This window comes from Pseudomonas sp. GW821-FHT01E10 (genome assembly GCF_059422365.1).
Window position 1 is genome coordinate 290,650 of record NZ_JBWKWT010000002.1, and the last position, 227,377, is coordinate 518,026.

Here is a 227,377-nt window from a genome sequence, read left to right on the forward strand (position 1 = left end):
TTTGCGGTGGTTGCCGACGAAGTGCGGGCGCTGGCCCACCGCACCCAGCAGTCGACCAGCGAAATCGAACGCATGATCGGCAGCATCCAGAGCGGTACCGAACACGCCGTGGACTCGATGCGCAACAGCACCGAGCGCGCCGAGTCGACCTTGAACATCGCGCGCGGTGCCGGCCTGTCGCTGGACACCATCAACAGCGCCATCGTCGAAATCAACGAGCGCAACCTGGTGATCGCCAGCGCGGCCGAAGAGCAGGCGCAAGTGGCCCGTGAAGTGGACCGCAATCTGGTGAACATTCGTGACCTGTCGGTGCAATCGGCCACCGGTGCCAACCAGACGAGTGCGGCCAGCAACGAACTGTCGCGCCTGGCGCTGGACCTGAACAACATGGTTGGGCGGTTTAGCCTGTAACGGCTCCCCTCTGTGGCGAGGGGGCTTGCCCCCGTTCGGCTGCGAAGCAGTCGCAATTGACCCACGCGTTGAACTTGGCGCACCGCAGCGCCGGCTTTGGGGTCGCTGCGCGACCCAACGGGGGCAAGCCCCCTCGCCACAGGGGATGATCGCCGTCAAAAGCTTTTTGACAGCATCACATTTCAACAGGTTAGAATCGCTGGCACGCGGACTGCATGGTCAGTTTGCGCCCGCCTTTACGCTTCCGGAGTACTGCCCTTGAATGCGACGACCATCAACAGCCTGTTCTTGATCGGCGCGTTGCTGGTAGGTGCGAGCATTCTGGTGAGCTCACTTTCATCGCGCCTCGGGATCCCGATTCTGGTGATCATCCTCGCGGTGGGCATGTCGGCCGGTGTCGATGGCGCCGGCATTATTTTCGATAACTACCCCACGGCTTATCTGGTCGGTAACCTCGCCCTGGCAGTGATCCTGCTCGACGGCGGCTTGCGCACCCGGGTGGCGAGTTTTCGCGTGGCGTTATGGCCGGCGCTGTCGCTGGCCACAGTCGGGGTGTTGATCACCACCGGGCTGACCGGGATGGCGGCGGCGTGGTTGTTCGACCTGAACCTGATTCAGGGCCTGCTGATCGGCGCCATCGTCGGTTCCACCGATGCCGCGGCCGTGTTCTCGCTGCTCGGCGGCAAAGGCCTGAACGAACGGGTGACCGCGAGCCTGGAGATCGAATCCGGCAGCAACGACCCGATGGCAGTATTTCTCACCGTCACCCTGATCGACATGCTCGCCAGCGGCCAGACCGGCCTGCACTGGAGCCTGCTCGGGCACTTGCTGCGTGAGTTCGGTATTGGCGGCGTCATCGGCCTCGGCGGTGGCTGGCTGATGTTGCAACTGGTCAACCGCATCCACCTGGCCACCGGCCTTTATCCAATTCTGGTGATTGCCGGCGGCCTGGTGGTGTTCGCCCTGACCAACGCCCTGCACGGCAGCGGCTTTTTGGCGGTGTACCTGTGCGGCCTGGTGATCGGCAACCGCCCGGTACGCAGCCGTCACGGCATTTTGCATATGCTCGACGGCATGGCCTGGCTGGCCCAGATCGGCATGTTCCTGGTGCTGGGGCTGCTGGTCACGCCCCATGACCTGCTGCCGATCGCTTTGCCGGCGCTGGGCCTGGCGCTGTGGATGATTCTGTTTGCCCGCCCGCTGTCGGTGCTGGCTGGCCTGCTGCCTTTCAAGGCGTTCCATGGACGCGAGAAGGCATTCATTTCCTGGGTTGGCCTGCGCGGCGCCGTACCGATCATTCTGGCGGTGTTCCCGCTGATGGCGGGGCTGCCCAATGCTCAACTGTATTTCAATCTGGCGTTCTTTATCGTGCTGGTGTCGCTGTTGGTGCAGGGCACAAGCCTGCCGTGGGTCGCCAAGCTTTTGAAAGTGACCGTCCCCCCAGAGCCCCTGCCGATCTCCCGATCGGCGCTGGAAGTGCATGTCACCAGCGAGTGGGAACTGTTCGTGTATCGCCTCGGTGCCGAGAAATGGTGCATCGGTTCACCCCTTCGCGAACTGAAAATGCCCGAAGGCACACGTATCGCAGCCCTGTTTCGTGGCCAGCAACTGCTCCATCCGTCGGGTAGTACGGTGCTCGAAGTCGATGATTTGCTCTGCGTGATCGGCCATGAACACAACCTTCCGGCCCTCGGAAAACTCTTCAGCCAGGCACCGCAACGGGGGCTGGATTTGCGCTTCTTCGGCGACTTCGTACTCGAAGGAGACGCCCAGCTGGGCGCGGTTGCTGCCCTGTACGGATTGAAAGTCGAGGGCATCGATCCGAACATGTCCCTGGGCCACTTCATTGCCCAGAAAGTGGGCGGCGCTCCAGTCGTCGGTGACCAGGTGGAGTGGAACAACACCCTCTGGACCGTCGCGGTCATGGAAGGGAACAAGATTGGGAAAGTGGGCGTCAGATTCCCCGAAGGAAGTCGCCCCGGCCCCGGCCTGTTCCTCTAAACTCCACACTTCGTCTCGTTTTCGATCGGTCTCTATGTCAACTCTGCGTACCTTTTTCATCATGGCCCTGCTGGGCTTGAGTCTTTCCATCAACACGCTGCAAGCCGCCGAGCCGCCGTCCAGCGAAGCCGTGCAAGCGAGCCTGGACAAGATCGCCGACCGCAAACTGCCGGAGGCCGATCAAAAAGCCCTGCAAGCGGTCCTGCAGAGCACGCTCACCCAGCTCAACAACCGGCGTGATTACGACCAGAAGCTGATCGATCTCAAACAGCAGTTGACCAACGCTCCCAGGCAGAACATCGAGAACCAGCGCGAGCTGACCCGCCTCAAGGCCACCAAAGTGGTGCCGGTGGGGCAACGCTATACCAAAGAGACGATTCAGCAGCTCGAACAACTGTTGACCGAACGCTCTACTCAACAAAGCGACCTGCAGAAAGCCCTGGCCGAAGCGAACAGCCTGATCATTACCGCCCAGACCCGCCCCGAGCGCGCCCAGGCCGAGATCTCTGCCAGCCAGACGCGCATCCAGCAGATCAACAACATCCTCAAACTTGGCAAGGACAGCGGCAAGACCCTGACCGCCGAGCAACGCGATCAGCTCAACGCCGAGCTCGCGGCACTGAACGCCTTGATTCCGTTGCGTCGCCAGGAACTGGCCGGCAACAGCCTGTTGCAGGACCTGGGCAACAGCCAGCACGACTTGCTGTCAGAAAAGTCCGATCGCCTGGATCAGGAGATCCAGGACCTGCAAACCCTGATCAACCAGAAACGCCTGGCCCAGTCACAAGAGACCGTGACCCAGCAGTCCATCGAGGCGCAGAAGGCCGGCGGCAGTAGCCTGCTGGCCACCGAAAGCGCGGCCAACCTGAAGCTCTCCGACTACCTGCTCAAAAGCACCGACCGCCTCAACGAAGTCACTCAACAGAACCTGCAGACCAAGCAGCAACTGGACAGCGTGACCCAGAGCGACTCGGCGCTGGACGAACAGATCAACGTGCTCAAGGGCAGCCTGCTGCTCTCCAAGATTCTCTACAAACAGAAACAGGCCCTGCCGCGCCTAAGGCTCGACCGCGACCTGGCCGACCAGATTGCCGACATTCGCCTGTATCAGTTCGAAGTCAGCCAGCAACGGGAACTGCTCAGCAACCCGATCACCTACGTCGATAACCTGCTGGCGACTCAGCCACCCGAGCAAGTCACCCCGCAACTGCGCAAGAGCCTGCTGGACCTGGCCAACACCCGCGCGGACCTGTTGGAGCGCTTGAATCGCGAACTGAGCGCGGTGCTCAACGAATCCATCACGCTGCAACTCAATCAGAAACAACTGCTCAGCACCGCACAAAGTCTGCGGGCTACGCTGGACGAGCAGATGTTCTGGATTCCCAGCAACAAACCGCTGGATCTTGAGTGGATGCACAGCGTGCCGGAACGCCTGCAACGCCAGGTCACTACCCTGCCGTGGGCTTCGAGCCTGAGCGAATTGACCGATGGTCTGACGCAACGGCCGCTGCTGTTCCTGCCACTGGCCCTGCTGATCGGCGCGCTGCTGTGGCGCCGCAAAAATCTCTATTCCCGCCTGAACAAAGTTCACCAGGACATCGGCCATTTCAAACGCGACAGCCAGTGGCACACCCCGCAAGCGATTCTGATCAACATCCTGCTGGCGATGCCGGTTTCCCTGGGCCTGGCCTTGTGCGGCCTGGCCTTGCAGATCGACGCCCGCGGCCAGAACGCCAACATGGGCGCAGCGCTGTTGCAGATGGCCCAGGCCTGGCTGGTGTTCTACACCGCCTACCGCATCCTCGCGCCGGGTGGCGTGGCCGAACTGCATTTCCGTTGGGAAAAGCCCCAGGTCGAATTCCTTCAAGGCTGGATTCGCCGGCTCGGGCTGGTGGTGATGGCCCTGGTGACTGTAGTGGCAGTCGCCGAGCTGCAACCGGCGGCGCTGGCCGATGACGTGCTTGGCATGCCGGTGGTGCTGACCTGCTACGCCTTGATGACCTGGCTGCTCAGCCGCTTGCTGGTCAGCAGCCCAAACCATGAAAACGCCTCGCTGTTCCGCAAGGCCGTGGGAATCATGTTCACCGTCCTGCCGATCGCGTTGTTCGTCGCCGTGTGCTTCGGCTACTACTACACCGCGCTGAAACTCAGCGACCGGTTGATCAACACCCTGTACCTGCTGATGTTCTGGCTGGTGATCGAAGCCACCTTCGTGCGCGGCCTCAGCGTTGCGGCACGGCGCCTGGCCTATCAGCGCGCCCTGGCCAAACGCCAGGCTGCGAAAGAGGCTGGCGACGGCGAAGCCGTGATCGAAGAGCCGACCCTGGACATCGAGAAGGTCAACGAGCAGTCGCTGCGACTGATCCGCCTGGCCCTGCTCGGCGGTTTCATCGCGGCGCTGTACTGGGTCTGGTCGGACCTGATCTCGGTGTTCTCGTACCTGGACAACATCACCCTCTACGAATACACCAGCGGCACCGGCGCCAACATGAGCATGGTGCCGATCAGCATCGGCGACATGCTTGGCGCGCTGATCATCATCGGCATCACCTTCGCGCTGGCGCGCAACTTGCCGGGTCTGCTGGAAGTGTTTGTGCTGTCCAAGCTCAACCTGGCCCAGGGCAGTTCCTACGCCACGACCACGTTGCTGTCCTATGTGATCGCCGGTGTCGGTTTCGTCTCGACCCTGTCCACGCTCGGCGTGAGCTGGGACAAGTTGCAATGGCTGGTGGCAGCGCTGTCGGTGGGTCTCGGTTTCGGGATGCAGGAAATCTTCGCCAACTTCATCTCCGGCATCATGATCCTGTTCGAACGCCCGGTGCGGATCGGCGACACCATCACCATCGGCAACCTGTCGGGCACAGTGAGCAAGATCCGCATCCGTGCCACGACCATCACCGACTTCGATCGCAAGGACATCATCGTCCCGAACAAGACGTTCATCACCGGGCAACTGATCAACTGGTCGCTGACCGACACCATCACCCGGGTGACCCTCAAGCTCGGCGTCGACTACGGCTCGGATCTGGACCTGGTGAAAGAACTGTTGCTCAAGGCCGCACGCGATAACCCGCGTGTGCTGAAGGACCCGGAACCCCACGTGTACTTCCTGAACTTCGGCGAAAGCACCCTCGACCACGAGCTGCGCATGCATGTGCGCGACCTCGGTGACCGTAACCCGGTGCTCGATGAGGTCAACCGCTTCATCAACCGCGAGTTCAAGAAGCAGCACATCAACATCTCGTTCCGGCAGATGGAGGTCTATCTCAAGAACCTTCAGGGCCAGGAATACAAAATGGTCCCGGTTGAGCCGGAAACCAAAACCGTTGTTCCGGAACCCACCAGCAAACCGCGGCAAGAGCCACCGCCTGTCGAACTCGACTAAGCGCGCTATCCCTAGCAGAATGCTCGGACATTCTGCTGGAGATGGCCGTTGAAAGCCCTCGACGAACTGACCTTCGACAATCGCTTCGCCCGCCTGGGCGATGCGTTCTCAACCCACGTACTGCCTGAGCCCATTGCGGCTCCGCGACTGGTGGTCGCCAGCCCCGCCGCCATGGCGCTGCTGGACCTGGACCCGGCCGAGGCCGAAACGCCAGTGTTCGCCGAGCTGTTCGGCGGCCACAAGCTGTGGGCCGAAGCCGAGCCGCGGGCGATGGTCTATTCCGGGCATCAATTCGGCTCCTATAACCCGCAGTTGGGTGACGGTCGCGGCCTGTTGCTGGGCGAGGTCTATAACGAAGCCGGCGAGCATTGGGACCTGCACCTCAAGGGTGCCGGTCAGACGCCTTACTCACGCATGGGCGATGGACGGGCAGTGCTGCGCTCCTCGATCCGCGAGTTCCTTGCCTCCGAAGCCCTGCATGCCCTGAACATTCCCACCACGCGCGCACTGTGCGTGATCGGCTCCGACACGCCGGTCTGGCGCGAGAAACAGGAGCGCGCGGCCATGGTCCTGCGCCTGTCGCCGAGCCATGTGCGTTTCGGGCACTTCGAATTTTTCTACTACACCAAGCGCCCCGAGCAGCAGAAAGAACTCGGCGAGCACGTGCTGGCCATGCACTTCCCGCACTGCCTGGAGCAGCCGGAGCCGTACCTGGCGATGTTCCGCGAAATTGTCGAGCGTAATGCCGAACTGATCGCCAAATGGCAGGCCTATGGGTTCTGCCACGGCGTGATGAACACCGACAACATGTCGATCCTCGGCATCACCTTCGACTTCGGCCCGTTCGCCTTCCTCGACGACTTCGACGCCCACTTCATCTGCAACCACTCCGATGACCAGGGCCGCTACTCCTTCAGCAACCAGGTACCGATTGGCCAGTGGAACCTCAGCGCCCTCGCCCAGGCCCTGACACCGTTCATCAGCGTCGAAGCCCTGCGCGAGACTCTCGGCCTGTACCTGCCACTGTTCCAGGCCCACTACCTGGACCTGATGCGCCGCCGCCTCGGCCTTACTACCGCCGAAGACGACGACCAGAAACTGCTGGAGCAGCTGCTGCAACTGATGCAGAACAGCGGCGTCGATTACAGCCTGTTCTTCCGCCGCCTGGGCGATGAGGCACCGGAGCTGGCTGTCGCCCGGTTGCGCGATGACTTTGTCGACATCAAGGGTTTCGATGCGTGGGGCGAGCTCTACGCCGCCCGGGTTGCCCGTGAAGGCGTGATTGATCAGGAGCAGCGCCGCAAACGAATGCATGCGGTCAATCCGCTGTACATCCTGCGCAATTATCTGGCGCAAAAAGCCATCGATGCGGCGGAAAGCGGCGACTATTCAGAAGTTCGTCGCTTGCACGCGGTATTGAGCAATCCGTTCGAGGAGCAGCCTGGAATGGAGAGCTACGCCGAGCGGCCACCGGAATGGGGCAAACATCTGGAGATCAGTTGTTCGTCGTGAGGCTTGTCAGATAAAGGTCTCTACGGACACACCAAAGCGCTCGGCCAACCAGCGAACCTGCCGCAGGTTGAGCTGGCGCTTGCCGCTTAAGATCTCCGAGACTACCGATTGCGTGCCCACACCGGGCAGCTCGCTCTGGCTCAGGCCGTGTTCGCGCATCATATAGCCAAGAACCTCTGCACCAGAGGCTTCGCGCATGGGGTGATGGTTGCGATCCCACTCCGCAATCCAGTCACCGATGATGTCCACCAAGCTCATCAACGGATGCGACTCATCATCGCCGGTCATCTCAAGCAATTCATCGAGTGCCCGCGCCAACATGTCATAGTCGTCTTCGTTTTTCGGTTTTCGAAGCAATGGCGAGACGAACTCCCAATGCTCAGCAGCTTTTTTGATTAGAACACTCATACCCTTCCCTCCTTCCATTTACCGCGGTCATATTCGCTATGATCCAGCACATGCTTGATATAAAGCTTTTGAGACCGATACCTGACAAAAGCGATAAGCCGCAATTTGTTGCCACCGATGTCGAACACATGAAACTCGCCGACTTTGTCGGTTGCGGGAAAAATAGACTTCATCGCCGCGAAGTCTCCCGGGCTACTCCCTTTGGCGAGTCGATACCACTGCTCCAATGCATTGGCTGCCCGCGGCCACTTTTCCTTGGCCTCACGAATTGGTTTTTCAGTAAACACATGCATGCAACATCCTTATCGCATTCTGCTATGGGGAGTTAAACACAGATCAAAAATATCGCAAGTTGCGATATCTCTCGGCAGACCAACGGTCTCGCTCAGTACGATTCAGCCTAGTTTCATCGCCAGACGCTGCACGATTGAAAATATGAGCAAACGTCTCCACATAGGAGTGATCGGCTTCTTAACAGGACCTCCTTCATGACCGACCCACTCCTCATCCCCTGCCCCCACTGCAACGGCCTGAACCGCATCCCCGCCGAACGCGTCAACGATCATCCAAAGTGCGGCCGCTGCAAGGCTGATGTCCTGCTGAGCAAGCCGTTCGAACTGAAGCAAGGCGATTACGCCAGTCAGATCAAGGGTGACCTGCCGTTGCTGGTGGATGTGTGGGCTGATTGGTGCGGGCCGTGCAAATCGTTTGCGCCGGTGTTCGAGCAAGCGGCGGGGCAATTGGCAGGCAAGTGTCGGTTGGCCAAGCTGGACAGCGAGGCGAATCAACAGTTGTCGGCGCAGCTGGGGATTCGCTCGATCCCGAGCCTGATTCTGTTCAAGAACGGCCGGGAAGTGGCTCGCCAAAGCGGGGCCTTCCCGTTACCGCAGTTGATGAGCTGGTTGCACAGTCAGGGGATCTGATTGCCTTTCAGGCATTTTCCAGCAGGTTGTGCAGTTCGACGAATTGCTGGGTCAGCTTGTGCCGCGGGTCGAGGTGGATCAGCGGCGTGTTGGCCTGATGGGATTCGCGCATGCGCACCGAACTTGCCAGGTACACCGGCAGTACCGGCAGCCCTTCGGCGATCAGTTCGTCGAGAATTTGCTGCGGCAGACTGGCGCGGGCCTGGAACTGGTTGACGACAATGCCTTCGACTTCCAGCCCTTCATTGTGGTCGTCCTTCAACTCTTCGATTTCCGCCAACAGACCATACAACGCCTGGCGCGAGAAGCTGTCGCAGTCAAAGGGAATCAGCACGCGATCAGCGGCGATCAAGGCGGAGACGGCATAGAAATTCAGCGCTGGCGGGGTGTCGAGGTAGATCCGGTCGTAATCACCGTCCAGCTCCTCGAGCAATTTACGCAGCTTGTTGATCTTGTGTTTGGCCTCAAGCTTGGGCTGCAAGTCTGCCAGCTCGGCGGTGGCAGTGATGACGTGAAGGTTGTCGAACGGAGTTTCGTAGATGTCGACCTGACCTTTCTTCGAGAACGGCCCGGAGGACAGGGTCTGCTTGAAGAAGTCGGCGATACCCATCGGGATATCCTCACCGGTGAGCCCCGTCAGGTATTGAGTGGAGTTGGCCTGGGCATCGAGATCCACCAATAACGTGCGATAGCCTTCGCTGGCGCTGACCGCCGCCAGATTGCAGGCAATGCTTGATTTGCCCACGCCACCTTTCTGATTGAACACCACGCGCCGCATGTCTAAACCTCCGTGTATCAAAGAATGACCGAGTGTAGTAGTCCACATCGCTGCTTAGCTACCTCGCCAGCATCTAGACTACACAGTCATAGGCAAATCTCTGGCCGGAACAGCTGCCAACTCGTCCATTGATAGCCGACAGTGCCGACAGACATGTCCGCCGCATTGTGGATAATGGCCAAACGACAGCTTTTCGCGAACCAGACGGTACATTTCGTTGCGCAAAATGTAACCAGCATTTGCTACACGCCCGCAGCACCGGGATAATGCGCGCCACTCGGCGTTAAGCGCCACGTCAGGTCAGCCGCGGTTCTTGCGACTCACCGCGTTAAAGGAAGCCCGCAGGGGCGGGATGAATGTCTGTGATCAACTTCAACATCGCCCAATGGCGCGCTTGGGCCCCTGGGCTTGAAAGCGTGGATGATTGGCAGGCCTGGAGCCGACAACCGGTCGTGCTCGAGCCCAGCGATGCCGCCCCGGATGTGTCGTTTCTGCCGGCCATGCAGCGTCGGCGACTCAGCCGTCTGGCGCGGATGGCGTTCAGTGTCGGCTGGCCCTTGGCCGAAGGTCATCCGGATTTACCGTTGGTCTTTATTTCTCGCCACGGCGAAACCCCGCGCACCTTCGAAATTCTCAGCGATCTGGCGACCGACCAACCGTTGTCGCCCACTCAGTTCAGCCTGTCGGTGCACAACGCGGTCATCGGCCTGTGGTCGATCATGCGTGGCGAAACCAGCGAAATGACCGCCCTCGCCGCCGCCGGCGATGGCCTTGAACACGGCATGCTAGAGGCCGCGGCGCTGCTTGAGGAAGGCGCGCCCGCGGTACTGCTGATCGTCACCGAAGAGCAACCTCCCGCCGCCTACTCGACCTGGATAGATGATGTGCCTTTCCCTTATGCGGTCGGCCTGTTGATCACCCCCGGTAATCAGTGGCAACTGTCGCTGAACAGCGACCCGCACACGTTGTCCAAAGCCCGCTGGCCCCATGCTCTGAATCTGTTGCGTACGCTGCTCGGCCAGCAAACAACCTGCCAACATGCCTGGAAAAATCGTGTATGGACCTGGCAACGCAACCCGTAACCGATAAAAACCGCGACGCCTACTACTGGCGCCTGCTGGCCACCGCTGCAAGCTTTACCCTGTTCGGGTTGAGCAGCCTGTGCCTGCGACTGGTGGTGTTCCCGCTGTTGAACTGCCTGCCAGGAGACGCTCAGGTCCATCGTCAGCGCGCGCGACATACGGTCAGTCGGTGTTTCTGGTTTTTCATTCGGTTCATGGCGCGCAGTGGCGTGCTGACCTATGACATTCAGGGGGCGGAAAAGCTCGGGCGCCCAGGCCAAATGATCGTCGCCAACCACCCCTCGCTGATCGATGTGGTGTTTTTGATCGGCCTGGTGCGCCACGCCAACTGCGTGGTCAAGAAAAGCCTCTGGGAAAACCCGTTCACTCGCGGTCCGCTACGCTGTACCGAATACATCAGCAACGATGGCAGCATGGACATGCTCGACGCCGCTGCCGACGCGCTGAAAAGCGGTCAGACCCTGATCATCTTTCCCGAGGGCACCCGGACCCGACCCGGCCAACCGCCGGCCTTTCATCGGGGGGGCGCGGCAATCGCGCTGCGCGGTGCGAGAATCCTCACCCCGGTGATTATCAAGGTCAACCCGACCACATTGACCAAGGCCGAACCCTGGTATCGGATCCCCAAACGCCGCGTGCACTTCAGTTTTCGCGTCGGGGCCGATATAGACCCACAGGCCTTCGCTACGCAAGGCCCTGCACCCCAGGCCTCGCGCAAGCTCAACGACTATTTGCACTCTTACTTTATCAAGGAGCTCGCCGAAGATGAGCGATCAGAACACCGTTAGCCTGATGCAGGAAATCAAAGAGCTGATCATCGAAGCCCTGGGCCTCGAAGACATCAGCGTCGACGACATCGGCGATAACCAGACGCTGTTCGGCGAAGGCCTGGGCCTGGACTCGGTAGACGCGCTGGAACTCGGCCTGGCGATCCAGAAAAAGTACGGCATCAAAATCGATGCCGACGCCAAGGACACCCGTAATCACTTCAGCAACGTGGCGAGCCTTGCGGCGTTCGTCACTGCAAAACAGGCAGCTTGAGACCGGACCATGCAAACTCGTGACGATATTTTCAACACCCTGCGCGATGCTCTGGTCGAACTCTTCGAGCTGGACCCCGAGCGCATCAGCCTGGAATCCAACCTGTACCAGGATCTGGAAATCGACAGCATCGATGCGGTCGACCTGATCGATCACATCAAACGCCAGACCGGCAAGAAAATCGCCGCCGAAGAATTCAAATCGGTGCGTACCGTCAGCGACGTGGTCGAGGCGGTCTACCGTCTGGTTCAGCCCGCCGCATGAGCCGACTGATTGGCCTTGGCCTGCTGCTCGCAGGCCTGCTGTACCCCTTTGCGGTGTATTTCGGCATGGAGCATTTTGCCCCGTGGCAGTTCGGTCTGCTGCTGGGCAGCCTGTGGCTGGCGCGAGCGCTGACCGGCGAACGGCGCCCCGGCAGCCTGTGGATGTCCACGGTCGCCATCGCCTTCTGCCTGCTGCTGGCAGCGTTCGACAGCCCGGTGCTGCTGCGCTGGTACCCGGTGCTGATCAGCGCGTTCATGCTGGTGCTGTTCGGTCTTAGCCTGAAATACGGCCCGCCGATGGTCGAACGCCTGGCCCGCCTGCGAGAACCGGATTTACCGCCCAGGGCCATTCGCTACACCCGCCAGGTGACCATTGCCTGGAGCGTGTTTTTTCTCTGCAACGGTTTGTGCGCCGCCGCCCTGACCCTTTGGGCGCCGCTGAGCTGGTGGATGTTGTACACCGGCCTGATCTCCTATGGATTGATCGGCCTGATGTTTGCCATTGAATGGCTGATACGACAACGGGTACGAGGCCACCCATGAATTGGATAAAACTTGAGCAACTGCTGCTCAAGGCTCAGCCGGAGCGTGCCGTGACGGCCGAGCCCGCGTTGAATCACGCGCAATTGTGCGACCGGGCCCTGAGCCTGGCTGCCGGCCTGCAAGCCCAGGGTGTGCAGCGCATCGCCGTGCACCTTGAAGACGCCGCCGACCTGGCCATTGCCCTGCTCGGCGCCTGGCGTGCCGGGATCAGCGTACTGCTGCCCGCCGACCTGCAAGCGCAGACGCGCCAGCGCTGGTCGACCGAGGTCGATCTGTGGCTGACCGATCAGACCGACGATGCGCACCTGAGCGATTATCGGCATCCGCCGCTACCAGCCCACCCGCTGGACCTGGATCGTTGTCAGCTGAGCCTGTGCACCTCCGGCTCCAGTGGCGAACCCAAGCGCATCGACAAAACCCTGCGCCAACTGGCCAATGAAGTCGAAGCGCTGGAGCACTTGTGGGGCGCAGATCTGGGCGAAGCCTGCATCATCGGCAGCGTCGCCACCCAGCACATCTACGGCTTGCTGTTTCGGGTGCTGTGGCCGCTGTGCGCCGGGCGTTCGTTCGTGCGCAAGCAACTGGCTTTCCCGGAAGACTTGCAACGCGCCAGCCGCGAACACCCGGCCTTCGCCTGGGTCGCCAGCCCGGCATTGCTCAAGCGCATGGGCGACAACCTCGACTGGCCAGCGCTGAGCGCAGTGCGCCGAGTGTTCTCCTCCGGTGGCGCGTTACCCGCCGAAGCCTCGCAAAGCCTGTACGAACGCCTGCAACAATGGCCGACCGAGATCCTCGGCAGCTCGGAAACCGGCGGCATCGCCTGGCGTCAAGGCCAGGATCTCTGGCAGCCCTTCGCCGGCGTGGAGCTGAGCCAGGACAGCGATGGCGCCCTGCTTATCGCATCGCCATACCTGCCGGCAGGTCATATCGAACACACCGCCGATGCCGCGCGCATCGCAGCCGACGGCCGTTTCGAGCTGTTGGGGCGGCTGGACCGGATCGTCAAACTGGAAGAAAAACGTATCTCGCTACCCATGCTCGAACACGCGCTGATGGCGCACGCCTGGGTCGCCGAAGCGCGCCTGGGAGTGGTTCAGGAAAACCGCGCCTCATTGGGGGCGTTGCTGGTGCTCAGCGAGCGAGGTATGCACGCGTTGCGCAATCAGGGACGACGCAGCCTCACGCAAGCGTTGCGTCAGCATCTGAGCCAGCACTGTGAAACGCTGGCCCTGCCACGACGCTGGCGCCTGTTGCGGCAGTTGCCGCTGAACGCGCAGGGCAAACTGCCCCAGGCTGAGGTTGAAGCCTTGCTGCTGGCGCCCCGCCCAAAGGCGCCGCAAGTGCTGGAGCAGGTCGAAGCCGATGGTGAGTGGAGCCTGCAACTGGCCGTCCCGCCGGACCTGGCGTATTTCAGCGGACACTTTCCCCGGGCGCCGGTATTGCCCGGCGTGGTGCAAGTGGAGTGGGCATTGAGCCTGGGCCAGCAATTGATGGACCTGCCGGCAAAATTCGCCGGCATGGAAGTGCTGAAATTCCAGCAACTGGTGCGCCCTGGCGATGAAATCCAGTTGCACCTGCGCTTCGACCCGGCGCGCGGCAAATTGTATTTCGCCTATCGCAACGAAACCGCCACCTGCTCCAGCGGGCGGATTTTGCTGGAGGCTGCCAGCGATGCATAACCCCTGCGCCATAATCCCGGTCTACAACCACGAAACCGCCATCACTGCCGTGGTCGATGCGCTGCTAGCCTGTGACCTGCCATGCATTCTGGTGGACGATGCCAGTAGCCCCGCCTGCGCCAAGGTACTCGACCAACTGGCGCAGCGCGACAGGGTTTATCTGATCCGGCTCACCATCAATCAGGGCAAGGGCGGCGCAGTGATGACCGGTCTGCGGGAGGCTTCGCGCCTGGGCTTCAGCCATGCCTTGCAGGTGGACGCCGACGGCCAGCACGACCTGCAAGACGTCAAAGTCTTCATCGAATACTCACGCAACCATCCCGAGGCGGTGATCTGCGGCTATCCGCAATACGACGCCAGCGTGCCGAAAGGTCGTTTGTACGCGCGCTACCTGACTCACGTCATGGTCTGGATCAACACCCTGTCACTGCAGATTCGCGACTCGATGTGCGGCTTCCGTGTCTATCCGTTACCGCCAACCCTGGCACTGATCGACTCGGCCAGGATCGGCAAGCGCATGGACTTCGACTCCGACATCCTGGTGCGCCTGGCCTGGCGCAATCTGCCGATGCAGTGGCTGAAAACCAGGGTCCATTACCCTCTGGATGGCGTTTCACATTTCCGTCTGTTCTACGACAACGTACTGATTACGAGCATGCACACCCGGCTGTTCTTCGGCATGTTGCTGCGAGCACCGGTGATCCTCTGGCGACGGTGGCGGGCATGAACGGCAACGCAGACAAACAGCACTGGGCCGACCGCCAGGAGCGTGGCAGTTTCTGGCTGATGAAGTTCACCGCATTCTGCGCAAAGGTCCTGGGCCGACGCCTGCTGAGCCCGCTGCTCTACGGCATCGTGCTGTACTTTTTCCTGTTCGGACGCAGCGCCCGCCAAAGCGCCTGGCAATACCAGCAGCGGCTCGCCGACTGGAGCGGGCGCAGCGAATTGCGTCCGACTCATTGGCGGGTGTTCGGCCAGTTCATGGCCTTCGCCGATTCCATGCTCGACAAACTCGACGTGTGGAACGGCAAGCTGAGCATCGAGCAGATCGAAATCATCGACCCGGCGCTGCTGCGCAATAAACTGCGCGGCACACGCGGGCAGATGCTGGTGGGCGCGCACCTGGGCAATCTCGAGGTTTGCCGGGCACTGGCCGAGATCGGCGAGAAAGTCACCATGAACGTGCTGGTGCACACCAAGCACGCCGAGCAGTTCAACCGCCTGCTGGGCGAAGCCGGGGCAACCAATCTGCGGCTGATCCAGGTCAGCGAGCTCGACCCGGTGATCATGCTGCAACTGCATGAGCGCCTGGAGCGCGGCGAGTGGCTGGCAATTGCCGGCGACCGTGTGCCGCTGCATGGCGGGCGCAGCGTGACGGTGGATTTTCTCGGTCACCAGGCAGCATTCCCGCAAGGCCCGTGGCTGCTGGCCGGTTTGCTGAAATGCCCGGTCAATCTGCTGCTGTGCCTGAAGAAGCCCACGGGCGACTATCGACTGACCCTCGAACCGTTCACCGAGGCGGTGGTGTGGAAACGCAGCGAACGCGAACAGGTCATTCATCAGTGGGCCTCCCGCTACGCCGAACGCCTGGGTCACTATTGCCTCGAAGCGCCCCAACAATGGTTCAACTTTTACCCTTTCTGGAAGACCGATGACGACGCCAACGCTTGAGCCGGTAACCTTCGGCGAACTCCCTTTGTGCATCGAAGACGTGCTGGCCCTGGCCAACCGTCAGGTGCCGACGCAGTTGCAGGGCGACCCCGAGTTTCGCCAGCGCATTGCCAAGGGTCCGCAGTTCCTTGACTCCCTGCTGGACAAGGAAGGCGTGATCTATGGCGTGACCACCGGTTATGGCGATTCCTGTGTGGTGGCGGTGCCGCTGCACCACGTCGAAGCCCTGCCTCGTCATCTGTACACATTCCACGGCTGCGGCCTGGGCAAACTGCTCGATGCCCAGGCCACCCGTGCGGTGCTGGCGGCACGTTTACAGTCGCTGTGCCAGGGCGTGTCCGGGGTGCGCGTGGAGTTGCTGGAGCGCCTGCAAGCGTTCCTCGAACACGACATCCTGCCACTGATTCCGGAAGAAGGTTCCGTGGGCGCCAGCGGTGATCTGACGCCGCTGTCCTACGTCGCCGCGACCTTGTCCGGCGAGCGCGAAGTGATGTTCCGCGGCGAACGCCGGCAAGCGGCTGATGTGCACAAGGAACTGGGTTGGCAACCGCTGGTATTGCGCCCCAAGGAAGCCCTGGCGCTGATGAACGGCACCGCCGTGATGACCGGCCTTGCGTGCCTGGCTTACGCCCGTGCCGATTACCTGCTGCAACTGGCCACGCGCATCACCGCGCTGAACGTGGTCGCTTTGCAGGGCAACCCGGAGCACTTCGACGAGCGCCTGTTCGCCGCCAAACCCCATCCCGGGCAGATGCAAGTTGCCGCGTGGCTGCGCAAGGATCTGGCGATCGACGCGCCGACCGCGCCGCTGCATCGCCTGCAAGACCGTTACTCCCTGCGTTGCGCACCACACGTGCTCGGTGTGCTGGCCGACAGTCTGAACTGGCTGCGCTCGTTCATCGAGATCGAACTCAACAGCGCCAACGACAACCCGATCATCGACGCCGAAGCCGAACGCGTGCTGCACGGCGGGCACTTCTACGGCGGCCACATTGCGTTCGCCATGGACAGCCTGAAAAACCTGGTGGCCAACGTCGCCGACTTGCTCGACCGTCAACTCGCGCTGCTGGTGGACGAACGCTACAACCATGGCTTGCCGAGCAACCTGTCCGGCGCCACCGCCGACCGTGCGATGCTCAATCACGGCTTCAAGGCCGTGCAGATCGGCACCAGCGCCTGGACCGCCGAAGCCCTGAAAAACACCATGCCGGCCAGCGTCTTCTCGCGCTCCACCGAGTGCCACAACCAGGACAAAGTCAGCATGGGCACCATCGCTGCCCGCGACGCCATCCGCGTGCTGGAGCTGACCGAACAGGTTGCCGCCGCCACGCTGCTGGCCGCCAATCAAGGCGTGTGGCTGCGCGGCCAGGCTGAAGACGCGCGTCCACTGCCACCGGCCCTGGCCGCGATGCACGAGGAATTGGCCAAGGACTTCCCGCCGGTCATCGAAGACCGTGCCCTGGAAGGCGAATTGCGCCTGTGCCTGCAACGCATCGCCGAGCAACACTGGAGGCTGCATGCGTAGCAAGGGAGTGCTTCACACCGATACGGAAATCCTCGTCCCGTTCTTTGACGTCGACACCATGAACGTGGTCTGGCACGGCCATTACGTCAAATACCTGGAAGTCGCCCGCTGTGCGCTGCTGGACAGGATCGGCCACAACTACGACGCCATGGTTGCGTCGGGTTACGCCTGGCCGGTGATCGACTTGCAGTTGCGCTATGTGCGCGGCGCCGTGTTCGGCCAGAAGCTGAATGTGCGCGCCAGCCTGGTGGAATGGGAGAACCGACTGAAGATCAATTACCTGATCAGCGATCTCGCAACTGGCGAACGTCTGACCCGCGCTGTTTCAGTGCAGGTTGCCGTCGACATGAGCAGCCGCGAAATGCAGTTGGCTTCGCCCAAGGTGTTTACCGACGCGGTTGAAAGGGTGCTGCCATGAATTCGCTTTTCAAATGCCTTGGCGCTTTAGCGTTGCTCGGGCTTTCATCGTTGGCCCAGGCCTTCGATCTCCAGCAACTGAGCGATCAACTGGCCAAACCCGATGTGATCCACGGCAACTTCATCCAGGAAAAACACCTGCGCGCCCTGCCCCAGCCGCTGACCAGCAAGGGCACCTTCGTTCTGGCGAAAAATCACGGCCTGCTCTGGCTGCTGAAAACGCCGCTGCAACAGGATTACCGCATCAGCGACAAGGGCATTGCCCGGCGGGATGCCAGCGGCTGGCAAATGCTGCCGAGCAAGAGTGCCGGCGCCGAACAGAACCGTTTGTTCCTCGCCGTGCTGCAAGGCGACAGCAGTGGCCTGCAACGGGATTTCGAGCTGTCGCTGAGTGGTGATGCGCAGAACTGGAAACTGACCCTGACCCCGCGTTCGATGCTGCTCAAACAGGTGTTCAATCAGATCAACATTGACGGCGGCGAACTGGTGCACAACATCGAGCTGCTCGAAACCCAGGGTGACCGAACCCTGTTGCGCATGCAGGACAGCACCAGCGCCCAACCTTTGAGCGATGCGGAGCAACATGACTTTGCCGAGTGAACGGATGCTGCCGCGGCTGTTCCTGGTCCTGCTGCTGGCGGTACTCGCACTCGCCGGTTGGCAGTGGCGCGACGGCACTCCGCTGTCGGCCAACCTGATGGAACTGGTGCCAGGCACCGCGCCGGACGCGCTGGAGCTGCGCGCCGAACAACGCATGCAAGAACCGTTGAACCGGGAAATGCTGGTACTGGTCGGCCATAAAGACCGTCAGCAAGCCATCGCCATGGCGCAAAAACTCGGTGAACAGTGGCAAGCCAGCGGCGTGTTCGAAAAGGTCCAGTGGAACCTGCAAGCCGACTTGCCAGCGCTGCGCACGCAATTGCTGCAAGGCCGACTGGCGATGCTGTCCGCGGCCGACCGTCAGCAACTCATCGAGCATCCCGACGCCTTTATCCAGCAACGGGTACAAGCCCTGTTCGACCCCTTCACCGGGTTCAGCCTGGTGCCGAGCCAGGATGACTGGCTCGGCCTGACCGGGCGCATCCAGAACAGCCAGCCACAGCGCGGTTCGGTGCAGTTGGACATCGGCAGCGGCGTGCTGGTCGCCGATGCCGACGGCAAGAGCTGGGTGATGCTGCGGGCGCGAACCGTCGGCAACGCATTCGACATGAACCTGCCGCTGCAAGTGGCTGACCTGCTCCAGCACAGTCGCGAAGAAGCCGCCCAGGCGGATGTGCAACTGCTCGCTGCCAGCGGCCTGCTGTATGCCGCCAGCGGTCAACGGCAAGCCGCGCGCGAGATCACCTGGGTCGGTGGCGGCGCCACGATGGGGATTTTGTTGCTGCTGTTGCTGGCCTTCCGGCGTTGGCGGGTGGTGCTGGCGTTCGTCCCGGTGCTGGTGGGCATGCTGTTCGGCGCGGTGGCCTGCGTGGCACTGTTCGGTCAGATGCATGTGATGACGCTGGTGCTGGGCTCAAGCCTGATCGGCGTGGCGGTGGATTACCCACTGCATTACCTGTCGAAAAGCTGGAGCCTGAAACCCTGGCACAGTTGGCCGGCGTTGCGCCTGACCCTGCCAGGGCTGACGCTGAGCCTGATCACCAGTTGCATCGGCTACCTGGCCCTGGCCTGGACGCCGTTCCCGGCCCTGACCCAGATTGCCGTGTTCTCCGCCGCTGGCCTGCTCGGCGCTTATCTGTCAGCGGTGTGCCTGCTGCCGGCGCTGCTCAAGGGCGCGCAACTGCGTCCGGCGCAATGGCCGATGCGCATTGCCGAGTCTTTGCTGGCGCTGCGTGAATCGCTGCTCAAATACGTACGCACGCCGGTGTTGCTGGCGCTGTTGATCGCGTTCTGTGTTGGCGGTCTGTTGCAGTTGCAAACAAAAAACGACATTCGCCAATGGGTCGGCGCACCGCAGCAACTGACGGACGAAGCCCAGACCATTGCGCGCATCACCGGCTATCAACCCACCAGCCAGTTTTTCCTGGTGCGCGCGGCCAATCACCAGGAGTTGCTCGAACGCCAGACGGCACTGAGCGAGCGCCTGGATCAGTTGGTCAACCTGGAAAAACTCCAGGGCTACCTGTCGCTCAACCAGTTGGTCAGCCCGCCGAGCGAACAGCGCAAAGTGCGTGATGCTCTGGGCAAGCTGCCGCAGTTCTGGCAACCGTTGCTCGAGCTTGGCGTGCCTGCCGACGCGCTGCAAGCCGAGTTGGTGAAGCTACAGGCGCTGCCCACCGAAGATATCGACGCGGCCCTGGCTGGCCCATTGGCCGAGCCCTACCGCACCCTGTGGCTGGGGCCGACCGATAACGGCGTGGCCGCGATGGTCAGCCTGCAAGGTTTGAACAATCCGGCGTTGTTGCGGGTCCAGGCGCTGGACTTGCCGGGTGTGCAACTGGTCGACCGCCTCGGCGACCTGAACAAGGTATTTGCCGCAACTCAAATCAGCGCCGCTGAATTGAAACTCGCCTCCTGCGTATTGATCGTGCTGGTGCTGATCCTGCCATTCGGTCTCGGTGGCGCACTGCGAATTGTCTCCCTGCCACTACTGGCGGCCCTGTGCAGCCTGGCAAGCCTCGGCTGGCTCGGGCAGCCGCTGACGCTGTTCAGCCTGTTCGGCCTGCTGCTGGTGACAGCCATCAGCGTCGACTACGCGATCCTCATGCGCGAACAGATCGGCGGCGCCGCCGCGAGCCTGTTGGGCACCATGCTGGCAGCCGCAACCACATGGCTATCGTTTGGCCTGCTGGCGGTGTCCAGCACACCGGCGGTGAGCAACTTCGGCCTATCGGTGAGCCTCGGCCTGGCGTACAGCTTCATCCTGGCGCCGTGGGCCGGACGCCAAGTCCACACCGCCCCGGTTGCGGAGCCAGCAGCATGATGGTCGCGGCGTTCTGGGTCATGGCCCTGGTGTTGTTCGCCATGGCCACCCACGTCGGTCGACGTTTCGGTCTGATTCCGATCGTCAGCCAGTTGTTGCTGGCAACCTTCGGCCTGCCGCTGCTGATGTATTTCTGGATCGAACCAGGCTGGCATCTCAGCGGTGCCGACCTGATCTCGCCGGGTTGGCTGAAGAACCTCTACAGCCTGAGCTTTGCCTTGCTGCTGGGGCACATCCTCAGCGACGTGATCGACCTGCGACTGGATCGCCAGAGCCTGAAAATCGCCCTGCCGAGTTTCTGCATTCCCTTTGCCTGCGGGCTGGCGACAGCGGTCTGGTTACTGCCGCCACAGCCGTGGATCAGCTCGCTGGCGGTCGGTCTGTTGTTCGCCATCACCGCGATTCCGGTGTTGTACCTGTACCTGCGACACATCAACTACCCGCCCGCCGCCACCCGACGCCTGGTGCAGACCGCGATCCTGATCGACCTGACTTGCTGGACCCTGTTCGCGTTCGCCCAAGGCAGCCTGCACCTGAGCAGCCTCTTGCTGCCGCTGGCAGGCGCCTGTCTGCCGTTATTGCTGCGACTGCTCGGGTTGCGCCAACCGTTGCTGCACAGCGGCTGCTTCTTCGCGCTGCTGGTGGTCGCCGAGCACTTCAAGCTCAATGCGCTGATTTTCGGCATCGGTTACCTGCTGTGCATGGCCGCGCTCAAGGTGTCGCTGGTACTGCCATTGCCAACAGCGTGGATGAGTCGTTTGCAGACCTGGATCGCCATCCCGTTGATCCTCACGTTCGGCATCGTGCAGATCAACGTACACAGCGCCCTCGACAGTCTCGGTGGGGTGCAACTGGCCGCGCTCCTGTTGTTGCCGATCGCCAGCAAATTGTTGGGCAACTGGCTGGGCCTCGGCTGGGCCGGCGTCTCGTTTGAAGGTGCCAGCCGCTGGCGGGAAAGCCTTTTACTGAATATCCGCGGCTTGAGCGAGATCGTCTTTCTCAACCTGCTGCTGCAACAACAACTCATCAGCCCCGAGCTGTATTTCGCGCTGATGTTGATGGGCCTGGTCGCAACCCTGCTGCCGGCACTCGCCGGCATGCACCGAATCCCTTTGAACATCGCCGCCCCGGCAAGGAGCACCCGTGTCAACAGTTGAAATGGAACGTCGTCAGGTGGTGGTGATCGGTGCCGGCCCCTCGGGCGCCATCGCCGCCGCGCTGCTCAAGCGCAAAGGCCATGATGTGCTGATGATCGAACGCCAGCATTTCCCGCGGTTTTCCATCGGTGAAAGCCTGCTGTCCCACTGCCTGGATTTCGTCGAAGAAGCCGGCATGCTCGACGCGGTCAATGCGGCCGGTTTCCAATTGAAGAACGGTGCGGCATTCGCCTGGGGCGATCAGTACAGCACCTTCGATTTCGGTGAGACGTTCAGCAACGGCAAGCCGACGACCTTCCAGGTCCAGCGCGCCGACTTTGACAAACTGCTGGCCGATCAGGCTGAACTGCAGGGAGTCGACGTCCGTTACGGCGAAGCCATCGTCAGCGTTGATTTCAGCTTGGCGAAACCGCAGCTCGATGTGCTTCGCGAAGATGGCAGCCAATACCGCGTCGAGGCCGATTTCGTGCTCGATGCCAGCGGCTACGGTCGCGTACTGCCACGCTTGCTGGACCTTGAGGCACCGTCGAACTTTCCGGTGCGCCAAGCCGTGTTCACCCACGTCGAAGACTGTATCGACAGCCCGGCTTTCGAACGGGAAAAAATCCTCATTACCACCCATCCGACCCAGCGCGACATCTGGTTCTGGACCATCCCGTTCAGCAACGGTCGCTGCTCGGTGGGCGTCGTGGCAGCCGCCGAACACTTCGCAGGCCGCACCGAGAATCTGGACGACTGCCTGCGCGGCTTCATCGCCGAAACGCCAAGCCTGGCCGGGGTGCTGAACAATGCGGTGTGGGATACCCCTGCGCGGACCATCGGCGGTTATTCGGCCAACGTCAAAACCCTGCATGGCCCTGGCTTCGCCTTGTTGGGCAATGCCGCGGAATTTCTCGACCCGGTGTTCTCCTCCGGCGTGACCATCGCCATGCGTTCGGCGAGCATGGCCGCCGGGATGTTGCACCGCCAACTGCAAGGTGAAAGCGTCGACTGGCAGACCGAATTCGCCGAACCGCTCAAGCGCGGCGTCGACACCTTCCGTTGCTACGTCGAAGGCTGGTACGCAGGGACTTTTCAGGATGTGATTTTCTATCAGGGCGGTACAGAAGATATTCGCCGCATGATCAGCTCGATCCTCGCGGGTTATGCCTGGGATGAACGCAACCCGTTCGTCAGCGAAGCCAAACGTCGACTGCGGATGATCTCAGACCTGTGCGCCAGGGAAGCGACATGAGTTATTTGAGCGACAACTACGTCGAAGAAACCCGTTTCGGCTTCTGGTTCCTGCGCAGCCACACCTGGCAGCACCATGTATTGCGAGTGGCGATCAATGACTTGCGCAGCCTGTTCAGCACACCGTTGCCCAGCAATCCGGTCTTGCTGGACGCCGGGTGCGGCCAGGGCAAATCGTTCCAGTACCTGCGCCAGACCTTCGCGCCCAAGCATCTGATCGGACTGGATGCCGACCCTCACAGCCTGAACCTGAGCGGCGAAGAAGCGGCCCGCCAGGGCATGGAGGTAGAGCTGATCGGCAGTGACTGCGCGAGCATTAAAGTGCCGGACGCCAGTGTCGATCTGCTGTTCTGTCACCAGACTTTCCATCATCTTGTCGATCAGGATCAGGCCCTGGCCGAGTTCTATCGGGTGCTCAAGCCGGGCGGTTATCTGCTGTTCGCCGAGTCCACCGAGGCTTACATTGATACGTGGGTGATTCGCTGGTTGTTCCGCCACCCGATGCACGTGCAAAAGAGTGCCGCCGGCTACCTGGAGATGATTCGTCGGCAGGGTTTTGAATTTAGCCCGAAAAACGTGTCTTACCCTTACTTGTGGTGGAGTCGCGCCAAGGATTTCGGCCTGCTCGAACGCTTCGGCTTGCGCCAGCCAAAACCCTTTGGCCAACGGGAAGAAACCCTGGTCAATGTGGTCGCGCGCAAGCCCCTTGAAGAGAGTGTCTGATGATCCGTTTCCTGCTTCTGGGTTGTGTCCTGCTACTGAGCGCCTGTGCCAGCCAGACGCCGCTGCCCGAGCGAACCCCGAACCTGGCGTTGCCACTGCAACTGCATATCGAACGGCAGATGGCCGAGCAGCGTCAGGACTGGCTCCTGGTGATCCAGCGTGAAGGCCCGGGCATTCGCTGGTCGATGATGGACCCGTTGGGGATTCCCGTGGCACGACAGAAACTGATCGATGGCCAATGGCAAGCCGACGGTCTGCTACCACCCAATCCGGAAGCCCGGGAGCTGTTCGCCGCCCTGTTGTTTGCATTGACCCCCGAAGGCGAGTTGCACGGCAACTATCCCGCCGCCCGACAGCATGACGGGCAACGGTCATTGTCAGCGCGCTGGAATATCCGCTATTCACAACCAAGTCTTTCGCAACCACCGAGCTTTGAATTGAACGTGTCCCAAGGCCCGCATTATCGCGTCACCCCGTTAGGCGAAAACACGCCATGACCGCTTACCTGAATGCCCTCGGGGTAATCTGCGCCCTCGGCCGCGACAAGCAGGAAGTCGCCCGCAACCTGTTTGCCGGCGATTGCTCGGGCATACGCAACGAGGCCGGCTGGGTCGCGGAGCGCTCGTTGCCCGTGGCGGCGGTGCGTGGTGAGCTGGCACCGATTCCGGCTGAGCTGGCTCATCAAAGCAGTCGCAACAACCAATTGCTGCTGGAGGCCGCGCTGCAAATTCGCCAAGACATCGAGCAGGCGATCCAGACCTACGGCCGCGACCGTATCGGCGTCATTCTGGGCACCAGCACCTCAGGCATCGACGAAGCCAGCCGCGGCCTGGCCCATTACATCCGCGAACATCACTTCCCGGCCGATTATGACTATCAGCAGCAAGAGCTCGGCGCTCCGGCGACGTTTCTCGCCGACTGGCTGCAATTGAGCGGCCCGGCCTATGTGATCTCCACCGCCTGCACCTCCAGCGCCCGCGCGCTGATGAGTGCCCAGCGGCTGCTCGACCTGGGCATGTGCGATGCCGTGTTGTGCGGTGGTGTCGACAGCTTGTGCAAGCTGACCCTCAACGGTTTCTCGGCCCTGGAAGCGGTGTCCGAGCAACGCTGCAACCCGTTTTCGGCGAACCGCAACGGCATCAATATCGGCGAAGCCGCGGTGCTGTTCCTGATGAGCAAAACCGCCGGCAGCAGCCAACCGATTGCTTTGCTCGGCAGTGGCGCCAGCTCCGATGCACACCATATTTCCGCGCCGGAACCCACCGGCCGTGGCGCCCGGCAAGCCATGCACAAAGCCTTGAGCCGCGCAGGCCTGCAACCCCAACAGATCAGCTATCTGAACCTGCACGGCACCGCCACCCAACACAATGACGCCATGGAAAGCCTGGCTGTGACGGCGCTGTTTCCACAAGGCGTGCCTTGCTCATCGACCAAACCGATGACCGGCCATACCCTCGGCGCCGCTGGTGCCCTGGAAGCGGCGTTCTGCTGGTTGAGCCTGAGCGCGGATAACCACGAGCATGCCCTGCCGCCCCATGTCTGGGACGGGCAGCCCGACCCCGAGTTGCCGGCGTTGCATTGGGTGACCCCGACCGACCACCTGACGTCCATTGCACCCCGCTACCTGATGAGTAATTCCTTTGCCTTTGGTGGCAATAACGTCAGCCTGATTATCGGAGACGCCTCATGATTACCTGGCCGCTCGCCGAATTGCTGCCCCATGCCGGCGACATGATCCTCATCGATCAGATCCTGTCGTTCGACGACGAGCAGATCTATACCCGACTCACCGTCAAACCCGGCGGCCTGTTCAATCGCCCCGACGGCAGTCTGCCGGCCTGGGTCGGCATCGAGCTGATGGCCCAGAGCGTCGCCGCTTATGCCGGTTGCCATGCGCGCCAGAAAGGCAATGCGGTGGAACTGGGCTTCCTGCTCGGCAGCCGCAAATTCGAATGCAACGTGGAACACTTCCCCGCCGGCACCGAGCTGACTATCCACGGGATACGCTCGCTGGAAGACGATAACGGCATGGGTGTATTCGAATGCCACATCACCGCCCCCGGCATCCACGCGACCGCTCGGCTGAACGTGTTCCGCCCGCCTCAAGCCGCTCAATATCTACATGAATCCCAAGGAGTCGAGTGATGACTGAATCCGTACTGGTCACCGGCTCCAGCCGTGGTATTGGCCGCGCCATCGCATTGCGTCTGGCCAGGGCCGGGCATGACATCGTGCTGCACTGCCGCAGCGGCTTGGCGGACGCCGAAGCCGTCAAAGCCGAAGTGAAAACCTTGGGCCGCAACGCGCGCATCCTGCAATTCGACGTCAGCAACCGCGCCAGCTGCAAAGCGATCCTTGAAGCCGATGTCGAAGCCCATGGCGCCTATTACGGCGTGGTGCTCAACGCCGGCCTGACCCGCGACGGTGCTTTTCCGGCCCTGAGCGAGGAGGATTGGGATGTGGTGATGCGCACCAACCTCGACGGTTTCTACAACGTGCTGCACCCGGTGATGATGCCGATGATCCGTCGTCGCGCCGCCGGGCGGATTGTCTGCATTACTTCGGTGTCCGGGCTGATCGGCAATCGCGGGCAGGTCAATTACAGCGCGTCCAAGGCCGGTCTGATCGGCGCGGCCAAGGCATTGGCGATTGAGCTGGGCAAGCGCAAAATCACGGTTAACTGTGTCGCACCCGGCCTGATCGACACGGCGATGCTCGATGAAAACGTGCCGGTGGAAGAACTGATGAAAATGATCCCCGCACAACGCATGGGCACCCCGGAAGAGGTGGCCAGCGCAGTGAATTTCCTGATGTCGGCGGAAGCTTCGTACATCACCCGGCAGGTTCTGGCCGTCAACGGAGGCCTGTGCTGATGAAGCGCGTCGTCGTCACCGGCATGGCCGGCATCACCTCACTGGGCAGCGACTGGGACACCATCGCCGCCAACTTCGCCGCCAACCGCAGCGGCATTCGTCGCATGCACGAGTGGGATCGCTTTACCGAACTCAATACCCGCCTGGCCGGGCCGATAGACGACTTCGAGGTGCCCGGCCACTGGACGCGCAAGCAACTGCGCAGCATGGGCCGGGTATCGCGGCTGGCAGTCGGCGCTGCAGAACAGGCCCTGGCGGACGCCGGGCTGCTGGATGATGAGTCGATCAAAGACGGGCGCATGGGCGTGTCCTGCGGCTCGTCCACCGGCAGCACCGACGAGATCAAGGCGTTCGGCAAAATGTTGCTCAATTCGGTGGCCGAAGGCCTGAACGCCAACTCCTACGTGCGGATGATGCCGCACACCACGGCAGCGAATATCAGCATCTTCTTCGGCCTCACCGGCCGACTGATCCCGACCTCCAGTGCCTGCACCAGCGGTAGCCAGGGCATCGGTTACGCCTACGAGTCGATCAAGTTCGGCCGCCTGCCGCTGATGCTCGCCGGCGGCGCCGAAGAGCTGTGCCCGACCGAGGCCATGGTGTTCGATGCGCTCTACGCCACCAGCCTGAAAAACGATGCCCCGCAAACCAGCCCGCGCCCTTACGACAGCGGCCGCGATGGCCTGGTCATCGGTGAGGGCGGCGGCATGCTGGTACTCGAAGAGCTCGAACACGCCCTGGCGCGTGGCGCCCGCATCCACGCCGAGATCGTCGGTTTCGGCAGCAACGCCGACGGCCAGCATGCCACCCGCCCCGAGCTGATCACCATGCGCCGGGCCATGGAGCTGGCTTTGGAAGACGCCGGGCTCGACCCAAGCGCCATCGGCTATGTAAATGGTCACGGCACCGCTACAGAGCAGGGCGACATTGCCGAAACACTGGCGACCAACAGTTTGTTCGGCGAACACATGCCGATCAGCTCGCAGAAGAGCTTCCTCGGCCACACCCTGGGAGCCTGCGGCGCGCTGGAGTCCTGGTTCAGCATCGAAATGATGAACCGCGACCTGTACGTGCACACCTTCAACCTCGACGAGGTCGATCCACAGTGCGGCAAGCTCGATTACCTGCGCGGTGAATTCCGGCAGATGAGCAACCAGTACGTGATGAACAACAACTTCGCTTTTGGTGGGGTCAACACCTCGTTGATCTTCCGCCGCTGGTCGTAAACGAGCCACGCAGGGGCGATCATTACCGGGGTTGCGCTGAAAGGGGATTTGGCGAAGGTTCAGTAACGCCAGAATCGACAAAGGGCGCCTTTCGGCGCCCTTTCACAAACAGGTCGGCTTGTCATCGCCCGGTACCTGCCTGGCTCTGCGATGGCTGGTTACCCAGGATCCTCAGAGTCTCACAAGCCCCTTTCGGGAACGCGGGCAGTATTGCTTGAAACTTAACGGGAGACAACGGGTGGCGACTCGCCCAACTGTGCCACCTCTGATGGCATCACAGGCCAAGAGCGTTGCGTACCGCGGCTTTGATTGCCTAAAACTCAGATAAATCACTAGGACGGATCCATTACTTGAAGTGTCCTGAGTGCGGTGATTTGCTCGCTTTCACTTCCCTTCAACCTTACGCGTCAACAACTCCACAAACGCCTTGGCCATCGGCGACTTCTGATCCTTGCGCTGCACCAGCCACACCGCCGAAATCGCCTCTGGATCGAGCAATGGCCGATACACCACGCCATCAATGCGCATCCGCTGATAAGACGCCGGCAACACCGATACCCCCAAACCCGCCGCCACCAGCCCGATGATGGTCATCGCCTCGCCCGCCTCCTGGGCAAAGTGCGGGCTGAAGCCGGCGTCCCGCGCCAGAGTGAGCAGTTGTGCGTACAGACCGCTGCCATAGCTGCGCGGAAAAAATACGAACGGCTCGAGGGCCAGGGCGGACAGGAACAGACCTTCTTCGCTGCCATCCACCAGCGGATGCTTGGAGCTGAGCACCGCCACCAATGGCTCACGCATCAGTTCCACCACGCTGAGGGAGTCCGGCAAGCCCAACGGTCGCATGATGCCGACCTCGATCGACTCGTCCACCAGCGCATCGGCCACTTGGGTGCTGCTCATTTCCCGCAGGTTCAGGTGCACCGCCGGGAAGCGCTGGCGAAATGAGAAAATCGCCTGGGGAATGGTCGAGTTGAACGGCGCCGACGAGGTGAAGCCGATCTTCAGTTCACCCAATTCACCAAGTTGTGCCCGCCGAGCCACATCCGCCGCTTTGTCGACCTGCGCCAGCACCAGCCGCGCCTCTTCCAGAAACAGCCGACCGGCCTCACTCAACTCGACCCGACGATTGGTCCGCTCGAACAGACGCGCCCCCACTTCCTGTTCCAGCGCCTGAATCTGCTGGCTCAGCGGCGGCTGCGAGATGCCCAGCACTTGGGCGGCGCGGCCGAAATGCAGTTCTTCGGCGACGGCAATGAAGTAGCGCAGGTGACGCAATTCCATGAAAACTCCATTAGGTCGTTAAACCTATCAAACAGGTCGAACAATATATTGGATAGAAACATTAGCCAGCTATATGATTTTTTCATTGCCTGACCGGCTGCGTCCTCCGAGGTCCGAAGTGAAAACTGCTGTCGCCCCACTCGCCCATGAAATCCCGCCCGCCGCGCTGAATGATGTCGTCGCTGAACACAACGAGATCTACATCGAGAAAGGCACACCGATGTTTATGCGCACGGTGCTGGCGCTGTTCTCCGGAGGCTTCGCGACCTTTGCCCTGCTCTACTGCGTACAGCCGATGATGCCGCTGCTGTCCCGCGAGTTTTCCATCAATGCGGCCCAGAGCAGCCTGATCCTGTCGGTCGCTACCGGCCTTCTCGCCATCGGCTTGCTGATCACCGGCCCCATCTCCGATCGCATCGGGCGTAAACCGGTGATGGTCGCCGCACTGTTCGCCGCCGCACTGTGCACCATGGCCAGTGCGATGATGCCGAGCTGGCAAGGCGTGCTGGTGATGCGGGCGCTGGTCGGGCTGTCGTTGAGCGGTCTGGCGGCGGTGGCGATGACTTACCTGAGCGAAGAGATCCACCCGCAGCACATTGGCCTGGCCATGGGCTTGTACATCGGTGGCAATGCCATCGGCGGCATGTGTGGACGCTTGATCGTCGGGGTGCTGATCGACTTCGTCAGCTGGCACACGGCAATGCTGGTCATCGGCGGCCTGGCGCTGATTGCCGCCGCGGTGTTCTGGAAAATCCTCCCCGAATCGCGCAACTTCCGCGCCCGCTCGCTGCACCCGCGTAGCCTGCTCGACGGCTTCACCATGCACTTTCGCGACGCCGGCCTGCCGCTGCTGTTTGTCGAAGCGTTCGTGCTGATGGGCGCGTTCGTTACCCTGTTCAACTACATCGGCTATCGCCTGCTGGCCGAGCCGTATCACATGGACCAGGCCTTCGTCGGGCTACTCTCGGTGGTGTACCTGTCGGGCATCTACAGTTCGGCGAAAATCGGCGCCCTGGCCGACCAGCTCGGCCGGCGCAAAGTGCTCTGGGCAACCATTGTGGTGATGCTCGCGGGCCTTGCGTTGACGATGTTTACGCCCCTGCCAGTAGTGATCTTCGGCATGCTGGTCTTCACCTTCGGCTTCTTCGGCGCGCATTCGGTGGCCAGCAGCTGGATCGGTCGTCGCGCGACCAAGGCCAAGGGGCAGGCGACGTCGTTGTACCTGTTCAGCTATTACGCCGGGTCGAGTATCGCGGGTACGGCGGGCGGTATGGCCTGGCATCTGGGTGGCTGGAACGGGATCGGGCTGTTCATCAGCGAATTGCTGGTGATTGCGCTGTTGGTGGCGTTGAAATTGGCGAAGTTGCCGCCGTTGGAGAATTTGAAAGCTTAAGGCTGCGATCTTTTTGATTTTGATGCAAAAACGCCCGGCAAATGCCGGGCGTTTTTTATCGGGCGACGATCACTCGTGATACTGCGCCGACAGCTCATGCACCGCGCGCAAGAAAGCGCCTGCGTGCTCCGGATCGACTTCCGGCGTAATGCCATGGCCGAGGTTGAACACGTGGCCGCTGCCCTTGCCGTAGCTGGCGAGGATCCGGCCGACTTCGGTGCGGATGGCCTCTGGCTTGGCGTAAAGCACGGTCGGGTCCATGTTGCCTTGCAGGGCGACTTTGTTGCCGACGCGTTGGCGGGCTTCGCCAATGTCACAGGTCCAGTCCAGGCCCAGCGCATCAGCGCCGGCGTCGGCGATGCTTTCCAGCCACAGGCCGCCATTTTTGGTGAAAAGGATGACCGGCACTTTGCGGCCTTCGTGTTCGCGGATCAGGCCGCTGACGATTTTGCGCATGTAGGCCAGGGAGAATTCCTGGTACGCCGCCGCCGAGAGATTTCCGCCCCAGGTGTCGAAGATCTGCACTGCTTGTGCGCCGGCCAGGATCTGGCCATTGAGGTACGAGGTGACCGACTGCGCAAGCTTGTCCAGCAGCAGGTGCATGGCTTGCGGGTTGTCGTAGAGCATGGCCTTGGTCTTGCGGAAGTCTTTCGACGAACCGCCTTCAACCATGTAGGTGGCCAGGGTCCATGGGCTGCCGGAAAAACCGATCAGCGGCACACGGCCGTTCAGTTCGCGGCGGATGGTGCTGACTGCGTCCATGACGTAGCCGAGGTCTTTCTGTGGATCAGGAATCGGCAAGGCTTCGATGTCAGCCAGGGTGCTGACGACCTTTTTGAAGCGTGGACCTTCACCGGTCTCGAAGTACAGGCCCTGGCCCATGGCATCGGGGATGGTCAGGATGTCGGAGAAGAGGATCGCCGCGTCCAGTTGCGGATAGCGGTCGAGCGGTTGCATCGTGACTTCGCAAGCGAACGCCGGGTTCATGCACAGGCTCATGAAGTCACCGGCCTTGGCACGGCTGGCGCGGTATTCCGGCAGGTAGCGACCGGCCTGACGCATCATCCACACTGGGGTGACGTCTACGGGTTGCTTGAGCAGGGCGCGAAGGAAACGGTCGTTCTTCAGGGCAGTCATGTCGGCATCCGGAAAAAAAGTGCGGGCATTTTCTCAGAGCGCGACGCAAAAGGCACGGCAAGAGCCGATCCTTTTGTCTATCGGGTCAATTTGTCGCGGTGAAATGCAGACTTTGCAGCACCACAAAACACTGTAGGAGCCGGCTTGCTGGCGATTCAGACGACGCGGTATATCAGGTACACCGCGTTATCGTTCATCGCCAGCAAGCCGGCTCCTACAGGGTCAGGCGTCGATCAGACGCCCAGGTAATCCAGGATTCCTTCGGCGCCATTGCGGCCTTCGAAGATCGCCGTCACCACCAGGTCGGAACCGCGCACCATGTCACCACCGGCGAAGATTTTCGGGTTGCTGGTCTGGTGCTTGTACTGGCCTTGCTCCGGCGCCACGACGCGGCCCTGGCTGTCGGTCTGGATGCTGAACTGCTCGAACCACGACGCCGGGCTTGGACGGAAACCAAACGCGATGACCACGGCGTCGGCCGGGATGATCTCTTCGGAACCCGGGATCGGCTCGGGGCTGCGACGGCCACGGGCATCCGGCTCGCCGAGACGGGTCTCGACCACCTTCACGCCTTCGACACGGTCTTCACCGACGATTGCGATCGGCTGGCGGTTGTAGAGGAATTTCACGCCTTCTTCCTTGGCGTTCTTCACCTCTTTGCGCGAGCCCGGCATGTTCGCTTCGTCACGACGATAGGCACAGGTCACCGCCTTGGCGCCCTGACGAATGGAGGTACGGTTGCAGTCCATCGCCGTGTCGCCGCCACCCAGCACCACCACTTTCTTGCCTTTCATGTCGACGAAATCTTCCGGCGACTTTTCAAAGCCCAGGTTGCGGTTGACGTTGGCGATCAGGAAGTCCAGCGCGTCGTGCACGCCTGGCAGGTCCTCGCCGGCGAAGCCGCCCTTCATGTAGGTGTAGGTGCCCATGCCCATGAAGACCGCATCGAATTCTTCGAGCAGTTGTTCCATGGTCACGTCCTTGCCCACTTCGGTGTTCAGGCGGAACTCGATGCCCATGCCGGTGAAGACTTCGCGGCGATTGCTCAGCACGGTCTTTTCCAGCTTGAACTCGGGAATGCCGAAGGTCAGCAGACCGCCGATTTCCGGGTTCTTGTCGAACACCACCGGCGTCACGCCGCCACGCACCAGCACGTCGGCACAGCCCAGGCCCGCAGGGCCCGCACCGATTACCGCAACACGCTTGCCGGTCGGCTTGACCTTGGACATGTCCGGGCGCCAGCCCATGGCGAACGCGGTGTCAGTGATGTACTTCTCGACCGAACCGATGGTCACTGCACCGAAACCGTCATTGAGGGTGCAGGCACCCTCGCACAGACGATCCTGCGGGCACACCCGGCCGCAGACTTCCGGCAGGGTGTTGGTCTGGTGCGACAGCTCGGCGGCCTGGAGGATGTTGCCCTCGGCCACCAATTTGAGCCAGTTGGGAATGAAATTGTGCACCGGGCACTTCCATTCGCAATACGGGTTACCGCAGCCCAGGCAGCGGTGGGCCTGGTCGGCCGACTGCTGGGGTTTGAACGGTTCGTAGATTTCCACGAACTCTTTCTTGCGTTGACGCAACAGTTTCTTCTTCGGATCCTTGCGCCCGACATCGATGAACTGGAAGTCGTTATTCAGACGTTCAGCCATAGTTAAAACCTCATCAAACTCTTCAGGCGCATATCACTGCGGGTTGGCACGGGTGCTGGAAAGCAACGATTTCAGGTTGGCAGCCTTGGGCTTGACCAGCCAGAAACGACGCAGATAGTCATCGAGGTTTTCAGCGAGGTTACGACCCCACTCGCTGTCGGTTTCCTCGACGTATTCGTTCAGCACGCGTTGCAGGTGGCTGCGATAGGCTTCCATCGCCTCACCGCTGATCCGCTGGATTTCCACCAGTTCGTGGTTGACCCGGTCAACGAAGGTGTTGTCCTGGTCGAGCACGTAGGCGAAACCACCGGTCATGCCTGAGCCGAAGTTGTAACCGGTCTTGCCCAGAACGCAGACGAAACCACCGGTCATGTACTCGCAGCAGTGATCGCCTGTGCCTTCCACCACAGTGTGAGCACCGGAGTTACGCACCGCGAAACGCTCGCCAGCGGTGCCGGCGGCGAACAGCTTGCCGCCAGTGGCGCCATACAGGCAGGTGTTGCCGATGATGGCACTGTCCTGCGTCTTGTAGAGGCTGCCTTTCGGCGGAACGATGACCAGTTTGCCGCCGGTCATGCCTTTGCCGACGTAGTCGTTTGCGTCGCCTTCCAGGTACATGTTCAGGCCACCAGCGTTCCACACGCCGAAGCTCTGACCCGCCGTCCCTTTGAAGCGGAAGGTGATCGGCGCGTTGGCCATGCCCTGGTTACCGTGTTTGCGGGCGATTTCACCGGAGATCCGCGCGCCGATGGAACGGTCGCAGTTGCAGATATCCAGGGCGAAATCGGCACCGCTCAGGTCGTTGATTGCCGAGGTGGCCATGTCGACCATTTTCTCGGCCAGCAGGCCTTTGTCGAACGGCGGGTTGCGGTCGACCTGGCAGAATTGAGGCTTGTCTGCCGGGATGTGATCGCTGCCGAGCAACGGAGTCAGGTCCAGGTGGTTCTGCTTGGCGGTCTGGCCTTCGAGGACTTCCAGCAGATCGGTACGACCGATCAGCTCTTCGAGGGAGCGCACGCCCAGCTTGGCCAGCCACTCACGGGTTTCTTCGGCGACGTAGGTGAAGAAATTCACCACCATGTCGACGGTCCCGATGTAGTGATCCTTGCGCAGCTTCTCGTTCTGAGTCGCAACGCCGGTGGCGCAGTTGTTCAGGTGGCAGATGCGCAGGTATTTGCAGCCCAGGGCGATCATTGGCGCGGTGCCGAAGCCGAAGCTTTCAGCGCCGAGAATGGCTGCCTTGATCACGTCGAGGCCGGTTTTCAGGCCACCATCGGTTTGTACCCGGACTTTGCCGCGCAGGTCGTTGCCACGCAGGGTCTGGTGGGTTTCGGCCAGGCCGAGTTCCCACGGCGCACCCGCGTATTTGATCGAGGTCAGTGGTGATGCACCGGTGCCGCCGTCGTAGCCGGAGATGGTGATCAAGTCCGCGTAGGCCTTGGCCACACCGGCCGCGATGGTGCCGACGCCCGCTTCTGCCACCAGCTTCACCGAAACCAGCGCATTCGGGTTGACTTGTTTCAGGTCGAAAATCAGCTGCGACAAGTCTTCGATCGAATAGATGTCGTGGTGCGGCGGAGGCGAAATCAGGGTCACGCCCGGCACTGCGTAACGCAGCTTGGCGATCAGACCGTTGACCTTGCCGCCTGGCAACTGACCACCTTCGCCGGGCTTGGCACCCTGGGCGACTTTGATCTGCAGCACTTCGGCGTTGACCAGGTATTCCGGGGTCACACCGAAGCGGCCAGTGGCGACTTGCTTGATTTTCGAGCTCTTGATGGTGCCGTAGCGCGCCGGGTCTTCGCCGCCTTCGCCGGAGTTCGAACGCGCACCGAGGCGGTTCATGGCTTCGGCCAGGGCTTCGTGGGCTTCCGGCGACAGGGCGCCCAGCGAAATACCAGCGGAGTCGAAGCGCTTGAGCACCGACTCCAGAGGCTCGACTTCGCTGATGTCCATCGGCGTGTCGAGGGTCTTGACCTTGAGCAGGTCGCGGATCATCGACACCGGGCGGTTATCCACCAGTGACGTGTATTCCTTGAACTTGCTGTAGTCGCCCTGCTGCACTGCGGCTTGCAAGGTGTTGACCACGTCAGGGTTGTAGGCGTGATATTCGCCACCGTGGACGAACTTCAGCAGACCGCCTTGCTGGATCGGCTTGCGCGGGCTCCAGGCTTCGGCCGCCAGGGCTTTCTGCTCGGCTTCGATGTCGACGAAGCGTGCACCCTTGATGCGGCTTGGCACACCACGGAAGCTCAGTTCGCAGACTTCTTCGGACAGACCGATGGCCTCGAACAGCTGTGCACCGCGATACGACGTGATGGTCGAGATGCCCATCTTCGACAGGATCTTGAGCAGGCCCTTGGTGATGCCTTTGCGGTAGTTCTTGAACACCTCATAGAGGTCGCCCAGCACTTCACCGGTGCGGATCAGGTCACCCAGCACTTCATAGGCCAGGAACGGGTAGACCGCCGAGGCGCCGAAACCGATCAGCACCGCGAAGTGGTGCGGATCACGTGCGGTCGCGGTTTCCACCAGAATGTTGGAGTCGCAACGCAGGCCTTTTTCGGTCAGGCGATGGTGCACGGCACCGGTCGCCAGCGAAGCGTGGATCGGCAGCTTGCCCGGAGCAATGTGACGGTCACTCAGTACGACCTGGGTGCGACCGGCGCGAACGGCTTCTTCAGCCTGATCGGCGACGTTACGCACCGCGGCTTCGAGACCGACGCTCTCGTCATAGTTGAGGTCGATGATCTGACGCTCGAAGCCTGGGCGATCGAGGTTCATCAGCGAGCGCCACTTGGCCGGAGAAATGACCGGCGAGCTGAGGATCACGCGCGAGGCGTGTTCCGGCGACTCCTGGAAGATGTTGCGCTCAGCACCGAGGCAGACTTCCAGCGACATGACGATGGCTTCGCGCAGCGGGTCGATCGGCGGGTTGGTGACCTGCGCGAACTGCTGACGGAAATAGTCGTACGGCGTGCGCACGCGCTGGGACAGCACGGCCATCGGCGTATCGTCACCCATCGAGCCGACGGCTTCGTAGCCTTGCTCGCCGAGCGGACGCAGCACCTGGTCGCGCTCTTCGAACGTGACCTGGTACATCTTCATGTACTGCTTGAGCTGGTCGACGTCGTAGAACGCTGAACCGTGGTCGTTGTCTTCCATGGTCGCCTGAATGCGCAGGGCATTCTTGCGCAGCCATTGCTTGTACGGATGACGGGACTTCAAGCGGTTGTCGATGGCGTCGGTGTCGAGGATCTGACCGGTTTCGGTGTCCACGGCAAAGATCTGGCCCGGGCCGACACGCCCCTTGGCGATCACGTCCTCAGGCTGGTAGTTCCAGACACCGATTTCCGAGGCCAGGGTGATGAAACCGTTCTTGGTGGTCACCCAACGCGCCGGTCGCAGGCCGTTACGGTCGAGCAGGCACACCGCGTAGCGACCGTCGGTCATTACCACGCCGGCCGGACCGTCCCACGGTTCCATGTGCATCGAGTTGTATTCGTAGAACGCACGCAGATCCGGGTCCATGGTTTCGACGTTCTGCCACGCAGGCGGGATGATCATCCGCACGCCACGGAACAGGTCGATGCCACCGGTGACCATCAGCTCGAGCATGTTGTCCATGCTGGAGGAGTCGGAACCGACACGGTTCACCAGCGGGCCGAGTTCGTCCAGATCCATCAGATCATTGGTGAACTTGGTGCGACGGGCCTGCGCCCAGTTGCGGTTGCCGGTGATGGTGTTGATTTCGCCGTTGTGGGCAAGGAAGCGGAACGGCTGCGCCAGCGGCCATTTCGGCAGCGTGTTGGTCGAAAAGCGCTGGTGGAACACGCAGATCGAAGTTTGCAGGCGCTGGTCGCTCAGGTCTGGATAGAAGGCGGTCAAATCCGCCGGCATCATCAGGCCTTTGTAAATAATGGTCTTGTGGGAAAAGCTGCAGATGTAGTGATCGACATCGGCGGCGTTGGCCACGGACGAACGACGACGGGCGCTGAACAGCTTGATCGCCATGTCCTGATCGCTCAGGCCTTCACCACCGACGAACACTTGCTCGATCAGCGGCAGGCGCTCGAGGGCCAGGCGGCCGAGGACGCTGGTGTCGATCGGCACTTTGCGCCAGCCGACCAGGGTCAGGCCTTCGGCCAGGATTTCGCGGTTCATGTTCTCGCGAGCGGCTTCGGCTTTCACCGGATCCTGGTTGAAGAAGACCATGCCCACGGCATATTGCTTGGGCAGTTCGACGCTGAAGGTTTCCTGGGCGATGGCACGCAGGAACACATCCGGCTTTTGAATCAGCAGACCGCAACCGTCACCGGTCTTGCCGTCGGCGTTGATCCCACCGCGGTGGGTCATGCAGGTCAGGGCCTCAATGGCCGTTTGCAAAAGGGTATGACTGGGCTCGCCCTGCATATGGGCTATCAGGCCAAAACCGCAGTTATCCTTGAATTCATCTGGTTGGTACAGACCTGCTTTCATAGACACTTTCTCACCAGGCTGCCTCTTATCGAGGCAAATTTCTTTTCAATTCAACCAGTTACCATCCGCGCCGAACGTACGCCAGCTTTGCGGGGGCAAAAGGGAGGTCATTGTACACACCGACACAGAGGCTCACAAATTTGACGACGAAATGTCGCAAATCTATGTCGCATTTGTGAAAGGTTTAAAGCGATATGCTGTGCTAGTCAAAACTTTTTTTAATTTTGACCGCAGCGACTCAAAGACTACTGTGACGCAGACACCACAAGGCACGCGGTCTATAGAGACAGCGCGCGCACTTGTAGAAATTTTGAGGTGCTTGGAGAGGCGGCCTGGGTAAGGCCGCCGAATCTTCAGCGAGTTGTTGCCAGTTCCTGTTGGACGCTGGCGACAGTGCGAGGCCAAGGTTTACCAGCCTGAACCTTCGCTGGCAAGGCCTTGATGGCAGTAACGGCTGCATCGCGGTTGGCGAAGCTACCGTAGGTGATGACGTAAAGCGGCTTGCCGTTGAGCACTTTCTTGAAATAACGGTACTCGCCGCCCTGCTCCTTGACGAAGTTTTGCGCGGTCGATTCGGAGCTGGTGCCAAGGATCTGCACTACATAGCTGCCTGGTGCCTGGCCTGCGTACCAGCTGCCACCAGCGGCTTTGGCCACGGTAGCTGGCTTCTCGGCGGGTTTGGCCACGACGGCCGGCTTGGCGGGCGCCGGAGCCGGTTTGGCAGCCGGTGCAGGCGCTGGCGCTGGCTTGGCCACAGGCGCGACAGGCTTGGCGGTCGCGACTTGAGTCGGCGCAGGCGTCGGCTTGGCAGCCGGTGTCGGCGCGGGCCCCGCTGGAACGCCTGCCGGTGGCGCAGTGGTGGTCACGGTGGGCGGTGTGGCGCTGGAGCCTTCGACCGGTACGCCATCATCGCCTTCGGTAATGCCTCCAGCCGCTTCGGCCAACGGACCACGCATCACTGGCTGCGAGTTACCGACCAACGGCAATGGCATCGGTTGCGTATTACCGGCGAACTCCACGGAGGGAGCGCCTGCACTGTTAGGTTTTGGCGTGCCCTGGCCCAGCGGCAGTTGTGCCTGTTCGTTGGCAGGCGCGCCGGTGGTCGGTGCTTTGTTGCGACCTGGCATCAACCAGGCGGCAGCTACCGCGACCACGACGACGGCGGAAATTGCCAATACGTGTTTCTTCGGCATGTTGAACCCCATACTTGGACGCTTGACCGCTGAGCGGCTGGCAATCATGGCTTCGATCATTGCATCGCGGGCGACCTGGTTGATGTTGCCAGGCCAACCGTCGGAGCTTTCGTGAATATCAGAGATCTGATCCGCGGTGAAAAGTTCGATTCCCCGGCCAGCACCTTCAAGACGCTGATCCAGATATTCGCGGGTTTCTTCTTCGGTGTAGGGCTGCAATTCGATGACGTGAAAACGCTCTTCCTCGAGGCTCAGCGCATCAAGTTGAGCAATCAGCGAGGACTCACCGAACAGGAATACATGCGGACGACCTTCCGGCGCGCCGGCAGCCAGGGCCAACAAGGCTTCCAGTGCAGACTCGTCGAGTTGCTCGGCGTCATCCACCAGCAAATAGACTTCCTGCCCCGTGAGCGCAAGCTGCACCACTTGAGCCAGGATCGCTCCGATCTCGGCCTGAGCAACGTCCAGCGCCTGAGCCACTTGATTCAGCACGCCAGCGGCATCGCCGGCGCCACGGGCGGAAACCACCACGCTCTGCACTGACTGTTTGTTGGTGCTGGCCACCAGGGCCTGACGCAACAGGGTTTTGCCGCTGCCTTGCGGACCGGTGACCACCAGCAGCAACTGGCTGTAGCGAGCCAGGTGGTGCAACTGGCCCAGCACCGGCTTGCGCTGGGCCGGGAAGAATTTGAAGCCAGGCACCCGTGGAGCGAAAGGGTCATGACTTAACTGGTAATGGCCGAGGAAAGCCTCGTCGGCATGCAAACTAGTCATCGGGATCTTATTAACCTTTAAGCTGAGCCAGGGCGCGGTAATCCGCTCCCAGCGTGGCCTGTAAAACCTCTTTCGGATAATCGTCGGTCACCACCGCTTCGCCCATGTGGCGCAGCAGCACCAGGCGCAAACGACCGTCGATCACTTTCTTGTCAATTGCCATGTGTTCGAGAAAATCTGCTTCGGTCATCTCTTCCGGCGGGATGACCGGCAGGCCGGCGCGCTGGAACAGGCGAATACCGCGATTACGCTCCTCTTCGCTGATCCAGCCCAGCCGCGCGGACATTTCCAGAGCCATCACGGTGCCAGCAGCGACTGCTTCACCATGCAACCAGACACCATAGCCCATATGGGTTTCGATCGCGTGGCCGAAGGTATGCCCCAGGTTCAACGTGGCACGCACGCCGGTCTCTTTCTCGTCGGCACCCACCACTGCCGCCTTGGCCGCACAGGAACGTTCGATAGCGTAAGTCAGGGCGGCCTGGTCCAGGACGCGCAGGCGATCGACGTTTTCTTCGAGCCAGGTCAGGAATGGCTCGTCACAGATCAGCCCGTACTTGATGACTTCCGCCAGCCCGGCAGACAGTTCGCGGGCCGGCAGTGTGTTGAGGGTGGCGGTATCGATCAGCACCACGTTGGGCTGATAGAAGGCGCCGACCATGTTCTTGCCCAGCGGATGATTGATCCCGGTCTTGCCGCCCACCGAAGAATCGACTTGCGACAGCAACGTGGTCGGCACCTGGATGAAATCGACGCCCCGCTGGTAGCAGGCCGCGGCAAAACCGGCCATGTCACCGATCACGCCGCCACCGAGGGCAATCACCGTGGTGCGACGGTCGTGCCGAGCAGTCAGCAAGCCATCGAAAATCAGTTGCAGGGTTTCCCAGGTCTTGAAGGCTTCGCCATCGGGCAGCACCACGGAAATGACCGAGAACTGCGCCAGACTGCGGGTCAGACGCTCGAGGTAGAGCGGCGCGACGGTCTCGTTGGAGATGATCGCCACCTGCCGCCCGCGGATATGCGGGGCTAGCAGCTCAGGCTTATCCAACAAACCTTCGCCAATATGAATCGGGTAGCTGCGCTCGCCTAGATCGACCTTGAGTGTCTGCATGTGTCCCCACAGTGAAGATGGAATCAGGCGTCCTGCCTTGAGTTTACGAATTCCATGGCGTCTGCTGGTGTGACGCCGTCCGGTAGTCATCCGCCACAACCTTGAGCGGCTGCGACAGGACGCCGAGGATAGCGCATTTCGCCCCGTGCATTAACGGGGCGGCAGCTGCTGCAAGCGTTCGAGAATATCGAGCACCACCATCCGCGGTGGCCGCTCATCGGTTTCCACCACCAGGTCGGCGATTTCCCGATACAGCGGGTCACGGATCGCAAGCAAGTCCCGCAGGGTCTTGGCCGGATCGGCGGTACGCAGCAGTGGCCGATTGCGATCGCGAGCCGTTCGGCCCACTTGCTGCTCGACAGACGCGTGCAGATAGACCACCCGACCACCGGCGTGCAGCGCCCGACGATTGGCCTCGCGCATTACCGCTCCGCCACCGGTCGCCAACACCACGCCGTCGGACGCGCACAGCTCGGCAATCATCGCCTGCTCGCGGTCACGAAAGCCCGGTTCGCCTTCTTTATCGAAAATCCACGGGATATTGGCGCCCGTGCGCAATTCAATTTCCTTATCGGAATCTTTGAACGGCAGGCGCAGCTCTTTGGCCAGCAACCGGCCGATGGTGCTTTTTCCAGCCCCCATCGGTCCAACAAGAATCAAATTTCGCACAGAATCAATGACTCACAGCAATCGCCTGATTGTTCATGATACGCGGAGTGAGAAATACCAGCAGCTCGGATTTTTTCTCCGAAACCACGTCACGCCGGAAAAGGCGGCCAAGATACGGTACATCACCGAGAAATGGCACCTTATCTACAACCTTGCTCTGAGTATTTGAGAAAACCCCACCAATCACGATGGTCTCGCCGTCGTTGACCAATACCTTGGCGTTGACCTCGTTTTTCTTGATCGGCGGTACATCCTGCACTTTGTTCAGGTAGTCCGGTTCGTCCTTGGTGACCTTGACCTCCATGATGATGCGGTTGTCCGGGGTGATCTGCGGTGTCACTTCCAGGGACAGCGAAGCCTCCTTGAACGACACTGAAGTGGCACCGCTGGAGCTGGCTTCCTGATAGGGGATTTCGGTGCCCTTGAGGATTTTCGCGGTTTCCTTGTCTGACGTGACCACCTTGGGCTGCGAGACGATTTCCCCGTTGCCGGTTTTTTCCATGGCCGTCAGCTCAAGGTCCAGCAGCACATTGTCAGTAATGAAGGCGATGCCGATCCCCGAGGTGTTGGAGGAAGTCCCAAGGTCGACGAACGGCGAGTTGGTGCTGGTGCTGCCCGGCGTGCCGACGGTGGTCGAAGAGCCGTTGACCCCGGAGCCGTTCCAATTACCCTTCTGCACCGAACCGCCCCAGCGCACGCCGAGGCTTTTGTCGTAATCGACGTTGGCTTCAACGATGCGCGCCTCGATCATCACCTGACGCACTGGAATATCCAGCTGTGCAACGATGCGACGCAGCTCGTCGAGGCGGTCCTGGGTCTGGTAGGCAATGATGTTGTTGGTCCGCTCATCGACAGTGATTGAACCGCGCTCGTCGACTTTCGCCTCGGCGCTGGTCACCGACTGGAACAGCTTGGCGATATCGGCAGCCTTGGCGTAGTTGACCTGCAACAGCTCGCGACGCAGAGGCGCCAGTTCGGCGATTTGTTTCTGCGACTCCAGCTCCTGACGCTCCCGGGCAGCGATTTCGTCGGCCGGCGCCACCAGCAACACATTGCCAATCTTGCGCTTATCCAGGCCTTTGGTTTTCAACACCAGGTCCAGCGCCTGATCCCACGGCACATTCTGCAGGCGCAACGTGATGCCGCCCTGCACCGTGTCACTGGCCACCAGATTGAGGTTGGTGAAATCGGCGATCAATTGCAGCACCGAGCGCACATCGATGTCCTGGAAATTCAACGAGAGCTTTTCGCCGCTGTAGGCAAAACGTTCGGCGTTGCGTTTTTGCAAGTCATCGACAGTCATCGGCCGGATGCTGATGGTCAGTTTGTTATCGGTCTGGTAGGTCGAATAATCGAAGGCGCCGCTGGGCTCGATGCTGATGATGGCCCGGTCGCCCGTGGCGCTGGCGTTGACGAACTGCACCGGGGTAGCGAAATCCTTGACGTCGAGACGGACGCGCAACCGCTCAGGCAATTGGGTTTTGGTGAAGCCGACGATGATCTTGCCATCGCGTTCCTGAATGTCCGGGGCGATGGATGGATCCGACAGATCGATAACCACGTTACCTTCACCCTGGGTGCCGCGCTGGAAATCCACGCCACGAATAGCCTTGCCCACGGGAGCACTGGCTCTGGCGGGTGCGGGTACCGCCGTGGCCGCGCGTGGTGCGCTGGCAATCGGTTTGGACGCCTTGTTACCGGCCGCCTGCCCGACGACCACGAACAGGTTGTTGCCTTCGACACGTGCGCTATACGGAGTCAGTTGAGTCAGACCGATGATCAGCCGCGTGCGGTCCTTGGCTTCCACCACCGTGGCGCTGCGGGCATTGCCGCCGCCCAGGTCACGACTCTTGTTCGCCAGCTGACTGGCAACTCCCGGCAAATCCAGCGCAATCCGCGCAGGCTGCTCAGTCGTATAGCCATGAGGCTGCGGTGGCGGCCCGTCGAACGACAACTTCAGCTCGACACGGTCACCAGGCAGCGCGGCGACATCCAGCGCTTTGAGGTTGGCCGCCTGTACCAACGGCGACAGAAACGCTATCCATAGCGAAATACCGAAGGTTGAGAAAATCCTGTTCATTGTTCGAGTTCCACTATGAGTGCTCTTTCAAAGGGATGGTCCGCGGCCGCTCCAGCCAGGCGCCTTCGCCATCGGGAACGATTTCGACCACATCGACTTGCGAAGCGCTGATGGCGACGATCCGTCCATCATTACGTCCCAGGTAATCGCCGACTTTCAGCCGATGCACACCGCCCGCCCCGCGCAGCAGCGCAAAGGAGCCGGAGGCATTGGAGATTGTGCCGACCATTTCAAATTGTTCGATGTTGAAGCCTTCGAGGTACTGCTTGACCCGGTTAGGGTCGGGCTTGACGTTGCGCGAGCCGTGCTTCTGGCCAGCCAGATCGACTCTGACCTGCCGGGAGAACGGACTGCGCAGGTTGGCAGCGCTGTAGGTGAATGTCGGATAAGACTGGAATGTCGGCGTTGGCTCAATCTTGCCGGGCGCTCGCAGACGCACTTCGTTCAGGTAGGCGTCGATGTCGCTGAAACCATTGTCACCGCCACAACCGGCCAGGACGACCAGACAAATCACCATCGACAGGCAACGAATCGGGTTCATTTCTGCAACCCCTTGTCGTTGTAGCGGTAGGTCTTGGCAAGGATGCTCATGCGCAACTTCGGACCGCCTTCGGGATTGGCCGGCACCAGGTCGAAATCATGCAGGGTGACGATCCGCGGCAACCCCGCCACGCCGCTGACGAAAGTGGCCAGGTCGTGATAGGCACCGGTGACGGTGATCTGGATAGGGAGTTCGATGTAGAACTGCTGGGTGACCTCCGGCAGCAGCTTGATCTCTTCGAACTCCAGGCCACTGCCCAGGCCGGTGCGGGTGATGTCCTCCAGCAGGCCGGGCACTTCGGTGTCGCTGGGCAATTGCCGTAATAGCATGCCGAAGGAGTTCTCCATTTCCTTCATCTGCTGGGTATACAGCTCAAGATTGGCCGCCATGTGGGCTTTGGTCGCAAACTGCTCCTTGAGCGTCGACTCCTCCTCACGCTTGAGTTCCAGGTGGCTTTCCAGGTCGCTGATCAGGAAGCTATAGCCCAGAGCCATCACCAGCACCATCAGCAGAACACTCGCAAGAACCTTGATCGCCCTTGGCCAGGAACCCATGTTGTTGGTGTCCAGATCGCTGATGTCGATCTGGCGCAACCCTTCGAGCCATTCGGACAGCCTCATTTAGCCACCCCCACAATTGCCGGCTGAGTCTGACGGACGGTCAACTGAAAAATATTGGCCTGATCCAGCTGACCGGCGGTGGTCGCTTTGACTTCCGTGAGATTGGGCGCATCAAACCAGTCGGATGCATCTAGATTGCGCATCAAATCCGAAACACGATTGTTGGACTCCGCCGCGCCGGTGATGGACAAGGTCTTGCCGACCATTTTCACTTCGGTGAAATACACGCCGTCCGGCAAGGTGCGCGCCAACTGATCGAAGATCCTCCCGCTGATCGGCCGGTTGCCTTGCAGGTCCTGGATGATGCGCATGCGCTCGACGAGCTGCTGGCGACGAGCCTTCAGATCGCTGATCTGTTTGATCCGTTCGTCGACCACGGCAATCTGCTTGGCGATGTAATCGTTACGCGCGACTTGTTGATCAATGGCGCTGTTAATGACCTGGTCCGTAATCAGCAGTGCCCCCACCGACCCTGCCAGCACACCGGCCAACGCCAGCAAAAAGCGTTTGCGCCGCGCTTCGCGCAACTCTTCACGCCAGGGTAAAAGATTGATCCGTGCCATCAGTCGAAACTCCTGAGGGCCAGCCCGCAGGCGATCATCAGTGCCGGCGCATCGCTCGCCAGGGCACTGGCGTTGACCCTGCTGCTCAGGGTCATGTCGGAGAATGGGTTAGCGACCTGGGTCGGCGTACCCAGACGCTGCTCGATCAACCGATCCAGCCCTGGGACCGAGGCAGTGCCGCCGGCCAGGAGAATGTGATCGACCGAGCTGTATTGGCCGGAGGCAAAGAAAAACTGCAATGAGCGCGATACTTGTTGCACCAACGCATCCCGAAACGGCTGCAAGACCTCACTGACGTAATCGTCCGGCAAACCACCCTGTTTCTTCGCCAACCCAGCCTGCTCGACCGTCAGGCCATAACGGCGCTGGATTTCTTCCGTCAGTTGTCGGCCGCCGAACAATTGTTCGCGGGTGTAGATGATCCGCCCATTATTCAACACGCTCAGGGTGGTCATGGTGGCGCCGATATCGACTACCGCCACGGTCAGATGCTCCTGAGAGGCGGCCAGCTGGGTTGCCAGCAAGCCGAACGCTCGCTCCAGGGCATAGGCTTCGACATCGACTACTCGCGCGGTCAGCCCGGCCAGGGCCAGGGCCGCTTCACGAACCTCGACGTTTTCCTTGCGACAGGCGGCCAGCAGCACATTGACCCGCTCGGGGTTGCGCACTGACGCGCCTTGCACTTCAAAGTCGATCGCCACTTCATCCAGCGGATACGGGATGTACTGATCGGCCTCGATCTTCAGCTGGTTTTCCATCTCGTCGTCGGAAAGACCGGCGTCCATCTCGATGGTCTTGGTGATCACCGCCGAGCCGGCGACCGCCACGGCGACGTTCCTCTGGCTGGTTTTGGCCTTGAGCAGCACGCGTGCAAGGGCCTGCCCCACGCCTTCGAGCTCGGCAATATTTTTTTCGACCACGGCACTGGCGGGCAGCGGCTCGACCGCATAGGCCTCAACCCGATAACGGTCGCCTTGGCGGCTTAACTCCAACAGCTTCACCGACGTAGAGCTGATGTCGATCCCCAGAAGCGCATTGGTTTTTTTATTGAAGAGTCCTAGCACTACCAATTCCCTATGACTATCCGTGAGTTACGGACTCTGTAATATCCATTGCGTTCAATACCCCCCGTCTTGACAGAAGCGCAAATGACGCTCCCTGCGGAAAAATGCTTATAATGCCGAGCGTTTTTCCGCTTTCACTGCAAGCGCGGGTCATTCTCTTTATAGCCTGAACCCTGATGCCTAATTCATTCTTTGCCCTGGATATCCAAAAGCCTTGATTCGTCTGCTGAAATTCTTCGGTTGGTCCATCGTCGCCGTTTTCTGCGGACTGCTCCTGGGTCTGAGCGGCGCCTTTCTTTACCTTAGCCCTGGATTGCCATCTGTGGAGGCGCTGAGAAGCATTCAGTTGCAGATTCCTTTGCGGGTGTACAGCAGCGACAACAAGTTGATCGCAGAATTTGGCGAAATGCGCCGTACGCCGATCCGTTTCGCCGACATTCCCCCCAATTTCATTAATGCGTTACTAAGTGCTGAAGACGACAATTTCGCCAACCACTACGGCGTCGATCCCAGCAGCCTGATGCGTGCCGCCACCCAGCTGGTAAAGAGCGGACACATTCAGTCCGGCGGCAGCACCATCACCATGCAGGTGGCGAAGAACTTCTTCCTGAGCAGCGAACGCAGCTTCTCGCGCAAAACCACCGAAATCCTCCTGGCCCTGCAGATCGAACGGCAGCTGACCAAGGACGAAATCCTCGAGCTGTACGTCAACAAGATTTATCTGGGCAACCGCGCCTATGGCATCGAGGCAGCGGCGCAGGTCTATTACGGCAAGTCGATTCGTGACGTCAGCCTGGCGCAGATGGCGATGATCGCCGGTCTGCCAAAAGCCCCGTCGCGCTTCAACCCGCTGGCCAACCCGGCCCGCAGCAAGGAGCGTCGCGACTGGATCCTGGGGCGCATGTACAAGCTCGGCAAGATCACCGAAGCCGACTACACCGCGGCGATCAACGAACCGCTGAACGCCAGCTATCACGTGCCGACTCCGGAAGTGAACGCACCGTACGTCGCCGAAATGGCCCGCGCCGAAATGGTCGGTCGCTATGGCAGCGATGCGTACACCGAAGGTTTCCGCGTCACCACCACGGTGCCGAGCGATTTGCAGGAAATGGCCAACAGCGCGGTTCACGAAGGCTTGATGACCTACGATCAACGGCACGGTTATCGCGGCCCCGAGTCACGCCTGCCGGGTAAAACCCGAGAGGCCTGGACCCAGGAACTGACCAAGCAGCGGACCATCAGCAGCCTGGAGCCGGCGATCGTGACCCAGGTCGACAAGAACGGCGTGCAGGTGCTGACCCGCACCGGCGAAGAACACGTTGCCTGGGACACCATGAAGTGGGCCCGTCCGTTCCTGAACACCAACAGCATGGGCGCCAATCCGAAGCAGCCGTCGGACGTCGCGCAGGTCGGCGATCTGATTCGCGTACAACGTCAGCCGGACAATTCGCTCAAATTCAGCCAGATTCCGCAGGCCCAGGGCGCACTGGTGTCCCTCGATCCGCAGAACGGTGCCATTCGTTCCCTGGTCGGCGGTTTTGCCTTCGAGCAGAGCAACTACAACCGCGCCATGCAGGCCAAGCGCCAGCCAGGTTCGAGCTTCAAGCCGTTCGTCTATAGTGCCGCCCTGGATAACGGCTACACCGCCGCCAGCCTGGTGAACGACGCACCGATCGTGTTCGTCGACGAGTACCTGGACAAGGTCTGGCGCCCGAAGAACGACACCAACACCTTCCTCGGCCCTATCCGCATGCGTGAAGCGCTCTACAAGTCGCGCAACCTGGTATCGATCCGCCTGCTGCAAGCGCTGGGCGTCGACCGCACCATCGACTACATCAGCAAGTTCGGCTTCAACAAGCAGGACCTGCCACGCAACCTGTCCCTGGCATTGGGCACCGCGACCCTGACGCCAATGGAGATCGCCACTGGCTGGAGCACCTTCGCCAACGGCGGCTACAAGATTTCCCCGTATATCATCGACAAGATTGAAAGCCGCAACGGCGACACACTGTTCGTTGCCAACCCGCCGAGCGTTCCGAAAGGCAACGTAGTCAGCGACGGCATCGCCGTGCCGGCCACCAATACCTTCACCGTCAACGCCATCCCAGGCGAAGCGCCGGGCGCCCAGCCAGTGTCACAAGCGCCAGCGGTGGCCGAACGTATCATCGATGGTCGCACCACCTACATCCTCAACAGCATGCTTGAGGACGTGATCAAACTCGGCACTGGCCGTCGTGCGCTGGCCTTGGGCCGCAGTGACATTGCGGGCAAGACCGGCACCACCAACGAATCCAAGGACGCCTGGTTCTCCGGCTACAACGCCGATTACGTGACCACCGTCTGGACCGGCTTCGACCAACCGGAAAGCCTGGGTAAACGCGAGTTCGGCGGCACCGTCGCCCTGCCGATCTGGATGAACTACATGGGCGCTGCCCTCAAAGGCAAGCCAGCCCATACCCAGCCAGAACCTGAAGGCATCCTTAGCCTGCGGGTCGACCCGGTCAGCGGTCGTGCAGCCACCCCAAGCACGCCAGGCGCCTACTTTGAGCTGTTCAAGGCCGAAGATACGCCACCGTCGGTGAACGAGCTGGGTAACGGCAATGTGCCGGGCAGCCCGCTACCAGCGGACGAAGCGGCGCCGATCGATTTGTTCTGATCGCCGCAACACCAAAAAGCCCCGCCTTCGAAAGAAGTGCGGGGCTTTTTATTGCCTGCCTGCAAACCACTCAGATACAAAAAAGCCCCGACTCAGAATGAGCCGGGGCCTTTGGTTGAAGCGCTACAACGGCTTAGCCGTTGAACACGTCATCCACGCTTTTCAGCGGGTAGTTCTTCGGATACGGCAGGGTCGCCACGCCGGTCTCGATTGCAGCCTTGGCCACGGCATCGGAGATCAGGGTGATCAGACGGGCATCCATTGGTTTCGGGATGATGTACTCACGACCGAATTCCAGCTTGATGCCGCCGTAGGCATCGCACACTTCCTGAGGCACTGGCAGCTTGGCCAGTTCACGCAGGGCGTTGGCAGCAGCCACTTTCATTTCTTCGTTGATGCGCTTGGCGCGAACGTCCAGGGCACCACGGAAGATGAACGGGAAGCCCAGTACGTTGTTGACCTGGTTCGGGTAGTCCGAACGGCCGGTGGCCATGATCACATCGTTGCGAGTGGCGTGCGCCAGTTCCGGGGAGATTTCCGGATCCGGGTTCGAGCATGCGAACACGATCGGGTTGGCCGCCATGGATTTCAGGCCTTCAGCGCTCAGCAGGTTCGGGCCGGACAGGCCAACAAACACGTCGGCGCCTTCCAGTGCGTCAGCCAGGGTGCGCTTGTCGGTCGCGTGAGCGAAGACGGCCTTGTACTGGTTCAGGTCATCACGGCCGGAGTGGATCACACCGGTACGGTCAACCATGTAGATGTTTTCGATGTTGGCGCCCATGCTCACCAGCAATTTCATGCAGGAGATGGCGGCAGCACCGGCGCCCAGGCAGACGATCTTGGCTTCCGGCAGGGTTTTACCGGCGATTTCCAGGGCGTTGATCATGCCGGCAGCGGTCACGATCGCGGTACCGTGCTGGTCATCGTGGAATACCGGAATGTCGCACTGCTCGATCAGAGCGCGTTCGATTTCAAAGCACTCAGGTGCCTTGATGTCTTCCAGGTTGATGCCACCGAAGGTGATGGAGATACGCTTGACGGTGTCGATGAAGGCTTGCGGGCTTTCGGAGTCGACTTCGATGTCGAACACGTCGATGCCGGCGAAGCGCTTGAACAGAACACCTTTACCTTCCATCACCGGCTTGGAAGCCAATGGACCGAGGTTACCCAGGCCCAGAATCGCGGTGCCATCGGAAATGACTGCAACCAGGTTGCCTTTGCCGGTGTATTTGTAGGCCAGTTCAGGATCGCGGGCGATTTCGCGTACTGGTTCGGCTACGCCGGGGCTGTAGGCCAGCGACAGGTCGCGGGCGGTAGCAGTGGCCTTGGTGAGCTCGACACTCAGCTTCCCTGGACGAGGATTGGCGTGATATTCGAGAGCGGCAGTTTTCAAATCAGACATGTGGGCATTCCGCTTTTTACTGTTGGACAGACGGACCGCCGAGGATACTCGTGTCGCAAAGTCCCCACAAGACTGACCAGTCACCCCTGTCAAGCGCCCTGCCCTACGACTTTGGGCCAAGAGCCACGGAATACAAGGGATAGACTGTTCACAATCTACAGAATAAATGTCTACAATTTTTCTTGCGGCGCGACCTGCAACATCGCCGGATCGGTCAGCGGCAAAAGCCAGCGTGCCTGCCCGGGCTTCAGCCCGCCACGGCGCGAACGATCCACGACCCAGCCACGAGCCTCGATTTGCTTGCCTTTGAGCTTCTCAAGCGACGCGTCATCGAATTGCCCCAGCAAATTGGGTGCAACCCGCAATACAACTGAATCCTGCAACTCGATCCAAACCCCGCCGCGATTGCGCTGAACCTTGCTCACACGACCACTGAGCACGGCGAAGCCGGACGCGTTGATCTGCTCCGCTTTCAGTACAGGTGACTGTCGCCACAGCCCGAGACCGGCCTGACGAGCACTGCGTTCCGCCGCCTGCTGGCAGCCGACCAAATCGACGTTCGGCGCTACCGCGACCTGAAAACCGAGACCTTCAGCAAGCATCTGCGCTTCGAGGTTGGCGCCATCGACGCTGTAGACATGGGCCAGCGTGCGGCCGTAATGGTCCTTGCCTTCTTTACCCGGCAGCAAACCGACCCGCCCGTCGCTGGCGGCCACCAGGGCTTCCAGGCGTTTGCGCGCGGCCTCGGCGAACGGCTCGTCGGAACGACCCTGCTTGCCCAGCTCCGGCGTGTTCAAACCGATCATGCGCACACTGCGCCCATCGCTCAGACGCAAGGTGTCGCCATCCACCACCCGCTGGACTGCGACCGGCGTCAGCCCGCTCGGCGCCGGGCAGAAGGCCTGGGCAGCGGAAAGCCAAATCGCAGACATAAAAAAGGCGCCCGCGAGGGACGCCTTTTTCATCAGCATGGAAAAACCGTAACGGCTTCCCAAGTTGATCGGCCTTAGGCCTTTTTCGCGCCGAAAGCACCGAAACGGTCTGCGAAACGCTGAACGCGGCCGCCAGTGTCCAGAGTCTTTTGCTTACCGGTGTAGAACGGGTGGCATTCGTTGCAAACGTCGATCGCCAGGGCTTTGCCGTAGGTCGAACGGGTTTCGAACTTGTTGCCGCAGCTGCAGGTAACAGCAACTGCTGGGTATTCTGGATGGATATCAGCTTTCATGGTGTCTTCCTCAGGCTAGCGTGCCGCCACCCAACACTATTGTTGAATACCGCACGTAATTAGGCCGCGGATTCTACCAGACCTTTGCAAACACGCAAGCTGTCGTGGGTGCCCTCCATCAGGAAAGACTGTTCAATGTTGACGGCGTCTTTTAACGCCATGCTGCGTTGCTACTCCTCCCCATAGCGCGCTATGAGTCGTCGTAGCGCCTTGCCTGGCATTAAAATCCACTCGTCAACACTTGAACGCTTTCCTGATGGAGGACACAAATCCGACCGTCTGCTAGGCTCCCGGCCTTCGTCATCGCTCCCCTATCGAGAAAACAATCGCGTGCCCAACGCCATTCTGCGCCTCGCCCTGCCTTCGCCCCTGCGCCGCCTGTTCGACTATCGCGCCCCGGCTGGAGTCCTGCGCGCCCAGTTACACCCGGGCATGCGTTTGCGGGTGCCGTTCGGCCGGCGGGAGATGATCGGGATTCTGGTGGAGATCACCGACCACAGCGAAGTCCCGACAGAAAAGCTCAAACCGGCGCTGGCCCTGCTCGATGCCGTACCGCCGCTGCCACCCGCGCTGTTCAAACTGTGCCTGTGGACGTCCCAGTATTATCAGCACAGCCTCGGCGACACGTTGAGCTGGGCGCTGCCGGTGTTGCTGCGTCAGGGTGAACTGGCCGAAGCCCGTCAGGAGCGGTTCTGGTCCGCCGCGCCCGGCGCCAGCCTCGATGACCCGCGCATCGCCCGCGCCCCGCGGCAGCGCGAAGCCCTGGCGACCCTGGCGCAACATCCCCACGGCGTCGCCCATCAGTTGCTGAGCAAACTGATGCTGAGCAAGGACAGCCTCGATCTGTTGCTGGCCAAGGATCTGGTGCAGGTAGACATCCGCAGGCACGCGCCCGGCGCTCGCCACGAACACTGGCTGGCGCAACCGGAATTGCCGCTCAACCCGGAGCAGCGCGCCGCTTATGAAGCGATTCGCGCCGGGTTCGACAGTTATCACGCGTTCCTGCTGGCCGGCGTCACCGGCAGCGGCAAGACCGAAGTCTATTTGCAACTGATCCGCGAAACCCTCGAGGCCGGCAAGCAAGCCCTGGTGCTGATCCCGGAGATCAACCTCGGCCCGCAAACCCTGGCGCGCTTCGAACAGCGCTTCAATGCACGCATCGCACTGATCCACTCCGCCGTCAACGACCGCGAGCGCCTGGACGCCTGGCTGGCCGCGCGGGATGGCGAAGCCGACATTATTATCGGCACCCGTTCGGCGCTGTTCACGCCGATGAAGAACCCCGGTCTGATCATCATCGATGAAGAGCACGACGGCTCCTATAAACAGCAGGAAGGCTTGCGCTACCACGCCCGCGACCTGGCGCTGGTTCGCGCCCGGCAGGAAAACATCCCGATTGTCCTCGGCTCCGCCACGCCTTCACTGGAAAGCCTGCAAAACGCCTACACCGGTCGTTACGGCCTGCTGCGCCTGAATGAGCGCGCCGGAGGTGCCAAGCAACCGCGCTTCCTGCGCCTGGACGTGAAAAGTCGTCCACTGGACAGCGGCATTTCCGGGCCGATGCAGCAAGCCATCGGTCAGACCCTCGCCGCCGGCCAGCAGGTGCTGGTGTTCCTCAACCGTCGAGGGTTCGCCCCGACACTGCTCTGCCACGATTGCGGCTGGATGTCCGAATGCCAGCGTTGCGACGCGCGAATGACCGTGCACCAGCGCTCGGGCGAATTGCGCTGCCATCATTGTGGCTACGTCGAGCGCGTGCCTCGGCATTGCCCGAAGTGCGGCAAGGTCGATTTGCGGCCCGTGGGCGCCGGTACCGAGCGTGCCGAGGAACGCCTGGGGATTCTGTTCCCGGACGTTCCGGTGCTGCGGGTCGACCGCGACAGTACTTCACGCAAAGACGCGATGAATCAGTTGTTCGCGACCATCCAGAAAGGCCAGCCGTGCATTCTGGTCGGCACACAGATGCTTGCCAAAGGGCACCACTTCCCTCGGGTGACCCTGGTGTCGATTCTCGATGCCGACGGCGGGTTGTTCTCTGGCGACTTCCGCGCCAGCGAGCGCATGGCGCAGTTGATCGTGCAGGTCGCCGGGCGCGCGGGGCGGGCCGAAGAACCGGGCAAAGTGATCATCCAGACGCACCTGGCGGACCACCCGCTGCTGGTGCAACTGACCGAACAGGGCTACTTCGCCTTCGCCGAACAGGCGCTGAGCGAGCGCCGCTCCGCCGGGTTGCCGCCATTTGCGCATCTCGCGCTGCTGCGGGCCGAAGCGCACAAACCGGGGCAGGCCGAAGGGTTCCTCGATGAAGCGTGCAGTGAGGCCGAACGACTGCTGACCGAACAGCATCTGACCGGTATCGAGTTGCTGGGGCCGGTTCCGGCACCGATGGAGCGCCGGGCCGGGCGCTATCGCGCACAGTTATTGCTGCAAGCCACGGCCCGGGCGCCGCTGCATCGATTGTTGAGCAGTTGGTTGCTGGCTTTGGAGCAGATGCCCAGTGGGCGGGCAGTGCGTTGGTCTTTGGATGTCGACCCTGTGGATTTGTATTGATTGGAAGGTTGCTATCGCGAGCAAGCCCGCGATAGCGGTCGAATAGTCACCACATATCCATAACCTGCCCGCTATAGTTGGCAAGCCCGTCTTCGCAACGGATAATGCCCAGTTTTTCCACTAGCGCACTGAAGCGCCGCCGCGCCTGCGGTCGAAAGAGAAGACCATGAAAGACACCATTCGCCAGCTGATCCAACAAGCCATCACCCAACTCGTCAACGAAGGTGTGTTGCCTGAAGGCCTGTCGCCGGCGATCCAGGTGGAAAACTCCCGTGACAAGACTCACGGCGACTTCGCCAGCAACATCGCGATGATGCTGGCCAAACCGGCCGGCATGAAACCCCGTGACCTGGCCGAGAAAATCATCGCCGCGCTGCCGGCTGACGAAAACGTCTCCAAAGCCGAAATCGCCGGCCCTGGCTTCCTGAACTTCTTCCAGAACACCCAAGCCCTGGCGACCCGCCTGGACGCGGCCCTGGCCGACGACCACATCGGCGTACGCAAGGCCGGCCCGGTGCAGCGCACCGTGGTTGACCTGTCGGCCCCAAACCTGGCCAAAGAGATGCACGTCGGCCACTTGCGCTCGACCATCATCGGCGACGGCGTGGCCCGGGTGCTGGAGTTCCTCGGCGACACCGTGATCCGTCAGAACCATGTCGGCGACTGGGGTACCCAGTTCGGCATGCTGATGGCTTATCTGCAGGAAAACCCGATCACCAGCGACGAGCTGTCGGACCTGGAAAACTTCTACCGCGCCGCCAAGCAGCGCTTCGACGAGTCCGAAGAGTTCGCCGACCGCGCCCGCGGCCTGGTGGTCAAGCTGCAAGCCGGCGACCCGGACTGCCTGGCCCTATGGACCAAGTTCAAGGACATCTCGCTGTCCCACTGCCAGAAAATCTACGAACTGCTGAACGTCAAACTGACCATGGCCGACGTGATGGGTGAAAGCGCCTATAACGACGACCTGATCAACGTGGTCAACGACCTCAAGGCCAAAGGCATGCTGGTCGAGAGCAACGGCGCCCAGTGCGTGTTCCTCGACGAGTTCAAGAACGCCGAGGGCGAACCGCTGCCAGTGATCATCGTCAAGGCCGATGGCGGCTACCTCTATGCCACCACCGACCTGGCGGCCGTGCGCTACCGCAGCGGCGTGCTGAAAGCCGATCGCGCGCTGTACTTCGTTGACCAGCGCCAGGCCCTGCACTTCCAGCAGGTGTTCGCCGTCGCCCGCAAGGCCGGCTTCGTGACCCATCCGATGGAAATGGAACACATGGGCTTCGGCACCATGAACGGCGCCGATGGCCGCCCGTTCAAAACCCGTGACGGCGGCACCGTGAAGTTGATCGACCTGCTGACCGAAGCCCAGGAACGCGCCTACACGCTGGTGAAGGAGAAGAACCCGGAGTTGGCCGAAGACGAGCTGCGCAACATCGCCAAGGTCGTGGGCATTGGCGCGGTGAAGTACGCCGACCTGTCCAAGCACCGCACCAGCGACTACAGCTTCAACTTCGACCTGATGCTGAACTTCGAAGGCAACACCGCACCGTACCTGCTGTACGCCTACACCCGAGTGGCCGGCGTGTTCCGCAAGCTCGGCAAGGACTTCAGCGAAGTCGAAGGGCAAATCGTCCTCGAAGCGCCGCACGAACATGAGCTGGCGGCGAAACTGGCGCAGTTCGGCGAAATCCTGAATAACGTGTCCGACAAAGGCACGCCGCACATTCTCTGCACCTACCTGTACGATGTTGCCGGCCTGTTCTCCAGTTTCTACGAGAACTGCCCGATCCTCGGCGCCGATACCCCGGCGCAAATGCAGAGCCGTTTGCGCCTTGCTGCGTTGACCGGCCGCACTCTCAAGCAAGGCCTGGAACTCTTGGGTCTGGAAACTCTGGAGCGTATGTAAGTTGGCTGCCAAGAAAAAACCTGCACCCAAGCGTGGCGCCAGCCGTTACCAAGCTCCTGCAAAGCAACCGATCCCAGGCTGGCTGTGGATGGCCATCGGCCTGACGGTCGGCGCGTTCATTGTGTTCCTGATGAAGCTGGAGCCGGGCAAGGGCAGTGACAGCGTCAAGCGCGAGAAGGTCGAGCAACAGCAGAAAGCTACCAAGATCGCCGAAGCCAACAAGACCCCGCCGAGCCCGACGCAACCGGTGAAGCCGAAGTACGACTTCTACACCTTGCTGCCGGAATCGGAAGTGATCGTGCCGCCGGATGCGGTACCGGAGAAAACCCTGCCGACGCCACAAGTGCCGGCCGTGCCGACCACGCCGGTGACGCCTGCGGAAGCGGCGAAGATCGACACCGCCCGGGCTCAGGCGGCATTGGCCGGCATCACTCCGCCGCCAGCGCCACCGGTGGCTAAAGCGGCGCCAGTGACCAAGTTCTTCCTGCAGGCCGGTTCGTTCCGCAAGCAAGCCGATGCCGACAAGGTTCGGGCGCAGATCATCCTGCTGGGTCAGGCCGTGGCGGTTGAATCCGGCACGGTGAAGGACGAGACCTGGTACCGGGTGCTGGTCGGCCCGTTCAGCAACCGAGAACAACTGACCACCGCCCAGAAACAATTGGCGGGCAGTGGCTTCAGTAACCTGTTGTTACAACGACGCCAGAGCCGCTAATTTCGTCAAGGACACTGCGTCATCGTTCTTCGCGGGCAAGCCTCGCTCCTACAGGATCACGTAAATCTCTGTAGGAGCGAGGCTTGCCCGCGAAGGCGTCAGAACAGACAACACATTCATCCCTGCCCACCACCGCTCGTCCCCCGCCGCGTCCTACAGTTGAAAAACGCTCCACCACCCCCATATGAGTTGGCATAAGGCATTTTCGCCCCGCTGCGTGGAGACTCTCCCTTGACCACCATCGTTTCAGTTCGCCGCCACGGCAAAGTCGTCATGGGCGGCGACGGCCAGGTTTCGCTCGGCAATACCGTGATGAAAGGCAACGCGAAGAAAGTTCGCCGCCTGTACCACGGTCAGGTTATCGCCGGTTTTGCCGGGGCTACCGCTGACGCCTTCACCCTCTTCGAACGTTTTGAAGGCCAACTCGAAAAACATCAGGGCCACCTGGTTCGCGCCGCTGTCGAACTCGCCAAAGAATGGCGCACTGACCGCTCCCTCAGCCGCCTCGAAGCCATGCTCGCGGTCGCCAACAAGGATGCCTCTCTGATCATCACCGGCAACGGTGACGTGGTTGAGCCTGAAGAAGGCCTGATCGCCATGGGTTCCGGCGGCGGCTACGCCCAGGCTGCGGCCAGCGCGCTGTTGAAAAAGACCGACCTGTCGGCCCGGGAAATCGTCGAAACCGCTTTGGGCATCGCTGGCGACATCTGCGTGTTCACCAACCACAACATCACCATCGAGGAGCAGGATCTCGCTGAGTAAGCCTGTCTTGGCCTAGCGCCACGGCTCACTTTTGCTTGAGGACCGCCAATTACTATGCCCATGACCCCCCGTGAAATCGTCCACGAACTCAATCGCCATATCATCGGCCAGGACGATGCCAAACGCGCCGTCGCCATTGCCTTGCGCAACCGCTGGCGCCGGATGCAGCTGCCCGAAGAGCTGCGCGTCGAAGTCACCCCCAAGAACATTCTGATGATCGGCCCGACCGGCGTCGGTAAAACCGAGATCGCCCGCCGCCTGGCCAAACTCGCCAACGCACCGTTCATCAAAGTCGAAGCAACCAAGTTCACCGAAGTCGGCTACGTCGGCCGCGACGTCGAGTCGATCATTCGCGATCTGGCTGATGCCGCGATCAAACTGCTGCGCGAACAGGAAATGACCAAGGTTCGCCACCGCGCCGAAGACGCCGCCGAAGAACGTATCCTCGACGCCTTGCTGCCACCGGCACGCATGGGTTTCAGCAACGAAGACGCCGCCCCGGCCCAGGATTCCAACACCCGCCAGCTGTTCCGCAAACGCCTGCGTGAAGGTCAGCTGGACGACAAGGAGATCGAAATCGAAGTCGCCGAAATCACCGGCGTCGATATCTCCGCACCACCGGGCATGGAAGAAATGACCAACCAGTTGCAGAGCCTGTTCGCCAACATGGGCAAGGGCAAGCGCAAGAGCCGCAAGCTCAAGGTCAAGGAAGCGCTGAAACTGGTTCGCGACGAAGAAGCCGGTCGCCTGGTCAACGAAGAAGAGTTGAAGGCCAAGGCGCTGGAAGCTGTCGAACAGCACGGCATCGTGTTCATCGACGAAATCGACAAGGTCGCCAAGCGCGGCAATACCGGTGGCGTCGATGTATCCCGTGAAGGCGTACAGCGCGACTTGCTGCCGCTGATCGAAGGCTGCACCGTCAACACCAAACTGGGCATGGTCAAGACCGACCACATCCTGTTCATCGCCTCTGGCGCATTCCACCTGAGCAAGCCGAGTGATCTGGTGCCGGAGCTGCAAGGTCGCCTGCCGATTCGGGTCGAACTCAAGGCCCTGAGCCCGGAAGATTTCGAGCGTATCCTCAGCGAACCGCATGCCTCTCTCACCGAGCAGTATTGCGCGCTGCTGAAAACCGAAGGGCTGCTCATCGAGTTCCAGCCGGACGGCATCAAGCGTATTGCCGAGATTGCCTGGCAGGTCAACGAGAAGACCGAGAACATCGGCGCCCGTCGCCTGCACACCTTGCTGGAGCGTCTGCTTGAAGAGGTGTCGTTCAGTGCCGGCGATCTGGCCAGCACCCATGACGAAAAGGCGATCCTGATCGATGCCGATTACGTCAATAGCCACTTGGGCGAATTGGCGCAGAACGAAGACCTGTCCCGTTATATCCTGTAGGTCTCATTCTGTGTGAGCGGGCTTCCGTGGCGAGGGAGCTTGCTCCCGCTGGGTCGCGAAGCGGCCCCAAAGTCGGTGAATGCGGTTTATCTACAAGACCTCATTCGCCGGATTTACGACTGCTACGCAGCCGAGCGGGAGCAAGCTCCCTCGCCACAGATCACCCGCCGACACAGGGCCTTCATACAAACGGAAGATCGGCCCCATGACGACCCAACTCCCCACCGACATCAAACTGCACAAAGCCTCGAAAACCCTGACGCTCAAATACGCGTCCGGCGAGGAGTATCACCTGCCCGCAGAATTCCTTCGCGTGCACTCTCCTTCCGCCGAGGTCCAGGGCCACGGCAAACCTATCCTGCAATTTGGCAAGATCGGCGTAGGCCTGAGCAAGGTCGAACCAGCCGGTCAGTACGCACTGAAATTGACCTTCGACGACGGCCACGACAGCGGCCTGTTCACCTGGGAATATCTGTACCAGTTGGCGGTGCGCCAAGAGGATCTGTGGAACGATTATCTTGCCGAACTCAAAGCGGCCGGAAAGACCCGTGATCCGAACGAGTCGGTCGTCAAGCTGATGCTCTAGGTCAGGCCTCGAGGTATTTAGAGGGCATTTTCTAATTCCATCTGTTTGAATGCTTGGCTGCCGGGTCAACGATTGGCCCGCTTGCGAAAAAAATTAAACTCGGGTAACCAATGGAGCTGGCAAGTTCCGTGCATTTGTAGCTATGCGCAATTAACGGTCACCCCGAGCAGTAGTACCTGGCGTTTGCTGTGTGACTACACAGCTGGGCTCAGGTACTCGCCTCAGGACAATGGAGCGTCGTAGATGAGTAACAAGCAAAACGATGACCTGAAATTCCAGGCTTCAGAAAATACCTTGGGACTGAATCCTGTTGTTGGGCTGCGTAGAAAGGATCTACTGGGCTCTGCCCGAATGGTGCTGACCCAGGCCATCAGACAACCCATCCACAGTGCCAGGCACGTCGCCCATTTCGGCATCGAACTCAAGAACGTGCTGTTCGGAAAATCCGAGCTTCAACCGCAAAGCGACGACCGCCGTTTCCTCGACCCGGCCTGGAGCCAGAACCCTCTCTACAAACGTTATTTGCAAACTTATCTGGCGTGGCGCAAGGAGCTCCATACCTGGATCGATAAGAGCAATCTCTCGCCCAAGGACGTCGCTCGCGGGCATTTCGTGATCAACCTCATGACCGAAGCCATGGCCCCGACCAACACGGCAGCCAACCCGGCGGCGGTCAAACGCTTCTTCGAAACCGGCGGCAAAAGCCTGCTCGACGGCCTCTCTCATCTGGCCAAGGATCTGATCCACAACGGCGGGATGCCGAGCCAGGTCAACATGGGCGCGTTCGAAGTCGGCAAGAGCCTGGGTGTGACCGAAGGCGCGGTGGTCTTTCGCAACGACGTGCTGGAGCTGATCCAGTACAAGCCGATCACCGAGCAAGTGCATGAACGCCCACTGCTGGTGGTGCCGCCGCAAATCAACAAGTTCTATGTTTTCGACCTCAGCCCGGACAAGAGCCTGGCGCGCTTCTGCCTGCGCAACAACATGCAGACGTTCATCGTCAGCTGGCGCAACCCGACCAAGGAACAACGCGAGTGGGGTCTGTCGACCTACATCGAAGCGCTCAAGGAGGCGGTCGACGTGGTCACCGCGATCACCGGCAGCAAAGACGTGAACATGCTCGGTGCCTGCTCCGGCGGCATTACCTGCACCGCGCTGCTGGGTCATTACGCAGCGATCGGCGAGAAGAAAGTAAACGCCCTGACGCTGCTGGTCAGCGTGCTCGACACCACCCTCGACAGCGACGTGGCCCTGTTCGTCGACGAGCAGACTCTCGAAGCCGCCAAGCGCCACTCCTACCAGGCCGGTGTGCTGGAAGGTCGCGATATGGCGAAAGTCTTCGCCTGGATGCGTCCCAACGACTTGATCTGGAACTACTGGGTCAACAACTACCTGTTGGGCAACGAGCCACCGGTGTTCGACATTCTGTTCTGGAACAACGACACCACTCGCCTGCCGGCCGCTTTCCACGGCGACCTGATCGAGATGTTCAAAAACAACCCACTGATCCGCCCCAATGCACTGGAAGTGTGCGGCACACCGATCGACCTCAAACAGGTCGATGCCGACATCTTTTCCCTGGCCGGCACCAACGATCACATCACCCCGTGGAAGTCCTGCTACAAGTCGGCACAACTGTTCGGCGGCAAGGTCGAGTTCGTGCTGTCCAGCAGCGGACATATCCAGAGCATTCTGAACCCGCCGGGCAATCCGAAAGCACGCTACATGACCAGCACCGACATGCCGGTCAAGGCCGAGGACTGGATGGAAAACTCCACCAAGCACACCGACTCCTGGTGGTTGCATTGGCAGGCGTGGCAGGCCGAACGCTCGGGCAAACTGAAGAAATCCCCCGCCAACCTTGGCAACAAGGCCTATCCCGCGGGTGAGGCGTCGCCAGGCACGTATGTGCACGAACGTTGAGCTTCAAACAACTCGCAGTCCGCGGCACTGGGAGGTGCCGCGATTGTCATTAATCAGCCTCGAGGCCAGCCTCGAACATTCTGCGACGGCCCGGGATGGCCCAATCAGCGTTTAAAACTTACAGGGCTTCGTGCATGCCGCAACCGTTCGTATTCCGTACCGTCAACCTGGATGGGCAGACCCTCCGCACCGCGGTACGCCCCGGCAAACCTCACTTGACGCCCTTGCTGGTTTTCAATGGCATCGGCGCCAACCTGGAGCTGATATTTCCGTTCGTCCAGGCACTGGATCCGGACCTGGAAGTCATCGCCTTCGACGTACCCGGTGTCGGCGGCTCATCGACGCCCAGCCGGCCGTATCGCTTTTCGGGCCTGGCGAAACTGACGGCGCGAATGCTCGATTATCTCGATTACGGGCAAGTCAATGTGATCGGCGTGTCATGGGGTGGCGCCCTGGCGCAGCAATTTGCCTATGACTATCCCGAGCGCTGCAAGAAGCTGGTGCTGGCAGCCACGGCGGCCGGCACAGTGATGGTGCCGGGCAAACCGAAAGTGCTATGGATGATGGCCAGCCCACGACGCTACATCCAGCCGTCCCATGTGATTCGCATCGCGCCGATGATCTATGGCGGCTCGTTCCGTCGCGATCCGACCCTGGCGGCCAGTCACGCCGCGCGGGTTCGCTCGGCAGGCAAACTGGGCTACTACTGGCAGCTATTCGCCGGGTTCGGCTGGACCAGCATTCACTGGCTGCACAAGATCCACCAGCCGACCCTGGTGCTGGCCGGCGACGACGACCCACTGATCCCGCTGATCAATATGCGCATGCTGGCCTGGCGAATTCCCAACGCCCAATTGCACATCATCGACGACGGGCATCTGTTCTTGATTACCCGGGCCGAAGCGGTGGCACCGATCATCATGAAGTTTCTCGAAGAGGAACGTCAGCGCGCAGTGATGCATCCGCATCCGGCGCCATCGGGCAGTTGACCGGCCCCGGATTTGGTTCAGGAAAAGAGCGTCGACAGGACGTCGTACCGCGCAACAATCCGCAACAACGTCTATGGTGATTTGTTCGGTGAGTTTGTTTTTGGCCTGATGACGAAGGAGTGTTGACTCATGCGCGACAAACCAGCGAAGGGCTCCTTGCCCACTCCCGCTGCATTCATCAACGCACAGAGTGCGGTTACCGGTCTGCGCGGCCGGGACTTGCTTTCAACCTTGCGCAGCCTGGCCACCCATGGCCTGCGCAACCCGGTGTACACGGCCCGGCATGCCTTGAAGCTGGGGGGCCAGCTTGGCCGCGTGTTGTTGGGTGAAACCCTGCACCCGATCAATCCGCAAGACAATCGCTTTGCCGACCCGGCGTGGAGCCTCAACCCTTTTTATCGCCGCAGCTTGCAGGCCTACCTGAGTTGGCAGAAGGAGGTCAAAAACTGGATCGACGAGAGCAACCTGAGCCCGGACGATCGCGCCCGCGCCCACTTTGCGTTTGCCTTGATCAACGACGCCGTGGCGCCGTCCAACACCCTGCTCAATCCGCTGGCGGTCAAGGAGATCTTCAACTCTGGCGGTCACAGCCTGGTGCGGGGTATCGGCCATTTGCTTGACGATCTGCTGCACAACGACGGCTTGCCCAGACAGGTCACCAAACAAGCATTCGAGGTAGGCAAGACAGTCGCCACCACCACCGGCTCCGTGGTGTTTCGCAATGAGCTGCTGGAACTGATCCAGTACAAGCCGATGAGCGAAAAACAGTATTCCAAGCCGTTGCTGATCGTGCCGCCACAGATCAACAAGTTCTACATTTTCGACTTGAGCCCCAGTAACAGCTTCGTCCAGTTCGCCCTTAAAAACGGCTTGCAGACCTTCGTGATCAGCTGGCGCAATCCTGATGTGCGTCACCGCGAATGGGGGCTGTCGTCTTACGTCGAAGCCACCGAAGAAGCGATGAATGTGTGCCGGGCGATTACCGGCTCCCGCGACGTCAACCTGATGGGTGCCTGCGCCGGCGGGCTGACCATCGCCGCGCTGCAAGGGCACTTGCAGGCCAAGCGGCAGCTGCGGCGGGTGTCCAGCGCGACCTATCTGGTCAGCCTGCTCGACAGTCAGATAGAAAGCCCGGCCACCCTCTTCGTCGACGAACAAACGCTGGAAGCGGCCAAGCGCCGCTCATATCAGAAGGGCGTTCTGGAAGGTCGCGACATGGCCAGGGTTTTTGCCTGGATGCGCCCCAACGATTTGATCTGGAATTACTTCGTCAATAACTACCTGCTGGGCAAGGAGCCACCGGCGTTCGACATCCTCTACTGGAACAATGACAACACGCGCCTGCCGGCAGCGTTTCATGGCGATCTGCTGGACTTCTTCAAGCACAACCCGCTGAGTCATCCGGGTGGGCTGGAAGTGTGCGGCACACCGATCGACCTGCAGAAAGTCACCGTCGACAGTTTCAGCGTGGCCGGCATGAACGATCACATCACCCCGTGGGATGCGGTGTACCGCTCGACCTTGCTGCTGGGTGGCGAGCGACGCTTCGTGCTGTCGAGCAGCGGTCATGTGCAGAGCATTCTCAACCCGCCGCACAACTCGAAAGCCAACTACGTCGAGAACCCGAAACTGAGCAGCGACCCGCGGGCCTGGTATTACGACGCCAAACGCGTCGACGGCAGTTGGTGGACACAATGGCTGAGCTGGATTCAGGAACGCTCCGGCGCACTACACGAAACCAAGATGACCCTCGGCAACCAGAACTATCCACCGATGGAGGCGGCACCCGGTACTTACGTGCGCGTGCGCTGACGTTCAATGAACCACGGCCGCCAATGGCCGTGGCCTGACTCGACCATTAAGAAGACTGGATGAAAACCCGCGACCGGATTCTCGAATGTGCCCTGCAGTTGTTCAATCAGAAGGGCGAACCGAACGTGTCCACCATGGAGGTGGCCAACGAAATGGGCATCAGCCCCGGCAACCTCTACTACCACTTCCACGGCAAGGAGCCGCTGATCCTGGGGCTGTTCGAACGCTTCCAGACCGAACTGACGCCCTTGCTCGATCCACCGTCCGATGTGGAATTGGCACCCGAAGATTACTGGCTGTTCCTGCACCTGATCGTCGAACGCCTGGCCCAATACCGGTTTCTGTTCCAGGACTTGTCGAACCTTGCCGGCCGCCTGCCGAAACTGGCCAAGGGGATACGCAACCTGCTCAATGCGTTGAAGCGCACACTGGCTTCATTGCTGGCACAGTTGAAGGCTCAGGGGCAGTTGGTCAGCGACACCCAGGCATTGGGGCAACTGGTGGAGCAAATCACCATGACATTGCTGTTCTCGCTGGACTATCAGCGGATTCTCGACCGTGAAGGTGAAGTACGACTGGTGGTGTACCAGATCATGATGCTGGTGGCGCCGCACTTGTTGCCGCCGGTCAAAGTCGCGACCGAGCGGTTGGCGTTGCAGTACCTCGAAGAGCACAACTGACCCGGTGGGTCTTCGATGGCTTCTGGAATCCATGCACAAACAAAAACGCCCGACCTTTACAGGCCGGGCGTTTTTTTGCGTCCTGGAAATCAGGACTGACTGGTTGGCGCCGATGGAGTCGGTGCGATAGTCGGGGTTACAGCAGGGGTCGGCGCAGCGGCGGAGTTCGCCGGACTGACCGGGGTTGCCGGTTTGGCGGCAGCCACTGCTGGTTTCGGAGCGGCCGCTTTCGGGGCGGCTGGTTTTTTCACTGCTGGCTTCTTCGCCGCAGCGGGTTTGGCCGCTGCGGTTTTAGCTGCAGGTTTGGCCGCTGGTTTAGCGGCTGGTTTTGCGGCAGCTTTTGCAGCGGGTTTAGCAGCGGGTTTAGCGGCCGCTTTGGCTGCAGGTTTCGCAGCAGCAGTTTTGGCTGCCGGCTTGGCGGCAGGTTTCGCTGCGGCCTTGGCCAATGGCTTGGCAGCGCTTTTAGCTGCCGGTTTGGCCGCCGCGGTTTTCGCCGCAACAGGCGCAACCTTGGCACCGGTGAGTTTTTCGATTTGCTTGGTCAGGGTATCGACCTTGCTGTGCAGTGCCTTGACTTCATTGCGGCTCGGTACACCCAGGCGCGAAATGGCGCTGTTCAGGCGCTTGTCGAAAGCCCCTTCCAGCTCATCCCACTTGCCCAGTGCGCGATCTTTCACGCCGCTGATGCGCGACTTGGCCGACGAAGCGGAGTCCTTGGCAGCATCGACAGTCTTGCCGACAGCGCTCTTGGTGAGCTTCTCGGCTTTCTCGCCGTCCTTAACCAATGCATCGAAGAGTTTGCTGCCGTCAGTATCAATCTTCGAGTACACGCCTAAACCAGCCAGCCAGATCTTGCGGGAGTAGTCTTCGACCTTCCCGATCCACGAGCTGCCTTCTTTTTCAGTATTCTTTTTGCCAGCCATCCCGTTCTCCTTAAGATTTACGCGCGACACGTTCGAGCAATGCTGTCAGCTCATCGAGCTTAGCAGAGAGTGTCTCCACGTCATGTTTAGACGGAATGCCGATACGATTCAAGGCACTTGCGATACGCGTATCGAAAGCCTTCTCGACTTTGTCGAGTTGAAGTTCGACTTTGCCTTTGAAAGTACTCACCTCACTCTTGGCTTCATCGATCTCGGCATTAGCCGCTTCAAGTTTCTCAGCAACTACTTTTTTGCCTTTCTTTTCAACAGCTTGACCAGCCTTGATCAACTCTTGAACGTACTCGCCACCCTCTTGACCGACCTTGGTGTAAGCACCCAGGCTCGCCAGCCAGATCTTGCGGGCATACGATTTGACGTCGTTCAGAGTGTTGGTCTCAACGTCGACTTTTTTCTTCACAATAACTTTGGCCATGGTCCACCTCACGCGCAGAAGGGTTGAGGAACTGCCCGCGAAAGTGTCGGGCTCAGGCACAAAGTAGGGAGAAAAATTAGAAACGGCACCCTAACAACCGCAACAATTGCGTGCCGTGGAATACCTGTAGGAGCGAAGCTTGCTCGCGAAGGGGCCGGTCCATCCGCACCATCTTCGATGGCAGGAACTCTGCCTTCGCGAGCAAGCTTCGCTCCTACGGGTCGTCATCACGCGAGGGCTTTGTCGAGAGCCCTTTCGATTTCCGATTTGATGGTGCTGCTCATGGCGGACATCAACAGCCCCAATTCGACATCAACCCGGATCGAATCCTCGCCCACATGCACTGCCCCTTTCACACCGGAGCGCTTGAGGTTCAGCGTGTCGCCAGACCACTGTGGCTCCAGGCCATATTGATCGGACAGTTTCTGCGCCAACTTGTCGGCCTTCTCGCGGGCCGCTTCCTTACCCAGGCCATGGGCACGCTCAACACTAATATGGGCCATCGAATGACTCCTGCTTTATGGACACTTCCTGAAGCATCTTGACCGTTACTGCGTCAAAACGTCCCGGTTTCTCTATATCTTACCTTCAGCCTTGCCAAGACAAAGCAGGCCACCGGGATTAGAATGTCCCGCATTCTATTTTGGTGACAGCGATATGACTGATCAGCGCAAAGGCAGCGATGCCGAACCCACCACTCACTTCGGCTTCAAAAACGTTCCGGAAAGCCAGAAAGCGGAAAAAGTCGCTGAGGTTTTCCACTCGGTAGCCGCCAAGTACGACTTGATGAACGACCTCCTGTCGGGCGGCATGCACCGTCTGTGGAAGCGTTTCGCGATCGAACTGTCGGGCGTGCGTGCCGGTAACCGCGTGCTGGACATCGCCGGCGGCACTGGCGACCTGACCAAAAAGTTTTCGCATCTTGTGGGGCCAACTGGTCAGGTAGTGTTGGCCGACATCAACGAATCCATGCTCAAGGTCGGTCGTGACCGCCTGCTGGATCTGGGTGTGTCCGGCAACGTCGAATTCGTCCAGGCCGACGCTGAAAAGCTGCCGTTCCCGGACAACCACTTCGACTGCGTGACCATCGCTTTCGGCCTGCGCAACGTGACGCATAAAGAAGACGCCCTGCGCTCGATGCTGCGCGTGCTCAAGCCCGGCGGTCGCCTGCTGGTGCTGGAGTTCTCCAAACCCACCAACGCACTGATGTCCAAAGCCTACGATGCCTATTCGTTTGCCTTCATGCCGTTGATGGGCAAGCTGATCACCAATGATTCGGAAAGCTATCGCTACCTGGCCGAATCGATCCGCATGCACCCGAATCAGGAAACCCTGAAGTCGATGATGGTCGAGGCCGGTTTCGACCGCGTGACCTACCACAACATGACCGCAGGCATCGTCGCCCTGCACCGTGGCATCAAACCCTGATGTTGCTGGCCGGCCTGCTCGCCAGCGTTGAACTCGGTCTGAACCGGGTGCTGCGTCTCGACAGCACGGCGCTGCCGCGGCTGGCGCATTTGAGTGGCAAGGTGATTGCCGTCGACTGCCGCAGCCCGGCGTTGCAATTGTTCATCCTGCCCAGCGATGAAGGCCTGATGCTGGCGTCCCACTGGGAAACCGGTGCCGACTGCACCTTGCGCGCACCGGCCTCAAGCCTGCTGAAACTGGCGACGAGCAAAGACAAGACGTCGGTGCTGCATGCCCCGGAAGTCGAACTCGACGGCGACAGCGGCGTGCTGCTGGAACTGGCGGCGGTCCTTCAGGACCTGGAGCTGGACTGGGAGTATGAACTCTCGCGCTGGCTGGGGCCTGTGGCCACGCAACTGGTCGGAGGTCATCTGCGCAGCCGCGCACGCTGGTATCAGCAAGGGTTCGCCAGCCTCAACCAGAACCTGGGCGAATACCTGGCCGAAGAATCGCGCACCCTGGTCGGTCAGCGCGAAGCGGAAGCCCGTTTCAGTGAACTGGACCAGATCAAACTCGATCTGGAACGTCTCGAGGCGCGTTTCGAGCGCCTTTCCCGATCCCTCGACCCAAGCGATAACGCATGAAGCTGCTTGCCGTCCGCCGTTTGTTGCGCATCCAGCGCGTCGTGATCCGCTACCGCCTCGATGACCTGCTGTTCGCCCTGCCATTGCCCTGGTTTCTGCTGGCGCTGCGCTATGCCTTGCCGTGGCGCTGGTTCCCGCGCAAGCCCCTGGACCTGAGCCGTGGCGCACGATTGCGCCTGGCGTTGCAGGACCTTGGGCCGATTTTCATCAAGTTCGGCCAGATCCTTTCGACACGCCGCGACCTGCTACCCGAAGACATCGCCGATGAGTTGATGATGTTGCAGGACCGCGTGCCGCCGTTCGACTCACAAGTGTCGGTCCGGCTGATCGAAGAGCAGCTCGGCAAAAAGATCAGTGAAGTCTTCTCTCGTTTCGACGTCGAACCGCTGGCCTCGGCCTCGGTGGCGCAGGTGCATGCCGCGCAGCTGAAAACCGGTGAAGAAGTGGTGGTCAAGGTGATCCGCCCAGGCCTCAAACCGGTGATTGCCCAGGACCTGGCATGGCTGTTCATTCTGGCCCGCGCCGCGGAAAAACTCTCGGCCGACGCCCGTCTGCTACACCCGGTGGACGTGGTCAGTGATTACGAAAAAACCATCTACGACGAACTCGACCTCCTGCGCGAAGCCGCCAACGCCAGCCAGTTGAAGCGCAACTTCGACGGTTCGCCCCTACTGTATGTGCCGCAAGTCTATTGGGACTGGTGCCGACCGAAAGTGCTGGTGATGGAGCGCATCTACGGGATTCAGGTCACCGACCTCGCGACCCTGGCCGACCAGCGCACCGACATGAAAATGCTCGCCGAGCGTGGCGTGGAGATCTTCTTCACCCAGGTGTTCCGCGACAGTTTCTTCCACGCCGACATGCACCCCGGCAACATTTTCGTCAGCACCGTGCAGCCCTGGAGCCCGCAGTACATCGCCATCGACTGCGGCATCGTCGGCAGCCTGACCCCGGAAGACCAGGACTATCTGGCGCGCAACCTGTTCGCGTTTTTCAAGCGTGACTACCGGCGTGTCGCGCAATTACACATCGACTCGGGCTGGGTACCGGCGGAAACCAAGCTCAACGAATTCGAAGCGGCGATCCGCACGGTGTGCGAGCCGATCTTCGAAAAACCGTTAAAAGATATTTCCTTTGGTCAGGTACTGATGCGCCTGTTCCAGACCGCTCGACGCTTCAACATGGAAGTGCAGCCGCAGTTGGTCTTGCTGCAAAAAACCCTGTTGAACATCGAAGGCCTGGGTCGTCAGTTGTACCCGGACCTCGATCTGTGGAACACCGCCCAGCCGTTCCTCGAACGCTGGATGCGCGAGCGCGTCAGCCCCAAAGCCTTGCTGGGCAACGTGCAGAGCCAGTTCGAGCAACTCCCGCACCTGGCCAACATGGCCCGCGACCTGCTTGAGCGCATGTCCCAACCCCACGCCAACGACCCGCCGCCTCCGTGGCACCGGCGCAAGGACGACGTGTTCCTGCACCTGCTCGGCACCGCTCATCTGGCGGGTGGCACGATACTCGCAGCCGGTGGCCCGTTGCACGAACTGGGGCATTGGCCCGCCGGAATCATGGTGGCGATCGGCTTGTATCTGGTCGTTCGCCGATAGCCAGTTGGATCATCGGCTGGCACACTGTTTGAACGCTGAATTTGAACATTGGCCTCAACTATTGAAGTAGAGCCCGCTGTCGGAGTCGAAGATGAAAAACTGGCTGGACGAGATCAAGTGGGACGCCGATGGCCTGGTGCCCGCGATTGCCCAGGATCACAAGACCGGACGCGTCCTGATGATGGCCTGGATGAACCGCGAAGCACTGCAATTGACCGCCGCCGAGAACCGTGCCATTTACTGGTCACGTTCCCGTGGCAAGCTGTGGCGCAAGGGCGAAGAGTCCGGCCACGTGCAAATCCTGCATGAGATGCGCCTGGACTGTGACGCTGACGTGATCATCCTGATGGTCGAGCAGATCGGCGACATCGCCTGCCATACCGGCCGTCAGAGCTGCTTCTACCGCGTTTTCGAGAACGGCGACTGGAAAACCGTCGACCCGGTTCTCAAAGACCCGCACGCTATCTATTGCGCAGGACATACTCATGACTGACACCCTGACCCGTCTGGCCCAGGTGCTGGAAGAACGCAAAGGCGCCGCCGCCGACAGCTCGTACGTCGCCAGCCTGTACCACAAGGGCTTGAACAAGATTCTGGAAAAGGTCGGCGAAGAGTCGGTCGAAACCATTATCGCCGCCAAGGATGCCGCCATCAGCGGTGACTGCAGCGATGTGATCTACGAGACCGCCGACCTGTGGTTCCACAGCATGGTCATGCTCGCCCAGTTGGGGCAACATCCACAGGCTGTGCTCGATGAACTGGACCGTCGCTTCGGTCTGTCCGGACACGTCGAGAAAGCCTCGCGTCCGTCCGCCTGAATAATTATTAGAGAGGAACGCAACATGGGCATTTTTGACTGGAAACACTGGATCGTCATCCTGGTTGTCGTGGTGCTGGTGTTCGGCACCAAGAAATTGAAAAATCTCGGCACTGACGTGGGCGAGTCGATCAAGGGCTTTCGCAAGGCCATGAACGACGAAGAGAAACCGGCCGACCCGACAGCGACTCCGGCCCAACCGGTTCCGCCGACCCAGCCACAGGCCACAACGTCTGTGAACCCGCCGCACACCATCGACGTGCAGGCGCAAAAAGTCGAAGAGCCGATCCGCAAAGACTCGTGAGCACTGACTAATGTTTGGTATCAGCTTCTCTGAACTGCTGCTCGTCGGCCTCGTCGCCCTGCTGGTGCTGGGCCCCGAGCGCCTGCCGGGTGCTGCGCGCACCGCTGGCCTGTGGGTCGGGCGGCTGAAGCGCAGCTTCAACGCGATCAAACAGGAAGTTGAACGTGAAATCGGTGCCGACGAAATTCGCCGGCAACTGCACAACGAGCACATTCTGTCCCTGGAGCAGGAGGCGCGGAAGATTTTCACGCCGACCCAGCAGGAGCCAACGCCGGTGGAACCTGTGGCGACGCCGACGATTCATGCGCCGGTCGCCGAGGCTGCGCCTGTCACTGCACCGACAGAAACCGTAAAAGCCGCTGAAGCGGCGCCGGTCGAACCCGTTCCTCCTGCGGCGGCGCCGACAGCTCCCGCCCCTCATGACCCAACATTGCCGCCGCGAGCCCCATGAGCGATCTCCCCGAAAACGACCAGCACATGCCACTGGTCTCGCACCTCACCGAGTTGCGCACCCGTCTGCTGCGCTGTGTAGCGGCGATTTTCATCATCTTCGCCGGGTTGTTCGCCTTCACCCAGCAGATTTACACCTTCGTCTCCACGCCGTTGCGCCAGTACCTGCCGGCCGGCGCGACGATGATCGCCACCGACGTGTCGTCGCCGTTCCTGACGCCGCTGAAGCTGACCATGATGGTCTCGCTGTTCCTGGCAATCCCGGTGATCCTGCATCAGATCTGGGGGTTCATCGCGCCAGGCCTGTACAAGCACGAGAAGCGCATCGCCGTGCCGTTGCTGGTCTCCAGCATCCTGCTGTTCTACACCGGCATGGCCTTCGCCTATTTCCTGGTGTTCCCGCTGATCTTCAAGTTCTTCGCCGCTGCCACCCCGGCCGGCGTGGAAATGATGACCGACATCACCAGCTACCTCGATTTCGTCATGACGCTGTTCTTCGCCTTCGGCGTGGCGTTCGAGATCCCGGTGGCCGTGGTGCTGCTGGTGTGGATCGGCGTGGTCAACGTCGCCTACCTGAAGAAAATCCGCCCGTATGTGGTCATCGGCTGCTTCGTGGTCGGCATGATCCTGACGCCGCCGGACATCTTCTCGCAGACGCTGTTGGCCGTACCAATGTGGTTGCTGTTCGAGATCGGCGTCCTGTTCGGCAGCCTGATCAGCAAACGCGGCGAGCACCCGGACGAAAAACCGGCTGACGATCACAACGATCAGCCGCCAGCGACCCAAGCGTGAACCTGCTGCTCCTCGAGGAGGCCGATTTCATTGCGGCCGACCGGGCGATCCTGCGCGATCGCCGCTTGACCCATATGCAGGAAGTCCACCGCTGTGAAGTGGGTGACAGCATGCGCGTCGGGCGTATCGGCGGGCTGATGGGTGCCGCCGAAGTGCTGCGCCTGGACGCTGACGAAGCCGAGTTGCGCGTCACCCTCGACCAGCCGCCACCAGCCAAGCTGCCACTGACCCTGGTGTTGGCCCTGCCACGCCCGAAAATGCTCCGCAGGGTGTTTCAGACCGTGGCCGCCATGGGTGTGCCACGAATCGTTCTGGTAAACAGCTATCGCGTCGAGAAGAGCTTCTGGCAAACCCCGTTCCTGGAACCTGAGGCGATTCGCGAACAATTGATCCTGGGGCTTGAACAAGCCCGGGACAGCGTGCTGCCGGAAGTCGTCATCGAGAAGCGCTTCAAACCTTTTGTCGAAGATCGCCTGCCAGCAATCACTGAAGGCACTCTCGGCCTGGTCGGTCATCCCGGCAATTACCCGCCCTGCCCCCGTGGCCTGGACGAACCCGTGACCCTGGCCATCGGCCCCGAAGGCGGCTGGATTCCTTACGAAATCGACCTGCTGGCCAAGGCCGGCCTGCAACCGGTGCAGCTCGGCGAGCGCATCCTGCGGGTCGAAACAGCCGTCACTGCGCTGCTTTCGCGGCTGTTTTAAAATCAAACGGGGCTTGTCCTAATGCCGGTAAGTTAAGCCACGGACCCTGTAGGAGCGAGGCTTGCCCGCGAAGAATGCACCGCGGTCTTTCAGGCATTACGCGTTATCGTTCTTCGCGGGCAAGCCTCGCTCCTACAGGATCTCCGTCGCTCAAATTTCTTAACATCAGGGCAAACCCCTCACCGCCCGAGCATTGCGCCGCGCCTACAGAATCTCGCCTGCCTGCCGATACAGTCCCCATAAAACCAATCAATGGTCCGAGGGAGTCGCAGCATGTACCGATGGCTAGCCGAGAAACTGGGAAACGTAAGCGTCAATCGCAAGTTGAGTGTCGGCTTTGGCCTCGTGCTGCTCATGACCCTCCTGATCACTTTCACTGGCTGGAATAGCCTAGGCAGTGTGATCAGTCGCGCAGACAAGCAGAGCTACATCTCCGGCCTCAACGAGTTGGGCAAGGATTTGCGAACCGCCCGTCTCGACTACGAAATGCGCCGTGGCGAACAAGGCCCGGCAGCCGTCAGCGAACTCTTGGGCAAGCTTGACGATGGCGTGCAAGTCGCCCTCAAAATGTTTGTGCGCATCTCGGACCAGGAAGTGCTCAATCAGCAACTGGCCACCATCGGTGATTACAAACGCGCCTTTGCCGACATGACTCAAGCGACGCAGAACCGCGAATCGGCCCGATCCAAGCTCGGCGCCACCGCCGACAACGCTGTGGCCAAGGTGACAGAAGTCGAAAAGTCCTTGCTGCAAGGCGACAGCGTCACTCAATTCAACAGCGTGGTCGAGCTGAGCAAACTGCTCCAGCAAGCGCGCTTCCAGGTTCGCGGTTATACCTACAGCGGCAAGCCCGAAGCCGAGCAACCCGCGCTGGATGCCATCGACAACGCCCTGAAAAACCTTGAAAGCCTGCCGGGCAAACTGCCAGAACAACACAGCGCCAACCTGCAACAAGCCACCGAATCGCTCAAGGGCTACCGTGTCGCAGTCAGCCAGTTCCGCGATTCGCAAGTGGCCAGCGCCGTCGCCCTCAAGAAGATGGTGGATCAAGAGACCCGCTTGAATGACCTGAGCGCACAACTGACCCGCTCGCAAACCGACAAGCGTAACCAGGAGACGGCCCAAGCGAAAAGCACGCTGATCATCGTGACCGTCCTGGCATTGGCGTTTGGTCTGCTCGCAGCCTGGATCATTACGCGGCAGATCGTCGTTCCACTGCAACAGACGTTGGTGGCAGTCGAACGTGTTGCCTCGGGCGATCTGAGCCATAACCTTGAGGTCGCTCGCAGCGACGAGCTGGGTCAATTACAAAGCACCCTTCAGCGGATGGTCGTCAGTCTGCGGGAGCTGATCGGCGGCATCAGCGACGGCGTGACCCAAATCGCCAGCGCCGCTGAAGAACTGTCTGCCGTTACCGAGCAGACCAGCGCCGGGGTCAACAGTCAGAAGGTCGAAACCGATCAGGTGGCCACCGCCATGCACGAAATGACCGCCACCGTTCAGGAAGTCGCGCGCAATGCCGAGGAAGCGTCCGAAGCCGCCGTCGCCGCCGACCAGCAGGCCCGCGAGGGTGACAGGGTGGTCGGCGAAGCCATCGCCCAGATCGAGCGCCTGGCCCTCGAAGTCGGCAATTCCACTGCCGCCATGGGCGATCTGAAGCGCGAAAGCGACAAGATCGGCAGCGTGCTCGACGTGATCAAATCCGTGGCCCAGCAAACCAACCTGCTGGCGCTCAACGCCGCCATCGAAGCCGCTCGCGCCGGTGAAGCCGGGCGTGGCTTTGCAGTGGTCGCCGACGAGGTCCGCAGCCTGGCCCAGCGTACTCAGAAGTCCACCGAAGAAATCGAAGAGCTGATCGTTGGCCTGCAAACCGGCACTCAGCAAGTCGCGACCATCATGGACAACAGCCGCAGCCTGACCGACAGCAGCGTCGAACTGACCCGCCGTGCCGGTGGCTCACTGGAAAGCATCACCCGTACCGTGTCGGCGATCCAGTCGATGAACCAGCAGATCGCCGCTGCCGCCGAACAACAGAGCGCGGTGGCCGAAGAGATCAACCGCAGCGTGCTGAACGTGCGTGACGTATCCGAGCAGACCTCGGCCGCGAGTGAAGAGACCGCGGCCTCCAGCGTCGAGCTGGCGCGGTTGGGGACGCATTTGCAGATGCTGGTGGGCAGATTCAAGGTTTAACACCACACAAAGCAAAAAGATCGCAGCATTCGGCAGCCTGTAGTAGGAGCTGCCGAAGGCTGCGATCTTTTTTGGGCGATGCGGTTACAAAACCTGGCGCAAAAACGCCTGCGCACGCGGATCCTTCGGTGCATCGAAGAACTCGGCCGGCGAGGCATCTTCCAGCAATTTGCCGTGATCGAAGAACAGCACCCGGTCCGCCACTTCCCGGGCGAAGCCCATTTCATGGGTAACGCAAACCATGGTCATGCCTTCCACGGCCAGGGTCTTCATCACATCCAGCACTTCACCGACCATTTCCGGGTCGAGCGCCGACGTCGGCTCATCGAACAGCATGACTTTCGGCTCCATCGCCAACGCCCGGGCTATAGCCACGCGCTGCTGCTGACCACCGGACAGGCGCGATGGAAACTCGTGGGCCTTCTGAGCGATACCAACCTTTTCCAGCAACACCATGGCCTTGGCCTCGCGCTCCTTCTTGCCGCGCTTGCGCACGACTTTCTGGGCCAGGCAGAGGTTTTCCAGCACGGTCATGTGCGGGAACAGGTTGAAATGCTGAAACACCATGCCGACTTCGCGGCGGTAGGCGTTGACGTCGGTTTTCGGGTCGGCCAGTTGCAGACCGTCGATGCTCACCGAACCGGAGTCGAACGCTTCCAGGCCATTCAGGCAGCGCAGAAAGGTCGACTTGCCGGAACCGGACGGGCCGATCACCACCAATACTTCGCCCTTCGCCACTTGGGTGGTGACGTTGTCCACCGCGCGAACCACCTGGCCGCGGGTGTCGAAGACTTTTATCAGATCGCGGACTTCAATCACTTTGCGCGAGCCTCCGCTCAAGCCGACTGGCGATTTTCGACAGCGGCAGGTTGATCAACAGGTACAACCCGGCCACGCAGAACAGGATTTCGAACGGCGAGAACGAGGTAGTGATGACTTCACGACCGCTTTTCAACAGTTCGGTAATCGCGATCACCGACACCAGCGAGGTGTCTTTGACCAGACTGATGAACTGCCCGGCCAGCGGTGGCAGCACGCGCTTGAACGCTTGCGGCAGCACCACGTGGCGCATCGACTGGCCACCGCTCAAACCGAGGGAGCGCGCCGCTTCGTTCTGGCCGCGTGCAATCGATTGCACGCCAGAGCGGATAATCTCCGCCACGTAGGCACCGGTGAACAGCGATAGCGCGGCGATCCCGGCGAACTCCCGGGAGAGGTTCATCACGGTGCCGATGAAGAAGTAGAAAATGAAAATCTGCACCAGCAGCGGCGTACCGCGCACCAGCTCGACGTAGATCGTCGAGAGGTCGCGCAGGGTCGGGTTGTTCGACAGGCGGCACAGCCCGGTGGCCAGGCCGATCAGCAGGCCAAGCACGCCAGACACCAGGGACAACCACAACGTGGTCCAGAGCCCCCATAGCAGCGGGCCGGCGGCCCAATGCCGGGTCACGCCGATCACATCGCCTTCGGCCACATCATCGCCTTGCGCGACTTGCAGGCTGTTGTCGTCAACCGTCAGGTGCTGCTCATCCCCTGCATCATTGCGCAGGGTGACTTCAGCCTTGCTGCCCTTGCGCACCAGCTCACTGACGGTGGAGATGTCGGCCGCGCGCTGGGACTCTTCGGCGTGGTAGGCGAAGTACTGCGGCACACGGTTCCAGCGCCATTCGTAGGACATCAGCGAGGTGGCGTAGTACAACGCGCCAGCCAGGCCGATCAGCACCAGCACGGTTAATACGTGCCAGGGCCATTGGGTTTTTTTCTGTTTCATTGGGGTTTGCAGGTTCCGAATGCTAAGTCGCTGGGGAGGACGCCTTCGCGGGCAAGCCTCGCTCCTACAAGGGATCGCGTTTGCGCAAGATTGGGATTACTCCAATCCCGCCTGTAGGAGCGAGGCTTGCCCGCGAAGGGGGCGACTCGATCTATCTGACCGAGTGTTACTCCATATCCTTGAGCCAAGCGGTGTCTTTAAACCACTTGTCATGGATGCGATCGTAGGTGCCGTCTTCGTGGATCTGGTGCAGGAAGTTGTTGATGAAGTTGAGGCTGTCGTAGTCGCCCTTCTTCAGGCCGAAAGCCAGGGGTTCATAGGTGAACGGCTTGTCGAGGAACAGCAGTTTGCCGTTGCCGACCTTGTTCACCGCCACGACGTTGTAAGGCGCGTCGTAGATGAAGGCGTCAGCCTTGCCGTTGACCACGTCGAGCACCGCTTCCTGCTCATTGTCGTAGCCGTGGTATTTGGCTTTGGAAATGAGTTTTTTGGCGACCATCTCGCCGGTGGTGCCGAGCTTGGAGGTGATGCGGTAGTCGGCGGTATTCAGGTCTTTATAGGACTTGATGGTGCCTTCCAGCTCCTTGCGGATCAGCAGTGTCTGACCGACCACGATGAAGGGCTCGCTGAAGTTCAGGCGCAGGTTGCGTTCCTGGGTCAGGGTCATGCCACTGCCGATCATGTCGAACTTGTCGGTCAGCAGGGCCGGGATGATGCCGTCGTAGCCGGTGGATACCATTTCCAGCTTGACGCCCATGGCCTTGGCCATGGCTTTGAGGATGTCGACTTCGAAGCCGATGATTTCGCCGCGCTTGTTGGTCATTTCGAACGGCATGTAGGTCGGGTCCATGCCGACTTTCAGCGTGCCGCGCTTGACCGCGTCATCGATGGCACCGGCCTGCGCCGCGCTGACTGCAACCAATGCCGTGACGCCGACCAGCAGCATCGACAGATACTTCTTCATCTTCAAGTCCCCAAAACCCATCGCATTGTGAGGCACGCAAACCGCAGGTTTCCTTTGGGAAACCGGCAGATACGAACAGAAAGTTGTCCGGGCGCACCAATTCGGGGACGGATGCTAACGCACTCGGCCGTTTGCACAAGGGGTTGAGGGAGATTTGTTTGATCGTTCCCACGCAGAACACGGGAGCGATCATCAGCACAAAAAAAACCCCGCTTTCGCGGGGTTTTTCATTATGCCAACTGAGGCTGCACGCTCAACGGCTTGAGCGGCAACAGCGGCGCATGCGGATCGGCATCCACCGAAGTGCGCCAGGCCTGCAGCCACTCGGCATGGCCTTCGCTCCAGACCTGCTCATGCAAGCGACCCAGTGCCACCGGATCACTCAGCAGGGCCACGCGCTCGTTGTTGGTCAGCCCTTCAGGCCCGACCTTCATCGCATGGCGAACCCGCTCGATGCGCAGCCATTCGATCGGCTCGGCCTGACGGTGACGAGACGTCGCCAGCGCACACGCCAACGCGTTCTGCTGTGGATCGACCACCGACCGGACGAAGCCGTCGTGCAGTGCATGCCAGCGGTTTTCGTGGGTGTACTGATCGGTCGCCAGCAATGCCTGCGGCGGATTGTATTCCTCAGGAATCAGGAACAGGCTCTCGTCACGGGATTTCAGGCCCAGGCCGACACGACTGGAGATCACCGACACCGGAATCGACAGCATCAGCGAACCGACGATCGGCACCAGCCACCAGAGGAAGCTCGGGTTCAGCCAGATCACCAGCAACGCCCAGAAGAAACCCAGCGCTGTTTGCGGACCGTGACGCTTGACCGCCTCGCTCCAGGGCGTGGAGTCGTCGTCACGTTGCGGCGAGTTCCAGGTCGCGGCCCAGCCGAGGAACGCGGCGAGCACGAAACGGGTGTGGAAAATCATCCGCACCGGCGCCAGCAGCATGGAGAACAACATTTCCAGCAGCATCGACAGCGTCACCTTGAACCTGCCACCGAACTCTTTCGCGCCCTTGGCCCAGATCAGGATGATGCTCAGCAGCTTCGGCAGGAACAGCAGCACGATAGTCGTCGAGAACAGTGCGATCGCCTTGTCCGGGTGCCATTGTGGCCACAGCGGATAGAGCTGGCGCGGTTCCAGGAAGTACTGCGGCTCCATCAGCGTGTTGGTCGCCAGCAGGGCTGTCGACAGCACGAGGAAGAAGAACCACAACGGCGCCGACAAGTAAGACATCACGCCTGTCAGGAACACCGCACGGTGTACCGGGTGCATGCCCTTGACCAGGAACAGCCGGAAGTTCATCAGGTTGCCGTGGCACCAGCGACGGTCACGCTTGAGTTCGTCCAGCAGGTTCGGTGGCAGTTCTTCGTAGCTGCCCGGCAAGTCATAGGCAATCCACACGCCCCAGCCGGCACGGCGCATCAGCGCCGCTTCAACGAAGTCGTGGGACAGAATCGCACCGGCGAACGCGCCTTTACCGGGCAACGGCGCCAGAGCGCAGTGCTCGATGAACGGCTTCATGCGGATGATCGCGTTGTGGCCCCAGTAGTGGGATTCGCCCAACTGCCAAAAGTGCAGGCCAGCGGTGAACAGTGGACCGTACACGCGGGTGGCGAACTGCTGCATACGCGCATAAAGGGTGTCCATGCCCGACGCACGCGGCGCGGTCTGGATGATCCCGGCGTCCGGCGTGGCTTCCATCAGGCGCACCAGGCTGCTCAGGCATTCGCCACTCATTACGCTGTCGGCGTCGAGCACGACCATGTATTTGTAGTCACCGCCCCAACGACGGCAGAAGTCGTCGAGGTTGCCGCTTTTACGTTTTACGCGACGACGACGGCGGCGGTAGAAGATCTTGCCGAAGCCCTTGGCTTCACGGCAGACGTCCAGCCAGGCCTGCTGTTCGGCGACGCAGATATCGGCGTCGTTACTGTCGCTGAGCACGAAAAAGTCGAAGCGATCCAGGTTACCCGAGGCTGCAACCGACTCGAAGGTCGCCCGTAAACCGGCGAACACCCGCGGCACGTCTTCGTTGCAGATCGGCATCACCAATGCGGTGCGTGCGTCCTTGGCGATCGGCTCGTTGCCGGCGCTGGCGCCGGAAATGCGGTACTTGTCGCGACCGGTGATCAACTCGAGGAAGCCCATCAGCGCGGTCCAGAAACCGGCCGACACCCAGCAGAACAGAATCCCGAACAGAATCAGGATGCTGGTTTGCAACACGTAAGGCAGCACCTGGGCCGCAGTTTGCAGCAGCGGTTGGTGCAGGACTTCTTCCAGATCGACGAACGACCAGCCCTGGTAAGGCATGATGCCTTTCATGTACCAGCCGGCGACGATCGTCTGACCGAGCATCAGCACCAGCAGAATGTAACGACGGATCGAACCGACGGTGCGCCAGCGAGCTGCTGGCAACACGTTCTCGTCTTTCGGCGGCTTCGGCGGCTTCGGCGGGTTGGTGCGACCGGTCAGCCGACGCCAGCCACGCACCAGAATATTGGTGCGCCATGGCTCCGGAACGACTTTGGTCCGACGGATCGGCGGGGCTGCCTTGAGGCAAACCCGACCACTGGCGTCGAGTCCCAACATTTGCGCATCCGCCAGTTCTTCGGCGGTGTTCAGGGTCAGGCGCCGCCCGACCGACGCCTGGGCGGCATCGGTCGGCGCGTCGAACGCCTGGGACGACAGACGTTCGTGCAATTCACTGAAAGACTTGCAGCCCGCGAGTTCCGCGCGCTGCTCGTCGGTCATCGGCAAATGCGCCAGGTACTCGGCAAGCGTTTGTGGCTGTACTTGTGAATTACTCATCGGCAGGCAACTGATAGCTCCAGGTCTCGGTCAGGACTTGTTCAGTCGGTGCCGATTCCGGTGTGGCAGGGGCCGCTTCGGCAGCGACAGGCTGCTTGGCGTCTTTGTTGTCCTTGTCCTTGGTGTCCTTGACTTGCTGGGCTTGCGCTTCAGCTTGCTTGGCCTCCTTGTCCTTCTTCTCCTGCTGCTTGGCGGCGATCTTGTCGGCCTTGGCAACGGAAGAGCTGGACGCTGGCGCCGTGGTCTTGATCGTCTCGGCCGGCGTGATGGTCTTGACCAGTGCTGCACGCATTTCAGTGGACTTGCCCGGATCCTTGATCTTCATCCGCAGGGTCAGGCGCCAGCCCTTGGTTTCAGGGTTGTAACGGACACTGTTCTCGACCAGTTCCGCGTTGTCGCCAACGCTAACCTGGCTGCGTACTTCAGCATCTTCCGGCAAGTCTTGCAGGGACGGACCTTGGAAATCCACCAGGTAGGCCACGCTGCCGTCCGGCTGACGAATCAGGTTCGACTGCTTCACGTCACCCGTGGAACGCAGGGTCTGTTGAACCCAGGCGCTGTCCGCCGAATGCAGGGCGGCTTCGTCGATGGTCCAGTGCATGCGATAGGCGACGTCCAGGGGCTGACCAGGCTCTGGCAGTTTTTCCGGACTCCAGAAAGCAACGATATTGTCGTTGGTTTCGTCAGCGGTAGGAATCTCCACCAGATCGACGGAGCCCTTGCCCCAATCGCCTTTCGGCTCGATCCAGGCACTTGGGCGCTTGTCGTAGCGGTCATCGAGGTCTTCGTAGTGGCTGAAGTCACGGCCACGTTGCAGCAAGCCGAAACCGCGCGGGTTCTCGATCGAGAAGTTGCTCACGGCCAGGTGTTTCGGGTTGTTCAATGGGCGCCAGATCCATTCGCCGTTGCCGGCATGGATCGACAGACCGCTGGAGTCGTGCAGTTCGCGACGGTAGTTCAGCACTTTCGACGGCTGGTTGGCGCCGAACAGGAACATGCTGGTCAGCGGCGCAACGCCGAGTTTGGTGACCTTGTCACGCAGGAACATCTTGGCCTTGACGTCGACGACCGTGTCGCTGCCCGGACGCAGGGTCAGGCGATAGGCACCAGTGGCGCGCGGCGAATCCAGCAGGGCGAAGATCACCAGGTGCTTGTCGCCCGGCTTCGGCTGCTGAATCCAGAACTCGGTGAAACGCGGGAACTCTTCGCCGGACGGCAAGGCGGTATCGATGGCCATGCCGCGAGCGGACAAGCCATAGGTGTGGCCCTTGCCGACGACGCGGAAGTAACTCGCGCCGAGCATGGTCATGATTTCGTCTTGCTTGTCGGCCTTGTTGATCGGGTAGAGCACACGGAAACCGGCATAACCCAGCTGCTCGGTGGCTTTAGGATCGAACTTCATATCGCCGAAATCGAAACGACTTGGGTCGTATTTGATCTCTTCGACGGTGTTGGCCGTGATTTCGTTGATTTTCACCGGCGTATCGAAGTGCATGCCCTGGTGATAGAACGACAGCTTGAATGGGGTTTTCTGGTTAGCCCACTCGGCTTTTTCGGTGAGGAAGCGGATTTTTTGATAATCCGCGAATTTCATTTCACGAAATTCATTCGGCAGGTTACTGCGCGGGGCTTCGTATTTTTGCCCGGCCAGCTCTTTTGCCTTGACCGATACGTCATCCAGATTGAATGCCCAAAGCTGGCCGGCGCTGAACAGGCAGAGCAGTGCAGAGCCCGCTACCAGAGCATTTCGAAACCGTTTGGCAGACAATTTTGGTGCATTACAGGGACTAACAATCACGAGCAACCCTCGCCGAAAACAGATCAAAAAACCAACGGCCAGTTAAAGTGCCAGCACGGTGTACGGTGGAAAAAACCGACCCTGCGGACCACTCTTGCCAAGTTGGCGAGCATTGTTCCGACTCCCATGGGGCAAAATGATTCCCCAACAGGCCGCGGACAAGTCTCTACCTAAGTCAAAATGGACCAACGAACGCTGATCCCCGTAGCGCGCGATTATCTAGTAGGCCGCGTTACAACGCATCAGGGGGAAGCAAGTATTTATCGGGAAAAGCCTCTGTTTTCAGCCGAAACGCCCTTAAAAACATGTTTCAAGCGCTTTCACGTCTGTAACAGGAAGGTTACCGGGCCATCATTGACCAGGTGCACCTGCATATCCGCGCCGAATCTACCTGATGCCACAGTGCCATGCACCTGTTTCGCTTTGCCCAATAGATAGTCGAACAGCGCCTCGCCCAAGGCCGGGGGGGCTGCAGTCGAAAAACTCGGACGCAACCCGTTTTTGGTATCGGCGGCCAGGGTGAACTGCGAGACCAGCAACAACCCGCCGTCCACGTCAGCCAAGGACAGATTCATCTTGCCCTCGGCGTCACTGAATACTCGATAGTTAAGCAGTTTATGCAGAAGTTTGTCGGCGCTGGCCTGCGTGTCGTCGGGTTCGACCGCCACCAGCACCAGCAACCCCTGATCTATCGCACCCACCACCTCTCCCGCGACCTCGACTCGCGCGCCGCGCACGCGTTGCAGCAGGGCCTTCATGCTTCGTCAGGCGACAGGTCGAGCAAGCGACGGGCCATCTGATCGGCGGCGCGTACCAATGCATCGGTGATCCCCGGTTCGGACGCCGCATGGCCGGCGTCGCGGATCACCTGCAGTTCGCTGTTCGGCCAGGCTTGATGCAGTTCCCAGGCGTTGTCCAGCGGGCAGATCACGTCATAGCGACCATGGACGATGACGCCGGGCAAATGGGCGATCTTGCCCATGTCGCGGATCAGCTGATTCGGCTCAAGGAAAGCGTTGTTGGTGAAGTAGTGGCATTCGATGCGGGCGATGGACAACGCACGCTGGGGTTCGGAGAAACGATCGACCACCAGCGGGTTCGGACGCAAGGTCGCGGTGCGGCCTTCCCAGATGGACCAGGCCTTGGCCGCATGCATCTGGGCGATCTGGTCGTTGCCGACCAGGCGTTTGTGGAATGCCGTGAGCAAGTCGTCGCGCTCGTCCAGCGGGATCGGCGCGATGTAGTCCTGCCAGTAATCGGGGAACAGGCGACTGGCGCCACACTGGTAGAACCACTCGATTTCCTGGGGACGGCAGAGAAAAATCCCGCGCAGAATCAGACCGTGCACGCGCTCCGGGTGGGTTTGCGCGTAAGCCAGGGCCAGGGTCGAACCCCAGGAACCGCCGAACAGCACCCATTTGTCGATGCCCAGGTGCTTGCGAATCCGCTCGAGATCGGCGACCAGATCCCAGGTGGTGTTGTTCTCAAGGCTGGCGTGGGGCGTGGAGCGACCGCAACCGCGCTGGTCGAAGGTGACGATGCGATACAGGTTCGGATCGAAATACCGGCGGCTCTGCGCATCACACCCGGCGCCAGGGCCGCCGTGAATGAACACTACCGGCAAACCTTCCGGTGAACCGCTTTCGTCGACATACAGCGTATGGGTTTTATCGACGGCCAGATCGTGCCGGGCGTGGGGTTTGATCTGCGGGTACAAAGTCTGCATTGCGCGCTCCGTAAGGGGTCGAGGTCATCCCTGTAGGGACTTCTATTATTCTGCCGTCCGGCATCATAAACCCGAATTACTTCAATGAGCATGCCCCTTGCAGCGTCAGCGCTTGTCAGCCCGTCTTGTCAGCCAAATAGCCGAGCAGGGTTTCATAGAGTCGGTCGACCTCGGCAACCTGCCCCCGCGCCCGCAAGCACCCGTGAACCAGCCCCTGACCGTAATAAAGCATTGCGCTCACGCCGGCGGCGTTGAGTCGCCCGGCGTAAAGCACGCCGTCATCGCGTAGCGGATCGAACTGCGCCACAGCGATCAGCGCCGGCGGCAGGCCGCTGAAGTCGGCGGCGAGCAAGGGCATCGCATAGGCCGTTGGCTGACGGATACCACCCAAGTACAGCGTGTGATAACAATCCAGATCGCTGCTGCTGAGCAATGGCGCGTCGGCGCATTCGCCGCGTGATGGCAACCGGTGATCACCGCCCAGGCCCGGATAGATCAGCACCTGCGCACAAGGCGCCGGTTCGCCGGCATCGCGCAAGGCCAGACACAGCGCAGCGGCAAGGTTGCCGCCAGCGCTGTCGCCGGCCACCAGCGTCCGCGCCGGGTCGAGCTGAAACGGCCCCGTGCGCAACGCACGCCAGACACTCAGGCAGTCATCGAACGCCGCTGGAAACGGATGCTCCGGCGCCAGCCGATAATCGACGGCGATCACCAACACACCGAGCACCGATGCCAGTTCGGCGCAGATGAAGTCGTGGGAGTCCAGATCCCCCACCACCCAACCGCCGCCATGCAGATACACAATGCAGGGCCAACCGTTGGTCGGCGGCGGAACCGGTGGTTGCCAGGCGCGCACCGCCACTCCCGCCAACTCGACATCGACAACCTCAAGCCCCGCCGGATGCGGCGGGGTAAATGCCCGGCACATCTCGCTGTAGGCCTGACGCATGCCGGTGAGGCTGTTGTCGGTGCTGTTGAAGCTGAGGGTTTTCTCGACGAAAGCCGCCATCTGTTCAGAGAGTGGATAACAAGCCATGGACTACAGCCAGTCAGTTCGAAGTTTTTGATTGATAACCTTTGCCGCGGTCAATTTTTGAGACTGGCCTGAACGGTTGCCACCCCTTCCTTGCCATCGAAACTGCTGACACCCGCCAGCCAGCGCTGAAGGTCTTCGGGATGATCACGCAGCCACTGTTTGGCGACATCCTGCGGCGTCTTGCGCTCCATGATCGGCACCATCAACTGGCTTTCCTGGGCAGCGGTGAAGGTCAGGTTTTCCAATAGACGGTTCACGTTCGGGCAACGCTCGGCATAGTCCGGCGCGGTCACGGTGGAAACGGTCGCCGCGCCTTCGTTCGGGCCATAGACGTCTTCGCTGCCGGTCAGGTAGGCGATGTTCATGTTGATGTTCATCGGATGCGGGGTCCAGCCGATGAACACCACGAACTCCTTGCGATTGACCGCCCGCTGCACGGCGGCGAGCATCCCGGCCTCACCGGACTCGATCAGCTTGAAGTCCTTCAAACCGAAGCGGTTGGTCTCGATCATGGTTTTGATGGTGGTGTTGGCGCCGCTGCCTGGCTCGATGCCGTAAATCTTGCCGCCCAACTGATCCTTGAACCTGGCGATGTCAGCGAAGGTTTTCAGGCCGGCGGCAGCGACGTAATCAGGTACGGCGAGCGTTGCCTGGGCGTCGGCCAGGCTCGGTTTGTCCATGACCTTCACTTGATTGGCAGCGACGAACGGGGCGATGTTCTTGTCCATCGCCGGTTTCCAGTAACCGAGGAAGATATCGAGGCGTTTGTCGCGGATGCCGGCGAAGATGATTTGCTGCACGGCGCTGGTTTGCTTGCTTTCATAGCCAAGGCCATTGAGCAGCACATCGGCCATGCCGCTGGTGGCAATGACGTCGGTCCAGTTGACCACGCCCATGCGCACGGTCTTGCAGGAAGCGGGGTCGTTGGCGAAAACGCTGGTGCTCAGAAGAGCAGTGCCGGTGAGGATTAACAGACAGCGGTTGAACAGTCGTTTCATCGGGAAGGCTCGCTCGGCAGCAGATTATTGTGGGCCCGGTGTCTTTGTGCACCGTGCCCACAACGTTACGCAGCGCCGAGTCGGCAAAAGTGACCTGTGGCGACCGTGTTTTGCACGGTGGCGACTGTCCTGATGCGTTACCAAGGCGAACACTAATCTGTGGCGAGGGAGCTTGCTCCCGCTGGTTTGCGAAGCTGCCCCCAAACCATTCAACCGAGTTTCATCAGATACGCCCGACCAACAGGGTTTACGACGGCTTCGCCGCCGAGCGGGACGGTGCGGCGATCCGACAAGCTCCCTCGCCACAAAGGCCCGTTCGCCACAGGGTTACGCGCTGTAATGCTTTTCGCCCCACGCCAACAGCCCTTGCAGCAATTCCCGGAGCACCACTTGCGTCGGCTCGGCCAAATCCGGGCGATAACGGAACGGCTGGAACTCTTCCATATACGTACACTGGCCCAACTCCAGTTGCACGGCATGAATGTTCTCGGCCGGATTGCCATAATGCCGGGTGATGTGACCGCCCTTGAAGCGACCGTTCAGCACATGGCTGTAATCGGTGTGCTTCGCGCAGATCGCTTCCAGCTGTGTGGCCAACTGTGGATCGCAGCTGGCGCCGTTGAAAGTGCCGAGGTTGAAGTCCGGCAGCTTGCCGTCGAACAGGTGCGGGATCACCGAGCGGATTGAGTGCGCGTCGAACAGCAGCGCGTAGCCGAACTCGGCTTTCAGCCGCGCCAGTTCTTCCTGCAAGGTGCGGTGGTACGGCGTCCAGATCTGCTCCAGATACGTCGCCCGTTCCGCAGCCGACGGCTCCAGCCCTTCGCGGAACAACGGCACGCCATCGAACAGCGTCGCCGGATACAGACCGGTGGTGGCGCCGACATATAAAGGCTTGTCGTCGGACGGCCGGTTCAGGTCGATGACAAACCGCGAGTACTCGGCCGCCAGGGTGCTGGCGCCCAGTTCGGCAGCGAACTCATAAAGCCGTGGAATGTGCCAGTCAGTGTCCGGCAGGCTTTTCGCGTCGGGGATCAACCCCGCTTCCACCGTCGGGGTCAGGCGCAGGCCGGCGTGGGGCATGCTGATCAGCAGTGGCACGCGGCCTTGTTTGAAGTTCAGAACCTTATCCACAACTGCTCTCCTAAACGCTTGTTTCAACGCCGTGACGCACGACGCGTTTTTCCAGGTCGCCGCCCAGCCAGTACGACAGGTCGGCCGGACGATCGATTTGCCAGGCGACGAAGTCTGCGACCTTGCCGGCTTCCAGCGAACCGTGGGTTTGGCCCATGCCCAAGGCGGTGGCGGCATGAATAGTCGCGCCCGCCAGCGCCTCTTCCGGAGTCATGCGGAAGCAGGTGCAGGCCATGTTCAGCATCAAGCGCAACGACAACGCCGGCGAAGTGCCCGGGTTAAGGTCGCTGGCAATGGCGATTTTCACCCCGTGTTTGCGCAGGGCTTCCATCGGCGGCAATTGGGTTTCCCGCAAGAAGTAAAACGCGCCGGGCAGCAATACCGCGACGGTGCCGGACTTGGCCATGGCGATGGCGTCGTCTTCGGTCATGAATTCCAGATGATCGGCGGACAATGCGTGGTAACGCGCCGCCAGGCTCGAACCGTGCAGCGATGACAATTGCTCGGCGTGCAGCTTCACCGGTAAGCCGAGGTTCTGCGCGGCGACGAACACCCGCTCGACCTGCTCTGGCGAAAACGCCAGGTATTCACAGAAAGCGTCTACCGCATCCACCAGCCCTTCGGCCGCCAGGGCCGGGAGCATTTCGCTGCAGATGTGATCGATGTAGGCGTCGGCGCGGTCGGTGTATTCCGGCGGCAAGGCGTGAGCCGCCAGGCACGTGCTGCGCACGCTAACGGGTAGCTCGGCGCCGAGACGACGGATCACCCGCAGGATCTTGCGTTCGCTGGCCAGGTCCAGGCCGTAGCCGGATTTCATTTCGACGGTGGTCACGCCATCACGCATCAGGCTTTTCAGACGCTTGGCGGCGCTGGCGAACAGTTCGTCTTCACTGGCGGCGCGGGTGGCGCGCACGGTGCTGGCAATGCCGCCGCCGGCAGCCGCGATTTCCGCGTAGCTGACGCCTTGCAGGCGCTGCTCGAATTCGCCGCTGCGGTTGCCGCCGAATACCGTATGGGTGTGGCAGTCGATCAGGCCCGGGGTGACCCAGGCCCCGCTCAAGTCATTGACCGCCGGGTACTCGCCGGCCGGCAGTTCGGCGCGTGGGCCGATCCACTCAATGTGCGCACCGGACGTCACGATGGCCGCATCCTCGATGATTGAGTAGACGCCTTGCGCCATGGTTGCGACGTGGCAGTGTTGCCAGAGCGTTTTCATCCTTGGCCTCCGTTAGGTTATCGATGAGAAAAAATGGGTTCCTGTTCCACCGGTACCGCCTTGCCTGCCGCCGGTTTGACCCACGTCAGGTAGGCCAGCACCAGCAACACAATCCAGACCACGCCGACGATCAACGCCGCCTGGGTATCCGGGAAATAGCCCAGCACGCCGAAGATGAACAGCATGAAGGCAATCGCCGCCATCGGCGCATAGGGCCAGAACGGCACCGGGAATTTCAATTGTGCGACCTGCTCGGCACTCATGGAGCGACGCATGGCCACCTGGGTGAACAGAATCATCAGCCAGACCCACACCGTGGCAAAGGTCGCGATGGAGGCGATCAGCAGAAACACGTTTTCCGGGATCAGGTAGTTCAGCAACACACCCAGCAGCAGCGCGCAGCTCATCACCATCACCGTCAGCCACGGCACGCCATTGCGCGACAAGCGAGCGAAGCCTTTCGGTGCGTGCCCTTGCTGAGCCAGGCCATACATCATGCGGCCCGCGCCGAAGATGTCACTGTTGATGGCCGACACCGCCGCCGAGATCACCACGATGTTGAGGATGGTCGCCGCCGAGCTGATCCCAAGGTTGTCGAAAATCTGCACGAACGGGCTGCCTTGGCTGCCGATCTGCTGCCACGGGAAGATCGACATCAGCACCAGCATCGTCAGCACGTAGAACAGCAGGATTCGCAACGGTACGGCATTGATCGCGCGAGGCAGCACATGCTGCGGGTCTTTGGCTTCACCGGCGGTAACGCCGATGATTTCAATACCGCCAAAGGCAAACATCACCACCGCAAACGAGGCGATCAAGCCGCCCACGCCATTGGGCATGAAGCCGCCCTGGGTCCAGAGGTTGCTGATATCGGTCGCCTGGGCACCGGGCGCATTGCTGATGCCGAACAGCATGATGCCGAAACCACCGAGGATCATCGCGACGATGGCCGCGACCTTGAGCAGCGACAACCAGAACTCCATTTCGCCGAAGACTTTGACGTTGCACAGGTTCAAGCCGCCGACCACCGAAACGATGCCCAGCACCCAGATCCAGCGGGAGACTTCCGGAAACCAGAACCCCATGTAAATGCCGAATGCGGTCACGTCGGCCATACCGACGATGACCATTTCAAATGCGTAGGTCCAACCGAGGATAAAGCCCGCCATTGGCCCCAGATAGGTGCTGGCGTACTGGCCGAAAGAACCGGCCACCGGGTTATGCACCGCCATCTCGCCAAGGGCGCGCATGACCATGAACACCGCCGCGCCACCGATCAGGTAAGCGAGCAGGACCGCGGGGCCGGCCATTTGAATGGCCGAGGCAGAACCGTAAAACAGCCCGGTGCCGATCGCCGACCCCAGTGCCATGAAGCGAATATGTCGGGCAGAGAGCCCGCGTTTCAAACCTTTTGCTGGCTGTTGCATCTCTCGTCCTTAATTATTCTTATTCGACGCTAAATGATCGTTCCCACGCTCCGCGTGGGAACGATCATCAGGGAAGGAGCTATTACAGGCTAGGCAGCAACTTCGCCGTCACCAGGCCATTCAGGCAACGCGTCGCCAACAACTCACTGGCCGCATTGATGTCCGGCGCAAAGAAGCGGTCCTTCTCGTAGAACGGCACTTCAGCACGCAGGATCGCACGGGCTTTTTCCAGTTTTGGCGAGGTTTTCAGACCGTCGCGCAGATCCAGCCCCTGGGCCGCCGCCAACCATTCCACCGCGAGAATCCCGCGAGTGTTCTCGGCCATTTCCCACAGACGCTTGCCGGCAGCCGGCGCCATGGACACGTGGTCTTCCTGGTTGGCGGAAGTCGGCAGGCTGTCCACCGAATGCGGATGGGACAGCGCCTTGTTCTCGCTGGCCAGTGCCGCAGCCGTTACTTGAGCGATCATGAAGCCGGAGTTCACGCCGCCATTGGCCACCAGGAACGGCGGCAGTTGCGACATGTGCTTGTCCATCATCAGCGAGATGCGGCGTTCACTCAGGGAGCCGATTTCGGCAATGGCCAGGGCCATGTTGTCGGCAGCCATGGCCACCGGCTCGGCGTGGAAATTACCGCCGGAGATCACGTCGCCTTCAGCGGCGAACACCAATGGGTTGTCCGATACGGCGTTGGCTTCGATGGCAAGCACTTCGGCGGCCTGACGGAACTGGGTCAGGCAGGCGCCCATGACTTGCGGCTGGCAGCGCAGGGAGTACGGATCCTGGACCTTTTCGCAGTTCTGGTGCGAGTCGGACACTTCACTGCGCTCACCCAGCAGATCGCGGTAAGCGGCAGCGGCGTCGATCTGGCCTTTCTGGCCGCGAGCGGCATGAATACGTGCGTCGAATGGCGAGCGCGAGCCCAGTACCGCTTCGACCGTCAGGCCGCCAAGGGCCAGTGCGCCGGCGAACAGATCTTCGCCTTCGAACAGGCCACGCAGGGCGTAGGCGGTGGACACCTGAGTGCCGTTGAGCAGCGCCAGGCCTTCTTTCGCTGCCAGGGTCAGCGGTGTCAGACCGGCGACTTTCAGCGCTTCGGTGGCGGGCAGCCATTCACCTTTGTAACGCGCCTTGCCTTCGCCCAGCAGCACCAGCGACATGTGCGCCAACGGCGCCAAATCGCCGGATGCACCGACCGAACCTTTCAGAGGAATATGCGGGTAAACCTCGGCATTGATCAACGCGATCAGTGCGTCGATCACCTGACGACGAATACCGGAGAAACCACGGCTCAGGCTGTTGACCTTGAGCACCATGACCAGCCGCACCAGGGCGTCGCTGATCGGCTCGCCGACGCCGGCGGCGTGGGACAGCACCAGCGAGCGCTGGAGGTTTTCCAGGTCTTCGCTGGCGATGCGGGTCGAGGCCAGCAGGCCGAAACCGGTGTTGATGCCATACGCGGTGCGGTTCTCGGCGAGGATCTGTTCCACGCAGGCAACGCTGGCTTCGATTTGCGCCGAAGCGCTTTCGTCGAGAGTGATTTTGACCGGTTGCTGATACACATCACGCAGTTGGGCAAGGCTCAGTTGGCCGGGAATCAAATTAAGCGCAGTCACATTCATTCTCCTTTTGAGAGCATTTTTATTAACTAACCAGACGCTCCGGAGATATCCGTTGTCCGTCGCTTCCCGCCTTTTGGAGGGGCCGCGCCTTGGCACGCTGGTGGTTGTGGAAATCAGTTGAGGTTCGGTACAGCCTTGTGCAGCAAAATCGGGTCTTTCAAAACAGCAGCGGCGCTGGCGATGTCTGGCGCCAGCCAGCGGTCCTGGTCGTAGGCCGGAATACGTTCGCGCAGCAGGCGCCACGCGGCATCGGTGCCGGCGCCGAAGCGTTGTTCTTTCAGGAATTCAAAAGCCTGAGCCGCCAACAGGTACTCGATGGCGAGGATCTGTGTGCAGTTTTCCAACGCGCGATGCAGCTTCAGCGCGGCGTTGGTGCCCATGCTCAGGTGGTCTTCCTGCAAGCCCGAAGTGACGTAGTTATCGAGTACCGCCGGCTGCGCCAACTGGCGGTTTTCCGCACACAGCGACGCGGCGACGTATTGCACGATCATCATCCCGGAGTTCACGCCCGGGTTGGCCACCAGAAAGGCCGGCAAACCGCTGACGTGCGGGTTGACCAAGCGGTCCAGGCGACGCTCGGCGATAGAGCCGATTTCGGCCATGGCAATGGCGAGCAAGTCAGCCGCCAAAGCAACTGATTGGCCGTGCGGATTGGCCTGGGACATGACGCGGAAATTGTCGGGCGTGCCCAGCAGCAACGGGTTGTCGGTCGCGGAGTTGAGCTCGGTTTCGATCTGTTTTCTGGCGTGTTCCAGCTGATCGCGGGCAGCGCCATGCACTTGCGGAATCGAGCGGATGCTCAGTGCATCCTGAGTGCGAATGCCTTTGCTGTTGGCGATCACTTCACTGCCGTCGAGCAACGCCCGCAGATTGATACCCACCTGTTGCATGCCCGGATGCGGTTTGAGCGCAATGATCTCGGCATCGAACGCGGCAATCTGACCACGCTGGGCTTCGAAGCTCATGGCGCCGATCACATCGGCCCACTGCACCAGGTTCGTTGCATCGGCCAGGGCCAGGCAGCTGAGGCCGGTCATGCACGGTGTGCCGTTGACCAGGCACAAACCATCTTTGGCACCCAGTTGAACCGGTTGCAGCCCTTCTTCGGCCAAGGCTTGTTGTGCAGAAACGATCTGCCCGCGATAGCTGACATTGCCGACGCCCAGCAGCGCGATACCGATGTGGGCCATGTGGGTCAGATAACCGACCGACCCCTGGGACGGCACCTGCGGAGTGATGCCGCGATTGAGCAGCGCCAGCAATGCTTCGACCACCCGGCGGTGAATGCCGGATTTGCCATGGCTGTAGTTGTGGATCGCGGCGCAGAGGATCGCGCGAGTCTGCTCGTCGGACAGTGGAGCACCGACGCCGCAGGCATGGCTGAGCAAGGTGTTGCGCGACAGCTGGCTGAGTTGTTCATCCTTGAGCGAGACGTTGCACAAGGCGCCCAGGCCGGTGTTGACGCCATAGGCGCGCTCGCCGCTGGCGACGATGCACTGGACGATCGCCTGGGCATTCTCGATCCGCGCCCAGGTTTGGGCCGACAGCTCAAGCTGCGCACCGTGGCGGGCGACCGCGACCACATCCTGCCAACGCAACGGGGCATCGGCGATAACGATTTTTTCAGCCTGGGACATCTAGAGCCTCATACAAAATTCATGGACGTATGACACCTGTGGCGAGGGAGCTTGCTCCCGTTCGACCGCGCAGCGGTCGCAGATTTTCAGGGCCGCTTCACAGCCCAGCGGGAGCAAGCTCCCTCGCCACAAAAACGATCAACCTCAAACCACTGCAGCCCGCCGCTGTACGAACCGGTCCACATACTCATCCGCCGGCGAATGCAGGATCTCTCGTGGCGTGCCGACCTGAATCAGCCGGCCATCCTTGAGAATCGCGATGCGATTGCCGATGCGCACGGCCTCGTCGAGGTCGTGGGTGATGAAGACGATGGTCTTGTGCAGGGTCTTTTGCAGTTCCAGCAACTGGTCCTGCATTTCGGCGCGGATCAGCGGGTCGAGGGCGCTGAAAGCTTCGTCCATCAGGATGATGTCGGTGTCCGCCGCCAGGGCGCGAGCCAGGCCCACACGCTGGCGCATACCGCCGGAAAGCTGATGCGGGTATTTGTTTTCGTAGCCCTTCAGGCCCACGGTGTTGATCCAGTGCAGCGCGCGCTCGGCGCACATCTGCTTGCTCTCGCCACGCACTTTCAGGCCGTAGGCGACGTTATCCAGCACGCTTTTGTGCGGCAGCAGGCCGAAGCTCTGGAACACCATGCTGATCTTGTGCCGGCGAAATTCGCGCAAGGCTTCCATGTCGTATTGCAGGATGTCCACGCCGTCCACCAGGATCGCGCCGCTGGTCGGGTCGATCAGGCGGTTGAAGTGACGCACCAGGGTCGACTTGCCGGAACCCGACAGGCCCATGATCACGAAGATCTCGCCGGTGCCGATGCTCAGCGACAGGTCATTCACGCCGACCACGCAACCGGTTTCGGCCAATACCTGGTCTTTGGTTTTGCCCTGGCTAATCATGGCCAGCGCATCCTTGGAACGGTTGCCGAAAATCTTGAAGACGTTTTTGACTTCGATCTTGCTGATGGCTGCGTTGCTCATTTGCTCACCTCATGCCGTGCACGACCGTACGCCTGTGTAATGCGGTCGATCACCACTGCCAGAATCACGATCGCCAGACCGGCCTCAAGACCACGTCCGACGTTGAGGGTCTGAATCCCCACCAATACGTCTTCACCCAAGCCACGGGCACCGATCATCGAGGCGATCACCACCATCGACAGGGCCATCATGGTGGTCTGGTTGATCCCGGCCATGATGCTTGGCAGGGCCAGCGGCAGTTGCACGCCGAACAGTTGCTGCCAGCGGTTGGCACCGAAGGCGTTGATCGCTTCCATCACTTCACCGTCAACCTGGCGAATACCCAGATCGGTCAGGCGGATCAGCGGCGGCGCAGCGTAAATAACGGTAGCGAAAATCGCCGGGACCTTGCCCAGGCCAAACAGCATCAGCACCGGGATCAGGTACACGAAGCTCGGCATGGTTTGCATGATGTCCAGCAACGGCATCAACACCGAACGCAGGCGATTGCTGCGCGCAGAAAGAATGCCCAACGGAATGCCGATCAGCACCGAGATGACCGTCGCCACCATCATCAGCGCCAGGGTCTGCATCAGCTTGTCCCAGAGACCGACCGCGCCCACCAGGAACAGCAGGCCGACGATGACCGCCGTGGTCACGACTTTGCGGGTCGCGTGCCAGGCCACGCCCGCCACGATCGCCAGCATCAGCCACCAGGGCGCCGCACGCAGCAGCCCTTCAAGATTGACGATGGCCCACAGCAGGGTGTCAGAGATGCTGCGGAACACGTCGCCGTAGTTGGTGACCAGCGTATCGACCCAACCGTTGACCCAGTCGGCGATGGAAAAGGTAAAGCTTTCGGGAAACATAAGAGACTCTCAATCAAGGGGTTGCGATCAAGCATCCGACTGCCGTTGCCGACAGTCGGAGAGGCTCAACCTACAAGGCCGCGTCGATTTTCTTGGCTGCGTCTTCGCTCACCCACGCGTGCCAGACTTCAGGATGTTCCTTCAAGAAGATCTTGGCCAGTTTTGGCGACTCGATCCGCTCTTTGGCCATACGCCCCAGGTTCTGATTCAACAGGTCGATCGGCAGGTTGACCTTTTCCAGCACGGTCACCAGTTCCGGGGCCTGCTCGTGGAAAGTCTTGGAGAGGCCGACCTTGATGGTCACGCGCTTGTCGACACCCGGTTTTTCTTCCAGTTTGACCACGTCGATCTGGCCCATCAGCGGGGTTGGCGACCAGTAGTAGAAAAGGATCGGCTCGCCACGCTTGTAGCTCGACAGCACCGCCGCATCCAGCGCCGGGCCGGTGCCTGGACGGAAGTTGGTGTAGCTGTTTTCCAGGCCGTAGCTTTTCAGCATTTCGCTGTTATCCAGCTCGCAGGTCCAGCCGGCCGGGCAGTTGTAGAAACGCCCTTTGGATGGCTCTTCGGCGTCCTTGAATACCGCGGAATATTTAGCCAGATCGGCAATGTTTTTCAGGTCCGGCGCCTTGGCTTCCAGTTTGCGCTTGGCGTCGCCTTCGATCACGTAGCGCGGCACGTACCAGCCTTCGACGGCACCCACCACCGGAGCGCCGACACCGACGACCTTGCCGGCCTTCTCGGCCTTGTTCCAGACTTCGCTGCGGCCGACCCACTCTTCGGCGAACACTTGGATGTCGTTGCTGCTCAGGGCGTTTTCCATGGTGATGGAGTTGCCCGGCAGGCTGTCGGTCTTGCAGTCGTAGCCTTTCTCCAACACGACTTGCAGCACGTCGGTCAGCAGCATGGCGCTTTCCCAGTTCAGGCCGGCGAATTTCACCGGTTTACCCGATTCGCACCAGCCAGCCGCCTGGGTAGCACCGGCACTGGCCAGCAGGCCCATGGAAAGCAAAGTGGTCAGCAGGGTCTTGTTCGATTTCATTGTGTGACGCTCCTAATCATGAGTTGGCTTACGGCAGTCAAGAGGCATCCAGCCCTGTCCACGTCCAATCAGGCCTGCGCTACGCGCGACCCGCCCCGCTTATTGTTGGGTCTGCAACATCGTGATCTCTGCAGGAGCAGCCGCGACAGCTCCTGCAGTGGTCTTTTCTCTTATTTGCCGGTGATCATCGGCAGGTTCAGCCCCTGTTCCTTGGCGCAGTCGATCGCGATCTGGTAACCCGCATCGGCGTGACGCATGACACCGGTGGCCGGGTCGTTGTGCAGCACGCGAGCGATACGCTCGGCCGCTTCGTCAGTACCGTCGCAGACAATCACCATGCCCGAGTGCTGGGAGAAGCCCATGCCGACGCCGCCGCCGTGGTGCAGGGAAACCCAGGTCGCGCCGCTCGCGGTGTTCAGCAGAGCGTTGAGCAGTGGCCAGTCGGACACGGCGTCGGAACCGTCCTGCATCGATTCGGTTTCGCGGTTCGGGCTGGATACGGAGCCGGAGTCCAGGTGGTCGCGACCGATCACGATTGGCGCGGACAATTCACCGCTACGGACCATTTCGTTGAACGCCAGACCGAGCTTGGCGCGCAGGCCCAGGCCAACCCAGCAGATACGTGCCGGCAGACCCTGGAAGCTGATGCGCTCGCGAGCCATGTCCAGCCAGTTGTGCAGGTGGGCGTCGTCCGGGATCAGTTCTTTGACTTTAGCGTCGGTCTTGTAGATGTCCTGCGGGTCGCCCGACAGCGCAGCCCAACGGAACGGGCCGATGCCACGGCAGAACAGTGGACGGATGTAAGCCGGTACGAAACCCGGGAAGTCGAATGCGTTTTCCACGCCTTCTTCTTGCGCCATCTGACGGATGTTGTTGCCGTAGTCGAAGGTCGGCACGCCCATTTTCTGGAAGTCCAGCATCGCTTTAACGTGCACGGCCATCGATTGCTTGGCGGCTTTGACCACGGCAGCAGGTTCGGTCTTGGCGCGAGCGCGGTATTCGTCCCAGGTCCAGCCGGCCGGCAGGTAGCCGTTGAGCGGGTCGTGGGCGCTGGTCTGGTCGGTGACCATGTCCGGGCGCACGCCACGACGGACCAGTTCCGGGAGGATTTCCGCAGCGTTGCCCAGCAGGGCGATGGAGATCGCCTTGCCTTCGGCGGTGTATTTGGCGATACGGGCCAGGGCGTCGTCGAGGTCTTTGGCTTGCTCGTCGACGTAACGGCTTTTCAGACGGAAATCGATACTCACTTGTTGGCATTCGATGTTCAGCGAGCAAGCGCCGGCCAGGGTTGCAGCCAGAGGCTGAGCGCCGCCCATGCCGCCGAGGCCTGCGGTCAGGACCCAACGACCTTTCAGATCATCGTTGTAATGCTGGCGACCGGCTTCGACGAAGGTTTCGTAGGTGCCTTGAACGATGCCCTGGCTGCCGATGTAGATCCAGCTGCCGGCGGTCATCTGGCCGTACATGGCCAGGCCCTTGGCGTCGAGTTCGTTGAAGTGCTCCCAGTTCGCCCAGTGGGGTACCAGGTTGGAGTTGGCAATCAGAACGCGTGGTGCGTTGCTGTGGGTCTTGAACACGCCGACCGGCTTGCCGGATTGCACCAGCAGGGTCTCGTCGTCGTTCAGGTTGGTCAGGCTTTCGACGATCTTGTCGTAGCATTCCCAGTTACGTGCCGCACGACCGATACCACCGTAAACCACCAGTTCTTTAGGGTTCTCGGCGACTTCCGGGTCGAGGTTGTTCATCAGCATGCGCAGCGGCGCTTCAGTCAGCCAGCTCTTGGCGGTCAGCTTGTTACCGCGGGCAGCACGGATTTCAACGTCACGAAACTTAGTAGGTTTATTCTCAGTCACGAAAAGAACTCCTCAGTAATCAATCCAAACCAACCCAGGTAGTGGGCGAGCAAGCCGATGGGCATCAGTGCACATCAGCGAATCAGTGGACGATGGTTGAGTCTTCGTGACTCATACACATACGTCTTTACTTGTACATACAAGCATATGCAATCAAGCGGCCAACTTGTTGAATGAGCATCCAAGAAAATTTCTTACAGGGCTGGAAAGCGCCTGGATCAAGGGTTCTGGCGTAAATGAAATTTTTCGCGGGGATTTATTCGGGGACGTGCCGGTTGTTACTTGAGCGTGGCTTTGCGCCACGCTGGGGCGTTCGGTAACAAATTGGTGCGCGATGGGGAACGGATTTGCGAGGACGAAAAGCATCGCGGGCAAGCCTCGCGCCCACAAGATTGTCATCGACCTTATGGGAGCGAGGCTTGCCCGCGATAGAGGCGACTCGATATTGGATCAGCGTGCAGTCAGCTCAATGACACAGCACGAACCATTGAGGGCGACGTCCTGCAGACCGACGTTACCGTCCAGTTGCAGGCAATCATGGCGACCGAGTTGCGATGCTTTGTTACCGACCTTCACTTCCAGCGCTTCACTGACACTGAACACCAGCAGAGTCCCGGCGTCACTAAAAAACCGCTGCTTGCCTTCCAGCCACTGCAACCGCGCACTGTAACGATCCGGTGCATAAATCAGGTTGAAGTCGCGAATCGGCCCACCGAGCAATGCGCAGGACACGTGACTCTCGCCATTGAAAGCAAACGGGTCGAGCGGTAACAACGCCCGCGTGTCCTGGCCATCGACGCGCAAGGTCATGCCCTCGCCTTGCAGTACGGTGATCACCCGCTCATAACCGGCAAAGGTGGAAAAACCGCCCGACTCGCCGATGTCGGCAATCGACAGGCGCCAACCAAAACCATCAAGACCCATCCCCGTATCACGGGTGATTTCTTCAGTGCTGCCGCCGCCGTTCTTCCACGGCATGCGCGGGTAATCGGCCGCGCGTAAAACCTTCAACTGACTCATTTATGGCTCTTTTTATTTGTGGAACCGTCCTTCCAGACGATGACGGGAACCGGGGTGGATCAAGCGGGCGGCGGTCACCGGCTGACGGCCGGACCAGGTGCGGCGACGAATCAGCAGGCACGGTTCGCCCTTTTCAATCTGTAGCAGCTTGCATTCGGATGGCTCGGCAAGAATCGCTTCGACCACATGCTCGCCCTCGGTCAACGGCGCGACCTGATTCAGATAGGCGTAAGGCGTTTGCAGGGTGAAGTCTTGCTTGAGGTAGTCCGGCGCCACCAGCGCGTTGACGAAACGGTCTTCGATTTGCACCGGGATATCGTTTTCGAAATGCACGATCAGCGAGTGGAACACCTTCTGGCCTTCGCGCATGTCCAGGGCCAGGGCCCGCTCGGAACCGGCGGCCTCTTCTTCGAGGGTGATCACCTTGCACGTGTGACGATGACCACGGGAGGCGATCTCGTCGGCGATGTTGTGCACTTCAAACAGCGCAGACTGACTTTTCGGCTCGGCGACGAACGTTCCGACGCCTTGCATACGCACCAACAGGCCGTCGGCAGTCATCTCGCGCAGGGCGCGGTTGATGGTCATGCGGCTGAAACCCAGCTGGTTGACCAGTTCGCTTTCCGACGGAACGCGGTAGTGCGGCGGCCAGTTTCCACTGTCGATTTGCTGGGTGATCATCTGTTTTACGCGGGCGTACAAGGGCGCCGGACTGTCGCCCATGTTCGCGGCCAACGGGGAGACTGGAGGCGGAGTCGGCACGGTTAATCCTTGTTCATTTGGTAGAGGTTGCTAGCTTGCCGGAGTTTACCGAGCAGGCAAACGTCTGTATATGTATATACAAATAACACACGATGGGGTGCTGAACCATGTCCGCCTTCTTTGCCGAACGCGCGCTGCTGCCTAGTGGATGGGCCAACAATGTACGTCTTGAAGTCAACGCCGATGGCGTGCTGACCCATATCCAGGCCGATTCCCACGCAGATGGCGCCGAACGGTTGAGCGGTCCGCTGCTGCCGGGAATGCCGAATTTACACTCCCACGCCTTCCAGCGGGCCATGGCCGGCCTGGCGGAAGTGGCGGGTAATCCGAATGACAGTTTCTGGACCTGGCGCGATCTGATGTATCGGCTCGTCGGAAAAATCAGCCCGGACCAACTCGGCGTTATCGCCCGTCAGCTGTACATCGAAATGCTCAAGGCCGGTTACACATCGGTCGCTGAATTTCATTACGTCCATCACGACAATAATGGCCAGCCGTATGCGGACCCGGCCGAACTGGCACTGCGCATCAGCCAGGCGGCCAGCTCTGCCGGTATCGGTTTGACCTTGCTGCCGGTGCTCTACAGCCATTCCGGTTTCGGCGGCCAGACCCCGAACGAAGGCCAACGCCGCTTTATCAACAGCACCGAAAACTACCTGAAGCTTCAGTCACGTTTGCAGCCGATTCTGGCGCAGCAACCGGCGCAGTCGCTCGGCCTGTGTTTCCACTCGTTACGCGCGGTCACACCGCAGCAGATCAGCGAAGTGCTGGCGGCCAGCGACAAGCAGTGCCCGGTGCACATTCACATCGCCGAGCAGCAGAAGGAAGTCGACGACTGCCTTAGCTGGAGCGGTCGCCGTCCACTGCAATGGCTGTACGAAAACACCGAAGTCGATCAACGCTGGTGCCTGGTCCACGCCACCCACGCCAACCCGGAAGAAGTCACGCTCATGGCCAAGAGCCGCGCCATCGCCGGCCTGTGCCTGACCACTGAAGCCAACCTCGGCGACGGGATTTTCCCGGCGGTGGACTTCCTGGCGCAGGGCGGGCGCATGGGTATCGGTTCCGACAGCCATGTGTCGTTGAGCGTGGTGGAAGAATTGCGCTGGCTGGAATACGGCCAGCGTCTGCGCGATCAGCGGCGTAATCGGTTGTATGGCGCGAATCAGCCGATGGTCGGCCGCACGCTGTACGACGCAGCGCTGGATGGCGGCGCCCAGGCGTTGGGGCAGCCGATCGGCGCCCTGGAAGTCGGCAAGCGCGCGGATTGGTTGGTGCTGGACGGCAACGATCCGTACCTGGCGACGGCCAGTGGCGACGGGATTCTCAATCGTTGGCTGTTTGCCGGTGGCGATCGCCAGGTGCGGGATGTGCTGGTCAATGGCCAGTGGGTCGTGCGCGATGGGCGGCATGCCGACGAAGAAGAGAGTAACCGGGCATTCACTCAAGTCCTGCGCGATCTCTTGGGCTGACGCAAAAAAAAAAGTGGGAGCGAGCCTGCTCGCTCCCACAGTTTTTGCTTTTCGGTGACCGTTAGTTCGAGGTCTTGGCCATCTTGGCATCCGACGTACGCCAGATCAGTCGCGTCGTGTCATAGCCCTGCTGACGCGCCCTGCTCAGCAGTTCTTCACGCACTACGCCATTGACCGTCGGGGTCCGTGACAGCAGCCAGAGATGATGGCGGCTCGGGTCGCCGACAATCGCGGTCTTGTAGTCATCACTGACGTACAACACCCAGTATTCTCCCTTCGACACACCGGGTATCAATCGCGAGAACCAGGTGTCGAATTCGACCCACAGCTTGTCGGCCTTGCCGACTTCCTGTGGATAAGCCCTGCCCTTGGCCTCTTCCCATTGCCATTGCGAAGTCAGGCAGCGGTTCAGCACCGCCATCTCACCGTCAGGCTTGAGGCTGTAATGGGCTTCGGATTGCGCACAGTTACGCTGGAAATACACCGGCAGACGCGCCAATTCGTACCAGGTTCCCTGGTAACGCTTGAGGTTGACACTATTGACGGTCTTGGGCGCCAACGGATCTACGCCAGAAGAGGCGCAGCCGGCCAATACCAGGCCGACAAAAAGAACGATCAGGAACCGCTTCATTATTTTTTTCTCCCGTGGGCGAAAAGCCCCGGTTTACTTCAGGCCTTGGCCCGAAAACATCAGCACTTTGTCACCGGCATACTGCACGCTGATAAAGCTGTTTTTGTCGCCCCAGGTGCAGCTGGACATGCCGAGTGCGCCCGAGCAATCGGTGGGTTTGCCCAGCAAGGTTTCAACCTGGGCCTTGGGCATGCCGGTCGACAGCTTCGAATAATTTTCCTGATTGATCTTGCTGCACGCGGCCAACAGCACGCAGAACGAGAGCAAGGCGATAGAACGCAGCGACATGGTGTAACTCCTGGAGCGGAAGAGAGGTGGCATGTTGCCAACCAGAAGCTTAGAAGAGAAAACCCTAATCTGGTTCCCCGACCGTCCGCCTATTTATTAGGCCACTCGTCAGCCTTTTACCGATAAATCAGCCCCTTTCTCAGGTCATTGGGTATTTCGTCGGTTTTCGTCAATACCCGCCTAATCTTTGGCGCTGGCCAGTCGACATAAAAGCAGCGCCAAGCCCTCGACTGTGGCAAATTGACGCCCCTTTGCTGACCAGCCACTGCGCGGTAGATCATTTAATGACCAGAAACATGAAATTCAGCCACAAGATCTTGTTGGCAGCCGCTCTCGTGGTGGCCGTTGCATTCGCCTGTTTCATCCTGTTCAACGATTACCGCCAGCGTCAAACCCTGCGCAGCAGTACCGAGTCCTCGATGCAGGAACTCGGCAGCCTGACCACCAGCAACATCCAGACCTGGCTGGAAAGCCGCATCCAATTGCTGCAATCGCTGTCCCAGCAGATCGCCGTGGACGGCAGCGCCCCGGCCAATCTCAAACGCGCCATCGACCTGCCGGCCTATACCAGCAACTTCCAGCTGAGCTACTTCGGCGGCACCGATGGCGTGATGTTCTCGATCCCGGCCGGCAACCGCGCCGCGGACTACGACCCTCGCGCCCGTGGCTGGTACAAGGCAGCCAACAACGCGCAACAGACCATCGTCACCGAACCCTACATCGCGGCGTCGTCGGGCAAACTGGTGATCACCGTGGCCACGCCGGTGAAGTACCAGAGCCAGATGATTGGCGTCGCCGGCGCGGATATCGACCTGTCCAGCGTCAGCACGATCATCAACTCGCTGAACTTCGGCGGTCATGGCCATGCGTTCATTGTCAGCGCCGACGGCAAGATTCTGATCCACCCGGACAGCAAACTGGTGCTCAAGAACCTGGCCGACGCCTACCCCAACGGCGCGCCGAAAGTCAGCCCGGGCCTGAAAGAAGTCGAACTGGACGGTAAAACCCAGTTCATCTCCTTCACCCACGTTAACGGTGTGCCGTCGGCGGACTGGTACGTGGCGCTGGTGCTGGATCAGGAAACCGCGTTCTCGATGCTCAGCGAATTCCGCACCTCGGCGATCATCGCCATGGTCATCGCCGTGGTGATCATCATCGCGCTGCTGAGCATGTTGATCCGCGTGCTGATGCAGCCTCTGCTGATCATGGGCCGCGCCATGCATGACATCGCCGAGGGCGAAGGCGACCTGACCAAACGCCTGACCATTCATGGCCAGGACGAATTCGGTGCACTGGGCACCTCGTTCAACCGTTTCGTCGAGCGTATCCACACCTCGATCCGCGAAGTATCTTCGGCCACCGGCCAGGTCAACGAAGTTGCCCTGCGCGTAGTGACGGCCTCGAACTCATCGATGTTCAACTCCGATCAACAGGCCTCGCGCACCAGCAGCGTCGCGGCAGCGATCAACCAGCTCGGGGCCGCCGCCCAGGAAATCGCCCAGAACGCCGCCCTCGCCTCGCAACATTCGAGCGACGCACGCAGCCTGGCCGAAGACGGTCAGCAGGTCGTGGATAAAACCATCGCCGCGATGCACCAGCTTTCGGCAAAAATCAGCGATTCGTGCGGCAACATCGAAACCCTGAACAGCAACACAGTGAACATCGGACAGATTCTGGAAGTGATCACCAGCATCTCGCAACAGACCAACCTGCTGGCCCTCAACGCGGCCATCGAAGCTGCCCGTGCCGGTGAAGCCGGCCGTGGTTTTGCCGTGGTGGCCGACGAAGTACGCAACCTCGCCCACCGCACTCAGGATTCGGCGCAGCAAGTGCAGAAGATGATCGAGGAGCTGCAAGTTGGCGCCCGGGAAGCGGTCAGCACCATGACCGACAGCCAGCGCCAGAGCGAAAGCAGCGTCGGCATCGCCAACCAGGCTGGCGAACGCCTGGGCAGCGTGACGCAGCGCATCGGTGAAATCGACGGGATGAACCAGTCGGTGGCTACCGCGACTGAAGAACAGACCGCCGTGGTGGAATCGATCAACGTCGACATCACCGAGATCAACACGCTGAACCAGGAAGGTGTGGAGAACTTGCAGTCGACTTTGCGTGCGTGTGCTGATCTTGAGCAGCAAGCGGCGCGGTTGAAGCAGTTGGTGGGTAGTTTCCGGATCTAAGGCGCTCTCACTGGCCTCATCGCGGGCTTGCCCGCGATGCCGGCATCAGCAACAACGAAAAGCTAGAAGCGCGATCCTGGCCCCGAAAGAAACTCCAGCTCCTCAGCCGTAGACTCACGCCCCAACACCGCATTGCGATGGGGAAACCGCCCAAATCGCGCAATGATCTTCTGATGCCGTTCGGCGTAATCCAGGTTGCTGGCAAACACCGCCCGATCCGCCTCGGGTTGCTGTTCAACCAGATCGAGAAACCGCGAAACCGCTTCGTTCTGCACCGCCAGGTTTTCGCAGTGTTCGAACACCAGATAGATAAAAACCCGCTGGATCGGTCGCAGTTGCCGATCGAAATCCACGGCAATGCCTTGCGCCACCAGTGCCTGGGCCCTGACGTCGCCGGAAAAGGATTTGGGTGTGTCGCGAAAGATCATTCGCGGCAATTGATCGAGCAACAGCACCAGGGCCAGCCAACCTTCGGGGCGTTGCGCCCATTCGGTCAATCCGCCGGCCAGTGCCTGCTCGACCAGATCCCCGAAACGCATCCGCGCTTCGAGGTCCTGACTGTCACGCTTGCCGAACCATAACTTGCCCTTTTCAGCCGCTATTTCGTTGGGTGATTCGAAAGATCCAAACCACCATTCGAGTAACGGCTGCCAGGGCGCGGTCATGTTTTATTCCTTGTGGTAAGCCGTGACGCGGGCAACTTCTTCTTTCGAACCGAGGAACACCGCAACACGCTGGTGCAGGCCTTCCGGCTGGATGTCGAGGATGCGCTGGTGGCCGTCAGTGGATGCGCCACCCGCTTGCTCCACCAGGAACGACATCGGGTTGGCTTCGTACATCAGGCGCAGTTTGCCCGGCTTCGACGGCTCGCGGCTGTCGCGTGGGTACATGAACAGACCGCCGCGGGTCAGGATGCGGTGCACGTCGGCCACCATCGCGGCGACCCAACGCATGTTGTAGTTCTTCTTCAGCGGGCCTTCATCGCCAGCCAGCAATTCGTCGACGTAACGTTGTACCGGCGCTTCCCAGTGACGCTTGTTGGACGCGTTGATCGCGAATTCCTGCGTGGACTCCGGAATCGTGATGTCTTCATGGGTCAGTACGAAGCTGCCCATTTCACGATCCAGGGTGAAGCCTTTGACGCCATTGCCCAGGGTCAGCACCAGCATGGTCTGTGGACCGTAAATCGCGTAACCGGCGGCAACCTGCTGAGTGCCTGGCTGCAGGAAGGCCTTTTCGTTCAAAGGCTCGTTCTGGGTCAGGTATTCGTTCGGGCAACGCAGCACCGAGAAGATCGTACCGACCGGCGCGTTGATGTCGATGTTCGACGAACCGTCCAGCGGGTCGAACACCAGCAGGTACGCGCCTTTCGGGTATTTGCCCGGGATCTGGTAGGCATTGTCCATTTCTTCGGATGCCATGCCGGCCAGGTGACCGCCCCATTCGTTGGCTTCGAGCAGGATGTCGTTGGACATCACATCAAGCTTCTTCTGCACTTCACCTTGGACGTTTTCAGTGCCCATGCTGCCCAGGACACCACCCAGGGCGCCTTTGGAAACGGCGTGGCTGATTTCCTTACAGGCACGCGCCACCACTTCGATCAGGAAACGCAGATCGGCAGGAGTGTTGTTGCTGCGGGTCTGCTCAATCAAATAGCGACTCAGGGTAACGCGGGACATGGACGGCTCCGGAGGAATGGGGGGCTAAAAACCCGCGCAGTTTAACGCGAGTCGGGGCGCATTTCCTCCTATCAGACGTGATACACCCAATAGAGTTCATGCGCGGGGTTGAGCGTAGTTCGAAATGGGCCGCGATTGGGCGCCAGTTTCGATATTTTTGGTGGCAGGAAGGACGTCTTCGCGGGCAAGCCTCGCCCCTGCAGGAGCGGCTTGCCCGCGATCTGGCGCGCAGCGCCAGCCATCCTCAGGATTTAGCAGCAGGCTTGCGCAGCAAACTGAACGCCATCCCTCCCAGAAACAGCACACTGAGCAGCAACACCGCCCACAACCCGATCTTTTTCCAGTTCGTGCCCAGCACAGTTGGTGCTGTCGCCGCCGGGGTCACCACGGCCCCGCCGTCCACCGTCGCCTTGCCCAGCGTCGCCAGCTTCGCCGCGCTGTAATCGGGAATCAGCGTCGACAACGGCAAGCTTGCAGCCTTCACCGTCGCACTTCCCAGCGCCAGCGTATAAGGCCCGGCACCGCGCGCCAGGAACACCAACTGCGTGGAGCGCACGGCATACCGCACGGTGGGTGCTTCGGCGCCCAGGCCGCCGCCGCGCTCATCTACCGTCAGCTTCAATTGCTGCACGGTCTGGCCCGACAACTGCAATTCGTTCTGCACCACGTCCTGGCCATTCTGGGTCAGGCGATAGAGCAAACCGTTGGTCAGCGGTTGCCACGGCAGGCTGGTCTCCCGGCGCCCCGACAACGTTACCGGTGCCAGGCTGTTGGGCTGATTCAGCTCGACCTGCAAACGCTGGACGTTCAACCCCATCGGCAATTGCCAGATGTACTCACCGGCCTTCACGCTGCTGCCGGCCAAGGGTTGCGACCAGACCAACGGCAGCGGCAAGGTGCGAGGGTTGGTGCTTTCCAGCTGCGCCGAGGTCAGCACTGGCGCCGACTGAGGCGAATTCCAAAGCAAACGCAGATAGCGCGCCGATTGCCCCGGCAGGCCGACTTCATGTTGCTCGACCCGTTCGTCGGCAAACGTCAGACGCGCCACCTGCCCTTCACCCCACGACTGCCAATGCTGCAAATCGTTGCTGGCTTCGATGCTGAAACGCTGGAAGCCGTCGCGTTCACTGGTCCAGTCGAGGATTAATTGCTGCAACGGCGCCTTGATGCCGCTGGCATCGAGTAACCAGCCGCGCAGCTCTTCTTCGCCCGCCTCCAACTGGCTGGACGGCTGCACTTCGATCAACGTGCCGTTGGTGTTCGATTGCACCCGTACGCTCGGCGTGCGTTCGCTGGCATCCGCCGAGTTGTACAACGGGAACCACTTTACGTCGGTCAGCGTGCGGTTTTCGTGGGTCTGCGCAGGCTCTCGGGCCAGAGCGTACGCCTGAGGCTCACCGGCGGCGTTGAACACACGCACATCGCTGAGATCGGTTTGCCGCGCGTTCAGTTGCACGCCCAAGGGCAATTCCAGGCGATACCACGGGCCCTCGCCGCTCACAGACAATGGCACCTGCGTGGCGAAGTCCGCAGGTTTTTCCTGCGCGCCAGCCGACAGTGTCACCCCCAGCACAACAGCAGCCCACCAGCCCAGGTTCAGCTTCTGACTCAAGATGACACTCCTTCGGTTTCAGGGGCCGGTTTTTCAGCACCCGGCACGGCTTCGGCACGCTTGGGTGGCAGCGGGGCGAAATAGCCCACCACCAACAGCAACACGCCAACGCCGATAAACGACACGATCCGCGCCAGCCCGCCGCGGTTACTCAATTCAACGAAGAACAGCTTGGCAACCACCAGCGCGATCAGCCCTGTGCCGATCAGCCAGACTTCACGGCGGTGACGCAGATGCCCACCGATCATCAGACTCAGGGCCATCAGGGTCCAAACGATGGACAGGCCGGCCTGCACCAGCATCGATTCAAGCAGCAGATCCAGCGCGAACGGCACGCCACCCCAGTGGTGGGCCGCGCGCATCACCAGCGCGGTAAAGAAGGCGAACAGTGAAACACCGGCAATCACCTGCGTGGCGTTATCGGTGTAATCCTTGCGGATCGCCAGTTGCGTGACTGCGTTGCGGGACCAGACATAAACGCCAAACAGGGCGAACAACAGGCCCAGCTCCAGCGGGTTGATCAGTGGCACATAGGGCAACGGCTCGGCGGTGCCGTCGCTGGCCATGTTCGCCAGCCAGAACCAGCCGAGCATCAACAACGCCAACGGCGCGACGGCATAGACCCGGTACTCGCGGGGATAAGCCGACACTGGCCATGGCCACTCGCGCGGTGCGGCCATCAGCACCAGATACAGGCTCGGCAGAATCGCCCAGCCCAACCAGCGCCAGGCGTTGTACTGCTCCGACAACAGCAGCAAGCCATAACGCAGCTCCAGGGCCAACACGCCGATCAATAGCCAGCAACCGAGTACATGGGCGGTGCTCTGGGCTTTTTCGGGCAGCATCGACGCCAGACGCTGCAACGAGATGAAATGCACGACGAACACCGCGGCCCAAACCAGCCAGCCGAAGCTGGCGGCCGGGTGATAACGCGAATGCCAGGCCGCGAGCAACACCAGACCGGCGGCGGGAATCAGCAAGGTGCAGAGCAAACCCAGCGACGACCACTTCAGGCGCAGCGCCAGCACCGCCCACAGCGCCACACTCACCGCCGCGACCGCCAGCAACAACGTCGCTTGCAGGTTCACAGGCGCAAAACGCAGCACTTCGCTGATCCACGCCAGTGCCCACCAACCCGTGCCCCACACCAGCAACACTTCGGACAAGCGCTGCAGGCTCAACACATCGAAAGCCGAAGCATGGTTGCCTAGCTGCAAACGCCAGGCCCCGACAAATGCCGCCAGTCCCAGCACCAGCGGTGTCCAGAACCCGCTATGCGCCAACGGTCGCAACCCTTCGCTGAGCAGCGGCCCGAGCAGGTCTGGCCCGGCGAACAGGAACGCTACGCCGCCGATCACCTGCAACAGCAGACCAAAGACAAAACTCACACGCTGCTTCAGGTACAGACTCAGCCAGATGATGAACAAACCACTGGCCGCCCACACCGCACTCGCGGTTTGCCACGGCAACACGAACAGCACAGCCAGGTTGATCAGCACCAGACCGGCCAATAGCACCACCGACAAGCCACGCAACAAACGCACGTCACTGCGCACCATTTCGTCCCGGGCCGCCAACAACATGCCGGCGATCAGTGCCAGCCCGATCAAGGATGCGCTGAGCAAACCGCTCCAGCCGGCGCTGAAGACCGCAGCCGAGTCTCCGCTCGCCCCTCGCAGCCGCACCAGGAACAACGCACCGCCGAGCAGTTGCACGGCGAACGCACTGAACAGGAACGCCCGCGATTGCAGGCGCAGGCCGACGAACAGCGTCGCCAACCCGGCCAGCGCCCAACTGATCGCCGTGCCGTGAGTGAAGAAAAACAGCGGCGCCAGCAGATAGAGGAACGTCAGGCCCAGGCAGGCCAGCACCGGCAAGCCCTGGCGCTCCCACGGCAACGCCTGTTCAGGCAACGCTTTGCGTAATTGGTAGAAGCTGAACAGCAGCGCAACACCGAGCATCAACGCCCCCAGCGGAGCACCATCGAGCAGGCTGCTCTCGCCGCTGCGCAATTCGCTGATAAAGGCCAACGCCGAGCCCAATTGCAGCAGCAAGGCAAAGGCCCGCGCCAGCGGCCGTCGTTGACGCAGGCCGAGCCAGAAAATCCCCGCCCCTTCCACCGCCCAGGCTGCGGCAGTCCAACGCGCATCAAGCCCCAGAGGAATCGCCAGACTGGCGAAGATCACCCCCAGCGCCAGACAGGTTTCGGCCAACAACAGTGCTCGCCCCCCCATCAGCAACCGGGCCAGCCCCATGTAAATCATGCCCAGGGCCAAGGCGCTGAAGGCCGCGGCAAATTCAAAGTGCTCCACCAGCGCGAACTGCAGACCGAAGCCCACCAACGGTGGCGCGAACAGCATCATGCCGTCGACGTAATCGCCCTTGTGCGCCGACCAGCGCAGCAGCGCTTCACGGCTGTCGTCCTCGGGCGCGTCGCTCATTTCCAGCAACTTGCGCCGGGTGAACAACAAACCGATGGCCAGGTACATCAGGAAGAACAGAATCAGGAACGGCTCGGTACTCCACAGCAGCTCCGGTCTATAGGAGCGCAGGCCCCAGGCAAAGCCGATGCCGAAGGTGCCGACAAACCCGATCAGGTTGAGCAGCCGCCAGGCCTTGAACCACGCGATGGCGAGGATGCCAGCGTTGAGCAGGGCGAAATAGCTGAACAGCGCGACGTGATTGCCAGCGCCGGTGGAGGTCAGGATCGGCGCGGCGAAACCGCCCAACGCGGCAGCGGCGGCCAGGCCCAACGCATTTTGGGTAATGGCGAGAATCGCCGAGAACACCGTCACCACCACCAACAGGCCCAATGCTGCATTGGGATCAAGCAACGGATGCAGACGCATCGCGGCAAATACCGTCAGGTACAACACCGCGATCCCGGTGCCTTGCAGCATCAGCGCGTAGTTGCTGTTGCGCAGTCTCAGCCACCAGCCCAGGGCGAGCAGGCCCAAGGCCGCCGCCGCGACACCGGCGTAGCGCAACTCGATCGGCACCACCATGCCTTCGGTGGCATAACGCAACAGGAAAGCCAGGCCGAGGAACAACAGCACCACGCCGACCCGCAATACGGTATTGCCGCCGAACAGCCAATTGCGTGCGCCGCTGATGGCACGCTCGATGAAGTTCGGGCCGCGCGGCTCGGCCGGTTGCTGCGGTTCGCGGGCGACCGGCTCGGGCTGCCAGACATCGGCGGGCAACGGACGACTGGTTTCGGCAGCGGCCGCGGTGATGGGTTCGAATTCGGGGGGTAGCTCCCAGACCAGCTCCGTGGGTGCGACAGGGGCTTGCTCAAGAATGATTTCAGGCGACTCAGCGGGTTCGCTGACAACCGGTTCGCCTGGTTCAGGTGCCTTGGCACCCGACACCTCCAGCAACGCCAGTCGCTGCTCGACCGCATTCAGCGCAACCTGAGCCTGATCGAGTAAACGTCGCTGCTCGGCCGTTTGAGTGCTCAAGCGGCCGATACGCATGGCCTGGCCGAGACCCAGCCCGAGCAAAGCGCCCAACAGCGCCTCGCTGAACGACTCGTCAAGAATCCAGCCCAGCAGCAGCCCAATCAGCATTAACATCCATTGCATGGTCGATATCCCTAAGCGGCCCCGTGGCGGGGCTGATCCGTGCGATACAGCCTCTGGCTCAGTCTAGTGAGCAGACACCCGGAATTCAGTGTGGGAGCGGCAGTGCGCCGCTCCCACACTGGGTCAAGTTGGTGCTTAGTATATCGATCAGGCCCAACGGACGTTGGGCCTTGCGCACATTTGTTGCTAAAAATTACTCCAAAGCCTTCCAGATATCCGTTGCGTACTCGCGAATGGTCCGGTCGGACGAGAACCAGCCCATCCGCGCGGTGTTCAATACCGCCGAGCGCCACCACTCTTTCGAGTCGTGCCAGTGAGCTTCGACCCGCATCTGCGCGTTCCAGTAAGAGTCGAAATCGGCGCAGACCAGGAAGCGGTCGTAGTCCACCAGCGAATCGATCAGCGCGGTATAACGGGACGGATCGTCTGGTGAGAACACCCCGCTGCGAATCGCTTGCAGCACGTCGTTGAGCCGATGGGAGGCGGCGATGTCCGGCGCGGCGTTGAATTCATGGTTACGCTTGCGCGCTTCCACTTGCTGGGCGCTGAGACCAAAAATAAACATGTGCTCGGCACCGATGCGCTCGCACATTTCCACGTTGGCCCCGTCCAGGGTACCGATGGTCAGCGCGCCGTTGAGGCCGAATTTCATGTTACTGGTGCCCGAGGCTTCGAAGCCGGCAGTGGAAATCTGCTCCGACAGGTCCGCCGCCGGAATGATGCTCTCGGCCAGGCTGACGTTGTAGTTGGGCAGGAACACCACTTTGAGCAAGCCGCGCACCGTCGGGTCGTTGTTGACCACCCGCGCGATGTCGTTGGTCAGCTTGATGATCAGCTTGGCCTGGTGATAACTGGCCGCCGCCTTGCCGGCGAAGATTTTTACTCGCGGTACCCAGTCGGTTTCCGGCTCGGCACGAATCGCCTGATACAGCGCAACGGTGTGCATCAGGTTAAGCAACTGACGCTTGTATTCGTGGATCCGCTTGACCTGCACATCGAACATCGCCGCCGGATTGACCGCGATCCCCAGCCGCTCATGAATCAGGTACGCCAGGGCTTTCTTGTTGTGCAGCCGCTGTTCGGCGAACTGCTTGCGAAATGCAGTCTTCTCGGCAAACGGCTCTAGCGCGAGCAAGCGCTCCTCGGGGTTGTCCAGCAGATTCGGGCCGAGGGCGTCGACCAGCATGGAGGTGAGTTCGGGGTTGGCCTGATAGAGCCAGCGGCGGAAGGTAATGCCATTGGTCTTGTTGTTGATCCGGTCCGGGTAAAGCTTGTGCAGCTCGGAGAACACCGTGCTGCGCATCAGCTGCGTGTGCAGGCCGGACACGCCATTGACGCTGTGGGAACCCAAGAATGCCAGGTTACCCATGCGCACGCGGCGACCGTTGTCTTCCTCGATCAGCGAAATCGCACGCAGCACGTCGAAATCGTGAACACCTTTGGCACGCAACGAGTCGATGTGCTGGGCGTTGATCAAGTAAATGATCTGCATGTGCCGGGGCAGCATCCGTTCCATCAGACTGACCGGCCAGGTTTCCAGCGCTTCCGGCAACAGCGTGTGGTTGGTGTACGACAGCGTGTCGACCGTGATCTGCCAGGCCGCATCCCACGCCACGTCATAGACGTCGACCAACTGACGCATCAGTTCGGCCACGGCGATCGAGGGGTGAGTGTCGTTGAGTTGAATGGCCGCGTGATCGCCCAGGGTCAGCACCGAGGTGTGCATGTTTCGATGGCGACGCAACAAGTCCTGCAAGGACGCGGAGACGAAGAAATATTCCTGGCGCAGGCGCAACTCCTGGCCGGCCTCGTTGCTGTCAGCCGGGTAAAGCACGCGGGAGATACTTTCTGCCCAGGCCACTTCCGCGACCGCGCCCAAGTGGTCGCCCGCGTTGAAGCGCTCCAGATGCAATTCTTCCATGGCCCGGGCGCGCCACAGCCGCAGGGTGTTGACGCTTGCACCACGCCAACCGACCACCGGGGTGTCGTAGGCGATGGCCCGCACGGTTTCCGACGGGGACCAGACTTGCCTGGACTTGCCGGCTTCATCGGTCACGGTTTCGACACTGCCGCCGAAACCGATCGGGTAGGCCACCTCTGGTCGTTCGAACTCCCACGGGTTGCCGAAGTCCAGCCAGTGTTCGGTCTGCTCCTGCTGCCAGCCGTCGACGATGGCCTGGCGGAACAAACCGTGTTCGTAACGAATGCCATAACCATGGCCGGCGATGCCGAGGGTCGACATGCTTTCCATGAAGCATGCCGCCAGACGCCCGAGGCCACCGTTGCCCAGTGCCGCATCGGGCTCCAGCAGACGGATGCGTTCGATGTCGACCCCCAGTTCGGTCATGGCCTCGCGGGCCACATCGAGCAAGCCGAGGTTGCTCAGGCTGTCGTAGAGCAAGCGACCGATAAGAAATTCAAGGGATAGGTAATAAACGCGTTTCTGGCCTTTGCGGTAGATCTGCCGGGTGTGGTCCATCCAGTGCTCGACCATGTGATCACGCGCCGCCAGGGCAATGGCTTCGAACCAGTCATGGTCGAAGGCGTGATCCGGGTCTTTGCCCACTGCGTAAGTGAGCTTGGTCAAGACGGCGTCGCGGAATGCGGCCACCTCTGCTTCGCGAACAAGTGGTTCTTGAGTCATCGATAAGACCTCGAGCGAGCGTGAAGTTGTCTGAGCCTAGTCGGTCTGACAGACCGTAGAGACTCTGGTTCGGCAGTTTTTCCTGTTAGTACGAGATAGATCGACATTACGTTGTCGTGGGCCAGAAACAATGCAGGGGCCGTGCCGGACACAGGACTATTTTGCGACAAGCAAAAAAAATCTGGCGAAAGGTTGTTCAAAAATCCACCAGTCCCGGTATGATCGCGCGCCCTGATGCACACGCTGGTAACAACCGATGATGAAGCCCAACCTGATCGCCGCCGCGGAAATCGATCGCCTCGATACCTGGGCCAAGTACTCTGCCCCAATGTGCGGCTCGTGCATGTCCAGCTGCTGCACGCTGCCGGTCGAGGTCAAGATCAAGGATCTGATCCGTATCGGCATCGTCGACGAATTCGAACTGGGCGATCCACCCAAGAACATCGCCAAGCGCTTGCAGAAGGAAGGGATTGTCGAGCGCTACAACCAGAAGTCCGAGATCTTCACCCTCCAGCGCATGAGCAACAACGATTGCCTGTACCTGGATCGTAAAAGCCGTTTGTGCACTATTTATGATAAGCGCCCGGACACCTGCCGCAACCACCCGAAGATCGGACCGCGGCCGGGGTATTGCGCGTACAAGCCTAAAGAAGTGGTGCGCGAGAATAATCCGCGGACGCTGGACAAGTTCTGATTCGCGATCTCGCTGCCTGAAAGGGCGTCATCGCGGGCATGCCTGCGAGAGGGGCGGCACAAACACCGCACAAAACCCAGACAAACAAAAACGCCCCCGGCCTTTCGACCGGGGGCGTTTTCATTCAGCCTGAGTTAACTCAGTTCTTGGCTTTCTTGGCAGCGCGGGTACGCTCGCCTTCGTCCAGGATCTTCTTACGCAGGCGGATCGACTTAGGTGTCACTTCGCACAGCTCGTCATCCTGGATGAATTCCAGGGCCTGTTCCAGAGTGAAGCGAACAGGTGGAACCAGGGCGATGGTTTCGTCTTTACCCGAAGCACGCATGTTGTCGAGCTTCTTGCCTTTGGTTGGGTTGACGCCCATGTCGTTGTCACGGCTGTTCAGACCAACGATCTGACCGTTGTAGATCTCTTGACCGTGTTCAACGAACAGCTTGCCACGCGCCTGCAGGGTTTCCAGGGAGTAGGTCAGCGCCTTGCCGGTTTCTACCGATACCAGAACACCGTTCTGACGACCGGACATGTCGCCGGACTTCATGGTGTCGTAGCGATCGAAGATCGAGGTCAGGATGCCTGCACCGTTGGTCAGGGTCAGGAACTGGTTACGGAAACCGATCAGACCGCGAGCAGGGATGTTGTACTCCAGACGAACACGGCCTTTGCCATCCGGCACCATGTTGGTCAGGTCGCCTTTACGCAGGCCCATCTCTTCCATGACCTTGCCCTGGGATTCTTCAGGGGTGTCGATGGTTACGTTTTCGAACGGTTCCTGCTTCACGCCGTCAACTTGACGGATGATCACTTCCGGACGACCAACGCCCATTTCGAAGCCTTCGCGACGCATGGTTTCGATCAGTACCGAGAGGTGCAGCTCACCACGGCCGGAAACCTTGAACTTGTCAGCCGAGTCGCCTTCTTCAACGCGCAGTGCAACGTTGTACAGCAGCTCTTTGTCCAGACGCTCCTTGATGTTACGGGAAGTCACGAACTTGCCTTCTTTACCGCAGAAAGGCGAGTCGTTTACCTGGAAGGTCATGGAAACGGTTGGCTCGTCAACGGTCAGAGGCTTCATCGCCTCGACGTTGTCCGGCTGGCACAGGGTGTCGGAGATGAACAGCGAGTCCATACCGCTCACGCACACGATGTCACCGGCAAACGCTTCTTCAACGTCGATACGGTGCAGGCCGTGGTGACCCATCAGCTTCAGGATACGACCGTTACGCTTCTTGCCGTCGGCGCCAATGGCCACGACTGGAGTGTTCGGCTTGACGCTACCACGAGCGATACGGCCAACACCGATAACACCCAGGAAGCTGTTGTAGTCCAGTGCCGAGATTTGCATCTGGAACGGGCCTTCACGGTCAACTTTAGGAGCCGGTACGTTGTCGACGATCGACTGGTACAGCGGGGTCATGTCTTCAGCCATGTCGGTGTGGTCCAGACCGGCGATGCCGTTCAGGGCCGAGGCGTAGACGACTTTGAAGTCCAGCTGTTCTTCGGTAGCACCCAGGTTGTCGAACAGGTCGAAGATCTGGTCCAGAACCCAGTCCGGACGCGCGCCTGGACGGTCAACCTTGTTGATGCACACGATAGGACGCAGGCCGGCTTCGAACGCCTTCTTGGTCACGAAACGGGTTTGCGGCATAGGGCCGTCTTGAGCGTCAACCAGCAGCAGAACGGAGTCGACCATCGACATTACACGTTCAACTTCGCCGCCGAAGTCGGCGTGGCCCGGGGTGTCCACGATGTTGATGTGGTAGCCGTTCCAGTTGATGGCGGTGTTTTTCGCCAGAATGGTAATACCGCGCTCTTTCTCCTGGTCGTTGGAGTCCATCACGCGCTCGTCGTTGAGCTCGTTGCGCTCCAGGGTGCCGGATTGACGCAAGAGTTTGTCTACCAGGGTGGTTTTACCATGGTCAACGTGGGCAATGATGGCGATGTTGCGTAGATTTTCGATCACTTGTGTATCTCGATCAGAGGATTCGGTGTGCTGACAAGTCTTGGCAGCGATTAACAGTAGCGTCCGTACAAGCCGTTACAACTTGACGGTGGCATCGGGGGGCCGGTGACGCAGGCCACAGGCAAACAGCCCCGGGCACTTAGCTCGGTCGATAAACGCGCACATTGGCATGCCCCTCACTGAGCAAATGGTGGGCATGCAGGCGACTCATCACGCCTTTGTCGCAATACAGCAGGTACTGGCGAGTAGGGTCCAGTTCCTTGAAACGAGCGTTCAGTGCATAAAACGGCATCGTCTGTACCTCGATACCAGGAAGCTCCAGCGGGTCGTCTTCGGCGGCATCCGGGTGACGGATATCGATGATGATCTGGCCCGCCAGCGCTTCGCTGACTTCTTCAATCTGCAAGTCCTGGCCCAATTCGTCGATCACCCGATCGATCGGCACCAGTTTGGCGTTCTCGAGCGCGCGCTCAAGGACTGCCATGTCGAATTCTTTCTCTTCGTGCTCCACGCGGTAGCGCTTGGCCGCCGTCTTCGGATTGACCGAGATGACCCCGCAGTACTCCGGCATGTGCCGGGCGAAATCGGCGGTGCCGATCTCGTTGGCCGTGTCGATGATGTCCTGCTTGTGACTGGCGATCAGTGGACGCAAGACCAGCTTGTCGGTTACGCAGTCGATCACGGACAGGTTCGGCAACGTCTGGCTCGACACCTGGGAGATCGCCTCACCCGTGACCAGCGCTTCGATGTGCAGTCGATCGGCAATTCGGGAAGCAGCGCGCAACATCATACGCTTCAAAACTACACCCATATGACTGTTATCGACTTTCCCGAGAATTTCTCCCAGAACTTCCTCGAACGGCACACTGACAAATAACACGCGTTGGGAGCTGCCGTACTTCTTCCAGATGAAGTGCGCGACTTCCATGACGCCCAATTCGTGGGCGCGTCCGCCCAGGTTGAAGAAGCAGAAGTGGCTCATCAGCCCGCGGCGCATGATCTGGTAGGCCGCAACGGTGGAATCGAAGCCGCCGGACATCAGTACAAGCGTCTGTTCCAGGGCCCCGAGCGGATAACCGCCGATGCCGTTGTGCTGGCTGTGGATCACGAACAACCGTTGGTCGCGAACTTCGATACGGACTTCGATTTCGGGCTTTTTCAGGTCGATCCCGGCGGCACCACACTGACGGCGCAACTGGCTGCCGACATATTTCTCGATGTCTATCGAACTGAATGGGTGCTTGCCGGCGCGCTTGCAGCGCACCGAGAAAATCTTCCCGGCCAGCGCATCGCCGTAGTGCTGCTTGCACTTCTCGACGATGTCGTCGAAGTCGCCCAGCGGGTACTCGTCGATCTGCAAAAAGTGCGCGATGCCCGGCGTGCAAGTCAGGCGCTCGCCCATCTCTTTCAGGACCTTGGGGTCGCTGACGCGGGTTTCCAGCTCGAGATTGTCCCACACACCGTTCACCACCACGGCCGGGTCCAGGTCGCGGAGCACGGTACGGATGTTTTTGGCCAACTGGCGGATGAAACGCATCCGTACCGGGCGGCTCTTGATGGTGATCTCGGGGAAGACTTTTACGATTAGTTTCATGAAAACAGCGCGCGCAGGGCCAGCCGAAAAAGGGGGGCGCGGATTATAGCGGAAATTGCTCAAGGTTTAACCAGTTAATGTGCAGAAGGTTTTGCATGCACCAAAACAGGTCATTTATGAAAATCGACGCTACATTACAGGGCGATATTTTGCGCTTTATGGTGCGCCGCCCCCTTGCAAGCGTGATATTGGGGCAAAAAACCCATGATGAGGCACTGGCATGCAATTTGCTCCCTTGTGAGGCAGGTTGCCATGGCAGAGTATTCGCGCCGGCATCACCCACATTTAAGGGCATCCATTACTAGCCCTAAGCCACCCGGAGGACACTATGTCGAAGTCGGTTCAACTCATCAAAGATCATGACGTCAAGTGGATTGATCTGCGCTTCACGGACACCAAAGGCACTCAGCACCACGTGACCATGCCGGCTCGCGATGCGCTGGATGAAGCTTTCTTCGAAGAAGGCAAAATGTTCGACGGTTCCTCCATCGCTGGCTGGAAAGGCATCGAAGCTTCCGACATGATCCTGATGCCGGACGACACCACTGCCGTTCTCGACCCGTTCACCGAAGAGCCGACCCTGATCCTGGTTTGCGACGTGATCGAGCCTTCGACCATGCAAGGCTACGACCGTGACCCACGGGCGATCGCCAAGCGTGCCGAGGAATACCTGAAGTCGACCGGTATCGGCGACACCGTATTTGTGGGTCCAGAGCCTGAGTTCTTCATCTTCGACGAAGTGAAGTTCAAGTCCGACATCTCTGGCTCGATGTTCAAAATCTACTCCGAACAAGGTTCGTGGATGTCCGACCAGGACGTGGAAGGCGGCAACAAAGGCCACCGTCCAGGCGTCAAAGGCGGCTACTTCCCGGTTCCGCCGTTCGACCACGACCACGAAATCCGTACCTCCATGTGCAACGCCATGGAAGAAATGGGCCTGACCATCGAAGTTCACCACCACGAAGTGGCGACTGCCGGTCAGAACGAAATCGGCGTGAAGTTCAACACCCTGGTTGCCAAGGCTGACGAAGTTCAGACCCTGAAATACTGCGTACACAACGTAGCTGACGCATACGGCCGCACCGCGACCTTCATGCCTAAGCCGCTGTACGGCGACAACGGTTCGGGTATGCACGTTCACCTGTCCATCGCCAAAGATGGCAAGAACACCTTCGCTGGCGAAGGCTATGCCGGCCTGTCCGATACCGCCCTGTACTTCATCGGCGGCATCATCAAGCACGGTAAGGCTCTGAACGGCTTCACCAACCCGTCGACCAACTCCTACAAGCGTCTGGTCCCAGGCTTCGAAGCTCCAGTGATGCTGGCCTACTCGGCTCGCAACCGTTCCGCTTCGATCCGTATTCCTTACGTGTCCAGCCCTCGCGCTCGCCGTATCGAAGCCCGTTTCCCGGATCCAGCAGCTAACCCGTACCTGGGCTTCGCTGCACTGTTGATGGCTGGCCTGGACGGCATCCAGAACAAGATCCACCCTGGCGACGCAGCTGACAAAAACCTGTACGACCTGCCGCCTGAAGAGGCGAAAGAGATCCCACAAGTTTGCGGCAGCCTGAAAGAAGCCCTGGAAGAGCTGGACAAAGGTCGTGCGTTCCTGACCAAAGGCGGCGTTTTCAGCGACGACTTCATCGACGCTTACATCGCTCTGAAAAGCGAAGAAGAAATCAAGGTTCGTACCTTCGTACACCCACTGGAATATGAGCTGTACTACAGCTGCTGATCCGGTAGCGCTGCACTACGCAGCGTGACAAAAGAGAGGCCTCCTTCGGGAGGCCTTTTTTGTGGGCGAACGTCTGTCATCGAATGCCCGGTTGCGTGCATCATGGCCTTCACCCGATAAAGTCGAGATCCTCCATGCGCCTACGCTCATCCCTTGCCTTGCTCACTGCCCTGCTGGCCAACAGCGCTTTCGCCAGCCCGGCACCTGCCGCCCTCGCCCCACTGCTTGGCACCATAGAGGAGCGCCTGGCGATTGCCGATCAAGTCGCGTTGAGCAAATGGGACAGCGGTAAACCCGTCGAGGACCGTCAGCGCGAGCGTGAGGTGATTGCCGGCGCCGTTGCCCTGGCACCTGCTTATAAATTGAGCAACGAAGCCGTCGAACAGTTCTTCTCGGCGCAGATCGAGGCCAACAAACTGGTGCAATACGCGCATTTGTCTGACTGGCATGCGCAAGGCAAGGCACCCGACGATCCTCGCCCCGACCTCGTCGGGCAGATCCGCCCGCAACTTGATCAGTTACAAAAACGCCTGCTGCAACAACTGGCCGATTTCAGCCCTTATCGCAACGACCCGCAGTGCCCGTCCTGGCTGGCCAAGGCCAATAAAACCGGCACCCAAGTATCTCTGCGCGAGCTCGCCAAGGTACGCGCCAGCGCTGAGTTGTGCAGCGCCAGCCGCTGAGCCGGCCTGCCGACATGCGCTGATGTGCTCTATGCTCAGCGCTTAGTCGCCACGAACGGAACAGGGCCGGACACTTGCCCAACGGCCAATGGAAGCCTGCAATGCGCTCATTGTTGTTATGCCTGCTCGTACTGATCGCCCTGCCCGCCGCTGCGCAGATCTATAAGTACACCGACGCCAATGGCAACACCGCCTACAGCAATCAGCCGCCCGACGGCGTCAAAGCCCGGCCGGTCGAATTGCCACCGCTTAACAGCGTCGAGCGTCAGTCGCCCAGCGAACCCGTAGCACCGCCGCAAGCCAGTAGCCGTGACCAACCGCACAGCGCCTATCAGGTGCTGGAGCTGAGCGGCCTGCCCACCGAAGAAGCCTTGCGCGCCAACAACGGCACGTTCACCGTCAGCGTATTGATCAATCCACGCCTGCAAGGCACTCATCGATTGAGGCTGTTACTGGACGGTCAACCCTACGGCCAGCCGAGCAACGTGCCGACTCTGCAACTGGTGAACATCGACCGTGGCGAACATAACCTTGCGGTTCAGGTGATCGACGGGCAAAACGTCGTGCAACAGAGCCCCACCGTGACGCTCACCGTGCAACGGGTGCATAAACCTTGAGGGCCTGGCTGTTGATCGCGTGCCTGGTCAGCCTGCCGGCGATGGCCGAGGTCTTCACATATATCGACGCTCAGGGTAATCGGGTCTTCACCGATCAGCCGGGCGCCCGCAACGCCAAACGTGTGCCGTTGGCGACAAGCAATCGAATGTCAGCCAACCCGAGTGGCGCAGCGCCCATGACCGCCGCGAAAACAAACCCGGCCAAACCATTGTTTCATTACGACATGCTTCGGGTGCTGGTGCCGGAACCGGATGCCACGATCCGTAGCAGTGCCGGTGAGTTGATCGTCAGCGTTACCAGCGAACCCGGCCTGCAACAGGGTCATCGTTACCGTTTGCTGCTGGACGGCCAGCCCACCGCCGAGCCCGGCCCCAGCCCGGTGTTCGCCCTGAGCAATATCGACCGCGGCAGTCACAACCTGTCGGTGGAAATCCTCGACGAACAGGGCCGCACTGTCGAACGCACGGCCAATCAACCGTTCCATATGCTGCGCATTTCCCTGGCGCAGAAACGCCAGGTCAAACCCTGCACCCTCACCGACTACGGCCAACGGCCGGAATGCCCCCTTAAAGACAAGCCTGAAGAAGAAAAAAGCGCCTTCTTGCCCTTCTTCTAACCTCGTTCAGGTTTGCGCACTATATTGGTGCAAACATCTGCACCATACCCACATCTCAGCCCATTTTGGTTCGAAAGTACTCGAAAAAACTGGCAGAACGCCATGCAAACGAGCGTAAAACGCCCGTTTCAGGCTCTAAACGCTTCTTTTCGGAGCCTTGGTTTGGTTTTTGCATTTTCCTCATACCGGCGCGTTATTCATGCGCATGCCCTGCTCCAAAAGAGGTCCTGATGACCATTAGCGACGCACTACACCGCTTGCTACTCGACAACCTGACCACCGCCACCATCCTGCTCGACGCCGAACTGCGCCTCGAGTACATGAACCCGGCGGCGGAAATGCTCCTGGCCATCAGCGGCCAGCGTAGCCATGGGCAGTTCATCAGTGAGTTGTTCACCGAGTCCACCGAAGCGCTGAACTCCCTGCGCCAGGCAGTTGAGCAGGCACACCCGTTCACCAAGCGCGAAGCGATGCTCACCGCCCTCACCGGCCAGACCTTGACCGTCGACTACGCCGTGACGCCAATCCTGAGCAATGGCGACACGATGCTGCTGCTGGAGGTTCATCCTCGCGACCGCCTCTTGCGGATCACCAAGGAAGAGGCGCAACTGTCGAAGCAGGAAACCAGCAAAATGCTGGTGCGTGGCCTCGCCCACGAGATCAAGAACCCTCTCGGCGGCATTCGTGGCGCGGCTCAGTTGCTCGCCCGTGAGTTGCCGGAAGAAAGCCTGCGCGATTACACCAACGTCATCATTGAAGAGGCCGATCGCCTGCGCAATCTGGTGGATCGCATGCTCGGCTCCAACAAGCTACCGTCGCTGGCCATGTGCAACGTCCACGAAGTGCTGGAGCGTGTGTGTCAGTTGGTGGAGGCCGAAAGTCAGGGCTGCATCACTTTGGTGCGCGACTACGACCCAAGCATTCCAGATGTCTTGATTGATCGCGAACAGATGATTCAGGCAGTCCTGAACATCGTGCGCAACGCGATGCAGGCCATCAGCAGCCAGAACGAGCTGCGCCTTGGCCGCATCAGCTTGCGTACCCGCGCCATGCGTCAGTTCACCATCGGCCACGTGCGCCATCGCCTGGTGACCAAGATCGAGATCATCGACAACGGCCCGGGGATCCCCGCCGAGCTGCAGGAAACCATCTTCTTCCCCATGGTCAGCGGCCGCCCGGACGGTACCGGGCTGGGCCTGGCCATTACCCAGAACATCATCAGCCAGCACCAGGGCTTGATCGAATGTGACAGCCATCCAGGCCACACCACGTTCTCGATCTTTCTGCCACTGGAACAAGGAGCCACATCGACATGAGCCGTAGTGAAACCGTGTGGATCGTCGATGACGACCGTTCTATCCGTTGGGTCCTGGAAAAAGCCTTGCAACAGGAAGGCATGACCACGCAAAGCTTCGACAGCGCCGATGGCGTGATGAGCCGCCTGGCGCGCCAGCAGCCGGACGTGATCATCTCCGACATTCGCATGCCGGGTGCCAGCGGCCTGGACCTTCTGGCGCGGATTCGTGAACAACACCCACGGCTGCCAGTCATCATCATGACTGCCCACTCCGACCTGGACAGCGCTGTCGCGTCCTATCAGGGCGGCGCGTTCGAATACTTGCCCAAGCCGTTCGATGTCGACGAAGCCGTGTCGCTGGTCAAGCGCGCCAATCAACACGCACAGGAACAGCAAGGCCTGGAAGTCGTCCCGACGCTGACCCGCACCCCGGAAATCATCGGCGAAGCGCCGGCGATGCAGGAAGTGTTTCGCGCCATCGGGCGCTTGAGTCACTCCAACATCACCGTGCTGATCAACGGCGAATCCGGCACCGGTAAAGAGCTGGTGGCCCACGCCCTGCACCGTCACAGCCCACGGGCGGCCTCGCCGTTCATTGCGCTGAACATGGCGGCGATCCCCAAGGATCTGATGGAGTCCGAACTGTTCGGCCACGAAAAAGGCGCGTTCACCGGCGCAGCCAACCTGCGTCGCGGGCGCTTCGAACAGGCCGACGGCGGCACGCTGTTCCTCGATGAAATCGGCGACATGCCGGCTGACACCCAGACTCGTTTGCTGCGGGTACTGGCGGACGGCGAGTTTTACCGCGTCGGCGGTCATGTGCCGGTGAAGGTCGATGTACGCATCATCGCCGCGACTCACCAGAATCTGGAAACCCTGGTGCATGCCGGAAAATTCCGTGAGGACTTGTTCCACCGCCTCAACGTAATCCGCATCCACATTCCACGGCTGTCGGACCGTCGCGAAGACATCCCGACCCTGGCCAAGCACTTCCTCAGCCGCGCCGCGCAAGAACTGGCGGTGGAACCGAAACTGCTGAAAAGCGAAACCGAGGAATACCTGAAAAACCTGCCATGGCCAGGCAACGTGCGTCAGCTGGAGAACACCTGCCGCTGGATCACCGTAATGGCTTCAGGTCGCGAAGTGCACATCAGCGACCTGCCGCCGGAGCTGCTGAGCCTGCCGCAGGATTCAGCACCGGTAACCAATTGGGAGCAGGCGCTACGCCAGTGGGCCGACCAGGCTTTGGCACGTGGCCAATCGAGCCTGCTCGACAGCGCCGTACCGGCCTTCGAGCGGATCATGATCGAAACCGCCCTCAAACACACCGCCGGCCGCCGCCGCGACGCCGCCGTGCTGCTGGGCTGGGGGCGTAATACCTTGACGCGCAAGATCAAGGAATTGGGGATGAAGGTAGACGGTGGGGATGATGATGAGGGGGATGAGGGTTAACTAGCCGCCAGCTCCTCACTGAGTTCCGGATCCAATCGCGGGCAATCCCGCTCCCACAGGAATTTCGATGGTTTCACTGTCGCGTGAACACCATTGAACCTTGTGGGAGCGGGATTGCCCGCGATGCTTTTGGGGCCACCGTGCACCGCGGCAATGCACCGTGAACCGCAATTGCGCACAGCACCCCGTCCCAAATCCCGCGCTCATCTGCAGGAAAAACCATACCGCAAAAACACAAAAGCCCCGGAATACGGGGCTTTCAGCGCTACTCAGCGATTTTTCATTCCAGCATATTAAAAACTGGCACGCCCCCTGCAATAGTCCAATCAGTGGTTCGATTCACTACCCAGTTTCGGGGACCTTGGTACAGGCAGGCCGGGGATTCCCCTCTTTATACCGGGCTCATACCGCAACAGCGACGAGCCCACCCGTTTTGGGGTCCTTGGTACAGGCAGGCCGGGGATTCCCTCTTTACACCGGGCTCACGACACAAAGCGCGAGCCCTCCCGTTTCGGGAACCTTGGTACAGGCAGGCCGGGGATTCCCTCTTTACACCGGGCTCACGATGCAATGCGTGAGCCCTCCCGTTTTGGGAACCTTGGTACAGGCAGGCCGGGGATTCCCTCTTTTATTGCTCTCGGAGATGGATCTCCAGCCGCCAGCGGTCATCGACCTTGCTACCGGCCCAGTCGCCCTGCAGGGGCCGGGCCGCCACCACCGTCAGCAACAATCCCCCATCACTCAATCGCGTTCGCCAGTTCACATCCTTGCCGTTGAGCTTAAGCTGACCTTTCTGTGCACGGCCTTCAGCCTCGAACAACAGCGCGACACTGCCGTCGACCAACTCGCCGTGGGTTTTGGGCTCGTTGTTGAACCAAACCACCAGTCCATCATTGGTCACCTCGACCTGCTGCAGAACGCTGGGGTCGGGCGCAGTCAGACGACCGATCATCAGGCCCACCATCACCCCGACAATCGCCAGTGACCCCATCACCCGCAGGAATAGTTTCGAACGGGGATCGGCTTGCGGCGTAGAATGCTGCTCATCTTTACCTTCGGAGCCGTGCATGTTTCACGTCATCCTTTTCCAACCAGAAATTCCGCCGAATACCGGCAACGTTATCAGGCTGTGCGCCAACAGTGGCTGCCACCTGCATTTGATCGAACCGCTGGGCTTCGAGATGGACGACAAGCGCCTGCGCCGGGCGGGCCTCGATTACCATGAGTATGCCACCCTGCAACGCCACGCAGACCTCGCCAGCTGTCTGGAAAGCCTCGGCCACCCTCGGCTGTTCGCCTTTACCACCAAGGGTTCGCGACCGTTCCATGATGCCAGCTTCGCCGAGGGCGATGCCTTCCTGTTCGGCCCGGAAAGCCGTGGCTTGCCAGCCGAAGTGCTCGAAGCCCTGCCCGGCGAACAACGCCTGCGCCTGCCCATGCGCGAAGGCTGTCGCAGCCTGAACCTGTCCAACACCGTGGCCATCGCAGTGTACGAGGCCTGGCGTCAGCTCGGGTTCAAGTAACCTCACGATCCGACTGCGGGTTTCGTTTGCTCCATGAAAAAAGCGCCTTTGAAGGCGCTTTTTTCATGGAGCAAACAAAGCTTCTTTTTACTGGACGGTCGGAGTCTCGCCAGCCGCTTGCATACGTTGCAGCTCTTGTGCATACAGCGCGTCGAAGTTCACCGGGGCCAGCATCAGGGCCGGGAACGAACCGCGGGTCACCAGGCTGTCCAGGGTTTCGCGAGCGTACGGGAACAGGATGTTCGGGCAGAACGCGCCCAGGGTGTGGCTCATCGAAGCCGCGTCCAGGTTCTTGATCAGGAAGATCCCGGCTTGTTGCACTTCAGCGATGAACGCCACTTCTTCACCGTTTTTCACGGTGACCGACAGGGTCAGCACGACTTCGTGGAAGTCGCCTTCCAGCGCCTTCTGACGGGTGTTCAGATCCAGACCGACGCTCGGCTCCCACTGCTGGCGGAAGATTGCCGGGCTTTTCGGGGCTTCGAAGGACAAGTCACGTACGTAGATGCGCTGCAAGGAGAATTGCGGTGCGTTTTCTTCTTCGCTAGCTGCAGTGTTCTGTTGGTCAGTCATCTCAGATCCTTTCTGATCTCGGGTCTTATAGGGTTAGCTATTTCTAAGTAACGCAGTCAGGCCTTGAGCATGGCGTCGAGCTTGCCGGCGCGCTCCAGGGCAAACAAATCATCACAGCCGCCAACGTGGGTGTTGCCGATCCAGATCTGCGGCACGGACGTTCGTCCGGCCTTCTGAGCCATCGCGGCACGCACCTGCGGCTTGCCATCGACCTTGATCTCTTCGAAGGCCACGCCTTTGTTCTCGAGCAGGTACTTGGCTCGCGAGCAATAAGGGCAGTAATCGCTGGAATAGACGACGACGTTGTTCATATCACTTCACCAGCGGCAGATTATCGGCTTTCCAGCTGGAAATACCGCCAGACAGCTTGGCAGCGGTGAAACCGGCTTTCACCAGTTCACGGGCATGAGTACCGGCGGTCTGGCCCATGGCGTCGACCAGGATAATGGTCTTGGCCTTGTGCTTTTCCAGTTCGCCGACGCGAGTGGCCAGTTTGTCCTGAGGAATATTCAACGCGCCAACGATGTGACCGGCGGCGAAATCCTTGGTCGGACGAATGTCGACCACCACGCCTGCGTCCTTGTTGACCAGCCCGGTCAGTTCACCGGTGCTCAGGCTGCGGCCACCGCCTTGCATCTGATAGGCCAATAGCAGGGCCGCCAGTACAACGAAGATACCCACGAGAATGTAGTGGTTGGTGGCGAATTGAATCAGGTGATCAACCATCGAAGGAGGTTCCAGGGCGTTAAAATGTCGGCCAGTATACACAGCCACTATGGTGGGCCAAACCCCGTCCGGCGGTGACGTGGCCGGAACTTCGCTTTAAACTGCCACTCCCTTTTCCATCGCCCTCTTTTAATTCAGCCACGAGTGGAATCCATGACTACCACGCCTAAACCTTTGGTCCTGATTATTCTCGACGGCTTCGGTCACAGTGAGAGCCCTGAATCCAACGCCATCTATGCGGCGAAGAAGCCCGTACTGGACCGTCTGTGGGCCACCGTGCCGAACGGCCTGATCTCGGGCAGCGGCATGGACGTCGGCTTGCCGGACGGCCAGATGGGCAACTCCGAAGTCGGCCACATGAACCTCGGCGCCGGCCGGGTGGTGTATCAGGACTTCACTCGCGTGACCAAAGCGATCCGTGACGGCGAGTTCTTCGAGAACCCGACCATCTGCGCCGCGGTGGATAAAGCCGTCGCTGCCGGCAAAGCCGTGCACTTCATGGGTCTGCTGTCCGATGGCGGCGTTCACAGCCACCAGGACCACCTGATCGCCATGGCTGAGCTGGCCTTCAAGCGCGGCGCCGAAAAAATCTACCTGCACGCCTTCCTCGACGGCCGCGACACGCCGCCGAAAAGCGCCCAGTCGTCGATCGAATTGCTGGATGCAACCTTCGAAGCCCTCGGCAAAGGCCGGATCGCCAGCATCATTGGCCGTTATTACGCCATGGACCGTGACAACCGTTGGGATCGCGTGTCCCAGGCCTACAACCTGATCGTCGATGGCGCCAGCGAATTCAATGCCGCCACCGCCCAGGAAGGCCTGCAAGCCGCGTACGAACGTGGCGAGAGCGACGAATTCGTCAAAGCCACCAGCATCGGTGAGCCGGTGAAGGTCGAAGATGGCGACGCCGTGGTCTTCATGAACTTCCGCGCCGACCGTGCCCGCGAACTGACCCGCGTGTTCGTCGAAGACGATTTCAAGGAATTCGAACGTGCTCGCCAGCCAAAACTGGCCGGTTTCGTCATGCTGACCCAATACGCCGCCAGCATCCCCGCGCCGTCGGCTTTCGCTGCAGGTAGCCTGGAAAACGTACTGGGCGATTACCTGGCGAAAAACGGCAAGACACAGCTGCGCATCGCCGAAACCGAGAAGTATGCCCACGTGACCTTCTTCTTCTCCGGCGGCCGCGAAGAACCGTTCCCGGGCGAAGAACGCATCCTGATCCCGTCGCCGAAAGTCGCCACCTATGACTTGCAGCCCGAGATGAGTGCCCCGGAAGTCACCGACCGCATCGTCGATGCCATTGAAAACCAGCGTTACGACGTGATCGTGGTCAACTATGCCAACGGCGACATGGTCGGCCACAGCGGTGTATTCGAGGCGGCGGTGAAAGCTGTGGAATGCCTGGACACCTGCGTCGGCCGTATCGTCACGGCACTGGAAAAAGTCGGCGGCGAAGCCCTGATTACCGCCGACCATGGCAATGTCGAGCAAATGTCCGACGCCTCCACCGGCCAGGCCCACACCGCCCACACCACCGAGCCGGTGCCGTTCATCTATGTCGGCAAGCGTGACTTGAAGGTTCGCGAAGGCGGCGTGCTGGCCGACGTGGCGCCGACCATGCTGAAGTTGCTGGGGCTTGAGAAGCCTGTGGAAATGACCGGGACTTCGATTCTGGTGTAATCCGCTTCTTCAAAAACACCGCCAAACCCTGTGGGAGCGGGCTTGCCCGCGATAGCGATCTGACAGCCAACCGCTATGTTGAATGTCAGGACGTCATCGCGGGCAAGCCCGCTCCCACATTGGTTTTCAGTGTTTTTCACTCCAGTTATCACACAGTCCCAATTGGGCGTTTTTTTTGCAGCGTGGGGCGGGCATACTAGGCCGTCCCTTTCCCTGGTGTCGCCCGCCTCTATGCTTCGCGTCCTGATAGCCCTCGCTCTGACATGCCTGCTCCAACCGGCCTTTGCCGACGAGCGCACGCAAACCCAACAACAGTTGGACGCCACGCGTCAGGACATTGCCGAACTGAAAAAGCTGCTGGGCAAGCTGCAGGAAGAAAAATCCGGGGTGCAGAAAGACCTCAAAGGCACCGAAACCGAGATGGGCAAGCTCGAGAAGCAGGTCGATGCGCTGCAAAAAGAGCTGAAGAAAAGCGAATCCGAGCTCCAGCGACTCGATGCCGAGAAAAAAAAACTCCAGAGCGCGCGCATTGACCAGCAACGACTGATCGCCATCCAGGCCCGCGCGGCCTATCAGAATGGCCGCCAGGAGTACCTGAAACTGCTGCTCAACCAGCAGAACCCGGAAAAATTCGCCCGCACCCTCACCTATTACGACTACCTGAGCCAGGCCCGCCTGGAGCAGCTGAAGAATTTCAACGAAACCCTGCGCCAACTGGCCAATGTCGAAAAAGACATCTCGATGCAGCAAGCGCAATTGCTGGTGCAGAAAAGCAGCCTCGACAGCCAGCGCGACGAACTCGACAAGGTCCGCAAGGAGCGCCAGCAAGTCCTGGCCAAGCTCAACGACGACGTGAAAGCTCGAGACCAGAAACTGGCCGCCCGCGAGCAGGATCAGGCAGACCTGTCTAAAGTCCTTAAAACCATTGAAGAAACCTTGGCCCGTCAGGCCCGTGAGGCAGAAGAAGCGCGGCAAAAAGCGCTGATCGCCCAGCAGGAAGCCGAAAAAAAGCGGTTACGTGAGGCTCAGGCAGCAGCAGACGCCACCGATGCCCCACGCAAACCCGTCAAATCGACGCCCGGCGCCCTGGTTTCAAGTTCAGGCGAGACCTTTGGCGGCCCCTTTGCTTCCACCCGCGGCAAACTTCCATGGCCGGTTGATGGTCGACTGCTGGCGCGCTTCGGTGAAACCCGTGGCGACGATGCCCGAACCAAATGGGACGGCGTGATGATCAGCGCCTCCGCCGGCAGCCAGGTGCATGCCGTGCACGGCGGTCGCGTGGTGTTTGCCGACTGGCTGCGTGGGGCCGGGCTGCTGGTGATTCTCGACCACGGCAATGGTTTTTTGAGTCTTTACGGTCACAACCAGACGCTGCTCAAGTCTGCGGGTGACGTGGTAAAAGCCGGTGAATCCATCTCCACTGTCGGTAACAGTGGCGGGCAGGACACACCAGCACTGTATTTCGCTATTCGTCAGCAGGGTCACCCGAGTGACCCGGCGCAATGGTGCCGCGCGCAAGGATAGGCGTTGAGTCACCTACATTAGGAGTTCGTTCGACATGCTGCATTTGTCCCGCCTTACCTCGCTGGCCCTGACGATCGCCCTGGTGATCGGCGCGCCTCTGGCGTTTGCCGCTCAACCCGCCCCGGCGGTCGCGCCTGCCGGCACTGCTGCGACCACCAAGGCGCCATTGCCGCTGGACGAGTTGCGCACCTTTGCCGAAGTCATGGATCGGATCAAGGCAGCCTATGTAGAACCGGTAGACGACAAGACCCTGCTGGAAAACGCCATCAAAGGCATGCTCAGCAACCTCGACCCGCACTCCGCCTACCTGGGCCCGGAAGACTTCGCTGAATTGCAGGAAAGCACCAGCGGCGAATTCGGCGGCCTGGGCATCGAAGTCGGCGCGGAAGACGGTTTCATCAAAGTGGTTTCGCCTATCGATGACACCCCGGCCTCCAAGGCTGGCATCCAGGCCGGCGACTTCATCGTCAAGATCAACGGCCAGCCGACTCGCGGCCAAAGCATGACCGAAGCCGTGGACAAGATGCGCGGCAAGATCGGCCAGAAGATCACCCTGACCCTGGTCCGCGACGGCGGCACTCCGTTCGACGTGACCCTCGTCCGCGCCACCATCCAGGTGAAAAGCGTCAAGAGCCAGCTGCTGGAATCCGGCTACGGCTACATCCGCATCACCCAATTCCAGGTCAAGACCGGCGAAGAGGTCTCCAAGGCCTTGGCCAAGCTGCGCAAGGACAACGGCAAGAAACTCAGCGGCATCGTCCTCGACCTGCGTAACAACCCGGGCGGCGTGCTGCAATCGGCGGTGGAAGTGGTCGACCACTTCATCACCAAGGGCCTGATCGTCTACACCAAGGGCCGCATCGCCAACTCTGAACTGCGCTTCTCCGCCACCGGCAAGGACGAAAGCGAAGCCGTGCCAATGGTCGTGCTGATCAACGGCGGCAGCGCCTCGGCCTCGGAAATTGTCGCCGGCGCCCTGCAGGATCAGAAACGTGCGGTGGTCATGGGCACCACCAGTTTCGGCAAAGGCTCGGTCCAGACCGTGTTGCCGCTGAACAACGATCGCGCACTGAAAATCACCACGGCGCTGTATTACACGCCGAACGGCCGCTCGATTCAGGCTCAGGGCATCGTCCCGGACATCGAAGTGCGCAAGGCCAAGATCACCAACGAGCAGGACGGCGATTACTTCAAGGAAGCCGATCTGCAAGGTCACTTGGGCAATGGCAACGGCGGCGCCGACAAACCGAGCGGTTCGGGCGGCAAAGCCAAGGCCATGCCGCAGGATGACGATTACCAGTTGGCCCAGGCCCTGAGCCTGCTCAAAGGGCTGAGCATCACCCGCGGCCACTGAGATGCGCCTGCGGTTACTACTCGGTCTGCTGTGCAGTCTGGCGGGAGTTGCTCACGCAGCACCTGCCACGACAGCGACCACACCTCACAAGGTTTATCTGAGCCTGATCATCGATGACCTGGGGCAGAACCTGCCCCGGGATCGCCGCGTGCTGGCCCTGCCCGGCCCGGTCACCACGGCAATCATGCCCGATACACCCCACGCCACCGAATTCGCCCGCGAAGCCCATCGCGCCGGCAAGACTGTCATTCTGCATATGCCCATGGACCCGGCCACCGGACCATTCGCCTGGCATCCCGAGTTGCCCATCGAAGAACTTGAAAAGCGCCTGAACGCCGCATTCAACATGGTGCCCTATACCGCCGGCATCAATAACCACATGGGTAGCCGCATGACCGCTCAGCAACCGGCCATGGCCTGGCTGATGGCGGACTTGCAGCGTCGGCACAAATTCTTCGTCGACAGCCGCACCAGTGCGCAAACCGTGGCCGCCGCCGAGGCGCAGAAGATTGGCTTGGCAAGTGTTTCGCGGGACGTGTTTCTGGATGACGAGCCCACCGAAACGGCGATCTTCACGCAGCTACAGACGGCGATCAGCCTGGCGCGCAAGCAGGGTTCGGCGGTGATGATCGGGCATCCGTATCCGCAGACTCTGGCGGTGCTGGAGCGTGAGTTGCCCAAGCTCAAGGCACAGGGAATTGAATGGATCGACATCAAATTGATGATCAGCGTGCGCGGCAATCGTGCGACGGCTGCTCATGGCAAGGATGGCGTCTACCGCTGACTTGCCGCACCTCCCACAGTGTTTTGCGTAAGCTACGAGGTTCGGTGTTGGGATTTAGAGATACCGTGCCATGATGTCGTCCACCACACCTTCCTTGCGCAACTGATCCAGCGCGGCTTGCAGCTTGGCGACAGTCTCATCCGGCACGTCCTTGTTCAGCGCCAGGTACAGCTCGGCGCTGTTGAAGCGCAGTACGGTCTTGAGCCCGGTTACCCCGTCCAGCCGCGCCAGGTAACGTCCCGCCGGATCACCCGTAGCCCACAGATCGATCTGACCGTTAGCCAGCTTCTTCGCATTGTCCTGGTCGCGCAGCACCACAATCGGCTTCAGCCCTTGCTTGGCCAAAGTCTCGGCAATCGCATCGCCTTTGTAGGCACCAATTGTGTACTTACGCGCCTCATCCAGCGATTCCAGGGTGATCTTGCTATCAGCCTTGGCCAGCATGATCCAGTCGTCCGGGCCTATAGGGCCGACCCACTTGAAGAGATTCTCGCGGTCCGGCAGCCGCGCCATTACGAACACGCCATAACCGGGCTTTTCCAGAGCGAGTTTGTAGATTCGCTCCCAAGGGAAACGCAGCGTCAGGCTGTAGGGGATGTCAGCGCGCTTGAACATCTCGCGGACGATGTCCACGGCGATGCCATTGATGTTCTCGTCCTGGGCGAAGTTCTTGCCGTTCTTCGCCATGTTGTACGGGGGGAAGTTTTCCGTCAGCAATACCAGGCCGGTGTCGGGACCTTCTTCGGCGCGAGCCCCGTTGATGAGCAACAGAGAAGCGCTGGCGAGGACAAGAAGAAGACGTTTAAGCATGTCGGGCTACCGAAATCCATGGCGTGCCCAAGAGTGCCTTGAGCCCGCCATGCTGTCTACTGGCCTTTTGATAACGGCCTTATCTGCATCATTAAAATAATGGGTATCACAGTCACTGTGGTAGATAGTTACCACCCTCCATCCAGCCTCACCTGATTAATTGCAAATACCCGGCCACAGGCCGTTTCTTCAATTAATCAGAGGCACCCTTCAATGAATTCGATCCCCATACTTCTTGCCAGTGCATTGTGCTCACTGTGTACACTCAGTTTTGCGAACAACAGCGATTATGGCGAAGGCCTGCAGAACCTGACCCCTTCCAAAATCCTTGAAAATACCGACGGCTCCCGCGACCACTGGCAAGGTATCGGGCGCCTGGCGATCAATCACGGGAGCTGTACCGCGGCCCTTCTGGATACACGCGATGAAATAGAGTTGCCGGAAACGCCCGCTTACGTACTTACTGCGGGACACTGCATTGAATTGACCAATGGCAACATCGTGACCGACAGCCCGGTCAGCGGCACCATTACATTCAATTATTTCACCGACACCTCCAAGTTCAAGGCCTATCCGCTGAAGACGACGATATGGCGGAGCATGCAAGGCGTTGATATGGCCATAGTTGAATTGGACGTCAGCCTTCAAAAGCTCATTGCGGATGGCATACAACCGTTGAAACTGGCGAGTGAGACACCAACGAATGGCACCGATGTCTTGATCGTGGGGGCGCCAACAGGTTTCGACCAAATCACATTGCGCATGGCGGCTTGTACTTTGCAGCCCACCCAGGACCTTGTTGAAGGTCCATGGGTGTGGCGGAACACCTTTATGACTCGCTGCAAGGACATTCGAGGCGGCAGCTCCGGAAGCCCCGTGCTGGATCGCTATTCAAACGAGATCGTAGGGGTAGTGGGAACAGGAAATTTCGAGGTGGATGTTGTCCCATGCCGCGATCATGCGCCCTGCACGCGCGTTGGAAATGACTATGTGGCGGTACACGAAAATGTGTATGGCAACCCCACGGCGCTTCTCAACGGGTGTTTCTCACAAGGCCGTATCGCTCCAAATCCGCCATCGTCCTGCCAACTCTACCCGGCTTTTACCGTTGACGATGGCGCAGCCGAGCTGGACAGATACAAGAGAGTTAAACAGCTCAATAATGGCTCCATAATCATCCCGACCTGGAACTATCGGTTTTCGATCAGTACTCCCTTCTACCGTCATAAAACCGTTTCCTCCGCAATGAAATGCGAGGAAACCGAAAATTACAGCGATCCAATAAACTCAACAGATGCACAAATCAATTCTGAGATAGGTACGAAACCTGGGTTCTATTTTCTATGCATTTTAGGTCTGGAATCAGCTGAACAGCACGCCTCAAGAGGCCTCTTGAAAAACGCGTTGTCTTTACCCGTAGAGATATTGGATAACACACCAACCGCGCAGGCCAACTTGTCCTTTGAAAGTAACGTGTTTGTAACACTGGCGAAAGCGGAAGAGCCGTATCGGACCTACTCCATCAAGTTTGGTCCTGTAGAAACAACGGACTGTCATCAACCCGAAAAATACATTGAAGACATGACAATGGACTTCTTTATTCCGAGCGAGAAACTTCCGGGAAAGCTTTGCGTCATTGCCTACGACAAATCGGGACAGGCGTCCGAACCGAGGATCGACTTACTGAGCCCGGTAACTGGAACTCATAAGGCTGCGTCATCCAACGCTCAAGTTGCCCCATAACATCGGCCCGGAGCGTTTTCTCCGGGCCGCGGGCCTTCATCGCATCACGATTCCGCGATGGGCCATGTAGGCCTTGGCTTCCTGAACGGTGTATTCGCCGAAGTGGAAAATACTCGCCGCCAATACCGCACTGGCGTGGCCTTCGAGAATACCGTCGGCCAAATGCTGCAGGTTGCCGACGCCACCTGAGGCGATCACCGGAATCCCCAGCGCATCGCTGATAGCTCGGGTGACGCCCAGGTCGAAACCGTTTTTCATGCCGTCCTGGTCCATGCTGGTCAGCAGGATTTCACCGGCACCGAGGCCTTCCATTTTCTTCGCCCACTCAACGGCGTCGAGGCCGGTTGGCTTGCGACCACCGTGGGTGAAGATTTCCCAGCGCGGGGGTTCGCCCGGGCCGGAAACTTTCTTGGCGTCGATCGCGACGACAATGCACTGCGAGCCGAAACGCTGCGCCGCTTCGCCGACGAATTCCGGGTTGAACACTGCAGCGGTGTTGATCGAGACCTTGTCCGCACCGGCGTTCAGCAGATTGCGAATGTCCTGCACGGTACGCACGCCGCCGCCCACGGTCAGCGGGATGAACACCTGGCTGGCCATGCGCTCGACGGTGTGCAGCGTGGTGTCGCGGCCGTCGACGCTGGCAGTGATGTCGAGAAAGGTAATCTCGTCAGCACCCTGCTCGTCGTAGCGACGGGCGATTTCCACCGGGTCGCCGGCGTCGCGAATGTTCTCGAACTTGACGCCCTTGACCACCCGGCCGTTATCCACGTCCAGGCAAGGGATGATGCGTTTGGCCAGCGCCATGGTGAGTCCTCAGCCTTTGTACGAATCGCAGAAAGCTTGCGCTTCAGCGACATCGAGGGTGCCTTCGTAGATCGCCCGGCCGGTGATGGCGCCGATGATGCCTGGTGCCTTGGCGTCGAGCAGCGACTTGATGTCACCCAGATTGTGGATACCGCCGGATGCAATGACCGGGATCTTCGTCGCCGCAGCCAGAGCAGCGGTGTAAGAGACGTTGCAGCCCTGCATCATGCCGTCTTTGGCGATGTCGGTATAAACGATCGCGGACACGCCGTCGGCTTCGAATTGCCTGGCCAGGTCGATGACCTGCACGGTGCTGATTTCAGCCCAGCCGTCGGTGGCGACAAAACCGTCTTTGGCATCCAGGCCGACAATCACCTTGCCCGGGAACGCGCGGCAGGCTTCGGCGACGAAGGCCGGATCTTTCACGGCCTTGGTGCCGATGATCACGTAGCTCACGCCAGCTTTCACGTAGTGTTCAATGGTTTCCAGGGAACGGATACCGCCGCCGATCTGAATCGGCAGGTTCGGGTAGCGCTTGGCGATGGCGGTGACCACTTCGCCGTTGACCGGCTGGCCTTCGAACGCACCGTTCAGGTCGACCAGATGCAGACGACGGCAACCGCCCTCCACCCACTTGGCAGCCATGCTCACCGGGTCATCGGAGAACACTGTGGAATCTTCCATGCGGCCCTGGCGCAGACGAACACAGGCACCGTCTTTGAGATCGATAGCGGGAATAATCAGCATCTGGCAAACCTTCAAATTCGAGTGTTCAGCTTCGCTCGGAAATCAGTTTTTCTCGAGCGCCCACAGGTCGCTTTCGATGCTTTCGAACCTCTCTTTGAGGTGCGTCTGCACATCGAAAATCGCCCTGTTGTAATAGTGCGGAGCAATTTCGCGGGTAAACAGCTCAAGGATTTCAGCCGCTTCGAACGAACCCAGGTCCAGTTCGAAGCGGTCCTCCATGAAGCGCTTGATCTTGTGATTGGCCTCGCTCTCCTGCTCGGGAGTGAGGGTCAGGATCGGCGGCTTCTTCTTGGCAGCCATTTACCAGCGGCCATCCCACGCGGCGAAGTTCTGCAGCAATTGCAGGCCATGGGTGTGGCTCTTCTCCGGGTGGAACTGCACGGCGAAACGCGAGCCATCGGCCAGCGCGGCGGCGAAATCGACCCCGTAATGACCGCTACCGACCACCTGCCGCGCATTGCCGGCAGCGATGTAGTAGCTGTGCACGAAGTAGAAGCGCGCCAGGTCCGGAATGTTGTGCCACAGCGGGTGAATCACCGTCTGCTTCACTTCGTTCCAGCCCATGTGCGGCACTTTCAAATGTTCGCCGTCTTCGTGCAGATCCTTGCCGAAGAACTTCACCTGGCCTGGAAACAGACCGATGCAGTCGACGCCATCGTTCTCTTCGCTGCTGTCGAGCAAGGCTTGCATGCCCACGCAAATGCCAAGGAACGGACGGTCCTGGCTGACTTCACGCACCAGCGAATCGAAGCCCAGGCGACGGATCTCCGCCATGCAATCGCGAATCGCGCCGACGCCGGGGAATACCACCCGGTCGGCTTCGCGAATCACGTCGGCATCGCTGGTGATCAAGACCTTGCCGGCGCCGACATGCTCGAGGGCCTTGGCCACCGAGTGCAGGTTGCCCATGCCGTAATCGATAACCGCGACCGTCTGCATTACAGAACGCCTTTGGTCGAAGGCATTTGCCCGGCCATGCGGTCATCCAGCTCCACGGCCATGCGCAGCGCGCGGCCGAAAGCCTTGAACACGGTCTCGATCTGGTGGTGGGTGTTGTGCCCACGCAGATTGTCGATGTGCAGGGTGACGTTGGCGTGGTTGACAAAGCCCTGGAAAAACTCCTGGAACAGGTCAACGTCGAAGCCGCCGACGGTAGCGCGGGTATACGGAACATGCATCTGCAGGCCAGGACGGCCGGAGAAGTCGATCACCACACGCGACAACGCTTCATCGAGCGGCACGTAGGCGTGGCCGTAGCGACGGATGCCTTTCTTGTCGCCGATGGCTTTGGTGAAGGCCTGACCCAGGGTGATACCGACGTCTTCCACTGTGTGGTGGTCGTCGATATGCAGGTCGCCCTTGCTGACAATATCCAGGTCGATCAGCCCATGACGGGCGATCTGGTCCAGCATGTGCTCAAGAAAAGGCACGCCGATATCAAATCGGGCCTTTCCGGTGCCATCCAGGTTGATCGAGGCTTTGATCTGGGTTTCCAGAGTGTCGCGCTCGACAGACGCCATACGTTCGGCCATCACCAGCTCCGCAAAAAATCATTGGGGCGAAAAAGGCAGCCATTATAGGGTCGCGGGCGCTAAACAGAAACACGGGAGGTGATATCACTGACGGAGTGAACCCCGTGTTGTCGGGGATAGACATGTCCGTACAAGCATCTCAGGACCACTGATCGCTCACACGCAGAGCGTATGAGCGATCAGTTACAGGGGTGATGCGTCTACTTAGTGGAAGAGGACAGCCGTTTTCTGCAGGGTCACCCAAACACCCCACGCCAACGGAATCCCTACCACCAGCCACGCAGCCACCGCCAATGGTTTGGTGCCCGCATCCGCTTTCCACTCCAGCACGGTGCTGGCGTCAGCACCCTTGTCGTGGCCCAGCGCCTGTTCGGCGGCCAGTTCGGCGTCGGTCATGAAGTACTTGTCCGCCACCGGACGCACCAGCAGGTTGCAGATGAAACCCAGCACCAGCAGGCCCGCGAGGATGTACAAGGTGATGTCGTACGCCGCGGCACGTTCAACACCGATGCTCAGCTGATATTCACGCAGGTAGTTCACCAACACCGGCCCCAACACACCCGCCGCCGCCCAGGCTGTCAGCAGACGACCGTGGATCGCGCCGACCATTTGCGTACCGAACAAGTCCGCCAGATAGGCAGGAACAGTCGCAAAACCACCGCCGTACATCGACAGGATGATGCAGAACGCCGCCACGAACAGCGCAACGCTGCCCAGGTGACCGAGGTTCGGGATCAGCGCGTACAGGGCGAAACCCAGGGCGAAGAACACAAAATAGGTGTTTTTGCGACCCAGGTAGTCCGAGAACGAAGCCCAGAAAAACCGGCCACCGATGTTGAACAGGCTCAACAGACCGGTGAAACCGGCAGCAATGGCGGCGATCGAGGCCAGTTGCGAAGCGTCCAGTTGACCGAACGTCAGGTCGTTGCCAAGCAATTTACCGGCGAACACTTCCTGCAACAGCGGCGAAGCCATGCCGAGGATGCCGATACCCGCCGACACGTTCAGGCACAGCACCAGCCATACCAGACGGAATTGCGGGGTTTTCCACGCCACATTCACGTGGACGTGCCGGTGAGTGATCATCGCGTTCGAAGCTTTTTTCGCCGGAGCCGTCCAGCCTTCAGGCTTCCAGCCGGTTGGCGGAACGCGGTAGGACAGTGCGCCACCGATCATGAACACGAAGTAGATCGCGGCCATCACCAGGAAGCTCTGCCATACACCGACGCTGGTTGGCGAAGCAAAGTGGCCCATCAGGGCCGCAGCCAGTGGAGCGCCGACCATCGCGCCGCCACCGAACCCCATGATTGCCATGCCGGTCGCCATGCCGCGTTTGTCCGGGAACCACTTGATCAGGGTCGAGACCGGCGAGATGTAGCCCAGCCCCAGGCCGATACCGCCAATGACCCCGGAACCGATCCACATCAGCCAAATCTGGTGGGTATAGACCCCCAGCGCCGAAATCAGCAGACCGCCACACCAGCACAGTGCCGATACAACGCCCGCCTTGCGAGGACCTGCGTGTTCAAGCCAACCGCCCCAGATCGCTGCCGAGCAACCCAGGAAGATGAAGAACAGGGTGTAGATCCAGCCGAGCATCGAGATCGGCCAGTCGCATTGCGACGAAAAGACCTGAGCGATGAAGCTCATGTCCGGCGCGCAAGCCACGGCTTTGGTGACGCCCAGGGCCTTGGACAGTGGCAGCCAGAACACCGAAAAGCCATAGGCCATGCCGATGCAGAGGTGGATGGCCAGAGCGGCCGGTGGTACAAGCCAACGGTTAAAACCGGGCTTGGCGATGATGCGCTCCTTGGACAGGAACGCGGGCCGGTCGGCAAAGCCGTCCGCCGTAATGCTCGTAGTCATGGTGTTTCCCCCAATTATTAGTAGGGTTCGCCAGCCGCTCCTCACCCCCAGCCTTTATGCACGCAGACATGACTGTTTTTAGGTGAAGCTTCATTTTGGTGCGACATCACGTCGCAGAAGGACGGACGAACGGGCAGAGGTTACCATTTGCACGTGACAGAAAAACCAAACTGATATCACGTTTTGTATGTCATCCGATCTCGTACCACTGGATGAACATTGTTTTCACGGGGAATGGCTCCGTTTAACTTCACAGGAATTTCCATGCCGATCATTGTCGAGCTGCTGAACCAGGTCACTTATCAGGATCAGCAAGATCTGCAGAAGATCTACCGCGATGCCCCGAGCTGGCTGTTTGCGCCGTTTACAGGGGATGCTGAGCTGATCGAAAGCTGCTTGCGGGACGGCTCGCTGGTCGCCGGACGCTTCAACGATCGGTTGCTGGGCGCAGCACGTCTGCAACGGCACCATGACACCTGGCATTTGTCCCATTTATGCGTACGAAAAATCACCCGCCGCCGTGGTGTTGCCGAGCGCCTGGTAAGCGAAGCGCAGAAAATGGCGGTGCAATCGGGCGCGACATTGCACCTGCTGGCGCCCGCCGGGCACCTAGAAGCCCAGGCGCTGGCGGCTAAGCTGAAAGTGCCGCTGGATGTGCTCCCGACATGATCGCTGACCGGGCGGCCACTTCGGGGCGCTATACTCCCCGGCTAAATTTCGAATTCGACTAATACAAGGACTCGCCCATGAAAGCGTTCGGCAAAATCCTGGGTCTGGTACTTCTCGGGCTGTTGCTGATCATTGTGGCGCTGGGCTTTGCCCTGACCCACCTCTTCGATCCCAACGACTATAAAGACGAGATTCGCCAGATTGCCCGCGACAAGGCCCACATCGAGCTGACGCTCAATGGCGATATCGGCTGGAGCCTGTTCCCCTGGCTGGGCCTGGAATTACACGAAGCCAGTGTGGCGACCCTGGCCAAGCCCACCGAGCCGTTTGCCGACCTGCAGATGCTCGGTCTGTCGGTCCGCGTGATTCCGCTGCTGCGCCGCGAAGTGCAGATGAGCGATGTGCGCGTCGAAGGCCTGAACCTGCGCCTGAACCGTGACAAGGACGGCCATGGCAACTGGGAAGACATCGGCAAGGTGCCGGCACCTGCGGCTGCGACGACCTCGACCACAACGCCCGCCACCACCGGCGAACCCGCACCAACGACCACCGCCCAGGCCGAAAAACCGGCTCAGCCGGTCCGCCTGGACATCGACAGCCTGACCGTCAACAACGCCCGCGTTGAGTACAGCGACGAAAAAACCGGCAAGCAGTTCAGCGCCGAAAGCATCCAGCTGAGTACTGGCCCGGTCCATGACTCGACCAACATCCCGGTCAAACTCACGGCGTTCCTGGGCACCAACCAACCAGTTCTGCGGGTGCGGACCGAGCTGGCTGGCGAGCTGCGCTTCGAGCGGGCGCTGCAACGCTACAAGTTCGAAGACATGAAACTCTCCGGCGAAGTCGCTGGCGATCCGCTGCAAGGCAAGACCATGACCTTCGCCGCCCAAGGTCAGTTGCTGCTGGACAAAGCCGCCAACGTCGCCGAATGGACTGGCATCAAGATCTCCGCCAACCAGTTGCGTGCCTTGGGTGAACTGAAAGCCAACGACCTCGACAAGACCCCGCAAATCAGCGGCGGCCTGTCGATTGCCCAATTCGACCTGGCGAAATTCGTCGACAGCATCGGCCAGAAACTCCCGGCGATGGCCGAAGGTAGCCTGAGCAAAGTTGAACTGGTCAGCCAGGTTGCCGGCACGCCGACCAGCCTGTCGCTCGATAACATCAACCTGAAACTTGACGACAGCAACTTCAGCGGCCGCATCGCCATCGAAGACTTCGCCAAGCAATCGCTGCGGGCAACCCTCAAGGCTGACACCTTCAACGTCGACCGTTACCTGCCGCCGAAATCCGCCGAAGCCAACAGCGCAACTCAGGTACGCAAGGCCGAAGTGGCCAGCACCGAAGCCGATGCCCTGGCCGGCCCTGGCAGCACACCGCTGCCGCCATCACCGACCAAAGGCCCGTGGAGCAGCGACCGCTTGTTCCCGGTGGAGCGCCTGAGCAAACTCGACGCGGACGCCGACCTGACCTTCGGCCAACTGACCCTCGACAAACTGCCGATCCAGAACGCGGTGCTCAAGGCCAACGGCCAGGGCGGCCTGCTGACCCTGGAGAACCTGCGCGGCGATCTGTACGACGGTAACTTCGAAGCCAAGGGCACCCTGGATGTGCGCCAGCAAGTGCCAGCGCTGAACATACAGACGCGCATCAACAACATGCCGGTGGAGAAAATCCTCGAGGGCCAGGGGAAAAATCCACCGGTCAAAGGCCAGGTCACGCTCAACAGCACCCTGACCGGCAGTGGCAATAGCGAGAGCGCGCTGATCGACAGTCTCAACGGCAACGCCAGCTTCGTCATCAACAACGGCATGCTGCTCAATGCCAACCTTGAGCAACAACTGTGCAAAGGCATCGCCACCCTGAATCGCAAAACCCTCAGTGGCGAACCACGGGGCAAGGACACGCCCTTCGAGGAGCTCAAGGGCAACCTGACTTTGCGCAACGGCGTGGCCAATAACCCGGACCTGAAAGTGCGCGTCCCAGGCATGACCGTGAACGGTAACGGCGACATCGACCTGCGGGTGCTGGGCATGGATTACCGCCTGGGCATCATCGTCGAAGGCGACAAGAGCGACATGCCGGACCCGGCCTGTCAGGTCGGCGAGAAATACGTCGGCATTGAATGGCCGCTGCGCTGCCGTGGCCCGCTGGAGCTGGGCGCCAAGGCTTGCCGCCTCGACAGCGAACGCATGAGCCAGGTCGCCAGCAAACTGGCCGGCGAGCGCATCAGCGAAAAAATCGACGAGAAGCTTGGCGATAAAGTCAGCCCGGAACTGAAAAACGCGCTCAAGGGGCTGTTCAAGCGATGAGAGCCGAGCAGTTTTCAACGGCCGTGCTGGATTGGTACGACCGCCATGGCCGCCACGATTTGCCTTGGCAACAGGGCATCACCCCTTATCGGGTGTGGGTCTCGGAAATCATGTTGCAGCAGACCCAGGTCAGCACGGTGCTGAACTACTTCGACCGGTTCATGGCCTCGCTGCCAACCGTCGAAGCCTTGGCCGCAGCACCGGAAGACGAGGTACTGCACCTGTGGACCGGCCTCGGTTACTACACTCGCGCGCGCAACCTGCAAAAGACCGCGAAGATTGTGGTCGCCGAATATGGCGGCGAGTTTCCCCGTGATGTGGAAAAACTCACCGAGCTGCCGGGTATCGGCCTGTCCACCGCCGGGGCGATTGCCAGCCTGAGCATGGGTATCCGCGCGCCGATCCTCGACGGCAACGTCAAACGGGTGCTGGCGCGCTTTACTGCGCAAGAGGGTTATCCGGGCGAGCCGAAGGTCGCCAAACAGCTGTGGGCGAACGCTGAGCGCTTCACGCCACATGATCGGGTCAACGCCTACACCCAGGCGATGATGGATCTGGGCGCCACGCTCTGCACCCGCAGCAAGCCGAGCTGCCTGCTCTGCCCACTGAAAAAGGGCTGCGAAGCACACATGCTCGGCCTGGAAACCCGCTACCCGATCCCCAAGCCACGCAAAGCCGTGCCACAGAAGCGCACGCTGATGCCGATGCTCGCCAACGGCGATGGCGCGATTCTGCTTTACCGACGCCCTTCCACGGGCCTGTGGGGCGGTCTCTGGAGCCTGCCGGAACTCGATGACCTCGACGACCTGCAACATCTGGCTTCGCAGCACTCGCTGGAACTGGGCAGCCAGCAGGCACTGCCGAGCCTGGTGCACACCTTCAGCCACTTTCAATTATCCATCGAACCCTGGCTGGTGCAGGTCCAGGAGGCCGGCCATCACGTGGCCGAGGCCGACTGGCTCTGGTATAACCTCGCCACCCCGCCGCGCCTGGGCCTTGCCGCCCCGGTCAAAACCTTGCTCGAGCGCGCGGCCGCCGTATTGAACGCAGGAGAGTCGTCATGACCCGCACCATCATGTGCCGCAAGTACAAAGAAGAACTGCCCGCCCTGGAGCGCGCTCCATTCCCGGGTGCAAAAGGTCAGGACATTTTTGACCACGTCTCGGCCAAGGCCTGGGCCGACTGGCAGAAACACCAGACCCTGCTGATCAACGAAAAACGCCTGAACATGATGAACGCCGAAGACCGCAAATACCTTCAGGGTGAGATGGACAAATACTTTTCCGGCGAGGAATACGCCAAGGCTGAAGGCTACGTTCCACCTGCTCAATAATTGATCAAAATTCGGGGTCGGCACGTAAGCGACGGTAATAATTAAATATTTTTTGAAAACTTGCTTGACGACCCCCTGAAAAACCCGTTTAATGCGCCCCGTTGCCCAGATAGCTCAGTCGGTAGAGCAGGGGATTGAAAATCCCCGTGTCGGCGGTTCGATTCCGTCTCTGGGCACCAAATACCGAAAACCCTGAATCGCAAGATTCAGGGTTTTTTTATGCCTGCGATTTAATCGGACATCACGCAAGCCACCTCTCCTGACTAGTTTTGACCGCCCCAGTGGAAAACCAGATTGCGAGCGGCACCACTGCCCACATCCGCCGTATCACGCCGCACCTCACCTTTATGCGTGGCGATAACGGTGTACTTGCCGGCAGGCAGCTGAACGTAAACCAACGGCCCAGCCTCACTCAGTGTCAGCACGGTCTGCCCTGCGGCTTTCTGAATAACCAGATCCACATCGGGAACGTATTCGTCCTGAGGCCCGGTGGAGAATGTCATGTGCAGGTTGTAGCCCTTGGTTTGCTGAATGGCTTTAGCCTCGTCCTCTCCAATCCCCCCGGACAGGTAGGTAATCCCGTTTTGTTGTTGCTGCTGGACTTGCACGGCCGAGCTGTCAATTGGCTCAAGGCTGGCGGCGTTAAGCGCGACTGGCAACAGCAGTACGCCGACAGCGGCGATGGGCAGCATGAATGAATGGACGTACTTCATGATGGCGACTCCCGGGTTACGTAGAACCCACTCGTTACTCCTTTTAGATTTATCGCCGAATACTCAAGTTTTAGATCGATTCGGAATTGAGCTCACTGCGAATCGGACTACACGATTTACTCCTCAAGTACGAGCTGTAGTCGGTGGTGTCCTGCAAGACGAATCCGGTATTTCCTTCCGATTTACCAGCAGCGCCCGGCATCGTCGACTATCGCTCTCCTGCCATCCTCTTGCGCCTGTTCCCTCCAGCTGCGGAAGATGTCATGAGCCACCTCAAACCCGATAACACTCAAGATCCACAAATGGTTTCACTGCTCGGCAGTCTGGGCGAGCTGATCCGTGACGCGCGCCAAAAGGTGCTGCGAGCGGTCGATACCGTTCAGGTGCAAACCTGCTGGCAGATCGGCCGGCATATCGTGGAGTTCGAGCAGGAGGGGGCTCGGAGGGCGGCTTATGGCAAGCAGCTGCTGTCGACACTGGCCAAAGTCCTGACTTCCGAGTTTGGAAAAGGTTTTGATGAACGCAACCTGCGATACATGCGGGATTTTTATCAGACCTTTCCAATCTGGAACGCAGTGCGTTCCGAATTGAGCTGGACCCACTACCGCAGGCTGCTGCGAGTCGACAACGACAACGCTCGCCACTGGTACATGAACGAATCAGCACTCCAGAACTGGTCAAGTCGCGCCCTTGAGCGCCAGATCAACACCCTCTACTACGAGCGCCTGCTGGCGAGTCGCGACCAGTCTCCCGTCAAACAGGAAGCCGCCATCAACATCCAGCAAATGAACGCCAGCCCTCGGGATTTCATCCGGGATCCGGTGCTGCTCGAGTTTCTCGGCCTGCCCAATGCAGGCCGGGTTCAGGAAAGCGATCTTGAGCAAGCACTGATCGATCAACTCCAGGGTTTTCTGCTCGAACTGGGCAAAGGCTTCGCCTTCATCGCTCGCCAGCAACGTATCAGTACCGACAGCAGAGACTTCTACATCGACCTGGTGTTCTACAACTACCTGCTCAAGTGCTTCGTCATCTTCGACCTCAAGCGCGGCGTACTGACTCACCAGGATGTCGGCCAGATGGACATGTATGTACGCATGTACGACGACCTCAAGCGCGGACCGGAGGATGGCCCCACCGTCGGCCTCATTCTCTGCGCGCAAAAAGATGAATCGGTGGTGCGCTATTCAGTGCTGCAAGGCAACGAACAACTGTTCGCAAGTACCTACAGACTGGTGCTGCCGAGTGAGGAGGAACTTCGCACAGAACTGGATCGGGAATGGGCGGTGCTTGAGGAGCGGTTACTCAAACGCCCCCGATAAGCGCGGGCAGATTGTTCATAAACGGCATGACGACTATGGTGAGTAACTGGTCGCAAAGGTTCAAAGCCGATGAACTTACAGGACATACCCTCACTGGCCCCGACGCAACTCGAGTTGCCGTTACCCACCCGCACACCCGGCGAATCCTTCAGGGAGCCCGCCGCCGATGGCTTCCTCCTTGGCGGCTTCACCTGGCGACACCCCCATCAAGACCCAACTCGCCCGGTGGTTATCGTCAACGCTGCCACCTCTGTCCGTTGCCGACACTATTCGCGCTTCGCCGATTACCTGTTCGCCAACGGCTTTGACGTGATCACTTATGACTACCGAGGCATCGGCGAGTCGCGTCCCGCATCGTTGAAAGGACTCGAGGCCTCATGGTCCGACTGGGGCGCGCTGGATTTCGAGGCGATGCTGCAAAGAGCGCAACGCGAATTTGCGGGACAACCCATCAATGTCGTCGGCCACAGCTTCGGCGGCTGTGCTGCGGGGCTGGGGGCCTCCGGGCATTTGATCCGACGCCTGGTGACAGTGGGCGCGCAGTTCGCTTACTGGCGCGACTACGCCCCCGCTCATCGCTGGCGGATGTTCGCCAAGTGGCACGTGGTGATGCCGTTGATGACGATGCTTTGCGGCTACTTCCCCGGCAAACGCCTGGGTTGGCTCGAAGACACCCCCGCCGGCGTGGTTCGCGACTGGAGCACGCCCAGCAACCGATATGAGAAACGCCCCAGCGGTCGCCTCATCCACGCCAGAACCGGTCGACTGCCCTTCGCCAACGTCAGCGCACAAACCCTGGCCATCAGCCTCAGCGACGATCCCTACGGCACGATTCCAGCCATAGAACGCCTGCTTGGCTACCTCACCGGCAGTACAAATACCCACCTGAGAATCACACCTGAGGACATCGGCGAAGAAGAAGTCGGACATTTCGCCTTTTTTCGCAGCGCATACCAAGCCACACTATGGCCCATTGCATTGTCCTGGCTGCAGACCGGCGAGCTGGCCCCTGATACACCCGGGCGGCGAGTGCCCCGCAACTGATTGATGCACCCTCTCAACGAAATACGGAACGACGCCCATGGCCTCCGCCAACAAGCAGAACAAACGCGCCTCCCGCGCCAAAGCCAAGGCCAAGCAGAACCGCACCCAGCGGGCCGCCGCGCCGGTCGAGCTGGACCCGAACGACGATCGCATCGACTTCGAATCGGTGGACCTGACCGAACTGTTCAAAAAAATGATCGACGCCGAAAAGTCCAGTCAGCAGGCCATGTGCACAGCCTTCCTTGAAGACCCGTTGCTGGAGTTGGTGTACGAACAGGAAGGCGAAGAAGGCGCGATGGACTTCATCCTCGCGGCGCTGATCGAATACCGCCAATGGTCCACCGAGACCGACGAAGCAGGCGCCCTGGCGTGGATCGAATCCCCAGCCTTCCAGACTGATTACGTGGCGGCGTCCGACGCCATCGCGGCCCAAACCCAACAGAAAACCCACTGAGTTCCCATGGCATCCCTGAATAAGCAACAGAAACGCGCCAAACGCGCAAAGGCCAAAGCCAAACAGATCCGCATGGTCGGCAGAAAGCCTGCCGATCTGAACGATGACCTGGGTGAGATCGGCGAGCCGATCCCGGAATACACCCTAGCGATGTTCAGCAAAATGCGTGACGCCGAAGCCACCAGCCGCAACGACATGCTGCTGACCCTGCTGTCGAACCTCGCCGGCATCATCAGCGACCATCCAGAACTGCTGGACATGGAAAACGCCGACAACGAAGCCATGGCCGCCACGCACCTGGCCGCCGACATGCTGATCGACTACCGCATGTGGGCCGATGGCATGGACCGCGATACCGCCCAGGCCTGGCTGACCGATCCGCAATTCATCACTGACTTTGGCGATGCGCTGGACAGTTATCGTCAGTCGCTGGATGCGCAGGAAGAAAAGGGCGAGTAAACACTCCTCCTCTTCAGAACTGAAAACGGCCGCGTGTCATCACTGACAGCGGCCGTTTTGCGTTACGCGGTACGGATCAGCTCAGCACCACAGCGCCCAGTTTCTGCAGCTTGCGACGACGCGCCACAAACAAACCGGCAGCCACCACCAACACGCTCAGCAGACCCGTCGCGAGGATCTCCACGCGATGCGCTTCCTGGAACAGCATGATGGTCAGGGCGGCGATGATGAATACGATCACCGCGTAGGTCAGACCCGGGAACAGCCACATGCTGAAGGCGATTTTTTCACCACGAGCCGTGCGCTGTTTGCGCATACGCAGTTGCGAAAATGCAATCACCAGGTACACCAGCAACGCGATGGCGCCAGAGCTGGCCAGCAGGAATTCGAACACGGCAGCCGGGGCCACGTAGTTGGCGAAGACTGCAAGGAATGCCGCAGCGGTCGACAGCATCACGGCCCAGTAAGGTGTGCCGCTGCTATTGGTGCGCTGGGAAACGGCTGGCGCGTCGCCGCGTTTGCCCAGCGAGAACATCATCCGCGAAGCGGTGTAGAGCGCGGAGTTCAGGCAGCTGGTGACCGCGACCAGAACCACGATATCAACGATCAGCTTGGCATTCGGGATCCCCATGCGCTCCAGCACGGTCTGGTAGGAACCGACGCTGGCCAGAATCGGGTCGTTCCACGGCACCAAGGCCACAACGATGAAAATGGAGACGAGGTAGAACAAGCCAATCCGCCAGATGACCGAGTTGGTGGCCTTGGAGATCTGCTGGCCAGGGTTCTTCGATTCCGCGGCCGCGATGGTCACGATCTCGGTGCCCATGAAGGAAAACATGGTGGTCAGAATGGCGCCGAGCACCGCGCCCATGCCGTTTGGCAGGAAGCCTTGAGTGTCAAACAAGTGCGACACACCGCTGACCTGGCTGGTGGGCAGGAGGCCGAAGATCGCCAGAATGCCCAGACCGATAAAGCCGATGATCGCCACGACTTTGACCAGGGCGAACCAGAACTCGAACTCGCCATAGTTCTTCACGCTGAACAGGTTGGTCACCGTCAGCAGTAACGTGATGACCAAGGTGAAGGCCCAGATCGCCACGTTCGGGAACCAGGCATGCAGAATGGTCGCCGCAGCGTTAGCTTCCAGCGGGATGACCAAAACCCAGAACCACCAGTAGAGCCAGCCGATGGTGAATCCGGCCCAGTGACCGATCGCACGATCGGCATACGTCGAGAAGGAGCCTGTATCTGGCGATGCAACGGCCATCTCGCCGAGCATGCGCATGACCAGAACCACCAGCGCACCGGCGGCAGCGTAGGCCAACAACACGGCCGGGCCTGCAGCGGCGATGGCGTGGCCGGAGCCGACGAACAGGCCGGCACCGATAACCCCGGCGATCGACAGCATGGTCACATGACGCGGTTTGAGCCCCTGTTCAAGGCCATTGGAGCTTGGGGAACTGCTCATTAAAACTACCTTTGTAAGGAAAAGCGGAAGCGTGCATCCCGTTTGGCGTTCCTTCTCGTAAAAAGAAACCAACAGGGCGTTTCGTATTCTGCACGCAATAATTGCGCCAAAATGTTGCAAGCTCCTCAACCTCGGGGCTCTCAGCCTGACCGGGCAGTTATCGCAAGTCATTGAGATTAATGGCAATCCGCCAGAACGTTACCTGGCGACCCACTTTAATAACGAAACATCGCACCAGAAACACACCCCGGATTCACCCCTCGCACAATAAAAGTGCAGATCAGGAACGTTTGGCCGGTTAGCGCTTCCAACACCCCGCCAAAGCTGGCAACATCGCGCCTTTTTTTACGGGACAGCCGGACCACATCGGGTTCAAACGGCTGTTCGGTTGATAGCAGCGCGACAGTCTGCTGTACCGATGCGACAACCTGCCACACGCCATCCGTTTACCGTCCCGAGCGCTGTTGGCTGCCATTCGAACGCTATGCTAGCTTGGCCGCCTCGCCAGGAAGGCGACCAACAGCAGGAGCGCAACACACTATGAGGAACGCACATGGCTGAGGCCACGCCCGCGCTTGAAATCCGCAACTTGCACAAACGCTACGGACAGCTTGAGGTGCTCAAAGGCATCTCGCTGACCGCCCGCGACGGCGACGTGATCTCGATCCTGGGCTCCTCCGGTTCCGGCAAGTCCACGTTCCTGCGTTGCATCAACTTGCTGGAAAACCCGCACCAGGGCCAGATCCTGGTGGCCGGCGAAGAACTCAAGCTCAAATCCGCCAAGAACGGCGAACTGGTCGCTGCCGACGGCAAACAGATCAATCGCCTGCGCAGCGAGATCGGTTTTGTATTTCAAAACTTTAATCTCTGGCCGCACATGACCGTGCTCGACAACATCATCGAGGCCCCGCGCCGCGTACTCGGCCAGAGCAAGGCCGAGGCCATCGAAGTCGCCGAAGCCCTGCTGGCCAAGGTCGGCATCGCTGACAAGCGCCACGCCTACCCCGCGCAACTCTCCGGCGGCCAGCAGCAACGCGCGGCCATCGCCCGTACCCTGGCGATGCAGCCCAAGGTGATCCTGTTCGACGAACCCACCTCCGCCCTTGACCCGGAAATGGTCCAGGAAGTACTTAATGTCATCCGCGCATTGGCCGAAGAAGGCCGCACCATGCTGCTCGTGACCCATGAAATGGGCTTCGCCCGTCAGGTTTCCAGCGAAGTGGTGTTCCTCCACCAAGGCTTGGTAGAAGAACAAGGATCGCCGCAGCAGGTGTTCGAAAACCCGCTTTCGGCGCGCTGCAAACAATTCATGTCCAGCAACCGCTAACGGAGCTACCCGCATGCAGAACTACAAAAAGATCTTCCTGGCTGCGGCCGTCACCCTGGCCTTCAGCGCCGGTGCCGCCGCCGAGACCTTGAAGATGGGCATCGAAGCGGCCTACCCGCCGTTCAACAATAAAGATGCCAGTGGCAATGTCGTCGGCTTCGACAAAGACATCGGCGACGCCTTGTGCGCCAAGATGAAAGTCGAGTGCACCGTGGTCACCTCCGATTGGGACGGCATCATCCCGGCCCTGAACGCCAAGAAATTCGACTTCCTGATCTCCTCGATGTCGATCACCGATGAGCGCAAGCAAGCGGTGGACTTCACCGCACCGTACTACTCCAACAAACTGCAGTTCATTGCCAAAAAAGACGTCGACTTCAAGACCGACAAGGCTTCGCTGCAAGGCAAGGTGATCGGGGCCCAACGCGCGACCCTGGCCGGCACCTGGCTGGAAGACAACATGGAAGGCGTCGAAGTCAAACTCTACGACACCCAGGAAAACGCTTACCTGGACCTGACTTCCGGTCGTCTGGACGGCATCCTGGCCGACAAGTACGTCAACTATGAATGGCTGAAAAGCGACGCCGGCCGTCCTTACGAATTCAAGGGTGACCCGGTTGAAGAAAGCGACAAGATCGGTATCGCCGTTCGCAAGAACGACCCGATCCGCGAAAAGCTGAACGCTGCGCTGAAAGAAATCGTCGCTGACGGCACCTACAAGAAGATCAACGACAAGTACTTCCCGTTCAGCATCTATTGATTCTGACCTGCCCGACCGGCGCCGTTCGCTGACGGCGCCAGTCCTTGGCATTGCCTGCCGCGATTTGAAAAGAAATCCATGATTATCGACCTCTACGGATTCGGCCCGGCGCTCGCCGCTGGCGCACTGATGACTGTGAAACTGGCACTCTCGGCCTTGTGCCTGGGGCTGGTGCTCGGTCTGCTCGGCGCCTTGGCCAAGACTTCCCCGTACAAGCCGTTGCAATGGCTTGGCGGCACTTATTCAACGCTGGTTCGCGGCATCCCGGAATTGCTCTGGGTGCTGTTGATCTACTTCGGCACAGTCAACCTGATGCGTGCGCTGGGTGAGTTCTTCGGCAACCCCGAGCTCGAACTCAACGCCTTTGCCGCCGGCGTGATTGCGCTGGGGCTGTGTTTCGGCGCCTATGCCACGGAAGTGTTTCGCGGGGCGATTCTGGCGATTCCCAAAGGTCACCGTGAAGCCGGTGTGGCCCTGGGCCTGTCGAAATTCCGCATCTTCACCAAGTTGATCATGCCGCAGATGTGGCGCATCGCCCTGCCGGGCCTGGGCAATCTGTTCATGATTCTGATGAAAGACACTGCGCTGGTATCGGTCATCGGCCTTGAAGAAATCATGCGTCACGCGCAAATCGGCGTGACCGTGTCCAAGCAACCGTTCACCTTCTATATGGTGGCTGCCTTCATGTACCTGGGCCTGACCATTCTGGCCATGACCGGCATGCACTTAATGGAACGACGCGCCGCTCGCGGCTTTGCGAGGAGCACCCAATGAATTGGGAAGTCATCATCAAGTGGCTGCCAAAACTGGCTCAGGGCGCGACGCTGACCCTGGAACTGGTGGCCATCGCCGTGATTGCCGGGTTGCTGCTGGCAATTCCGCTGGGCATCGCTCGCTCATCGAGACTCTGGTATGTGCGGGCATTCCCCTACGGCTACATCTTCTTTTTCCGTGGCACGCCGTTGCTGGTTCAGCTGTTCCTGGTCTACTACGGCCTGGCGCAGTTCGATGCGGTGCGTAACAGCTCGATGTGGCCGTACCTGCGCGATCCGTTCTGGTGCGCCACCGCGACCATGACCTTGCACACCGCGGCCTACATCGCCGAGATCCTGCGTGGCGCGATCCAGGCGATTCCACCGGGCGAGATCGAAGCGGCGCGGGCGCTGGGCATGTCCCGGGCCAAGGCGTTGTTCTACATCATGCTGCCACGTGCTGCGCGTATCGGCCTGCCGGCGTACAGCAACGAAGTGATCCTGATGCTCAAGGCCAGTGCCCTGGCCAGTACCGTGACCCTGCTGGAGCTGACCAGCATGGCCCGCACCATCATTGCTCGCACCTACCTGCCGGTGGAGATCTTCTTCGCCGCAGGCATGTTCTATCTGCTGATGGCTTACGTGTTGGTGCGCGGCTTCAAGCTGCTGGAGCGCTGGTTGCGCGTCGATGCCTGCCAAGGGCGTTGATGCCTGCGTGCTGACGGGCGAGACCCTGCTCGCCCGCTTCGCTGCGCTGGATGCTTTTCTGATCGAGCATCAGGCGCTGTGGAAGCCCCGACCGTTTACCCATCTGCAACTACCCTGGGAAGCGTCCTACCCTGAACTGGCGTTGTGGCTACGCGGGCGGTCGCTGGACGATGCGGAAAACAGTCATAACCAGCCTGGCGGGCTCGATGCGCCGGAGCCGTTTGCTTCATTGGCGGCGATGTCTCTTGAGCTGAGTGCGGTGGGCGAATTGCCGGCTCGTGCACTCGAAGCGGCGGGCCATCGGTTGAATGTGGATGTGCCGGGGCGCAAGTGGCAGCAGATTGAAGCGTTCGCCGGCTGCTTGCAGTTTGCCCGTGCACCGACGCATTGGCTGGACTGGTGTTCGGGCAAGGGCCATTTGGGGCGACGCCTGCTGCAAACCGGTCAACAACTGACCTGCCTGGAATACGACCCGGCGTTGGTCGCCAGCGGCGAGGCACTCAGCCAGCGCCATCAAATGCATGCGCTGCATGTCGAACAGGATGTACTCGCGCCTGGCGCAGCCTCTTTATTGAATGCCGATCACACACCCGTAGCGCTGCACGCCTGCGGGGATCTGCATGTGCGACTGATCCAGCTCGCCAGTGCCGCCGGTTGCAAACAACTGGCCATCGCACCGTGCTGCTACAACCGGATCAGTCTGAACACCTATCGGCCACTTTCCTGTGCGGCCGAGCGCTCCAACCTACACCTTTCCCTCGATGATCTTGCGCTGCCGATGAGCGAAACCGTCACCGCCGGCGCTCGCGTCCGACGCCAGCGCGACACCTCCATGGCCCGGCGCCTGGGGTTCGACCTGCTGCAACGGCAACTTCGCGGTGTCGACGAATACCTGCCCACCCCTTCCCTGCCCAGCGCCTGGCTGGACAAACCCTTCTCCGATTACTGCCGCGATCTGGCCGCACTCAAAGACTTATCCACAGTCGGCACGCCAGATTGGACCGAACTGGAAGCCGCCGGTTGGCAGCGACTGGCCGAAGTGCGCAACCTGGAGCTGCTGCGAGGCCTTTTCCGACGGCCTCTGGAGCTGTGGCTGGTACTCGATCGGGCACTTTTCCTCATTGAGCAGGGTTATGTCGTTCGCCTCGGCACCTTCTGCGAATCCCCACTCACACCGCGCAATTTCCTGCTTCTGGCAGAGCGCCCTTAAACAGTCACAGCCTGTGGATAACTCTGTTGATGGAATTATCGTGGATCCAATATCCACGCTGTTTTACGCCTAAAACACTACTGGTCATTTTTTGTTCACAAAAATAAAAAACCCGTAAAACAGGCATTTGCGGACAAATGAGAACGAGTCCACAAAAGCGCAATGATCAAGCAGATTCCGCCAGCCCGTTGTGCATAAGCATTAAATCAAAACGACATAACCGCCGAATTCCGGACACCACGGGCGAAAAATTGCGCCTGGCAATGCCCCTTGCTATACACGCATACGAGGGCGCCGACAGTGCGGCCATGAACAAGAAAAATCTTCGACCGTGACGTTCTGCAGAGGCCATCAATTCAGCCACCCCGTCACCAACACCGAAAACCACCTCCCCGCCGCCCTGCAACGCGCTGAACACGCCGAAGCGCAACTGCGGGCGATGCAAAACAGCCGAGCCTGGCGCACCCTGCAGAAACTCAAGAAAGTACTGCATCGCGCCTGACCGAAAGCCTGCGCAAAAATAGTCTGAATTCAGGGGTTTACAGAACCAACCCAATCGCTATAATCGTCGCCCTGACACGCCGGTATAGCTCAGATGGTAGAGCAACTGACTTGTAATCAGTAGGTCCCGGGTTCGATTCCTGGTGCCGGCACCATACAAAACAAAGCCCTCGTAGAAATACGAGGGCTTTGTTGTTTCTGGCATCTAGAGAGGCGGCCCTTGTAGATACCGTCTTAACCCTCCCCTGCGCCAAATCTACCTGCACACCGCCCCATCACAATTTCACTTCAGCGCTAAGCACTTAACTGCCTGATCCAGTCAAGGCTCGCCACGGTAGAACCGGAAGGCCGGTATTCACACCCGATCCATCCTGTGTAGCCACGCTGCTGCAGCGCTGCGAACAAGGCCGCAAAGTCGATGCTCCCCGTTCCCGGCTCGTGGCGCCCCGGGCAGTCGGCAATTTGCACATGAACTGTTCTGTCGTAAAACCGAGCCAGAACATCTGCTGCGTCTCCAGTCAGAAGCTGGGCATGGTAAAGATCGAGGATCAGCCCGACACTCGGGAAGGTTTCCAGCACTTGTTGCGCCTTGCTGAAGTCAGCCATGTAATAGCCCGGCATCTCCTGCGCACAAATTACTTCGATAAGAGGCCGCAAACCCTGATCCTCGAAGTACTTGACGGCATACTCCAGGTTGCTCCCGAAGACACGCCCTGCGTCATCCTGCGTCGTAACACCAGACATAATATGGACATCCGAACATGCCAGCGCCTTTGCATAGCTGGCGGCCCGGAGCAAACCGTTGCGAAACTCTTCCTCCTTGCCCTGCAAGGCAGCGATGCCTTTGGTAACGCCAGCCGGTGCAGCGAATTGAATCAATGGCAGACTGTATTGAGCCAGATGGTCGGCCAAGAGACTCGCGTCGAACTCATAGGGTGATGGGAACTCCACCGCCCGAAAACCAGCTGCGGCGGCTGCTTCGATGCGTTGCAGAAAAGGCAATTCATTGAATTGGAAGCCGAGATGAGCATTGAACTTGAGCATTGGGTAAATATCCATCCAGGGAAGAAAATCATCAGCCTGAAGCATCCTTCGTAGCTCCAGCACAGCACTATAGGTTGACGTTGTCAGCAAGCTCAAATCGTGCGGGACTTTTTTGCTCAAACCAGGGATACGACGATTTCCATTTGGGAAAATAACGTTGCCCCTTTTCCACTTCTCAGAGGTCATTGTCCCCAGATACCGCCCCTGGCTGGGGCTCTTTGCCAATAAAAGGGGCGGTTTCCACTTCCAGCATCAGCAACACCATTTCCGTTAACTCGGCGTCGGACTTCTGTCCCGCATAGAGGTCATGGAGTGCTTTGGCAAAGGGGATGCGCAGGTCCTGGTTTTCTTCGCGGGCGGTATCGCTGGATTGCATGAGTTCGCTGATGGCTCGCAGCACAGCCGCTTGCCACCGAGCGGTGGTCCTGGGACCACCGCTGGTGATTGCAATCAACTTATCCTTCGTCAGCTGGCGAAGGGCAGGTTCTCGCAACGGCTTATGCGGCTTTGGGTTGCGAGTGATCTTTGACATACCGGACGATACTCAGCGTTTCCTGCCGGAACTGCTCGTAGTCGATCTGCTGGGCGTTAATAAAGGTGCTGCCCATCATGGTCAGCGAGCCCATAAAGCTGGCTTCGGAAATTTCCTCGTCGCTCGCGCCAAACAGGCGCGCGGCTTCGGTATGGAACAGAGCGCAATACTTGCAACGGGTCGCCCCGGATACCGCCAGACCTATCAACTCCTTGTACTTATTAGGAATCTTGGTATCTGCCAGCCAGAAATCCCGGGCTACGCCCCAGAATCCGATCGCGCCGCCTTCCGGCATCTGCTTGATCCACTCCGGAACCAGACCCAGGGTCTGTTCAATTTCCTGATAGGTATCACGAATGGCCATTTGACACCTCCTTACCTCTGTAGAGACATCTTCTATAGAGATATAACTAGTTTAGTTCCCTGGCGGCCATGCCAGAGCCGGCTGCAGCACGACTTCAGCAAATGAACTCTTAACCATCGTAGAAACAACAGGATGGATTTAGACTTTTCGGGCGCAATGACGCACCGCTCAGTACCTGGAGTTATCAGACTTGGCGGGTTGGCTAAGAGACGATCTTCGGATGATGCACGTGCTGGTAAAGCGTGCACCATACAAAACAAAGCCCTCGCAAAAACGCGAGGGCTTTGTTGTTTCTGATGTTTAGAAAACAGGTCTTAGTGACCCGCACTCTGCCCGCCATCAACATGCAGGATTTCCCCGGTGACAAAGTTGGCGCTGTCCAGATACACAACAGCCTGAGCAATATCGCTGATCTCGCCCATGTGCCCAACCGGATGCAAACTCCCCAGCGCTTCATGGGTTTCCTCTCCGTGCATCGGCGTTTTGATGATGCCGGGGCTAACCGCATTCACTCGAATCCCGCGCTTGGCGTACTCGATGGCCAGGGATTTGGTCGCCGCGTTCAAGCCACCTTTGGTCAACGACGCCAGTACCGATGGCACACCGTCAATGGCGTGGTCCACCAGGCTGGTGGTGATGTTGACGACGTGGCCTTTGCCCTGCTTCTCCATCTCGGTGATCGCGAGTTGGGTGATGTAGAAGAAACCATTCAAGTTCACCGACAGCACCGCGGCATAGTCTTCAGGGGTGTAAGCAGTGAACGGCTTGGCGACGAAGATCCCGGCGTTGTTGACCAGGGTGTCGATGCGGCCAAAACGTGCGATCGCTTCACGAATGACTTGCCGAGCGACCGCCGGGTCGCCGATGTCGCCCGCCACGGTAAGGATGTCCGGGTCGGTGGACGGTTTGATCGAACGCGAGGTGGCGACAACCTTGTAATCGAGATCACGGAAAGCCTTGACCATGCCTGCGCCGAGACCTTGGGAGGCGCCAGTAATAACGATGACTTTTTTCGAATTGCTCATGGTGAACCTCTACTCATAAATAATGGTTTGAAAAAGTGATTAATCAGACTTCAACGGGCGCCTGCGCCATTTGTCTCAACATCTGTTCGTAGTACTCGACCGATTGCGAACCGGACACCAGGTGACGACCGTTCAGCACCATGGCCGGTACCGAATTAATGCCGCGCTCGCGGTAAAACACTTCAAGCTCACGCACTTCCTGGGCAAACGCTCCGGACACCAACACCTCACGCGCACTCGCCGCATCCAATCCCACTTGCGCCGCCAGCCGAACCAGCGTTTCGCGATCGTTCGGATTCTGGCCGTCGGTGAAATAAGCACGCAGTAGGGCTTTCTTGAGTGCGACCTGACGCCCTTCCTGCAACGCCCACAACAGCAATCGGTGAGCATCGAAGGTGTTATGGAAGTGGGTGCGCTTCTCCAGATCGAACTTGAACCCGATGGCCTCACCCCGAGCGATCTGCATCGCTTTGCCAGCGGCGACGTCCTCGGCACTGCGCCCGTACTTGCGCATCAAGTGCGCAACCGCGTTCTCGCCTTCCGCCGGCATGTCGGGGTTCAGTTCGAAAGGCTTGAAAGTCAGCTCGACCGAGACCTCACCCGCCACGTTCTCGATCGCTTGCTCCAACGCCGTCGCACCCAAGGCACACCACGGGCACACCACATCGGAAACGAAATCGATGGTGACGGAGGTGGTCATGACTGCCCCTCCGCCTCAGCCAGTTGCTTGCGGTACTGGGTGGTGGTGATACCGGCATAGCCCCAGTTATCGGTGTCGACTTCCTCGATCACGATGTGGGTCAGGTCCGGGCGTTTGTTGAGGACGCGTTCCAGGGTTTCAGTGATTTCGGCGATCACCTGAGCTTTCTGCTCTGAGGTAACACCATCGCGGGTAATGCGTACGCTGACAAAAGGCATGATGAGTCTCCAGTGACCTGCCCTTCGGGATGAGGGGTAGGTGGGTGGAGCTCAATGTAGGAGGTTGGTTAGGGGGGATAAAGGTGGGGGCGGGAACATCATTAGTGACGTGGTGTAATGAGTCCGCACTCAGGCCAGATCTTAACCTTTATGCTAAATTATGGCTGGCCAATAATTATGGCGTATCCATAAAAAGAGGTGGTCGACCAAGCGAAAACAGATTTGGTGCTGATCATCGACGAAGTGCAGCACGCGATTTCCTCCGACGACGGCAATCAACTGCTCCTGGCACTCAAAGCCGCTCGTGATGCAATAAACCCACGCCCTAATACACCTGGCTACTTTCTGTTCATCGGAACGGGATCGCACAGGGCGCAAGTCAGCGAAATGACTGCAAAGCGGAACCAAGCATTTTCCGGTGCAACGTCGGCGGCTTATCCGGTGTTGGGCATGGGATTTATGCGATTACGGATCAGTTTGTTCAGGAGAGTTGGTTGGAAGAACGAGCGTTGATTGACGCCAGTTAGAATCCAGATGAAGCATGTAGCTCAATGCCGACTGGCCATTGAACGGTGCGGCGGTGTTGGGCTTTTCCGCAGCCTGAAAAGACGCCGACATACGGTCCGACACACACGTTGACACCCCCACTATAGGGGCAGAGAATTAAATCGAGAGCGCGAAACCGACTGCCTCCAAGTGGCAATAGTCGGCGGAGGGACCTCGTTGATGACTTGGAAATCGACGCCTGGTGAGACCTCTTCTCCCCTGCTTGAGGGAGCACAATATCAAGCACCTTTTCATGAAAGCAGCCTGATCAGGCTGCTTTTTTTGCCTTGGGAAAAGGTTTCGTTGATAAAACAAGCAGCCAAAAAACGCCCACACCTCCCCCATCCGGGCCACTTTCTTGACCCCGATCATCTCCCCTCCAACAAAAATCTCGATCCTGTGCAAGCCTCCAGCCATCGGACGCAGAATCATTTCGCTACTAAACTCGGGACAAGCATGCTCTGGTGCAGGATCATAGCCAGCACGCGACCCACGCCCACCGGGCGGCAAGGTACACAACAATAGCCAGCCCACTTTAGAGGGCATTACCCAAATGGATAGCAGAACCTTACGCAACCTCATGCGCATCGTGCAGACCGGCTCGTTGTCGGCGGCGGCAGAGCATTCCTTTTTGACCGTGCAGGCATTGGCCGCGCAGTTGAACAAGGTCGAAGAGCAGTTCGGTTTTCGGTTGTTTCGTCGCTCCAACAAGGGGCTGACCCTGACCACACAGGGCACGGAGCTCACGCCCTACATGGACAAAGTGTTGGTCGCCACGCGGCAGCTGGAAGAGAAAGTCGCCGCGCTCAAGGTGCCCGGGCAGCGCACGCTCAAGGTTGCGCTTAACACCACGCTCTCGGCCGACTTCAACCGGCGAATGATCGGACGCCTCATCGAGGTGTTTGCTGATTATCAGCTGGAATTCAGCTACGCCGAGTCGATGGAAAACCTCAGCAAGTTGAAGAATGAGGACTTCGACCTGGCCGTGCTGATCGGGCCGCAACGGCCGGGGTTGCCCAGCATTGCCCTGCCCGATGTGCAAGTGCAGGTGGTCGGTGCTCATTGCGGTCAGGAAAACGACCCGCTGGTGCTGCTTGGCAATAAATTTCAGGTTCGGCCGGCCGATGACTGTCCGTATTCCCACAGCTTCTTGCGCTTTCTCGACGCAGGCCTTGGCAACTACGAGTCAGGCAAGCGGATGATCTATTCCTGCAGTGAAACCCTGACCCTATCGTTGATCACGCAAATGGACGGACTGGGCATGGTTTCCCGTGAGGCGGCCCTGCGTAACGGCCTGACCATTTTCCCGGGGTTCGAGGACTCCCTCGAAGTGCGGCTGGCGATCAATAATCCCGAGTTGTCGGGTCAGGCCTTGAATGAAGTGGTCGATCTGCCGTTACATGAACGAGCCGAGCGCAATGTACGCAACCGTTCCCACCGCAACGGAGAGAAAGAGATTTTTGCTGAAATACGCACATAACAACGTCGGAATGGCTGCATAAAATTCCGGGCGATCGAGCTGCACATGCTGATCCTTGATCAACAGGGGCGTGAGGCTGATGGCAGCCACGATCGCCACCGGCAGGTATTCCAGCGCCCGGGCGACCAGAGGTGGCCAATGATCGGTGCTCACCTGCAGCGGCAACGCGCGTGGCAGGAATGTCACGGCCATCATCAGCGCGACGACCAGGATCAGGAACGTTTGGTCAGGCATACACCCACTCCGCAGCCCACGAATGTGGCGATGAATACGTTGAAGGGTGAGTTGCCAATCAGGCTCAGTGCACCCATGCAAGCGACCGCGGCCAGTGCGGCGATCAGTTTGTTGCGGGTGTTGCAGAGCGATACCAGCACGTAGAGCATCATCGCGGTCAGTGCATAGTCGAGCTGATATTTGATCAGGTGCGCCGCGTACTGCGCGCAGATCGCCCCCAGCAAACCGCCGAGTACCCACGAGGTGTGGCAATACAGATTGAAGCCGATCAGGTAACGCACATTGACCGGCGAGCCCTTGCCCAGTTTGACGCTGTGGAAGGCGAACGATTCATCGGTCAGCCCACCGGCATAACACCAGCGTTCCAGACGACTGAGCCCCAGCGCTTGCAGGGCCTTGGCCATATAGACCGACATCAGCATGTGCCGCGCATTGATCAGAAACGTGGTGAGGATAATGGTGGTCAGCGACGCACCGCTGGAGATCAACGCCAGGGCGGCGAACTGTGAGGCACCGGCGTAGACGAACAGGCACATCGCGACCGGCAGCCACACGGGCATCCCGGCATTGACGGCCATCAGACCGAACACAAACGACACCGTGAAGTAGCCCGCAACCACCGGGCTGGCTTCAGCAAACGTGCGCGAGGGCTGGGGCTCGACCATCAGCGGCTGGCTGCTGGACGTCTCATTCATAGGTCCCTCTCAAAGGTAGTTTCGCCGCGCGGCTCACAAAAGCCCTGGGCACTCCAAAAGCGTTTGCCGGCAAGGTTAGCATCGTCGACGAACAGGAACATCCGCAGCACACCCACCCGTTTCATGTCCGCCGAGGCCGCTTCCACCAGACGTTGACCGACGCCCTGGCTGCGATACAACGTGCTCACCGCCAGGTGATTGATGGTGCCACGGCTACCAAGCATGCCGCCCAACACCGCGCCGACCACTTCGCCACCGACATCGAGTGCGAGGAACGCGGTGGTGGTTTTCTGCTCCAGCACACCGCGCAGGCATTTGGCGTCCTGCCATTCACAGAACGACACTTCTTCGAATTGCCGAAAGAAGCGCTCCAGGCGTTGGGCATCCTTGGCCGTCGCGCGTCGCAGCATCACCGGTGCAGAGCACTCGGTGATGTTCATCATGGGGTCGAACTGTTCAGCGAACAATGTCGAAAGCGGTCCCGGGCCGCGAGAAGGAAATGGCCAGAATCTGCCGATAGGCCATTTCGTGAGCATGGGTGTTGCGCGCCGGTGTCACGTAGTGACGCATCTCGCGATCGAGGAAGTAGGTGGTGTCGAGGATTTCCATATAAGTCGTCGCCGCCAGCTGTTCCTCTTGGGCCGAATACAAACGGCTCTCCGCCCCGTCCACATTGTTGCGACCCCAGAAATGCACACCGCTGAACGGATAACCGTCGCAGTGAATACCTTCCGGGGTGATTTCCAGTTGCTTGCCCGGCTTGATCTCGATGCGGATCTGATGAATCTGGCATTGCCAGATTTCGTCGTGCAGTTCCGGCGGCAATACGTGTTTGTACACCTCGAAATCCGTATCGATCAGGCTGCGCATCACCGGCGAATTAATGACCTCATTAGAGAAGTCCTGGAAGTGCCGCTCCAGTCCACCGACGTAGCTGTTGTTGGCCTTCGATTGCACGTAGGCGCGATGTTCCAATTGCTTCAAGTCACGGGTGACCGGGTTGTATTCAAAATCGCTGTAGCGACGAAAACGCATGCCCGCATCGGCTTGGCCGTAATAACTGTCCGGCTCCATGTTTTCCCAACTTTTGGTCAGTCTGACGAAGTCGGAAAAATGACCGAAGAGATTGAAGTCGGCTCCCTGGACGTTGACATACTTGTCGCGCCGTAGCGATTCGCCAACTTCTCTGTTCAACACGATCATTACTAGGTCTCCGCTGCATTAAGCGGCCTAATCTAGTAGGTGCCGGATTGACGGCCCATGAGAAAGAATTTCAGGCATATCAAGCGTTGCTTGAAACGCAGGATAAAGTTGCTCCAATTCGACTTTTTACGATCGAAAACAGCCTTTTTCGGTGTTTTCATATGGTTATGAGGCAAAAAAAACCCCGAACCAGTCAGGGTTTTTATCGAGTCTGAACAACTCAGCCGATCATCAGAAGATGTTGATCGGGTAATCCACGAATACGCGCAGTTCGTTGCCGCTGACGTTGTACTCGCTGGATTTCTGCGACACACGCAGGATCGAGCTGCGTACCTTCACGCTCAGGTCTTTGGCCGGGCCACTCTGCACGACGTACTTGAACTGGTTGAAGATCTCGCGCTCGGTGCCGCCTTCGCTGGTGGAAGTGGTGATGTTGTCGCCGCGCACGTAGGCCACGTTGTAGCTCAGGCCCGGAACGCCGAAGGCGCCGAAGTCCAGACCGTAACCCAGCTGCCAGCTGCGTTCGTCTTCGGCGTTGAAGTCGGACCAGTAGGAGTTCGCCAGGTAAATGGTGTTGCCGCCGTCGCCGACGCGGTTCTGGCCGCGCTGATAGCCACCGTAGGCATAACCCAGGTTGCTGTCGCCGGTGCTGCGCTGGTGGGCGAGGGTGAACGAGTGCGGGCCGGTGACAAAGGTCGCTGCCAGGCTCCAGATTTTGTTGTCGTCGCCGGTGACACCGTTTTCCCGGACGTAGGAGTTGTCCAGCTTGGTGCGATAGCCGTTGAAGTCCAGGGTCAGGGACTGATCCTTGGCAATCGGGAACACGTAATTGGCGTTCACGTATTGCTTCTTCAGTACGTCTTCGACGTCGGAAGCGTACAGCGCTGCCTTGAACTGTTCAGTGAACTGGTAGCTACCGCCCAATACATTGATCGACTTCAAGCCACCGCTGTCACGGCCTTCAGCGCTTTTGCGCGATTCGGCGGTGAAGCGACCGGCGTTCAGCTCCAGGCCTTTGATCTCTTTGGAGGTGATCAAGGTGCCGGTATAGCTTTCCGGCAGCAGGCGGGAGTTGTCGTAGTTCAGCACCGGCAGGGCCGGCATCTGGTCACCGTAGGTCAGGACGGTGCTGGAGATACGGAATTTGACCGCGCCACCGAACTTGGACAAGTCATCCGCCGCGTTGCCGCTGTCGCCCTGCTTGAAGAAGTCGATACCACCGGCGCCGCTGCGGCCTTTGCCGCCGTCCAGACGCAGTGCGTACAGACCGAAGGCATCCACACCCACACCGACGGTGCCTTGGGTGAAACCGGACGAGTAAGTACCGATGGCCGCTTGGCCCCATTCGGCTTTGTCCGGGTTGCCGTCTTTATAGTCACGATTGATGTAGGCGTTGCGCAGCAGCACTTTGAGGCTGCTGTCTTCAACAAAACCCTTGGATTCGGCCTGGTCGTTAGCCATGGCCTGTGTGGCGCTCAACATCCCCAGTGCGATCAGGCTGATTCGCTTGTTCAACATGTTATTTTCCTTATTACGGGTTGATACGCTCTGTGCCGAACAGCTGAAACGGCGCTATCGCGCTCTTTTTTCACCGCAAAAACAAAAAGGCCCGCCCACGAAAATTCGCGGCGGGCCTTTTATTGTTTTGTCAGTCGTGGCGGTTAGCCACAGGCGTTGGGGCGCATCCTATCTGCGCCCTTAATGATGTGTCAATTTCGTGAATCTTCTGTAAATAGGCGAAAATCGTCTAAGAAATCACTTGTAAGCGATAGCCAATTGCACGACATGGCTGTCGACGAATTGTTCGAAATGGGTGACTTTTCCGTCGGCCAGAGTCCACAAGTGCGCGACTCGGGCATTCATCGCACGACCGGTAGCTTTATAGACGCCGCTGTAATTGCCGTAGGCAAATACCTTGTCGCCCTGAGCGACGTAGTTCTCGACCTTGAACCGAAAATCTTCCCACTCAGTGGCCAGGCGCTTGAAGACATTTTCGACGATCGCGTCGAAACCGACGTAGGTCCCGGCATACGGAAAACCTGCGGCTTCGGTCCAGCGGGCGTCATCGGCCAGCGCCGCGGCGGTGTTGCGCGCATTCTCCTGGGAGTTGACGCCTTCGTAGGTGCTTTTGATCAGGCTCAGGTTATCCATGGTGACTCCAGGTGAGTTCAATGGGCGCAGCCGTCGAGGCCACAGGTTTGAAACGCGGATGAAGACTCTGTTGCCGAAAGCGACTGGCTCAACCATTGGGCGAAGGCCTGCGGCTTGCCGAGCCAAGGGCCGATATCGACCAGGGTGAACTGGCCATCCTGTTCCAGCGCGAAGGTCGGGAAGCCCTGACCGCCGACACGGGCCAAGAGTGCGCGGCTGTCCTTGATATGGCGACCGGTATCAGCTGCACTAAATGCCTGCTGGAAAGCCTCGGGCTCAAGACCTGTCTGTGCGGCAAGTTCAAGCAAAACAGCCTCGTCAGCGATGCGTCGACCTTCCACGTAATGAGCCGTCTGCAAACGCCCCAGCAACTCCAGTCCGCGCCCGGCGATCTGCTCGGCTGCCAGCACGGCGGCAATCGGCGGCGTGGAGTCGAACACCGCCGTCTCATCACGCAGCAATCCCTCAAAATATGCTTCGCCAAACGGCTGGCCGGTGTACTCGGCGATGCGCCGGTCGTGGGGCATGACGTAATTGCGTAGTTGTGGCGAAACGGTTTGGCGATTGGCACCGCTCATCATGCCGCCGCCGTGGCCGATCACCGGCAACACGGTTTGGGCAGCTTGCACCAAGGGTTTGGCGCCGTAGCACCAACCGCACAATGGGTCGTAAATGTAGTGAAGGGTCATGGGAAGACTCCGGCAATAAAGTAGGAAAACTCAATGCCGGCAGACTAATACTCAGATCGTTTTGGAAAAACGCCGGAATCGATTTCAGTCTGTTTCAAGAATCGGTCGAATGCCCCTTAACGGGCACCCACCGATCTTGCAGGCACCCACTTTTGCGACGGGCATAAAAAAGCGCCGCCTTCCCGGCAGCGCTTTTATCCATCCGTTGTTTTTCTTCTTATCCTTCCATCACATCCCACAATGCTTCCAGTTCCGCCTCGCTGAATAAACCAGCGGGATAGCGCTCGATCATCATCCGGCGCGGATCAGGTTCTCTGATCTGACGCGTTCCATTGGACTTCAACCACTGTGCCAGGACTTGAAGCGATTCGCTGTTAACTGCCAGGGGATGCAGTGCCCGCTCGCCCACTACGTTCATTTCGGCGTTCATCTCAGCGCTCTCTCCTGGTTTGTGAGCGGCTAACTTATCCAAGGTTTATGACAGAACATCGAAGTTCTCTCCCTCCCCGTGTTGCGCCATCGAAGATACAAGAGCTATGCCAATGTTTTCGAAGTGTCGATAAGTAGATACAAAAAAGCCCGAAGTCCTGATGGGCTGCGGGCTTTCTGCGAGATAAGGAGGCCAAAATCGTTGCTCAATCGATTTTTCAATCAACTCAAGCTGTTACGTCCTCACTCACTCCTTGTGTGGAGCGGGCTGTTGTTGGGTAAGGCAATGGATGTTACCGCCCCCAAGTAACAGTTCGCGACCAGGCACCATGACCACTTCGTGTTGCGGAAACAAGCTCTGCAAAATCTCTTTGGCCGGCCCGTCCAGTGGGTCGTCGAAGCTTGGCGCGATGATGCCACCGTTGACGATCAGGAAGTTCACATAAGAGCCGGCCAGGCGCACGGTCGGATTGCGCTCCTGAGTGCCGTCCACCGGGTCCACACCGGCGCACTCTTCTTCGGTCGCATACAGCGGCCCCGGAATCGGCATTTTGTGCACCGTGAACGAGCGCCCCTTGGCATCGGTGCTGTTTTGCAGCACGTTCATGGCCGCCTGGCAGCGCGGGTAGTTCGGGTCCTGCGGGTCGTCGGTCCAGGCCAGCAGCACTTCACCCGGACGCACATAGCAGCAGAAGTTATCCACATGGCCGTCGGTTTCGTCGTTGAACAAGCCGTCCGGCAGCCAGATGATCTTATCCACAGCCAGGTTTGCGCTGAGCACCGCTTCGATTTGCTCACGGCTCATGTGCGGATTGCGATTGCGGTTGAGCAGGCACTCTTCGGTGGTGATCAGGGTGCCTTCGCCATCGACATGAATCGAGCCGCCTTCGAGCACAAAACCCTCGGTGCGGTAGCGCGGGCTGCGCTCGATTTCGAGGATCTTGCCCGCCACCTGCGAGTCACGGTTCCACGGCGAATACAAACCACCGTCGAAACCACCCCAGGCATTGAAGTCCCAATCCACGCCACGGACTTCGCCGCTGTCATTGATGACGAACGTCGGGCCGGTATCCCGGACCCAGGCGTCATCGCTGGACATCTCCACCACACGAATATTCGGCACGTCGAGACGGGCGCGGGCATTTTCGTACTGGCCAGCGGAGACCGCCACGGTCACCGGTTCGAAACGCGCGATGGCCTTGGCCACTGCAACGTGCGCGGCTTGCGCCGGTTTGCCACCCAGGCGCCAGTTGTCCGGGCGCTCGGGCCAGACCATCCAGGTCTGGGTTTGGGGTGCCCACTCGGCAGGCATGTAAAAGCCGTCGGCGCGAGGGGTGCTGTTCAACGTGGTCATGGCTTCAGGACTCCAGGGAACCGTCGAGGGTTTTAATCGCGCCGTACAGGTTCGGACGACGGTCACGGAACGAACCCCAGGCGCTGCGAATGTGCTCCAGCTCATCGAGGTCGAAGCTGTGAACCAGAATGCCTTCTTCGGTTTCGTTCAGCTCTTGGACCTTCTCGCCAAACTGGTTGGCGATGAACGACGAGCCGTAGAAGGTAATATCGTAGCCGTCCTGCTCTTCGTTACCGATGCGGTTGCTGGCGATCAGCGGCATCAGGTTGGCGCCGGCATGGCCCTGCTGCACGCGCTGCCAGTGGTCGCGGGACGAAATGGTCTTGTCGTGCGGCTCGCTGCCGATGGCAGTCGGGTAGAACAGGATTTCCGCGCCTTGCAGCGCCATGCTGCGGGCGCACTCAGGGAACCACTGATCCCAGCAGATGCCCACGCCGATTTTCGCGTAACGGGTGTTCCACACTTTGAAACCGGTATCGCCCGGGTTGAAGTAGTACTTTTCGTGGTAGCCAGGGCCATCCGGGATGTGGCTTTTACGATAAATCCCGAGGTTGCTGCCGTCGGCATCGATGATCGCGATGCTGTTGAAACGCGCGCGTCCGGCCAATTCGTAGAAGCTGATCGGCAGCACCACTTGCAGTTCCTTGGCGACTTTCTGGAAGTGCTTGATGGCGACGTTGTCTTCTACCGTTGTGGCCAGTTGCAGGTAGTCCGGGTTCGGCTTCTGGCAGAAGTACGGAGCCTCGAACAGTTCCTGGATCAGGATGATTTGCGCACCTTTGGCCGCTGCCTCACGGACCAGCTTCTCAGCGGTCTCGATGTTGGCTTCAAGGTCCCAGGAACAAGCCATCTGGGTGGCGGCGACGGTAACGATACGACTCATGAATCATCTCCTGGGCAAGTGCTTGAGGGTCAGTGTGGCATCGATCGATGACAGAACGGGAATCACCGGGCGTGGTTCGTCCACACCGTGGGCAGTGGCGACTTTATAGCCGATAAAAATCGGCTTTAAAAGCAATAAATATCCACCGCCTCTAAATAACCTCAAAAATTCCCGATAACAATCGATATTTGCAACCTCTGCGAGCTGCCTACAAACCTTCGCCCAGCACCTTCGACAGCATGTCCACAAAGAAGTCCACACTCTGCCGCGACGTGACCATCGGTGGTTTGATCTTGAGGATGTTCAGGTAATCACCCGTCGGCTGCATGAAAATCCCCAACTCACGAAGGCGATCGCACAACGCCGTGGTTTCTTCGGTCGCCGGCTCAAGGGTTTCGCGATTGCGGACCAACTCCACGCCCAGATAAAAGCCGGAACCGTGCACCGCTCCCACCAACGGATGCCGGTCGATCAGGGCTTCAAGACGTTCCTTGAAGTACCCGCCCACGACCTGGGCGTTTTCCCAGAGTTTTTCTTCTTCCATCACATCCAGCACCGCCATGCCGATCCGGCAACTGACCGGGCTGCCGCCAGCGGACGAGAAGAAATAACCCTCGGCCTCCAGCGCTTCGGCAATCTCCCGACGGGTAATGACGGCACCCAACGGCTGGCCGTTACCCATGCCTTTGGCCATGGTGATGATGTCGGGCACCACGCCCTGCTCTTCGAAACCCCAGAAAAATTTACCCATGCGGCCGTAACCGACCTGCACCTCATCGGCGATGCACACCCCACCCTGAGCACGGACCAGCGCATAGACCTGCTTCAAATAGCCCGGCGGTAGCGAGATGCCGCCGGCATTGCCATACACCGGCTCGCAGATGAAACCGGCGAGTTGGCGTTTCTGCCCGGCGATTTTCGCCAGGTTGTGTTCGACGCTGCGCACGTAGTCCGGCGCGCTGTCCGGGCCACGGAATTCGCCGCGATAGGTGTTCGGTGCGGTCACCGGGTGCACCCAATCGGGACGGCTGCTCAAGGCCTTGGGGTTGTCGGCAATCGAGGTCGAGACCGCATCCGCCGCCACCGACCAGCCGTGATACGCCTCCAGCACACTGAGCATGTCGCGGCCGCCGCTGTAGGCCCAGGCCAGGCGAATCGCCAGGTCATTGGCCTCGGTGCCGCTGTTGACCAGGAATACCCGGTCCATGTTGTCCGGTGCCAACTTCAACAAGCGCTCGGAAAACTCGGCAATCGCTGCGTAGTGAAAACGCGAGTTGGTGTTGAGCAACGACCATTGACGGCCGGCGACGGCGGCCATGCGCGGATGACCGTGCCCCAACACTGCAACGTTATTGAGCATGTCGAGGTAGGAGCGGCCCTGCATGTCGATCAGGTGATTGCGCCAGCCCCGCTCGATGCGCGGCGGGTCGACGTAATAATGCTTCTGGGATCGGGCGAAACTGGCATCGCGGCGGGCCAGCAAGATTTGCGGGTCGAGTTCTTCTTCTGCATCGCAGGCCAGCCCCAGCAACGCCGCCGGTGACGGGCACAACGCTTGCCAGGCGGCGGCGCGCGAAGGTGTGCAAAACAACGGTGCGTCGAGCTGAGCACTGCGGCACAACTGTACGATCAACGCTCCGCTGACAGAGCCCAGCACCTGGCCTTTGACCAATGCTGCGCCCGCGTGCAACGACGGTGTCACACCCCACAGCCGTAAACTCAGTTGTGGACCATCCAGTTGCAGCACACCCACTGCCGGCTGGTGAACCGTTCCGGCAAACGGCGATTCGACCGCCGTGCCATGGGGCACTCGCAACTCGACATGCAGAGGGCAAGTGGCCGGTTCAGTGGCGCTGTCCGGTTGGGTGCGAGACAGACGATATTGCCCATAACGACTGGCCGCCAGACCATGAGCCGCAGCAGCTTCGGTCAACAGACGCTGGTCGATCCCCTCTTGCTCCCAGTTACCCGCTTCGAAATGCGGGCTGAGCACGCCCAGATCGATCAACGCAAACTCACGCCCCACCAGACTCGGCAACAAGGGCGCAAAGCTTTCGCTGCCGATGCTCGGCAGGCCTTGACCAACCGCAGCAAGAATCGCCGCCTCCATCAACGCCAGCGGCACCGATGTGGCCACGCGGAAAACTTCCCACTCATGGGTCAGGTTGTCGCGACTGTACTCATTGCCCGGATCAATGGTGACCTGCTGTTCGCCACTCAGCACCAACACCGCCGAACGCGCAACGATCAGCGGCCAGAGCGCCAGCAGTTCTTCATGTTGCAGCGGATTGATCGCGTGATAGGCCCGAACCGCCGGCAAGATGTAGAACGGATCGCCATCGGCATGGTGCAGCAGCGCGGCACAGGTCACCGACAGATCGGTGATCCGCCAGGTTCGGACCAGGTCGCCGAAATCGATGACACCCTGCAACTGCCATTGGCGCTGCGCATCTCGCTGCCAGACCACGTTGTCGTCGGTGATGTCCATGTGAATCGCCTGCACCGGCAGCTTATCCACCAAGGGCTGCAAATGGCGCTCGGCCTGCTCGGCCGCTTCAGCAATCAGCTTGCGTTGCTGATCATCCTTGATCACCGGCAGCAAATGCGCGATCAACGCGTTGGCGTGGCGGGCGTCCCATTGAAGGGTGCGCTCAAGGCCAGGATGGTCGAAGCCGGCCAGCGCCAGGTCCATCTCGCCGCAGAGCCGACCGAAACCGGCGACCACGGCCTGGCTCAGATGGTCGAGGTGCGTCAGGGACTGGCCGTCGATGTAATCGAGCAGACGTACATGCACCGCTTGACCGCCGACCTCCAGGGAGAGCAGGTCTTTACCATTTTTGGCCGGGATCACTCGCGGCACCTTCACGCCGGGATGTTCGACCAAGCGCTTGAGCCCTGCGTGCTGGGCTTGCAGCTCCAGCACCGAATAATCACCACGGCAGATTTTCAGGACGAAACGCCCCTGCTCGCTGTCGACGCGGTAGTTGAGATCCTGCTGGCTTCCAAGAGCCTGCAACCGTCCGCTCAGCCCGTAATGTTCTTCCAGCAACTCAAGCGCTTGCGCCGCGGACACTTGCGGGCTGGGCAGACTGGCGCGGTGAATCAACGTGGCGAGCGGCATACAACGCCCCCTGAAATTTTATTAGGCGCTTATATCGCCACTGCCGGGTGCGATACGCAACCCCCCTTCCCTGATTGGCCCGAATCAATGCGTGAGCAACTCTCTTCACCGTCCCACTCGCGCCTGCCGGCACTTTGCGTAAGAATGTCGCCCATCAACGCCTATTGCTGGAGAAACACCATGAATGTAGTCACCACCGACCTGCCAGGTGTTCTGATCATCGAGCCCAAGGTATTTGGTGATGAGCGCGGCTTCTTCTATGAAAGCTTCAACGCCAAGGCTTTCGAAGAAGCAACCGGCCTGAACACCCGATTCGTGCAGGACAACCATTCCCGCTCGCAAAAAGGCGTACTGCGCGGCTTGCACTACCAGCTGGAAAACACTCAGGGCAAACTGGTCCGCGTCACCGCCGGTGAAGTGCTGGACGTGGCCGTGGACATTCGCCGCAGCTCGCCGCATTTCGGCAAATGGGTCGCGGTGCGCCTGTCCGCCGACAACCATCGCCAGCTCTGGGTACCAGAAGGTTTTGCCCATGGTTTCGTGGTGCTGAGCGATTTCGCTGAATTCCTCTACAAAACCACCGACTACTACACCCCGTCGGCTGAACGCAGCATTCGCTGGGACGACCCGGACTTGGGCATCGACTGGCAGCTGGACGAGGCACCGCAGCTGTCCGCCAAGGATCAGGCCGCCGCGTTCTTCAAGGACGCTGAAGTCTTCTCCTGAATTGCCGTCTGAATTTTCAGCGCCAGCATGCACTTGATCCAGGGTGCGCAGACTGCGCCCGCAAGCCTAGGGTCTGTTGAGGTTTGGTAGCGAACCGCGTTGCTACCAAACGTCAACAGACCCTAGGCATAATGCGTCTGTCCCCACAGGCGCTTGATGCTCATGACACCGACCCTCCCCCGCAGACCCCGCTGGCGCAGCCTGGCACTGCTTGCGTTGTGCCTGGCACCCTTGCTGTGGCCGCTGGAGCATCTGGCCGAGCGTTATTACCGCAGCGAGCTGGCCGGGCAGAACCGTCAGACCCTCGACCTCTACGTCGCCAACCTGTTGGGTACCCTGCACCGCTATGAAGTGCTGCCGCAGATTCTCGGCGACCTGCCCGCCCTGCGTGCGACGTTGGGCGCCCCCGACGAGGGCGTGATTCAAGGCAATGCCAATCGTCTGTTGAAACACATCAGTGCCCAGACCGGCGCCGAAGTCATGTACCTGATGGACACCACCGGCAAGACACTGGCGGCCTCCAACTGGGACAAACACGACAGCTTCGTCGGCCGCAATTTCTCTTTCCGTCCATATTTCAGTGAAGCCATGGCCGGGCGCCTGGGGCGCTTCTTTGGCCTGGGCACCACCTCGGCCAAGCGCGGTTACTTCTTCGCTGCGGCGGTACACGATCGTGAAAAAATCATCGGCGTGTTGGTGGTCAAGGTTGACCTCGATCACACCGAAAGCCTCTGGGGCAAAACCCCGGAACAACTGCTGGTCACCGACCACAACGGTGTGGTCATCCTCACATCGCGGCCAGAATGGCGTTTCCGCTCGACCCGTCCATTGAGTGATGAGGAGAACAAGGCCGTCGCCGCGATTCAACCCTATCCGACCCGCGATCCAAAGCCGTTGAGTCTCGACCCCAATGCCTGGCTGACCCAAACCCGGCAGATCGAAGAAACCGGCTGGAGTGTCAGTATCCTTGCTCCACGCACCCTGATCGACCGCCCCGTGCGCACAGTTGTGGCCATCGGCGGCGCAACGCTGCTGGTATTGATGCTGCTGCTTGGCCTGATGATGCAACGCCGACGCCATTACCTGGAGCGGATCGCCTTCGAAGCCAAGACCCGCCAGGAACTCGAAGGCCGGGTCGCCGAACGGACCAGCGACCTTGAGGGCCTCAACCGTCGACTGAAACAGGAAGTGCTGGAGCGCGAACACGCCCAGCAAGAACTGGTACGCGCTCAGGATGATCTGGTACAGGCCGGCAAGCTCTCGGCGCTGGGAACAATGTCGGCGAGTATCAGCCATGAACTCAACCAACCGCTGGCGGCCATCCGCAGCTACGCGGAAAACGCCGAAGTGCTGCTCGATCATCAGCGCACCGAGGATGCTCGCGGCAACCTCAAGCTGATCAGCGAGCTGACCGGGCGCATGGCGTCGATCATCGCCCACCTGCGCGCCTTCGCCCGACGTGATCGCCATGCCCCGGAAAGCGTGGCCCTGCAACCGGCGCTGGACGACGCCCTGGCGTTACTGGCCAAGCGTCGGCGCAGCATGGAAGTCGAGCTGATCCGCGACCTGCCGGCCGCCACCCTGTGGGTCGAGGCTGGAGAAACCCGTCTGCGCCAGGTACTCGGCAATCTGCTGGCCAATGCGCTCGATGCCCTGACGGAAAAAGGCCCGCCGCGTAAACTCTGGTTGAGTGCCCAATCCACCGCCGACGGCGTCACTCTGTACATTCGCGATAACGGCCCCGGGTTCTGCCTGGAAGCGCTGGGTCGTGCCGGCGAGCCCTTCTACACCACCAAGACCCGCACTCAGGGACTTGGGCTGGGGCTGGCGATCTGCGACACCCTGATGCGCGCCTTCGGTGGTGAACTGTCGTTCTCCAACCATAAGGAAGGCGGCGCCCTGATTACCCTGAAGCTGCGCGCAGGCGCGCCGGGTGTGAGCCTGCAACCGTCCGAGGACCGAAGTGCATGACCATCGACAACCGCATCCAGGTCGTGTTGATCGACGACGATCCCCACCTGCGTCAGGCCCTGAGCCAGACCCTGGACCTGGCCGGCCTGAAGATCCTGCCGCTTGCTGAAGCCAAGGGCCTGGCCGGGCAACTGGAACGCGACTGGCCAGGCGTTGTGGTCAGTGACATCCGCATGCCGGGCATGGACGGCCTCGAACTGCTGACCGAACTCCACGCCCAGGATCCGGAGCTGCCCGTGCTGCTGATCACCGGCCACGGCGATGTCCCCCTGGCGGTGCAGGCCATGCGCGCCGGGGCTTATGACTTTCTGGAAAAACCTTTCGCCAGTGACGCCCTGCTCGACAGCGTACGTCGCGCCCTGGCCCTGCGCCGTCTGGTACTGGACAACCGCAGCCTGCGGCTGGCCCTGAGCGATCGCAACGAACTCAGCGCCCGACTGGTCGGGCAATCGGCGCCGATGCTGCGCCTGCGCGAGCAGATCGGGGCACTGGCGGCGACCAAGGCTGACGTGCTGATTCTCGGTGAAACCGGTGCAGGCAAAGAAGTGGTGGCCCGCGCGCTGCACGACTTGTCGAGTCGGCGTAACGGCCCGTTCGTGGCAATCAACGCCGGGGCCCTGGCCGAGTCGGTGGTGGAAAGCGAGTTGTTCGGTCACGAACCCGGCGCGTTTACCGGCGCGCAAAAGCGCCGCATCGGCAAGTTCGAATTCGCCAACGGCGGCACGTTGTTCCTCGATGAAATCGAAAGCATGAGCCTGGACGTGCAGGTGAAATTGCTGCGCTTGCTGCAAGAGCGAGTCGTCGAACGCCTGGGCGGCAATCAGTTGATCCCGCTGGACATCCGCATCATCGCCGCGACCAAGGAAGACCTGCGGCAATCCGCCGATCAGGGGCGCTTCCGTGCCGACTTGTATTACCGCCTGAACGTTGCGCCGTTGCGCATTCCGCCGTTGCGCGAACGGGGCGAAGATGCGCTGGTGCTGTTCCAGCATTTCGCTGACGAAGCCAGCGCCCGCCACGGCTTGCCGCCCCACGAACTGCAACCGGGGCAACGGGCGCTGCTGCTGCGTCACAGCTGGCCAGGTAACGTGCGGGAACTGCAGAACGCCGCCGAGCGCTTTGCCCTGGGCCTGGAGCTGGCACTGGACAGCAGCGCACCGGATGGCGGTGTCGGCACCACGGTTGAAGTGGTCAGCGGCGGCTTGAGCGAGCAAGTCGAGAACTTCGAGAAGAGCCTGATTGCCGCCGAACTGGCGCGCTCGCACAGCTCCGTGCGCAGCCTCGCCGAAGCGCTCGGCATTCCGCGCAAAACCCTGCACGACAAGCTGCGCAAGCATGGCCTGAACTTCGCCGATGGCGGCACCAGCAGCCATACCGACGACCTCGATTGAGCTACCGTAAAATCATCCCTATCAAACAAAAGGCCCGCGAATGAACCGCGACAGTCGTCACCTGGAATCGATCCTCTATCGCGACATCCCCCTCACGCGGGACATGGGCCTCAAAGTGCTCGACTGGCATGACCAACAACTGCGCCTGCATCTGCCGCTGGAGCCCAACGTCAATCACAAGAGCACCATGTTCGGTGGCAGCCTGTATTGCGGCGCGGTGCTGGCCGGCTGGGGCTGGCTGCATTTGCGTTTACGTGAAGAAGGTATCGAAGACGGGCACATCGTGATTCAGGAAGGGCAGATCAACTACCCGCTGCCGGTCACCATGGACGCGACGGCGATCTGTCAGGCACCGAACCCGGCAGTGTGGAGGAAGTTCCTGGCGATGTATCGACGCTATGGGCGGGCGCGGTTGACGCTGCATTCGCGGATCGTGAATGCCGGGAGTGAAGAGGATGCGGTGAGGTTTACCGGGCAATACGTCCTTCACCGGTAAAGCAAACGATCTTAAAAGATCGCAGCCTCGTTGCACTCGACAGCTCCTACAGAGAAGCGCGCCCCCTGTAGGAGCTGTCGAGTGAAACGAGGCTGCGATCTCTTGATCTTTACGCCCGAGCGAGCGCCAATAGTTTCTCCCGCCAAGCCGCTTTAGCCGGCAGCGCCAGGAAGAACTCATTCAGCAACGATTCCCGCGCCGGATAACAGAACGGCGCGCCGCTCAAATCCAGCACCTCACCGCCGGCGCCTTCCAGCACACCTTGAGCCGCGGCCGTGTCCCACTGCGAAGTCGGCGCCAATCGCGGATAACAATCCGCCGCCCCTTCCGCCAGTAGGCAAAACTTCAGTGAGCTGCCGATATTCGCCAGTTGCAGCTCGCCCAGACTGTCACTCAACCCCGCCAGTAAGCGCTCCTGCTCAGGGCTTGAATGCCGACGACTGGCGACCACCGTGAAGGCTTCACCCGCCGCCGGCACCTCGCGAACCTGGATCGGCATTGGCTCGGCGCCTTTATCGCCACGCCAGGCTCCCAACCTGTCACCGCCAACATAAAAACGCCCGCTGGTCGGCATCGACACCACGCCAAACACCACACGCCCCTGCTCGATCAGCGCAATGTTCACGGTGAACTCTTCGCTGCCGGAGATGAACTCCTTAGTGCCGTCCAGAGGGTCGACCAACCACCAACGCTGCCAGCCGGCACGCACGCTCTGGGGGATGTTGGCATCCTCTTCGGACAGCACCGGAATAGTCGGGTCCAGCGCCGTCAACCCGGCCAGAATCACATGGTGAGCGGCCATGTCGGCAGCTGTGACCGGGGAATCATCGGACTTTGCCGTCACAGCAACGTTGACGCGCCAGAACGGCAGGATCGCCTCGCCAGCCTTCAATGCCAGTTCTACCACCGGTGCCATCAACGGATGGGGAAAATTCAACTTCATGGCAGGAACACCCCACGCTGAGTCAACAGATCACGGGCCAGATACAGCGCCGCCAAGGCACGGCCCTCGGTGAATCGCGGGTTCTGCGCCAACGCCGACAATTCCCGCAGGTTGATCTTGTCCATCCCCATCGGCTCGGGCTCGTCACCCTCCAGGCGTTCTTCGTACAAATCGGTGGCCAGCACCACCTGGATTTTCTGGCTCATGTAGCCAGGTGACAACGACAACTCGGTCAGGTGCTCCAGTTGCCGCGCGCCATACCCGGCCTCTTCCTTGAGCTCCCGCTCGGCCGCCGCCAGCACGTCTTCGCCCGGCTCGATCAAGCCTTTGGGCAGGGACAATTCGTAGGCATCGGTGCCACCGCAGTATTCCTCCACCAACACGGCGTGGTCCGCGTCGAGCATCGCCACGATCATCACCGCACCATAACCAGCGCCTTTACCGACCAATCGCTCGTAAGTGCGTTCCACGCCATTGGAAAAGCGCAGTTTCAGCTCTTCGACACAGAATAATCGGCTGGTGGCGACGATCTCGCGGGCGAGTATGGTGGGTTTCTGGCGCATGAGAAGCTCCTTGGCGTGAACGCGTTACTATACCCGGCCTACCCTGATTGTTTACCTCGGATATCTTTTTTACCGCTGGAGAAGTTTTTTATGTCCCTGCTGCCCTGGCGCGACATCGATACCGTTCTGCTGGATATGGACGGCACGCTGCTGGACCTGCACTACGACAACCATTTCTGGCTGGAACACCTGCCAAAGCGTTATGCCGAGTTGCACGGGGTGAGCCTGGCCATGGCGGAGCTGGAATTGCAGCCACTGTTCGAGCGCCATGCCGGTCAGTTGCAGTGGTATTGCCTGGACTTCTGGAGCGCCGAACTGAAGTTGTCGGTGCGCGAACTGAAACTGGAAACCGCGCACCTGATCGCCTTGCGTCCGGATGCGGACACTTTTCTGGCCGCGATCAAACAGGCCGGCAAGCGCGTGGTACTGATCACCAACGCCCACCGCGACTCGTTGTCATTGAAACTGGAAAGAATTGAACTGGCGCCGTATTTCGAGCGCTTGATCAGCTCTCACGATTACGGTTTCGCCAAAGAAGACCCGCAGTTCTGGGATGCCTTGCAGGCCGATATCGGCTTCGACCCGGCACGCTGCCTGTTCATCGACGACACCCTGCCGATCCTGCGCAGCGCACGCAATTTCGGGGTGGCGCACCTGCTGGCCGTGAGCGAGCCGGACAGTCGCAAAGGGCCGAAGGACACGGCAGAGTTTGCGGCGGTGGGGGATTATCGGGAGCTCATCGCAGGGCTTTAGAGTCTGACGCGGTCGTTGTGGCGAGGGAGCTTGCTCCCGCTGGAGTGCGAAGCTCTCCCAATCTGGCTGAGTTCCTTCAGAAAGGTGCATTGGCCAGATTGCGACTGCTGCGCAGCCGAGCGGGAGCAAGCTCCCTCGCCACAGGTTCTGTGTTATTCAGGAATCCGCAACACCTGCCCCGGATAGATCTTGTCCGGGTGCGAAAGCATTGGTTTGTTGGCTTCAAAGATTTTGTTGTACTTGTTCGCGTCGCCGTATGCCGCCTTGGAAATCGCGCTGAGGGTGTCGCCCTTTTTAACGGTGACGAACTGCGCTGCCTTGGCAACCGGCCCCGTTACGGTGATCTGGTCATCGACACTACCGACACCGGCAATATTGCCCACGGCCAACAGAATTTTCTCCTTCTCTTCCTGGCTTGCCACTTCACCGGTGACGGTGACTTTGTCGCCATCGATGGTCGCCTGAACATTCGGGTTACCCAAGCCGACCTTGCTGATGTGTGCCTTCAGCTGCTCGCTGGCGTTGGCATTGCCGGGTGTCAGCAGATCAATAAGTTTTTCACCTGCTTCTTTCACAAAGCTAAAAATACTCATGGTGCACGCTCCTTGGGATTTGGGTTCCAGACGCCCAAGACTAGACCAGTCGTTTGAAGACCGGCTCCCAGCCGACCAATGACCCAACCCCGCGCAGGCGGTAGAATCGCAAACCTTGCCGGCGCCCTGGAGCGAAGATGGACATCAAGCAGCTGAAATTCCTCATCGCTCTCGACGAAACCCGACACTTCGGCCAGGCCGCCGCGCGCTGTCACATCACTCAGCCGACCTTGTCCATGCGCCTGCGCAGCCTTGAGGAAGAACTCGAGCTGCCGCTGGTCAATCGCGGCCAACGCTTCGAAGGTTTCACGGCGCCGGGTGAGCGCGTGCTGGCATGGGCGCGTACGGTGCTGGCGGCCTACGACGGTTTGCAGGCCGAAGCGGCGGCCTGTCGCGGCAACCTCGTGGGTACGTTGCGTCTGGGGGTGGTGCCGCTGTCGAGTTTCGACCCGGTGCCGCTGATGCAACGCCTGCATGCCGCACACCCGAACCTGCGGTTCGAACTCTCGGCCCTGAGTTCCGAACAGATCCTTGAACAACTGGCGAGTAACCGTCTCGACCTCGGCGTATCGTACCTGGAGCATCTGGACGGCGAGCGCTTCGACTCCCTGGCGTTCAGCGAAACCCGCATGGGCCTGCTCTACGATCAACGCTTCTTCAGTTTCGGCGAGGTGCCGCTGAGCTGGGAGTCGCTGATCGAACTGCCCATGGGCATGCTCACCAGCGGCATGCACTTTCGCCAGTCCATCGACCATAACTTCCACAGCCGTGGCCTGACCCCACAACCGTTGCTGCAAACCGATGCAGTCCACCAATTGTTACAAGCGGTACACGGTGGCCTGTGCTGCGCGGTGATGCCGCTGAACAGCGGCCTCGAAAACCTCACCGATCACTTGCGCCTGCAACCCATCGAAAGCGCCCAGACCCTCGCCCGGCTGGGGCTGATCATGCGTCGCAGCGCTCCGCGTTCGGCCTTGGCAGAAGCCTGTTTTGCGATCTATCAGAAATCACTGACAGACTCTTGATCGACGCCATCTATCGGTAGATCAGTAATAGCGATTAGACGCGACATGTTGACGCGCCTAGGCTTAAAGCTGACCAAACCGTCGGTGATGCCTAATGAACGCCAAGCGCCCCGGCTGCGCGGCGCCCGCTCTCGAAACGCCCGCGCCCGCCGCAAGCCAGACATACAGTTACTGCAACCTCGAATACTCCGAATCATCCAGCACCGCGCTGGCTGAGGAAGTCGCGTTGGCGATCGCCTACAACGGCATCAGCCAGGCCGTCATGTTGGTGACGCCGACAGACCTTGAAGACTTCATCGTCGGCTTCAGCCTCGGCAGCGGCATCATCGACGACGCTTCAGACATCTATGACCTGCAACTCAGCGGCTCGGGTTCGGCGCAATACGCGCAAGTGACCATCGCCAACCGCGCCTTCTGGAACCTCAAGCAGCAGCGCCGGCAACTGGCCGGCACCAGCGGTTGCGGGCTCTGTGGCGTGGAAGCGGTGGAGCAAGCGCTGCCCGATCTCAAGGTGCTGCCCGGCGCCCCGCTGCCCCCCGCCGAATGGCTGGACGGCCTGCGCCATCGCATCGGCGAATTCCAGCCTTTGGGCCAGCATTGCGGCGCGGTGCATGCGGCGGTGTTCATGAATGGCAAAGGCGAATTGCTGCTGGGCCGTGAAGACATCGGCCGACACAACGCCCTCGACAAGCTGATTGGCGGGTTGATCCGCCAGAAAATCCCGACCACCGATGGTCTGGCGATTGTCACCAGCCGTTGCAGCCTCGAATTGATCCAGAAAGTTTTACGTGCCGGCATCCAGACCCTGGTCAGCCTGTCATCGCCCACGGGCCTGGCCGTGCAATGGGCCCGTCGACACAACCTCAATCTCATCCACCTACCTCAGAAAAGTGCACCAAGGGTCTACAGCCCTGCGTTGGAGAATCAAGCGTGAGTCAACACCAACAAGCCGACCAGAAACCTGTTCCACGTTACAAGCCCTATAAGGGTGCGGCCGGTGGCTGGGGCGCGCTGGCCAGCGTCGCCCGGGCCTGGTTGACCAGCGACAACGCGTTGAAAAATCTGCGCATGATGCTCAAGACCAACAAGAACGGCGGGTTCGATTGCCCCGGTTGCGCCTGGGGCGATTCCCAGGAAGGCGGCATGGTGATGTTCTGCGAGAACGGCGCCAAAGCAGTGAACTGGGAAGCGACCAAACGGCGTGTCGATGGCGCGTTTTTCGCCAAGCACAGCGTTAGCTCGTTGCTGGAACAAAGTGATTATTGGCTCGAGTACCAGGGCCGTCTGACCGAGCCGCTGAGCTACGACGCCGAAACCGATCGTTACAAACCGATCAGCTGGGAAGCCGCATTCGCCCTGATCGGCAAACACTTGCAAGGGCTGTCGAGCCCGAATCAGGCCGAGTTCTACACCTCGGGCCGTGCCAGCAACGAAGCGGCGTTCCTCTATCAATTGTTCGTGCGCGCCTATGGCACCAACAATTTCCCCGACTGCTCGAACATGTGCCACGAAGCCAGCGGTGTGGCATTGGCGCAGAGCGTTGGCGTCGGCAAAGGCACGGTGACCTTCGACGACTTCGAACACGCCGATGCGATTTTCGTCTGGGGCCAGAACCCTGGCACCAACCACCCGCGGATGCTCGAGCCACTGCGCGAAGCGGTGAAACGCGGTGCGCAGGTGGTGTGCATCAACCCGCTGAAAGAGCGCGGCCTGGAACGCTTCCAGCACCCGCAACACCCGATCGAAATGCTCACCAACGGCGACAAACCGACCAACACCGCGTACTTCCGTCCGGCATTGGGCGGCGACATGGCGATCATGCGCGGCATGGCCAAGTTCCTGCTGCAATGGGAGCGCGATGCGCAGAAGGCGGGTGAGCCTGCGGTGTTCGACCACGACTTCCTCAATGAACACAGCGTCAATGTTCTGGAATACCTCGGCATCGTCGACGACACCCCGTGGGAGCAGATCGTCGAGCAATCCGGCCTGCCCCTGGTGGAAATCGAGCAAGCGGCGCGCATGTACGCCAAAGGCAAGAACGTGATCATGTGCTGGGCGATGGGCATCACCCAGCATCGCCATTCGGTGGCGACCATCCAGGAAATCGCCAACCTGATGCTGCTGCGCGGCAACATCGGCCGGCCGGGTGCCGGTCTGTGCCCGGTGCGCGGCCACAGTAACGTGCAGGGCGACCGGACAATGGGCATCAACGAACGCCCGCCGGCCGCATTCCTCGACTCCCTGGAGCGGCGCTTCCAGTTCAAGGTGCCACGCGAAAACGGCCACAACGTGATCGAGGCGATTCACGCGATGGCCGAAGGCCGTTCGAAAGTTTTCATCGGCCTGGGCGGCAACTTCGCCCAAGCCACCCCGGACAGCCCACGGACCTTCCAGGCCCTGAGCAACTGCGACCTGACCGTGCAGATCAGCACCAAGCTCAACCGCAGCCATTTGATCCACGGTAAAGACGCGCTGATCCTGCCGTGCCTGGGCCGCACCGATATCGATATCCAGACCGAAGGCGCCCAAGCGGTGACCGTGGAAGACTCCTTCAGCATGGTCCACGCCTCCAACGGTCAGTTGCAACCGTTGTCGAACCTGATGCGCTCGGAGCCTGCAATCATCGCTGGTATCGCCGCCGCGACCCTGGGCAGCAAACCGGTGGACTGGAACTGGCTGGTGGCTGATTACAGCCGCATCCGCGACCTGATCGCCGACACCATCCCGGGCTTTCGGGACTTCAACGAGAAAGTCCAGAACCCCGGCGGTTTCTACCTGGGCAGCAGTGCCGGCGCACGTCGCTGGAATACCCCATCAGGTCGGGCCAATTTCCGTCCGAACATCCTGCCCAAACACCTGGTGCACGAACGCACCCGCGCCACCGGCGTACTGCCGGACCTGATCATGCAGTCGATGCGCTCCCACGATCAGTACAACACCACCATTTATGGTCTTGATGATCGTTATCGCGGGGTGAAAGGTCAGCGGGATGTGTTGTTCGTCAATGAAGCCGACATCATTCGCCTGGGCTTCAAACCGGGGCAAAAGGCTGACATCGTATCGATCTGGGATGATGGCCGTGAGCGGCGGGTCAAGGGTTTTACCCTGCTGGCGTTTGATATTCCTGCCGGGCAAGCGGCTGCGTACTATCCGGAAGTGAACCCGCTGGTGCCGTTGGAAAGCACTGGGGATGGCAGCCATACGCCGACGTCGAAGTTTGTGGCGATCCGGCTGGAGGCGGCGAGTGAAACCGGGTTGATCATGGCCAAGTCAGCTTGACGCAGCGATGGCGGTAGCCCACTCAACAAATTTTTCCGATCCGTACTTTCCAATCGCCCACAAAAAAGGCCGTTTTCATATGAAAACGGCCTTTGAGAAGTAGCTAAAGACCGGCGAAAAACACTTAAGTTCCGCCCAAAAAACAGCAACTTATAGAAATGTGCTCAAGTCGTGTTATTCGTCGGATTTCTATTGTCACAACCATGACACAGCCTCAGGATCGCGCCGTCATCCCCTTGAGGTTCCTCTATGAAGTTCTCCTCGATTCTCTTGTTGTCCCTTGGCCTGGTCAGTGGCTTCGCGTCTGCTGGCGGCACCACCGAAGCAGGTGTGGGCGGCGCATTGGGCGGGGTTCTTGGCTCGGTCGTCGGTCAATCACTAGGCGGCAGTACAGGTTCAACCATTGGCGCGGCCCTGGGCGGCGCGGGTGGTAGCGCAGTTGGCGCAGACAGACGCAGCCGTGGCGAAGCCGCCATTGGCGGTGCGTTGGGCGCAGCTGGCGGTAACGTGGTCGGCCGCAGCATGGGCGGCACCACCGGTAGCCTGATCGGCTCCGCAGCAGGCGGCGGCCTCGGTGGCGCGCTGGGTAACCATATGGGCAACAGCAGCAATGACGACGATGATCGTCGTTCCTATCGTCGTGGTTATGACGATGATGATCGTCGCTACTACCGTGGTCACCCGGGTCGCGGCCATGCGTATGGGCATCGCAAGCATCACCATCGCTATCACGATGACGACTGAGGCTTGAATCGCCTCGTCGACCGTTAGATCGAAAAATCGCAGCCCTCGGGCTGCGATTTTTTTTGCCCTCAGATCGCCAGTCGCTCCAACGCCCCGCGCAACCCGGCAGGAATCGCCACCGGCTGATTCGACAGCCGATCGACGAATACATGCACGAAGCGCCCTGCCGCGCAGGCCTCATCTTCTCCAGCCTTGAACACCGCCAGCTCGTACTGCACCGAACTGCTGCCCAACTTGCCGACCCGCAGGCCAATCTCGATCCGATCCGGGAAGGCGATAGACGCGAAGTAATCGCAGGCCGAACTCACCACAAAACCCACCACCTCACCGTCATGGATATCCAGGCCGCCGACTTCGATCAGGTAGGTGTTCACCGCCGTATCGAAAAAACTGTAGTAGGTGACGTTATTGACATGACCGTAGGCGTCATTGTCATGCCAGCGGGTGGTGATGGGCTGGAAATGGGGGTAGTCGGTGCGATGGGGCATCGGGTTGGACATCAGCGTCGGTTCCTGGAGTTGGATGGCCAGTTTAAGGTGAAACTGCGAAGGCGCTGTCACAGGCACTACCTAAATCACATGTCGGTAAACCCTCTGCCCTGCGCCGCCAACTCCCCAATCAACCGTGCCGGGGCCCAGTGATCCCCCTGTTTGGTCTCAAGCTGCAACAACCGCAGATGAATATCGTCCAGCCCTTGCTGATCCGCCCAGGCCATCGGCCCGCCCTTGTCCGTCGGGAAACCATAACCGTTGAGGTACACCAGATCGATGTCGTGCGCCGACGCCGCAATGCCTTCCTGAAGGATCTTCGCCCCTTCATTGACCAGTGCCAGCAAGCTGCGCTCAAGAATCTCCTCTGACCCTATCTCACGCCGCTGGAACCCCAACCCTTCGCTGACTTCCAGCACCAGCGCATCGACTTCCACATCATGCTCAGCCTGACGACTGCCCGGCTCGTAATGGTAATACCCGTCGCCGCTCTTCTGACCGAAACGCCCGAGCTCGCACAAACGATTGTCCACCTGAACCTCCGGCGCATCCTGGCCCTTGCCAGCCAGCTCCCGCGCGCGCCACTCCAGGTCAATGCCGACCACGTCGTACATTCGGAACGGCCCCATGGCGAAACCAAAACCTTGCAGCGCTGCATCCACCTGATAAGGCAACGCCCCCTCCAGCAGCATCTTGCGCGCTTCGAGCACGTACGGATGCAGCATGCGGTTGCCGATGAAACCGTGACAGTTGCCCGAGACCACGCTGACCTTGTCCATGCGCTGGCCCAGTGCCAGGGCTGCATCAAGCACCGCCGGAGCGGTCTGGGCGCCGCGTACGATCTCCAGCAATTTCATGATGTGCGCCGGGCTGAAGAAGTGCAGGCCCAGGACCTGCTGCGGGCGGCGAGTGGCGGCGGCGATGGCGTCGATATCCAGCGCCGAGGTATTGCTGGCCAGAATCGCTTCAGGTTTGAGCAGGCCGTCGAGTTCGCGGAAGATTTTCTGCTTCAGCTCGAGGTTTTCGTAGACCGCTTCGATCACCAGATCAACATCGCGGATCGCTGCGTAATCGGCAGCCGTCGTTACCCGTGCAATGCGCGCATCCGCCTCGGTCTGATCGATCCGCCCCTGACGCACGCTGTGGGCGTAAGTGTCAGCCACGCTGGTCAGCGCCTGCTCAAGCATCTGCGGATTGTTATCGACCCACTGCACCGGCACCCCGGCGTTGGCCAGGCACATAACAATGCCCCGGCCCATGGTGCCCGCGCCAATCACGGCGGCGCGCTGAATATCGAACGATGTCTGGCTCATGGTTGTTGTTCTCTTATTGGCGATCCAAAGACAGTCCTCACCATAGTCAGCCGATGCGTGTTTTTGAAGTTTATTCCTGTGATGGGCGACATTCAGCGGATGGATGCGTCCCGATCCCGCGGGTTAGAGGTTCGCCTCAGCCCACGTCCGGACCTCGGCATACGGATAATCTTCCAGCACCGCAAACCCAGGAATCGACCGCGCCTTGAGCTTGGTAAACAACGGCACGCTGATCCCGCACAAAAACCGCGTCACGCGCTCCGCCGATGGAGCACTTCCCGTGTGCTGCTGGTGCCTGTGGATAAAATCACCGCACAGCGCCTCGAAATTTTTATCCACAAGCGCCGGCAATACCGGTGGTTCGGGTAACCGCGCTACGTGGCCGTGACACACCGAACAATGCCCGCATCGCTGTGGCGCGTTTTCGTCGCCGAAGTACTCGGCCAGGCGATATCCCAGGCAGTGGTCGGCGGCGAACAGATCCAGCATGGCATGAATCCGCGAAATCTCGGTGCGTTCGTGCTGGGTGAAGTAGGTGTGCAATTCGGCGCTCAAGGCCTGGGAATCGAAGTCGGCTTGCAGCAGGCTATAGACCTCCGTCATCTGCTTGCTTTCAAGCTCCACCCAGCCCTTTTCCTGGAAGTAATCAAGTGCCTTGACCACTCGACTGCGCTCGGCGGAATGCTGCTGATACAGTGCGTCGAAATTCACCGTGGCCCAGGTCCGTGCGCGGCTGGAAGTCTGGATGATCGCCGAGACGAAGTCCCTGCGCTCACCCTCGAAACGGGCCAGCAACGCTTCCGGCTCCTGCAAATACTTGAAGCGGTATTCGGCGTAATAGGCATAGCGTGGAGCGATCAGCCCACGCAACTCCAGCTGTACCAGCAAGGTCTTGAGCGGCAACTGGCGGATGTTGCTCTGATCGGCCAAAGGCCCCAGCAGAAACTCCCACTGCCCCTCGGGCGCTGCGGCTTGCAACTCGTCGAGCACACAACGAATGCCGTCCCGCTCCGGTGTGTCGCCGTAGACGAAATTCTCCAGCACATTGAGGCTGTCGCGGTTGGCCAGCACCAGGCAATCGGACGGCTGCCCGTCACGCCCGGCGCGGCCGATTTCCTGGCTGTAGTTTTCGATGGATTTGGGCAGGTCGAAATGCACCACGTTGCGGATATCGCTTTTGTCGATGCCCATGCCGAAGGCAATGGTGGCGACGATGCAATTGGACTGCCCACCCATGAACCGGCGCTGAATCGCTTCCCGTTGCTCGTGGGGTAAACCGGCGTGATAGGCCTCTGCCTGTATACCGTTGCGCCCCAGGTGTTCGGCGATGTGCTCAGCGGTCTTCTGCAGAGTGACGTAGACAATGCTGGGCTGGCCGGGACGCTGGCTCATCCACTCGACCAGGCGGCGGCGCTTGTCCTGGCCACGCACCGGTTCCACCAACAGATTGAGATTGGGCCGGTAGAAACCGGTGGTCACCACATCCTCAGGCGCAATGGCGAACCGGGCCTCCATGTCGGCAATCACCTTGGGTGTCGCGGTGGCCGTCAGCAGCAGCGCCTGAGGGATGTTGAACTGGCGCTGATAGTCCGGCAGCTTGAGGTAGTCGGGGCGGAAGTTGTGACCCCACTCGGAGATGCAGTGGGCCTCGTCCACCACCAACAGCGAGATCGGCACCTGCTGTAGAAAATGGCGAAAGCGCTCGTTCTTCAGGCGCTCCACGGAAATCATCAGAATCTTCAATTCACCGGACTTGGCCCGGGCCATCACATCGCTGGCGTCATCGCGACTCTGGGCCGAATCGATGCTGCCCGCCGCGATGCCGTGGCGTTGCAAGAACGCCAAATGATCCTGCATCAACGCCAGCAGAGGCGAGACCACCAGCGTCAGGTGCGGCAGTAGGATGGCCGGTAACTGATAGCACAGGGATTTGCCCGAGCCGGTAGGGAAAATCGCCGCCGCCGAACGTCCGGCCAGTACCGCGCTGACCGCTGCCTCCTGGCCGGGCCGAAACTGTGGATAACCGAAAACCTGTTCCAGGGTGTTGTGCATAAGCTGTCACTCCGTTGACCGCTGCGAAGCCCAAAGCCTAGCCGGCGAACGCAGCGAGTCGAGAAAAGGTCGGGGGCAAAAACGATACGGGATGATACAGCGTCGGCCCATCGATTCCTTCGCCACAGATTGAAACAAACGAGGCACTTTGCCCCCTGACATCAGCCCCCTGTCAGCCGGTAAGGTGCGCCCCGAGAAAACCATTATCCGCGAAGTTTTCATCAAGGCAGGACGCCTGCACGCGGATCCTCACAAAGGAACAATCATGCCTGACACTCTGTTTTTTCCAGTCGCCCTTATCTTTGCATCCCTGCTGCTGAACGGGTGCATGAAGCTCCCTGACGACCCCCTCTACGCTGCGCCCACAACGCTGGACAGTGCCTCACAGACTTAGTCGTCGATCGACTGACCTCGGGTAGCTAAGGCACCAATACCGCCACCCGCAACTGCTCATCCAGCGCCTGTTCATGAAATACCCGGCTCTTGCTCGCCCACGTCGCATAAGCCGGGCTTATTTCCCCCGTAAACGCCGCCGCCAGCTGACGCAAATCGGCGACCCTGCGCACACGAGGACAGAAGAGTTGGTCCTCGCAGTTCTGACTGGCACTGCGATAGGTGATCAGCAACCGATCCCACAACCCGTCACGCACTTGCCTGACCGACTTGAGCTTCACAGCCCGCACGCCCAGTCGCTGTTTCAGCCCCTGTTCATCCAACGCTTCGCTGGCCAGCAATGCCTTGCCCACCATTAACACCTCGGCGCGAGATGCGGTGTCGATGTCCGCTTGGGTGGTCAGCGCACCCGGCCAACCGGTTCGCTCCATGTTGGCCAGGACGAGCGAATGACCGACGTCAGCAGCACCCGCTATCCGACAAACACCGGCCCACAACAATAAAATCGAGGCCACACGCAGCCATTGCATACCTAATTCCCTTTAAGAGTCGACTCAGACGCTTCGAAACGTCCTACACATTCTGGCGCGCACCCTCCAGAGGCTGGATGCGTTAAGCCTGACAATCCCGTAGGAATATCGACCACCAAGGGAAAAGCTTAAAAAATAGTCGAGGGATGCGTAGGCAAAGGGCGATAACACCGGTAAACCCCCTACAAAACCTGTCCACTTGCACCACCTTGCGACGCCTCGCTGTGGCCCTCTATAGTTTTCGACGCGGCTGAAAACACTGTGTCGGCCCGCCGGCGAGACTGCCCGACTTCCCACAGGACTGACTTCGATGAACACGCGCCACTCGTTAACAGACCGCTATCGCCCGCTCAAAACCAGCTACAGCAATACCCCCGTGTTGGTCATCGACACCGAGGCCGATCCCCACGAAATCCTCGATGCCGCCCGACAACGCATCCGCGCCGCTGGCGACCTGCTCGAAACACTCTATTGCCTGTGCTTCAAGCAGGCCGACGCGAAAGACATACCCAATATCGTCAACGCGTTGTACCTGCTGACCCAGGATGGCAACGAACTACTCGAAATCGCCCGGCAACGCCTGCCGAAAACCACAGCGGTTTGAGACCCTGACCACGATCCCCTGTAGGAGCGAGGCTTGCCCGCGAAGAACGATAACGCGGTGTGTCTGATGAAAAACACAGACAAAGCGGCCTGCGACGCATGGTTCAGAGCACAAGTACAAGCCAGCCTCGACGACCCTCGCCCCAGCATTCCAGATGGAGAAGCCAAACGCCTGATGGCAATCAAACGAGACAAACTGCAAAAGAGATAAGTCCGTAGGCAACGCCCTATCAACGCTTCGTCCCGGTCCTACAACCGAAGACACCTTGTCGCCTATCGCTGCCCGGTGGCTCAAACCTATAGTCGTGACTGTCGCTGCCAAATCAGCGGCTCGGGCTTGGTCACCCGAATGGCTCATATCTACGCGTCCGTTGTATGCTGCCGGCACTTCAAGTGCCTGCACGCTATTGGTGGCTGTGTTTGGGACGCCCTCGGGCGTGCCGGGATGTGAGCCTCATCGGTTGACCAACCCGAACACAGTCCGCCTCCCATCGCTTGGTCACGGTGGCGGCGGTTCTTCCTGATGCATTTGAGGCTAAAACCAATGAAGACATGGAATCCGCTCACCAACGATCGTTACCTTCCACTCCAAACCAACCTCACCGACACCCCGCCCTGATCATCGACACAGAGGCCAACCCGCAAGACATCCTCGAAGCCGCCCTCCAGCGCATCCGAGCCTCCAGTGATCTCCTCAAAACCCTGCACTGCGTTTGCTTCAAACACGCTGATGTCGAAGACATCCCCCACATCACTCACGCGCTCTTCTTGCTGACCCAGGATGGCTGCGACCTACTGAAAGTCGCCCAACAACGCATGTTGGGCTGGAAAGCGCCAGCCTGACCACGCGCTAACAGGCAAGCCGCGCCCCTGTGGGAGCTGGCTTGCCTGGGTAGTAACCGGAGACATCCTTTACGTTTTAACCGCTGCCATCGGGCTTGCGCCCTTCCCCACGAATCCGACGCCCAATAAGATCCTCCAAAGCCCAACCGGATGCCCCGTAATGATCCTCGCCCCCAACTTCCCCGACGATCACGCCATGCACCTGCTCATGCAGTTGCTGCACGAAGAACTCGGCCTGCCCGAACGCAAAACCATCAGTCTCACCACCTCGATCAACTTTGACCTGGGTTGCGATGGCGCTGATGCGCGGCAGCTGATGGAAGCGCTGGAGGAACAGTTCGCCATCGATTTCGTCGACTACGACGCATATCGGTATTTTCAACCGGAAGGGTTTGATGTGTTTCTCAAGCGCCGAGCGAAGGGTCGTGGCGACAAAGTGCCGCTGACTATTGGGATGCTCTACAAAGCAGTCAAGAAACAACGATGGGATACGCAGGAAGTGGAAGGGGTCGAGGGGATCTGATCAACAGAAGTGGAATTATTCTGGCTGTTTAGCGTGTTTACTGCGGGAATATTGCCAGTTTTGCCTCAAGGGAACTGAATCAGCGCTCACAAAAAAGCCGCCCCAAAGGGCGGCTTTCTCATTGCATCAGACCAACTCTTACAACTTCGGCCCAGCAGCCTTGATCGCGTCGCTCACGTCGAACTTCTTGAAGTTCTCGACAAACAACCCGGCCAGTGCTTTAGCAGCTTCATCGTAAGCAGCCTTGTCAGCCCAGGTGTTACGTGGGTTCAGCAGGCCAGTCTCAACGCCCGGCACAGCCAATGGCACGTCAAGGTTGATGGTGTCCAGGTGCTCAGTCTCGGCACCGATCAACGCGCCGCTCTGGATCGCTGCGATCACGCCGCGGGTGGTCGGGATGTTGAAGCGTTTGCCGACGCCGTAGCCGCCGCCGGTCCAGCCGGTGTTGACCAGGTAAACCTTGGAGCCGAAGCCGCGGATGCGCTTGATCAGCAGTTCTGCGTATTCGCCAGCCGGACGCGGGAAGAACGGTGCGCCGAAGCAGGTGGAGAAGGTCGACTTGATGCCGCTGCCGGAACCCATTTCGGTCGAGCCCACCAGTGCGGTGTAGCCGGACAGGAAGTGGTAGGCCGCTTGTTCTTCATTGAGGATCGACACTGGCGGCAGCACGCCGGTCAGGTCGCAGGTCAGGAAGATCACCGCGTTTGGCTCGCCACCGAGGTTCTTCTCGGAACGCTTGGCTACGTGCTCCAGCGGGTAGGCGGCACGGCTGTTCTGGGTCAGGCTGACATCGGTGTAGTCGGCGTGCTTGGCGTCGTCGATAACAACGTTTTCCAGGACTGCGCCGTGTTTGATGGCTTTCCAGATGACCGGCTCGTTCTTCTCGGACAGGTCGATGCACTTGGCATAGCAACCGCCTTCGATGTTGAACACCACGCCTTCGCCCCAGCCGTGTTCGTCGTCACCGATCAGGTAACGGCTTTCGTCGGCGGACAGGGTGGTCTTGCCGGTGCCGGACAGACCGAAGAACAGGGTCACGTCGCCCGCTTCGCCGATGTTGGCGGCGCAGTGCATTGGCAGCACGTCGGCGGCCGGCAGCAGGAAGTTCTGCACCGAGAACATGGCTTTCTTCATTTCACCGGCGTAGCGCATGCCGGCGAGCAGCACTTTTTTCTGCGCGAAGTTGATGATCACGCAACCGTCGGAGTTGGTGCCGTCACGCTCTGGCACGCACTCGAAGTTGGCGACGTTCAGAACTTGCCACTCTTCACGACCGGCCGGGTTGTACTGGGCCGGGTTGATGAACAGGCAACGACCGAACAGGTTCTGCCAGGCAGTCTGGGTAGTCATTTTCACGGCCAGGTAGTGCTCTTCAGCCGAACCTACGTGTACGTGGGAAACGAAATGCTCTTGCGCGTTGTTGAACGCCTCGACGCGAGCCCACAGGGCATCGAACTTGTCGGCCGGGAACTTGCGGTTGATCGGGCCCCAGGCAATAGCGTCCTGGGTGGTCGGCTCTTCAACGATGAAACGATCGACTGGCGAACGGCCGGTACGGTGACCGGTGCGAACAACCAGCGCGCCGGTATCGGCAAGCTCGCCTTCACCGCGACTCAGGGCTTGTTTAACCAGATCATCAACACTCAGATCGGTGTACACGGCGTTATTGGCTTGCGTCATGAGGTTCCCCGTCGGCCAGTGGCCGAGTGCTCCAAACGTTTTGTAGTAGAAAGTCGTGCACTACTACCGCGAAAAAAGTGGGCCGGATTATGCCAGAAAAGCCCAAAAAGTGTAGGGCCCTCCCGTCAGAACGGCGTTATTCCGGCGCTAAGCAGTGAATTTACCTGCGCTGAAGCGTTTTAGTGACGAGTATCTGACGGCGTATCAACCCCTGCACCGGCGAATAATTGGGTGATATCGGCCGCGTCGAACAGGTAGCGCTCGTTGCAAAACTGGCAATCGACCTCGATGCTGCCGCCATGCTCGACGACCAGCTGCTGCGCATCTTCCAGACCCAGACTGACCAACGCATTGCCCGAGCGTTCCCGGGAGCAACTGCAATGGAAGCGCAGTTTCTGCACATCGAACAGACGCACCTGCTCTTCGTGGTACAGGCGATGGAGCACGGTTTCGTTGTCCAGGCTCAGCAATTCGTCGGCGGTCAGGGTGCTGGCCAGGGCGGTGATGTGCTGCCAACTGGCGGCGCGATCTTCTTCATCTTTCAGACGGTCGGCAGGCAATTGCTGCAACAGCAGGCCACGGGCACGACGGCCGTCGGCGTACAGCTTGAAGCGGGTGCCAACCTGCTGCGACATGACGAAATAGTTGGTGAAGCAATCGGACAGGGTTTCACCGTCGAGATCGACGATACCCTGATAGCGCTGGCCTTGAGTCGGGTCGACAGTCAGCGCCAACACGCCATTGGGCATCAGGTCGGCGAGCGTCGCATCGGGCGCGATCTGCTCGGCGTCGTAGCGGGCCAGGCCGCGAATTTCGCGCTCGCTGGAGCACTCGATCATCAGCATCGGCACCGGGCCTTCGGAACGGGCCTGAAGAATCAGCAAGCCATCGAACTTCAAGGTGCCTACCAGCAACGCTGCAGCCGCCATCAGCTCGCCCAGCAATTGCGCGACCGGCTCCGGATAGGTGTGTTTGGCGAGGACTTCGGCATAGCTACGCTCCAATGCCACCAGTTCGCCGCGGGTGTCGCTGTCATCGAAGATGAAGCGTTGGGTGTAGTCGGTATCCGGTAGATCGGTCATAGGTCTGGGTATCTGAAGTGGTGACAAAAAAGGTTACAAAAAATGAAACACGCCGTAGCAGCACTTTTGGGGGTGAGCTTAGCCATAGCGGCATTTTATGAACAATTCGGGGTTGTTCCAAGCAAGGTCAAACCTCGGTTTTCGACGAGCGGTGCTTTCACCTGCGAAATGCGCCGTTGGCGAATATCCCCCATATGGCTGCACAGGCAGGCGATTACAAGTCTGCGCCCGACGGCCGTCACTACTCGTCGTTGCTGCTGCCGCGAAACTTGAACAAATCCCGGCGCTGTTTCTTGCTCGGTTTGCCGTCGGTGCTCACGCCCAACGCCCCGGCCTTGCGCATGGCCGCCGTCGCTTCGCGCTTGGCAACGCTGGCTTCGGTTTCGGCATACAGGGCCTGGGCTTCCGGCGCGCCACGGCGCACGATCGACAACGCCTGGACCACCACCGTGCGCTCCTCGAAGCCGGTGCGAATCTGAAACTCGTCGCCGATCCTCGGCTCCTTGCCTGGCTTGCAGCGCTCGCCTCGGCAATGCACCTTGCCGCTTTCAATCGCGGCCTTGGCCAAGGCACGTGTTTTATAAAAACGCGCAGCCCACAACCATTTATCGAGACGAACCTTGTCGTCCTCTTCGCTTTTTTGTGCCATTGGATGTCCTCATTCTGAAATATCGATGAACTGTACTACCGTTTCTGTCGTGCCATGAATCACAACGCCGTGGATTAGAATGCAGGCATTCCCCCCTGTTTGAGGGATGAAAATCCGGGCCGTAGATATCTGTCGCCTTTTACCCATTATTCTGCGTGAATACCGCGAATTCGGCCGCACACGGCCTGAGCGGTTTTTGCCGGTTGAGCACTTTTGAAGACATTTGACCATTTGACCGTTGTCGGTCTGCGCGAGTGGGTGGCGCTCCCGGATTTGGGAGTCGCGGGCCTTCGGGCAAAAATCGACACCGGCGCCAGTACCTCCAGCCTGCATGCCACCGACATCGAGCCGTTCGAGCGCGACGGCGAACAGTGGGTGCGCTTCACCGCGCACCTGGGCACGGTGGTGCAATTGCGGCACCGGCGCTGCGAAGCACCGCTGGTGACGATGAAAACCATTAAAAGCTCCAACGGCCACGCGCAGATGCGCTATGTGGTCAGTACCACCCTGGCCCTCGGTGATCGGGTCTGGCGGGTCGAGTTCACCCTCGCCTGCCGCAAGTCCATGCGTTATCGCCTGTTACTCGGTTCCAAAGCCCTGATCGACGGCCAGTTGGTGGTCAATCCGGGCATCAAATATGTACAAGACAAGCCGGTGTTCCCGGTATCTACCCTCTCCACAGGTGTTGCATGAAGATCGCTGTGCTGTCGCGGAATCCGCGTCTGTATTCCACCCGTCGTCTGGTCGAAGCCGGTGTAGAGCGTGGCCATGAAATGGTGGTGATCGACACCCTGCGCGCCTACATGAACATTGCCAGCCACAAGCCGCAAATCCACTACCGTGGCAAACCGCTGGAGGGTTTCGATGCGGTGATCCCGCGGATCGGCGCATCGGTCACGTTTTATGGCTGCGCGGTGCTGCGCCAGTTCGAAATGATGGGGGTGTTTCCGCTCAACGAGTCGGTGGCCATCGCCCGTTCCCGAGACAAACTGCGTTCCCTGCAATTGCTGTCGCGCCGGGGGATCGGTTTGCCGGTCACCGGTTTTGCGCACTCCCCGGATGACATTCCCGACTTGATCGAGATGGTCAACGGCGCACCGCTGGTGATCAAAGTGCTGGAAGGCACCCAGGGCATCGGCGTGGTGCTGTGTGAAACGGCGACGGCGGCGGAGTCGGTGATCGAGGCCTTCATGGGCTTGAAGCAGAACATCATGGTTCAGGAGTACATCAAGGAAGCCGGCGGCGCGGACATTCGCTGTTTCGTGGTCGGTGACAAGGTGATCGCGGCGATGAAGCGCCAGGCCAAGCCGGGGGAGTTTCGCTCCAACCTGCATCGCGGCGGTAGCGCGAGCCTGATCAAGATCACCCCGGAAGAACGCATGACCGCGTTGCGTGCAGCGAAGGTCATGGGTTTGGCAGTGGCGGGTGTGGATATCCTGCGTTCCAATCACGGCCCGTTGGTGATGGAAGTGAACTCGTCGCCGGGTCTGGAAGGGATTGAAACCACCACCGGGAAGAACGTGGCGGGGATCATCATCGAGCATCTGGAGAAGAATGGCGGGCCAAATATGACGCGGACCAAAGGTAAAGGGTGAAGCTTACTCAGGCCCTGCGGCGAGGGAGCTTGCTCCCGCTGAACCGGGCTGGTGGTCCAGGCCGAAGGACTCCCGAAACCGGCAACCGTGTTTTTTCATTGAAATACGGTTGCCTGATTTCACGGTCGCTGCGCAACCGAGCGGGAGCAAGCCCCCTCGCCACAGAGGTTGTGTACGACGCTTAAACCGCATCCCGCGGCAACATCAACCCAAGCGGCAACCGAACCCGCGCTTCCAGCCCACCACCGGAGCGGTTGCGCAGCTCGACATTCCCGCCATGCATCGAGGCGATCCGTTTCACGATCGCCAGCCCCAACCCCGTCCCCTTTCCGCCCCGGGCCCGATCGCCACGGGTGAACGGGTTGAAAATCGCTTCCAGCTCCGACGGATCAATCCCCGCGCCACGGTCCATGACACTCAGCACCACATACGGCGCGCTGGTATCCCCGGACACATAAGCCGCCACTTCCACTCCACTGCCAGCGTGATGCAGCGCATTGCCGATCAGGTTGTTCAGCAGCCGCTTCATCGACACCCGACGCAACGGGAACGGCTGGATCGGCTCCAGGCGCAAGTGCACTTTTTCTTCGTTCTGGTTGTACGGTGCGGCGACTTCGCGAACCAGATCGCTCAGGTCCACTTCTTCCACCAACTCGTCACGACCGTCGCGAATGAAGGCCAGGAACTGGTCAAGAATCGCGTCCATGTCTTCGATGTCGCGGATCATGTCGTCCGTCAGGTCGCTGTGATCGCCCATCAGTTCCAGGGACAGCCGCAAACGGGTCAGCGGCGTGCGCAGGTCGTGAGACACCCCGGCCAGCATCAGCTCGCGCTCACGCCCCGCCTGTTCGACGTCTTCGGCCATCTGATTGAAGGCGCGATAGACCTCGGTCATTTCACTCGGCGTGTCGCTGATCGGCAGACGCACGCTGCGGCCCTGACCGAGTTGCCGCGCGGCATAGACCAGACGTTTCAACGGTTGATTGAGCTGGCTGACGAAAATCCACGCCGAAGCGGTCGACAACAAGCCGATGGCGAGGAACCAGCCGAGCACGTTCCAGATTTTCTGGCCGCGCAACGGATGCGGATACAGCGGCACTTTCAGCCAGCCATCGCCCAGGCTGGGCGCCCGGACCCACAGCGCCGGTGGCGAGTGCATGCGTAATCGTACTTCGGTGTCGGCACCCAGTTCGGCCTGCATCTGTCGCTGGTAGATCTCGCTGTACGGCCAGTGCTGCTCGCCTTCGGGCACACCGGCCCCTACCACCCGGATCAGGGTCGCGGCATCGGCAATCTTCGCGCGGTTCTCTTCATCGGCGGCCCAATAGGCGCGCAGCGTCAGGGCGACGCCGTGGCTGTATTGGCGATCCACCAGCACGTCTTCGTTCATCAACAGATAAACCAGGGTCAGCGCCTTGGAGAACAGGACGACGATCAGCACCAGCCACAGGGTGCGGGAGAAGAAGCTCTGGGGGAACCAAACAGGGGTTTTCATGGGTAACCGCTACACACTTGCAGGAGCGAGCGATGCTCGCATATTGCGGATCGCGAGTCTGCGGGAAAGGTCATCCGACCCGTTGCCCGCAGGACCCGCTCCTACAAATCACCGATCACTTCGTGGCGGCGCCATCCGGAACGAACACGTAGCCCACGCCCCAGACGGTCTGGATGTAGCGCGGTTTGGACGGATCGGGCTCGATCATCCGGCGCAGACGGGATATCTGCACGTCGATGGAACGCTCCAGGGCATCCCACTCGCGGCCACGGGCCAGGTTCATCAGCTTGTCGCGGGTCAGCGGTTGACGGGCGTTCATGACCAGGGCCTTGAGCACCGCGAACTCACCGGTGGTGAGCATGTGCACTTTATCGCCACGCTTGAGTTCGCGGGTGGCCAGGGACAGCTCGTAGTCACCGAAGGTCACGCTTTCGTCTTCGCTGCCCGGCGCACCCGGCACCGGTGCGGCCTGGCGCCGCAGCACCGCTTTGACCCGGGCCATCAGCTCGTCCGGGTTGAACGGCTTGGCCAGGTAATCGTCGGCGCCCAGTTCCAGGCCCTTGATGCGGCTCAGCTCGTCGCCCTTGGCGGTGAGCATGATGATTGGAATCTGATTGTTCGCCGTGCGCAGGCGGCGGCAGGCGGTCAGGCCGTCTTCGCCGGGCAGCATCAGGTCGAGGACGACCAGGTTGAACACTTCACGCGCCAGCAGGCGGTCCATTTGCTCGGTGTTCGGGACGGCGCGGGCACGGTAGCCCTTGCTGACGAAAAAGCGTTCCAGCAGGCTGCTCAGCCCTGGATCGTCGTCAACGATAAGAATTTTTTCGCCTTCAGCAGTTTGTGCAGTGCTGCTCATTGGATGCTCCTTTGATCTCGGCGCGCATTATGGCGTAGCTGCCGTTATACGCACCGAGTGCATTGTTAGCAGATTTTTCCTTCACCGCCAGAAAACCAGTCTTTTCGCCTACAGCCTGCAATGCCCCCGAATGACAGAACGCTGGTTATAATGCGCGGCCTTTTGTGTCAGGCAACGTCTGATCGTTATCGCCGGTAACCACTTTTTATTTTCATGGCGCTGGCAGTAATTGTTCGATTTCACGGGTCAACGGCAATGCCTGTTGATCCAGGTAGCGGCGCTCGCCAGGCCGCTCAACCAGACTCGCGAAGGCCCTATTTCCGCGCCTGCGAGCCTGCTTTCACAATTTGTCAGGTGGTTTTATGGACAGCATCAACAGCCGCATCGCCGAGGAACTCGGCGTCCGCCCACAACAGGTCGAAGCGGCCGTCGCGCTACTCGATGAAGGCTCCACGGTGCCCTTCATCGCCCGCTACCGGAAAGAAGTGACCGGCAGCCTCGATGACACGCAACTGCGTCATCTGGAAGAGCGTCTGCGCTACCTGCGAGAACTCGACGAACGGCGTATCAGCATCCTCGCCAGCATCGAGGAGCAAGGCAAGCTGACCCCTGCACTTGAGCGCGACATCAAGCTCGCCGACACCAAGACCCGCCTCGAAGACTTGTACCTGCCGTACAAGCAGAAGCGCCGCACCAAGGGCCAGATCGCCCTGGAAGCCGGCCTCGGCGAACTGGCCGACGGCCTGTTCAACGATCCAACCCTGAATCCGGAAACCGAAGCGGCGCGCTTCATCGACGCCGAAAAAGGCGTGGCCGATGTGAAGGCCGCGCTCGAAGGCGCCAAGTACATCCTCATGGAGCGCTTCGCCGAAGACGCCGGTCTGCTGGACAAGCTGCGCAATTACCTCAAGCAGGAAGCCACCCTCAGTGCCCGCGTGATCGCCGGCAAGGAAGAGGAAGGCGCCAAGTTCCGCGACTACTTCGAACACGACGAACCGCTGAAAAGCATGCCGTCCCACCGCGCACTGGCGATTTTCCGTGGCCGCAACGAAGGCATTCTCAGCTCCGCGCTGAAAGTCGGTGACGAACTGCCGGGCACCATGCACCCGTGCGAAGGCATGATCGGCCAGCAATTCGGCATCCAGAACCAGAACCGCGCCGCCGACAAATGGCTGGGCGAAGTGGTGCGCTGGACCTGGAAGGTCAAGCTCTACACCCACCTGGAAACCGACCTGCTGGGCGAGCTGCGCGATGGCGCGGAAACCGAAGCGATCAACGTGTTCGCCCACAACCTGCACGACCTGCTGCTGGCCGCGCCGGCCGGTCCGCGTGCCACCCTGGGCCTCGATCCGGGCCTGCGCACCGGCTGCAAGGTGGCCGTGGTCGACGCCACCGGCAAGCTGCTGGACCACGCCACGGTTTACCCGCACGTGCCGCACAACAAGTGGGACCAGACCCTCGCCGTGCTCGCCGCCCTGTGCGCCAAGCATTCAGTGGACCTGATCGCCATCGGCAACGGCACCGCCAGCCGCGAAACCGACAAGCTGGCGGCTGAACTGATCAAAAAATACCCAGCCATGAAGATGACCAAAGTCATGGTCTCCGAGGCCGGTGCATCGGTGTACTCGGCTTCGGAACTGGCTTCCAAGGAATTCCCGGACCTGGACGTGTCGATCCGTGGCGCGGTGTCCATCGCTCGTCGCTTGCAGGACCCGCTGGCCGAGCTGGTGAAAATCGATCCGAAATCCATCGGTGTTGGCCAATACCAGCACGACGTGTCGCAGCTGAAACTGGCGCGCGGCCTGGACGCAGTGGTCGAAGACTGCGTGAACGCCGTGGGCGTGGACGTGAATACCGCCTCCGTGGCGCTGCTGGCGCGCATCTCCGGCCTCAACGCGACCCTGGCGCAGAACATTGTTGCTCACCGTGACGAACACGGCGCGTTCAAAACCCGTGCGGCATTGAAGAAAGTCGCCCGACTGGGTGAAAAAACCTTCGAACAGGCCGCCGGCTTCCTGCGCGTAATGAATGGCGACAACCCGCTGGATTCGTCGGCGGTTCACCCGGAAGCCTATCCGCTGGTGCAGCGCATTGCCGCTGAAACCGACCGCGACATTCGCTCGCTGATCGGCGACGCCGCGTTCCTCAAGCGCCTGGACCCGAAGAAGTACACCGACGAAACGTTCGGCCTGCCGACGGTCACCGACATTCTGCAAGAGCTGGAAAAACCTGGCCGCGACCCGCGTCCCGAGTTCAAGACCGCCGAGTTCCAGGACGGCGTCGAAGACCTCAAGGACCTGCAACTGGGCATGATCCTCGAAGGCGTGGTCACCAACGTGACCAACTTCGGTGCCTTCGTCGACATCGGCGTGCATCAGGACGGTCTGGTGCACATTTCCGCGCTGTCGGAGAAGTTCATCAAGGATCCACGCGAAGCGGTGAAGGCCGGTGATGTAGTTAAGGTGAAGGTCATGGAAGTCGATATCCCGCGCAAACGCGTCGGCCTGTCGATGCGCATGAGCGACACCCCGGGCGAGAAGATCGACGGTGCCCGTGGTGCACGTCCGGGGTCGGCTCCGCGCCAGTCCCAGAACACCGCGCCGCGCAAGGAAACCCCGGCAGCGGCCCCGACCAACAACGCCATGGCGTCGCTGTTCGCCAACGCCAAGCAGTTGAAGAAACGTTGATGGAGATCCCGGCCGGCTTGACCGAAAGCGCGTTTTTCAAGCTGCTGGGGTGTCGCTTGCACAGCCTGGACACCGGGGTGGCGCAAGTCGCCCTGGCGCTGGAGCCACAGTTGCGCAATCGCGGCGGCAAGCTGCACGGCGGGGCTTTGTTCAGTCTGGTGGACATTGCCATGGGGCTGGCCTGCTCCAGCACCCACGGCTTTGACCAGCAAAGCGCGACCATCGAGTGCAAGATCAACTACATCCGCGCCGTCGCCGACGGTGAAGTGATGTGCACGGCCAGGGTGATCCACCCGGGCCGTCGCACGCTTGTCGTCGAGGCCGATGTGATGCAAGGTGACAAACTGGTCGCAAAAGCACAAGGCACGTTCGCTGTCCTGTAGCCCCCAATCATCAATTTGAGTTAATTTCGGCGCTGTGACTACAGCGTCGGAGTTTCCTTCGCTCGTGTCTGCCAGATTCAAGGATTGAAGTTGGCCTTTCAATACGGGCCTGTATGGCTCAAGAACCAGGCGAAAACGCCAGTTTCAACTTCACCCTTGTAGACCGTCTTGCCCACCCCCATATTGGGGCGACTGACGCGTGAAGGAATCCAACTTGAGCGAACTTCTCAACCGCCGCCTGGCTCTGCTCGGCGAGCGCGCTAACCTCTCTCTGCTCGAACAGTGCCTTCACGGCATCGAACGTGAATGCCTGCGCGTGACAGGCGAAGGGCGCCTGGCGCAAACGCCGCACCCCGAAGCATTGGGTTCCGCGCTGACCAACGAACAAATCACCACTGACTACTCCGAGTCGCTGCTGGAGTTCATCACGCCGGCCCTGCCAGACCCGGCGGATACGCTGGCGAGCCTGGACAAGATTCACCGGTTTGCCTACAGCAAACTCGGCGACGAGTACCTGTGGAGTCCATCGATGCCGTGCCCGTTGCCGGCCGAGGAAGACATCCCGATCGCCTATTACGGCACCTCCAACATCGGTCAGCTCAAGTACGTCTATCGCAAGGGCCTGGCCCTGCGTTACGGCAAGACGATGCAGTGCATCGCCGGGATCCACTACAACTTTTCCCTGCCGGAAAAGCTCTGGCCGCTGCTTAAAGAGGCCGAAGGCTTTGTCGGCACCGACCGCGACTATCAGTCGTCGGCCTACATCGCGCTGATCCGCAACTTCCGTCGCTACAGCTGGCTGCTGATGTACCTGTTCGGCGCCTCGCCGGCGCTGGACGCCGGTTTCCTGCGCGGTCGCTCGCATCAGCTGGAACAACTGGATCCGGACACCTTGTACCTGCCGTACGCCACCAGCCTGCGCATGAGCGATCTGGGTTACCAGAGCAACGCCCAGGCCGGTCTGACGCCATGCTACAACGACCTGACCAGCTACACCGACAGCCTGCGCAAAGCGGTGGCTACGCCGTATCCAGCGTACGTCGAGGTGGGGACGCACAAGGACGGTGAGTGGGTTCAGCTCAACACCAACATCCTGCAGATCGAAAACGAGTACTACTCCAACATCCGCCCCAAGCGCGTGACCTACACCGGCGAACGGCCGATTCAGGCGCTGGTGGCCCGTGGCATTCAATACGTCGAAGTCCGCTGCCTGGACATCAACCCGTTCCTGCCGATGGGCATCGACCTCACCGAATCACGGTTCCTCGACGCATTCCTGCTGTACTGCGCGCTGAACGACAGCCCACTGCTGACCAGTACCAGCTGCGGTAACGCAACGTCGAACTTCCTCAGCGTGGTCAAGGAAGGTCGTCGTCCGGGCCTGCAGCTGCAACGCGACGGGCAAGCGGTGGACATGAAGGAATGGGCCGGCGAATTGCTGGAGAAGATTGCACCATTGGCGGCGCTGCTGGATCAGAGCCATGGCGGCGATGCCCACAGCAAGGCGCTGGACGCCCAAATGGCCAAGGTCCAGGACTCGTCCCTGACGCCATCGGCCCAGGTGCTGGCAGCGATGGCCGAGCACAAGGAAAGCTTCGCCCAGTTCTCCTTGCGCCAAAGCCAGGTGCATGCGGAGTTTTTCCGCAGCGAGCCGCTTTCAGGTGTAGAACAAGCCAGGTTTGAAGAGTTGGCGCGTTCGTCGTTGGCTCAACAGGCTGAACTTGAACAGAACGAAGTCGGCGATTTCGATGTGTTTGTCGGGTCGTATCAGGCGAGCATTCTGGCGATCAGCAACTAAACTGCCAGAGCAGGTCCCCCTGTGGCGAGGGGGCTTGCCCCCGTTGGACTGCACAGCAGTCCCAAAAACGACACGCGCAATATTTCGGATAAATCGAGTCGCCTGCATCACGACTGTGCGCAGCCGAACGGGGCAGTGGCGGCGTTCCGACAAGCCCCCTCGCCACAACAGTCTCCCTTAGAATTTTCCGCTCATATGCTAATTCTAAAAAGTTATTTATTTTAAGTTTCTTATATCATTTAGTCTCTTTTTCACGCCGACTCCCGGTCGTCTGAAAAGGAGCTTCCCCATGAAACTGACTTCCCCCCTTCGCCTCCTGGTGGCCGCGTCGCTGGCTGCGGCAAGTTTCCTGGCTCAGGCGGCAGATGTGACCGTCGCCTACCAGACCACCGTTGACCCGGCCAAAGTCGCCCAAGCCGACGGCGCCTACGAAAAAGCCACCAAAGCCAGTATCGACTGGCGAAAATTCGATAGCGGCGCCGACATCATCGCCGCCATCGCTTCCGGCGATGTGCAGATCGGCTATCTCGGTTCCAGCCCCCTGACGGCAGCAATCACCCGTAAAGTCCCGGTGGAAACCTTCCTCATCGCCACCCAGATCGGCGCCGCTGAAGCCTTGGTCGCGCGCGACGGGTCCGGGATCAAGACCCCACAAGACCTGATCGGCAAAAAAGTCGCCGTACCGTTCGTCTCCACCGGCCACTACAGCCTGCTTGCAGCGCTGAAACACTGGAACATCGACCCGTCGAAAGTCACCGTGCTCAACCTCGCGCCGCCAGCGATCATCGCGGCATGGAAACGCGGTGACATCGACGCCACCTACGTGTGGGACCCGGCGCTCGGTGTGGCCAAGGAAAACGGCAAAGTGCTGATCACTTCCGGCGAACTGGCCAAGTTCGGCGCGCCGACCTTCGATGCCTGGATCGTGCGCAAGGACTTCGCCGAGAAGCATCCGGAGATCGTCACCGCATTCGCCAAAGTGACCCTCGATGCCTACGCCGACTACCGCAAGGATCCGCAAGCCTGGCTGGCCAACCAAAGCAACGTCGACAAACTGGTGAAACTCTCCGGTGCCAAGGCCAGCGATATTCCGCTGCTGCTGCAAGGCAACGTGTATCCGCTGGCGGCTGATCAGGTGATCACCCTCGGCGCGCCGACCACCAAGGCCATTACCGACACTGCGGCGTTCCTCAAGGAGCAGGGCAAGGTCGAGGCTGTGCTGCCGGACTACGCGCCGTACGTCAGCGCCAAGTACATCACCAACTGATCGGGAGTTAACCGCGATGGCTTTGCTACAGCTGGAGCGCATCAGCGCACAGTACCCCGGTGCAGCGGAACCTGTGCTGGCGGATATTTCCCTGAGCCTTGGGCCCCGGCAGTTGCTGGTCGCCCTCGGCCCTTCCGGCAGTGGCAAGACTTCGCTGTTGAACCTGATTGCCGGTTTCGTCGAGCCCAGCGCCGGGCGCATCACCCTTGACGGCGTGCCGGTCAAAGGCCCGAGCGCCGAGCGCGGCGTGGTGTTTCAGGACGACGCCCTGCTGCCTTGGCAGGACGTGCTGGCCAACGTCGGCTTCGGCCTGGAACTGGCCGGCGCCGCGCGGGAAAAACGTGAACAGCGCGCCCGGGAAATGCTCGCGCTGGTAGACCTTTCCGGTTTCGAAAACCGCCGCATCTGGCAACTCTCGGGCGGGCAGAAACAACGTGTCGGCCTGGCCCGCGCCCTCGCCGCCGACCCTCGGGTGTTGCTGATGGACGAACCCTTCGGCGCCCTGGATGCCTTCACCCGCGAACAGATGCAGGAGCTGCTGCTGCAAGTCTGGCAACGCACCGCCAAACCGGTGTTCCTGATTACCCACGATATTGAAGAAGCGGTGTTCCTCGCCACCGACCTGATTCTGCTGGCGCCGAATCCCGGGCAAATCGTCGAGCGCCTGAGCCTGGATTTTGGCCAACGTTACGCCGCAGGTGAATCGGCGCGCTCGATCAAGTCCGACCCGCGTTTTATCGAAACCCGCGAACACGTGCTCGCCAAAGTGTTCTCCCAACGCAGTGCCGTCCAGCGGCAGGAGCACGCATGAGCAGCTATGGAATTCCCGCCGCAACGGTAAAACCCGGTTCAAAGGTGAAGGGCTCGGCGGTGATCGCGCTACGCCGCCGTATCAGCACCCGCTGGATCAGCGTGCTGACACTGATCGCGCTGTTGGCGATCTGGTGGGCCGTCACCGCCACCGGTTTGATCGAACCACTGTTCCTGCCGCCCCCCTCCGCCGTGCTGCAAAAAGGCTGGTTGCTGGTGACCAGCGGCTACATGGATTCGACCTTGTGGCAGCACTTGGGCGCGAGCCTCAGCCGCATCGGTTTGGGCCTGGGCTTCGCAGTGCTGACCGCGGTGCCTATCGGCATTGCCATCGGCCACAACCGCATTGCTCGCGGCATTCTCGATCCGCTGATCGAGTTTTACCGCCCGATTCCGCCCCTGGCCTATTTACCGCTGATCGTGATCTGGTGCGGCATCGGTGAGCTGTCGAAAGTGTTGCTGATCTACCTGGCGATCTTCGCCCCGATAGCCATCGCCACCGCCACCGGCGTGCGCACCGTCGACCCGGCGAAATTGCGCGCTGCACAGTCGTTGGGTGCGACTCGGGCGCAGTTGATTCGCCATGTGATTCTGCCCAGTGCCTTGCCGGACATTTTGACCGGCGTGCGCATTGGCTTGGGGGTGGGTTGGTCGACGCTGGTGGCTGCCGAGTTGATCGCCGCCACCAGCGGTTTGGGCTTCATGGTGCAGTCGGCGGCGCAGTTCCTGGTCACCGATGTGGTGGTGCTGGGGATTCTGGTGATCGCGCTGATCGCCTTCGCCATGGAGATGGGCCTGCGCGCCCTGCAGCGCAAACTGGTGCCGTGGCATGGCCAGGCTCACTGAATATTCATGTGTCGACACCCCGGATTGAAGAGAACCACCATGAGCCACCTGACTATCGTCCCTTTAAGCTGCGCCCTCGGCGCGCAAATCAGCGGCGTCGACATCAGTCAGCCGCTGAACGCGGAACAACGCGCCGCCATCGAGCAGGCGCTGCTCAAGTATCAGGTGCTGTTCTTCCGTAACCAGCCGATCGAACCACAGCAACAGGCGCGATTCGCCGCCTATTTCGGCGACCTGCATATTCATCCGATCTACCCGAACGTGCCGGAACAACCGGAAGTGCTGATCCTCGACACCGCCGTCACCGACGTGCGGGACAACGCGATCTGGCACACCGATGTGACGTTCCTGCCGACCCCGGCGATGGGCGCAGTGCTCAGCGCCAAGTTGCTGCCGGAGTTTGGTGGCGACACCCTGTGGGCCAGCGGCATTGCGGCGTATGAAGCGTTGTCCGCGCCGATGAAAACCTTGCTCGAGGGGCTGACCGCCACTCACGATTTCACCCGCTCGTTTCCACTGGAGCGCTATGGCAACACGCCGGAGGCGCTGGCCCAGTGGGAAGAAGCCCGGCGCAAGAACCCGCCACTGTCACACCCGGTGATTCGTACACACCCGGTGAGCGGGCGCCGGTCGTTATTCGTCAATGAGGGCTTCACATCGAAGATCAATGAGTTGTCGGAAACCGAGAGCGAAGCAGTTCTGAAGTTCTTGTTCGCCCACACCACACGGCCGGACTTCACCATCCGCTGGCGCTGGCAGAAAGACGACATCGCGTTTTGGGATAACCGCGTGACCCAGCATTACGCGGTGGATGATTACCGCCCGGCACGGCGGGTGATGCAGCGGGCGACGGTGTTGGGGGATGTGCCGTTTTTTCATTGAGCCGATCGTTCCTACGCTCTGCGTGGGAATGCCTCAACGGACGCTCTGCGTTCGGCTTTGGATGGGACGCGGAGCGTCCCGGGCAGCATTCCCACGCGGAGCGTGGGAATGCTCAGTAAGGGGTTACTCAGCCATCGAAGGCTTCTCCCACAGATTGATCCCGCCCTCCTGGGCAAATCGATCAATCTCCGCCAGTTCTTCCACGCTAAAACTCAGGTTCTTCAACGCCCCGACGTTTTCGATGATCTGCTCCGGCCGGCTCGCGCCGATCAGCGCCGAGGTCACCCGTGGATCGCGCAGGGTCCAGGCCAACGCCAGTTGCGCCAGGCTCTGACCACGACGCTTGGCGATCTCATTGAGCGCCCGCACTTGGGCGATGTTGGCTTCGGACAGGTGAGAGGACTGCAATGAATCACCGCCCGGGCGATTGACCCGCGCATCCTTCGGAATGCCATTGAGGTATTTGTCGGTCAACAGGCCCTGCGCCAACGGCGTGAAGGCGATCACGCCGGTACCGAGTTCGTCGGTGACATCCAGCAGGTCCTTTTCCACCCAGCGATTGAGTAGGTTGTAGGCCGGCTGGTGGATCAACAGCGGGACTTTCCACTCCTTGAGCAACGCAGCCATTTCCCGGGTTTTCATCCCGGAGTAAGACGAGATGCCAATGTACAACGCCTTGCCCTGTTGCACGGCCGTGGCCAGTGCGCTGGCAGTTTCTTCCAGCGGAGTGTCCGGGTCGAAGCGGTGGGAATAGAAGATGTCCACGTAATCGAGGCCCAGGCGTTGCAGGCTCTGGTCGAGACTGGCCAGCACATACTTGCGCGACCCGCCGCCCTGGCCGTAAGGGCCGGGCCACATGTCCCAACCGGCCTTGCTGGAGATGATCAGCTCATCGCGGTACTGCTTGAAGTCTTCGCGCAGCAAACGACCGAAGTTGATCTCGGCGCTGCCGTACGGCGGGCCATAGTTGTTGGCCAGGTCGAAGTGGTTGATGCCCAGATCGAACGCCGTGCGCAGCAGCGAGCGCTGGGTGTCGATCGGCGTGCTGTCGCCGAAGTTGTGCCACAGGCCCAGCGACAGTGCCGGCAGCACCAGTCCGCTGCGACCTACGCGGCGGTAAGGGATGGAATCGTAGCGGTTTTCGGCAGCGGTGTAGGTCATCGAATCCTCTCTTGTGGGTCTTGAATGGGGTATCGACTGCTTTGCAAGCTGCCCAGCATACGCTCAGACAAACGCCAGGAAACCCCGGATTCGACTAATTGCTGAAACGTTTCATAGATTTTCGGTCTTGAGAGTGATCGTTCCCACACAGGAGCGTGGGAACGATCGGTAGGCCGGCAGTTATTGAGCCCCTGCAAACACCTCCCCCAACCAATCCACAAACACCCGAACCCGTGGCGACATGTGTCGGTTATGCGGATACAACACCGAAACCGGCATCGATGGCGGCGGTGTGTCGGTGAGGATTTCCTGCACCAACCCTTGGCCAATCTGCGTTTCCATTCGGTAATGCGGGCACTGAATCAGCCCCAATCCGGCAATTGCCGAGGCCGCATAAATCTCCGCGCCGAACACCGACAACGCGCCATCGATGGCCACTTCTTTCAGCTCGCCATCCACCATGAACTCGAATGGAAACAGCTTGGCCGTGGTGCGCGAAACGTAGTTCACCGCGCGGTGGTTTTTCAGGTCTTCGAGGTTTTTCGGTTCGCCGTACTTACGCAAGTATGCCGGGCTGGCGCAGGTGATCTGGCGCAGGTTGGCGACACGTTTACCGATTAGCGCCGAGTCGCCCAAGGTGCCGGCGCGCAACACGCAATCAACGCCTTCGGCGATCAGGTCGACGAAGCGGTCGGCTTCGCTGATGGACAATTCGATGTCCGGGTAGCGCGCCATGAATTGCGGCAACGCCGGGATTACAAAGTGCTTGGCCAACGTGCCATGCAGATCCACCCGTAATCGGCCTTTCGGCGCAACGCCGCGAAATGCCAGTTCGGCTTCTTCCAGTTCTGCCAACAACTGCACGCAACGCAGGTAGTACGCCTCGCCATCCAGCGTAGGACGGACCTTGCGCGTGCTGCGCTCCAGTAAACGGGTACCGAGCCAGGCTTCGAACTGATTCAGCGTATGGGTCAGGGTGGCACGCGGCAGGTTCAGGTCATCGGCCGCGAGCGTGAAGCTGCTGCGCTCGTAGATCCGCACGAAAACCTTCATCGCCTTGACTTGATCCATACGGCGCTCCTGACGATCGATTGTTGGCGATTATTGAACAGTAAAGGCAACTCTCGTGCATCTATCACCCTGAGTAAACATGTGAATCTGGCTCCACAACTCAGCCACTCCAAGGAATCAACGCCATGACTACTCAAACTTCGAAAGTTGCCATCGTGACCGGCGCCTCCCGCGGCATTGGTGCCGTGATCGCCCAGCAACTGGCCGCCCAGGGTTTCGCCGTCGCCATCAACTACGCTAACAGCGCCACCGAGGCGTCGGCACTGGTGGTAAAACTGCGTCAGGCCGGTCACCGGGCCATAGCGATCAAGGCTGATGTGGCCAACGCCGACGATGTACGCCGGCTGTTCGACGAAGCCGAAACCCAACTGGGCAAGGTCGACGTGCTGGTCAATAACGCCGGCATCCTCAAAGTGCTGCCGCTGGCGCAACACAGCGACGAACTGTTCGACCAGAACTTCAACATCCACGCTCGCGGCACTTTCAACACTCTGCGTGAAGCGGCAACGCGCCTGAACAGTGGTGGCCGGATCATCAACTTCTCCAGCAGCACCGTCGGCATGAACCTGCCGGGCTATGCGGTGTACATCGCCAGCAAGGCGGCAGTGGAATCCCTGACCCAAGTGTTCGCCAAGGAAATGCGCGGTCGCAACATCACCGTCAACGCCGTGGCCCCGGGCCCGGTCGCCACCGACCTGTTCCTGCACGGCAAGAGCGAAGAACAGATCCAGACCTTCGCCAAGATGCCACCGCTGGAACGCCTGGCTCAGCCAGAAGACATCTCCCGCGTCGTGTCCTTCCTGGTCGGCCCGGATTCGGCCTGGGTCAACGGGCAAATCCTGCGCGTTAACGGCGGGTTGGTTTAACTATGCTCGATGTATTGGGCTGAATCAGCAAGGCCGCCTTCGCGGGCAAGCCTCGCTCCTACAAATTCAATGTCGTTCACAGAATCATGTCCGACACAAAACCTGTAGGAGCGAGGCTTGCCCGCGAAGGCGACCTCAAGGGCAGCACACATCTGAAGGGCGGAACGCATCATGCACACCACGATCATCATCTTCTTCGGCCTGATCCTGCTGGCACTGATGCTGTTCATCGGCGAGAAAATCGGTTTCTCCCGTCAGACCCTGGCCTACAGCTTTGTCGTGCTGTGGCTGGCGTTGACCTTGATCAACGGCGCAGTCGGAATGGTCAACGCTGGCCAACCGTTGAGCGCGGAACTGGTGGTGGGCAGCGCGGTGTTCGGCGTACCGGTGGCGGCACTGGTGCTGTTCATGGTGTTGAGCAGCGAGACCTGAGCGCCACCGGTCGATCAACGCACCAAATGCAAAAATTGCATGTGCCGTTCGTACTGGTCGAGGATGTCGTTGATCACCTGATCCTTGGTGTAACCCACCAGATCGTAGTCCTGACTGCCCTCGCGCAAATGCACTTCGGCACGGTGGTAGCGACGGTTGTTGAGTTGCTTGGAACCCATGCCGCCACGGGCGAAGGACGGTGTGAAGTAGCCGCGCATTTGCACCTGATAGATGAACGGATGCAGTTCGCCGTGACCGATTTCCAGGCTAACGTTGTCGTTGGCCGGATCGGGCTGAGTGACCACATGCAACCCCTTCTCGACAAACACGGCGGTCACTTCCTCAATAGCCGGGCGCACCGTTGTATCAAGGAAGCGATAGACCTCATCCCGAGACGGAAAATGCACCGCCTGACTCAAGCGCTGACGCCATCCACCGCGTCGCGAACCGGCCACCGGCGCGAGGGAATGCAATTGCGCGATCTGCTTCTGCGACTCCAGATAAAACGCCTTGTGCAGGCCCCACATCATCAGCAGCAAAATCATCGAGAACGGTAACGAGGTCAGCACCACCGCCGACTTCAAGGCATCAATGCTGCCGGAGAACAGCAGTGCGCTGGTCACCAGTGCCGTCATCGCGCCCCAGAACACTCGCAGCCATTTCGGCCCGTCCTCATCGGGATTGCCACCCTTGGCGGACAAGGTCGACAACACCACGGTGCCGGAGTCGGCGGAGGTGACGAAGAACACAAAGCTGATGAACACCGTGACCGCGATCACGGTTTTGCTCCACGGGTAGGTCTCCAGCAACAGGTAAAGCGTCATCGACGGGTTGTCGATGGCCGACATGCCGAGCGCGCTCATGCCGTGATTGAGAACTTGATCGATGGCGCTGTTGCCGAAGATCGACATCCACGCCAGGGTGAAACCGAGCGGGATCAACAGCACGCCGAAGACGAATTCGCGGATGGTCCGGCCACGGGAAATCCGCGCGATGAACAGGCCCACGAACGGCGACCATGCAATCCACCAGGCCCAGTAGAACACCGTCCAGCCGCCCAGCCAGTCGCTGGGTTTGTCATAGGCGTAGAGGTCGAAACTCTTCATCGGCAAGGCGCCGAGGTAATCGCCAAGGTTCTGGATCAGGGTATTGAGCAAGTGCTGGGTAGGACCGGCGAACAACACGAACAGCAGCAGCGCACAGGCCAGCAGCATGTTGATGTCGGACATCACCCGCACGCCTTTATCGACGCCAGACACCGCGACGATGATCGCCGCGCCCATCATCAGCGTGATCAGGCCGACCTGAATCCACTGGGTGTGGGCGATGCCGAACAGGTAGTCCAGGCCGGAGTTGAGGTGCAATACGCCAAAGCCCATGTCGGCGCCGAGGCCGAACACCGTGGCGATGATGCCGAAGCCGTCCACCGCGTAACCGATGGGCCCGTTGATGCGCTTGCCGATCAGCGGGTACAGCGCCGAACGCAGGGCCAGCGGCAGGTTATGCCGATAGGCGAAATAGGCCAGCGCCATGCCGACGAAGGCGAACACGCCCCAGCCGTGCAGGCCCCAGTGCAGAAACAGAATCTGCATCGCCTGACGCGCCGCCTCCGCCGTACCGGCCTCGCCTTGCGGTGGTTGCACCAAATGCGTAAGTGGTTCGGACACGCAAAAGAAAAACAGCGTGATGCTGATCCCGGCGGCGAACAGCATGCCGGCCCAGGACAAGTAACTGAATTCGGGCTCGTCGTGGTCGGCACCGAGCTTGATCTTGCCGTAGCCGGACAAGGCGGTGACCACCACGAAGACCAGATACAGCGTCATCGCGAGCATGTAGTACCAGCCGACCGTATTGGCCGCCCAGTTTTGCGCTTGCAACAGCCAGGCACCGGCCTGTTCGGGGATCGCCATGACCACGACGGCGAACAACAAAATGAAGGTCGCCGCGAAATAGAACACCGGCGGATTCATGCGGACCTGGCCGCTTGCGGGGATGGACGATGCACTCACGAAAGGTGCACCTCGAGGGGAAAAAACGTGGCTGTAAAAATCGGACTCAGCAAAGGCAAGCCTCCTGTTGTGAGCGGGCGGCGAACCACCGGTTTAACTTGAATGAACGTTCAAGTTAAACATGAATAGGGTGCTAAGGACTAATCGCAGGGCTCGGCGGTAGCTTTCATGGAAGGGTATGACGTGGGGTTTGGGGGATTTCGCGATCGTTCCCACGCTCTGCGTGGGAATGCAGCCCGTGACGCTCTGCGTCACATCAAGAGCGGACGCGGAGCGTCCAGTGAGGCATTCCCACGCGGAGCGTGGGAATGATCAGGTGAGGGACTTACTTACTTCTGCGTCCCGTCATCATGCTGCAGATTCGCCTGGGTCAGGTTGCACCCCGCTGGCACGCTGCGGGTCAGCCAGACGTTGCCACCAATTGTCGAGCCCTTGCCGATGGTGATCCGTCCCAGAATCGTCGCGCCGGCATAGATCACCACGTCGTCCTCGACGATCGGATGCCGCGGATGGCCCTTCTGCAACTGGCCGTCTTCGTCCGCCGGGAAGCGCTTGGCGCCCAACGTCACGGCCTGATAAATCCGCACCCGCTCACCAATGATCGCGGTTTCGCCGATCACCACACCCGTACCGTGGTCGATGAAGAAACTGCGACCGATCTGCGCGCCAGGATGGATGTCGATACCGGTGGCCGAGTGGGCGATTTCCGCGCTGATCCGCGCCAGCAACGGCAACCCGGCGCGGTACAAATGGTGGGCCAGGCGATGGTGAATCACCGCCAGGATTCCCGGGTAGCACAGCAACACTTCATCGACACTGCGAGCCGCCGGATCGCCGTGATAGGCCGCCAGCACGTCGGTGTCCAACAGGCTGCGCAATTCCGGCAGAGCGAGGGCGAAGTCCTGAATGATCCGGATGGCCTTGGCTTCGACTTCAGAATCGACCCCGGCACTGTGGCGAGCGACGTAACGCAATTCGAGCCGCGCCTGAGCCAGCAATGCATTCAACGCCACGTCGAGCGTGTGGCCGACGTAGAAGTCCTCACTCTCCTCGCGCAAATCCACCGGCCCCAGACGCATCGGAAACAACGCACCGCACAAGGCTTCGAGAATGTCCGCCATGGCCGCTCGGGACGGCAACTCGCGACCGCCCTGCTCGGTGCTGGCGCGGCCGTTTTGTGCGCGCCATTGGTCGCGCGCCGTACGCAGTTGGCTGACGATGGTCTGCAATTGCCAATGGCTGGAACGCTCGCTCACGGTAAAAACTCCTCACGGGCGGCCGGACTGTCTGGCCGCGCTGACGGCGATTACTTTACGGCAACGACTTGCAGCCGAATTAAGAACCAATAGTGCTGGGAACAATACTTTTGGCTATAAGCGATTGGCAGTTGCCCCGCTAAATACCCGTGCCTATAGTCCTGACATCTTCCTCCGCCAGTACGGACCCATGATCAAACAACAGCTTGCCCGTTTTAACCGCCTCGACCTGCTCGGTCACCCTACCCCGTTGGAAAAACTCGAACGCCTGTCGACCTGGCTGGGCCGCGATGTGTACGTCAAACGCGATGACCTGACGCCATTGGCACTGGGCGGCAACAAGCTGCGCAAACTCGAATACCTCGCCGCCGACGCCCTGGCCCAAGGCGCCGATACGCTGATCACCGCTGGCGCGATCCAGTCCAACCACGTGCGCCAAACCGCCGCCATTGCGGCCAAGCTTGGCCTGGGCTGCGTGGCGCTGCTGGAGAACCCGCTCGGCACTGACGATAGCAACTACCTCGGCAATGGCAATCGGCTGTTGCTGGACCTGTTCGATGCCAAGGTCGAACTGGTGGAAAACCTCGACAACGCTGACGAGCAATTGCAAGCGCTGGCCGCACGTCTGCGCAGCAACGGCAAGAAACCCTATCTGGTGCCGATTGGTGGCTCCAATGCGGTGGGCGCTTTGGGTTATGTCCGTGCGGGTCTGGAACTGGCCGAGCAGATCAAGGACACCGGGCTGCAATTCGCCGCCGTAGTCCTGGCTTCCGGCAGTGCCGGCACCCATAGCGGCCTGGCGCTGGCATTGAGCGAAGTACTGCCGGATTTGCCAGTCATCGGCGTGACCGTTTCCCGTAGCGATGAAGCTCAACGACCGAAAGTCCAGGGCCTCGCCGAACGCACTGCCGAGCTGTTGGGCGTGGGCCTGCCGGCGAGTTTCAAAGTCGAACTGTGGGACGAATATTTCGGCCCGCGTTATGGCGAGCCGAATGCCGGGACGCTGTCGGCGGTGAAACTGCTGGCGAGTCAGGAAGGGTTGTTGCTGGACCCGGTGTATACCGGCAAGGCCATGGCTGGTTTGCTCGACGGCATCGGGCGCCAGCGCTTCGATGCGGGCCCGATCATCTTCCTGCACACCGGTGGAGCGCCGGCGTTGTTTGCCTACAAAGATTTTCTGTAACCGATAGTCCTGTGGCGAGGGGGCTTGCCCCCGTTGGGTCGCGCAGCGGCCCCTTGTGTCCGGCAGTCATATCGAGTCAGCAGACATTACGACTGCTTCGCAGCCGAACGGGGGCAAGCCCCCTCGCCACAGGAATGCATTCTTCCAATATTCAATTAAAGAATAACAAACTTAATATTTATTATTTTCCAATCTAAAAATCCCATCATATAGTCGCGCCGCAGGCGAATTTGCAGCGAGACGCATAAGCTGCTTTAGGGCAGGATATCGCAGTCGTTCAAATCCCGAATTTGCCAACTTTCCTTAAGCGTCTTCCATAAGAAAACACAGGGGCTTGTCATGAATTTTTCCGCACTACGTAGAAATCTGCTGGTGGGCTCGTTGGGCCTGGCGCTGAGCGCCGGCCTGCTCGGGCAAGCGGTTGCCGGAGAGCAACTGCAAAAGATCAAGGACGCGGGCGTGATCAACGTCGGCCTGGAAGGCACTTATCCACCGTTCAGCTTCGTCGACGAGGCCGGCAAACTGAGCGGCTTCGAAGTCGAGTTCTCCGAAGCCTTGGCCAAAGAACTGGGCGTGAAGGTCAAACTGCAGCCGACCAAATGGGAAGGCATCCTCGCGGCCCTGGAATCCAAGCGTCTGGACGCGGTGATCAACCAGGTGACCATCACCGAAGAGCGCAAGAAGAAGTACGACTTCTCCGAGCCGTACACCGTTTCCGGGATTCAGGCGCTGACCCTGACCAAAAACAAAGACACCATCAAGACCGCCGCCGATCTGGCCGGCAAGAAAGTCGGCGTAGGCCTGGGCACCAACTACGAGCAGTGGGTGAAAGAGAATGTGCCTAAGGCTGACGTCCGCACCTACGAAGATGACCCGAGCAAGTTCCAGGATCTGCGCGTCGGCCGCATCGACGCCATTCTGATCGACCGCCTGGCCGCGCTGGAATACGCCAGGAAGGCCAAGGACACTGCCGCCGCCGGCGAAGCGTTCTCCCGTCAGGAGGCCGGTATTGCCCTGCGCAAAGGCGAGCCTGAACTGCTGGCCGCGGTGAACAAAGCCATCGACAAGCTGCGTGCCGACGGTACGCTGAAAAAGCTTTCGGAAAAATACTTCAGCGCTGACGTCACTCAATAATGGGAGAAGCTTTCCAACTCGCGCTGGACTCCGCGCCCTTCCTGCTCAAGGGCGCGTATTACACGGTCATCCTGAGCCTGGGCGGAATGTTCTTCGGCCTGCTGATGGGCTTCGGCCTGGCGTTGATGCGCCTGTCGCGCTTCAAACTGGTGAGCTGGATTTCCCGCATCTACGTGTCGTTCTTTCGCGGCACGCCGTTGCTGGTGCAACTGTTCGTGATCTATTACGGCTTGCCGCAATTGGGCATCGAACTTGATCCGCTGCCGGCAGCCCTGATCGGCTTCTCGCTGAACATGGCGGCCTACGCCTGCGAAATCCTGCGTGCCGCGATCAGCTCCATCGAGCGCGGCCAATGGGAAGCTGCGGCCAGTATCGGCATGACCCGCGCGCAAACCCTGCGCCGGGCCATTCTACCGCAAGCGATGCGCACGGCCCTGCCACCGTTGGGCAACAGCTTCATCTCGCTGGTCAAGGACACCGCGCTGGCGGCCACCATTCAGGTGCCGGAGCTGTTCCGCCAGGCGCAGCTGATCACCGCCCGTACCTTCGAAATTTTCACCATGTATCTTGCCGCCGCGCTGATCTACTGGGTTCTGGCCACGGTGCTTTCGCACCTGCAGAACAAGTTGGAAGAGCGGGTCAATCGGCACGACCAGGAGTCCTGACCCCATGATTGTCGTGGAAAAGCTGACAAAGCAGTTCAAGGGTCAGGTGGTGCTCAACGGCATCGATCTGCAGGTGAAGGAAGGCGAGGTGGTGGCAATCATCGGCCCCAGCGGCTCGGGCAAGACCACGTTCCTGCGTTGCCTGAATTTTCTGGAAGAACCCACCAGCGGCCGGATCAAGGTCGGTGACATCGAGATCGATGGCAGCCGCCCCCTGAACCAGCAGCAGAGCCTGGTACGACGCCTTCGCCAGCACGTGGGTTTTGTGTTCCAGAACTTCAATCTGTTCCCCCATCGCACAGCCTTGGAAAACGTTATCGAAGGCCCGATCGTGGTGAAAAAGATTCCACGAGCCGACGCCGTTGCCTTGGGTAAAAAGCTGTTGGCCAAGGTCGGCCTGGCGGGCAAGGAAGACGCTTACCCGCGACGCCTCTCCGGCGGTCAGCAACAGCGTGTGGCGATTGCCCGGGCGCTGGCGATGGAACCGGAAGTAATCCTGTTCGATGAACCGACCTCGGCGCTGGACCCGGAATTGGTGGGCGAAGTATTGGCGACCATCCGCGGCCTGGCCGAGGAGAAACGCACCATGGTGATCGTCACCCACGAGATGGGTTTTGCTCGGGACGTGGCCAACCGTGTGGTGTTTTTCGACAAGGGTGTGATTGTCGAACAGGGCGAAGCCAAGGCACTCTTTGCCAACCCGAAAGAAGAACGGACGAAGCAGTTTCTCAGTAAATTCCTTAACAACGCTTAGTTGCATCCTTTCAAAAAAACGTCAACTTCCATGGATGGAAGTGACACCCCCCCTCTTCTAAAAACCTCATGCCCCTCCTCCCCCTGACCTCTTTGATTCACCCAAATCATAAACAACTTCCAGCCCTCCCGTGCGGTACATATATATGTCCTGCAACAGATTCACTTCCCTTAAAATCCATGAAATCCCTCACCACCCTCACTCAACGGGCTGCTGCTCCCAAGGCGTAAAACCCACGAAATATTGGACTAAATTCGACACCACGATGCGGTTTACTAACTACACTGCGTAGGAAATTTCTGAATAACCCAAGAACCAACCTTTAGCCAATCAGTTCTATTGACACCTATTCGAACGCACTCTTATCTAGTCTCCAACAGGCGACTACCACCACACTCGATCATTCTTAAAACACACAAACAGTGAATCGTTTTGTTGCCTGGTAATACACGCCTTTCGATCTTTCAGAAACGGACTTCGCGGTAAGGCTTCAAGGAGAGAACCCCATGACAAGCACTTCGAACAAACCCGAACTTGCAGCCCCGACCCTGGCGCAAACTCACAAGGCCGGCATCAACATCACCTCGGCCGCTCATCTCATGATCGACGTACCGCCTTATCCCGGCATGGACGAAGGCGACCTGATCGAGCTGTTCTGGAACAACTGCTACGTGGCCTCCAGCGTATTGGGAGCGGATCATGGCAACAAAGCGGTGAGCTTGCGGGTGCCGGAAAGCTTCATTGCCAACGGTTCTGCTCGCGTCCATTACAAGGTCATGCAGATCGGGCAAGGGCCAGCGGTATCACCAGCGGCGCGTGTCCAGATCAAACTCGATTGCCCCGGCGGCCTGCCCTCGCCCCTTTGCGATGAGGAAAACCAGAGCCTGGCGCCGGTGTTCATCCCCGAGACCATTCGCCGTCAGGGGGTCAATCCGAACCAGGTCAAGCGCGGTGTGCCATTGACCATCGAACCGTACCTGAACATGGCCGCCGACGACGAAATCACCCTGCGCTGGGGCGATGTGCGCATGGACCTGCCCAAACTCAAGGCCGACGATGTGGGTCAGCCGATTCACGTCTGGGTGCCACCGGCAATCATTCTCGAAGCCGGCGAAGACCTTCGACTGGAAGTGACCTACTGCATCCTCGACCGGGTGGGTAACAACTCGCGCTGGGCACCGGCCCGCACGCTGAAGATCGGCTGTGCCAATCCTTACCTGAAAGTGCCGCCCAAAGAAACGCTCAAAGCAGCAGAACCCCGCAAACAGTGAGGCCCTGTAGCAGCTGGCTTCGCCAGCTGCTACAGGGATGTGTGACACCTCTTCTATCTATATTCCTAAAAGTTAGTTCATTAATTATTTATACGCGTTTAGGGTATATACACCGGACCACCGGACATTCGTGTTTTTCGTTCGCCGCAACACCTGCGGCGTTTTCATGAGATGTGAGGTAGGTATGGTCCGGAACACAATCACCCCAGTGCAAATCGCCAGGGCATTGCGTGCAGCCAAGGAGCGGCACTGATGTCCAGTCTGGCAGATGCAATCATCCAGAGTGATCTGGACATCGCCCCATTGTTGTTGCCCGCGCAGGTCTTGCGCAACGACGCACAAGCCATCAAGGCTGCCCAAGAGCTGGCGCAAGTCGCCCGCCTGCACGCCGCCAAACGTGACCAGCAGCGCAAGTTGCCCTGGTCGGAAATCGAACAGTTCACCCGCAGCGGCCTGGGCAGCATTGCCATCCCGCGTGAGTACGGCGGCCCACAGGTTTCATTCGTCACCGTTGCCGAAGTCTTCGCGATCATTTCCGCAGCCGACCCGGCCCTGGGGCAGATCCCGCAGAACCAGTTCGGGATTCTCAACCTGATACTGGGCAGTGCCACCGAGTCGCAGAAAAAACAGCTGTTCAAAAGCGTGCTCGAAGGCTGGCGGATCGGTAACGCGGGGCCGGAGCGCGGTACCAAAAATACCCTGGAGCTCAAGGCGCGAATCACCGCAGACGGCGATGGCTTCGTCATCAACGGGCAGAAGTTCTACTCCACCGGCGCCTTGTTCGCCCATTGGGTGGCCGTCAAGGCGCTGAACGACGACGGCAAGCAAGTGTTGGCCTTCGTTCGTCGTGGCACGCCGGGTTTGCGCATCGTTGACGACTGGTCGGGATTCGGCCAGCGCACCACCGCCAGCGGCACCATTTTGCTCAACAACGTGCGGGTCGACGCCGAGTTGGTGGTGGATAACTGGAGGATCAACGACAGCCCGAACACTCAGGGCGCCGTATCGCAGCTGATTCAAGCAGCCATCGACGCCGGCATCGCCCGGGGCGCTATCGATGACGCCATCGAATTCGTGAAAACCCGTGCCCGGCCCTGGATCGACGCCAAGGTCGAACGGGCCAGCGACGACCTCTACGTGATCGCCGATATCGGCAAGCTGAAAATTGAACTGCACGCCGCCGAAGCGCTGCTGCGCAAGGCCGGGCAAGTGCTCGATCAGGTCAACGCCGCGCCGCTCACCGCCGAGTCTGCGGCACGCGCCTCGATTGCCGTTGCCGAGGCCAAAGTGCTGACCACCGAGATCTCGCTGCTGGCCAGCGAAAAACTCTTCGAGCTGGCCGGCAGCCGCGCCACCCTCGCCGAGTTCAACCTCGACCGCCACTGGCGCAATGCCCGGGTGCACACGCTGCACGACCCGGTGCGCTGGAAGTATCACGCGGTTGGCGCATATCACTTGAACGGCACGTTGCCGGCTCGCCACTCCTGGATTTAACGACCAGATCGCTGGAGAAACACATGTCTCTTTCTCGAAACGTCGCGGTCATTACCAGCGATGAGCAAGCCCTGATCGTCGCCGGTGACCTGGCCGACGACTTCAAACGCGACAGCGCCCTGCGCGACCGCGAACGTCGTTTGCCGCACCCGGAACTGGAAGTGTTTTCCCGTTCGGGTCTTTGGGGCATCAGCGTGCCAAAGGAATACGGCGGCGCCGGGGTTTCCAACGCCACCCTGGCCAAAGTGATCGCGTTGATCGCCCAGTCTGACGGCTCCCTGGGGCAGATCCCGCAGAACCATTTCTACGCCCTCGAAGTGCTCCGTGTGAACGGCAGCCATGAGCAGAAAAAACGCCTGTACGCCGAAGTGCTGGCCGGCCAGCGTTTCGGCAATGCACTGGCGGAACTGGGCACCAAAACCGCCCATGACCGCGTCACCCGCCTGACCCGCGACGGTGACGGCTATCGCATCAACGGCCGCAAGTTCTACGCCACCGGCGCCATTTACGCCCAGCGCATCCCCACCTCAGTAGTGGATGAAAACGGCGTGCAGCAGCTGGCCTTCGTCCCGCACAACAGCAAAGGCCTGACGGTCATCGACGACTGGAGCGGCTTCGGCCAGCGCACCACCGGCAGCGGTTCGGTGGTGTTCGAGGATGTCTACGTTGCCGCCGAGGACGTGATTCCATTTCAAAGCGCATTCGAACGCCCGACCACTGTCGGCCCATTGGCGCAGATTCTCCACGCTGCGATCGACACCGGCATTGCCCGCGCAGCCTATGAAGATGCATTGCATTTCGTGCGCACCAAAACCCGACCGTGGATCGACGCCACGCATGAAACAGCCACCGAAGACCCGCTGACCATCAAGAGTTTCGGCCACTTGAGTATTCGTCTGCACGCCACCGAAGCCTTGCTGGAACGCTCCGGCGAATTCCTCGACCGGGCCCAGGCCGACACCAATGCCGAGACCGTCGCCGCCGCGTCGATTGCGGTTGCCGAAGCCCGGGCCATCAGCACTGAGATCTCCCTCGCCGCCGGCAGCACGTTGTTCGAACTGGCTGGTAGCCAGGCGACCCTGATTGAGCACGGCCTCGATCGGCACTGGCGCAACGCCCGGGTGCACACCCTGCACGACCCGGTGCGCTGGAAGTATCACGCGGTGGGCAATTACTACCTCAACGATGAAAACCCGCCGTTGCGGGGGACCATTTGATGAGCAAAAAGAAGATCCTGCTCAACGCGTTCAACATGAACTGCATCGGGCACATCAACCATGGCCTGTGGACCCACCCACGGGACACGTCCACCCAGTACAAGACGATCGAATACTGGACCGAACTGGCGCAACTGCTGGAGCGCGGGCTGTTCGACGGTCTGTTCATCGCCGACATCGTCGGTGTGTACGACGTCTATCAGAACTCGGTGGACGTGCCGCTCAAAGAGTCGATCCAATTGCCGGTCAACGATCCGCTGCTCCTGGTCTCGGCCATGGCCGCGGTCACCAAGAACCTCGGCTTCGGCCTGACCGCCAACCTGACCTACGAGCCGCCGTATCTGTTCGCCCGACGCCTGTCGACGCTTGATCATCTGAGTCGCGGCCGCGTCGGCTGGAACATCGTCACCGGCTATCTGGACAGCGCCGCCAAGGCCATGGGCCTCAGCGAACAGGCGGAACACGACCGACGTTACGACCAGGCCGACGAATACCTGCAAGTGCTCTACAAACTCTGGGAAGGCAGCTGGGAAAACGGCGCGGTGCTCAACGACCGCGAGCAACGGATCTACGCCCAGCCAGACAAAGTGCACAAGGTCGAGCACAAGGGTGAGTTCTATCAGGTCGAGGGTTATCACCTCTGCGAACCGTCGCCGCAACGCACGCCGGTGCTGTTCCAGGCCGGCAGTTCAGATCGCGGTTTGCTCTTCGCCGGTCGGCATGCCGAGTGCGTGTTCATCAGCGGCCAGAACAAACCGGCGACCCGGGCTCAAGTGGACAAGGTTCGCGCCAGCGCCGTCGAGGCCGGGCGCAATCCTTGGGACATCAAGGTGTTCATGGGCTTGAACGTGATCGTCGGCGCCACCGAAGCGCTGGCCTGGGCCAAGCATGCCGAATACCTGAGCTACGCCAGCGCCGAGGCCGGCGTCGCGCACTTTTCGGCGTCCACCGGGATCGATTTTTCCGAGTACGAACTCGACGAACCGATCCAGTACGTGAAGAGCAACGCCATCCAGTCTGCCACCAAGAACCTGCAAAACAACGACTGGACCCGCCGCAAACTGCTGGAACAACACGCCCTCGGTGGCCGCTACATCACCGTGGTCGGCTCACCTGAGCAAGTGGCCGATGAGCTGGAATCATGGATCGCCGAAACCGGCCTCGACGGCTTCAACCTGACACGGATCGTCACCCCGGAAAGCTATGTGGATTTCATTGAGCTGGTGATTCCGGAGTTGCAGCGCCGAGGGTCATACAAGACCGCTTACGACGACGGCAGCCTGCGGGAAAAACTGTTTCAGCGTGACGCGCATTTGCCTGAGCAACACACGGGCTCCCACTACCGACACTAAAACCTGTGGCGAGGGAGCTTGCTCCCGCTCGACTGCGCAGCAGTCGCAAAACCTGCTGGCGAGTTTCAACTGACTGAACTCATTGAATGGCTTTGGGGCCGCTTCGCAGCCCAGCGGGAGCAAGCTCCCTCGCCACAAAAGCATGCACATTAAACAATTGACTGGAAAATCATCATGACCAAAAAACTCTTATCCCACCCAGTCAAAGCACTGGCCCTGGCCCTCGGCCTCTTCAGCTCCATCACCTTCGCCGCCGACGCGCCGTTGAAGGTCGGCACCACCGCCGCCTTCGCCATTCCGCTGGAAGCCGCCGTAGAGGAAGCCAGCAAACAAGGCCTGAAAGTCGAACTGGTGGAATTCAGCGACTGGATCGCTCCCAACGTCAGCCTCGCCTCGGGCGACATCGATGTGAACTATTTCCAGCACATCCCGTTCCTGGAAAACGCCAAGGCCGCGGCCGGCTTTGATCTGGTGCCGTTCGCCCCGGGCATCATCAACAACGTCGGCCTCTATTCGAAGAAATACAAAAGCTTCGCCGAGTTGCCAGAAGGTGCCAGCGTGGCCATCGCCAACGACCCGATCAACAGCGGTCGCGGCCTGCAACTGCTAGCCAAGGCCGGCTTGATTACCCTCAAACCGGGCGTCGGCTACAAGGCCACCGAAGAAGACATCATCGCCAACCCGAAGAAAATCAAAATCCTTCAGGTTGAAGCCGTGCAACTGGTACGCGCCTATGACGACGCCGATCTGGTCCAGGGTTATCCGGCCTACATTCGCCTGTCGAAAACCTTCGATGCCAGCTCGGCCCTGCTGTTCGATGGTCTCGATCACAAGGAATACGTGATCCAGTTCGTGATCCAGCCGAAAAGCAAAACCGACCCACGGCTGATCAAATTCGTCGACATCTATCAGCACTCGCCAGCGGTTCGCGCAGCGCTGGATAAAGCCCACGGCAAGCTCTATCAAGCTGGCTGGGAAAGCTGAGCATGACGGCCGCCATCCAACGGCGACTGGAGACTCCAGAGCCACACAGTGCTGAACGCACCGAGCTCCACCCCGAGCTGAACCGCGCCCACGTGCGCTTCATCGGCCTGGGTAAAACCTACAATGGCCAGCAAGGTCCGGTGGCGGCCCTGCACGGTATCGACCTGGCAATCCAACGCGGCGAAGTGTTCGGCATCATCGGGCGCAGCGGTGCCGGCAAGTCGTCTCTGATCCGTACCATCAACCGCCTCGAACAACCGAGCAGCGGGCGAGTGCTGATCGATCAGGTGGACATCGGCGAGTTCGATGAAGACCGACTGGTGGCGCTGCGCCGGCGCATCGGCATGATCTTCCAGCACTTCAATTTGATGTCAGCCAAGACGGTTTGGCAGAACGTCGAATTACCATTGAAAGTCGCCGGTGTGCCCAAGGAAAAACGCGAGCAGAAGGTCCGTGAATTGCTCGAACTGGTGGGTCTGCAAGGTAAACACAAGGCTTATCCGGCGCAGCTTTCCGGCGGCCAGAAACAACGTGTCGGCATCGCCCGTGCGTTGGTGCATGACCCGGAGATTCTGCTGTGCGACGAGGCCACTTCGGCCCTCGATCCGGAGACCACCCAATCGATCCTCGGCCTGCTGCGCGAGATCAACCAGCGACTGGGCCTGACCATCGTGCTGATCACCCACGAGATGGCGGTGATCCGCGATATCTGCGATCGGGTCGTGGTGTTGGAGCACGGGCGAATCGTCGAGCAAGGGCCGGTCTGGGAGGTCTTCGGCAACCCGCAGCATGAAGTGAGCAAGACCTTGCTCGCGCCGCTGCAACACGGCCTGCCGGATGAACTGCAAAGCCGCTTGCGGGCACAGCCGCAGTCTTCGGGCGCTGCCGTGGTCCTGCGCTTGCAATTCACCGGCAATACCCGCGACGAGCCAGACCTGGCGGCGCTTTTCAGCGCCCTCGGTGGCCGCGTGCGTTTGCTGCAAGGGGGCGTGGAACGGATTCAGGGCCATGCGCTGGGGCAATTACTGCTGGCGGTGACCGGTTCGTCCCTCGGTGCCGAGGAATTGCGTCAGCGCGCCAGTCATTGGGCGCAACAGGTGGAGGTGCTGGGTTATGTGGTTTGATCGATTGCTGCAAGGCTTCATCGACACCTTCCTGATGGTCGGCGTGTCGTCACTGATCGCGCTGTTGGTGGGCATTCCGCTGGCGGTGATCCTGGTCACCAGCACCAAAGGCGGGATCTACGAAGCACCGGCGCTGAACCGTGCACTGGGCGCGTTCGTGAACCTGTTCCGCTCGATTCCGTTTCTGATTTTGATGGTGGCGCTGATACCGTTTACCCGGTTGATCGTCGGCACCACCTATGGCGTATGGGCCGCCGTGGTGCCACTGACCATTGCCGCTACGCCGTTCTTCGCACGCATCGCCGAAGTCAGCCTGCGGGAAGTCGACCACGGGTTGATCGAAGCGGCGCAGGCGATGGGTTGCCGACGCTGGCATATCGTCTGGCATGTGCTGCTGCCCGAGGCGCTGCCGGGGATTGTCGGCGGCTTCACCATTACGCTGGTGACCATGATCAACTCGTCGGCCATGGCCGGAGCGATTGGCGCTGGTGGGTTGGGCGACATTGCTTATCGATATGGGTATCAGCGCTTTGACAGCCAGATCATGTTGACGGTGATTGTGTTGCTGGTGGTGTTGGTGGCGGTGATTCAGTTGGGTGGGGATCGGTTGGCGCGGGGGTTGAACAAGCGCTGAATCAAGATCAAAAGTGCGAAAGCGCTTATAGTCAGTGCTTCTTTCTTTTTCTGTGCAGCCGACCATGAAACAGACTCCCGCCGACCTGGAGCAGATCACCTCTACCACCCTGGGCCATTACAACGCGGTGGCCGAGGACTTCCGTGAAGGCACTCGCGATCACGATGTCAGCCAGAACATCGATGCCCTGCTACGGCACATCCAGGGTAAGGCGCCCTTCAGCATTCTCGACTTTGGCTGTGGCCCCGGCCGCGACCTGAAAACCTTCACCCGCCTGGGCCACATCGCCATCGGGCTCGACGGTTCGGAAAAGCTTGCGCAGATGGCTCGGGACGACAGCGGGTGTGAGGTCTGGCAGCAGGACTTCCTGAAGCTCGATCTGCCAGCCGAGCGGTTTGACGGGATTTTTGCCAATGCGGTGCTGTTTCATGTCCCGAGTCAGGAGTTGCCCAGGGTGTTGAAGCAACTGCGCGCGGCATTGAAGCCGGGCGGTGTGTTGTTCAGTTCCAATCCCCGTGGCGAGAATCAGGAAGGCTGGAACGGACCGCGTTATGGGGCGTATTACGACCTGGCGGCGTGGCAACAAATGCTGACCGAGGCGGGGTTTGTGGAGCTGGAGCACTACTACCGGCCGGCGGGGCTGCCGCGGGAGCAGCAGCCTTGGTTGGCCAGCGTTTGGCGTCGAGCCGACTGATCGTTACGGCGCTTGTTTCTTCGACTCGCGTACCTTGTACCAGGCCACATACAGCGCCGGCAAAAACAGCAGCGTCAGCAAGGTGGCGATGATGATCCCGCCAATCATCGCGTAGGCCATCGGCCCCCAGAACACTTCCCGGGCAATCGGGATCATCCCCATGCTCGCCGCCGCTGCCGTCAACAAAATCGGCCGACGCCGATGTTCCGTGGCCTGCACCACCGCGTCCCACGGCGTATAACCGCTCTTCTCGAAAGAATCGATTTGGGTCACCAGAATCACCGAGTTGCGGATGATGATGCCGATCAGCGCCAGAATCCCGAGGATCGCCACGAAGCCCATGGGCGTGCCCGTCGGGATCAGCGCCAGCACCACGCCGATCAAGCCGAGCGGCGCGACGCTGGCCACCAGGAACAGCTTCTGCACGCTGTGCAACTGGATCATCAGGAAGGTCGCCATCAAAAACAGCATCAACGGCACGACCTTGGCAATCGGTCCCTGGGCCTTGCCGCTTTCCTCCACCGTGCCGCCAGTGGCGACTTTGTAGCCCACCGGCAAACCGGCGGCGAACTTGTCGATGTCCGGTTGCAACTGCTTCACCAGGTCGGTCGGCTGAATCTCGTCGCGCACCGCAGCCTTGATGGTGATGGTCGGTTTGCGGTCACGACGCCATACCAGCGGTTGCTCCAGTTCGTAGCGCACCGTGGCGAACGCCAGCAGCGGTATCGAAGTGCCGCCGGGGGTGACGATCTGCAAGTTCTGCAAGGTTTCCGGGCTGCCGCGCTCGGCATCTTCAGCGCGGCCGACCACGTCGATCAGGTAGATGTCGTCATCGACCTGCGTCACCGGCGAGCCGACGACGATGCTGTTCATCAGGTTCGCCACGTCT

Annotated in this window: 208 protein-coding genes, 2 tRNA genes and 5 pseudogenes (2 of these 215 running past the window's edge); 118 read left to right on the forward strand and 97 right to left on the reverse strand. The window is 60.1% G+C overall.

The features are described from left to right. The 4 genes from AC07V0_RS05020 to selO form a co-directional block, all read left to right on the forward strand. On the forward strand, positions 1 to 411 hold the end of the coding sequence (locus AC07V0_RS05020; RefSeq protein ID WP_370741086.1) for a methyl-accepting chemotaxis protein. Its footprint begins 453 nt before the window's first position; only the last 411 of its 864 coding nucleotides appear in the window; its start codon lies off the left edge, out of view; its stop codon occupies positions 409 to 411. Between the two features lie 258 nt (positions 412 to 669). Then, positions 670 to 2,412, forward strand: a complete 1,743-nt coding sequence (locus AC07V0_RS05025; protein WP_018928579.1) for a potassium/proton antiporter — start codon at positions 670 to 672, stop codon at positions 2,410 to 2,412. Positions 2,413 to 2,446: 34 nt separating this feature from the next. After that, complete coding sequence (gene mscK / locus AC07V0_RS05030; RefSeq protein WP_258612992.1) at positions 2,447 to 5,797, forward strand: mechanosensitive channel MscK; 3,351 nt, start codon at positions 2,447 to 2,449, stop codon at positions 5,795 to 5,797. A 48-nt stretch (positions 5,798 to 5,845) separates the two neighbouring features. Further along, positions 5,846 to 7,309 carry a protein adenylyltransferase SelO gene (selO, locus tag AC07V0_RS05035; RefSeq protein ID WP_064615953.1) on the forward strand — a complete coding sequence of 488 codons (1,464 nt, stop codon included), beginning with the start codon at positions 5,846 to 5,848 and terminating at the stop codon, positions 7,307 to 7,309. 6 nt (positions 7,310 to 7,315) lie between these two features. Here the strand turns inward: selO and AC07V0_RS05040 are convergent, their stop codons facing one another. Together AC07V0_RS05040 and AC07V0_RS05045 are read right to left on the reverse strand one after the other, a co-directional pair. Beyond that, a complete protein-coding gene (locus tag AC07V0_RS05040) occupies positions 7,316 to 7,717 on the reverse strand; it encodes a helix-turn-helix domain-containing protein (protein WP_018928582.1) in 402 nt (133 codons plus the stop codon). Next, a complete protein-coding gene (locus AC07V0_RS05045; RefSeq protein WP_018928583.1) occupies positions 7,714 to 8,010 on the reverse strand; it encodes a type II toxin-antitoxin system HigB family toxin in 297 nt (98 codons plus the stop codon). The genes AC07V0_RS05040 and AC07V0_RS05045 overlap by 4 nt, the downstream gene beginning before the upstream one ends. A gap of 195 nt (positions 8,011 to 8,205) precedes the next feature. Here AC07V0_RS05045 and trxC point away from each other — a divergent pair, with 195 nt between their 5' ends. Beyond that, on the forward strand, positions 8,206 to 8,640 hold the full coding sequence (gene trxC / locus AC07V0_RS05050; RefSeq protein WP_495019464.1) for a thioredoxin TrxC: 435 nt from the start codon (positions 8,206 to 8,208) through the stop codon (positions 8,638 to 8,640). Between the two features lie 7 nt (positions 8,641 to 8,647). Here the strand turns inward: trxC and AC07V0_RS05055 are convergent, their stop codons facing one another. Then, complete coding sequence (locus tag AC07V0_RS05055) at positions 8,648 to 9,418, reverse strand: ParA family protein (protein WP_018928585.1); 771 nt, start codon at positions 9,416 to 9,418, stop codon at positions 8,648 to 8,650. Between the two features lie 356 nt (positions 9,419 to 9,774). Here AC07V0_RS05055 and AC07V0_RS05060 point away from each other — a divergent pair, with 356 nt between their 5' ends. The 20 genes from AC07V0_RS05060 to AC07V0_RS05155 are packed head-to-tail and all read left to right on the forward strand — an operon-like array spanning position 9,775 to position 27,774. Next, the gene (locus AC07V0_RS05060) at positions 9,775 to 10,500 is read left to right on the forward strand and encodes a beta-ketoacyl synthase chain length factor (RefSeq protein WP_495019465.1); all 726 of its coding nucleotides are present in this window, start codon (positions 9,775 to 9,777) and stop codon (positions 10,498 to 10,500) included. After that, entirely contained in the window at positions 10,476 to 11,288 is an 813-nt protein-coding gene (locus tag AC07V0_RS05065; RefSeq protein WP_018928587.1) for a lysophospholipid acyltransferase family protein, read from the forward strand. Before AC07V0_RS05060 ends, AC07V0_RS05065 begins: the two co-directional genes overlap by 25 nt. Next, complete coding sequence (locus AC07V0_RS05070; RefSeq protein WP_018928588.1) at positions 11,266 to 11,541, forward strand: phosphopantetheine-binding protein; 276 nt, start codon at positions 11,266 to 11,268, stop codon at positions 11,539 to 11,541. The genes AC07V0_RS05065 and AC07V0_RS05070 overlap by 23 nt, the downstream gene beginning before the upstream one ends. 9 nt (positions 11,542 to 11,550) lie before the next feature. Further along, positions 11,551 to 11,805 (forward strand): acyl carrier protein, encoded by a 255-nt coding sequence (locus AC07V0_RS05075; protein WP_007936741.1) that lies wholly within the window; start codon positions 11,551 to 11,553, stop codon positions 11,803 to 11,805. Next, positions 11,802 to 12,347, forward strand: a complete 546-nt coding sequence (locus AC07V0_RS05080; protein WP_018928589.1) for a COG4648 family protein — start codon at positions 11,802 to 11,804, stop codon at positions 12,345 to 12,347. Before AC07V0_RS05075 ends, AC07V0_RS05080 begins: the two co-directional genes overlap by 4 nt. Then, positions 12,344 to 14,026: an acyl-CoA synthetase family protein gene (locus AC07V0_RS05085; protein WP_018928590.1), complete on the forward strand. Its 1,683-nt coding sequence runs from the start codon at positions 12,344 to 12,346 to the stop codon at positions 14,024 to 14,026. The genes AC07V0_RS05080 and AC07V0_RS05085 overlap by 4 nt, the downstream gene beginning before the upstream one ends. Further along, on the forward strand, positions 14,019 to 14,753 hold the full coding sequence (locus AC07V0_RS05090) for a glycosyltransferase family 2 protein (protein WP_018928591.1): 735 nt from the start codon (positions 14,019 to 14,021) through the stop codon (positions 14,751 to 14,753). The genes AC07V0_RS05085 and AC07V0_RS05090 overlap by 8 nt, the downstream gene beginning before the upstream one ends. Then, a complete protein-coding gene (locus AC07V0_RS05095; protein ID WP_018928592.1) occupies positions 14,750 to 15,697 on the forward strand; it encodes a lysophospholipid acyltransferase family protein in 948 nt (315 codons plus the stop codon). The genes AC07V0_RS05090 and AC07V0_RS05095 overlap by 4 nt, the downstream gene beginning before the upstream one ends. Next, positions 15,678 to 17,222, forward strand: coding sequence for an HAL/PAL/TAL family ammonia-lyase (locus AC07V0_RS05100; RefSeq protein WP_019581878.1), 1,545 nt, complete (start codon positions 15,678 to 15,680; stop codon positions 17,220 to 17,222). Before AC07V0_RS05095 ends, AC07V0_RS05100 begins: the two co-directional genes overlap by 20 nt. After that, positions 17,215 to 17,640: an acyl-CoA thioesterase gene (locus AC07V0_RS05105; protein WP_018928594.1), complete on the forward strand. Its 426-nt coding sequence runs from the start codon at positions 17,215 to 17,217 to the stop codon at positions 17,638 to 17,640. Before AC07V0_RS05100 ends, AC07V0_RS05105 begins: the two co-directional genes overlap by 8 nt. Then, entirely contained in the window at positions 17,637 to 18,239 is a 603-nt protein-coding gene (locus tag AC07V0_RS05110) for an outer membrane lipoprotein carrier protein LolA (protein WP_018928595.1), read from the forward strand. The genes AC07V0_RS05105 and AC07V0_RS05110 overlap by 4 nt, the downstream gene beginning before the upstream one ends. After that, positions 18,223 to 20,562, forward strand: a complete 2,340-nt coding sequence (locus AC07V0_RS05115) for an MMPL family transporter (RefSeq protein ID WP_495019466.1) — start codon at positions 18,223 to 18,225, stop codon at positions 20,560 to 20,562. The genes AC07V0_RS05110 and AC07V0_RS05115 overlap by 17 nt, the downstream gene beginning before the upstream one ends. Continuing rightward, positions 20,559 to 21,719: a cation:proton antiporter gene (locus AC07V0_RS05120; protein ID WP_495019467.1), complete on the forward strand. Its 1,161-nt coding sequence runs from the start codon at positions 20,559 to 20,561 to the stop codon at positions 21,717 to 21,719. Before AC07V0_RS05115 ends, AC07V0_RS05120 begins: the two co-directional genes overlap by 4 nt. Further along, positions 21,706 to 22,953, forward strand: a complete 1,248-nt coding sequence (locus AC07V0_RS05125; protein WP_495019468.1) for an NAD(P)/FAD-dependent oxidoreductase — start codon at positions 21,706 to 21,708, stop codon at positions 22,951 to 22,953. The genes AC07V0_RS05120 and AC07V0_RS05125 overlap by 14 nt, the downstream gene beginning before the upstream one ends. After that, the gene (locus tag AC07V0_RS05130; protein ID WP_495019469.1) at positions 22,950 to 23,675 is read left to right on the forward strand and encodes a class I SAM-dependent methyltransferase; all 726 of its coding nucleotides are present in this window, start codon (positions 22,950 to 22,952) and stop codon (positions 23,673 to 23,675) included. The genes AC07V0_RS05125 and AC07V0_RS05130 overlap by 4 nt, the downstream gene beginning before the upstream one ends. Continuing rightward, the gene (locus AC07V0_RS05135; protein WP_018928600.1) at positions 23,675 to 24,172 is read left to right on the forward strand and encodes a DUF3261 domain-containing protein; all 498 of its coding nucleotides are present in this window, start codon (positions 23,675 to 23,677) and stop codon (positions 24,170 to 24,172) included. The genes AC07V0_RS05130 and AC07V0_RS05135 overlap by 1 nt, the downstream gene beginning before the upstream one ends. Then, positions 24,169 to 25,365 (forward strand): beta-ketoacyl-[acyl-carrier-protein] synthase family protein, encoded by a 1,197-nt coding sequence (locus AC07V0_RS05140; RefSeq protein ID WP_064615935.1) that lies wholly within the window; start codon positions 24,169 to 24,171, stop codon positions 25,363 to 25,365. Before AC07V0_RS05135 ends, AC07V0_RS05140 begins: the two co-directional genes overlap by 4 nt. Then, entirely contained in the window at positions 25,362 to 25,820 is a 459-nt protein-coding gene (locus AC07V0_RS05145; protein ID WP_018928602.1) for a hotdog family protein, read from the forward strand. Before AC07V0_RS05140 ends, AC07V0_RS05145 begins: the two co-directional genes overlap by 4 nt. After that, on the forward strand, positions 25,820 to 26,548 hold the full coding sequence (gene fabG, locus AC07V0_RS05150; RefSeq protein ID WP_495019470.1) for a 3-oxoacyl-ACP reductase FabG: 729 nt from the start codon (positions 25,820 to 25,822) through the stop codon (positions 26,546 to 26,548). The genes AC07V0_RS05145 and fabG overlap by 1 nt, the downstream gene beginning before the upstream one ends. Beyond that, positions 26,548 to 27,774: a beta-ketoacyl-ACP synthase gene (locus AC07V0_RS05155; protein ID WP_495019471.1), complete on the forward strand. Its 1,227-nt coding sequence runs from the start codon at positions 26,548 to 26,550 to the stop codon at positions 27,772 to 27,774. Before fabG ends, AC07V0_RS05155 begins: the two co-directional genes overlap by 1 nt. Positions 27,775 to 28,158: 384 nt before the next feature. Here the strand turns inward: AC07V0_RS05155 and AC07V0_RS05160 are convergent, their stop codons facing one another. After that, positions 28,159 to 29,055, reverse strand: coding sequence for a LysR family transcriptional regulator (locus AC07V0_RS05160; RefSeq protein WP_086944120.1), 897 nt, complete (start codon positions 29,053 to 29,055; stop codon positions 28,159 to 28,161). A 118-nt stretch (positions 29,056 to 29,173) separates the two neighbouring features. On the opposite strand from AC07V0_RS05160, the gene AC07V0_RS05165 reads away from it, so the two are divergent. Further along, positions 29,174 to 30,448, forward strand: a complete 1,275-nt coding sequence (locus AC07V0_RS05165) for an MFS transporter (protein ID WP_495019472.1) — start codon at positions 29,174 to 29,176, stop codon at positions 30,446 to 30,448. Positions 30,449 to 30,517: 69 nt separating this feature from the next. On the opposite strand, the gene hemE is transcribed toward AC07V0_RS05165, so the two are convergent. From hemE to AC07V0_RS05220, 11 genes are all read right to left on the reverse strand, one after another. Further along, a complete protein-coding gene (gene hemE / locus AC07V0_RS05170; protein WP_138866669.1) occupies positions 30,518 to 31,585 on the reverse strand; it encodes a uroporphyrinogen decarboxylase in 1,068 nt (355 codons plus the stop codon). A 233-nt stretch (positions 31,586 to 31,818) separates the two neighbouring features. After that, on the reverse strand, positions 31,819 to 33,237 hold the full coding sequence (locus AC07V0_RS05175) for an FAD-dependent oxidoreductase (RefSeq protein WP_495019473.1): 1,419 nt from the start codon (positions 33,235 to 33,237) through the stop codon (positions 31,819 to 31,821). 33 nt (positions 33,238 to 33,270) lie between these two features. Continuing rightward, entirely contained in the window at positions 33,271 to 37,716 is a 4,446-nt protein-coding gene (gene gltB, locus AC07V0_RS05180; RefSeq protein WP_495019474.1) for a glutamate synthase large subunit, read from the reverse strand. Positions 37,717 to 38,069: 353 nt separating this feature from the next. Then, positions 38,070 to 39,683, reverse strand: a complete 1,614-nt coding sequence (locus AC07V0_RS05185; protein WP_064615929.1) for an AAA family ATPase — start codon at positions 39,681 to 39,683, stop codon at positions 38,070 to 38,072. Positions 39,684 to 39,693: 10 nt separating this feature from the next. Then, positions 39,694 to 40,794 (reverse strand): 3-dehydroquinate synthase, encoded by a 1,101-nt coding sequence (gene aroB / locus AC07V0_RS05190; RefSeq protein WP_495019475.1) that lies wholly within the window; start codon positions 40,792 to 40,794, stop codon positions 39,694 to 39,696. Positions 40,795 to 40,944: 150 nt separating this feature from the next. Further along, on the reverse strand, positions 40,945 to 41,463 hold the full coding sequence (gene aroK / locus AC07V0_RS05195; protein WP_019581860.1) for a shikimate kinase AroK: 519 nt from the start codon (positions 41,461 to 41,463) through the stop codon (positions 40,945 to 40,947). Between the two features lie 4 nt (positions 41,464 to 41,467). Continuing rightward, a complete protein-coding gene (locus AC07V0_RS05200) occupies positions 41,468 to 43,543 on the reverse strand; it encodes a type IV pilus secretin PilQ (protein WP_495019476.1) in 2,076 nt (691 codons plus the stop codon). Positions 43,544 to 43,556: 13 nt separating this feature from the next. Beyond that, complete coding sequence (locus AC07V0_RS05205) at positions 43,557 to 44,084, reverse strand: pilus assembly protein PilP (protein ID WP_495019477.1); 528 nt, start codon at positions 44,082 to 44,084, stop codon at positions 43,557 to 43,559. Then, positions 44,081 to 44,704 (reverse strand): type 4a pilus biogenesis protein PilO, encoded by a 624-nt coding sequence (gene pilO, locus AC07V0_RS05210; protein WP_018928616.1) that lies wholly within the window; start codon positions 44,702 to 44,704, stop codon positions 44,081 to 44,083. The genes AC07V0_RS05205 and pilO overlap by 4 nt, the downstream gene beginning before the upstream one ends. Further along, complete coding sequence (locus AC07V0_RS05215) at positions 44,701 to 45,267, reverse strand: PilN domain-containing protein (protein WP_018928617.1); 567 nt, start codon at positions 45,265 to 45,267, stop codon at positions 44,701 to 44,703. The genes pilO and AC07V0_RS05215 overlap by 4 nt, the downstream gene beginning before the upstream one ends. Next, complete coding sequence (locus AC07V0_RS05220; protein ID WP_018928618.1) at positions 45,267 to 46,331, reverse strand: pilus assembly protein PilM; 1,065 nt, start codon at positions 46,329 to 46,331, stop codon at positions 45,267 to 45,269. Before AC07V0_RS05220 ends, AC07V0_RS05215 begins: the two co-directional genes overlap by 1 nt. A gap of 214 nt (positions 46,332 to 46,545) precedes the next feature. Between AC07V0_RS05220 and AC07V0_RS05225 the strand changes: the two genes are divergently transcribed. Then, positions 46,546 to 48,987 (forward strand): penicillin-binding protein 1A, encoded by a 2,442-nt coding sequence (locus AC07V0_RS05225; RefSeq protein WP_495019478.1) that lies wholly within the window; start codon positions 46,546 to 46,548, stop codon positions 48,985 to 48,987. Between the two features lie 133 nt (positions 48,988 to 49,120). Here the strand turns inward: AC07V0_RS05225 and AC07V0_RS05230 are convergent, their stop codons facing one another. The 3 genes from AC07V0_RS05230 to rpmE form a co-directional block, all read right to left on the reverse strand. Beyond that, entirely contained in the window at positions 49,121 to 50,389 is a 1,269-nt protein-coding gene (locus AC07V0_RS05230; RefSeq protein WP_018929144.1) for a malic enzyme-like NAD(P)-binding protein, read from the reverse strand. Between the two features lie 170 nt (positions 50,390 to 50,559). Then, positions 50,560 to 51,360 carry a thermonuclease family protein gene (locus tag AC07V0_RS05235; RefSeq protein WP_477744138.1) on the reverse strand — a complete coding sequence of 267 codons (801 nt, stop codon included), beginning with the start codon at positions 51,358 to 51,360 and terminating at the stop codon, positions 50,560 to 50,562. A 35-nt stretch (positions 51,361 to 51,395) separates the two neighbouring features. Further along, complete coding sequence (gene rpmE / locus AC07V0_RS05240) at positions 51,396 to 51,614, reverse strand: 50S ribosomal protein L31 (protein ID WP_018929146.1); 219 nt, start codon at positions 51,612 to 51,614, stop codon at positions 51,396 to 51,398. Positions 51,615 to 51,944: 330 nt separating this feature from the next. On the opposite strand from rpmE, the gene AC07V0_RS05245 reads away from it, so the two are divergent. The 10 genes from AC07V0_RS05245 to AC07V0_RS05290 all read left to right on the forward strand — a co-directional run bounded on the left by AC07V0_RS05245 (position 51,945) and on the right by AC07V0_RS05290 (position 64,926). Further along, positions 51,945 to 54,164, forward strand: coding sequence for a primosomal protein N' (locus AC07V0_RS05245; RefSeq protein WP_018929148.1), 2,220 nt, complete (start codon positions 51,945 to 51,947; stop codon positions 54,162 to 54,164). A gap of 166 nt (positions 54,165 to 54,330) precedes the next feature. Next, the gene (argS, locus tag AC07V0_RS05250; protein ID WP_018929149.1) at positions 54,331 to 56,067 is read left to right on the forward strand and encodes an arginine--tRNA ligase; all 1,737 of its coding nucleotides are present in this window, start codon (positions 54,331 to 54,333) and stop codon (positions 56,065 to 56,067) included. Between the two features lies 1 nt (position 56,068). Further along, the gene (locus tag AC07V0_RS05255; RefSeq protein WP_495019479.1) at positions 56,069 to 56,779 is read left to right on the forward strand and encodes an SPOR domain-containing protein; all 711 of its coding nucleotides are present in this window, start codon (positions 56,069 to 56,071) and stop codon (positions 56,777 to 56,779) included. A 231-nt stretch (positions 56,780 to 57,010) separates the two neighbouring features. Next, positions 57,011 to 57,541 carry an ATP-dependent protease subunit HslV gene (gene hslV / locus AC07V0_RS05260; protein ID WP_007936812.1) on the forward strand — a complete coding sequence of 177 codons (531 nt, stop codon included), beginning with the start codon at positions 57,011 to 57,013 and terminating at the stop codon, positions 57,539 to 57,541. A gap of 54 nt (positions 57,542 to 57,595) precedes the next feature. After that, positions 57,596 to 58,936: an ATP-dependent protease ATPase subunit HslU gene (gene hslU, locus AC07V0_RS05265; protein WP_019581849.1), complete on the forward strand. Its 1,341-nt coding sequence runs from the start codon at positions 57,596 to 57,598 to the stop codon at positions 58,934 to 58,936. Between the two features lie 205 nt (positions 58,937 to 59,141). Beyond that, positions 59,142 to 59,522 carry a gamma-butyrobetaine hydroxylase family protein gene (locus tag AC07V0_RS05270; RefSeq protein ID WP_018929151.1) on the forward strand — a complete coding sequence of 127 codons (381 nt, stop codon included), beginning with the start codon at positions 59,142 to 59,144 and terminating at the stop codon, positions 59,520 to 59,522. Between the two features lie 243 nt (positions 59,523 to 59,765). Continuing rightward, positions 59,766 to 61,445, forward strand: a complete 1,680-nt coding sequence (phaC, locus tag AC07V0_RS05275) for a class II poly(R)-hydroxyalkanoic acid synthase (protein WP_026286647.1) — start codon at positions 59,766 to 59,768, stop codon at positions 61,443 to 61,445. A 134-nt stretch (positions 61,446 to 61,579) separates the two neighbouring features. Beyond that, positions 61,580 to 62,434 (forward strand): poly(3-hydroxyalkanoate) depolymerase, encoded by an 855-nt coding sequence (gene phaZ, locus AC07V0_RS05280; protein WP_018929153.1) that lies wholly within the window; start codon positions 61,580 to 61,582, stop codon positions 62,432 to 62,434. Positions 62,435 to 62,563: 129 nt separating this feature from the next. Continuing rightward, on the forward strand, positions 62,564 to 64,246 hold the full coding sequence (phaC, locus tag AC07V0_RS05285) for a class II poly(R)-hydroxyalkanoic acid synthase (RefSeq protein ID WP_111453925.1): 1,683 nt from the start codon (positions 62,564 to 62,566) through the stop codon (positions 64,244 to 64,246). 59 nt (positions 64,247 to 64,305) lie between these two features. Beyond that, positions 64,306 to 64,926: a TetR/AcrR family transcriptional regulator gene (locus AC07V0_RS05290; RefSeq protein WP_018929155.1), complete on the forward strand. Its 621-nt coding sequence runs from the start codon at positions 64,306 to 64,308 to the stop codon at positions 64,924 to 64,926. 89 nt (positions 64,927 to 65,015) lie between these two features. Here the strand turns inward: AC07V0_RS05290 and AC07V0_RS05295 are convergent, their stop codons facing one another. From AC07V0_RS05295 to AC07V0_RS05305, 3 genes are all read right to left on the reverse strand, one after another. Continuing rightward, the gene (locus AC07V0_RS05295; RefSeq protein WP_064615917.1) at positions 65,016 to 65,849 is read right to left on the reverse strand and encodes a phasin family protein; all 834 of its coding nucleotides are present in this window, start codon (positions 65,847 to 65,849) and stop codon (positions 65,016 to 65,018) included. A gap of 10 nt (positions 65,850 to 65,859) precedes the next feature. Further along, positions 65,860 to 66,282, reverse strand: a complete 423-nt coding sequence (locus AC07V0_RS05300; protein ID WP_064615915.1) for a phasin family protein — start codon at positions 66,280 to 66,282, stop codon at positions 65,860 to 65,862. A 227-nt stretch (positions 66,283 to 66,509) separates the two neighbouring features. Continuing rightward, entirely contained in the window at positions 66,510 to 66,785 is a 276-nt protein-coding gene (locus AC07V0_RS05305) for a polyhydroxyalkanoic acid system family protein (protein ID WP_064615913.1), read from the reverse strand. 154 nt (positions 66,786 to 66,939) lie between these two features. Between AC07V0_RS05305 and ubiE the strand changes: the two genes are divergently transcribed. From ubiE to AC07V0_RS05360, 11 genes and pseudogenes are all read left to right on the forward strand, one after another. Beyond that, positions 66,940 to 67,710: a bifunctional demethylmenaquinone methyltransferase/2-methoxy-6-polyprenyl-1,4-benzoquinol methylase UbiE gene (ubiE, locus tag AC07V0_RS05310; protein WP_007936800.1), complete on the forward strand. Its 771-nt coding sequence runs from the start codon at positions 66,940 to 66,942 to the stop codon at positions 67,708 to 67,710. After that, positions 67,710 to 68,333 (forward strand): ubiquinone biosynthesis accessory factor UbiJ, encoded by a 624-nt coding sequence (locus AC07V0_RS05315; protein ID WP_018929159.1) that lies wholly within the window; start codon positions 67,710 to 67,712, stop codon positions 68,331 to 68,333. Before ubiE ends, AC07V0_RS05315 begins: the two co-directional genes overlap by 1 nt. Next, a complete protein-coding gene (gene ubiB, locus AC07V0_RS05320) occupies positions 68,330 to 69,934 on the forward strand; it encodes a ubiquinone biosynthesis regulatory protein kinase UbiB (protein ID WP_495019480.1) in 1,605 nt (534 codons plus the stop codon). Before AC07V0_RS05315 ends, ubiB begins: the two co-directional genes overlap by 4 nt. 91 nt (positions 69,935 to 70,025) lie before the next feature. After that, positions 70,026 to 70,427, forward strand: coding sequence for a phosphoribosyl-AMP cyclohydrolase (gene hisI / locus AC07V0_RS05325; protein ID WP_018929161.1), 402 nt, complete (start codon positions 70,026 to 70,028; stop codon positions 70,425 to 70,427). Continuing rightward, positions 70,420 to 70,752 carry a phosphoribosyl-ATP diphosphatase gene (locus tag AC07V0_RS05330; RefSeq protein ID WP_018929162.1) on the forward strand — a complete coding sequence of 111 codons (333 nt, stop codon included), beginning with the start codon at positions 70,420 to 70,422 and terminating at the stop codon, positions 70,750 to 70,752. Before hisI ends, AC07V0_RS05330 begins: the two co-directional genes overlap by 8 nt. 24 nt (positions 70,753 to 70,776) lie before the next feature. After that, positions 70,777 to 71,055 carry a twin-arginine translocase TatA/TatE family subunit gene (locus AC07V0_RS05335; protein ID WP_018929163.1) on the forward strand — a complete coding sequence of 93 codons (279 nt, stop codon included), beginning with the start codon at positions 70,777 to 70,779 and terminating at the stop codon, positions 71,053 to 71,055. A 10-nt stretch (positions 71,056 to 71,065) separates the two neighbouring features. Further along, a complete protein-coding gene (gene tatB, locus AC07V0_RS05340; protein WP_495019481.1) occupies positions 71,066 to 71,506 on the forward strand; it encodes a Sec-independent protein translocase protein TatB in 441 nt (146 codons plus the stop codon). After that, positions 71,503 to 72,297 (forward strand): twin-arginine translocase subunit TatC, encoded by a 795-nt coding sequence (gene tatC / locus AC07V0_RS05345; protein WP_018929165.1) that lies wholly within the window; start codon positions 71,503 to 71,505, stop codon positions 72,295 to 72,297. Before tatB ends, tatC begins: the two co-directional genes overlap by 4 nt. Then, the gene (locus tag AC07V0_RS05350) at positions 72,294 to 73,001 is read left to right on the forward strand and encodes a 16S rRNA (uracil(1498)-N(3))-methyltransferase (RefSeq protein ID WP_018929166.1); all 708 of its coding nucleotides are present in this window, start codon (positions 72,294 to 72,296) and stop codon (positions 72,999 to 73,001) included. Before tatC ends, AC07V0_RS05350 begins: the two co-directional genes overlap by 4 nt. Positions 73,002 to 73,355: 354 nt before the next feature. After that, positions 73,356 to 74,336: pseudogene (locus tag AC07V0_RS05355) on the forward strand (methyl-accepting chemotaxis protein); the annotation flags it as partial. A gap of 141 nt (positions 74,337 to 74,477) precedes the next feature. Next, positions 74,478 to 75,191, forward strand: coding sequence for a methyl-accepting chemotaxis protein (locus AC07V0_RS05360; RefSeq protein ID WP_370741088.1), 714 nt, complete (start codon positions 74,478 to 74,480; stop codon positions 75,189 to 75,191). Positions 75,192 to 75,275: 84 nt separating this feature from the next. Here AC07V0_RS05360 and AC07V0_RS05365 read toward each other — a convergent pair whose 3' ends face one another. The 20 genes from AC07V0_RS05365 to hutC all read right to left on the reverse strand — a co-directional run bounded on the left by AC07V0_RS05365 (position 75,276) and on the right by hutC (position 99,784). Beyond that, positions 75,276 to 76,010 carry an amino acid ABC transporter ATP-binding protein gene (locus AC07V0_RS05365; RefSeq protein WP_007936789.1) on the reverse strand — a complete coding sequence of 245 codons (735 nt, stop codon included), beginning with the start codon at positions 76,008 to 76,010 and terminating at the stop codon, positions 75,276 to 75,278. Beyond that, complete coding sequence (locus AC07V0_RS05370) at positions 76,003 to 76,962, reverse strand: amino acid ABC transporter permease (RefSeq protein ID WP_490135160.1); 960 nt, start codon at positions 76,960 to 76,962, stop codon at positions 76,003 to 76,005. The genes AC07V0_RS05365 and AC07V0_RS05370 overlap by 8 nt, the downstream gene beginning before the upstream one ends. A gap of 166 nt (positions 76,963 to 77,128) precedes the next feature. Beyond that, entirely contained in the window at positions 77,129 to 77,926 is a 798-nt protein-coding gene (locus AC07V0_RS05375) for a transporter substrate-binding domain-containing protein (RefSeq protein ID WP_026286648.1), read from the reverse strand. A 230-nt stretch (positions 77,927 to 78,156) separates the two neighbouring features. Next, positions 78,157 to 80,736 carry a glucans biosynthesis glucosyltransferase MdoH gene (gene mdoH, locus AC07V0_RS05380; protein ID WP_495019482.1) on the reverse strand — a complete coding sequence of 860 codons (2,580 nt, stop codon included), beginning with the start codon at positions 80,734 to 80,736 and terminating at the stop codon, positions 78,157 to 78,159. Further along, on the reverse strand, positions 80,729 to 82,534 hold the full coding sequence (locus AC07V0_RS05385) for a glucan biosynthesis protein G (protein WP_026286649.1): 1,806 nt from the start codon (positions 82,532 to 82,534) through the stop codon (positions 80,729 to 80,731). The genes mdoH and AC07V0_RS05385 overlap by 8 nt, the downstream gene beginning before the upstream one ends. A gap of 320 nt (positions 82,535 to 82,854) precedes the next feature. Continuing rightward, positions 82,855 to 83,292: a D-aminoacyl-tRNA deacylase gene (gene dtd, locus AC07V0_RS05390; RefSeq protein ID WP_018929172.1), complete on the reverse strand. Its 438-nt coding sequence runs from the start codon at positions 83,290 to 83,292 to the stop codon at positions 82,855 to 82,857. After that, positions 83,289 to 84,260 carry a prolyl aminopeptidase gene (gene pip, locus AC07V0_RS05395; RefSeq protein ID WP_018929173.1) on the reverse strand — a complete coding sequence of 324 codons (972 nt, stop codon included), beginning with the start codon at positions 84,258 to 84,260 and terminating at the stop codon, positions 83,289 to 83,291. Before pip ends, dtd begins: the two co-directional genes overlap by 4 nt. Positions 84,261 to 84,375: 115 nt before the next feature. Continuing rightward, entirely contained in the window at positions 84,376 to 85,296 is a 921-nt protein-coding gene (locus AC07V0_RS05400) for an alpha/beta hydrolase (RefSeq protein ID WP_495019483.1), read from the reverse strand. Between the two features lie 50 nt (positions 85,297 to 85,346). Beyond that, entirely contained in the window at positions 85,347 to 86,294 is a 948-nt protein-coding gene (locus AC07V0_RS05405; RefSeq protein WP_495019484.1) for a choline ABC transporter substrate-binding protein, read from the reverse strand. Positions 86,295 to 86,621: 327 nt separating this feature from the next. Further along, entirely contained in the window at positions 86,622 to 87,425 is an 804-nt protein-coding gene (gene hutG, locus AC07V0_RS05410; protein WP_018929176.1) for an N-formylglutamate deformylase, read from the reverse strand. A gap of 10 nt (positions 87,426 to 87,435) precedes the next feature. Continuing rightward, the gene (gene hutI / locus AC07V0_RS05415; RefSeq protein WP_495019485.1) at positions 87,436 to 88,641 is read right to left on the reverse strand and encodes an imidazolonepropionase; all 1,206 of its coding nucleotides are present in this window, start codon (positions 88,639 to 88,641) and stop codon (positions 87,436 to 87,438) included. 17 nt (positions 88,642 to 88,658) lie between these two features. Next, positions 88,659 to 90,068 carry an amino acid permease gene (locus AC07V0_RS05420; protein WP_018929178.1) on the reverse strand — a complete coding sequence of 470 codons (1,410 nt, stop codon included), beginning with the start codon at positions 90,066 to 90,068 and terminating at the stop codon, positions 88,659 to 88,661. A gap of 82 nt (positions 90,069 to 90,150) precedes the next feature. After that, positions 90,151 to 91,689: a histidine ammonia-lyase gene (gene hutH / locus AC07V0_RS05425; protein WP_018929179.1), complete on the reverse strand. Its 1,539-nt coding sequence runs from the start codon at positions 91,687 to 91,689 to the stop codon at positions 90,151 to 90,153. A 113-nt stretch (positions 91,690 to 91,802) separates the two neighbouring features. Then, entirely contained in the window at positions 91,803 to 93,326 is a 1,524-nt protein-coding gene (gene hutH / locus AC07V0_RS05430; protein ID WP_018929180.1) for a histidine ammonia-lyase, read from the reverse strand. 144 nt (positions 93,327 to 93,470) lie between these two features. Then, the gene (locus AC07V0_RS05435) at positions 93,471 to 94,301 is read right to left on the reverse strand and encodes a quaternary amine ABC transporter ATP-binding protein (protein WP_018929181.1); all 831 of its coding nucleotides are present in this window, start codon (positions 94,299 to 94,301) and stop codon (positions 93,471 to 93,473) included. Next, complete coding sequence (locus AC07V0_RS05440; protein ID WP_018929182.1) at positions 94,298 to 95,149, reverse strand: ABC transporter permease; 852 nt, start codon at positions 95,147 to 95,149, stop codon at positions 94,298 to 94,300. Before AC07V0_RS05440 ends, AC07V0_RS05435 begins: the two co-directional genes overlap by 4 nt. A 70-nt stretch (positions 95,150 to 95,219) precedes the next feature. Then, entirely contained in the window at positions 95,220 to 96,188 is a 969-nt protein-coding gene (locus AC07V0_RS05445; protein WP_018929183.1) for an ABC transporter substrate-binding protein, read from the reverse strand. 170 nt (positions 96,189 to 96,358) lie between these two features. Beyond that, positions 96,359 to 98,041, reverse strand: coding sequence for a urocanate hydratase (gene hutU / locus AC07V0_RS05450; protein ID WP_018929184.1), 1,683 nt, complete (start codon positions 98,039 to 98,041; stop codon positions 96,359 to 96,361). 450 nt (positions 98,042 to 98,491) lie between these two features. Continuing rightward, complete coding sequence (locus tag AC07V0_RS05455; protein ID WP_495019486.1) at positions 98,492 to 99,061, reverse strand: HutD/Ves family protein; 570 nt, start codon at positions 99,059 to 99,061, stop codon at positions 98,492 to 98,494. A gap of 12 nt (positions 99,062 to 99,073) precedes the next feature. Further along, on the reverse strand, positions 99,074 to 99,784 hold the full coding sequence (gene hutC, locus AC07V0_RS05460; protein ID WP_161793960.1) for a histidine utilization transcriptional repressor HutC: 711 nt from the start codon (positions 99,782 to 99,784) through the stop codon (positions 99,074 to 99,076). A gap of 146 nt (positions 99,785 to 99,930) precedes the next feature. Between hutC and AC07V0_RS05465 the strand changes: the two genes are divergently transcribed. Next, positions 99,931 to 101,295 carry a formimidoylglutamate deiminase gene (locus AC07V0_RS05465; RefSeq protein ID WP_204123945.1) on the forward strand — a complete coding sequence of 455 codons (1,365 nt, stop codon included), beginning with the start codon at positions 99,931 to 99,933 and terminating at the stop codon, positions 101,293 to 101,295. A 61-nt stretch (positions 101,296 to 101,356) separates the two neighbouring features. Here AC07V0_RS05465 and AC07V0_RS05470 read toward each other — a convergent pair whose 3' ends face one another. Beyond that, positions 101,357 to 101,926 carry a lipocalin family protein gene (locus tag AC07V0_RS05470; RefSeq protein ID WP_477746738.1) on the reverse strand — a complete coding sequence of 190 codons (570 nt, stop codon included), beginning with the start codon at positions 101,924 to 101,926 and terminating at the stop codon, positions 101,357 to 101,359. Between the two features lie 33 nt (positions 101,927 to 101,959). Beyond that, the gene (gene bamE, locus AC07V0_RS05475) at positions 101,960 to 102,214 is read right to left on the reverse strand and encodes an outer membrane protein assembly factor BamE domain-containing protein (protein ID WP_018929189.1); all 255 of its coding nucleotides are present in this window, start codon (positions 102,212 to 102,214) and stop codon (positions 101,960 to 101,962) included. A gap of 296 nt (positions 102,215 to 102,510) precedes the next feature. Here bamE and AC07V0_RS05480 point away from each other — a divergent pair. Then, a pseudogene (locus AC07V0_RS05480) lies at positions 102,511 to 103,533 on the forward strand (HAMP domain-containing protein); the annotation flags it as partial. 93 nt (positions 103,534 to 103,626) lie between these two features. After that, positions 103,627 to 104,391, forward strand: a complete 765-nt coding sequence (locus tag AC07V0_RS05485; RefSeq protein ID WP_372240859.1) for a methyl-accepting chemotaxis protein — start codon at positions 103,627 to 103,629, stop codon at positions 104,389 to 104,391. Positions 104,392 to 104,453: 62 nt separating this feature from the next. Here AC07V0_RS05485 and AC07V0_RS05490 read toward each other — a convergent pair whose 3' ends face one another. The 5 genes from AC07V0_RS05490 to AC07V0_RS05510 form a co-directional block, all read right to left on the reverse strand. Beyond that, positions 104,454 to 105,056: a DUF924 family protein gene (locus AC07V0_RS05490; RefSeq protein WP_495019487.1), complete on the reverse strand. Its 603-nt coding sequence runs from the start codon at positions 105,054 to 105,056 to the stop codon at positions 104,454 to 104,456. Between the two features lie 3 nt (positions 105,057 to 105,059). Further along, on the reverse strand, positions 105,060 to 106,070 hold the full coding sequence (locus AC07V0_RS05495; RefSeq protein ID WP_007933966.1) for a class 1 fructose-bisphosphatase: 1,011 nt from the start codon (positions 106,068 to 106,070) through the stop codon (positions 105,060 to 105,062). Positions 106,071 to 106,314: 244 nt separating this feature from the next. Then, positions 106,315 to 107,682 carry a DUF3999 domain-containing protein gene (locus tag AC07V0_RS05500; protein WP_018929192.1) on the reverse strand — a complete coding sequence of 456 codons (1,368 nt, stop codon included), beginning with the start codon at positions 107,680 to 107,682 and terminating at the stop codon, positions 106,315 to 106,317. Continuing rightward, positions 107,679 to 111,266 carry a DUF2339 domain-containing protein gene (locus AC07V0_RS05505; RefSeq protein WP_495019488.1) on the reverse strand — a complete coding sequence of 1,196 codons (3,588 nt, stop codon included), beginning with the start codon at positions 111,264 to 111,266 and terminating at the stop codon, positions 107,679 to 107,681. Before AC07V0_RS05505 ends, AC07V0_RS05500 begins: the two co-directional genes overlap by 4 nt. Before the next feature lie 193 nt (positions 111,267 to 111,459). Beyond that, positions 111,460 to 113,910, reverse strand: coding sequence for a glycogen/starch/alpha-glucan phosphorylase (locus AC07V0_RS05510; RefSeq protein WP_064615887.1), 2,451 nt, complete (start codon positions 113,908 to 113,910; stop codon positions 111,460 to 111,462). A gap of 256 nt (positions 113,911 to 114,166) precedes the next feature. Here AC07V0_RS05510 and AC07V0_RS05515 point away from each other — a divergent pair, with 256 nt between their 5' ends. Then, positions 114,167 to 114,604, forward strand: coding sequence for a YkgJ family cysteine cluster protein (locus AC07V0_RS05515; RefSeq protein WP_138866653.1), 438 nt, complete (start codon positions 114,167 to 114,169; stop codon positions 114,602 to 114,604). A gap of 139 nt (positions 114,605 to 114,743) precedes the next feature. On the opposite strand, the gene typA is transcribed toward AC07V0_RS05515, so the two are convergent. Then, positions 114,744 to 116,564 (reverse strand): translational GTPase TypA, encoded by a 1,821-nt coding sequence (gene typA / locus AC07V0_RS05520; protein ID WP_008028025.1) that lies wholly within the window; start codon positions 116,562 to 116,564, stop codon positions 114,744 to 114,746. Between the two features lie 139 nt (positions 116,565 to 116,703). Beyond that, on the reverse strand, positions 116,704 to 118,158 hold the full coding sequence (gene thiI / locus AC07V0_RS05525; protein WP_026286654.1) for a tRNA uracil 4-sulfurtransferase ThiI: 1,455 nt from the start codon (positions 118,156 to 118,158) through the stop codon (positions 116,704 to 116,706). A gap of 328 nt (positions 118,159 to 118,486) precedes the next feature. Here thiI and glnA point away from each other — a divergent pair, with 328 nt between their 5' ends. From glnA to ntrC, 6 genes are all read left to right on the forward strand, one after another. Beyond that, positions 118,487 to 119,893 carry a glutamate--ammonia ligase gene (glnA, locus tag AC07V0_RS05530; protein ID WP_018929197.1) on the forward strand — a complete coding sequence of 469 codons (1,407 nt, stop codon included), beginning with the start codon at positions 118,487 to 118,489 and terminating at the stop codon, positions 119,891 to 119,893. Between the two features lie 134 nt (positions 119,894 to 120,027). Further along, complete coding sequence (locus tag AC07V0_RS05535; RefSeq protein ID WP_064615886.1) at positions 120,028 to 120,576, forward strand: chorismate mutase; 549 nt, start codon at positions 120,028 to 120,030, stop codon at positions 120,574 to 120,576. Positions 120,577 to 120,677: 101 nt separating this feature from the next. Beyond that, positions 120,678 to 121,193, forward strand: a complete 516-nt coding sequence (locus tag AC07V0_RS05540) for a DUF4124 domain-containing protein (RefSeq protein ID WP_018929199.1) — start codon at positions 120,678 to 120,680, stop codon at positions 121,191 to 121,193. Further along, complete coding sequence (locus tag AC07V0_RS05545; RefSeq protein WP_019020933.1) at positions 121,190 to 121,810, forward strand: DUF4124 domain-containing protein; 621 nt, start codon at positions 121,190 to 121,192, stop codon at positions 121,808 to 121,810. Before AC07V0_RS05540 ends, AC07V0_RS05545 begins: the two co-directional genes overlap by 4 nt. 230 nt (positions 121,811 to 122,040) lie before the next feature. Next, entirely contained in the window at positions 122,041 to 123,126 is a 1,086-nt protein-coding gene (glnL, locus tag AC07V0_RS05550; protein ID WP_018929201.1) for a nitrogen regulation protein NR(II), read from the forward strand. Continuing rightward, complete coding sequence (gene ntrC, locus AC07V0_RS05555; RefSeq protein WP_018929202.1) at positions 123,123 to 124,559, forward strand: nitrogen regulation protein NR(I); 1,437 nt, start codon at positions 123,123 to 123,125, stop codon at positions 124,557 to 124,559. The genes glnL and ntrC overlap by 4 nt, the downstream gene beginning before the upstream one ends. Positions 124,560 to 125,187: 628 nt before the next feature. Here the strand turns inward: ntrC and AC07V0_RS05560 are convergent. Then, positions 125,188 to 125,628 (reverse strand): hypothetical protein, encoded by a 441-nt coding sequence (locus AC07V0_RS05560; RefSeq protein ID WP_018929203.1) that lies wholly within the window; start codon positions 125,626 to 125,628, stop codon positions 125,188 to 125,190. On the opposite strand from AC07V0_RS05560, the gene trmL reads away from it, so the two are divergent. After that, positions 125,627 to 126,082 (forward strand): tRNA (uridine(34)/cytosine(34)/5-carboxymethylaminomethyluridine(34)-2'-O)-methyltransferase TrmL, encoded by a 456-nt coding sequence (gene trmL / locus AC07V0_RS05565; protein ID WP_138866651.1) that lies wholly within the window; start codon positions 125,627 to 125,629, stop codon positions 126,080 to 126,082. The two genes, AC07V0_RS05560 and trmL, sit on opposite strands and share 2 nt — an antisense overlap. 87 nt (positions 126,083 to 126,169) lie before the next feature. Here trmL and secB read toward each other — a convergent pair whose 3' ends face one another. Genes secB through AC07V0_RS05580 form a run of 3 tightly spaced genes read right to left on the reverse strand, consistent with a single transcriptional unit; the run spans position 126,170 to position 127,381 of the window. Next, positions 126,170 to 126,655 carry a protein-export chaperone SecB gene (gene secB / locus AC07V0_RS05570; protein WP_007939439.1) on the reverse strand — a complete coding sequence of 162 codons (486 nt, stop codon included), beginning with the start codon at positions 126,653 to 126,655 and terminating at the stop codon, positions 126,170 to 126,172. Between the two features lie 56 nt (positions 126,656 to 126,711). Further along, a complete protein-coding gene (grxC, locus tag AC07V0_RS05575) occupies positions 126,712 to 126,966 on the reverse strand; it encodes a glutaredoxin 3 (RefSeq protein WP_018929204.1) in 255 nt (84 codons plus the stop codon). Position 126,967: 1 nt separating this feature from the next. Next, positions 126,968 to 127,381, reverse strand: a complete 414-nt coding sequence (locus AC07V0_RS05580; RefSeq protein WP_064615884.1) for a rhodanese-like domain-containing protein — start codon at positions 127,379 to 127,381, stop codon at positions 126,968 to 126,970. A 153-nt stretch (positions 127,382 to 127,534) separates the two neighbouring features. Here AC07V0_RS05580 and gpmI point away from each other — a divergent pair, with 153 nt between their 5' ends. The 4 genes from gpmI (at position 127,535) to AC07V0_RS05600 (ending at position 132,726) form a co-directional block, all read left to right on the forward strand. Further along, positions 127,535 to 129,064 (forward strand): 2,3-bisphosphoglycerate-independent phosphoglycerate mutase, encoded by a 1,530-nt coding sequence (gene gpmI, locus AC07V0_RS05585; RefSeq protein WP_258612974.1) that lies wholly within the window; start codon positions 127,535 to 127,537, stop codon positions 129,062 to 129,064. Between the two features lie 231 nt (positions 129,065 to 129,295). Continuing rightward, positions 129,296 to 130,588 carry a murein hydrolase activator EnvC family protein gene (locus AC07V0_RS05590; protein WP_018929207.1) on the forward strand — a complete coding sequence of 431 codons (1,293 nt, stop codon included), beginning with the start codon at positions 129,296 to 129,298 and terminating at the stop codon, positions 130,586 to 130,588. A gap of 34 nt (positions 130,589 to 130,622) precedes the next feature. Further along, positions 130,623 to 131,942: a S41 family peptidase gene (locus AC07V0_RS05595; protein WP_086944138.1), complete on the forward strand. Its 1,320-nt coding sequence runs from the start codon at positions 130,623 to 130,625 to the stop codon at positions 131,940 to 131,942. A 1-nt stretch (position 131,943) separates the two neighbouring features. After that, complete coding sequence (locus AC07V0_RS05600; protein WP_495019489.1) at positions 131,944 to 132,726, forward strand: divergent polysaccharide deacetylase family protein; 783 nt, start codon at positions 131,944 to 131,946, stop codon at positions 132,724 to 132,726. Between the two features lie 54 nt (positions 132,727 to 132,780). On the opposite strand, the gene AC07V0_RS05605 is transcribed toward AC07V0_RS05600, so the two are convergent. Next, the gene (locus AC07V0_RS05605) at positions 132,781 to 133,536 is read right to left on the reverse strand and encodes a substrate-binding periplasmic protein (RefSeq protein WP_018929210.1); all 756 of its coding nucleotides are present in this window, start codon (positions 133,534 to 133,536) and stop codon (positions 132,781 to 132,783) included. Between the two features lie 213 nt (positions 133,537 to 133,749). Between AC07V0_RS05605 and AC07V0_RS05610 the strand changes: the two genes are divergently transcribed. Further along, positions 133,750 to 135,279, forward strand: a complete 1,530-nt coding sequence (locus tag AC07V0_RS05610) for a trypsin-like serine peptidase (protein WP_495019490.1) — start codon at positions 133,750 to 133,752, stop codon at positions 135,277 to 135,279. 36 nt (positions 135,280 to 135,315) lie between these two features. Here AC07V0_RS05610 and hisF read toward each other — a convergent pair whose 3' ends face one another. From hisF to AC07V0_RS05640, 6 genes are all read right to left on the reverse strand, one after another. Continuing rightward, positions 135,316 to 136,086 carry an imidazole glycerol phosphate synthase subunit HisF gene (hisF, locus tag AC07V0_RS05615; RefSeq protein ID WP_495019491.1) on the reverse strand — a complete coding sequence of 257 codons (771 nt, stop codon included), beginning with the start codon at positions 136,084 to 136,086 and terminating at the stop codon, positions 135,316 to 135,318. A gap of 9 nt (positions 136,087 to 136,095) precedes the next feature. Further along, the gene (hisA, locus tag AC07V0_RS05620; RefSeq protein ID WP_007939449.1) at positions 136,096 to 136,833 is read right to left on the reverse strand and encodes a 1-(5-phosphoribosyl)-5-[(5-phosphoribosylamino)methylideneamino]imidazole-4-carboxamide isomerase; all 738 of its coding nucleotides are present in this window, start codon (positions 136,831 to 136,833) and stop codon (positions 136,096 to 136,098) included. A gap of 42 nt (positions 136,834 to 136,875) precedes the next feature. Further along, a complete protein-coding gene (locus AC07V0_RS05625) occupies positions 136,876 to 137,133 on the reverse strand; it encodes a DUF2164 domain-containing protein (protein WP_018929213.1) in 258 nt (85 codons plus the stop codon). Beyond that, positions 137,134 to 137,772 carry an imidazole glycerol phosphate synthase subunit HisH gene (hisH, locus tag AC07V0_RS05630; RefSeq protein ID WP_018929214.1) on the reverse strand — a complete coding sequence of 213 codons (639 nt, stop codon included), beginning with the start codon at positions 137,770 to 137,772 and terminating at the stop codon, positions 137,134 to 137,136. It lies immediately after the preceding gene. Continuing rightward, on the reverse strand, positions 137,772 to 138,365 hold the full coding sequence (gene hisB, locus AC07V0_RS05635) for an imidazoleglycerol-phosphate dehydratase HisB (RefSeq protein WP_007939452.1): 594 nt from the start codon (positions 138,363 to 138,365) through the stop codon (positions 137,772 to 137,774). Before hisB ends, hisH begins: the two co-directional genes overlap by 1 nt. A 204-nt stretch (positions 138,366 to 138,569) precedes the next feature. After that, positions 138,570 to 140,231: an OFA family MFS transporter gene (locus AC07V0_RS05640; RefSeq protein ID WP_018929215.1), complete on the reverse strand. Its 1,662-nt coding sequence runs from the start codon at positions 140,229 to 140,231 to the stop codon at positions 138,570 to 138,572. Between the two features lie 264 nt (positions 140,232 to 140,495). Between AC07V0_RS05640 and AC07V0_RS05645 the strand changes: the two genes are divergently transcribed. The 5 genes from AC07V0_RS05645 to AC07V0_RS05665 all read left to right on the forward strand — a co-directional run bounded on the left by AC07V0_RS05645 (position 140,496) and on the right by AC07V0_RS05665 (position 144,724). Next, entirely contained in the window at positions 140,496 to 140,900 is a 405-nt protein-coding gene (locus AC07V0_RS05645; RefSeq protein WP_018929216.1) for an acetyl-CoA sensor PanZ family protein, read from the forward strand. Positions 140,901 to 140,977: 77 nt separating this feature from the next. Then, positions 140,978 to 143,212, forward strand: a complete 2,235-nt coding sequence (locus tag AC07V0_RS05650) for an AsmA family protein (protein ID WP_495019492.1) — start codon at positions 140,978 to 140,980, stop codon at positions 143,210 to 143,212. Continuing rightward, a complete protein-coding gene (mutY, locus tag AC07V0_RS05655) occupies positions 143,209 to 144,276 on the forward strand; it encodes an A/G-specific adenine glycosylase (protein ID WP_111453941.1) in 1,068 nt (355 codons plus the stop codon). The genes AC07V0_RS05650 and mutY overlap by 4 nt, the downstream gene beginning before the upstream one ends. Continuing rightward, positions 144,273 to 144,545 (forward strand): oxidative damage protection protein, encoded by a 273-nt coding sequence (locus tag AC07V0_RS05660; RefSeq protein ID WP_018929219.1) that lies wholly within the window; start codon positions 144,273 to 144,275, stop codon positions 144,543 to 144,545. The genes mutY and AC07V0_RS05660 overlap by 4 nt, the downstream gene beginning before the upstream one ends. A 103-nt stretch (positions 144,546 to 144,648) precedes the next feature. Next, positions 144,649 to 144,724, forward strand: a tRNA-Phe gene (locus AC07V0_RS05665). Positions 144,725 to 144,808: 84 nt separating this feature from the next. Here AC07V0_RS05665 and AC07V0_RS05670 read toward each other — a convergent pair. Beyond that, positions 144,809 to 145,258, reverse strand: coding sequence for a hypothetical protein (locus AC07V0_RS05670; protein ID WP_086944143.1), 450 nt, complete (start codon positions 145,256 to 145,258; stop codon positions 144,809 to 144,811). A gap of 263 nt (positions 145,259 to 145,521) precedes the next feature. On the opposite strand from AC07V0_RS05670, the gene AC07V0_RS05675 reads away from it, so the two are divergent. From AC07V0_RS05675 to AC07V0_RS05690, 4 genes are all read left to right on the forward strand, one after another. Continuing rightward, entirely contained in the window at positions 145,522 to 146,577 is a 1,056-nt protein-coding gene (locus tag AC07V0_RS05675; protein WP_111453942.1) for a PDDEXK nuclease domain-containing protein, read from the forward strand. Between the two features lie 69 nt (positions 146,578 to 146,646). Beyond that, complete coding sequence (locus AC07V0_RS05680) at positions 146,647 to 147,621, forward strand: alpha/beta hydrolase family protein (RefSeq protein WP_064615877.1); 975 nt, start codon at positions 146,647 to 146,649, stop codon at positions 147,619 to 147,621. A gap of 37 nt (positions 147,622 to 147,658) precedes the next feature. Further along, the gene (locus AC07V0_RS05685; RefSeq protein WP_111453944.1) at positions 147,659 to 148,075 is read left to right on the forward strand and encodes a hypothetical protein; all 417 of its coding nucleotides are present in this window, start codon (positions 147,659 to 147,661) and stop codon (positions 148,073 to 148,075) included. 6 nt (positions 148,076 to 148,081) lie between these two features. Then, complete coding sequence (locus AC07V0_RS05690) at positions 148,082 to 148,534, forward strand: hypothetical protein (protein WP_064615876.1); 453 nt, start codon at positions 148,082 to 148,084, stop codon at positions 148,532 to 148,534. A gap of 76 nt (positions 148,535 to 148,610) precedes the next feature. Here AC07V0_RS05690 and gabP read toward each other — a convergent pair whose 3' ends face one another. Then, positions 148,611 to 150,002, reverse strand: a complete 1,392-nt coding sequence (gabP, locus tag AC07V0_RS05695; protein WP_495019493.1) for a GABA permease — start codon at positions 150,000 to 150,002, stop codon at positions 148,611 to 148,613. A gap of 553 nt (positions 150,003 to 150,555) precedes the next feature. Between gabP and AC07V0_RS05700 the strand changes: the two genes are divergently transcribed. The 7 genes and pseudogenes from AC07V0_RS05700 (at position 150,556) to AC07V0_RS05730 (ending at position 155,415) form a co-directional block, all read left to right on the forward strand. Continuing rightward, positions 150,556 to 151,329, forward strand: a complete 774-nt coding sequence (locus AC07V0_RS05700) for an ABC transporter ATP-binding protein (RefSeq protein ID WP_018929226.1) — start codon at positions 150,556 to 150,558, stop codon at positions 151,327 to 151,329. A 13-nt stretch (positions 151,330 to 151,342) separates the two neighbouring features. Beyond that, positions 151,343 to 152,089 carry an ABC transporter substrate-binding protein gene (locus AC07V0_RS05705; protein WP_018929227.1) on the forward strand — a complete coding sequence of 249 codons (747 nt, stop codon included), beginning with the start codon at positions 151,343 to 151,345 and terminating at the stop codon, positions 152,087 to 152,089. Between the two features lie 78 nt (positions 152,090 to 152,167). Continuing rightward, positions 152,168 to 152,863, forward strand: a complete 696-nt coding sequence (locus AC07V0_RS05710) for an ABC transporter permease (RefSeq protein ID WP_018929228.1) — start codon at positions 152,168 to 152,170, stop codon at positions 152,861 to 152,863. Further along, positions 152,860 to 153,549, forward strand: coding sequence for an ABC transporter permease (locus AC07V0_RS05715; protein ID WP_495019494.1), 690 nt, complete (start codon positions 152,860 to 152,862; stop codon positions 153,547 to 153,549). The genes AC07V0_RS05710 and AC07V0_RS05715 overlap by 4 nt, the downstream gene beginning before the upstream one ends. Continuing rightward, positions 153,530 to 154,759: a methyltransferase gene (locus AC07V0_RS05720; protein ID WP_111453947.1), complete on the forward strand. Its 1,230-nt coding sequence runs from the start codon at positions 153,530 to 153,532 to the stop codon at positions 154,757 to 154,759. The genes AC07V0_RS05715 and AC07V0_RS05720 overlap by 20 nt, the downstream gene beginning before the upstream one ends. Positions 154,760 to 155,096: 337 nt before the next feature. Then, a pseudogene (locus tag AC07V0_RS05725) lies at positions 155,097 to 155,261 on the forward strand (FkbM family methyltransferase); the annotation flags it as partial. A gap of 78 nt (positions 155,262 to 155,339) precedes the next feature. Continuing rightward, a tRNA-Thr gene (locus AC07V0_RS05730) sits at positions 155,340 to 155,415 on the forward strand. 139 nt (positions 155,416 to 155,554) lie between these two features. Here the strand turns inward: AC07V0_RS05730 and AC07V0_RS05735 are convergent. The 6 genes from AC07V0_RS05735 to AC07V0_RS05760 all read right to left on the reverse strand — a co-directional run bounded on the left by AC07V0_RS05735 (position 155,555) and on the right by AC07V0_RS05760 (position 159,143). Next, positions 155,555 to 156,304 carry a hydroxypyruvate isomerase family protein gene (locus tag AC07V0_RS05735; RefSeq protein ID WP_495019540.1) on the reverse strand — a complete coding sequence of 250 codons (750 nt, stop codon included), beginning with the start codon at positions 156,302 to 156,304 and terminating at the stop codon, positions 155,555 to 155,557. Between the two features lie 175 nt (positions 156,305 to 156,479). Continuing rightward, positions 156,480 to 156,836, reverse strand: coding sequence for a hypothetical protein (locus AC07V0_RS05740; RefSeq protein WP_231380648.1), 357 nt, complete (start codon positions 156,834 to 156,836; stop codon positions 156,480 to 156,482). After that, positions 156,802 to 157,200, reverse strand: coding sequence for a carboxymuconolactone decarboxylase family protein (locus AC07V0_RS05745; RefSeq protein ID WP_007939479.1), 399 nt, complete (start codon positions 157,198 to 157,200; stop codon positions 156,802 to 156,804). Before AC07V0_RS05745 ends, AC07V0_RS05740 begins: the two co-directional genes overlap by 35 nt. A 314-nt stretch (positions 157,201 to 157,514) precedes the next feature. After that, on the reverse strand, positions 157,515 to 158,225 hold the full coding sequence (locus tag AC07V0_RS05750) for an SDR family NAD(P)-dependent oxidoreductase (protein ID WP_018929278.1): 711 nt from the start codon (positions 158,223 to 158,225) through the stop codon (positions 157,515 to 157,517). 43 nt (positions 158,226 to 158,268) lie between these two features. Continuing rightward, positions 158,269 to 158,925, reverse strand: a complete 657-nt coding sequence (locus AC07V0_RS05755; RefSeq protein ID WP_495019495.1) for a DsbA family oxidoreductase — start codon at positions 158,923 to 158,925, stop codon at positions 158,269 to 158,271. Beyond that, on the reverse strand, positions 158,922 to 159,143 hold the full coding sequence (locus AC07V0_RS05760) for a tautomerase family protein (RefSeq protein ID WP_007939483.1): 222 nt from the start codon (positions 159,141 to 159,143) through the stop codon (positions 158,922 to 158,924). The genes AC07V0_RS05755 and AC07V0_RS05760 overlap by 4 nt, the downstream gene beginning before the upstream one ends. A gap of 195 nt (positions 159,144 to 159,338) precedes the next feature. Between AC07V0_RS05760 and AC07V0_RS05765 the strand changes: the two are divergent. Together AC07V0_RS05765 and AC07V0_RS05770 are read left to right on the forward strand one after the other, a co-directional pair. Beyond that, a pseudogene (locus tag AC07V0_RS05765) lies at positions 159,339 to 159,590 on the forward strand (ATP-binding protein); the annotation flags it as partial. Positions 159,591 to 160,242: 652 nt separating this feature from the next. Beyond that, the gene (locus tag AC07V0_RS05770; protein ID WP_495019496.1) at positions 160,243 to 161,169 is read left to right on the forward strand and encodes a LysR family transcriptional regulator; all 927 of its coding nucleotides are present in this window, start codon (positions 160,243 to 160,245) and stop codon (positions 161,167 to 161,169) included. On the opposite strand, the gene AC07V0_RS05775 is transcribed toward AC07V0_RS05770, so the two are convergent. From AC07V0_RS05775 to AC07V0_RS05825, 11 genes are all read right to left on the reverse strand, one after another. Then, a complete protein-coding gene (locus tag AC07V0_RS05775) occupies positions 161,086 to 161,403 on the reverse strand; it encodes an AzlD domain-containing protein (protein ID WP_026300722.1) in 318 nt (105 codons plus the stop codon). The genes AC07V0_RS05770 and AC07V0_RS05775 overlap by 84 nt on opposite strands. Further along, positions 161,382 to 162,098: an AzlC family ABC transporter permease gene (locus AC07V0_RS05780; RefSeq protein WP_018929283.1), complete on the reverse strand. Its 717-nt coding sequence runs from the start codon at positions 162,096 to 162,098 to the stop codon at positions 161,382 to 161,384. The genes AC07V0_RS05775 and AC07V0_RS05780 overlap by 22 nt, the downstream gene beginning before the upstream one ends. Beyond that, the gene (locus tag AC07V0_RS05785) at positions 162,095 to 162,508 is read right to left on the reverse strand and encodes a GNAT family N-acetyltransferase (protein WP_173861173.1); all 414 of its coding nucleotides are present in this window, start codon (positions 162,506 to 162,508) and stop codon (positions 162,095 to 162,097) included. The genes AC07V0_RS05780 and AC07V0_RS05785 overlap by 4 nt, the downstream gene beginning before the upstream one ends. Positions 162,509 to 162,554: 46 nt before the next feature. Then, positions 162,555 to 163,301, reverse strand: a complete 747-nt coding sequence (locus tag AC07V0_RS05790) for a 2OG-Fe dioxygenase family protein (protein ID WP_495019497.1) — start codon at positions 163,299 to 163,301, stop codon at positions 162,555 to 162,557. 231 nt (positions 163,302 to 163,532) lie between these two features. Then, positions 163,533 to 164,819, reverse strand: a complete 1,287-nt coding sequence (locus AC07V0_RS05795; RefSeq protein WP_477746724.1) for an OprD family porin — start codon at positions 164,817 to 164,819, stop codon at positions 163,533 to 163,535. Between the two features lie 237 nt (positions 164,820 to 165,056). Next, on the reverse strand, positions 165,057 to 165,452 hold the full coding sequence (locus AC07V0_RS05800; RefSeq protein ID WP_495019498.1) for a nuclear transport factor 2 family protein: 396 nt from the start codon (positions 165,450 to 165,452) through the stop codon (positions 165,057 to 165,059). Between the two features lie 17 nt (positions 165,453 to 165,469). Beyond that, positions 165,470 to 166,141 (reverse strand): DsbA family protein, encoded by a 672-nt coding sequence (locus AC07V0_RS05805; protein ID WP_064615868.1) that lies wholly within the window; start codon positions 166,139 to 166,141, stop codon positions 165,470 to 165,472. A 217-nt stretch (positions 166,142 to 166,358) separates the two neighbouring features. Then, entirely contained in the window at positions 166,359 to 166,571 is a 213-nt protein-coding gene (locus AC07V0_RS05810) for a hypothetical protein (protein ID WP_018929289.1), read from the reverse strand. A 246-nt stretch (positions 166,572 to 166,817) separates the two neighbouring features. After that, on the reverse strand, positions 166,818 to 167,924 hold the full coding sequence (aguA, locus tag AC07V0_RS05815) for an agmatine deiminase (protein WP_495019499.1): 1,107 nt from the start codon (positions 167,922 to 167,924) through the stop codon (positions 166,818 to 166,820). A 4-nt stretch (positions 167,925 to 167,928) separates the two neighbouring features. Further along, positions 167,929 to 168,807, reverse strand: coding sequence for an N-carbamoylputrescine amidase (gene aguB, locus AC07V0_RS05820; protein ID WP_008068730.1), 879 nt, complete (start codon positions 168,805 to 168,807; stop codon positions 167,929 to 167,931). Between the two features lie 208 nt (positions 168,808 to 169,015). Next, complete coding sequence (locus AC07V0_RS05825) at positions 169,016 to 171,928, reverse strand: aminotransferase (protein ID WP_495019500.1); 2,913 nt, start codon at positions 171,926 to 171,928, stop codon at positions 169,016 to 169,018. 180 nt (positions 171,929 to 172,108) lie between these two features. Here AC07V0_RS05825 and rfbC point away from each other — a divergent pair, with 180 nt between their 5' ends. The 4 genes from rfbC to AC07V0_RS05845 all read left to right on the forward strand — a co-directional run bounded on the left by rfbC (position 172,109) and on the right by AC07V0_RS05845 (position 176,512). Further along, positions 172,109 to 172,654 carry a dTDP-4-dehydrorhamnose 3,5-epimerase gene (rfbC, locus tag AC07V0_RS05830; RefSeq protein WP_064615862.1) on the forward strand — a complete coding sequence of 182 codons (546 nt, stop codon included), beginning with the start codon at positions 172,109 to 172,111 and terminating at the stop codon, positions 172,652 to 172,654. A 162-nt stretch (positions 172,655 to 172,816) separates the two neighbouring features. Next, a complete protein-coding gene (locus AC07V0_RS05835) occupies positions 172,817 to 174,625 on the forward strand; it encodes a sensor histidine kinase (RefSeq protein WP_018929294.1) in 1,809 nt (602 codons plus the stop codon). Then, positions 174,622 to 176,016, forward strand: a complete 1,395-nt coding sequence (locus AC07V0_RS05840; RefSeq protein WP_064615860.1) for a sigma-54-dependent transcriptional regulator — start codon at positions 174,622 to 174,624, stop codon at positions 176,014 to 176,016. Before AC07V0_RS05835 ends, AC07V0_RS05840 begins: the two co-directional genes overlap by 4 nt. Positions 176,017 to 176,056: 40 nt before the next feature. Beyond that, positions 176,057 to 176,512 carry a thioesterase domain-containing protein gene (locus AC07V0_RS05845; RefSeq protein WP_064615859.1) on the forward strand — a complete coding sequence of 152 codons (456 nt, stop codon included), beginning with the start codon at positions 176,057 to 176,059 and terminating at the stop codon, positions 176,510 to 176,512. A gap of 109 nt (positions 176,513 to 176,621) precedes the next feature. Here AC07V0_RS05845 and cysQ read toward each other — a convergent pair whose 3' ends face one another. Both cysQ and nudE read right to left on the reverse strand, forming a co-directional pair. Continuing rightward, complete coding sequence (gene cysQ / locus AC07V0_RS05850) at positions 176,622 to 177,455, reverse strand: 3'(2'),5'-bisphosphate nucleotidase CysQ (protein ID WP_064615857.1); 834 nt, start codon at positions 177,453 to 177,455, stop codon at positions 176,622 to 176,624. Beyond that, positions 177,452 to 178,018 carry an ADP compounds hydrolase NudE gene (nudE, locus tag AC07V0_RS05855; protein WP_018929298.1) on the reverse strand — a complete coding sequence of 189 codons (567 nt, stop codon included), beginning with the start codon at positions 178,016 to 178,018 and terminating at the stop codon, positions 177,452 to 177,454. Before nudE ends, cysQ begins: the two co-directional genes overlap by 4 nt. A gap of 90 nt (positions 178,019 to 178,108) precedes the next feature. On the opposite strand from nudE, the gene yrfG reads away from it, so the two are divergent. After that, positions 178,109 to 178,771, forward strand: a complete 663-nt coding sequence (gene yrfG / locus AC07V0_RS05860) for a GMP/IMP nucleotidase (RefSeq protein ID WP_007939517.1) — start codon at positions 178,109 to 178,111, stop codon at positions 178,769 to 178,771. A gap of 152 nt (positions 178,772 to 178,923) precedes the next feature. Here the strand turns inward: yrfG and lysM are convergent, their stop codons facing one another. Beyond that, the gene (lysM, locus tag AC07V0_RS05865; protein ID WP_018929300.1) at positions 178,924 to 179,364 is read right to left on the reverse strand and encodes a peptidoglycan-binding protein LysM; all 441 of its coding nucleotides are present in this window, start codon (positions 179,362 to 179,364) and stop codon (positions 178,924 to 178,926) included. 137 nt (positions 179,365 to 179,501) lie between these two features. On the opposite strand from lysM, the gene AC07V0_RS05870 reads away from it, so the two are divergent. The 4 genes from AC07V0_RS05870 (at position 179,502) to AC07V0_RS05885 (ending at position 184,412) form a co-directional block, all read left to right on the forward strand. Beyond that, on the forward strand, positions 179,502 to 180,389 hold the full coding sequence (locus AC07V0_RS05870; RefSeq protein WP_495019501.1) for a LysR family transcriptional regulator: 888 nt from the start codon (positions 179,502 to 179,504) through the stop codon (positions 180,387 to 180,389). A gap of 94 nt (positions 180,390 to 180,483) precedes the next feature. Continuing rightward, a complete protein-coding gene (fdhD, locus tag AC07V0_RS05875) occupies positions 180,484 to 181,323 on the forward strand; it encodes a formate dehydrogenase accessory sulfurtransferase FdhD (protein ID WP_086944155.1) in 840 nt (279 codons plus the stop codon). After that, positions 181,320 to 183,668, forward strand: a complete 2,349-nt coding sequence (locus AC07V0_RS05880; RefSeq protein ID WP_111453966.1) for an FdhF/YdeP family oxidoreductase — start codon at positions 181,320 to 181,322, stop codon at positions 183,666 to 183,668. Before fdhD ends, AC07V0_RS05880 begins: the two co-directional genes overlap by 4 nt. A gap of 249 nt (positions 183,669 to 183,917) precedes the next feature. Next, a complete protein-coding gene (locus AC07V0_RS05885; protein WP_018929304.1) occupies positions 183,918 to 184,412 on the forward strand; it encodes a glycine zipper domain-containing protein in 495 nt (164 codons plus the stop codon). A 68-nt stretch (positions 184,413 to 184,480) separates the two neighbouring features. On the opposite strand, the gene AC07V0_RS05890 is transcribed toward AC07V0_RS05885, so the two are convergent. The 4 genes from AC07V0_RS05890 to AC07V0_RS05905 form a co-directional block, all read right to left on the reverse strand. Beyond that, positions 184,481 to 184,912, reverse strand: coding sequence for an acyl-CoA thioesterase (locus tag AC07V0_RS05890; protein WP_018929305.1), 432 nt, complete (start codon positions 184,910 to 184,912; stop codon positions 184,481 to 184,483). A gap of 74 nt (positions 184,913 to 184,986) precedes the next feature. Beyond that, a complete protein-coding gene (locus AC07V0_RS05895; protein WP_495019502.1) occupies positions 184,987 to 186,213 on the reverse strand; it encodes a 3-hydroxyacyl-CoA dehydrogenase in 1,227 nt (408 codons plus the stop codon). Between the two features lie 123 nt (positions 186,214 to 186,336). Continuing rightward, positions 186,337 to 188,265 (reverse strand): RecQ family ATP-dependent DNA helicase, encoded by a 1,929-nt coding sequence (locus AC07V0_RS05900; protein ID WP_495019503.1) that lies wholly within the window; start codon positions 188,263 to 188,265, stop codon positions 186,337 to 186,339. Positions 188,266 to 188,684: 419 nt separating this feature from the next. Beyond that, positions 188,685 to 189,188: a polysaccharide deacetylase gene (locus AC07V0_RS05905; RefSeq protein WP_305410794.1), complete on the reverse strand. Its 504-nt coding sequence runs from the start codon at positions 189,186 to 189,188 to the stop codon at positions 188,685 to 188,687. 310 nt (positions 189,189 to 189,498) lie between these two features. Between AC07V0_RS05905 and AC07V0_RS05910 the strand changes: the two genes are divergently transcribed. The 4 genes and pseudogenes from AC07V0_RS05910 (at position 189,499) to AC07V0_RS05925 (ending at position 191,157) form a co-directional block, all read left to right on the forward strand. Continuing rightward, positions 189,499 to 189,792: a hypothetical protein gene (locus AC07V0_RS05910; RefSeq protein ID WP_018929310.1), complete on the forward strand. Its 294-nt coding sequence runs from the start codon at positions 189,499 to 189,501 to the stop codon at positions 189,790 to 189,792. 66 nt (positions 189,793 to 189,858) lie between these two features. After that, complete coding sequence (locus AC07V0_RS05915) at positions 189,859 to 190,002, forward strand: antitoxin PaaA2 family protein (RefSeq protein WP_258612955.1); 144 nt, start codon at positions 189,859 to 189,861, stop codon at positions 190,000 to 190,002. A gap of 333 nt (positions 190,003 to 190,335) precedes the next feature. Next, positions 190,336 to 190,634: pseudogene (locus AC07V0_RS05920) on the forward strand (hypothetical protein). 160 nt (positions 190,635 to 190,794) lie between these two features. Beyond that, positions 190,795 to 191,157: a DUF1493 family protein gene (locus AC07V0_RS05925; protein WP_086944160.1), complete on the forward strand. Its 363-nt coding sequence runs from the start codon at positions 190,795 to 190,797 to the stop codon at positions 191,155 to 191,157. Between the two features lie 138 nt (positions 191,158 to 191,295). On the opposite strand, the gene AC07V0_RS05930 is transcribed toward AC07V0_RS05925, so the two are convergent. The 3 genes from AC07V0_RS05930 to AC07V0_RS05940 form a co-directional block, all read right to left on the reverse strand. Beyond that, positions 191,296 to 192,837: a phosphoenolpyruvate carboxykinase gene (locus tag AC07V0_RS05930; RefSeq protein WP_019581745.1), complete on the reverse strand. Its 1,542-nt coding sequence runs from the start codon at positions 192,835 to 192,837 to the stop codon at positions 191,296 to 191,298. Positions 192,838 to 193,016: 179 nt separating this feature from the next. Continuing rightward, on the reverse strand, positions 193,017 to 193,919 hold the full coding sequence (hslO, locus tag AC07V0_RS05935) for an Hsp33 family molecular chaperone HslO (protein WP_018929315.1): 903 nt from the start codon (positions 193,917 to 193,919) through the stop codon (positions 193,017 to 193,019). 241 nt (positions 193,920 to 194,160) lie between these two features. After that, complete coding sequence (locus AC07V0_RS05940; protein ID WP_495019504.1) at positions 194,161 to 194,568, reverse strand: RNA-binding S4 domain-containing protein; 408 nt, start codon at positions 194,566 to 194,568, stop codon at positions 194,161 to 194,163. Positions 194,569 to 194,781: 213 nt separating this feature from the next. On the opposite strand from AC07V0_RS05940, the gene rimB reads away from it, so the two are divergent. Further along, positions 194,782 to 195,261, forward strand: coding sequence for a retropepsin-like aspartic endopeptidase RimB (gene rimB, locus AC07V0_RS05945; protein WP_018929317.1), 480 nt, complete (start codon positions 194,782 to 194,784; stop codon positions 195,259 to 195,261). After that, complete coding sequence (gene rimK, locus AC07V0_RS05950) at positions 195,258 to 196,163, forward strand: 30S ribosomal protein S6--L-glutamate ligase (protein WP_018929318.1); 906 nt, start codon at positions 195,258 to 195,260, stop codon at positions 196,161 to 196,163. The genes rimB and rimK overlap by 4 nt, the downstream gene beginning before the upstream one ends. Positions 196,164 to 196,344: 181 nt before the next feature. Here the strand turns inward: rimK and AC07V0_RS05955 are convergent, their stop codons facing one another. Together AC07V0_RS05955 and ompR are read right to left on the reverse strand one after the other, a co-directional pair. Continuing rightward, the gene (locus tag AC07V0_RS05955; protein ID WP_007939543.1) at positions 196,345 to 197,658 is read right to left on the reverse strand and encodes an ATP-binding protein; all 1,314 of its coding nucleotides are present in this window, start codon (positions 197,656 to 197,658) and stop codon (positions 196,345 to 196,347) included. 115 nt (positions 197,659 to 197,773) lie between these two features. After that, positions 197,774 to 198,514 carry an osmolarity response regulator transcription factor OmpR gene (gene ompR, locus AC07V0_RS05960; protein WP_007939544.1) on the reverse strand — a complete coding sequence of 247 codons (741 nt, stop codon included), beginning with the start codon at positions 198,512 to 198,514 and terminating at the stop codon, positions 197,774 to 197,776. Positions 198,515 to 198,876: 362 nt separating this feature from the next. Here ompR and AC07V0_RS05965 point away from each other — a divergent pair, with 362 nt between their 5' ends. The 7 genes from AC07V0_RS05965 to tauD all read left to right on the forward strand — a co-directional run bounded on the left by AC07V0_RS05965 (position 198,877) and on the right by tauD (position 207,187). Next, positions 198,877 to 201,201: a Tex family protein gene (locus AC07V0_RS05965; RefSeq protein WP_018929319.1), complete on the forward strand. Its 2,325-nt coding sequence runs from the start codon at positions 198,877 to 198,879 to the stop codon at positions 201,199 to 201,201. Next, on the forward strand, positions 201,201 to 201,584 hold the full coding sequence (locus tag AC07V0_RS05970) for a PaaI family thioesterase (protein WP_018929320.1): 384 nt from the start codon (positions 201,201 to 201,203) through the stop codon (positions 201,582 to 201,584). The genes AC07V0_RS05965 and AC07V0_RS05970 overlap by 1 nt, the downstream gene beginning before the upstream one ends. Positions 201,585 to 201,798: 214 nt before the next feature. Beyond that, complete coding sequence (gene gshA, locus AC07V0_RS05975) at positions 201,799 to 203,382, forward strand: glutamate--cysteine ligase (protein WP_230174000.1); 1,584 nt, start codon at positions 201,799 to 201,801, stop codon at positions 203,380 to 203,382. A 289-nt stretch (positions 203,383 to 203,671) separates the two neighbouring features. Next, entirely contained in the window at positions 203,672 to 204,649 is a 978-nt protein-coding gene (gene tauA / locus AC07V0_RS05980) for a taurine ABC transporter substrate-binding protein (protein WP_019581740.1), read from the forward strand. Positions 204,650 to 204,665: 16 nt separating this feature from the next. Continuing rightward, entirely contained in the window at positions 204,666 to 205,460 is a 795-nt protein-coding gene (gene tauB / locus AC07V0_RS05985) for a taurine ABC transporter ATP-binding subunit (RefSeq protein WP_018929323.1), read from the forward strand. Continuing rightward, the gene (gene tauC / locus AC07V0_RS05990; protein WP_018929324.1) at positions 205,457 to 206,305 is read left to right on the forward strand and encodes a taurine ABC transporter permease TauC; all 849 of its coding nucleotides are present in this window, start codon (positions 205,457 to 205,459) and stop codon (positions 206,303 to 206,305) included. Before tauB ends, tauC begins: the two co-directional genes overlap by 4 nt. Before the next feature lie 39 nt (positions 206,306 to 206,344). Continuing rightward, a complete protein-coding gene (gene tauD, locus AC07V0_RS05995) occupies positions 206,345 to 207,187 on the forward strand; it encodes a taurine dioxygenase (protein WP_495019505.1) in 843 nt (280 codons plus the stop codon). 123 nt (positions 207,188 to 207,310) lie between these two features. On the opposite strand, the gene mgrA is transcribed toward tauD, so the two are convergent. Together mgrA and AC07V0_RS06005 are read right to left on the reverse strand one after the other, a co-directional pair. After that, positions 207,311 to 208,348 carry an L-glyceraldehyde 3-phosphate reductase gene (gene mgrA, locus AC07V0_RS06000; protein WP_495019506.1) on the reverse strand — a complete coding sequence of 346 codons (1,038 nt, stop codon included), beginning with the start codon at positions 208,346 to 208,348 and terminating at the stop codon, positions 207,311 to 207,313. 180 nt (positions 208,349 to 208,528) lie between these two features. Further along, positions 208,529 to 209,419 (reverse strand): LysR family transcriptional regulator, encoded by an 891-nt coding sequence (locus AC07V0_RS06005; RefSeq protein ID WP_495019507.1) that lies wholly within the window; start codon positions 209,417 to 209,419, stop codon positions 208,529 to 208,531. Positions 209,420 to 209,544: 125 nt separating this feature from the next. Between AC07V0_RS06005 and AC07V0_RS06010 the strand changes: the two genes are divergently transcribed. Together AC07V0_RS06010 and AC07V0_RS06015 are read left to right on the forward strand one after the other, a co-directional pair. Continuing rightward, a complete protein-coding gene (locus AC07V0_RS06010) occupies positions 209,545 to 210,285 on the forward strand; it encodes an SDR family oxidoreductase (RefSeq protein ID WP_086944166.1) in 741 nt (246 codons plus the stop codon). 171 nt (positions 210,286 to 210,456) lie between these two features. Continuing rightward, positions 210,457 to 210,717, forward strand: coding sequence for a hypothetical protein (locus AC07V0_RS06015; RefSeq protein ID WP_018929330.1), 261 nt, complete (start codon positions 210,457 to 210,459; stop codon positions 210,715 to 210,717). A gap of 14 nt (positions 210,718 to 210,731) precedes the next feature. Here the strand turns inward: AC07V0_RS06015 and betT are convergent, their stop codons facing one another. After that, entirely contained in the window at positions 210,732 to 212,687 is a 1,956-nt protein-coding gene (betT, locus tag AC07V0_RS06020; RefSeq protein ID WP_018929331.1) for a choline transporter BetT, read from the reverse strand. 368 nt (positions 212,688 to 213,055) lie between these two features. Continuing rightward, positions 213,056 to 213,982, reverse strand: a complete 927-nt coding sequence (epsC, locus tag AC07V0_RS06025; protein ID WP_018929332.1) for a serine O-acetyltransferase EpsC — start codon at positions 213,980 to 213,982, stop codon at positions 213,056 to 213,058. Between the two features lie 190 nt (positions 213,983 to 214,172). Between epsC and AC07V0_RS06030 the strand changes: the two genes are divergently transcribed. From AC07V0_RS06030 to AC07V0_RS06085, 12 genes are all read left to right on the forward strand, one after another. Next, a complete protein-coding gene (locus AC07V0_RS06030; protein WP_064615817.1) occupies positions 214,173 to 215,165 on the forward strand; it encodes a D-cysteine desulfhydrase in 993 nt (330 codons plus the stop codon). Between the two features lie 339 nt (positions 215,166 to 215,504). Then, positions 215,505 to 216,299: a cystine ABC transporter substrate-binding protein gene (gene tcyJ, locus AC07V0_RS06035; RefSeq protein ID WP_019581730.1), complete on the forward strand. Its 795-nt coding sequence runs from the start codon at positions 215,505 to 215,507 to the stop codon at positions 216,297 to 216,299. Continuing rightward, complete coding sequence (gene tcyL / locus AC07V0_RS06040; protein WP_007939566.1) at positions 216,299 to 216,964, forward strand: cystine ABC transporter permease; 666 nt, start codon at positions 216,299 to 216,301, stop codon at positions 216,962 to 216,964. The genes tcyJ and tcyL overlap by 1 nt, the downstream gene beginning before the upstream one ends. Positions 216,965 to 216,968: 4 nt before the next feature. Further along, positions 216,969 to 217,718 (forward strand): L-cystine ABC transporter ATP-binding protein TcyN, encoded by a 750-nt coding sequence (gene tcyN / locus AC07V0_RS06045; RefSeq protein WP_007939567.1) that lies wholly within the window; start codon positions 216,969 to 216,971, stop codon positions 217,716 to 217,718. Between the two features lie 506 nt (positions 217,719 to 218,224). Next, positions 218,225 to 218,989: a hypothetical protein gene (locus AC07V0_RS06050; RefSeq protein WP_495019508.1), complete on the forward strand. Its 765-nt coding sequence runs from the start codon at positions 218,225 to 218,227 to the stop codon at positions 218,987 to 218,989. A gap of 252 nt (positions 218,990 to 219,241) precedes the next feature. Then, complete coding sequence (locus tag AC07V0_RS06055; RefSeq protein WP_019651519.1) at positions 219,242 to 220,483, forward strand: SfnB family sulfur acquisition oxidoreductase; 1,242 nt, start codon at positions 219,242 to 219,244, stop codon at positions 220,481 to 220,483. A gap of 23 nt (positions 220,484 to 220,506) precedes the next feature. Beyond that, positions 220,507 to 221,700, forward strand: a complete 1,194-nt coding sequence (locus tag AC07V0_RS06060) for an SfnB family sulfur acquisition oxidoreductase (RefSeq protein ID WP_495019509.1) — start codon at positions 220,507 to 220,509, stop codon at positions 221,698 to 221,700. Next, complete coding sequence (locus AC07V0_RS06065) at positions 221,700 to 223,052, forward strand: LLM class flavin-dependent oxidoreductase (RefSeq protein ID WP_495019510.1); 1,353 nt, start codon at positions 221,700 to 221,702, stop codon at positions 223,050 to 223,052. The genes AC07V0_RS06060 and AC07V0_RS06065 overlap by 1 nt, the downstream gene beginning before the upstream one ends. A gap of 174 nt (positions 223,053 to 223,226) precedes the next feature. Next, positions 223,227 to 224,036 (forward strand): MetQ/NlpA family ABC transporter substrate-binding protein, encoded by an 810-nt coding sequence (locus AC07V0_RS06070; protein WP_018929340.1) that lies wholly within the window; start codon positions 223,227 to 223,229, stop codon positions 224,034 to 224,036. A gap of 2 nt (positions 224,037 to 224,038) precedes the next feature. Further along, positions 224,039 to 225,160, forward strand: a complete 1,122-nt coding sequence (locus AC07V0_RS06075; protein ID WP_495019511.1) for a methionine ABC transporter ATP-binding protein — start codon at positions 224,039 to 224,041, stop codon at positions 225,158 to 225,160. Then, positions 225,150 to 225,794: a methionine ABC transporter permease gene (locus AC07V0_RS06080; protein WP_018929342.1), complete on the forward strand. Its 645-nt coding sequence runs from the start codon at positions 225,150 to 225,152 to the stop codon at positions 225,792 to 225,794. Before AC07V0_RS06075 ends, AC07V0_RS06080 begins: the two co-directional genes overlap by 11 nt. A 64-nt stretch (positions 225,795 to 225,858) precedes the next feature. Further along, the gene (locus AC07V0_RS06085; RefSeq protein WP_138866622.1) at positions 225,859 to 226,488 is read left to right on the forward strand and encodes a class I SAM-dependent methyltransferase; all 630 of its coding nucleotides are present in this window, start codon (positions 225,859 to 225,861) and stop codon (positions 226,486 to 226,488) included. Between the two features lie 3 nt (positions 226,489 to 226,491). Here the strand turns inward: AC07V0_RS06085 and AC07V0_RS06090 are convergent, their stop codons facing one another. Beyond that, positions 226,492 to 227,377, reverse strand: the 3' end of a protein-coding gene (locus tag AC07V0_RS06090) for an efflux RND transporter permease subunit (protein ID WP_495019512.1). 2,168 nt of this gene lie beyond the right edge of the window; the window shows 886 of its 3,054 coding nt (coding positions 2,169–3,054); the start codon falls outside the window, past its right edge — the gene reads right to left on this strand; the stop codon is at positions 226,492 to 226,494.

What these genes read in the sequence shown, in the direction of transcription:
- AC07V0_RS06080 (WP_018929342.1), top strand. Translation starts at nt 225,150, where the DNA reads ATGTGGTTTGATCGATTGCTGCAAGGCTTCATCGACACCTTCCTGATG.
- AC07V0_RS05955 (WP_007939543.1), bottom strand. Translation starts at nt 197,658, where the DNA reads ATGAAAACCCCTGTTTGGTTCCCCCAGAGCTTCTTCTCCCGCACCCTG.
- AC07V0_RS05140 (WP_064615935.1), top strand. Translation starts at nt 24,169, where the DNA reads ATGACCGCTTACCTGAATGCCCTCGGGGTAATCTGCGCCCTCGGCCGC.
- tauD (WP_495019505.1), top strand. Translation starts at nt 206,345, where the DNA reads ATGAGCCACCTGACTATCGTCCCTTTAAGCTGCGCCCTCGGCGCGCAA.
- AC07V0_RS05700 (WP_018929226.1), top strand. Translation starts at nt 150,556, where the DNA reads ATGGCTGAGGCCACGCCCGCGCTTGAAATCCGCAACTTGCACAAACGC.
- AC07V0_RS05600 (WP_495019489.1), top strand. Translation starts at nt 131,944, where the DNA reads ATGCGCCTGCGGTTACTACTCGGTCTGCTGTGCAGTCTGGCGGGAGTT.
- hisA (WP_007939449.1), bottom strand. Translation starts at nt 136,833, where the DNA reads ATGCTGATTATTCCCGCTATCGATCTCAAAGACGGTGCCTGTGTTCGT.
- hslO (WP_018929315.1), bottom strand. Translation starts at nt 193,919, where the DNA reads ATGACCGATCTACCGGATACCGACTACACCCAACGCTTCATCTTCGAT.
- AC07V0_RS05080 (WP_018928589.1), top strand. Translation starts at nt 11,802, where the DNA reads ATGAGCCGACTGATTGGCCTTGGCCTGCTGCTCGCAGGCCTGCTGTAC.
- AC07V0_RS05895 (WP_495019502.1), bottom strand. Translation starts at nt 186,213, where the DNA reads ATGAGCCAGACATCGTTCGATATTCAGCGCGCCGCCGTGATTGGCGCG.
- AC07V0_RS05270 (WP_018929151.1), top strand. Translation starts at nt 59,142, where the DNA reads ATGACGACCCAACTCCCCACCGACATCAAACTGCACAAAGCCTCGAAA.
- AC07V0_RS05925 (WP_086944160.1), top strand. Translation starts at nt 190,795, where the DNA reads ATGATCCTCGCCCCCAACTTCCCCGACGATCACGCCATGCACCTGCTC.
- AC07V0_RS05680 (WP_064615877.1), top strand. Translation starts at nt 146,647, where the DNA reads ATGAACTTACAGGACATACCCTCACTGGCCCCGACGCAACTCGAGTTG.
- AC07V0_RS05965 (WP_018929319.1), top strand. Translation starts at nt 198,877, where the DNA reads ATGGACAGCATCAACAGCCGCATCGCCGAGGAACTCGGCGTCCGCCCA.
- AC07V0_RS05515 (WP_138866653.1), top strand. Translation starts at nt 114,167, where the DNA reads ATGATGAAGCCCAACCTGATCGCCGCCGCGGAAATCGATCGCCTCGAT.
- hutH (WP_018929180.1), bottom strand. Translation starts at nt 93,326, where the DNA reads ATGTCCCAGGCTGAAAAAATCGTTATCGCCGATGCCCCGTTGCGTTGG.
- AC07V0_RS05420 (WP_018929178.1), bottom strand. Translation starts at nt 90,068, where the DNA reads ATGCAACAGCCAGCAAAAGGTTTGAAACGCGGGCTCTCTGCCCGACAT.
- AC07V0_RS05290 (WP_018929155.1), top strand. Translation starts at nt 64,306, where the DNA reads ATGAAAACCCGCGACCGGATTCTCGAATGTGCCCTGCAGTTGTTCAAT.
- AC07V0_RS05910 (WP_018929310.1), top strand. Translation starts at nt 189,499, where the DNA reads ATGAACACGCGCCACTCGTTAACAGACCGCTATCGCCCGCTCAAAACC.
- betT (WP_018929331.1), bottom strand. Translation starts at nt 212,687, where the DNA reads ATGAATCCGCCGGTGTTCTATTTCGCGGCGACCTTCATTTTGTTGTTC.
- thiI (WP_026286654.1), bottom strand. Translation starts at nt 118,158, where the DNA reads ATGAAACTAATCGTAAAAGTCTTCCCCGAGATCACCATCAAGAGCCGC.
- AC07V0_RS05235 (WP_477744138.1), bottom strand. Translation starts at nt 51,360, where the DNA reads ATGCTGATGAAAAAGGCGTCCCTCGCGGGCGCCTTTTTTATGTCTGCG.
- AC07V0_RS05230 (WP_018929144.1), bottom strand. Translation starts at nt 50,389, where the DNA reads ATGTCTGATTTGAAAACTGCCGCTCTCGAATATCACGCCAATCCTCGT.
- AC07V0_RS06065 (WP_495019510.1), top strand. Translation starts at nt 221,700, where the DNA reads ATGAGCAAAAAGAAGATCCTGCTCAACGCGTTCAACATGAACTGCATC.
- tcyJ (WP_019581730.1), top strand. Translation starts at nt 215,505, where the DNA reads ATGAATTTTTCCGCACTACGTAGAAATCTGCTGGTGGGCTCGTTGGGC.
- AC07V0_RS05040 (WP_018928582.1), bottom strand. Translation starts at nt 7,717, where the DNA reads ATGAGTGTTCTAATCAAAAAAGCTGCTGAGCATTGGGAGTTCGTCTCG.
- AC07V0_RS05405 (WP_495019484.1), bottom strand. Translation starts at nt 86,294, where the DNA reads ATGAAACGACTGTTCAACCGCTGTCTGTTAATCCTCACCGGCACTGCT.
- AC07V0_RS05780 (WP_018929283.1), bottom strand. Translation starts at nt 162,098, where the DNA reads ATGAATGAGACGTCCAGCAGCCAGCCGCTGATGGTCGAGCCCCAGCCC.
- AC07V0_RS05370 (WP_490135160.1), bottom strand. Translation starts at nt 76,962, where the DNA reads ATGAAACAGAAAAAAACCCAATGGCCCTGGCACGTATTAACCGTGCTG.
- pip (WP_018929173.1), bottom strand. Translation starts at nt 84,260, where the DNA reads ATGCAGACTTTGTACCCGCAGATCAAACCCCACGCCCGGCACGATCTG.
- AC07V0_RS05835 (WP_018929294.1), top strand. Translation starts at nt 172,817, where the DNA reads ATGACACCGACCCTCCCCCGCAGACCCCGCTGGCGCAGCCTGGCACTG.
- AC07V0_RS05175 (WP_495019473.1), bottom strand. Translation starts at nt 33,237, where the DNA reads ATGGCTGAACGTCTGAATAACGACTTCCAGTTCATCGATGTCGGGCGC.
- AC07V0_RS06075 (WP_495019511.1), top strand. Translation starts at nt 224,039, where the DNA reads ATGACGGCCGCCATCCAACGGCGACTGGAGACTCCAGAGCCACACAGT.
- AC07V0_RS05305 (WP_064615913.1), bottom strand. Translation starts at nt 66,785, where the DNA reads ATGGCCCATATTAGTGTTGAGCGTGCCCATGGCCTGGGTAAGGAAGCG.
- AC07V0_RS06010 (WP_086944166.1), top strand. Translation starts at nt 209,545, where the DNA reads ATGACTACTCAAACTTCGAAAGTTGCCATCGTGACCGGCGCCTCCCGC.
- AC07V0_RS05110 (WP_018928595.1), top strand. Translation starts at nt 17,637, where the DNA reads ATGAATTCGCTTTTCAAATGCCTTGGCGCTTTAGCGTTGCTCGGGCTT.
- grxC (WP_018929204.1), bottom strand. Translation starts at nt 126,966, where the DNA reads ATGAACAACGTCGTCGTCTATTCCAGCGATTACTGCCCTTATTGCTCG.
- AC07V0_RS05690 (WP_064615876.1), top strand. Translation starts at nt 148,082, where the DNA reads ATGGCATCCCTGAATAAGCAACAGAAACGCGCCAAACGCGCAAAGGCC.
- AC07V0_RS05735 (WP_495019540.1), bottom strand. Translation starts at nt 156,304, where the DNA reads ATGCTCAAGTTCAATGCTCATCTCGGCTTCCAATTCAATGAATTGCCT.
- ubiB (WP_495019480.1), top strand. Translation starts at nt 68,330, where the DNA reads ATGAAGCTGCTTGCCGTCCGCCGTTTGTTGCGCATCCAGCGCGTCGTG.
- rfbC (WP_064615862.1), top strand. Translation starts at nt 172,109, where the DNA reads ATGAATGTAGTCACCACCGACCTGCCAGGTGTTCTGATCATCGAGCCC.
- phaC (WP_111453925.1), top strand. Translation starts at nt 62,564, where the DNA reads ATGCGCGACAAACCAGCGAAGGGCTCCTTGCCCACTCCCGCTGCATTC.
- gpmI (WP_258612974.1), top strand. Translation starts at nt 127,535, where the DNA reads ATGACTACCACGCCTAAACCTTTGGTCCTGATTATTCTCGACGGCTTC.
- AC07V0_RS05715 (WP_495019494.1), top strand. Translation starts at nt 152,860, where the DNA reads ATGAATTGGGAAGTCATCATCAAGTGGCTGCCAAAACTGGCTCAGGGC.
- mgrA (WP_495019506.1), bottom strand. Translation starts at nt 208,348, where the DNA reads ATGACCTACACCGCTGCCGAAAACCGCTACGATTCCATCCCTTACCGC.
- AC07V0_RS05120 (WP_495019467.1), top strand. Translation starts at nt 20,559, where the DNA reads ATGATGGTCGCGGCGTTCTGGGTCATGGCCCTGGTGTTGTTCGCCATG.
- fabG (WP_495019470.1), top strand. Translation starts at nt 25,820, where the DNA reads ATGACTGAATCCGTACTGGTCACCGGCTCCAGCCGTGGTATTGGCCGC.
- tauA (WP_019581740.1), top strand. Translation starts at nt 203,672, where the DNA reads ATGAAACTGACTTCCCCCCTTCGCCTCCTGGTGGCCGCGTCGCTGGCT.
- AC07V0_RS05330 (WP_018929162.1), top strand. Translation starts at nt 70,420, where the DNA reads ATGACTGACACCCTGACCCGTCTGGCCCAGGTGCTGGAAGAACGCAAA.
- AC07V0_RS05745 (WP_007939479.1), bottom strand. Translation starts at nt 157,200, where the DNA reads ATGGCCATTCGTGATACCTATCAGGAAATTGAACAGACCCTGGGTCTG.
- AC07V0_RS05595 (WP_086944138.1), top strand. Translation starts at nt 130,623, where the DNA reads ATGCTGCATTTGTCCCGCCTTACCTCGCTGGCCCTGACGATCGCCCTG.
- glnL (WP_018929201.1), top strand. Translation starts at nt 122,041, where the DNA reads ATGACCATTAGCGACGCACTACACCGCTTGCTACTCGACAACCTGACC.
- AC07V0_RS05335 (WP_018929163.1), top strand. Translation starts at nt 70,777, where the DNA reads ATGGGCATTTTTGACTGGAAACACTGGATCGTCATCCTGGTTGTCGTG.
- ubiE (WP_007936800.1), top strand. Translation starts at nt 66,940, where the DNA reads ATGACTGATCAGCGCAAAGGCAGCGATGCCGAACCCACCACTCACTTC.
- AC07V0_RS05710 (WP_018929228.1), top strand. Translation starts at nt 152,168, where the DNA reads ATGATTATCGACCTCTACGGATTCGGCCCGGCGCTCGCCGCTGGCGCA.
- phaZ (WP_018929153.1), top strand. Translation starts at nt 61,580, where the DNA reads ATGCCGCAACCGTTCGTATTCCGTACCGTCAACCTGGATGGGCAGACC.
- AC07V0_RS05685 (WP_111453944.1), top strand. Translation starts at nt 147,659, where the DNA reads ATGGCCTCCGCCAACAAGCAGAACAAACGCGCCTCCCGCGCCAAAGCC.
- AC07V0_RS05580 (WP_064615884.1), bottom strand. Translation starts at nt 127,381, where the DNA reads ATGGTTGATCACCTGATTCAATTCGCCACCAACCACTACATTCTCGTG.
- AC07V0_RS05490 (WP_495019487.1), bottom strand. Translation starts at nt 105,056, where the DNA reads ATGACCGCGCCCTGGCAGCCGTTACTCGAATGGTGGTTTGGATCTTTC.
- lysM (WP_018929300.1), bottom strand. Translation starts at nt 179,364, where the DNA reads ATGAGTATTTTTAGCTTTGTGAAAGAAGCAGGTGAAAAACTTATTGAT.
- AC07V0_RS05130 (WP_495019469.1), top strand. Translation starts at nt 22,950, where the DNA reads ATGAGTTATTTGAGCGACAACTACGTCGAAGAAACCCGTTTCGGCTTC.
- hisF (WP_495019491.1), bottom strand. Translation starts at nt 136,086, where the DNA reads ATGGCGCTGGCCAAACGCATCATCCCTTGCCTGGACGTGGATAACGGC.
- AC07V0_RS05155 (WP_495019471.1), top strand. Translation starts at nt 26,548, where the DNA reads ATGAAGCGCGTCGTCGTCACCGGCATGGCCGGCATCACCTCACTGGGC.
- AC07V0_RS06055 (WP_019651519.1), top strand. Translation starts at nt 219,242, where the DNA reads ATGTCCAGTCTGGCAGATGCAATCATCCAGAGTGATCTGGACATCGCC.
- AC07V0_RS05610 (WP_495019490.1), top strand. Translation starts at nt 133,750, where the DNA reads ATGAATTCGATCCCCATACTTCTTGCCAGTGCATTGTGCTCACTGTGT.
- AC07V0_RS05065 (WP_018928587.1), top strand. Translation starts at nt 10,476, where the DNA reads ATGGACCTGGCAACGCAACCCGTAACCGATAAAAACCGCGACGCCTAC.
- AC07V0_RS05905 (WP_305410794.1), bottom strand. Translation starts at nt 189,188, where the DNA reads ATGCAATGGCTGCGTGTGGCCTCGATTTTATTGTTGTGGGCCGGTGTT.
- AC07V0_RS05940 (WP_495019504.1), bottom strand. Translation starts at nt 194,568, where the DNA reads ATGGCACAAAAAAGCGAAGAGGACGACAAGGTTCGTCTCGATAAATGG.
- bamE (WP_018929189.1), bottom strand. Translation starts at nt 102,214, where the DNA reads ATGTCGCTGCGTTCTATCGCCTTGCTCTCGTTCTGCGTGCTGTTGGCC.
- hemE (WP_138866669.1), bottom strand. Translation starts at nt 31,585, where the DNA reads ATGACTGCCCTGAAGAACGACCGTTTCCTTCGCGCCCTGCTCAAGCAA.
- AC07V0_RS05115 (WP_495019466.1), top strand. Translation starts at nt 18,223, where the DNA reads ATGACTTTGCCGAGTGAACGGATGCTGCCGCGGCTGTTCCTGGTCCTG.
- hutI (WP_495019485.1), bottom strand. Translation starts at nt 88,641, where the DNA reads ATGAAAACGCTCTGGCAACACTGCCACGTCGCAACCATGGCGCAAGGC.
- rimK (WP_018929318.1), top strand. Translation starts at nt 195,258, where the DNA reads ATGAAGATCGCTGTGCTGTCGCGGAATCCGCGTCTGTATTCCACCCGT.
- AC07V0_RS06060 (WP_495019509.1), top strand. Translation starts at nt 220,507, where the DNA reads ATGTCTCTTTCTCGAAACGTCGCGGTCATTACCAGCGATGAGCAAGCC.
- AC07V0_RS05760 (WP_007939483.1), bottom strand. Translation starts at nt 159,143, where the DNA reads ATGCCTTTTGTCAGCGTACGCATTACCCGCGATGGTGTTACCTCAGAG.
- AC07V0_RS05070 (WP_018928588.1), top strand. Translation starts at nt 11,266, where the DNA reads ATGAGCGATCAGAACACCGTTAGCCTGATGCAGGAAATCAAAGAGCTG.
- AC07V0_RS06015 (WP_018929330.1), top strand. Translation starts at nt 210,457, where the DNA reads ATGCACACCACGATCATCATCTTCTTCGGCCTGATCCTGCTGGCACTG.
- mscK (WP_258612992.1), top strand. Translation starts at nt 2,447, where the DNA reads ATGTCAACTCTGCGTACCTTTTTCATCATGGCCCTGCTGGGCTTGAGT.
- AC07V0_RS05930 (WP_019581745.1), bottom strand. Translation starts at nt 192,837, where the DNA reads ATGACGCAAGCCAATAACGCCGTGTACACCGATCTGAGTGTTGATGAT.
- AC07V0_RS05740 (WP_231380648.1), bottom strand. Translation starts at nt 156,836, where the DNA reads ATGTCAAAGATCACTCGCAACCCAAAGCCGCATAAGCCGTTGCGAGAA.
- AC07V0_RS05845 (WP_064615859.1), top strand. Translation starts at nt 176,057, where the DNA reads ATGAACCGCGACAGTCGTCACCTGGAATCGATCCTCTATCGCGACATC.
- tatC (WP_018929165.1), top strand. Translation starts at nt 71,503, where the DNA reads ATGAGCGATCTCCCCGAAAACGACCAGCACATGCCACTGGTCTCGCAC.
- AC07V0_RS05445 (WP_018929183.1), bottom strand. Translation starts at nt 96,188, where the DNA reads ATGAAATCGAACAAGACCCTGCTGACCACTTTGCTTTCCATGGGCCTG.
- hslU (WP_019581849.1), top strand. Translation starts at nt 57,596, where the DNA reads ATGCCCATGACCCCCCGTGAAATCGTCCACGAACTCAATCGCCATATC.
- AC07V0_RS05560 (WP_018929203.1), bottom strand. Translation starts at nt 125,628, where the DNA reads ATGCACGGCTCCGAAGGTAAAGATGAGCAGCATTCTACGCCGCAAGCC.
- secB (WP_007939439.1), bottom strand. Translation starts at nt 126,655, where the DNA reads ATGACTGACCAACAGAACACTGCAGCTAGCGAAGAAGAAAACGCACCG.
- AC07V0_RS05605 (WP_018929210.1), bottom strand. Translation starts at nt 133,536, where the DNA reads ATGCTTAAACGTCTTCTTCTTGTCCTCGCCAGCGCTTCTCTGTTGCTC.
- AC07V0_RS05375 (WP_026286648.1), bottom strand. Translation starts at nt 77,926, where the DNA reads ATGAAGAAGTATCTGTCGATGCTGCTGGTCGGCGTCACGGCATTGGTT.
- hisI (WP_018929161.1), top strand. Translation starts at nt 70,026, where the DNA reads ATGAAAAACTGGCTGGACGAGATCAAGTGGGACGCCGATGGCCTGGTG.
- AC07V0_RS05185 (WP_064615929.1), bottom strand. Translation starts at nt 39,683, where the DNA reads ATGACTAGTTTGCATGCCGACGAGGCTTTCCTCGGCCATTACCAGTTA.
- AC07V0_RS05675 (WP_111453942.1), top strand. Translation starts at nt 145,522, where the DNA reads ATGAGCCACCTCAAACCCGATAACACTCAAGATCCACAAATGGTTTCA.
- AC07V0_RS05455 (WP_495019486.1), bottom strand. Translation starts at nt 99,061, where the DNA reads ATGAGTCAGTTGAAGGTTTTACGCGCGGCCGATTACCCGCGCATGCCG.
- trmL (WP_138866651.1), top strand. Translation starts at nt 125,627, where the DNA reads ATGTTTCACGTCATCCTTTTCCAACCAGAAATTCCGCCGAATACCGGC.
- AC07V0_RS05510 (WP_064615887.1), bottom strand. Translation starts at nt 113,910, where the DNA reads ATGACTCAAGAACCACTTGTTCGCGAAGCAGAGGTGGCCGCATTCCGC.
- AC07V0_RS05775 (WP_026300722.1), bottom strand. Translation starts at nt 161,403, where the DNA reads ATGCCTGACCAAACGTTCCTGATCCTGGTCGTCGCGCTGATGATGGCC.
- AC07V0_RS05485 (WP_372240859.1), top strand. Translation starts at nt 103,627, where the DNA reads ATGTTCAACTCCGATCAACAGGCCTCGCGCACCAGCAGCGTCGCGGCA.
- rpmE (WP_018929146.1), bottom strand. Translation starts at nt 51,614, where the DNA reads ATGAAAGCTGATATCCATCCAGAATACCCAGCAGTTGCTGTTACCTGC.
- hutC (WP_161793960.1), bottom strand. Translation starts at nt 99,784, where the DNA reads ATGGGCGACAGTCCGGCGCCCTTGTACGCCCGCGTAAAACAGATGATC.
- AC07V0_RS05795 (WP_477746724.1), bottom strand. Translation starts at nt 164,819, where the DNA reads ATGTTGAACAAGCGAATCAGCCTGATCGCACTGGGGATGTTGAGCGCC.
- AC07V0_RS05400 (WP_495019483.1), bottom strand. Translation starts at nt 85,296, where the DNA reads ATGGCTTGTTATCCACTCTCTGAACAGATGGCGGCTTTCGTCGAGAAA.
- AC07V0_RS05825 (WP_495019500.1), bottom strand. Translation starts at nt 171,928, where the DNA reads ATGCCGCTCGCCACGTTGATTCACCGCGCCAGTCTGCCCAGCCCGCAA.
- AC07V0_RS05470 (WP_477746738.1), bottom strand. Translation starts at nt 101,926, where the DNA reads ATGAAGCGGTTCCTGATCGTTCTTTTTGTCGGCCTGGTATTGGCCGGC.
- tauC (WP_018929324.1), top strand. Translation starts at nt 205,457, where the DNA reads ATGAGCAGCTATGGAATTCCCGCCGCAACGGTAAAACCCGGTTCAAAG.
- AC07V0_RS05135 (WP_018928600.1), top strand. Translation starts at nt 23,675, where the DNA reads ATGATCCGTTTCCTGCTTCTGGGTTGTGTCCTGCTACTGAGCGCCTGT.
- AC07V0_RS05215 (WP_018928617.1), bottom strand. Translation starts at nt 45,267, where the DNA reads ATGGCACGGATCAATCTTTTACCCTGGCGTGAAGAGTTGCGCGAAGCG.
- AC07V0_RS05840 (WP_064615860.1), top strand. Translation starts at nt 174,622, where the DNA reads ATGACCATCGACAACCGCATCCAGGTCGTGTTGATCGACGACGATCCC.
- pilO (WP_018928616.1), bottom strand. Translation starts at nt 44,704, where the DNA reads ATGAGGCTGTCCGAATGGCTCGAAGGGTTGCGCCAGATCGACATCAGC.
- AC07V0_RS05670 (WP_086944143.1), bottom strand. Translation starts at nt 145,258, where the DNA reads ATGAAGTACGTCCATTCATTCATGCTGCCCATCGCCGCTGTCGGCGTA.
- AC07V0_RS05075 (WP_007936741.1), top strand. Translation starts at nt 11,551, where the DNA reads ATGCAAACTCGTGACGATATTTTCAACACCCTGCGCGATGCTCTGGTC.
- AC07V0_RS06030 (WP_064615817.1), top strand. Translation starts at nt 214,173, where the DNA reads ATGATCAAACAACAGCTTGCCCGTTTTAACCGCCTCGACCTGCTCGGT.
- AC07V0_RS05720 (WP_111453947.1), top strand. Translation starts at nt 153,530, where the DNA reads ATGCCTGCCAAGGGCGTTGATGCCTGCGTGCTGACGGGCGAGACCCTG.
- AC07V0_RS05645 (WP_018929216.1), top strand. Translation starts at nt 140,496, where the DNA reads ATGCCGATCATTGTCGAGCTGCTGAACCAGGTCACTTATCAGGATCAG.
- AC07V0_RS05785 (WP_173861173.1), bottom strand. Translation starts at nt 162,508, where the DNA reads ATGCTGCGACGCGCGACGGCCAAGGATGCCCAACGCCTGGAGCGCTTC.
- AC07V0_RS05660 (WP_018929219.1), top strand. Translation starts at nt 144,273, where the DNA reads ATGACCCGCACCATCATGTGCCGCAAGTACAAAGAAGAACTGCCCGCC.
- AC07V0_RS05890 (WP_018929305.1), bottom strand. Translation starts at nt 184,912, where the DNA reads ATGTCCAACCCGATGCCCCATCGCACCGACTACCCCCATTTCCAGCCC.
- AC07V0_RS05800 (WP_495019498.1), bottom strand. Translation starts at nt 165,452, where the DNA reads ATGGATAACCTGAGCCTGATCAAAAGCACCTACGAAGGCGTCAACTCC.
- yrfG (WP_007939517.1), top strand. Translation starts at nt 178,109, where the DNA reads ATGTCCCTGCTGCCCTGGCGCGACATCGATACCGTTCTGCTGGATATG.
- AC07V0_RS05805 (WP_064615868.1), bottom strand. Translation starts at nt 166,141, where the DNA reads ATGACCCTTCACTACATTTACGACCCATTGTGCGGTTGGTGCTACGGC.
- AC07V0_RS06085 (WP_138866622.1), top strand. Translation starts at nt 225,859, where the DNA reads ATGAAACAGACTCCCGCCGACCTGGAGCAGATCACCTCTACCACCCTG.
- glnA (WP_018929197.1), top strand. Translation starts at nt 118,487, where the DNA reads ATGTCGAAGTCGGTTCAACTCATCAAAGATCATGACGTCAAGTGGATT.
- AC07V0_RS05095 (WP_018928592.1), top strand. Translation starts at nt 14,750, where the DNA reads ATGAACGGCAACGCAGACAAACAGCACTGGGCCGACCGCCAGGAGCGT.
- AC07V0_RS05315 (WP_018929159.1), top strand. Translation starts at nt 67,710, where the DNA reads ATGTTGCTGGCCGGCCTGCTCGCCAGCGTTGAACTCGGTCTGAACCGG.
- nudE (WP_018929298.1), bottom strand. Translation starts at nt 178,018, where the DNA reads ATGCGCCAGAAACCCACCATACTCGCCCGCGAGATCGTCGCCACCAGC.
- AC07V0_RS06005 (WP_495019507.1), bottom strand. Translation starts at nt 209,419, where the DNA reads ATGGATCAAGTCAAGGCGATGAAGGTTTTCGTGCGGATCTACGAGCGC.
- AC07V0_RS06050 (WP_495019508.1), top strand. Translation starts at nt 218,225, where the DNA reads ATGACAAGCACTTCGAACAAACCCGAACTTGCAGCCCCGACCCTGGCG.
- AC07V0_RS05590 (WP_018929207.1), top strand. Translation starts at nt 129,296, where the DNA reads ATGCTTCGCGTCCTGATAGCCCTCGCTCTGACATGCCTGCTCCAACCG.
- AC07V0_RS05100 (WP_019581878.1), top strand. Translation starts at nt 15,678, where the DNA reads ATGACGACGCCAACGCTTGAGCCGGTAACCTTCGGCGAACTCCCTTTG.
- AC07V0_RS05465 (WP_204123945.1), top strand. Translation starts at nt 99,931, where the DNA reads ATGTCCGCCTTCTTTGCCGAACGCGCGCTGCTGCCTAGTGGATGGGCC.
- AC07V0_RS05295 (WP_064615917.1), bottom strand. Translation starts at nt 65,849, where the DNA reads ATGGCTGGCAAAAAGAATACTGAAAAAGAAGGCAGCTCGTGGATCGGG.
- mdoH (WP_495019482.1), bottom strand. Translation starts at nt 80,736, where the DNA reads ATGAGTAATTCACAAGTACAGCCACAAACGCTTGCCGAGTACCTGGCG.
- ompR (WP_007939544.1), bottom strand. Translation starts at nt 198,514, where the DNA reads ATGAGCAGCACTGCACAAACTGCTGAAGGCGAAAAAATTCTTATCGTT.
- tcyL (WP_007939566.1), top strand. Translation starts at nt 216,299, where the DNA reads ATGGGAGAAGCTTTCCAACTCGCGCTGGACTCCGCGCCCTTCCTGCTC.
- AC07V0_RS05705 (WP_018929227.1), top strand. Translation starts at nt 151,343, where the DNA reads ATGCAGAACTACAAAAAGATCTTCCTGGCTGCGGCCGTCACCCTGGCC.
- AC07V0_RS05360 (WP_370741088.1), top strand. Translation starts at nt 74,478, where the DNA reads ATGCACGAAATGACCGCCACCGTTCAGGAAGTCGCGCGCAATGCCGAG.
- argS (WP_018929149.1), top strand. Translation starts at nt 54,331, where the DNA reads ATGAAAGACACCATTCGCCAGCTGATCCAACAAGCCATCACCCAACTC.
- gabP (WP_495019493.1), bottom strand. Translation starts at nt 150,002, where the DNA reads ATGAGCAGTTCCCCAAGCTCCAATGGCCTTGAACAGGGGCTCAAACCG.
- AC07V0_RS05085 (WP_018928590.1), top strand. Translation starts at nt 12,344, where the DNA reads ATGAATTGGATAAAACTTGAGCAACTGCTGCTCAAGGCTCAGCCGGAG.
- AC07V0_RS05045 (WP_018928583.1), bottom strand. Translation starts at nt 8,010, where the DNA reads ATGCATGTGTTTACTGAAAAACCAATTCGTGAGGCCAAGGAAAAGTGG.
- AC07V0_RS05810 (WP_018929289.1), bottom strand. Translation starts at nt 166,571, where the DNA reads ATGAACGCCGAAATGAACGTAGTGGGCGAGCGGGCACTGCATCCCCTG.
- phaC (WP_026286647.1), top strand. Translation starts at nt 59,766, where the DNA reads ATGAGTAACAAGCAAAACGATGACCTGAAATTCCAGGCTTCAGAAAAT.
- tatB (WP_495019481.1), top strand. Translation starts at nt 71,066, where the DNA reads ATGTTTGGTATCAGCTTCTCTGAACTGCTGCTCGTCGGCCTCGTCGCC.
- AC07V0_RS05755 (WP_495019495.1), bottom strand. Translation starts at nt 158,925, where the DNA reads ATGACCACCTCCGTCACCATCGATTTCGTTTCCGATGTGGTGTGCCCG.
- AC07V0_RS05105 (WP_018928594.1), top strand. Translation starts at nt 17,215, where the DNA reads ATGCGTAGCAAGGGAGTGCTTCACACCGATACGGAAATCCTCGTCCCG.
- AC07V0_RS06070 (WP_018929340.1), top strand. Translation starts at nt 223,227, where the DNA reads ATGACCAAAAAACTCTTATCCCACCCAGTCAAAGCACTGGCCCTGGCC.
- AC07V0_RS05495 (WP_007933966.1), bottom strand. Translation starts at nt 106,070, where the DNA reads ATGTCCCGCGTTACCCTGAGTCGCTATTTGATTGAGCAGACCCGCAGC.
- AC07V0_RS05625 (WP_018929213.1), bottom strand. Translation starts at nt 137,133, where the DNA reads ATGGCTGCCAAGAAGAAGCCGCCGATCCTGACCCTCACTCCCGAGCAG.
- AC07V0_RS05915 (WP_258612955.1), top strand. Translation starts at nt 189,859, where the DNA reads ATGAAAAACACAGACAAAGCGGCCTGCGACGCATGGTTCAGAGCACAA.
- tcyN (WP_007939567.1), top strand. Translation starts at nt 216,969, where the DNA reads ATGATTGTCGTGGAAAAGCTGACAAAGCAGTTCAAGGGTCAGGTGGTG.
- AC07V0_RS05300 (WP_064615915.1), bottom strand. Translation starts at nt 66,282, where the DNA reads ATGGCCAAAGTTATTGTGAAGAAAAAAGTCGACGTTGAGACCAACACT.
- ntrC (WP_018929202.1), top strand. Translation starts at nt 123,123, where the DNA reads ATGAGCCGTAGTGAAACCGTGTGGATCGTCGATGACGACCGTTCTATC.
- AC07V0_RS05200 (WP_495019476.1), bottom strand. Translation starts at nt 43,543, where the DNA reads ATGAACAGGATTTTCTCAACCTTCGGTATTTCGCTATGGATAGCGTTT.
- aguA (WP_495019499.1), bottom strand. Translation starts at nt 167,924, where the DNA reads ATGACCACGTTGAACAGCACCCCTCGCGCCGACGGCTTTTACATGCCT.
- AC07V0_RS05435 (WP_018929181.1), bottom strand. Translation starts at nt 94,301, where the DNA reads ATGAGCAACGCAGCCATCAGCAAGATCGAAGTCAAAAACGTCTTCAAG.
- AC07V0_RS05505 (WP_495019488.1), bottom strand. Translation starts at nt 111,266, where the DNA reads ATGCAATGGATGTTAATGCTGATTGGGCTGCTGCTGGGCTGGATTCTT.
- aguB (WP_008068730.1), bottom strand. Translation starts at nt 168,807, where the DNA reads ATGAGTCGTATCGTTACCGTCGCCGCCACCCAGATGGCTTGTTCCTGG.
- cysQ (WP_064615857.1), bottom strand. Translation starts at nt 177,455, where the DNA reads ATGAAGTTGAATTTTCCCCATCCGTTGATGGCACCGGTGGTAGAACTG.
- AC07V0_RS05885 (WP_018929304.1), top strand. Translation starts at nt 183,918, where the DNA reads ATGAAGTTCTCCTCGATTCTCTTGTTGTCCCTTGGCCTGGTCAGTGGC.
- AC07V0_RS05790 (WP_495019497.1), bottom strand. Translation starts at nt 163,301, where the DNA reads ATGATCGTGTTGAACAGAGAAGTTGGCGAATCGCTACGGCGCGACAAG.
- trxC (WP_495019464.1), top strand. Translation starts at nt 8,206, where the DNA reads ATGACCGACCCACTCCTCATCCCCTGCCCCCACTGCAACGGCCTGAAC.
- AC07V0_RS05060 (WP_495019465.1), top strand. Translation starts at nt 9,775, where the DNA reads ATGTCTGTGATCAACTTCAACATCGCCCAATGGCGCGCTTGGGCCCCT.
- AC07V0_RS05090 (WP_018928591.1), top strand. Translation starts at nt 14,019, where the DNA reads ATGCATAACCCCTGCGCCATAATCCCGGTCTACAACCACGAAACCGCC.
- tauB (WP_018929323.1), top strand. Translation starts at nt 204,666, where the DNA reads ATGGCTTTGCTACAGCTGGAGCGCATCAGCGCACAGTACCCCGGTGCA.
- hisH (WP_018929214.1), bottom strand. Translation starts at nt 137,772, where the DNA reads ATGCAGACGGTCGCGGTTATCGATTACGGCATGGGCAACCTGCACTCG.
- AC07V0_RS05205 (WP_495019477.1), bottom strand. Translation starts at nt 44,084, where the DNA reads ATGAACCCGATTCGTTGCCTGTCGATGGTGATTTGTCTGGTCGTCCTG.
- AC07V0_RS05650 (WP_495019492.1), top strand. Translation starts at nt 140,978, where the DNA reads ATGAAAGCGTTCGGCAAAATCCTGGGTCTGGTACTTCTCGGGCTGTTG.
- dtd (WP_018929172.1), bottom strand. Translation starts at nt 83,292, where the DNA reads ATGAAGGCCCTGCTGCAACGCGTGCGCGGCGCGCGAGTCGAGGTCGCG.
- AC07V0_RS05770 (WP_495019496.1), top strand. Translation starts at nt 160,243, where the DNA reads ATGGATAGCAGAACCTTACGCAACCTCATGCGCATCGTGCAGACCGGC.
- AC07V0_RS05145 (WP_018928602.1), top strand. Translation starts at nt 25,362, where the DNA reads ATGATTACCTGGCCGCTCGCCGAATTGCTGCCCCATGCCGGCGACATG.
- AC07V0_RS05870 (WP_495019501.1), top strand. Translation starts at nt 179,502, where the DNA reads ATGGACATCAAGCAGCTGAAATTCCTCATCGCTCTCGACGAAACCCGA.
- fdhD (WP_086944155.1), top strand. Translation starts at nt 180,484, where the DNA reads ATGAACGCCAAGCGCCCCGGCTGCGCGGCGCCCGCTCTCGAAACGCCC.
- hutH (WP_018929179.1), bottom strand. Translation starts at nt 91,689, where the DNA reads ATGAATGTGACTGCGCTTAATTTGATTCCCGGCCAACTGAGCCTTGCC.
- AC07V0_RS05750 (WP_018929278.1), bottom strand. Translation starts at nt 158,225, where the DNA reads ATGAGCAATTCGAAAAAAGTCATCGTTATTACTGGCGCCTCCCAAGGT.
- AC07V0_RS05160 (WP_086944120.1), bottom strand. Translation starts at nt 29,055, where the DNA reads ATGGAATTGCGTCACCTGCGCTACTTCATTGCCGTCGCCGAAGAACTG.
- AC07V0_RS05540 (WP_018929199.1), top strand. Translation starts at nt 120,678, where the DNA reads ATGCGCTCATTGTTGTTATGCCTGCTCGTACTGATCGCCCTGCCCGCC.
- AC07V0_RS05440 (WP_018929182.1), bottom strand. Translation starts at nt 95,149, where the DNA reads ATGTTTCCCGAAAGCTTTACCTTTTCCATCGCCGACTGGGTCAACGGT.
- aroB (WP_495019475.1), bottom strand. Translation starts at nt 40,794, where the DNA reads ATGCAGACACTCAAGGTCGATCTAGGCGAGCGCAGCTACCCGATTCAT.
- hisB (WP_007939452.1), bottom strand. Translation starts at nt 138,365, where the DNA reads ATGGCCGAACGTATGGCGTCTGTCGAGCGCGACACTCTGGAAACCCAG.
- AC07V0_RS05055 (WP_018928585.1), bottom strand. Translation starts at nt 9,418, where the DNA reads ATGCGGCGCGTGGTGTTCAATCAGAAAGGTGGCGTGGGCAAATCAAGC.
- AC07V0_RS05535 (WP_064615886.1), top strand. Translation starts at nt 120,028, where the DNA reads ATGCGCCTACGCTCATCCCTTGCCTTGCTCACTGCCCTGCTGGCCAAC.
- gltB (WP_495019474.1), bottom strand. Translation starts at nt 37,716, where the DNA reads ATGAAAGCAGGTCTGTACCAACCAGATGAATTCAAGGATAACTGCGGT.
- AC07V0_RS05970 (WP_018929320.1), top strand. Translation starts at nt 201,201, where the DNA reads ATGGAGATCCCGGCCGGCTTGACCGAAAGCGCGTTTTTCAAGCTGCTG.
- AC07V0_RS05900 (WP_495019503.1), bottom strand. Translation starts at nt 188,265, where the DNA reads ATGCACAACACCCTGGAACAGGTTTTCGGTTATCCACAGTTTCGGCCC.
- AC07V0_RS05640 (WP_018929215.1), bottom strand. Translation starts at nt 140,231, where the DNA reads ATGACTACGAGCATTACGGCGGACGGCTTTGCCGACCGGCCCGCGTTC.
- mutY (WP_111453941.1), top strand. Translation starts at nt 143,209, where the DNA reads ATGAGAGCCGAGCAGTTTTCAACGGCCGTGCTGGATTGGTACGACCGC.